The following is a 174208-nucleotide window of genomic DNA, read 5'->3' as shown; positions in this document are numbered from 1 at the left end:
CGCCAAACCGAGCCGCGTTGCGGCTCGGGGCCCGCGCGTTGCGCGCGGGCCTAAGTGCCCGGGCTTAACGCCCGGGAGCCGACCCGCTCCGCGGGTCGGGGCAAGTCCGCTTCGCTCCCCTGCCTTGGGCCCGCGTTGCGGGCCCGGCTGGCTACAAGCAGCGGCATCCGCTTGCTGGGGCGCTGTGTTGGGCAGGGGGTTGGCATGTCTGATGCTGTTTCTCAGAGGAAGATCCGGTTACGTTTCTCGGAGTTCGTGGTTGATCCTTCGGATGCGGATGTCATGCGGCGGGTGCTGGATGTTGAGGCGAATCTGCTGACATTCGAGGGCGGCTCAATCACCTTCTGGTTGCGGGGTGTTGAGGTGTGCAGTTTTCCCCCCTCCATGTTGGACGGGGTGGAGCTGCCGGTCGGGTCGGAGCCGGCCTCACGGGTGTACTCGGTGAACGAGGTGCGCAAGCAGCATCCGAAGGCCTACGAGCGGTGGACTCCGGAGGATGACCAGCTACTGTTGCGGCTCCACGCCACTGGGAGTGGTGTTGACGAGCTGGCCGAGCGGTTTGCTCGGCAGCCGAGCGCGATCCGGTCGCGCCTGGCGAAGCTCGGAGTGAAGGGGTTTCCGGAGTCACCTGCCCCTCCTCCGTTCTGACGGCTCTTCAGTCCTGTTGCCGGTTGTGGGCGGTTGAAGTACGGCGGGTGCGGGGTGGGCATTCTCCCACTCCGCACCCGCCGTACGCGGAAGACCGGGCGTTCCCGCAAGGGGGTGCAGTCTGGGTGGGACGGTTGACGGGTGCTCGGCCGCGCGAGCGTGGCACTGTTGTCGCCCGATAGGGCGATTGCATCAAAGTGGCTCGGGATAGAGTCTGTAGTGAGGGGTTGCTGCCCCCGTTGGTTCGGCGTGAAAGGCGGAAGATCGTGTCGGGTCGGCATCGGCTTCGTCCTCATCAGATCGAGGCCGTGGATGCGGTGGTGCGGGCGTTGGCACAGCCGTTGGGTGGGGTGTGGCCTGAGAACGGGCTGCGGGCTCAGGTGGTTGCTGCCACGGGTGCGGGCAAGAGCCTGGTGGGGGTGCACGCGGCGCTGGAGCTGCGTGCAGGGCGGGTGTTGGTGCTGGTGCCCACGCTCGATCTGCTGGGGCAGATGGTGGGGGTGTGGCGGGCGGCCGGGCGGACGGGGCCGATGTTCGGGGTGTGTTCGCCGCGCGAGAGCGGGGCGTTGGAGGTGCCGTGCACGACCGATGCCGGCCAGCTGGTGGCGTGGCTGGCCGGCCGTGAGCGGGTGACGGTGTTCGCCACGTATGCGGCGCTGGGTTTGGGGGTGTTGGAGCGGGCGCATGCGGGTGGGCTGGGCCTGTGGGACCTGGTCGTGGTGGACGAGGCGCACCGGACGTCGGGGGTGCTGGGCAAGCCGTGGGCGGCAGTGCATGACCAGGGGAAGGTGCCGGCGGCGCGGCGTCTGTACATGACTGCGACGCCACGGTTGTGGGATGCCCCTTCGGGTGGTGGGGGCGGGTCGGCGGCGCTGGTGGCGTCGATGGATGACGAGAGCGTGTTCGGGCCGGTGGTGTACCGGTTGCCGCTTTCGGAGGCGATCGAGCGGGGGCTGGTCGCGCAGTATCAGGTGGTGTGTGTGGACATCGCTGACCCGCAGGTGCAGGCGATGCAACTGGTGGGGTCGGATGCGCGCAGTGACGCGGTCCGGGGGCTGCGGTTGGCCGCGCTGCAGACGGCGGTGCTGAAGACTGCGGCCGAGCAGAAGTTGAGGCGGCTGTTGACGTTCCACTCGCGTACGAGTGAGGCGGAGGCCTTCGCGAGTGGGCTGGGCGCGGTGGCGAAGGCACTGTGGGAGAGCGGCGAGGGGAACTATCCGGAGCCGGGGGCGGTGTGGGCGCAGTGGCTGTGCGGGGAGCACAAAGTGACGTACCGGCGGGAGGTGTTGGAGGAATTCTCGTCGGGGTGTGCAGCGGACGGTGCGGTGTGGGAGAGGTGTGTGCTGTCGTCGGTGCGGGTGCTGGGCGAGGGAGTGGACACGCCGGGCTGTGACGCGGTGGTCTTCGCGGACGTGCGGGGTTCGGTGCCCGACGTGGTCCAGGCGGTGGGCCGTGCGCTGCGGATGCAACCGGGTGAAGGCAAGATCGCCTCGCTGGTGGTGCCGGTGTTCCTGGGACCGGGCGAGGAGCCGGACGAGATGCTTGCCTCGAAGGCGTATGAGGATCTGGCGAAGCTACTGACCGCGCTGCGGGCGCACGACGCGGAGGCGGTTGAGCAGCTCGCTGTCCCACAGTCCGCCAGCCGGTCCGAGGCGGCCTCTGGCGGATCGAGTGCGGGAGGCGGGGCCGGCACTGCGGCGCAGGGGCTGCTGTCGTTCTCGTCGCGGCGGGATCCGGCCCAGTTGGCGGCGTTCATCAGTGCGCGGGTGCTGCGGCCGGAGGGCGAGTTCTGGCGGCGAGGCCTGCAGGCGGCCCTCGCGTTCTACGGTGACCACGGGCATCTGCGTGTCCTTTACGGACACACGGCGCCTGATGGGTTCCCGCTGGGCGTGTGGATCTCCAACCAGCGGCGCCTTAACCGCCAGGGGAGTCTCGGCTCGGAACGGGTGGCGCAGTTGGACGAGCTCGGCATGGTGTGGTCCCACTTCACGGTCGCCTTCGACGAGGGTCTGGCCGCGGCCCGCGGCTGGGCTGCCGAGCACGGCCACCTGCTGGCCCCCACCGAGGCCACCTGGGAGAACTACCCGGTCGGGACCTGGCTGAAGAACCAACGCGCCGCCGCCCGACGCGCTGGGGACCGCCTGGCGGAGGGGCTGCAGGTGGAGTCTGGGTCGGGTGGGTTGAGTCGGGAGCGGCGCCGGGCGCTGGAGGAGATTGATCCTGCATGGTGTCCGGCGTGGCCGGTGGCGTGGCAGCGCTGCTTCCATCTCGCCCGCATGCACCGCCAGAGCGGAGGTTCACTGCCGGAGCGAGAGGGCGGGTTGCTGGTGCAGGGCGAGGATATCGGGCGCTGGGTGCAGGTACAGCGGCAAGACTGGGACGCCCTGGGTGGTGTGCAGCAGTGGCTGCTGAGTGAGGTACTGGGCATCGAACCTCGTGCGGAACGGCCGGTTGCGCTATCGATTCCGCGGCGCAGCCGGGCGCAGAAGTGGGAGGCGAACCTGGCGGCGGCCCACCAGTTCCGCACCCGGGAGGGACACCTGAACGTACCCCGATCGCACATCGAAGCCGTTGATGGAGCCGAGCTGGCACTTGGCGTGTTCATCGCCAACTCGCGCGTGCGTAGAGGGCGTCTTAGTCCTGAGCGGATCAAGGAGCTATCTGTTCTCGGCATGCGCTGGTGATGACTGTTTCGATGAGCAGGTGGGGATCGGCCAGTCGGAAAGAGGAGCGCCGAAGTAGTTCAGATATGCGCCCTCCTCTTGTTGCCGTCAGCCGAGTGTGCCGCAATCCCGGTGATCATGAGCCGACGTGGAGGAAGGAAGCCCGCAGTGCGATGGCCAGGGTGGCGGTGACGGCTCGTTGTGTGCATCTGCCAGGCCCGCGTTTCGGGAGCCTCTTGACCTGGGCGTTCGCACGGATTTCATCTGCGGGTGGTGATCTGGTGATCGCAGGCAAGGATGTAGTCGAGCTGGCGTTCTAGACAGATGGCTGCTGCTGGTCGGGGCTGCGTTCGTGGTAGATGAGATTGCCGTCCTGTACGGCGAACACTCGTCCGCCCTCCCTGGCGATGTTGGACTGTTGGTAGACACGCACCCGCTCCTCTTCCGGCAAGGCGGGAGCCAGTACGTCCTCCAGGACACGCCGCAGTTCCTCCGCCAGCTCCGGTTGCCGGCGCAGAAGAGCGTGCAGTTGCTGCCGCCAGTCCGCGACCAGTGCGTCCTGCGTCGCCCAGTCGCGCCGTTCTCGGGCTGCGAGCACTTCCTGCCGCAGCTCGTCGAGGTCTTCCTCCAGGGCGGGAACGCGCTCCGGACGGAAACGCCGCCATACCTCCGCCACCGCGGCGCGAGCCTGGGTCCAGGCGTCGGTAGCCATGGCCCCCACCAGGGCCGAGCCCGCGGCGTCCGCCAACGCGGCTGGGTCCATGAAATGCCTCCGTTCCGAATCCGGGGTCCGGCCCGTCGAGCCGGAGCAGGGCCCTTTGCTCGCAGGTCCTTTGTCCCGAGCATAGAAGTATGTGCCCTTGTGCGGCGGGCGATTCATCCTTTCCCGATGAGGCGCGAGCGGAGTCCGCTGCCCGCCTCCAGGAGATCCGCGTATTTCCGAGGGTCATGCGCGTGGAGCCGGACGGCCGTTTCCAGGCTCTCGGAGACATGGCTGAGGGCCATGTCCAGCTCACGATCCCCTTCGACGCGGATCCACGCCGAGGCGAAGAGTGCCCTGGAGAAATTCGCCTGGCAGTCGATGGACTGCGGGTCCGCCTGCGCCAGCCGAGCCGTGAGGGCGATGCCTTCCTCGACCGCCGAGACAGCTTCGTCGAAGCGCGCCACGTACGACAGACGCAGACCGTGGTTGACGAGCGCTTCGGCGAGGTCGGGAAGGTGCCGATCAGGGTCGGCCGCGGCGAGATCCCGGTACAGCCGGACGGCGGCTTCCGCGGGCACCTGGGTCTGATCGAGCCAGTTCAGTCTCAGGAGGAATTCGTCGATCGTGGTCAGGGCTTCCGCGGCGAAGACGGTCGCGCGATCGGCCGGAAGGCACTCGAAGAGGTCGGCTGCCTCCTGCATCGCCGTGAGCCCCTCCAGGAGGTCGCCGGTGGCCCGACAGCACTGGCCGAGCCGGAACAGTGCTACCGCCAGCCGCGTCCGATGCCCGGGTACGTCCGTCTCGGTTCCGCCGTCGCCGTGTGCTTCCGTATCGGCCTCGGCCGACGCCCGGCGGGCGCTGACTGCTTCGCGGGCTGTCTGAACGGCCTCCTCGTGGCGTCCCAGAGCTGTGAACGCTCCTTGGAGGGAGCCAAGAGCATCAGCCAGTGAGTGTTGCGCCTCCATGGACGCGAAGTCCGGGCGACCCCGTTGCAACTCGGCGGCACGCGTCGCGTACTCGAGAACCGCTGGCCAGTCACCCTCTTCCTCACAGAAGTCGGCTAGCCAGGTGAGAACTGTGTCCAGCGCGGTGCAAGCCTGGGAATCGCCCTGGTCTGTGAGTGCTTGAAGGATCCGCACCGCCTCGCCCAGCGGGCCGACGGCCTCAGAGCCCCGCCCGTCGTACGCGAGGCAGGCCCCGTACTGCATGAGGGCGAGCGCCAGATCGAGGGTATCCGGCGCGCTCCGGCGCGCGCGTCGTGTCCATTCCTCCGCGACGGCCGCCGCCTGCGACCACCGCAGCAGTTCCGACCTGATCCGGGTCAGTCCCTGGAGAGCCGCCCCCAGTCGTGCGACGTCGTCCGGCGCCTCCGTACTTGTGACCAGATCCCGGCATAGGTCGACCAGTTCTTCCCGGACCGCAAGTTCCTTGTCCTTCTCACCGGACGCCTGAAGCCTGTGCGCGAGGTTCTCCAGTATCGACGCGAGGGTCTTGGCGTCATCGGTGGACGTCGCGTTCTGGTGCGCCCGAAACAGCAGCAGCGCCTCCCGGACGGCTTCCAGGGCTTCCGCCTCCCGATCCACAACGCCGAGGAAGGCACCCAGATTGTTCAGCGCCAGGGCCAGGGTCCGCTCATGGCCCACGTCCATGATGGTCTGACGCCGGAGGAAGGCCACGGTGACCTCTGCGGCACGGATCGCGTCCTCCGTCTCCCCAGTGCGGGAGAGGTAGGAGCCCAGGTTGAGCAGTGCCTGGCCCGCGGAGTGTTCCAGGCCGGGGACACCGTCGTCGATCAGGCGCTGCAGGACGGCGACACCTTCGCGCATGGGCGTCAGCGCCTCCTGTCTGCGGCCTGCCTCGCCGAGGATCGTGGCGTACTCGCATAGCTGCAGGGCGAGTTGCCACTCGAACTCGGCGGGTTCACCTTCGACGAGTTCGCGGAGGACTACGACGATCTCGGCGCTGACGTCCGGCAGTTCGGTAGCCTGCCCCTGGGAGGCAAGCAGGCTCTTCAGTAGATGCAGCGCGGCCAGCCGTCGGGAGGCGGCGTTCGAATTCTCGAGGGGAAGACCTCGCCAGCGCTCCGCCGCCTCGTGTGCCGCCTCTATGGCTTCGGGATGCCGTTCGGCGTCGTTCAGCAACTCCGCGAGGCGGGTGACGGCGTCGGCATAGACCTCGTCACCGACGATTCCCGAACGCCGGAAAAGGGACACCGACCGCGCTGCCGCGTCCAGTGCCTCGCTGGTGCGGCCTGCGCTCTGCAATACCCCGGCCAGAGTCCGGTACATGCCGGCATGGTGGTCCTTCGATGGGGTCGGTGAGACGGCCGCGTCACCCGGGTGCGCCGGGGAGTCCAGCGCACGCAGCAGCCCGACGGCCTCGCGCGCTGCGGCGATTCCTTCCTCGGTCTGCCCGACGTTTACGAGAAGGAGACTCAGTTCGGCGAGCGCGGGAACCAGCGGTGTCGGATCCTCAAGGCGGCGATAGACCGCGACTGCCTCACGGCAGGGCAGAACGGCCTCGTCGAAGCGTGCCGCGTCGCCCAGCTGCAGGGTGTGAAGCATCAAGGCGCCGGCGAGGGACTTCTCCTCTTCTCTGACAGCCGACTCGGTCCCACCCTCCGCTAGCCTTCTGCGTCGGACCGCGACATGGTCCTCAGCAGCCGCGATCTCCTCCTCCTGGCCGGTGAAGACCGCTGCCAACTCGCCCAGGCACGAGGCGTACAGCGCCTGGTCGACGAGGGCGAACTCCCGTGGATCCGAGGTCGCGAGAGCACGGCAGAGCGTGACCATCTCGGAAGCGCATGCCCGTGCCTGGTCGACCCGCCCCTCGTCGTGGTGACAAGCCCTTAGCCATCCCAGTGAGTTGGTGAGTTGGGCGGCGAAGCCACCGGTGTCCGAGGCGTAGAGGACGCGGAAGATGTCGGTTGCCTCTTCGAGCGACCGGAGGCTTTCGTCCGCGCTCACGTCCGGCTCGGGAATCGACGCCAGGGTCCGCAGAACCTCCGCGAGTTTCCCCTCGAACTGGCGGGGACGTTCCGCCGCCAGTTCGCGGTGATACGCGACTGCCCGGCGTGCGGTGTCGGCGGCCTCGGCACCGGTGAGCAGTCTGGCCAGGGTCGCCAGGGCCTGAGCGTACAGCTCGTCGTGCGCGCCGGGTTCCTCGATGTGGAGGGGTTCCAAGCGCCTGACGGCGTCCGCCACGTCGGCCAGCGCCGCATCGCGGTCGCCCAGTTTCAGCCGGGCGGCGCCCAGATTGACCAGGGCGTGGCACAGAGCGGGCTCGAAGGCACGCGGGCTGCGGGCGGCCATCGGGCCCAACAGTTCGACCGCTTCCTCGGCGCGGACCAGCGCCTCCCCCGTGCGGCCAAACTCGCCGAGACGGACGCTGAGGTTGGCGACGGCGAGTGCGTAGCCCACGCGGTTCTCCGTGGACGACTCGATCCCCATCCTTCGGCGGACGGTCACCTCCTCACTGAGCGCGTCGAGGGCGTCACCCAGGTGTCCAGCCTCCGCGAGTCGGTTGGCCAGGTTGCCCAGCGAAACGGACAAGTGGTGTTCTGCCTCGGGTACTTCGCTGACGACCGCGCGGATGATCCGCAACGACTCCCGGGTCATCGCCAGGGCGTCCGCCGCCTGGCCCAGTGCCGCTTTCGCCGTCGCGCAGTTGCCCAACACCATTCCGACGAGCAGGTCCCGGTCCGGGCCCCGGCCGTCGAGAGGCCCCAGCACAGCCAGGGCTTCCTCGTATGCCGCGAGGGCCTCCGTGTGCCGGCCGGTCTCGACAAGGGAGTAGCCGAGGGCCAGCAACGACTCGGCCAGTGGCTCGTGCGCGGCGGGGTCCGTCCGGGCCTGGTACCGCCAGGCGGCCTCCGCCGTCCGCTGAGCAGCCAGGGCGTCGTTTCGGAAACCGGCGTCGCGCAGACGGCGCGCGAGAAGGTGGTGGAGCTGCGCATACTGCCTGGCGGACCGCACGTACTGCAATTGATGCGCGGTGAGGCGCTGGGTCAGTACCGCGATACCCAGACGCAGGTCGATGTTCTCTTCGTCCGGGATCGTGCGTCCTACGGCCGTTAGCGTGTCTTCGGACACCGAGGGGACCCTGGCGACGGCTGCCAGGGCGGCGCCCCCACCCAGCAGCGCGAGACCTGGATCCACGGCCAGGGCGCCGTCCAGATGGGGGCCGACATGAGTCCAGCGCCCCGGGGCTGCCGCCGAGGCCAGGACGGTGAGTGTCCGAGCCAGGTGGGCAGGCGCCTCGTCGTCCGGTCCGCGGCTCAGCAACAGTGCGAGCGTTTCACCGGCCGCCGGGTCAGCATGCCCTATACCGGCCTCGTGGCCGGGCAACGAGAGGGCGATGAAATCCTCGGCCAGGCGGTCCGGATACATCGGTTCGAGGACCGTGGCGCCGTCCTCGGGCGGATAGCAGCGCGCGTGGTCGTCGAGGACCCGGTCAGGATGTACCTCCAGGTCGAGACGGTGGAGCAGCTCCTTCGCTCGCACGCGGGACGAGGGACCGGTGAGGCACGCAGCGAACACCACCCGGGCCATCACCTCGGGCGGCGTCCGGAAGGGCAGCCCGTCGGCGTGGTTGCCGTAGAGCCTCGCCCAGTGGAGACGCTCCCGGTCCAAGAGGTAGGACGACAGTGCCGCCACGCCCTCCGGTGGCAAAACGTCCCGCAGATGGGCGTCGACAGCAACGAGTGCGGCCATGTGGAGAGCCAGGACGAGACCGAACTCCGGCTCCGCGAGGTTGCCGGGGCAAGGGATCACCGACGCGTCGGACAGACCGTAGCGGGCCGCGAAGCAGTCGCGGGCCACGGTGAACATCTGCTCCCGGCCACCCGGCCCTCTCTGGGACGGCAGAGGGGACAGCGGCTGTGCGTCGCAGGCCATGTCCTGGTCGCCGAGCAGGGCCCGGACGGGTGCCCACGCGGCCGCGGAACGCGCGACGAGTAACAGGCGGGTGGGCACGGTCTGGTGCAGAAGCACGTTGCTGAAGAGCCAGGCCAGGTGGCTCAGGGGCCAACGGTCGGCGTAGTCGACGACCAGCAGCACCCCGTCGGCCTCTTTAAGGCGGAGATCGACGCTGTCTTCCGGCGGCAGGACCGTTCCACGCCCGTGGACGACGGTCACCACCTTCCAGTTCGAGGCACTGCTGAGGAGGCCGAACTCCGCAGCGAGCCGTGACTTTCCGGTACCGCCGGGAGCGGAGAGCCAACGGGCGGCCCAATGGTGCCGGCTGTCGTCCCGCCATCGGCATAGGCTCTCCAACTCGCTCTCACGGCCAGTGAAGTCGACCACTGCGGACCGGGTGTTCAGCAGCCGACTCGGCTGATCCGGCAGGCCGACCGTCTCGTGCGGAGCCGGCGCGGGCGGACGGTGGCTGAGCCGGTAGAGCGGGCTTCCGTCGCCGAAGACATGCAGATCCGCGCCGATCACACAGTTCGCGAAGCCGCCCAACGCCGAGATGTGCTGTACGAAGTGAGTTGGTCCGCCCTCGTCCGCTGAAGACGCCATGGTTTTCCTCCCTCGAGCCGCCGGCCCGCCGGGCCGCCTGGTCCCCGGCATTCGGCTGCCCCTCGGCATTGTGTGGGATCTGGCCGCATGCCGCACACCGGTTCGCCCGCCTCTGCTACTGGGAATGGGCGTTCCCCAACCTCACCTGGCATATGACGACCTGGTGTCGGCAGACAGGTGGCCGGATCGCGGTCTGCGCGCACTCTCAGGGCAGCGTGCTCGCGGTCGCCGCGATCTGGCAGCTCACCCCCGCCGACCGGATGCGCATCGCGCTGCTCGCCTACGGCTCACCGCTGGAACGTCTGTACGGACGACTCTTTCCCTCGTACTTCGGACGCGATGCACTGCGCAGCCTCCGCCACGAGGTCGACAGCTGGCGCAATCTGTGGCGGTCTAGGGATCCCATCGGCGGCCCGGTGCGCGGCGGCGGCGGTAACGAAGGTCCCGAGGTGGACCGCCAATTGAGGGACCCGCTCAGCTTATTCGGAACGGGCTGTCCCCGACCTCACTTGGCGCATGACAACGTGGAGCCGGCAGACCGGTGGCCGGGTGCTGGTCTCCGCGTACTCCCAGGGCAGCGTGCTTGCGGTTGCGGCGATCTGGCAACTGCCCTTCGCTGACCGTAGGCACGTCCAGTTGCTCACCTATGGCTCGCCCCTGGAGCGTCTGTACGGGCGGCTCTTCCCGGCGTATTTCGGGCCTGATGCGCTTCAGGCGCTCCATCGTGAGGTCGACTCATGGCGCAATCTGTGTCGGCTTACGGATCCCATCGGCGGTCCGGTGCACACCGGTGGCGGGGGCGAAGGCCCGGAAGCGGATCGTCTTCTAAGAGATCCTCTCAGTTTCGGCCGCTCGGCTGCGTACCCGCTGTCCGCTCCGATCCGGGGGCATAACAACTACCAGGACGATCCGGCTTTCGCCGAGGAACGACAGAGGATGGTGGCACGGACCGCGTCGCTGCCCGCAATCGTGCGGTCCTCACTCGACGGCACGTAGCGGACTTGACAGCGTAGGGTTGTCAGCAGGAACACCTGTGTTCGGCCGTGTCATCCTTGTCGTGACGACAGGGGTCGGCGGCGGGCCAGGGCAATGAGCGCGCACGATCACACTGCGCTTTCGGCGCAGCGCCCGGTCGTTCGCAGCTGGCGGGATCGAATTGTGCATGAAGGGGTCCGATGATGCGATGCGGTATGCCCGAGTGTGGGTTGGCGTTGTAGGACCTTCTGCGTCGCGTGGCCACCGAGGGCGGGCATGGACGGGGGAAGCGTCAGCGTGTGGTTGGTGTCGACAGACTCGTTCGCGGCAGCGGAACCGCCGCACCTGTGAGGGGCGGCGGGCCGCATTGCTCATGCCTTGGGCGCGTGAATGGTCCCGCGGTATTGGTATATGGCTTCCGGTGGTGTGTCATGGCTCGGATTACCGGGCGGCTGCGCGGGACGATAAGAGCCGTCTATGTATGGCTTGTTCCGTGGATGGCTAGTTCAACGTGCGGAGTTGCCCGTGTACGACACTGCGAGAGTCGCTCTTCAGGGGCTGGAGAACGATCAGGTCTTTGAGCGGGTGGCGCTGCATGTGCTGCGGGCTCGTTTCCCTCAGCTACGGATCACGAGTTCTGCGGGGGATCTGGGCAGGGATGCTTTTGGCCGCCCAGTGTTCGGTCAGAACGACAGGGTTGTCCTGTGGGCGAGCCTGCAGAAGAAGTGGACGGGCAAGCTGAAGTCCGAGTTGGCGAAGAACAGCAGGCATGGCCGTCAGGCCGAGGCGATCTACGTCATGAACCGGTCGACCAACGAGATCACCAAGGAGCGGTGGCGGAAGACGGCGCACGACACGTACGGCGTCGCGCTGGAGATCGTCACGCTGACTGAACTGGTGACCGAGCTGGAGACCGACGGGCTGCGGTGGGTGGCCGAACTTGAGCTCGGTGTGCGTCCCCGTGCGCCGCGCCGGCTGTCAACGTGGGCGCAGTACCTGGACAGGCTTGCCGCATCGGTGCCGGGGATGACCGCGCCGGTGGTGGGGCGCGAGGCCGAGCTACAGGAGCTCGGGGCTGCATTGGCCGAGGACGGCCCGATGTCTCGGGTGGTCGTCGTGGAGGGAGCGGGTGGGACCGGTAAGACCCGATTGGCCATTGAGGCTTCACGGTCTGTGGCTGCCGTGCTCGTCGCGCCCACCGGTGTGGCGTTGGAGGCCGATGCCTTCACCGAAGCACCGGTCGATGACTCCTTGATCGTCTTGGTCGATGATGCCGACCGGGCGCCGGACCTGAGCGGCCTTCCGGCTCTGCTGCATGACGCGCGCTTTGATCGGGTGCGGTTTCTGCTGACCGTGCGGCCCGGACGCCGCCTGGGCGTGCTGCAGCACTGGAGTATTGAGCGCTGGGGCCGTCCGGCGGTCGAGTTGCGTCCGCTGGAACGCTCGGCCGTCGACGCGCTCATCCTTGGGCACGGCATTGGCAATCCGGCCTTCCGGCAGAATGTCATCGTCCTGGCTCAGGGCAACCCTCTGATCGCTCACGCGGCCTGTGAGACGGGTCTTGCCGCGAACAGATTCGACTGGCCGCGCGCCGTGGACCTGCTGCGCGCCACAGCCGAGCGCCGTCTGCCGGCCGGCGACCCCGCGCAGGAACATCGCGCTGCGGCGGTTGCCCTGGCACTGCTGGGCCCTGTCGCCGGTGGGGAGGATCTGGCAACGCTGGCGGGTGCCGTCTCGACGCTTCCGCCGCAGCCGCACCGTCTGTCCGCCCTGCTCGATGAACTGGCCGATGCCGGCCTGGCCGATGCTTCGCCGTACTCGGTGCGTCCTGCTCTGATCGCTCCGGTTCTCCTCGCCGACGCGCTGGATTCTCGAAGCCGGGTGCGCCTGGACGTGGACCGTGCGCTGGGGGTGTTGTGGGAAAGGGCCGGGCTCGGTGCCAGACAGGACGGCGCCTGTTCGGGTGAGCGCCTGGTGTTCGTCGGGCCGGGGCTGGGGCATCAACTCAATATCCTGGCGCAGGCTGCGCACGACCGTAGGGATGCGGCCGTGGGGGCCCGACTGGCGTCGGCGGTGCGTGCGCTGCTGTCGGACGACGCGGATCTGAGCGCTTGGGCGACCGTGGTGAGCCTGGCCGCGGAGGTGGCTGTCGCGGCTCCCGACGTCCTTGCCGAGTTGTACGGGCTGCTGATGCAACGGTGGCCGCTGGCGCCGTCGCCTCAGCTGTGGGGCGGTGGGGATGCGGTGGCGCACTACCGGTATGCGCTGATTCGTCTCGGGGAACGGTTCGCCGAGCTCGCCCGGCATGTGGGGCTCGATGCCGTGCCCAGTCCAGTGGGTGTGGTGCTGGATGTGGCCTGGCTGATGGAACCGGCTCTGCCGGCTGAGGGCGCTGATCGGCGTGATGGGATCCTGCGCGGGATCGAGCGGTGGTGCTCGGCTCCGGCCCATGTCCTGCCGCAGGGGTTTGACGCACTGTTCGAGCAGCGCCGTGAAGTCCTGCGGGTCATCACCCAGTGGCACAAGGACCGTGCTGTATGTCCCCCGCAGGGATTGGCCGCCGAGGAGGCGGCGGCCCGTGGGCCGGTCAGTCTTGCCCGCGTGCTGCTGGCTGGCGTGCAGCCGCTGCTGCGCCTGACGGTGGAGAGCACAGGTGGCAGTCCTGAGTCGGCGAACACACTGACTTTGCAGGCCCATGTGCTCCCGGACCGCCCAGAAACCCTGGCGCTGCTGCGCGAGGCGCTGGCCCTGCTGGTTCCGCTCCTGGACGAGCCCGCCCTGCGCAGCGCTGAGGGCCTGCCCGTCCTGCACACGCTCGTGTCCCTGCCCTGGCAGCTGCGCGGCGAGGGTGCGCGTCCCATGGTGGTCTCCGGCGCGTCTTTTCCTGATCATGCGGTTGCGGCGCTGGATGCCGTAGCGGCCGAGTTCACTGCACAGGTCGCCGCGCGGTGGGAGTCACTGCCGTTGTCGGTCAGGCACAGCGCCGCGCAGGCCGTGCTCGGGCCTGGTCCGCGGCCGCACACCCTCGCCGGTGCCGCGGCAAGCGGGGACAGCGTGGCTGCCGTCGCACTCGCGGACACGGCACTGGCCCGTCTGGTGGTGCTGCAGCCGCTGCGCGACAGGACTCCCTGGCATGAAGCTGTGCAGGAGCAGTATGCCGCCGCGCAACGACTGGGCGCCGAGACGGACTTGCCGGATGCGCTGATGCTGCTGGACGAGACGAGCCCGAACGTCACAGGTGTGGCCGTCAGTGCGCTTCCGGCTTTCGCCCGGGCGGTCGGGGAAGCCGCTGGCGACCCGCAGCCGGCACTCGAGAGGATCGCCCGCGCCCCGTTGGCCGGTGAGGATGCGCTGCTGGCTGGTCTTGCTCAGCGTCACCCGGACGTGGTGTGGCCATGGTTGGAGGAACGTCTGAGTGATCCGCGCCTGGCTTCTGCCGCAGTTGCCTGTGCCGACGAGCATCCGCAGCGCGAGCCGCGTCTGCTTGCCCTGCTGCTGGAGCTGGTCTCGGCGGGATCGGCTGCGGCCGGCGAGGGAGCATCCCGGCTGACGTGGATGGTGAACTGGCATCTGATCAGGTGCAAGCAGCCGCTCGCGCAGCGCATGGCCCTTGTTGCCTCCCTGACGTCGCAGTGCCCCGCTGAGGCCCTTCCCGGCACGCTTCAGGTCATCGGCTTCCTCCTCCAGGAAGCGCGCAAAGACAACGTCCTCGTCGAGGATGCGGTGGCAGCGAAGTTCGCCGATGCCCTGCGCCGCCGGTTCAGCGAAGCTGACCGGATCTCCAAGACCGTGTCCTTCGACGAGGACACAGCCTACGGGGCCGCCGCGATCGCTTCCTCTTTCCCGGAAGAATTCGCCGCTGTGGTGGTCGAGCAGCTGCTTGCCGACGATGGCCGCTTCGTCTTGCCGCATGCCTGGCCACGGTCGTTCGAGAGACTGACCCAGCTCGAGCGGGAGCAGGTGGTCGGCGCGTTCCTCGCGCGAATGGATGAAGCCCGTACTGCGGCCGAGGTCAGCGACCGCGTGGAGCAGGCGGCCGCGCGGGTTCTGTCAGCTCTTGGTGCGGGAACGCAAGCGTGGCAGGACGTGGTGCGGCAGTGGGCATCAGGATCGCTGCCCCTGCAGCGTCAGCGAGCCGCAGCCGCCGTCCAGCACTCCTGGCTGACCCCGCTGTGGGCGGAGATCGTCTCCACTTTGCTGTCCAAAGGGGTGGACACCGCCACCAGGGACGCCCTGCTCGACGGCATCGTCATACCGGGACTGGCAACCGATCTCCCTGATGATCCGCAGCCCCGCCGTGCAGCCCTGGCCCCGCTGCTGACCGATACGAATGCAGCGGTCCGGGCCTTCGCCTCCGACGCCCTGCGCCGCATCGACATCCTCGAGGAAGAAGACCGCAGGCAGGAGGCCGACTTCAGCCGCGGATACCGCCGCTGACCGTTCCTTGCGGGAGTTCGCCACGCGCTCACCCGTTGGGCTACGGTTGCCGGCCCTTCAGCGGAAGGCGCGTTGTCAGGTGCAGGCCGGGGTGCCTCCGGTGATTGTTTCGATGGGGTCCGGACGGCAGTCGAGGATGGCTGTGTAGATCTCAGCGCCGTTTGTCTTCAGGCTGGCCGAGAGTTCGTGTTGTTCTCGGGCGAGGTCGTCAAGGGTGTGCGCCGTGTGCCTACGGTCGTCGGCAGGTCGTCCGTCCTCTCCAGGCTTCACATTGGTCCAGAACGCTGGGCTGTCGAAATAGCCCACCAGGTAGATGCCTGCGGCCGTGCGGTCGCGGGTGAGGTAGCGCTCGGCGAGCTGGGTTCGTGCTGCCTCGTCCACGCCCCTGTTCCAGCAGCCCTTGGTCTCGATGATGACGGTGACCTTGGGTGCGGTGGTGTCCCAGCGGTGGTTGGCGTCTATCTGGATGTCGGTGCGGCCGTACCGGTCGATCTGTACCTCCCGGTTGATGATCAGGCGGTGGCCGGCGAGCAGGGTCTGGAGCAGGTGATGGACCAGGTCGCTGAGGTCCTCCTCCCACATCGGCCACCAGCGCCACGGCGGTGGAGCGGCCTGTCCTTTCTTCGGCTTCTGCTCGGTGGTCCGCCCGTGGGTCCGGTTCCACAGGAGCGGGGCGAGCCCGTTGGGGCCGGTGAGCTGGTGCTGAATCGTCTTCAGTGCGTCAAGGACGATGTGGGCCAGTTGGGCGGCGTGGTGGACGATGCGGCGGTCGGTGTCGGCGGCCAGGGCGGCGAGAGTGGGCCAGCTGGGCCGTTCCCAGGCGGTCTCGGCGAGCATCAGGGCGTGCCAGTGGGCGAGGCCGGGCAGGCGCGGGTGGTCGGGGTAGATGTCGGCGAGTCGTTCGAGTTCGGTCAGTGACTGTGGGGTGGGCGTGCGGCTGGCCAGTGTGTCGGGGATGGCGGTCAGGGCGATGCCGACGGGGATGCCGGGGTGTCCGATGCCGCTTCGCGCGTACAGGGGGCCGTCGGTGGTGACGTGGCCGGCGGCGACGAGTCGCTCGTAGAGCGTGCCGAGCTGGCTGGGTGCCATGGTGAGGATGCCGGTGGTGGTGTCGGTGCTCATGATCCAGGCGTCGGTGAGCGCCGGGTCGGCCAGGATCTGGTCCCAGGTGGACTCGCGTTCTGGTGCGGGGGCGTACTCCAGGAGGACGTTGACGGTCTGGGCCCACGCGGCAGCCGGCGCCGGGGAACCGTCGCGCTGCGCTGTTGCCGTGTCGGCGCGGGTCAGGTCGAGTGCCTGGGTGATGCCGGCTGCCGCGAGCGGGCGCAGGATGGGGCGTCGTTGTTCGGGCAGGCGGTTGGGGGCGGCCGCCCATGCGGTCACCGGGGCGAGTTGGGCTGGGTCCACTGCGGCGAGCCTGGTCACGGCCTGTCCGGCGACGTCGGGTGGCAGCCGCTCAAGGTAGTCGGGGAGCGCGGTCCCGAAGGCCTGGCCGGCGCGCTTGAGGGCGTCGGAAATCAGGGTGTGGCGCAGGGTGTCGTCGGGTGGCTCCACCTGGGCGCAGAGCAGTGCGACAGCGATGCCTGTCCACCGCTGGGGGGACAGGGAAGGAAGTGCGGGGACGGCCGTCAGTGCCCGCAGTTCCGGGACATCGGCGATGCAGAAGCCGACCACCGGCTTGGCGTCGTCGGGTGTGATGACGGGGGCGTTGTGCAGGGCCCAGGTCGTGGCGGCGGCGAGGTCGCCGGGCAGGTTCCGGGCGGTGGCCCAGCACGGTGTGGTCGTCAGGTCGAGTACGTCGTGGAAGGCGGAGAGTGCAGGGGGATCCCCGGCCGGGGTGCGGAAGCCCACCATGGCAGTGATCCGTGACCACCAGGGACGCAGATCCTCCCCTGAGGGACGCAGGGCCAGATCGGCTTCCAGCGCTTCCGGGTCGAATCGCCAGCGGGCGCGCCACTGTTCTTCGCTGCGGGCCCGGGGGGCGGGGATCAGGCCGCGTTCGGGTGGTTGGGACCAGGCCTGGATGAGCCGCGCGAGCTGCGGGTGGGCGCTCGTGAGCTGCTGGAGCTGCGTGGTCTCCTCGGGTGTGGGCAGACGGTCGATACCGCGGGCCAAGACGGTGGGGAGGAAGTCCTTGGCCGTGTCGGATAGGGCGGTGAACCGGCAGGCCCAGTGGATGCGATCTTGCGGCGGGAAGAAGGAGAACGGCCCGTCGAGCAGGTGCAGGAGGTCGGTGGAGTCGGCGCGGCGGTCCAGGAGCAGCCCGGCCAGTCGGCGGCGCAGCGCACCGTCTGCGACCGGCTTGTGCAGTTGCTCGGGGAAGCCGGCGGTGTTGGTGTGGTCCCACAGGTCGGCGCGAGCGGCGAGGTCGGCCACGACGTCGGCGAGTGCGGTCTCGAGCCGGTCGTTCGGGTCGGCGGCAGGAACCTGGTCGAGGGCCCATGCCAGGGCGTGTGCGGCACGTGCCACACGCTGGGCGGCCCCGGCACGGTAGGAGTTCGTGGGGGGTGTGGTTGCAGTTGGAGGTTCGGCGAGTTGTCTGCGGGCCCAGGCAAGGACCCTGAGCGGGTCGGGCTGGCCGTCGTCGAGCAGTACGGTGAGACGTCCGGCAGGGATGCCTTCGGCGAGGTCCAGCAGTTCGGTGAGGTCCAGGCAGTCGGGCCACAGTGTCTCCACGGCGGCGGCCCTGATGTCCTCGTCCGCCGGTGGCACTGCCAGGGCCCGGATTCTTTGCTGCTGGTGTGGGGTGAGCTGGTGGGGCAGGCAGCGCAGGGCCGCTGCCCGCCACCCTGGCCGCACGGTCTGGTCTTCAGCCAGGAGCAGCAAGGGCTCGACGGGGCGGTGTTGGGGACCGGCCGCCTGGATGACGAGGAGAGCGGCACCCAGGCGCGGATATTCGTGATCCGCACTCGGCACGCTCAGGTGGGGCGTCAGCTGCTCGGGGAGACCAGGGTGGTCGAGGCGGTACAGGAGTGGACCGTGGGGGGCGAGGCTGCCGTTGCGCTCGGCGCCGACCCGGTAGAGCAGGGTCTCGACCAGGCGGGCGCGGTCGGCGTCGGGATGAGGGCGGGCGGCCAGGTCGGTGCTGAGCAGGACGTGCGGGTCGTGAGCGAGCAGGTCGTCGAAGACGGTGTCGTCCCAGCTGGCGACCCAGCCGGCGAGATCGCGCACCGCGGTGACCGCGTGGCGGGACGGGCCCTGTCCGGTGATGAGCAGCGTCTGCAGGGTGGCGGACGGGACGTGGTGGTGGCGCAGGTATTGAGAGGCGAGGAACTCCTGGATGCTGCGCAGCGCGAACTTGCCGCGGTGGTGGTCGATCCAGGACATCAGCCCGGTGTGCATCAGGCCGCGCAGCGCTGTCTCAGTGACCCGCGCGCCGGCCTCGGGACCGTCGGCCAGATCGCTGACACGCAGAGCCTCGGCCGGACGGGCGTCCGGGCGGGTGGTGAGCACCGGGCGGGCGGTGCACAGGTGAAGGGCCGCGGCGGCCTGCTCAGCTGCGGCGAGCAGCGCCTTGACTTCGCTGTCTTTCGGCGGCTCGCGTTCGTCGTTGGTCTCGTGGCACCAGCGGTCGCAGCTGCGCGCGTACGCCTCGGTGGCGGTGGCCGGCAGGTCTCGTCCTTCGGCGGCGTCCCGTAGCAGTTCCAGGAGGGTCACCGGCAGGGAGACCAGCGGCTGCAGTCCCCGGCGCTGCACGGTGACCGCGAAGGCCGCAGGGTCGAGGCCGAAGTGCCGGGCCGCGGTGGCAACGGCCTCATCGTTCAGCCGGGTCAGTTCGCGGAACTGGACGCCGTCGGTGTCCCAGGTCCGGGTGAGGGCCTGTCGCAGCGGCGTGCCGGCCGCGGTGAGTCCGGGGCGGGTGGCGATACGAAGCCGCAGTCCCGCACGGGCCGGCTCGGGCAGTGACTTCCACCATTTCTCCAAGTGCCAGTACGGTCGTTCGGTCCTGGACAGGGCCTCGTCGTAGCTGTCCAGCAGCACGTGCCAGACGCCGCCGTCCGGCGGCGGCGTCGCCTGTTGCGCGAGCGCGGCTGCCAGGTCCGGCTCCTGCGCGAGATCCCCGAGATCGAGCAGGCAGACCGTCAGCCCCTCGCTGTGGAGGGCTTTTGCCTCCGCTTCGAGGACGTGGGTCTTGCCGCTGCCCCGTTCGGCCATCAGGACGAGGGCGGGCACATCACGCAGGTCCTCCAGGGGGCGCGGGTCCCCTTCGGTGTACGTGAGCGGAGCGTCCTGCTCGTTCTCGGTGGGGAGGTAGCAGTACCTGACCCAGGGGACAGGCTCGGGCTCGCAGAGGTCCACGGTGCTCATCGTCGTGGACGATACGGCAGTGGAGAGCCGCGAGCGGGTGGTGAGGCCGCGCCGGTTTTCTGGGGCGTGGGCCGCCTCACGGCCTTCACTGGGTGTTGAGGGGAGAGCGTGAGGAGTGTCCGGGACGGTCTCTCGTGGAAGTGATCTGTGCCAAGAAGGGTCTCGGAGACGTCATCTTCGGTGCTTCGGGAAAACTCTGTGGCGTTCTCTGCGAGATGCGCTGCGGTCCTGGGAGCTTCTTCGGCAGTATCTGAGGCAACTTCCAGGGTCTCGTTGTCTCCTGGTACGCAGCGGAAAGCTGGGGTTGCACGGCTTCCAGGGGGCGCAAGTTCATCAGGTACGCGCGCTTCCTGTGTGAGATAGGCAACGCGCGGAACGGGAACTGCCGCCCGGCACCAGACGTACCGTCATAAGACGCCGCAGCTAAGAGGGCCCGTCCGGCCAGTATGTGTAGACCACCTGCCCCTTGCCCGCGCCATGGTGACGCTCCGTACCCAACTTGCCGTGCGCGGGGCGGGACTTCACGGCACCCGGATAGCGGAGCGTGAGGGTAATCTCCCTAGCTATCAGTCACGCCTTGGGGTCCGAGACTCTCGCGTGCCACCCGGGTGTCCACGACGGTCGTGGGCCCACGGAAAGGGCGGTGACTGACCCGATGGCGATGAACGACGTGCCGGAGGGGCACTGCCGCTGCTGCAGCAGGCGCGACCGGACGTACCGGCTGGTCCGCTGGCTGGGGCCTGTCCACACGATCTACAAGATCGTGTCGGGTCACTGGCCCTGGTAACGCGAAAAGCCCCGGCCTGACGGCCGGGGCTCCGCAGCAGTCGGTTGTGTGCTGCACCAGGAGGGCCTCACCCAGAGCTTGCAGGCAGCGGGTGGGGCCTTCCGTACGTCCGAATGCGGTTACCGACCCGTACGCAAGCCCGCAAGGGCAGTTGTGACGTAGGCCACATTAGGGCGCGGCAACGCCCCCATCTTGCCTTGACCAGAGAGCAAATTGCACCCACGGGTTACATCGTGGGCAGTGCGGCGCCGCCGCGAAAACAGGCAAGAATGCAGCTCATTAGGGGGTGCCTCACGGTTCACGCGCCCCGCTTGTGGCGCATATCACATACCAAGGGTGAGTGATGGCACATCTGAGCGCTGGTCAATTTGGGGGATTTTGCCGTGAGTTCGCTGCGCGCTCTGCGCAGGGAAGCGGCTCCTCCGGTCGCAAGGAAGGCACTGTACCCGCGGCCACTGACAATGGGTGCCGACCGTTCTGCAACCGCCCGTGCTGACGATCCTGGAGTCGAGGCTACACCGGGCCGCCCGCACCAGCAGCGCCTGTGACGCACCCGGCCGGCTCCTCCCGCTTCCGTGGCCGAGGACCGCCTGTCCGACCGTCAGAAGCTCTCCACGGCGGGGCCGGTACGTTCGTACGTTCTCCGCGGCTGGGCGCCGGACCGGCCTGACAGGCGCCCAAGAGAAGGGCCCCGCAAGGCGCCCGCCACAAGCTTCTCAGTTCTCTCAGTCGGAGCGGATCCGCAGGACCTCTTGTCCTTCTGCCCCGCCAGCAACGCATGGCGGCAGGAAGGACTCCCCCTCTGCCACGACCGCTGGTAGCCGGGCGTCTGCTGCTTCGTCACCTCCTTCTCCACCACCGAGCACGACGTCACTGTCGGGCGAGCCGCTTCCCGCAGACGGCGCCGCGTTCTGCTCCTGGCTCCTCGGCGAGGAATGAGCGGCTGATCCTCACTCGAGTATCGGGCTACATCTGGCGATCCGCCGGACGGTCGGCGGCCGGACGTACAGTACCCGGGGGGGGCGTCGCTCCCGGGGCGTAGGCGGCGGACGCAGGGCATCGCGCAGGTCGAAGGCTCGCCGGCCCGCGGCAGGACCTTCCGAGGCACGCCAGTTCCAAGAGCCGCGCCTCCTTCACGGCTCCGCCGGCAACACCACAGTGGAGCGCAGCAGACACGCCGCGACACGCAGCCGTCAACGGAGCTCGCCAGCGCCGGCCTCGGTCGAACCGGCCGGGCCGACCAGTTGGCGCAGGTCCAGATAGCAGCGCAGCCGTACTCCAGGCTCACCCGCCTCCCGAGTTGTCCGCTGTGCGGTCGCTGTCGCCCAGCGTTCGGCGAACAGTTGCTGAAAGGAAAGCGCAGTCGCAGCGTCGGCAGCCGCGACGTCGACGACGACCAGGCCCGGTTCGCTCAGGTGGGTCTCGTTGATCGGATCCATGTACAGCACGACCTCCAGCTCTCCGGCAGGGTTCCGCAGGCCTGGCATCTTCACCCGATCGAGTCGCTTGCCCGGTTCAGGGCTGCATCTGGCCCGTGCCGAGCGGCGCGTATCTGGCCTCCGGCCTCCGCCATCGCTCCACACTGCGGCTGAGTCCGGCCTTGTCCTGGTGTCCAAGTACCGCCCGGAGAACAGCATCGCGATCGGAGTGCGCGTCGTACATCACGGTCCTCTGTCGCGACGGCAACCTGCGCAAACCGCTCCCGTGTCCCGAGTGCTGCCTGGGATACCACTGGCATGTCTGTGAGCCGGCTGCTCAGTTCCGTGGATCAGCGGCGGAGTTCTTCGGACCAGTTGCGCAGCGGTCTTTCGAGAGTGAGGTTGTCCGCGCGGCTCACCGTCTGGAGCAGTTGGGCACACACCGTCGCTTATGTGGCGAGGCCCGCCGGGCTGCCCAGAACGGGGAAGGCCGTACGGACGCGGGTGGCGGTGTCGGGCTGGAGCAGTGCGTAGGCGTAGAGAGTGGCGGCGTCGAATCCCTCCGGCGCCATGCCCCAGCCCTCCCAGTCCAGGATCCACAGCGGTGAAGCTGTGAGGTTCGCCCAGTGCACGTCGCCGTGGGCGGCGGTCCAGGTGGTGACGGTGGGGGCCGCGATGCCCACGAACTCGGGGATCGCCCGGTCCATGTACTGCTGTCGTACGGCGACACGGTCGGTGGTGGCGGCCGCCACCTTCGCCAGCGTCCCGGCGAGGTCCGTCCACCAGGAACCCGGCAACGGGAGATCGTGCTGGAGGACCGGGTCGACGGACAGGACCGGGTCGACGGACAGGACCGGCTCATCCACACGCACCAACAGCTCGGCCCGGTAGGCGGTGCCGTCGTCGACGGCGTCGTTGACGGCCAGGAGGGCGGGCCTGCGCCCGTCAAGGTCACCGAAGGCGTGCTGAGCGTCCAGGGCGCCGTCCTACAGCTTCCCCGAGGCCTTGTCTGGCGGCGCGGACACCAGCCGCAGCCACGCCGACCGGCCGTCGGCGGTGCGGGCCGGGGCGCCCAGAGTGCGCCCGGCCCACCCCCAGAACGCGGCACCCGGCCCGCTCCGCACGTCAAGGGCCTGGGCGGCACGGGCGTGGTGGGCGCGCATGCGGCGCTCGGTGCCCGGGTCAGGGGGAGGCGAGTACACCAGTGATCTCCCGCAACTTGGCTGCGGTCAGAGGCAGTTGGGCGACCGCGTCAGCCGCCTCCTTCCAGTGTGACGCACCCGAGGCGGCCACCAGGACATCCGTCACTCCTGGGCATGACGCAACCGTCAGAACGCACGCCTGTGCGAGGGTCAGGCCGGGCCGGATTAGGTCGGCGAGGTCCTGGCCGACGATGTGGGGCAGGTCGCCGCCGTGCAGCGGCGCGGAGGCCATCACCCGCAGCCCTGCGCCAGCGGCAGCGGCAGCCGGGAGCGGGCCCCGGCCGTGCAGGGCCTGCGTGAGCAGCGTCATCATCACCAGGCTGACCGGCATCTGGAGGGCGGCCAGGTGGTGACGGCCGCCAGCGGCTTCGCCGGCCAGGGCGAGCAGTTCCGCCACCGTGAACGCTTCGTCTTCCAGGCCCGTCCAGGTGGCGACGCCGTAGCCGGCGATGTGTCCGGCTGCTGTCTCCTCTTCCAGGACGGCGAACGCGTCCCGGATCGCCCGGTGCAGGGCCGGGCGGTCGCCAGGGTGGGCATGCTCGGGGTTGTACAGCAGGGCCAGGTCCAGTCGTTCGCGTCCGAGCTGTTCGCGGTTGCGGCCGGTCTGCCAGCGCACGTACTGGGGGGTGAGGCTGTGCCCGGCCACGGCCTGGTCCTCGGTGAGGATACCGGCCTGCACCGCGTCGGTCCCGGTGGCGGCGTGACGTACCCGGCCTTCGTGGAGACCCGCAGGGCCGGATGAGCGGCCAGGACCGGGGCCAGGAGGGTCTGAGCCCGGCCGGCGGCGTAGTTGGGGGCGGTGTCGGTCCAGGCAGAGAGAGGCGGCTACTCGCAGGGCTGCGGCGGCCAGTTCCTCACCGGGAATCCGGTAGGTCCCCAGCCCCAGGGAGGCGGTCACGCATCCCCCCTCTTGGTGCGGACGGTCGCCATCTGCGCCGCGACCAGCTCGGCGACAAGGGCGGCCGCATCGGCCAGGGGCACGTCTGCAGTGTCGGCGAGGTCGCCGAGGTGATGTCAGCCGGTCTCCAGGAGCCGGTGGAGCAGGGGCGCGGCCGCGGATGCGGCGTCGACCTCCTGTCCTGCGCCGGTGATACGGACCAGGTCTTCACCGGCCACGGTCACCGCGGTGCCCCGGGCCCGGCCGGTCGTCAGCCGCACCCACAGGCGTGCATCGGCGGGCACCGTGGTCAGGTGCGGCAGACAGGGCCGCATGCGGCCCATGTCGGCGGCGTCCTGGGCCCCGGCGTAGCGGTCGGGCAGGCGCGGATCCTCAAGCGCGGTGGCGGCTTCCTTGCCGAGTGCGGCAAGGAAGCGGGTCTTCGTCGCCTGGTCGGTGTGCAGGGGCAGGTCGCGGCGGAAGGTGTAGGAGGCGAGGAGCTGGTCTGCGAGCCAGTTCGCCAAGCGGGCGCCGGTGTGTGGCGAGGTGATGCCGCAGGTCAGGTGCAGGGGTTGGTGTCCTGCGACGTGTTCGACGACGCCACTGGCGGGAGTGGCGGGAGGGCCTGCTCATCAGGTCGAGGGGGTGAGTGTGCCTCCTCCGGTGAGCTTGTAGGTTTTGCCGTCCAGGTAGGCGTTGGCGGTGAGGGAGGCGTCGTAGGTGATGGTGTGGGCGCTGGTGATGCCATGTGCCTGGTCGCCTCGGATGCGCAGTCCCGTGACGGAGGTCAGCGTCGAGGCGATGGGCGAGGACCAGGTCGCGCCGTCGCTCAGTGCGAGCGCGGCTCCGCTGATAGTGCCGTTGAGCCGGGTGTGGGAAGCGTTGAGCTCCACCGTGCCGCCGCCGGAGACCGTCGCCAGCTCGTCCGTGGCCGAGCGGAGTCTGGCTCCGTCGGAGACGTCGATGACGGTCGTGCCGCCGCTGAAGTCGAACACCGGGCCGCCCTGCGCGGTGAGCGAACCGCCACGGATGGTCAGTGTGTTGCTGCTGGGGCCCATCGCAAAGCCCTGGACGCCCTCCTCGGCGCCCGTGAGGTCGCTGTGGTCGGCGAGGACGGTGGTGGTGGTCCCGGCCATCACCACGGCGTTGTCCGCCTGAGCGACACCGTGGACCCGATAGGCCTTGATGGTGCCGGTCGCGTAGAGGACGGTCGAATACTTGCCGGTGGCCAGCAGCCGGCCACCGCGGACCTCGATCGTGCCGTCGCCCTGGTCGGTCGCCACGGCGGAACCGTGGCAGGCCGTGGAAACCATGTCCACGTTGCGCAGGACCGCGCTGCCGTTGTGGCTGACCAGGACCGGGTGCGCGAACTGCCCGGAGACGTCGATGCGCCCGCCGTTCATGGTGACCGACCCGTCGTAGTCGGCGTACAGGGCGTTCGCGCCCGATCCGGTCGTGGTGATGCTGCCGCCTCGGACACCGATGCCGCTGCCCGCGCCGGTGGCCCGTACAGCGGCGTTGAGGCCATAGAAGCTGCTATCGTCCGCCGACTCGGTGTTGCCGCTCGTGACCACCGTCGGACGCTGGAGGCGGAGGGTGCCCGCGTTCTTGACCAGGACGGCGGTCTCGTTGTCGTCGGTGACGGTGAATAGTGTGTCGGAGAGTGTCTGCGTGCCCCCGTCCAGGGTGTACGCAGAGGTGCCGGTGATCGTGCCGGTGCCGCCACCGGGCCCGGGTGCGCTGCACGCGGTCGGGTCGACCGTGTCGGCCCAGGCCACTGGAGCACTCCAGACCGCACCCGAGACGGCCAGTACGGCCATCGCCGGGAGCAGGGCGGTCCAGCGCTTGCGTCTTCCGGTGAGCAATCCGCGATTCATGTCGTTCCTGTCGTAGTCAGGTCGGTTGAATCCTGGACGTGGCTGTCAGCCGAGGGTGGAGAGTCCGCCGTCGACCAGGATGCTGGCCCCGGAGATCCATCCGGCGTCGTCCGAGGCGAGGAAGAGCGCGGCCTTGGCAACGTCCTCGGGCTGCCCGAGGCGTCCCATGGGGATCCGGTCGAGGGTCAGCCTCTGGAAGGCCTCGGGTGGGTTCTCACTGGTGAACAGCGGGGCGGTGGCCGGTGTGACGACCGGGCCCGGGATCACGGAGTTGGCGCGGATGTTGTGCTTGCCGCCTTCGGCGACGAGTTGGAGGGTGAGTGCCATGCAGCCGGCCTTGGCGGCGGCGTGGGCATTCTGGGCAACGAACTCCACCCCGCGGACGGCGGCGATGGAACCCACGTTGATGACGGATCCGCCGCCGTTGGCGATCAGGTGCGGCCAGGCCGCGCGGGTGACGTAGAAGACCTGGTCGAGTTCGTTACGAAGGGTGAACTGCCAGTCGTCCACGGAAAGTTGGTCGATGGGGGCCATTCGGATCGCGGAGGCGTTGTTGTAGAGGACGTCCACGCCTCCGTAGCGGGTCGCGGCCTCGTTCACCCAGGCTCGCGCGGCATCGGGGTCGCCGAGGTCGACCGGGCCGAGGGCGGTCATCTCGCCGCCTGCCTTGCGGGCCAGTTCCTCGGTCTCGGCGTTGGCGGCGGCGTTCAGGTCACAACCGACGACCTTGGCGCCTTCCAGCGCGAAGAGGATCGCCGCGGCGCGGCCCATGCCGCCGCCGGTTCCGGTGATGAGGGCGACCTTGCCCTGCAGACGTCCGGGGGTATTCATGAGCGGTACTCCTTCACTGATGTGCGGCGACCACAGGCGCGTCGGCGGGCAGCGGGCCCGTGCCGGAGGCCCCGCCCGGTGACCCCAGTGCGATGAAGACGGACGCGTTGGCGACGGTGTAGGCGGCCCAGTCGTCGGGGACGTCGGCCTCGTAGAAGATCGCCTCAACCGGGCAGACCGGTTCGCAGGCACCGCAGTCGACGCATTCCTCGGGGTGGATGTAGAGCATCCGCTCCCCCTCGTAGATGCAGTCGACGGGGCACTCCTCGACGCATGCCTTGTCCTTGACATCCACACAGGGCTGGGCGATCACGTAGGTCATTGAGCTTCTCCGGTGGCCGAGCTGGATGCGGGGGCGACGGTCCACGTCTCGGAGCCGTGGAGCAGTGCGGTGAGGTCGGCCGGCCGGGCCTGGCGGGCGGCTTCGAGCTGGCCCCGGGCCAGGTCGTCGTAAGACGGGCGCCGGACGGCGCGGAAGACGCCCACGGGTATGTGGCGGGGGGCCGGTCCGCCGAGCCGGGACAGTGAGAAGGCGTGGGTGGGGTCGGCCGTCTCGGTGTCGTGGACGACGGTGCGGGAGGTCTCGAAGCCGGCTCTGGGTTCCACGACCCGCAGCGCGCCGCTCTCGGGGTCGCGGATCACCCGGTGTGCGCCGTCGGGCCCGAAGCTCAGCGGCTCGCCGTGGCGCAGCGGGATGACGGCCGGCGGCCGCGTGGCATCGGCGGTGTCCCGTTTGAACAGGTCGAAGGCGCCGTCGTTGAAGACGGGGCAGTCCTGGTAGATCTCCACCAGCGCCGATCCCCGGTGCTCGGCCGCCGCGCCCAGCACCTCGGTGAGGCCCTTTCGGTCGGAGTCCAGCGCTCGGGCGACGAAGGTCGCCTCGGCTCCGAGCGCCAGCGAGATGGGGTTGAAGGGGTGGTCGACCGAGCCCATCGGGGTCGACTTGGTGATCATGCCGGGCTCTGAGGTGGGTGAGTACTGGCCCTTGGTCAGGCCGTAGACGCGGTTGTTGAAGAGCAGGATCTTGAGGTTGACGTTCCGGCGCAGGGCATGGATCAGGTGGTTGCCACCGATGGACAGCGCGTCGCCGTCGCCCGTGACAATCCAGACCGACAGGTCAGGCCGCGTGAGGGCCAGCCCGGTGGCGATGGCAGGCGCCCTGCCGTGGATGGAGTGCATCCCGTAGGTGTTCAGGTAGTAGGGGAAGCGGGAGGAGCAGCCGATGCCGGAGACGAAGACGATGTTCTCGCGGCGCAGCCCGAGGCGGGGCAGGAAGGACTGCACGGCCGCCAGCACGGCGTAGTCACCGCACCCGGGACACCATCGGACCTCCTGGTCCGACCGGTACGAGGCGGCGCTCTGGCCACGGTCGTCGGTCGGTACGCCGTCCAGTCCGCGGAGGGTGGGCGGGTCAAGGTCGATGGCGGTCATGGCGCGGTCCTCTGTGCGGCGGTCTGTGGCGTGTGGGTGGTCTCGGCGGCCGGGCCGTTGAGCAGGTCGTCAATCATGTCGGCGAGTTCGGCGGCGCCGAAGGGGACTCCGGACACCTTGGTCACCGAGTGGACGTCCGCCGCGCCGCAGGCGCGCAGCAGCGGCGCCAGTTGGCCGAGGTTCATCTCCGGCACGACCACCCGCTCGTAGCGGCTCAGTACGGCGTTTGTGTTGCCGGGCAGCGGGTTAAGGTGCCGTAGATGGGCCTGGGCGACGGACCGGCCGCGTCCCCTGACCCGGCGGCAGGCCGCGCCGATCGGGCCGTACGTCGAGCCCCAGCCCAGGACCAGTACCCGGGCGTCCCCGGAGGGGTCGTCCACCTCCAGGCCGGGTACGGCGACGCCGTCCACCTTGGCTCGGCGGAGCCGGACCATCCGTTCGTGGTTGGCCGGGTCGTAGGAGATGCCGCCGTTGCCGTCGGCCTTCTCCAGACCGCCGACGCGGTGCTCCAGACCCGGCGTGCCGGGCACGGCCCACGGGCGGGCGAGGGTGTCCGGATCGCGCAGGTAGGGCCAGAAGGCGCCCGAGCCGTCGAGGGCATTCGGCTCGGTGGCGAACTGCGGTCGCAGGTCGGGGAGTTGGTCCACGTCGGGGATCCGCCAGGGTTCGGAGCCGTTGGCCAGGTAACCGTCCGACAGCAGCAGCACCGGAGTGCGGTAGGTGAGCGCGATCCGTGCCGCCTCCAGCGCGGTGTCGAAGCAGTCTGCCGGAGAGCGCGGGGCCAGCACCGGCACGGGGGACTCGCCGTTGCGGCCGTACATGGCCTGGAGCAGGTCGGCCTGCTCGGTCTTGGTGGGCAGCCCTGTGGAGGGGCCGCCGCGCTGTACGTCCACAACGACGAGCGGAAGCTCGATCATCACCGCGAGCCCGACGGTCTCGCTCTTGAGCGCGAGCCCCGGACCGGACGTGGAGGTCACGCCGAGCGCGCCGCCGAACGCCGCGCCGAGGGCGGCGCCGATGCCGGCGATCTCGTCCTCCGCCTGAAAGGTGAGAACGTCGAACTCCTTGTGCCGGGACAGCTCGTGGAGGATGTCCGAGGCTGGCGTGATCGGGTAGCTGCCCAGCAGCAGCGGCAACTCCGCCTGCCGGGCCGCCGCGATGAGGCCATAGGCGAGCGCAGTGTTGCCGGTGATCTGCCGGTAGGTGCCGGGCGGAAGCGAGGCGGGGGCAATCTCGTACGTGCCCGCGAACGCCTCGGTGGTCTCACCGTAGTTCCAACCGGCACGCAGCGCCCGTGTGTTGGCCTCCGCCAGGTCCGGTCGGGTGGCGAACCGGTCGCGCAGGAAGCGCTCGGTGCCCTCGGTGGGGCGGTGGTACATCCAGGACAGCAGGCCGAGCGCAAACATGTTCTTCGCGCGGTCGGTGTCCTTGCGGGACATCCCCGAGTCGGCGAGGGCACCCTGGGTCAGGGTGCCCATGGCGACCTGGTGGACCTGGAACGCGTCCAGGCTTCCGTCGTCCAAGGGCGAACCCTCGTATCCGGCCCTGGACAGGTTGCGGCGGGTGAACTCATCGGTGTTGACGACGATCACAGCGCCCGGCACGAGGTCCGCGAGATTGGCCCTGAGCGCGGCGGGGTTCATCGCCACCAGCACGTCGGGCCGGTCGCCCGGGGTGAGAATGTCGTGGTCCGCGAAGTGCACCTGGAACGAGGAGACGCCCGGGACGGTTCCCTTCGGGGCCCGGATCTCGGCCGGGTAGTTTGGCAGCGTCGCGAGGTCGTTGCCGAACAGGGCTGCGGCCGAGGTGAAGCGGTCGCCGGCGAGTTGCATGCCGTCGCCGGAGTCGCCGGCGAACCGGACCACCACCCGGTCCAGTTGTGTCGTATGCGCCGTCACGGCGCTCCTCCTGAACTCCGCACCACGTGCGGCGGATGGGGACCGGTCCCCCGCTGACGCGGGCGGGGAACCGGGGCAAGGTGAGGAAAGGGCGGAGTGGGCGGGTCAGTAGGCGTCGGTGACCTGGCCGAACTCCGCGTACGGCGCCGGCGGGGCCGGCTCGTTGACGTAGACCCGGTCGGGGCTGTAGTTCCAGTGGGTCGTCGGCGGCCGGTCCGGCGCGTACTCCGTGGGCAGCGGCGGCATGTCGTCGGGGTTCATGTCGTCGGGCTCCTCGGCCCAGCTCTTCTCGAACGAGCACATGAAGATGCCGTAGACGTGCAGGTGCCAGATCTTCCACTCGCCGTTCTCGAGGATGAAGTCGCAGGCGTACTTGCACCAGGCCCAGTTGGCGACCGGGGTGGGGTCGTCCAGCTTGTGGAAGCTGGGGCCGGTCTCGTGGCCCGGGGAGACCCAGACCCCGCGGGCGGTCCGCAGGTCGTCGGCCACCTCGATGACCGGAGTGGTCAGCGCGTGCATGTGCATCTTGCCGGTGGGGTCGCCGTCGGCCCAGACATGGAAGCCGGGGTAACAGCGCTTGATGCCCTCGGGGCCCTCGTAGACGCCCCACATCATCTCGGCCCGCACGTCGGGGGTGTCCATCGCGAACAGGTCGAGGCATTCCTGGTGCATGTTCGCGGAGTGGAGGAAGGAGTAGCGGCCCATCAGGTTCTGGATCTCGTGGGTGGCCTCCATACGGGCGAGCCGCTGCTCCACGGTCATGGCCTTGGCCCGGCTGGAAACTGTTTCGACTGACATGGGAAGCCTTTCGGTTCTGGCTTTCGGTTCTGTGGGAAATTCGGCGCTCAGCGCCCGTGCACCACGACGGTTCCCGCGGCGGAACGGCCCGCGATGCGGCCGGAGTTGTAGCTGAAGGAAGTGCTGTTGCCCGACATGACGAACGGATAGGTGCCGCCGTAGAGGTCGTTGACGTCACGGCCGGCCCCGAAGAGGCCGGGGATCGGGAGGCCCTGGGTGTCGACGGCGCGGCACAGGTCGTCCACGGCGAAGCCGCCGAGGCTGCCGTAGCCGCCCACGGAGAACCGGGCGGCGTAGAGGACCTGGCCGTCCTCGATGGGCCGCAGGTAGCGGGCGGGTTTGTGCATGAGGGTGTCCCGCCCGGTGCGGCACGCATGGTTGTACTCGTCCACCGTGCGGCGCAGGGTGACGGGTTCCAGGCCCGCGCGGTCCGCCAGCTTCGCCACCGACCCGGCGCGCAGGATGTGCGGGAAGCCCTCCGCGACGGCTTTCGACACCGAGGCGTCGAAAGCCGGGGGCCCGGTGAGCGGGAGCTTCGACATCAGGAAGTCCCAGCCCTGCCGCTCGTAGTGGGCGTTGATCTCCGCGGTGAGGATCATCAGGCCGTGCCCGCCGGGCTGTCTGCCGACCGCGTTGGCCGCGTAGCCCGGGTGCCGCATGACCGACTCGTCCATGAAGCGCCGGGCGAGGCCGTTGACCATCAGGTTGGGCTGGCGGAAGGAGCCGAGTTCGGGCGGGGTTCCGCCCGGACCCCAGTACGGCTCCGGGAGGCAGACGTAGGTTTCCATCATGGTCGGGCTGGGCGCGGCACCGGCCGCGAGGGCCAACGCGATGCCGTCGCCGGTCAGTTCGGGGTGCGAAAAGGAGAACAGGTCGGTGCCGTGCCGGTAGCCGGTGTGCTGTTCGATCAGCCGAGGGGAGCCGCCGAAGCCGCCGGTGGCCACCACGACCGCACCGGTGTCCACGCGCAGGGGACCGTCCGCTGTGGTGGCGGTCACGCCGACCACGGCGCCGGCCGCGTCGGTCACCAGGTCCCGCGCCCGGCACTCGGTGCGGATGCGCACGCCGAGCTCGCGGGCGCGCTGGGCCAGCACACCGGTGATCTCGGGGCTGTCCGGCTCCCGGTAGTGCCAGGTCGGCTGGGCACCGAGGTAGTAGGCGACCACGTCGCTGAACTCGACGCCCAGCCCCGCCATCCAGTCGATGGTGTCGGCGGACTGTTCGACGTACGCGGAGACCAGCCGGGCGTCGCTGCGCCACTGCGTGTGTTCCATCATCCGGTGGAACGCCTCGTCGCGGGTGAGCGCGATCTGCCGATCGCGCTGCATGCGCGTCCCGACGGCGAAGAGTCCCGCGCCGCCGTGGATGGCTCCGCCGACCCGCTCGGTCTTCTCCAGGACGAGGACCCGGGCGCCCGCCTCGGCGGCGCTGACGGCCGCCGCGAGCCCGGCGCAGCCGGTACCGAGGACGACGACGTCGGCGGTGTCGTGCTGTGCTTCGGCACGCGCTTCGGTGTGTGTCCCGCCGGTCATGGCCTGGCCTCCTCGGCATACCGGCCCGCCTGCTCGCCCGCGATCCGGCCGGAGTTCACGGCGAAGCCGAGTGCCATGCCGAACAGGTGCTGACCGCAGTAGTCGGCACCTTGCCAGCCGGAGGCCATCGAGCCGGACACGTACAGGCCGGGCACGGGACTGAAGTCCTCGCCGAGGGCGTGCATCTCCTCGTCCACCCGGACCGGGCCGACGGTGTCGATCATCATCGGGCCGAACCGGATGGCGTGGAACGGCGGTTCCACCAGGGCGCGCAGATAGCGGCGGTCCTTGACGAACTCGGCGTCGTAGCCGCGGGCGCAGTGCTCGTTGTAGTCGGCGACGGTCTTCTCCAGGGCCTCGGCCGGTGCGCCGATCCAGGCGGCGACCTCCGCCCACGAGTTGGCGGTGACCGCCCAGTCGCCCACGGCGGCAGCGCTGTCCAGGTGCTTGCGCAGATGTGCGGGGCGCAGCGGGGCGCGGGGCAGCAGCCAGCCGTTGTCGTCGACGTCGCGGATCATGGCGTCGTCGTAGAGGGCGAAGCCGGTCATGCCGGGCTGGCGCAGCAGCGGGTTGGCGCCGGTCTGGAGGTGGATCGCCACGGCCTCGTCGCTGAAGCGGCGGCCCAGCCGGTTGACCCAGACGGTGTCGGGCTGGCGGGTGGCGGGGCCGAGGCTGTACTCGTTGGGTCGCTCGCTGCTGGAGCAGGTCTCCTTGATCAGCGTGGCGTGCGGTTCGAGGCGGACTCCGACCTCCGCGGCCATCCTGATGCCGTCGCCGGTCATCGGGATACGGAAGCCGGCCAGGGACTCGTCGTAGAAGTAGAAGTACTTCCGCATGAGTTCCGAGTCTCCGTGGAAGCCGCCGGTGGCGAGCACCACGGCGCGGGTCTCGACGAATTCCTCCCGGCCGTCGCGTTCGACGACCACGCCGGTGACCGCGCCGTTCTCGTCGGTGCGCAGGGCGACTGCCTTGGCGCCGGTCCACACCTCTCCGCCACGGGACTGGAACGTCTCTCCGAGGGCGCGGACGACCTGGCTGAACTTGAGCAGGGTGTGCCCGCCGTGGTCTTCGAGCCGGGCCGGGACGTGCCAGGTCGGGGCGTGGTCGGGGGACATCTTGTACTCGACGCTGATGAGGAAGTCGATGCCGGTCTTCTCCGTCAGCCAGGCGATGGTCTGCCCCGACTTGTTGATGACGGCGCGCAGGATGCGCGGGTCGACCCGTTCGTGGTGGTGCCATGCCATCGCGGTGCGGAACACCTCGTCGGCCGACACGTCGACGATGGCGTCGCGCTGCTGGCGGGTCTCGCAGGCCCACAGTCCGGTGGCGAAGACGGCGTTGCCGCCGAGCTTGGCGCGCTCCTCGATCAGGAGCACGCGGCCCGCGCCGATGTCCTGGGCCGCGACGGCGGCGACCGGCCCTGCGCCGCCGCCGCCGATGACGACGACGTCTGCGGATGTGCTTGGTTGCACGGGTGAGCCTCCTGATCGGCGCTGGTGTGAGGGTGCGAGCAGTCTGGGCAGGCCCCGTCGGTCAGGCCAAGAGGTTGCGGCATCGCGCGTGGGGATCCGAGGGATCGGACGGGCGGTTGGAGATTTCCGATATGCGTGAAATGGGAAATCAGAGGTTCACCCATCGGCCGCCGCGATACAAGGGGCCGCCAACCCTTGTGGACAAATGGCTTTTATGCGATAAAAATTGACACGCTAGTTATGTCGCGTAAGCCCCATGCGATGCCTCCGAACAGGTGGTTCGGGCTTCTTCAAGGGCGCTCGCACACGCACCAACGGCCCCGGCGATACCAGAGATCGCCCAGATCGATCATCCGGCCGTATTCCCAGCCCTTTCGGGAGCTGTTCCACTCCTGGTCGAACCGCCACGGCCAGCCTGCCGGCGGTACGTACGTCCAGGGAGCCCACATGAACCGAACCCGCCGGGCCGCCGCCGTCGCCGGCGTGGCGCTGCTGATCTCCGCCACTGCCGCCTGCGGAAGCGGCGGCTCCACCGGCAGCACGGGGGGCGGCGACACCCTCGCCATCGGCCTTCAGATGTCGCTGCCGAGCCTCAACCCGGTCCTCAGCCCCATCAGCCCCACCCTGGTGTACGCCTACGACCCGCTGATCTACCGGGCGAACGACGGCTCCTACGTGCCGGATCTGGCCACCAAGTGGGGCTACGTCGGCAGCGGCAACCGCACCTTCGAGCTGACGCTGCGCTCGGGTGCGAAGTTCTCGGACGGCACACCGCTCACCGCGCAGGCCGTGAAGAACTCCATCGACTACTTCCTGAAGACCCCGAACTCCAACCTCGCCGCGGCGGGCCCGGTCTCCGCCGTCAAGGCGGTCGGACAGCACACGGTCCGCATCACCTACAAGTCGGCTTTCCCCAACGCCGTGGACTCCCTGACCCAGTTCTGGGGCATCGGGCTGATCATCGGTCCCAAGGGCCTCGCGAGCCCGAAGAGTCTGGAGACCTCCACCGACGGCGTCGGCCAGTACAACCTCGACGCCTCGGCCACCCGGACCGGATCGGTGTACACCTTCGTGGCCGGCAAGACCTACTTCAGCCAGTCCGCGATCCGCTACAAGAAGATCCAGATCCGGACGTACGCCACCGACAGCGCCCGCCTGAACGCCCTCAAGTCCGGCCAGATCCAGGACGCCACCCAGATCTCCCTCGGCCAGACCGGCGTCGCCGCCGCGAACGGCTTCCAGCAGCTCAAGGGCAACACGACCTGGATGGTGGCCCAGTTCCTCGACACCAAGTCCGGGCCCCTGGCGTCCAAGGCCGTCCGCCAGGCGCTCTCCTACGCGATCGACCGGAACACGATCGTCAAGGACTTCTACGGTGGATTCGCCGTCGCCCAGGACCAGTTCACCCCGCGCGGACTCGCCGGCTACAGCTCCGATCTCGACAACGCCTACTCGTACGACACCGCCAAAGCCAAGCAGCTGCTCAGCTCCGCGGGATACACCAAGGGCTTCACGCTCAAGCTGCTCACCGACCAGACTGCCGACCCCGGCGGATCGCTGGGCCAGGTCCTCAGGAGCCAGCTGGCCAAGATCGGAGTCAAGGTCGAACTGACCGTCAACACCGGCACGTTCCCCCAGCTCCAGTCCAAGCTCGCCTCGGGCACGTACGACGCGGCGCTGTTCAATCTCGCCTCCGTCGACCTGTACTCCACCGCCACCCAGTCCATCGTGTCACCGAAGTCCCTGCTCAACCCCTCCTCCACCGCCGACCCCACGGCCATGCGGCTCCTGAACGCCGCCGCCACGGCCTCCGGAACGTCCGCGATCCAGGCGGCACTGGTGAAACTCAACGCCTACCTCACCGGCTCGGCCGTCGGTCTGCCCATCGTCACCCGCACCAACGTCGACCTGATCAGCACCGACGTCGCCCTTCCCGCCAAGTCCTATGTCACCCCTCAGCCGACCATGATCGGCCCCGCCGCCTCCTACGCCTTCGCGGCAAAGTAACCCCGAGGTAAATAGACATGACTATCCGTCAACTCGTCGTCAGGAGGCTGGCCGTCGGGTTCGCGCTGCTGTTCGTGGTGTCGGCGCTGACCTTCGTGCTGGTCGCCCTGATCCCCGGTGATCCCGCCCGCAGCATCCTCGGCAACACCGCGACCGCCCAGCAGATCACGGCGCTGCGTTCTCAGTTGGGCCTCGACCGGCCGCTGTGGGCGCAGTACGCCTCCTGGGTCGGTAACGCCCTGTGCGGTGACCTGGGGAGTTCGCTGATCGCACCGCAGTCCGTCGCCTCCACCTTGAACGCCGACCTCAGCGTGACCCTCCCCCTGACGGTCGGCGCGGTCCTGGTGACCATGGCCGTCGGGGTCGCCGCCGGAACCCTGGCCGCTCTGCGGGGCGGTGTGGTCGCCCGGCTCATCGACCTCGTCGCGCTCACTGGACTGGCCCTGCCGTCGTTCTGGGTCGCCCTGGTCCTGGGCGAGTACTTCGGCGTGCGCCTGCACTGGCTGCCCGCCACCGGTTTCGTCGCCTTCGCCGACTCACCGTTTGGCTGGCTGCGCAGTCTGGTGCTGCCAGTGGTCGCGGTGGCGGTCGGCGGTGTCGCCGCCGTCGCCAAGCAGACCCGGGAGAGTGTGGACGGCGTTCTGAGGCAGGAGTACATCCGCGCCCTGCGCGCCGACGGCCTTCCGCTGCGGCGTCTGCTGTTCCTGCACGTACTGCGCAACGCCGCCATCCCCGTGGTGGCGGTCGGAGGCACCCAGTTCGTCGCCGTACTCGGCGGCACCGTCATCGTCGAGAACGTCTTCGCGCTGCCAGGACTGGGCTCGACCGTGGTGCGCGCCGCCCTGGACCACGATCTGCCGCTGATCGTCGGCGCGGCCGTCTACTTCTGCGCGCTCGTCGTGCTCGCGAACCTGCTGGTCGACGTGCTGTTCGCCCTCATCAACCCCAAACTCCGGAACGTCTCATGAACGCCCTCGCCAGCCTGCCGCGCCGTCTCGCCCGCAAGCGGGTGGCGCTGGCCTCCCTCGCCTTCCTCGTCCTGTTCGTGGCGCTCGCCCTCGCCGCCCCGTGGCTGCACCTGCCGTCCCCAACCGAGGGCGAGCTGGCCGACGCCCGGCTGGGCCCTGGCTGGGCGCACCCGCTCGGCACCGACCAGACGGGCCGCGACACCCTGAGCCGCCTCATCTGGGGCGCCCGTCCCTCGCTCCTCTACACGACCGAGGCCGTCACGGTGGCCCTCGCTGTCGGCATACCCCTGGGAGTGCTGGCCGGGTTCGTCGGCGGCAGGGTGGACCGCGCGGTGATCGCGGCGGACGACGTCGTCATGGCCATGCCCGGCATGGTCGTCCTGTTGGTGGTCCTGGCCATCTTCGGCAGCCATGTGCACTACGCGATGATCGCCATGGGCCTGATGCTCAGCGCACCGTTCCTGCGCGTGGTGCGGGCGGCCACCCTCGACATGCGCCGCGAGGCGTTCATCGACGCGGCCCGCGTCGCGGGCCTCTCCTCCTGGCGGATCATGTGGCGACACGTCCTGCCGCGGATCGGCGGAGTGGTCCTCGTCCAGGGCGCCCTGCTCACTGGCATGGCGCTCCTGCTGTCCACCGGCATCGCCTATCTCGGCTTCGGCACCCAGCCGCCGAACCCCTCGTGGGGCCTGATGATCGGCGACGGCGCCCAGATCATGGGATCCAGCCCGTGGCTGGTGCTGTTCTCGGGTGCCGCGATCGGACTCACCGTCATCGCCTGCGGACTTGCGGGCGACGGGCTCCGCGACATCGTCACCGAGCAGTGGAGTGGCACCACGCGCCCTGTCCCGCCACCACGCGTGCTGGTCGACCGCCGCCTCGGCACCCCCTTCGACGCTAACGCCGACGACACGGTCCTGCGCCTTGAGGACCTGAGCATCCGATACCCCTCCACCGAAGGACACCGCACGGTGGTGCGCAGGGTGAGCCTCACCCTGCGCGCCGGGGAGACGCTGGGGCTGGTCGGCGAGTCCGGCAGCGGCAAGACCGCCATCGCCCGGGCCGTCATGGGCATCCTCGTCGGCGGCGAGATCGAGGCGGGCCGTGTCGGCCTCGCGGGACAGGACATCACCGGCATCGCCCACTTCGCCCCGGCGCAACGGTCCCGGCTGCGGATGGGCTACGTGTCCCAGGAGCCACACGCCTCCCTCGACCCTTCCTGGCGGGTCGGCCACCTGGTCGCGGAAGCCCTGCGCCGGCACCGCGGCCTGACGGCGGCACAGGCTCGCGAGACGGCGATCGCCCTGTTCGACCAGGTCAGGCTGGAAGATCCGGAGGCGGTGGCCCGCCGGTATCCACACGAGCTGTCCGGCGGCATGGCCCAGCGCGTGGCTATCGCCCGCGCCCTGGCCTGCCGTCCCAGGCTGCTGATCGCCGATGAGCCCACGACAGCCCTCGATGTCACGGTCCAGGCCGAGATCCTCGACCTGCTGCGCGGCATCCAGGCGGAGACCGGCATGGCCCTGCTCCTGATCACGCACGACTGGGGCGTCGTCGCCGACCTGTGTGACCGGGCCGCTGTGCTGAGAAACGGGGAGATCGTCGAGCACGGCCCGGTGCTCCAGCTGTATACCGACCCCCAGCACGCCTACACGCAGACCCTGCTCGCGTCGGCCCCGACTCAGATGATCGCCGAATTCCGTCACGAAGGAGCCGACAAGTGACAGAGCAGCACACTACGGCCTTCACGGCCGGAGCCCGCACCGCGGAACCGCTGCTGGCGGTCGAAGATCTGCGGGTCAGCTACCGCAGGCGGCCTCGGGATAGCGGCCGCGCTGCCGTGGACGGGGTCAGCCTGACGATCGCCCCGGGCGAGACGGTGGGTGTGGTCGGCGAGTCCGGGTCCGGCAAGTCGACGCTCGCCCGGAGCATCGTCGGTCTGGCCGAGCCCTGCGGGGGCCGGATCACCTTCGACGGACACGACATCACCCGGGCCGCGCACCGCGACCGCCGCCGGCTGGCGCGGCACATCCAGTACGTGTTCCAGGACCCGTACAGCTCGCTCAACCCGACGCGTACGGTCGGCAGCACGCTCACCGAACCGCTGTTGGCGTCCGGACGCGGTGACCGGACCACCCGGAGAGCGAAGATCCAGAACATCCTCGAACTGGTCGGTCTGCCCGCTGACGCCGCAGACCGCTACCCCGGCTCGTTCTCCGGCGGGCAGCGGCAGCGGATCGCCATCGCGCGGGCCCTGGTCGTCTCCCCGCGCCTGGTGATCTGCGACGAGCCGACGAGCGCACTGGACGTCTCGATCCAGGCCCAGATCCTGCGCCTGCTGCGCGACTTGCAGGTGCGCTTCGGGATCAGCTACCTGTTCATCGCCCACAACCTCGACGTGGTCCGCTGCATGTCCGACCGCACGGTCGTCATGCGGCGTGGACAGGTGGTCGAGGAGGGACCGGCCGAGCGGATCGCCACTGAGCCCACGCATCCGTACACCCAGGCACTGGTGGCGGCCATGCCGCTGGCCGATCCTGTCGCCCAGGGAGAGCGGCGCAACCGACGTCGGACGGAGGGTGACGGCACCGTGAGATGACCGACACGGCTATTACCTCGGATGGGAACACCGTGTCGTGCTCCGTCGCCGCCAGTCTCGGCCGGGAGCATGACCAACCGTGACGCTCTGCCTGGTCCCTGCGAAGCCACTTCTGCCGATCGGCGTCCGTACGCCCCGTTCGTGAACCGCGCTCTGGAACCCCGGGTTGGGTTCTGCATGCGGTGCAGACATGCCCTAACGGCAATGCCGTTACGTTACGGGTCTTAGCTTTCCACCGGTACTCCCCAACGTAACGCCTCAACCTCCTCGGACACGTCTGCGCAGGCCCCCGGAATCCATCATCGAACTCAGCGACGGCGACGAACCTCACCTTTGTGCAGAACCCGTCCATTGATACTGCCATCAAACACTGTTGAGGCCCCATCGGAAATACTTCCGGTGGGGCCTCAACAGCTAAGCAATTTACCAGCACTATCGGACCCTACGACTGTCTCAACCGAGTAAGCAGCAAGATCGGAGAATCCTCATCGGCATGCGCCACCCCGACCGAGAGGTATCCCCGACCAATCCTCCAGCATCCGCTTTCGGTGAAGTCCACAGCGTCTTCCTTGACGTCCGGAATTTCCTCAATAGTAGATCCGGCACCTACGGCGCCGAGGAGTTCATCGCGGATTCGATGAACCCTTTCAATCTCCGCGGAGTAATCCCCATCAACCGCCCCCGCATACTCCGGAAGGCCCCAACCTGGAGGGATCATCTGGAAGACGAACTCCAGGAAGCCATATGCCCATTCGGAAAAGACAGACGCTAGAAGCTTCCCGTGGCTCCACTTACGAGGAAAGACTGGACCATAGCACCAACGGGCACCCATCCGGCCTCTTCGCACAGTCTCGCCGGGGACTGCGCTCGGCCTCGAGCAGAATGTGAGTGGCGGGCGGAAAGACGATGTTGAGCAGGATCTTGTGGTCTGCGTCCGAGTAGTGGGTGGTGATGACGTCGATAGGCAGCAGGTCGTCGAGCCGGCGGCGCTGTGGGGGGCGTAGCCCGTACCAGGGCCAGGAGGTGGGTGGCGTCGTGGTTGGCGGCGAGCGGCAGGATGCGGGCAGCACCTCACAGAGCCTGCGGGGGCACAGGGCGGGTGAGGACGACCTCCAGGGCGTGCTGGGTCATCGCCGGTCCGTGTCCCCACTCGGCGTCGGCGGGTGCGGGAAGTGGCAATGGATGTGGGCGGCGTGCAGGAGGGGTCGAAGACCTGCCAGTCGGCGAGGGCGAGATCGAGGGCGGGTCCCGTGGTGTGGGTGGGGCAGCGCTGGGCGCGCCAGCGCAGTTGGTGGGCGTAGGGCAGGTGGCTGAGGTCGTAGACGGCCATCGTGGTGTCGGGGAGGGTGAGCTGGCCGCGGGTGGGTCCGGTGGGCAGAAGTCTCCACCGGCCTGCCAGGTGGCCTGGGGCGAGGACCGGATGGGTGCAACGGCGGTGGTGGCGCGTCTGGGCGACGCAGCGGATGTCTTCGAGGGGGCTGCGGCCGAGGTAGGGGACGAGGAGGATCCGGACGATGGGGCGGGCGGGTTGTCCGGCCTCGGCGGTTGGCACGGCCGCGGGAGTGTGGGGGCAGGGTCGGGGGGTGAAGGCGCCGGTGTCAATGAGGCGTCGGGAGTTCACGGCGAGTTCGCGGCGCAGCGCCGTGAGCCGGGTATGGCCGGTGTGGGAATGCAACGGCTGCTGGGGGCAGAGGGCGGCGTGGGGGATGCGGCACCAGGCGCTGCCGTCGTCGTGGGGGTGGGCGATGCCACCGCCGATGTGCCAGCGGCAGGACGCGGGGGTGCCGACGACGGCGACGTCCGCGGGGTGCAGAGCGATGGGGCGATCGTCGTGGCGAGGGTACCAGTCGACGCGGTTGCCGCAGTGCCGGCAGCGGCCGCTCTGCCCTGCGCGCAGCAGCCAGCTCGGGCCAGCCGGGGCGATCTGCAGGCCGCGGCGGCGAGGAGCATGGCGGGAGCTGCCGTCCCAGTGGCGGTGCGTGGGCAGGGAGTCGGGGTGCATGGCGGAGACCGTGCCAGGTGATGCGCCGATGGCCGCAGGCGGCTTCGGGGATGTCACACGATCAGCCCCATATACGGGAACACCCGCCCGAAGCGTGGATCTTTCGTTCGATGCCGTCTCGCCTGGGCGGGTGATTTCTTCCTGCGCTTGGCGGGCGGTTGTCGGTGCGGCCGGGTCAGGGCTGAGGCGTACCGGGGACGGTGTGGCCCTCACACAGGGGGATGAGGAAGCGTTCGATGGGGACGCCGAAGGCGTGGGCCAGGGCATGCCAGGTGGTGATGCTTCTGGTGCTTCGGCCGTGTTCGAGGTCGATAAGGGTGTGCCGGCCAGGTTGCTGCGTTCGGCGAGTTGATCGATAGTCCATCCGCACTCGCCCCGCAGCCGCACGAGTGCGACGCGCAGCGCATTGAGGTTGGGGTCGGGCGGGATGATCGTCACCCCACCATCCGAAGGTGCAGACCTCTGCCCCGTCAGTGCAGGAGGACGGTCGGCCGATGAGGCTCGGCAATGCCGCGGTGCGGCGAATCTGGACAGTGGAACTGCACCCGCAGGCAGGCGGAGCCAACCTCGTCTACGCCCAGTGCACCGCCCACGCGCCCGCGTGGGCGGCCGCCTCCGCGCGATCCGCCGCCCTGGCCCATCTGGCCTGCCACGCGCGCGCCGACGCGCTGGCATCTGCGCACCTGCCAGTGCCGGCCCCAGGGCTGCCACTGGCATCCGGCCACCGCGGCTGCGCCGGCCCGGTCCTGCTCGACCTCACCCTAGGCCGCGGCGGCCGCGTCTGGCGGCTCGCCGACGCCTGCGCGGCATGCGCCGCTGCGACCAGCCACACCGCCGTCGTCCCCAACACCCAGCTCAGCAGCCCACGCTCCCCCGGAAAATTGCCACGCTGGACAGGAAGAGGAGTTGTGGGGTACCGCCTCAATGCTCATGGACGGGACCGCGCGGGCCACTGATCAAGGTGTCCGCAGCACCGGACTTGCCCAGAGACGAGACATCACGGCTGGAGAAACCCAGCTTCGGTCAGGACCTTCTGGCCCTCGGCGGACTGCACGAGCGCGATGAACGCCCTCGCGGTCTCGGCGTTCTTCGAGTCCTTGAGCAGGGCGATCGGGTAGTCGTTGATGGCGCCAGCCGACTCGGGGAAGTTCACGCCCTCCACCTTGTCACCCGCAGCCTTCACATCGGTCTTGTAGACGACCGCGGCGTCGGCCTCCTTCAGCACCACCTTGTTGAGGGCGGCCTTAACATCCTCCTCATATGAAGCAGGAGTGAGCTTCAGCTTGCTCGCTTCCAGGGCCTTCTGCGCCGCAGCGCCGCATGGCACCGTCTTGTCACACAGCACGACCTTCAGGTCCGAGTTCGTGAGGTCCTTCAACGACGAGATCTTGTCGGGGTTGCCCGGCAGCGTGGCGATCTCAAGCTGGTTACGGACGAAGGTGGCCGGCTCGCTCGCGTTGTCTTTGGCGTCCGTGACGATCTTCATCGTCTTGGGGCTGGCGGAGGCGAACACGTCGGCAGGCGCGCCGCTGGTGATGCTCGCGGCGAGGGTGTCACTGCCACCGAAGTTGAAGGTGACCTTCGTGCCCGGGTGGGCCTTCTCGAACTGCTCGCCCAGCGTCGTGAAGCTCTCCTTCAGCGAGGCCGCAGCGAAGACTGTCACGTCGCCGGACAGCTTGTCCGAGACGGAGGCCGACGCGGAGGAGTCGGACTTCGCGGAGGAGTCGGAGGAGGAGCAGGCGCTCAGGGCCAGCAGAGCGGCTATGCCTGCGCCGGCAACCTGCGGCATCCGGCGGGGCCGGTGTTCGGAGCGAGTAATCACGGTCCACTCTTTCTGTTTCTTACAGACACAATCACTTGTGGTCCTGACGGACCGTCTACGGTCTTTCGACAACCACATCGGTCGTATTGATCGCGGCAACCGCTGGAACATCGGGATTCCAGTTTCAGCTCCTCAGCCAACTTCCGGCTGACCAGCCCACCCAGCCCGGAAGAGTCCGGCCTGGATCTTCATGTGGGCCGATACGTCCTCGATGATCACGTCCGCCGCTGCTAGTGCCAGACGTGGGCGGCTTGCGGGTAATGCTTTCAGGCGACGGGGCCATGCGTGCGATACGCCCTCTGTAAACCGTAGGGCGGGCGGCCTCACCGCGCTGGCGTCTATCTGTGCCCGTTGCTCTCCTCGATGATGGTGTCCGCCGGAACGGAGATGGCATCCTTGCCGGCGTTTGCGGCGCCGCACGCCACAGTAATCACTGTGGCGTGGCCGTAGCCCGGATGGAGGGCTACGGCGGTGGTCGGGCGACCCGAAGCAGGCAGACGGTAGTGCTCCCGGAAAGGGAGTTGCGTGGCATGTCGCCCAGCGTTGCACAGGAGCCGAGCGCCTGGGGGGTAAGAAACTCTCCCCCCTGCTTCCCTCCGAGGGCGCAGCCCTCCTCTTTGCAACGCAGCAGCACAGATGCAAAAGTGAATCGCCGGACAGCGTTCAAGGGTCCGTCGCCAGCAGGTGTCAACTGCCGAGTCGGTCGTGTATCGGTCATGGTCCGGACAGGCGGCTTGGGTGAGGAGACTGAACGCTCCGGAGGTGTCGGCCCGGCGAAGAGGCAGGCGTGGGTCAATGACCAGTCAGGAAGAAGCGTTGTCCGCGCTCTGGAAATTCAATGCAGAGAATCCCACACATACCCGAAAATGTAATCCTTATCTCACCGTCGGGCTATCCAGGTCATTAGCTAGTAGGACTCCGTTAGGTCTTTCTGTCGGTCGTGTTCAGCGGCATGGTGAGTGTGTGGACGCACATGAAGTGAACCGTGTTCGGGCGAAGTTGGCGTTAATCGTAGCTGATGTGTTCTCCTCGGTGCCGCACAAGGACCAGCGGGCCAAGAGCGACTGCTATCTGCGGGGATTGATGGTGGACGGTCGCCGCAAGTCCATCCAGGCCATGGCCTCGCGGCTGCCGGACGGCAACGAACAGAACATGCAGCAGTCCGTAAACCAGTCACCGTGGGATCCGGTGCCGGTGTGGCGGCGGATCGCGCAGCGGATGGTGCCGCTGATCGGCCCCCGGATACCTGGGCGGTGGACGACGTGTCGTTCCCCAAGGACGGCCGGATGTCGGTCGCCGTCGCCCACCAGTACTGCGGAGCGTTGGGCAAACAGGCCAACTGCCAGGTCGCGGTGAGCGTGCACGCGGTCACTGACACCGCGTCCTGCCCGCTTCAATGGCGCCTGTTTGTACCCCAAGAGTGGGCCGATGACGCCGAGCGGCGGCGCAAAACCGGGGTTCCCGAGGACGTCGGGCACCGGGAGAAGTGGCGACTGGCGCTGGACATCATCAATGAGCTGGCCGGATGGGACCTGACCCCGCCGGTGCTGGTGGCAGATGCCGGCTACGGCCAAAACGCCGACTTCCGAGGCGGACTGGATGACCAGGGCATCGGATGCGTCGTCGCCATCCGGTCTGATGTGCCCCGTCCACCCGCATGACGCGCAGCCCATCACGCCGCCCTGGTCCGGCAACGGCCGCAAGCCGCAGCCCTGCTACCGGGACAAGCCCACCTCGGGGCCGCCTGGGCCACCAGCCGCGGACGGCAGGCGTTCACCGAGGTGACCTGGCGGGAAGGCTCCCGCGGGCTGATGCGCTCGCGCTTCCTGGCGCTATAGGTACGGCCGGCCGGCGTGCGCTCCCGCCGCCTTGCCCAGGCCGCTGCTATCGCCCGCGACGACCACTGGGACGGCGTTCTGCCCGAGGTGACGCTGCTGGCCGAATGGCCCGAGGAGGCCGAAGCACCCACCGCCCACTGGCTCTCCAATCTGCCCGAGGACACCCCGCTGGCTGAACTGGTGCGCCTGGCAAAAATCCGCTGGCGCATCGAGCACGACTATCGGAAGCTCAAACACGGCCTGGGCCTGGACCACTTCGAGGGCCGCTCGTGGAACAGCTGGCACCACCACGTCACCCTGGTCACCGCCGCCCATACCTTCCTGACCGAACAGCGGCCGACCCCAGCCGACCAGACGGATCAGCGTGGTGCGGTCGGGGAATGTGCCGACCACGTCAGCGCGGCGCCGGATTTCCTTGTTCAGCCGTTCCTGGGGGATTGTTCGACCAGATCTGCCGCCAGATCTCGCGCGGGAAGGCAGTGAACGCCAGGAGGTCGTGCTGGACAACGTCCAAGTGGGTTGCGGCCTTGGGGAACTTGGCCTCCAGGGCGTCCAGAACGTGCCGCACCTGGGCCTGGATGGCGTCGGCGTTGGGCTGTAGGCCGGGATCAGGCGGCCGGTCCGAGAACCGGATCATCTTCGCCTTCGACTCGACGCGTTCAGCCCCCCTTGTGTGCAGGGTGTAAGCAGCGATCAAGAGTCGAGCGGCGCTCTGCCTTCCCCGTCGTACCTCCGGACTTCGGCGGCCGACCAGATGTGCGCCTGTGTCACCGCCTCGGCCCAATCGGCGTTGCGGCTGCGAAGCGCCTCGACGAGCTCGGAGTGGCTGCTCATCGAGCGGCACAACCGAACGGGGTCGTAGTGCTGGAACGTCCGGCGAGCGAGCGGGAGCAACCGGAACGTCTGCAGTGTGGACTGCAGAGTGGGGTTGCGCGCGGCGCTGCTCACGATCTCGTGGAACCTGCCGTTGATCACCGCCAGCTCATCGAGGTTCTCGCCGCTCGGTGAGCTGGCCAGCTGGTGCATCTTGGCATCGAGTTTCTCCAGGTCGGCCAGTTGGTCCGCGGTGATGCGCTCGGCGGCCGCCCGGGCCGCCATCCCTTCCAGGGTGGCCCGGATCCCCGTGACATCCTTCGTTTCGGATGGCGGAACGGCCCTCACCACTGCGCCCCGATTCGGGCGGACCTCGACCAGACCTTCGGATGCGAGTCGGCTCAACGCCTCACGAATGGGCGTGCGGCTCACACCGATCTGTTCGGCCAGCATGCTCTCCCGTAGACGGAACCCGGGGGGCAGTGGGCCGTTCAGGATCAGCGAGCGGATCGCGTCGACCACCCGGTCGACGGTGTTGCCTCGCGTGGACTCAACGCCTGCCATCCTCACATTGTATGCAAGATTGAGGCTCACTACCAGAGCCTCAATCCGCATCAAGACGACCTCATCAGCGAGACGGGAGGTTTTCTAAGAAGAAACAAGTTCTTGACAACAGAATACACAGAGAGCTTGTATGCATCTTAGCCGCCGTCCAATGAGGAGGTTGCCCCATGGGCACTCGGCGCTTCGATGACGAAGACCCCCAACTCGACTCCCTCTACGGCGATCTCGCCGATCTCGACCTACAGCCCCTGTGGCGTCTGTCCGGCACCCTGACCGACGAGCCGGTGCCGCGTGCACAGCCGTACCGATGGCGGGCGAAGCAACTGCGCGAGCTGGGCGAGCGTGCCGGCCGCCTGGTGCCCATCGACCGGGGCGGCGACCGGCGGGTGCTTTCCTGCGCGAATCCCGGACTCGCCGGCGCCCCTCATGCCACAACGACGCTTTGGGCCGGGCTGCAGTACCTCGGCGGTCACGAGTACGCCCCGGCGCACCGCCACACCCCCGCGGCGCTCCGGTTCGTCTTCGAGGGCGCCGGCGTGTGGACGCTCGTGGACGGCGACCCGATCCACATGTCCCGGGGTGACCTCGTGCTGACACCGTCACGGACATTCCATGAGCATCACAACACGACGGCCGATCCGATGATGTGGCTCGACGTCCTGGACGTCCCGGTCGTGTCCTACCTCGAATCGATCTTTTACGAGGACGGCCCGAGCGACGACGTGGACCGCCGCACGGCCACGCGGTCAGCTGCGGAACGGCGGTGGGCGCTGGGCAGCGGGCTCACGCCGGTGGCCCGGGACCTTCCGGCCCCCGCCGATCACTCGCCGCTGCTCGTATACCGCTGGAGCGACACCGACAAGGCCCTGCGGATGCTCGCAGGCGACGTCGAGCGCGATGTGAGGCTGCGCTTCACCGACCCCGCGAGGGGAACGGACGTCATGCCCACGATGCGCTGCGAGATGCAGCGCATCCCCGCCGGCCGCACGACGACCCCGCACCGGCAGACCGGCTCCCGGGTGGGCGCCGTGCTGAACGGCACCGGCACGCTCGTTATCGCCGGGCAGGAGTTCAACGTCCAACCGGGCGATGTCTTCGCCGTGCCTTCGTGGAGCTGGTGCACGCTGGCCTCCGGCACGCCCGAGGACCTTGATGTCTTCACGGTCAGTGACGCCCCGATCCTTGAGGCGATCCGGCTGAGTCGCGAAGAGTGGCAGGAGGAGCGGCGGTGAGGTTCGTCAGTTTCGAGACCAGGCACGGCGGCTGTGGTGCGGGCGTCCTGACCGATGAGGGAATCCAGGTGCTGCTGCTTGACGACCGGCGGGAGCGGGGCATTTCGCCGATACGCCGGCTGCTGCTGGAGACCGAGGGCCGGCTGACCGAGCTCCGGAACCAGGCGGACGCCTCCCCGGTGCTGCGAATCGCCGATGTTCGCGTCGACATCCCGGTGCCGGACCCTTCGAAGATCGTCGCGGCGCCCGTCAACTACCGCGACCACCAAGCCGAGATGCGCCAGGAGACTCACGTCAACACACTCGGTGTGTTCCTCAAGTCGCCCTCGTCCCTCGTGCCGCACGGCGGCGTGGTCCAACTGCCCTATCATGACCGTCGGTTCGACCAGGAGGGCGAACTGGCGCTGGTGGTGGGGCGGGAGATGTCCCACGTCCCTCCGGAGGAGGCGCTGGACCATGTCGCTGGCTACACCTGCCTGCTCGACATGACGATGCGCGGCGGCGAGGACCGCTCGATCCGCAAGTCCTTCGACACGTTCACGCCCATGGGACCCCACCTGGTCACCCCCGACGAGGTCGGGCCGCTGGAGACGCTCGAACTGCGTTGCTCGGTGGACGGCACACCCCGGCAGCACGCCCGCATCACCGACCTGATCTGGGACGTCCCGAGGCTGCTGTCGTACATCTCGAGCGCGATGCGGCTGCTGCCGGGAGACGTGGTCTCCACCGGCACGCCCGCCGGCGTCGGTGAGGTGCGCGACGGTCATCGGATCGTCGTGGACATCGACCGGATCGGCCGGCTCGACGTCTCGGTGAGCTCGGCCGGAGCCGTGGCCTCCCCGACACGTGGCCACAAGGTGCCGCACGCCGTCGCCGCGGTACCTGCTCGCTGATCCAATCGAGACGCCGACCGTCCCGAACCTGCCTGCCCACGGCCGGGCCCCAAGCCGCTGCACCTCCGCATCAGCAGGGATCTCAACGCACAAGGTCTCGCGCCCCACACAAAGACGGGCGCCGACGAGTCCACGTGGCATGGCGTCACTCCACCGCACTCCGGTCCCATGCCCCTCGCCACGGCCTGCGACAACCTTCGCGCGCGGGCCCACCCACGCTCGCCTCACGCCTCCCCACGCCATCGAACTGAGGCGAACACAGCTCGCCGTCGTGACCGGTTCACCGTACGCGAGCGAGCGGAACGGGCTCGCGCGCGGACCGATCAGAGAGGAATCGTCATGCCTGAAGACAGAAACACAGAACACAAACGCACAGAGACCGGCCGCAACGTCACATGGAGCCCAGTGTCGCTGCTGGTCGTCGGGATCTGCCTGGTCACGATCATCGCGGACGGCTACGACGTCGTCGTTTTCGGCGCCGTGATTCCGTCTCTTCTCCGTGAGCCGGGATGGCACCTGACCACGGCCGGTGCCGGTGTGATCGGTGCGCTGGCCCTGCTCGGAATGTTCGTGGGGTCGCTCACCGTCGGCGCGCTCACCGACAGGTTCGGCCGCAGAAAGACGCTAATCGGGTGTCTCGCCTGGTTCTCGGTGCTGACCGGACTGTGCGCGGTCACGCCCTCCCCCGAGATGTTCGGTCTGCTGCGCTTCGTAGCCGGCCTCGGGCTCGGTGGCGTACTGCCGACCGCCACGGCCCTCACCGGGGAGTACTCGGACCGGAGGTCGCGCAACCTGGTCTACGCGGCCATGCTCAGCGGCTTCCCGCTGGGCGGCATCCTCGCCGGCTTCGCAGGGACCCACCTCATCCCGGAGTTCGGATGGCACGCGATGTTCCTGATCGGGCTGGTTCCTCTTGTCCTGGTCGTGCCCGTGGCCTGCCTCTACCTGCCCGAGTCGATCGTCTTCCTCCTCGCGAGCGGCCAGCGAGCCGAAGCCGAGAAGATAGCCGCACGCTGGCACGTCCCGTTGGAAACGCAGGTGCAGGTAGGGAAGGCAGATGTCCCGGCCCCCGCCTCCGAATCCGACACCGGCTCGCCGGTCGCGCGCCTCTTCTCACGCGCCTACGTGCGGGCGACCGTCTGCTTCCTGCCGTCGACCTTCATGTGCCTGTTCATGATCTACGGGGTCAACACGTGGCTTCCCGAGATCATGCGCCGGGCGGGTTACCCACTCGGTTCCGCGCTGAGCTTCCTCCTCGTGTTCAATATCGGAGGCGCGGTCGGCATGCTCGTCGTCTCCCTGGCGGCCGACCGGCTCGGTTCCAAACCGATCCTCGTCGCAACGTTTCTCCTCGCCAGCACGTCCGTGGTCCTGCTCAGCCTGCGGTTGCCCACCGCGGCGCTGTACACGCTCGTCGCACTGGGCGGCGTCGGGACGATGGGAACACAGACGTTCCTCCTCGCCTATGTCTCCAAGCACTACCCGGTACGTATGGGCGCCACGGCGATGGGCTGGACGCTGGGCTTCGGACGCCTCGGCTCCGTCCTCGCGCCGCCTCTGCTCGGACTAATCCTCGGGTCCGGGCTGGCCTTCCGCTGGGACTTCTACGCTCTCGCCGTACCCGGTCTCCTGGGAGCCGCACTGATCACGCTCGTTCCCCGCGCGCCGGGCACGAGGTCGGCCGACGGGCGAGAGGCGCCCGACACCGTCTCACCTGTGGTCGAAGAGGCGGCCTGACCCGAGGTTCAGTGCGGCGCCTCGGTCGCCTCCTCGGCGACCCGCAGTACCGCGCGACCCGCCGCCGGTCGGCATGGGTCATGCGCCTGATCGGCACGAAGACGTCGAAGGCGACCTGGCATGGTGGCTCGTCGAGCGGACAGGACCCGGCCATCGAGGCCGCCCACCCCCTCCTCGCTCTCCTCCGTACTCGTGGCGTACCCCGGCCACGGGCCACTTCGACCTCTCTGTCCGACTCCGCTCACGTGGCAATGGAGTTCGAGGTCAGCTGCTGCAACCCCTCGGCCGGGTAGCGCCGTCACAGCTCGTCGTCCGACAACTGCCCGAGGCGGGCCCTACCAGTCGAGGTATGGCCCGGGAAAAGCGAATTGCCACGGCTCGGCTGCCCCACGGCAGGCCAGCAGCCAGGGCCCCCGACCCGGCGCACCGCCACTCCCCGGCAGCGCTCCGAAGTTCCAGCACCAACGAGTTTGCGTCCCCGAGACCGTCCGTTCGCGGATCGAAACCAAAACCAAACCGAAGGAGCCCCTCCCATGATCGCACGGCTCAACAGCGCCCAGCCATACGCGCTCGGCCTGTTCCGCATCGTCGTCGGCCTGCTCTTCGCCTGCCACGGTGCCGCCTCGCTTTTTGGCGTCCTCGGCGGCGCCATGGGCACCAAGGGCGGCACCATCCCGACCGGCACCTGGCCGTTCTGGTACGCCGCCGTGATCGAGCTCGTCGCCGGCACCCTAGTGTTGCTGGGCCTCGGCACGCGCGGTGCCGCGTTCATGGCGTCGGGCTCGATGGCGTTCGCGTACTTCAAGGTGCACCAGCCGGGCGCGCTGTGGCCCATCCAGAACGGCGGCGAGCTGCCCGTGCTGTTCTGCTGGTCGTTCCTGGTGCTGGTCTTCGCCGGCTCTGGCGCGTTCAGCCTCGACCGCCTCCTCGTCTCCAGGTCAGCTGCGACGAATGAGAAGCGGACCTCGAAGCCCGTCACTGCCTGATCCGTTCCGGAGGTGCAGCGGCGCCAGCCCCCAAGCGGGGCCGGGCGCTGTCCGCAGTGCTGAATCATGGGTGATCGCTCCAGCCCCCAGGGAGCGGCATCCCTGTCACGACCTCGAGCTACGCCTCAACGCCGTCACCAGGCCGTGGCGGAGGCGGCTCAGTGCAGCACCTCGGCCGCCTCCTCGGCAACCTCACGCAGCACCGCGCTGATCCGGCGCTGGTCGACATGGTTCATGCGGCTGATCGGCACGGAGACATTGAAGGCGACCTGCATGGGCGCTTGTTGGGCGGAGAGGGCAACGGCGACGGAGCCCACGCCCTCCTCGCTCTCCTCCGAACTCGTGGCGTACCCCAGCCGACGGGCCAGTTCGACCTCCCTCTGCAGCTCCGCCCATGTGGCCACGGAGTTCGGGGTCAGCTGCTGCAACTCATCGGCCGGGTAGCGCCGTCGCAGCTCGTCGTCCGACAACTGCGCGAGGAGTGCCTTGCCGGTCGAGGTGCAGTGGGCTGGCATCGACTGTCCGAGGCGGGAGGCGACGCGTACGGCGCGCGGGCTCTCCAGCGCGTCCACGAACCGGACCGTCGTCCCGTCCAGGACCCCGATGTGCACGGTCTCCTGCAGTTCGGCATTAAGCCGTTTCAGGAAGGGATGCAGGGCCTGCCGGACGTCGAAGCGCTGAAGGATGGAGAAGGCGACACCGGTGAGCGCCGTTCCCGGCACGTACGCCTTGCCCCGCTCGGCCTGCCTGATGAAGCCGCGGTACATGAGCATCGCGAGCAGGCGGTGCGCGGTGGAGGTCGCGACCCCCAGGTACTGGGCGACCTCGGTGAGCCTGAGCTCGTTCCGCTCGCCGAGCAGGAGCAGCACCCTCAGCGCGTTGTCCACCGACTCGATCGGGTACTGCGGCGCGGCTCCATTGGCCGGCGACGACTGAACGTCGGACTTCTTCATAGCAGAAGAATATGCCAACCCTGAGATGGCGGTCTGCCCTCCCCCGGACCCTTCCTCAACAGCAGCAGCACCTTGAGAGCAACGTGAGCCCGGGCGCGCTGCCGGTATGCCAAAGCGCCGGCCCCAAACCCCCACCCAGCGCCCCGCCTTCTCGCGGTTGACCGCATCGAGCCCCGATGTTCTACTGGACAGAGACATTCTCCGCTATACAGAGACTTGGCAGCGATGAACGATCACACCAACGTCCTCGACGACGTGCGCCGCGGAATGATTCCCGCGCACATCTACAACGACCAGGACGTCTTCGAACTGGAGAAGAAGCGGCTATTCAGCCGTGCATGGATGTTCGCGGGGCACGAGTCGGAGATACCGGCTCCCGGCGACTACGTCGTACGGCGGGTGCTCGACGACTCCTTCATCCTCGTCCGCGACGAGAAGGGCGAGATCCGCGCCCACTTCAACATGTGTCTACACCGCGGTATGCAGGTGTGCCGTGCGGAGATGGGCAACGCCTCCCACTTCCGCTGCCCCTACCACGGCTGGTCGTACCGCAACGACGGCCGCATTGCGGGCCTGCCGTTCCACCAGGACGCCTACGGCGGCGAGGACGGCTTCCGCCGCAAGGGTCAGCGGCTGCTGCCCGCCCCCAACCTGGACACATACAACGGCTTGATCTTCCTGAGCATGGACCCCGAGGCTCCGGCCCTGAGCGACTACCTCGGCGACTTCGCGTTCTACCTTGACTACTACACGAAGCAGAGCCCGAGCGGCATCGAGCTGCGCGGCCCACAGCGGTGGCGGGTGAAGGCCAACTGGAAGATCGGCGCGGAGAACTTCGCCGGCGACATGTACCACACACCTCAGACCCACACGAGCGTTGTGGAGATCGGTCTGTTCCGCGAGCCCAAGGCCGAGAAACGCAAGGACGGCTGCACCTACTGGGCGGGCAACGGTGGCGGCACGACGTACAAACTGCCGCCGGGCACCCTGGAGGAGCGGCTGAGGTACGTCGGCTATCCCGACGAGATGATCGAGCGGATGAAGAAGTCCTGGTCCGAGGATCAGCTCCGGGTCATCGGCGACGACGCCTTCATGATCTCCGCCGCCTCGCTCTTCCCCAACCTCAGCCTGGTGCACAACTGGCCGAAGGTCGCCGACAGCGACGACGTGCTCCCGTTCATCTCCCTGCGCCAGTGGCAGCCCGTCAGTCAGGACGAGACGGAGGTCCTGTCCTGGTTCGCCGTCGACGCCGAGGCGCCCGAGGAGTTCAAGGAGCTGTCGTACAAGGCGTACCTCATGTGCTTCGGCTCCACCGGCATGTTCGAGCAGGACGACGTGGAGAACTGGGTCTCCCTCACGAACACGGCCGCCGGCTCGATGGCCCGGCGCCTGCTCCTCAACAGCCGCATGGGACTCCTCAGCGACGACACCGAGGTCACCCCGCAGCTCACTCCCGAGCAGTTCGCGGGTCCGGGCACGGCACACACCGGTTACGGCGAATACAACCAACGCGAGCTGCTGAACCGCTGGGCCGACTACCTCGCCACACCGGCCTCGACCGCATCCACGGTCCGGGTCGGCCAGGACCGCCGCCCCGCTGACCCACCGAAGAACGACAGGACCGGGAGCCCTGCATGAACACACAGAACGGGACGTACCGCGGCGGCGTCTACTCCGCGGCCCGCACGGGCACCCACTCCGAGCAGTCCACCCTCGGCGCCAGGGCCTCCCGCGTCCAGCCGGCGGGAGCCACCCTGCCCTTCCACGACGAGCGCCACCTGCTGGCGCATCAGTGGCTGGTCAACGAGGCGTACCTCCTGGACACCCAGTCGTACGAGGAATGGCTGGACCTGCTCACGGAAGACATCCACTACCTCATGCCGGTACGGGTCACCACCGCGCTCGGCTCCGGCTTCGACACCGCCCCCGGCATGGCCCACTTCGACGAGGACAAGTACTCCCTCTCCCGCCGCATCGCCCGGTTCTTGACCGAACACGCCTGGACCGAGGACCCGCCGTCGCGGCTGCGGCACCACCTCACCAATGTCCGTACCTTCGCCGCCGACGCACCGGACCACCTGGTGGTGGAGTCGGGCATGCTGCTGTACCGCAGCCGTGGCGACTACCGGGAGGCGGCCCAGGTCTCCGCCGGCCGGGAGGACCTGCTGCGCCTCACCGACGACGGATGGAAACTGGCGCGCCGCACCATCCTCGTCGACGACTCGGTGATCCGTATGCAGAACCTGGCGGTGTTCCTGTGACGCTGTCCTGGGAGGGTGAGGACGAGGACGCCCGGGCCGCCCGCCGGGCCGCCGCGGACAAGGCTGTCCTGGAGGCCGGCCGCACCGGCGATTCCCTCACACTGGGCAACGAGTTCTCCGAGATCCGGGTCAGCCGCGCGGCGACCCGCAACGGCTTGCGCCTGCTCATCGAGTCGACCCGCTCGGGTCAGTGGGTGGCCCTGTGCCCGCTGGAACTGGAGGCTCTGACGTGGCAGAACACGGCTACCTTCGCCGCGCTGATCGGCAGCCCCTTCGGCCCGCTCCTCACCGAGGAGGAGGCATGAGCGGGGAAGGCATGAGCGGCTGGCTGAACGGCAAGCGCGCCCTTGTGGTGGGCGCGGGGTCGGGCATCGGCAGGGCCGTCGTCGACGTGTTCCGCGCCGAAGGCGCACAGGTCGCCGCGCTCGAACGGGACGCGGCCAAGTGCCGGGCCCTGCGGAAAGAAGTCCCGGGTGTCCCCGTGGTCGAGGGCGACGCCACGACCCGATCCGCCAACGAAGAGGCGGTCACGGCCGCCGCGGACGCCTTCGGCGGCCTCGACGTCCTCGTCAACTGCGTGGGCATCTTCGACTACTACAAGGGCCTCGGCGAACTGCCCGCCGACGTACTGGACGAGGCGTTCGACGAGATGTTCTCCGTCAACGTCAGAAGCCAACTGCACTCCGTCAAGGCCGCCCTGCCGACGCTACGGGAGGGTAAGGGGACGATCGTCCTCACCGAGTCGACTTCCGCCTACCACCCGGGTCGTGGCGGAGTCCTCTACGTCTCCTCCAAGTTCGCCGTGCGCGGGCTGGTCACCGCCCTCGCGTACGAACTCGCCCCCGACGTCCGTGTGAACGCGGTGGCGCCCGGCGGCACCCTCGGCACCGACCTGCGCGGCCTCGACAGCCTCGGCCTGGCCGAACGCAGCCTGGGCGACACCCCGGGCCGCGCAGACGAACTCGCCGCCCGGGTCCCGCTCCGGACTGCCCTCTCCGCGACCGACCACGCCTGGAGCTACGTCTTCCTCGCCTCCGACCGGTCGCGGGGCATCACCGGACGCACCGTTCACCCAGACGGCGGCATCGGCGTCAAAGCGTGAGTCCCACCCCACCCCATCCGACCTCATTCGAAAGGACGGCACCGTGCCTCTCCTCAAGGCGGACCTGGCGGCCTGCCAGGGATACGCGAACTGCGTCATCTCGGCACCGGACACCTATGACCTGGACGACGACGGCGTCGTGGTCCTCCTGAAGACCGAAATCACCGACGACGACCTGCCCCGCGTCCAGGAAGCGGCCCGCAGTTGCCCCGTCTCCGTACTCACCATCGAGGGCGCGTGAGCGGCCGCACCGTCCTGGTCGTGGGCGCCTCCGTGGCCGGTGTACAGGCGGCGCGTGCCCTGCGCGCGCAGGGCCACGGAGGAAGGATCGTCCTGGCGGGAGCCGAGCCCCAACTGCCCTACGACAAGCCGCCGCTGTCCAAGCAGTACCTGGCAGGAGACTGGGACACAGAACGCTTCCGGCTGCTGGGTGAGCAGGAAGCGCGGGACCTGGACATCGAACTCCGGCTCGGCACCCCCGCCGTGAAGCTCGACCCCATCGACCACCGGGTCCGCTTCGAAGGCGGCAGCGAGTGCGGTTACGACACGTGCGTCCTGGCCACGGGAGCCCGGGCACGGCCCTCACCCTGGCGGGTCGACTCCGGGCTGCACCTCGTCCGTTCCCTCGCCGACGCCGAGGCCCTGCGGGCGGACCTGGAGCGGGGCGGGCACGTGGTGGTCATCGGCGCCGGTTTCATCGGTGCCGAGACGGCCTCCACCGCCCGCGCCCTCGGCTGCGAGGTCACGGTCGTCGACCCGTCCCCCGCCCCCATGCAACGAGTACTCGGCCCGGAGCTGGGCAAGCTGTTCGTCTCCCTGCACGAACGCCACGCAGTGCACACCCGGTTCGGCCGTGCCGTACGGTCGATAACCGGGACGGCGGGCGATCTCGCCGTCACCCTCGACGACGGCGAGACACTGCGGGCAGGCACGGTCGTGGTCGGCATCGGAGCCGTCCCCAACGACGGCTGGCTCACCGGGTCCGGCCTGGACCTGGTCGACGGTGTGCTGTGCAACGAGTACTGCCGTGCCGTCGGCGCAGAGGACGTCTTCGCGGCCGGCGACGTGGCCCGGTGGTTCCACCCCGGCCGCGAGAAGCATCTGCGCGTGGAGCACTGGACCAACGCCGTCGACCAGGCCGCAGTGGTCGCCCACAACATCGTCCACCCCGAGGCACCACAGCCCTACGCGCCCGTGGAGTACGTCTGGAGCGACCAGTACGACTGGAGGATCCAGATCGTCGGCCGCCCGGCCACGGCGGTTCGGCACACCGTGATCGGCGAGTTCGAGGAGAACGCCCGTGCCGCGGCCCTCTTCGGCGACGCAGCGGGCCGGCTCAGCGCCGCCGTAACCGTCAACTGGCCACGTGCCCTGCTGGAGTGCCGACGTCTCGTCTCCGCCGGGAGTGCACTGGGCGACGCCGAGCAGCGCGTCAACGCACTCGCGCAACCGCCCCGTCCTGTCCCGAGTTCCGGAGCCGCCTTGTGACGAAGCAAGACCTGGCCCTACTGCGCCGACTGGTCGCCGACGCCTGCCGGGTGCTCGCCGCGCGAGGGCTCGCCGACGGCATCCTCGGCCACATCAGCCTGCGCGTCGACGAGCGCACGCTGCTCGTTCGGTGCCGCGGCCCGCGCGAGCGCGGCCTGCTGTACACCGAGCCAGCCGACATCCGCCTGGTCGACGTCGACGGAGCAGCGGTCACTCCCGGAGAACTGGACGGATGGACCGTGCCGAACGAACTCCCCTTGCACACCGAGGTCCTGCGCACCCGGGCGGACGTGACGTGCGTCGTCCACACGCATCCGCCGGCAGTCGTGGCAGCGGACCTGGCGGGGCTGGGGATCCGCCCAGTCATAGGCGCCTTCGACATTCCCGGCACGCGGCTCGCGGCCCGTGGGGTACCGGTCTATCCGCGCGGGGTTCTGATCCGCGATCGCCGACTCGCAGCCCAAATGGTCACCGCGCTCGGTGACCGTGACGCCGTTGTACTCCGCGGCCACGGACTGACCACCACCGGCACCGGCGTCCCCGAGGCCGTCCTGCGAGCCATCTCGGTCGACACCGTCGCTCGCCTCTCCCTGGATGTCGTCAAGGCGGGCGGAACCCTGACCGATCTCCCCGAGGAGGACATACAAGAACTCCCCGACCTGGGCGACTCGTTCAACCATGACACGGCCTGGCGACACGAGCTCGCACGGATCGGATGAGGTGTGGTCGAGGACAGTTCCCGACATCCCCATCGTCCTCGGTCTCCGCCGACGCTCGGATGAGTCCCCGAGTCGTGCAGACGATGCGCTCCCGAAGCAGTTCCGCAACCTGGGGTTCCACGAAGTACTCCGCGCCTCCGGAGCCACCGCGACGCTGCTCAGCGTGGGTTCCTTCCCGCTGTACGTACTGCTGTCGTACTTCGCCCCCGAACTGATAGATATCTGGATAGTCGGCCACTCTGATTGCCTATTGTCCCGCCAAGTCACTCTGGACGAGCACTCGCGATGGTGTCGGTTCCCGCGATGCCCTTGTTCATGGACGGTCCCTTCGTCGCGCCGTGGGATGCAACTCCAGGCCGTGCCGGTGCGGCGGCTCGGCCAGCAGAGGAACGCAGCTTCCCGGAACTCCCATAGGAATGAGGGAAGTTGCGACGAACATCGAAGGGCCTCACCGGCGGCCCCGGCCTTCACACTCTGAGCGGTCCCAGACATGCCACAGGCCCGGGGGCCAAAGGGCGGCCGCGGCCGTAGTACTCCGGTTCCGCCGTCCGTCGTCCTGGCGTAGTACGTACGAGGGGATGGGGCCTGGCGCCCAGCCGCCAGGCCGGTGTCGGTCGGGGTGGTTACTGGACGAGCTCCCAGTCCTGGGAGCCGTCGGTGGCTGCGGTCTGCAGAGTTAGCTGTGCCCCGTCCGACGCTCCGGTCAGGTAAAGGCTGGTGTTCTTGACCGACCGCAGCTTGTAGAAACCGTCACTGGTCTTGACGAGATTCCAGCTGCCGGTGGAGCTGTTGTCGACCCACTGGCCGATCTGCTGTCCGGCCATGGCGTTTCCGGTCCAGATGGCCGCCGCACGGCCACCCGCCTTGTTGAGCAGGCTCACACCGCCGTTCGGCTCGGTCGTCACATGCCAGTACTGGGTGTCCGCGTTCGCCGCCGAACCGGGCGCTTCCAGCTTCACATCGGGGGCATCACCGTTACCGAGGTTGGCGTCGTTGGTCTTGTTCCCGGTACCGATCACCTGGTCGGTCTTGCGGTTGACCAGCTGGTAGTAGGCGCCTTCGGTGTGGCCGAGGTCGACCTCCGCGTAGGCGATGACCGAGGTGTCCTGGTTGTTGAGGATGGAGATGCGGCCCGTGGCATCGACGTACTGGAGGTTGCGGCTGTAGCCGGCCTTCGAGGTGGTCTGGTACTCCTTCCAGGTGCCGTCGCTGCGCCCGGTCTCGTTGACCCAGACGCTGCCGCTGCCAGCCGCGTTGTAGACCAGGCGCCCGCCGGGCAGTCTGATGAACACCGGGCTGCCGCCCGTCGCGAGCGTGTGCGAACCGGTGTCGACCGGCAGGGTGTTGATCCCGGTGCCGGTCGCGGAGCCCTTGAAGAACTCCAGCGGGCTGTCGGCGATCTGGTAGCGGGTGTTGGTCCCGCCGCCCCAGTACTCGTACGTGATCATCCACTTGCCGTTGGTGGTCCGCACGACGTTCGTCATGCCCGGCCGGCCGCCGCCTATTTCCGTCTTGCCGCCGCCCATGTCCTGGGTCAGCCCGGCGATGTCGACAACGGGGTCGCTCCACGAAGTGCTGTAGCCGTCCCAGGTCTTGTGGACGAGGATTTGGCCGAGGGAGTCGGTGGCGGTGTCGTTGCCCGTGTCCAAGGTGGGGACGCCGGTGGTCGCGTTGAAGCCAGTGTAGTCGTTCTCGTCGGAGTAGTAACAGACGAGCTTGCCCTTGTAGACCATCAGGTATGGCTCCCAGAGGGGGTCAACCTGCTTGTTCGTGTTCGCGGCGGCGACGTTCCGGCCGATCGCGCCCGCGCTCCCGCCCTCCCAGCCTCCCGTGGCAACGACGTTGACGATCTTCCAGCTCGCCCCGTCATCGGTGCTGGAATACAGGGCTATCGCGAGGTTGTTGCGGTCGCCGTCGTCGGACGGGATCCAGCTGGAGTCGGCCGCCTTGTGCTCCTTGTAGTAGTAGTCGTCGCCCGAGACGACACTTGCGAGCAGCAGCGTGCCCTGCTTCAGGGCGCCGACGTCCTGCGGGAGCGTATACAAGTACGGGTTCGTCCAGTTGCTGGTGTACTTCGCGTACTTGGGGTCACCGGAGATGTACGCCGGGGCCTTGACCTCCGACAGCGACTGCCAGGTCGTCCCGTCGTCGTCACTCTTGTAGACCGGCAGAATTTGGCCGTCGGCACTGCCCGACGAGGGTACGACGGTGGCCTTCTCAAACGACGCGACCAGCCTCCCGCTCGACAGCTGTGCCGACTTGGGGTAGATCGCGCAGTTGCCCCTGCCCTTCAGACACGGGGCGCTGCCGAGCTGGTACATGATCCCGCCGGTGGGGTTGTAGGCTTGCGCGCCCGCCATGGGCATCGCCAGCAGCGCCGTCGTCGCGAAGACGCCCGCCAGCGCTCTGACGACTCTTCTCTTCCCGGTCTTCCCGGGCCTACCTATGTGCACGACTCCTCCTCTGGGTGGTGCGGGATGGTGCCCACGAAGGGCGGCTCAGGACCCGTACGTCCCACGGGCCAGGTCCAGTGCCGTGCCCGCGGAGACCGGCGTGCCGTCCAACACGTCGGCGAGGCCGGCTGGGGTCTGGATCCGGGCGGGCGCTCAGCTGGAGTTGTGGACGACGACACGGCCAACTCGTGCAGCGGTACGCGGCCAGTCCGTATGTCTGCGCTGTCATGACTGCGCAGACATATCTACGCAGCGAGGCGGGGCGCGTCAAGGCTTCTTGCAGCATCGCTGCCATCTGGGTGTGAACCGGTCAACAGCTACGCGGCCCGTGGTGGGACAAGCCTGCCGACCCTGGATCGGAGGTGGCTGGCCACGATCGGCCGCACCACGACCGGGGACACCGCCGAGCTGGGTTGCGTCCAGGGAAGTGGTGTACGGGTTCGACCTGATCCGGGGGTTTGCTCCGGCGTCGGGATGAGGCCCGCATAGATGAACGGCCACCGGCTGATCTTCGAGGTGCCGAAGCCCGAAGGAGAGCAGCACGATGACCGCACCCAACAGTCTGCCCCTGCACGTCCTTGCCGAGGACGACCTCGCGGCGGCGAGTCCCGATCTGCTGCGCGCGATGGTCAAGACATTCGCCGACGCACTCATGTCCGCGGAGGCCGACGCCCTCTGCAACACCGAATACGGGCAGGTCAGCGACGAGCGAGTCAACCACCGCAGCGGATATCGCCCGCGGGAGTGGGGCACCTGGGCGGGCACCGTCGAACTCGCCATCCCCAGGCTCAGGTCCGGGAGTTACTTCCCGCACTGGCTCCTCGAACGCCGCCGGCGGGCCAAACAGGCCCTCATCTCGGTGGTCGCCACCGCCTACCTGCTCGGCGTGAGCACGCGCAGGGTCGAGAAGCTCGCCGAGTTCCTGAGGGTCACCCAGCCGTCGAAGTCCCAAGTCTCGGTGATGGCCAAGCACCTGGACGAGCAGATCGCCGCATTCCGCAACCAGCCTCTTGACGCCGGCTCCTACGCATTCGTCTGGGTCGATGCCCTGACCCAGAAGGTCCGCCAGGGTGGCCGCATCATCAACGTCCACGCGCTGATCGCGGTCGGGGTCAACGTCGACGGCCACCGCGAGATCCTCGGCCTAGACGTGGCCACCGCCGAGGACGGGGCCGGCTGGCTGGCCTTCCTGCGCTCATTGATCGCCCGCGGCCTGCCCGGCGTCCACCTGGTCATCTCCGACGCGCGCATGGGCCTGGTCAACGCGATCGGCGCCACCCTGCCCGGCGCAAGCTGGCAGCGATGCCGCACCCACTCGCCCGCGCTGCTGAGCCAGGTCCCCAAGTCGGCCCAGCCGTGGGTGGCCACGCTGCTGCGGACCGTCTTCGAACAGCCCGACACCGATGCCGTCCAGGCCCAGATGCGGCACGTCCTGGACGCCCTGGAGGCCAAGTTCCCCAAGGCCGCAGCCCACTTGGACGCCGCTCAGGGCGACGTGCTGACGTTCACCGCGTGAGATCTGGCGGCAGATCTGGTCAAACAATCCGCAAGAACGGCTGAACAAGGAGATCCGCCGCCAGACCGACATCGTCAGGATCTTCCCCGACCGCACCGCCCTGATCCGCCTGGTCAGCTCGGTCCTGGCCGAGCAGAACGACGAGTGGACCGAAGCCCGCCGCTACATGGGACTCGACGTGCTCGCCAAGGCCCGCCTCCACCCGATCGAGTCAGAATCCGACGAGACCGCCCTCCCGGCCGAACTCACCGCATAGCTTCAAAGAAGAGATCACCGAGTGGCCGTTGATACACCACTCCCGCGGACGTGACCTTGTCCTCCCGCGGCATCCGGCACCGCTGGGTCGTGGAACGGACCGCGTCCTGGCTGTCCGGCTGCTGGCGCCGCCTCTACGAACGCGAGCCGGAACACCTCCTTGCCTTCACCGCCATCTCAGCGGCCCTCATATGCCACCGCCGACTCACTGACTGAAATGAGTCTTACGCCGCCAAAACCATGACCGTCACAGACGGCGACGATTATGTGCCATTCTGTAGTCCAGCCAAGCCCAGCAGCTGCGCAGACAGCACCCACACTCTGCCAGTCAGACCGTATGAAAAAACGTCGGTGGCTGTGACCGTCTCGGTCCGCCTCACGAAAGGACTCAGCACAATCACCTTCCGCTTGCAGGAACTGCCGAACTAGACGACACCACCTACGCCTCGGACACCTTCCCTGGTGTGCTGCTCCGCTCCCGCTGCGCGCCATTGTTCAACCGGATCATGGCCGCGCCGTACGCGCGCGAAGTCCAATGAACCGCTCGACGAAGATCCGACCCACGTCCTCGTCGCCCTCTCGCCAAGTCGATAGACGCTGAACAACAGCGCCCTCTCCCTCCCTGCGGCTGCGATCGGACCTCGGCGAGAGATCCGCAATACTTCTTCCACAGCCAGATGTCCAGGCACAACCTTTGCTTCTCATGCGCCTGGCCGTCGTGCGACTCTGGAAACATGAGTCGTGACCTGCACCTGAACGAGCTTGGGGAGTTCCTCAAGGCACGGCGTGCCGACCTCAGCCCGGCCGACGTAGGCCTCCCTACCTCGAGCGAACAGCCGCGACGGGTGGCCGGCCTGCGCCGCGAGGAGGTGGCACTGCTGACCTCCATCAGCACCGAGTATTACGCGCGGATCGAGCAGGGCCGCCTACAGGCGTCCACTCCCGTACTGGCCGACCTCGCTCGGGTGCTCCGACTCAACTCGGACCAGCGTACCTATCTCTTTGAGCTCGCCGCCAAGAACGAGCTTCCCCCTCACGATGCCCGGCAGAAAGTGGACCCACAGCTGCAGCTCCTCCTCAACGACCTCGCCACCACCCCCGCGGTCGTCTCTGGCCGCCGTACCGACGTTCTGGCCTGGAATCAGCTGGCAGCCGCCCTGATCGCCGACTACGGAAACATTCCGGTGGACCGCCGGACCTTCATCCTCATGCTGTTCACCGACCCCGCTCTGCGAGCCCTGTACGTAGATTGGGAAGAAGCCGCCCGCCTGGCCATCGCCCAGGTCCGTATGGAAAGCGCACGCTACCCGGGCGACCCGAAGCTCGCGACCCTCGTGGAGAAGCTCTCGGCGCACGATGCGCAGTTCCGGCAGTGGTGGACCGAGCACCATGTCGCCGCCAGGACCACCGGAACTAGGCGGCTGCGCCATCCGGTCGTCGGGGATCTCACCCTCGGTTGGAATACCCTCACGTCCACTTCCGATCCCGACCAGAAGATCATCTTCTGGACTGCCCCGCCCAGCTCACCCTCCCACGACGCGTTGCGGGTGCTCACTTCCTGGGCCGCGGACCAAAACCTCATGGCTTCCGGGAACGTCGCCTGATTATTCGCAGATCAACTGCCCAAGCCGCGCGTTCCGTTGGAACGGGCTCAAGGCCGCGATACTCCTCGGATCGGAAGAATCCCACGCATTCTCTTCGTCGGGAGCCACCAGCATGAGCTACTTCATCGAGGTGGAGGAGAGATGGCTGCAGGCACTGGCTTGTCCCCACGTGATGGCGTACTTCGGCGAGGCCCAAAGCCCCTGCTGGCTCTGACGTGGCTAAAGGTTGTCCCGTAAGCGATCTTGAGGGTGGTAGGGGCGGCCGGCCGGGGCTCGGTTATCTGGTGAGGACGAAGTTGTACAGGCGGGCGATGCCGAGCATGGCGTAGTGGACGCCGTCGCCCTTCAGGCGGCAGTCACGGAGGATCTTCCAGCCCTTCATACGGGCGAAGGTGTGCTCGACGCGTGCCCGAACCCGCTTGTGCGCGCGGTTGTGTGCCTCCTTCCAGGCCGGGAGTTCCTTGCCCCTGGCTCGGCGGTGCGGAATGACGAGTCCGGTGCCCTGGTAGCCGCCGTCAGCGATGGTCGTGGTGTGGCCGACGGCGTCCTTGGCGCCTGATTCCTCCAGCCACGGGAGTCATGACGGTTGCCGGGCACAGGCCGGCCGACTATCACGACCGCCCTGGTGTCGGCGTCGATGACGACCTGGTGGGCGGTGGAGTAGCGATAGTTCTTTGACTGCTCGGCAATGCTGCGGTCGCGGGTCGGTACAAGGGTGCCGTCCACGATCAGCACTGCGTCCTTCACGAACCGCTTGCGTGGCGTGAGCGCGAGCTTCGGGCCAAGGTGGTCGATGATGCGGCTGGCTGCGGACTTCGACACACCGAACAGCGGCGCCAGTTGCCGTAACGTCAAGTTGGTCCGCCAGTAGGCGGTCACCAGCAGCACACGGTCCGCCAGCGACAGCCTCCACGGGCGCCCGCGACTCGGAGCGTCGGCTCCCTCTCTCCGCAGCTGGGTCACCAACTTGCCCAAGGTGCGTGGGCTCAGCCCCGTGAACGGGGTTATCCAGGACGGCTCCGCCGCCGTGATCACACCAGCCATCCAGAGATCATTTCAATTGCCGGTGCCCCTCCCCACGGTTGATCCTGGGCACCGGACAAGTAGGGGGACGCGATGGGACTGATGCTCTTCCCAGGTGACGACGACGTGGCGAGCCCAGACGTCTCCTGGTCCTACACGGGCTTCAGTATGTTCAGGAAGTGGTTGGCCCAGGCCGAGGGTTTCATGCTCGCCGAGATGGACGGCTTCGGCGGAGATCGCCAGTGGTCCAGCGTCTCCACCACGCTGGTGCCACTACTCAACCATCCAGACGACGATGGCCCCGACCTCACGCCTGCTCAATGCGCAGCGATGTTGCCCCGGCTGACAGCAATTCTCGACCAACGTCAGCCTGACGACGGCGACCCTGTCCACCGACGGCGCATCGAAGACGTCAGTCAGCTGGTCACTGTCCTGCGGATCTGCGTGGCCAAGGACGTTGAGCTCATCTTCGGCTAGCCCCAGGAGCGCGGCTCGGCCCGTCGTTGAGGGGACGGCCCGTGGTTACGGGACAAACTTTAACTGGTCCTAACAAAGCCGTTGTACGTGGCGATGGGTGATCAGGCAGACGGCGAGTCCGAGGAACGCTTCGTGGATGTCGTCTCGTCGTTCCCAGCGGATGCGCAAGCGCCGAAAGCCGTGAAGCCAGGCGATCGTGCGCTCGACGACGTAGCGGAAGGTGCCCAGGCCGGTGCCGTGGGGCTCGCCGCGCTTCGCGATCACCGGTCGGATCCCGCGGGCCCAGAGCAGGCGCCGGTACTTGTCGTGGTCGTAGCCGCAGTCAGCCAGCAGCGCGTCGGGGCGCCTGCGCGGCCTGCCGACGCGGCCCGCGACGGGCGGGATCTTGTCGAGCAGTGACAGGAGCTGGGTGACGTCGTTGCGGTTGCCTCCGGTCAGCGACATCGCGAGCGGGATGCCCTGTCCGTCGACGATGAGGTGGTGCTTGCTGCCCGGACGTGCTCGGTCGACCGGGCTGGGCCCGCCTTTGGGCCCCGGCGAGCGGCCCTGACGTGGGAGGAGTCGATCACCGCCCGGGACCAGTCCAGCTTGTCCTTCGACCGTAGCTCCTCCAGCAGCAGTACGTGCAGTTGGTCCCAGACGCTGGCCTCGTTCCAGGCGGCCAGTCGCCGCCAGCAGGTCATGCCGGAGCCGAAGCCCAGCTCCTGGGGCAGGTACTCCCACTGAATGCCGGTGTTGCAGAACGAAGAGGATCCCGCACAACGCCTGCCGGTCCGGCACACGAGGTCTGCCCTCAACCAGCTTCGGTGCCGGCACGGGCAGCAACGGCTCAATGAGCGACCACAGTTCATCCGACACGCTCCAAGGCCGCGACTGACGTTTCCCCACGACCAGACCAACGAGCAGATAAGCCCACAGCCACATGATCAGCGGCTTTTATTAGAGCCAGTAAGTCCCAGCCCGTGCCACAGGTGGGAGTCCTCGGACGGAAGTAAACAGGGAGAATTTCTTCCCCCTTACAGCGCTCGATGCGCGTGCAAGGCTAGGCGGCATACCAAGCAACTCCCATGCCTAGGAATGCCACCGCCATGCCCGCTTCCGACCGCCCGACTGTCTCCGTCGTCCTCATCGAGCTACCACCGCACCCCGGTGGTTACCGAGGCACGCGGTGACACAGACGTCGGCATCGGCGCCACGCGGCATCATGCCGATGAACGCTGGCACCGTCCTCGTCATTCTCATGGCCGGGGCTGTCGCAGGGGCCGGGCACGCCCTCAGCCTGCTTTGGGGGCCAGCCTGAGTGCTCGGCGGCCGTCGCGCCGACAGGCCACCATGCTGCGCGTAGAGAGTCTGGGCAACGACGGCACGACCCTGGTCATCTACTGCCTCGCCGTCGGCAACATGGTCGGCGGGGATCCATGCCCCCCCTCGCTCGGGTTGTCAGTCGCAACAAGATCAGGACAAATTCGGCTTCAGGAGGCGTCGATGGCCAAGGACTTGAGCGAAAAGCCGGTGGACTCACAACCAGCCATGGGAAACCGGCACAGGGTGCGCGTCTCCATCGCCGCGTTGCTGCTCGGCATGCTTATCTCGGCACTCGACCAAACCATTGTCTCCACCGCGCTGCCGACGATCGTCAGCGATCTCGGCGGGATGAGCCATCTGTCCTGGGTCGTCACGGCCTACTTGCTCGCCTCGACCGCGGCGACCCCGCTGTGGGGCAAGCTGGGCGACCAGTACGGGCGTAAGAAGCTTTACCAGGCAGCGATCATGGTCTTCTTGGTCGGATCGGCACTGTGTGGCCTGGCGCAAAACATGTCCGAGCTGATCGCCTTCCGTGCACTGCAGGGACTCGGTGGCGGCGGCCTGATGGTCCTGTCGATGGCGATCGTCGGTGACATCGTGCCGCCCCGGGACCGAGGCCGCTACCAGGGTCTGTTCGGTGCTGTCTTCGGCGCGACCAGCGTCCTTGGGCCGTTGCTCGGCGGACTGTTCGTGGATCATCTGAGCTGGCGCTGGGTCTTCTACATCAACCTACCCGTCGGTTTCGTCGCCCTCCTCGTGATCGCCGCCGCGCTGCGCACCCCAGTCCACGCCGAGAAACATCGGATCGACTACCTCGGTACCCTCCTGGTCGCGGCCGTGGCCACTTGTCTGATCCTGGTGACCTCGCTCGGCGGCAAGACCTGGGGATGGGCGTCGGCCTCGCTCGTCGGGACCGCCACCCTGGGCACCGTGCTGCTCGTGTGCTTCCTGCTCGTCGAGCGCAGAGCCGCCGAACCGGTGCTTCCACTGAAGCTGTTCCTGATCCGTACATTCGCGCTTTCCTCGGCGATCAGCTTCGTGATCGGTTTCGCGATGTTCGGCGCGATGACCTACCTGCCCACGTTCCTGCAGATCGTGCGGGGCGTGTCACCCACCATGTCGGGTGTGCACATGCTGCCGATGGTCCTCGGGCTCCTGCTCACGTCCACCGTGTCAGGCCAGATCGTCTCACGTACCGGGCGCTGGAAGATCTTCCCGGTGCTCGGCACCGCTGTCACCGCCGCGGGGCTGTTGCTTCTGCACCGGCTCAAGGAGTCCTCTGGCGACTTCGAGATGAGCCTCTGCTTCTTCCTTTTCGGCCTCGGACTCGGCCTCGTTATGCAGGTGCTCGTCCTGATCGTGCAGAACGCAGTGTCGTACGAGGACCTTGGCGTCGCCACCTCGGGGGTCACGTTCTTCCGGTCGATCGGCTCCGCTTTCGGCGTCGCCGTCTTCGGCACGATCTTCACCAACCGGCTCGACGACAAGCTGCATGGCGTGTTTGCAGGGACAACGCGCTCGGAGGCAGCAGCAGCCGCGCTCGAGGCCGATCCACGCGCCATGGCCAGTCTACCACCCGAGCTGCGGCTGTCCGCGCTGCACGCGTACGCCACCTCGATCACCGACGTGTTCCTCTACGCCGCCCCGATTGTCCTGCTCGCCTTCGCATTCACCTGGTTTCTCAGGGAGGATCGACTGCGCGGATCAGTCACTGCGCCCGACATGGCGCAGACCATCAGCGTCCACCCCGTGCACCGCTCCTCGCGCGAGGAGGTACACCGCGCCCTGTCCGTGCTCGGGTCACGCGAGGGGCGGCGCGGCATCTACGAGAAGATCACCGCCATAGCCGGATACGACCTGTTGCCCGCCTCCAGCTGGCTGCTGCTGCGGGCGCTGCAACCGGAAAGATCACTGTCGCCGACGCGACTGTCCGAGTACAGCCGGGTGCCATTGCCGGTGATCGAGGCCGCCCTGCAGGAGATTGAGCAGCACCACCTGGCCACTCGCGAGGGCATGGAGCTGGCCCTCACCGCAGCGGGACACGAGGCTGCAGCAAAGCTGTCGGCGGCCCGCGAGGACGTCTTCACTGAACTGTTCGGGGACTGGTGGGGCCCCGGCCGGCCAACAGACCTGGTCGAACTGGCTGACGAGCTGACATCGCAGCTGCCGGGCTCGCATTCAGAGCGGGCGCAGGCCATGGCGCCCCGGCACCGCGAGCGCACGCGCCACACATGATCCTGGGGTGCCACGGCCCGGCTTGGTCGCGGTGAGAGCAGAGCTGCGGAGACCTCGGCAGCGTGATGGAGCCCTGCGCTGAGGGCGCCAGTGCCGAGCCCCAAGTCAGCCGGGACGTTCACCCGTGCAGCCAAGCCCCGTCATGACGGAGTCACCCTGCGTCTGGATCACGTGGACCAAGCCGGCAGCCCCAGATCAGCCGGTTTTGCCAAATCCGGTGGTCCGCCACCGTGTCGCTTCAAGTGCATGAGCGCTCTTGGACTGCTGGTGCTCTTTGGTGATGTGCTTACTTGGACGTCATTCACGCCTCGGGAATGGTGATGCCCAGGCTGATCGGGTCGCGCTCGTCGGGGTCGGGACCGTGGCGTACGCCGGTGTCGAGAGCGTCGATGCGGGCGGTCTCCTCGGCTGACAGCTCGAAGTCGAAGACTTCGAAGTTCTCGGCGATGCGGGCGGGGGTAGTGGATTTCGGGATCGCGGAGCGGCCCTGCTGCAGGTGCCAGCGGAGCATGACCTGGGCCAGCGTCTTACCATGCACGTCGGCGATCTCGCCCAGCACCGGGTCGGAGAGCGTGCTCCTGCGATGCTCGCCCCAGCCGGGATAGAAGGTGATACCGCCGATCGGCGACCACGCCTGGGTGAGAACGCCGTATTGGGCATTGGCCTGCTGCACCTCGGACTGGGTGAAGTAGGGGTGCAGCTCGATCTGGTTCACTGCGGGCACGACGCCGGTATGCTCGATCAGCCGGGCCAGGTGCCGGGGCATGAAGTTGCTGACCCCGATGGAACGCACCTTCCTCTCTGCGAGTAGCGTCTCGAGCGCCCGATAGGCAGCCATGGTCGCGTCGAACCCCTTCGGCGCCGGCTGGTGCAGGATCAGGAGGTCGATCTGCTCCACGCGGAGCTTGTCGGCGGCCTTGTCGAAGGCGTGCAGAGTCTGGTCGTACCCGTAGTCGCTCACCCAGACCTTGGTCTCGATGAACACCTGCGAGCGCTCCAGACCAGAGCGGCGGATGCCCTCACCCACCTGCCGCTCGTTTCCGTACACGGCAGCAGTGTCGATGTGCCGGTAGCCCGTCTTCAGCGCGGTCTCGACCGCCGCCGCAGTTTCTTCCGGGGACGATTGGAACACGCCGAAGCCGAGGGACGGCATCACAACGCCGTTGTTCAGCTTGAGGGAAATGTTGGTCATGATGTCCACCTTAGGAAAGCCCTGCCATGCGAGGGAGGGCACGTCAATACCCCCATGGCCGGGAATATCCGGAGGTCAGGCAGGGATCTCGCCAGTCGTGCTCCTGGGGTCGGCCGCCCAGGACGCCAGCAGCCGCAGGTTGTCGTGGGTCGATGTGCCAGCTTCGGCTGTCCAGACGATGGTCTGCAGGTCGGGGTCGGCAGCCGAGGTGATGGCGTTCCAGTCGAGGTACAGGTCCCCGACGACGGGGTGGCGCAGATGCTTGGATCCGGTGTCCCGGACTGCGATGTTGTGGGCAGCCCACCACTGGCGGAACTGGTCGTCGCGGACCGAGAGTTCTCCCACCAGGGCGGCCATCTGCGCATCGCCGGGGTTGTTGGCGTTGTGCATCCGCATCTGCGCGATGGCCAGCCGGGTGGCATCCTCCCAGTCCGCGTACAGCTCGCGCATCGTCGGGTCGGTGATCAGCAGCCTGACGTAGTAGCGCTGCTGCTCGGGGATCTTCCCGAAGTCGGCGACCAGGGCAGCACCCATAGCGTTCCAGGCGACGATCTCAGTACGCGGCCCGATCACGAACGCCGGGGTGTGTGCCATGTCGTCGAGCATGCGCTGCAGCTGCGGCTGGACCTTGATGCGGGGCCGTCGACGGGGTGGGGGGCAGTCGTGCTCGGCTGCGAGTTTGTAGAGATAGGTGCGCTGGTCGTCGTCCAGGCGTAGGACGCGCGCCAGGATGTCCAGCACTGATTGCGAAGGCTGGATGCGGCCTTGTTCGAGGCGAGCGTAGTAGTAAGTAGTGATGGAAGCCAATACGGCGACATGCTCGCGGCGAAGGCCCGCAGTACGACGCCGCTGACCGCTCTCGGGCAGACCGACGGCGACCGGTTCGAGCTCAGCGCGGCGCGCCTTGAGGAATTCTCCCAGGTCGTTGCGGTGAGGATCGCGGTTCATGTCATCAGCATGGCATCGGACAGCCGCATTGTGAGGGGGAGGATTTTTTACCTGGATGTACTCAGCATCGATTAAATGCGGCTGGTGTTTCCCCTGCATTCGAACGGCTGGCGCATTACCGGCTTTTGGTGCTGTTGAACGGCAGGCCAGGGAGGCGTGGTAGCGGGAGGCCGACGAGGTTCCTGCGACTGGCCTAACGACCTCCGCCACAATCCCCCACCCCGACCACCTACGCGAAGACCAGCAGGTCCTGCGCGACCAGTTGGCTGCGGCTTGTCCGTAGATGACCGCCCTGGAGGCGCTCGTGCGCGACTTCGCCGCCCTTGTTGCTCCCGCTCCCGCGAACACCGAAGGACTCATCCACTGGATCTGGCAGACGCAGGAGGCCGACCACCCTTTCCTGTGCTCCTTCACCACCCTCCCGGGACGCGACCGGGCCACTGTCGAGGCCGCCCTGACCCTGCCCTGGCACAACGGACGCACCGAAGGCGCTAACCACAAGATCAAACTGATTAAGCCAGATGTACGGCCGCGCAGCCCTGCCACTCCTACGCCAGCGCGCCCTGCTCAGCTGACCGGGCTGCCGGGAGCAGCCACCGGCTACGAAAATCTTGGAAGAGCCGAACGTCTTACAGTCCCCTCCGACCGCTCCGACCAGGGCCACCACCCCGCCAAGAGCACGGAGTTGCGAGAACTTCTAGCCGGTCGAGGCGCTTCGTCCGAGCAGGCCTCGGAAGCAGCCGCCGGCGGCATCGCTTCGACCGCATGGCCTTGCGATCAGTCGGGCGTTCGGCGTATCGGCCTTGTTTCGATGCGGGTTCCACAACGGTTACGTCAGGGCTTCAACCACTGGTTCACTCGCGTTCCGCTGTCTGACCTCGCTGGCCGACCCGGAACGTCTGGCAATGCCCGACCCACCACCGACGGTTCCGGCTCCCCGGTGTCGGCGACGCGTGAATCGGGTTCAGGCACGGATTTCGTGAAGTGGATCGTGCTGCCGTGCGCCGGTGATGCTCCGTCACCTGAGCGTTGATCCTGCGGGTGTGTGAGACCTTGCTGGAGATGGTGTTCCCGCACCTGGTGACGGTGCTGGTGGAGCACGTGGTGGTGGAGAGCTGCGTGCTGCGGGTCGCGGCGAGCACGAAGGACGGGACAGCGGCCGTCTGTCCGGGGTGCGGGGCGTCGTCGACGCGCGTGCACAGCCGCTATGGGCGCAGGATCGCCGATGCGCCGGTCGGTGCCCGGCCGGTGCTCATCGAGTTGTCGGTCCGCCGGCTGTTCTGCGACAACAGTGGCTGTGCACGGGTGACATTCGCCGAGCAGGTCGGCGGGCTGACCAGCCCCTACGGTCGGCGAACGCCTGTCCTGCAGCGGGTGATCGGCGAGCTCGGTGTGGTCTTGGCTGCCCGCGCCGTGGCCCGGCTGGCGCTGCTGCTGGGCATCGTGGTCAGCCGGATGACCGTGCTGCGCGTGGTGATGGCGCTGCCGGAGCCGGTCTGGGCGGTGCCGCGGGTGCTGGGTGTGGACGAGTTCGCTACCAGGAAGGGCCGCCGGTACGGCACCATCCTGATCGACTGCGAGACCCGCCAGCCCCTGGACCTGCTGCCCGACCGCGAAGCCGAGACCCTGGCCGCCTGGCTGCACGGCCACCCCGGCGTCGAGATCGTCTGTCGCGACCGCGCCGTGTTCTTCGCCGAGGGCGCTCGCACCGGCGCCCCGCAGGCCCAGCACTGCGCCGACAAATGGCATGTCTGGCACAACCTCGGCGAAGCCGTCGAACGCCTCGTCTCCCACCACCGCGCTCTCCTGCGTGACCTCGTCGAGCCCGCCCCGTTGCCCGACCCAGAACCGGAGCCCTCGCCGGCCCCGGCCGAGGAGAAGCCGCCTGAGCCCTACCCGCCGGGGAAGTTCCTTGACCGGCTCCGCGACACCCATGCCGCGGTCCGCGCCCTGACCGAGCAGGGCCTGAGCCTTCGCGAAGTCGCCCGCCGGCTCGGGCTGGGCCGCAACACCGTCCGCAAGTACGCCCGCGCCGCCACCCCGGAAGCGATGCTGCACGGTCAGTGGCAAGACCGGACCAGCAAGCTCGACCCATACCGGCCCTACCTGGAGCAACGCATCGCCGAGGGCTGCACGAACCTGTCGCGGCTCCACCGCGAGATCCAGGAACGCGGCGCCCGATGCAGTTACAGCACCCTGCGCGACTACGTCCACCCACTGCGCCCCGGACGCCGACAACCCGCCTCCGGCCAGCCGCCGATGGCCCGGCCGCCCTCGCCCCGCGAAGCCACCCGCTGGATTATGAGCCACCCCGACCACCTGCGCACGGACGACCAACTGCAACTCAAGGCACTGCTGAACCGCTCGCCCGAGATCACGGCCGCCACTGCCCACGTCCGGACGTTCGCGACCATCATGAGCAACCGCGAAGGAGACCGGCTGCCGCACTGGATCGCCGACGTCTGCGCCGACGAGCAGTGCGGCCTGGCCTCCTTCGCCGCCGGACTGATCACCGACCTCGACGCCGTCATCTTCGGCATGAGCACCGACTGGTCCTCCGGCCCGGTCGAGGGCCGCGTTAACGACCTCAAGGCCCTCAAGCGCGGCATGTTCGGTCGTGCCCGCCTCCCCCTCCTACGCAAGCGGCTCCTCCTGATCGCCGCCAGCCGACGACCCTAACTTCCGCCGGCTCGGGCCTGGCGGTCCAGGAACTCGATCAATCGCGTCTCCGAACGCAGGAGCCGCTCCCGTTGTTCAGAGGGAAGGGATGCGAGGGCATCGACCAGAACCCGCTTCCGCGGGACATGGACCATGTTCCCGGAGTAGATCCTGCAAGTTGAGCACCAGACGAACCCGATGCACCGCTCGAACATGGAGGACTCGGGCGGATAGAAGCGGTACTGGTACGAGCGGACGGGCGTCCCACATGCGGCGCAGATCCGGCGGTCACCATCCGGAACGGACCAGCCGCTCCCGACCTTGAGCCAGTGTTGCCGCCCGGCTGGTGCTCTTCAAATCGTCATGCCCAGCATTCTGTCCCACCGAGCCTGCCGACACAGCCATCTGAGCAGGTCTCGGCTATCGAGCGCGGACCGTAACGGCCCTTTGATCAACTTCACGGAATCCGTGCCAGAACCCTTTTCAGCCGTCGCCGACACCCCGGCTCAGTCCTGGCGGGAGTCGACACTGAGCTGGGATGCCGGACCGATGCAGGCCCTGCTGAACCAGGCCGCAGACGGATTCAACTGATCGTCAGCAGGAGCTTCGTTCGGCCATGTTCAGCGCAGGCCGTCAGCCTGGTGCCTGGTCCACCAAGTAGCGACCTGGGCGCGACACCTGAAGTCCAATTTGGCCAGGATGTTCTCGATATGCCGGGCAGCAGTACGTGGCGAGAGCCGGAGAGTGGAGGCGATCTGTCTGTTACTCATCCCCTGAGCGACCAACGCCGCCACCTCGCGTTCCCGGCGGGTGAGCGGACCTGCGACAGCGGTCGGCACCGTCGGCTCATGACTGAAGTCCAACGCGTACGGAATAGCCAGGCTGGGGCTCTCGTGGCGAGAGCCTTCCTCGAGTGCCCGCGCGTACGCCTCCGGCCCCAGAGCGCTTGCGACCGCCTTCTCGCAGCGCACGTGATCTTCGGCCGCTCGTGGGCCGAACGCGGATATAGACGTACCGGCGCTGCGCCATAGAGCACTGGCAGTTCCCAGCAGCCGAGCTGCCCTCCCATAAGCTCCTCCGAAGCTGGTAGTCCACGCCAGCAGTTCCAGCATCCTTGCTGTCATTGCGTAGTCGTTGAAGCCCTGCATGCTCGCCAGCGCTGACCGGGCCAACGCTTTAGCCGCCTCTGCGTCGCCGTTGGCCCAGGCATTGTGCCCCAGGCCCAGTAGCACTTGCGCGCGGCCCCACCGCTCCCCACTCACCTCAAAAGCTCCAATGACCTGCCGGCAAGTCTCCGAGGCACGAGGATCCGCAGCATAGGCTTGGACGCAGGCTAGTGCGAGGAGCCAGGAAGTCGCTTCACGCTCATCGCCGAGAGCGGTGAGGGTGGCGCACGCATCCTCATACCGGGAGATACTTTTCTCAGGTTGCCCGCGGTAGTGCGCTGACACGCCGCGGAAGCCACCCACCTGGGCGCGCATCGCTGCGTCGTCCAACTGCTCGCCCAAGGCATCGGCCTCGTCCAGCCATCGGTCGGCCGCCGCCAGATCGCCCTGGGTCAGCGCTACCCAGATGGCGGCCAACAATGCCCGACCCCGCTCCGGTACAGACTCAGGCGCCAGCGCCAGCACCCGTTCTAGTTGGCGACGCCCCTCACTGAGGAATCCGCCGGCGCACCAATGGAAGCCCAGTGCTGCGGCCAGGGCGAGTCTGGTCCGGGGTACGGCGTCGCACTCCAAGGCCGCCAGCAGATTGGGGTGGTCGACACGTAGCTGGGCCAAGGCCTCAACCTGGCCTGGGCCATACCAGTGACCGTCGATGCGCCGGGCCAGGGCAAGGAAGAAGTCCCGGTGGCGCAGCAGAAGCCTCTCCTCGTCTCCGGACTCGGCGAGCTGCTCCCGCCCATACTGCCGGATGGTCTCCAGCAATCGGTAGCGAGACAGACCTTCGGTCTCAAGGGTCAGGACCACGGACTGGCTGACCAGACGGTCGAGGAGGTCCAACACTTCCCGTTTCCCGATGCCCTCTCCGACGCAGACGCCCTCGGCCGCGTCGAGATTGAACCCACCAGCGAAGACGGACAGCCGGTTCCATAGCAACCGCTCGGTCGGCGAGCACAGCTCGTAGCTCCAGCCGATCGCCCCGCGGAGCGTTCGCTGGTGAGGAAGCGCGATCGGGCTGCCACTGGTGAGCAGCCCAAAGCGGTCTTCCAGCCTTTCCGCGACCTGCTCCAGGGTAAGTGTGCGGAGCCGGGACGCGGCCAGCTCGATAGCCAGAGGCAGCCCGTCCAGGTCGGCGCACAACCGGGCGACCACGGCCCAGTTTCCCTTGCTGACCTCAAACCCGGACCGGACCGCACTACCGCGGTCCTCAAGTAGGCCGATGGCGTCCTCGGGAGACAGTGGAGGAACGATGAAAATGTGCTCCCCAGTGATGTCCAGCGTGTGGCGGCTCGTCGCAAGGATGTGCAGCTCGGGCGCGGCAGCCAGCAGATTCATCACCAGCTTGGCACAAGCGTCAGCCAGATGCTCACAGTTGTCCAGCACGACCAACATCCGCCGCTCGGCCAAATACCCCGCGAGCTGTTCCAGGACAGGTCGGGTGCCCAGGTCCGGCACTCCCAGCACGTTCGCGGCCACGCCCGCCACGGCCTCCGGCATCTGCACTGAGGCCAGGTCCACCAGCCATGCCCCATCCGGGAAGGCTTTCGCCGAGGCGGCGGCCACCTCCAACGCGAGCCGGGTCTTGCCGACCCCGCCGGGCCCGGCGAGTGTCACCAACCGCGCTGCCTCCATAAGACTGCGGATTCTGGCGACCTCGGGCTGACGGCCGATGAAGCTGGAGAACGCCGCGGGCAGGTTCCCCGACCGGGGCGCCCCTATGCTCACGGCCAGCGCACCCGCGCGCGGTTCGGCGCGCTGCTCCAGTCCGGCGGACGAGTCGCCAGGAGAGACCTGTGATCTGGGTCGAGCGTCATCGACCGGATCAGAATTAGGTGGACATGCAGATGACATAAGGCTGTTCCAGGGGGCGCATTTTCACGTCACTAAGGTGGACATCGAGTGCGGCTGTCACGTCGGCAAGGCGAGGCTGCTGAAAGTCTTGAAGTTTTGATCCGCGGCCCAAAGGCGTGGGGCCGCAGGGGCTCACGGGAGGGAGAACATGGCAGGGCGTCCAGGTGATGATCTGCTGGTCCGGGTCGGCTGCACGGCCCGGAGCTCATCCGGGGAGAGCTCCTCTATGGCTGGATAACACAGGCCCGTCACTCCCATGAAGATCACCCTGGGGGGCAACGCCAGCTCTCATCGGGCAGACCGACGACGGCTGATTTGAGCTCAGCGCAGCCCGCCCTGAGGAATTCCCCCAGGCCGTTGACATGAGGCTCATGGTTCATGCCGTCAGCGTGGCATCGCAAAGCAGCGTTGTGAGGGGGAGGATTTTTTACCCGTATGCGCTCAGTAGCGGATCATTCGAAGATGCGATCGGGTAATTATGTAACTCAGCCGACTATCCGGATCCGTCCAAGAAAAAGTCAAGGAACGGGCACGCTCGGTGACCGAGCGGGCAACAGCCTTTCCCGCCACCGAGATCCTTCATGACACCATCCAGGAGCTCCACTCTTCAAAAAGGGGCATATTGTTTCATAACATTGCAATAAGCCGAAATCGGGCACACATGCCTGGGGGGGGTGACTGCACAGCTGCCCGGCTGGAGAACCCTGCAGACAGCCCTCGCCGTCGGCATTAATGAGCGCCATGGACTCACGGCCGCTTGATCTTGCAGGCGGCCGACGCCCAGGTACTCGATAACCTCGGCGAGAGTGCTCAGCCTGATGCCAGGCGCGGCGATGCGGCCGGGTTGCGCCAGCAGGCTCCACAGCAGGTCGGCGCCGGTAGCGGTGAAGGCCCGCCACAACGGCACTCCGAGGAACTCCCGGTCGGCCAGGCCGAGTTGTCCCGGCCCGCAGGAGCGGGGCAGGCGGCCCACCAGGGTGACTTCCCCGGTGCGGCAGCCGGCCGGCTCGGCGTCCGGCACGAGGTGCGTGCCCACCTCGATCAAGCAGGCCATCCGCACCTGGGGAAAGGAGCTCTTGTCGTGGCCGCGGCTGTTTCCGGGGCGGCCGAAGGCAGCCTCGTTGGCCAGGCTGTCGGCAACGTCCCAGCAGGTCCCGTCCACCGCCAGCAGCCGCAGTCCCCGCCAGAACGCCCCCGGAGTACTCTCGGTGCCCATCGGTTTTGCGGTCGTGGTGAACAGAACCCGCAACGGTTCCGGACCCAGCAGCTGACGGGCCCTAAACAGCGACGATTTCGCCGGCACGTGCCAGTCGCCCAACAGGCCCTGGCCCCGCAGGCCCTCGACCAGATGCCGCATCACGTCCAGATACGGCGCCGGTGAGAACAGGGCCAGCCCGAGCACGAAGTACACCATCAGCCGGGCCAGCAGCAGACGTCTGCGTTGTTCCGCACGACCGCACGCGGCCACTGCACGATCCACCAGACCGGACGGGTACACCCAGGTCAGCAAACCCAGGCCTGATAACTCGCCGACATCCGCAGACACCCGAACCACCCCCGGGAACACTGCACAGCAACGTACGCCCACGAGCTAACGCAACGGCATGACTCTGCTGGTGATGTTGGGTAGGTCATGCGATGGCTGAGCACAGACTGCGGAAGTGCGTGGCCCGGCGTCGTGTTCTGGGTGCGGTGTCGATCCAGTCGGCCACGCGGGCGACGTTGCAGGCCATCGCGGTGAGGACGTGCTGGACATGGGTTCGGGCCAGACCGCGGTAGCGGGAACGTCGCAGGCCGTGGGCCCGGACGTTCTGCGAGAGGGTGGCCTCGATGCCGGCGCGGATCGCGTAACGGCGCTGCCATTGTTCGGTCTGCTGGTCGAGCCGGTTTCGCGTCTGGATCTCATGCAGAGGCCGGGGCAGCACGGCGATGGACCGGGGCCCGGTGACTGACGTGGTGCACTGCGTGCGGTCTGGGCAGGACCGGCAGTCCGCTTCGGCGAACCGGGCCTGGAGATAGGTATTCCCCTTCATCCTCAGCTCGGTCCAGGACACACTCGTGGCCCCGCGCGGACAGGTCGCCTGCTGTTGTCCCAGTCGATGGTGAAGGCCGCCTTGTCGAAGCCCGCACCGGCCTTGGACTGGCTGCTGTGGTCGGCAGGGACCGGGCCGAGCAGAGTGATGCCGTGCACGCGCTGCGCGCGCTCCCACTCGGGCCGTCACACCACCGCCAACCACCTAGTCAGCAGCGCGCATTGAAGCGGGATCTCAGCATTCAGCGGTTGTGAACTTCCCCCGGCAAGCTCGTCCGGGGTACGGATTCCTCCCCCTCACACGGCTGGCATCCGGTGTTCATCCTGGGTGCGTACCTCGATTCACTATTCGGAAAGCAGTACCAATATGTCTTCTCCTGACCGCCCCGTTGTCGCTGTTGCATTCCATTCGGGTTATGGCCACACAGCCGTGCTTGCCGAGGCCGTGGCGCGCGGTGCGGGCGCGGCCGGCGCCGAGGTCATGTCCATCCCGGTAGACACGATCACCGAGGAGCAGTGGACCCAGCTGGACGGCGCGGACGCGATCATCTTCGGCTCCCCGACCTACATGGGAACCGCTTCGGCGGCCTTCCACACGTTCGCCGAGGCCAGCAGCCAGCGGTGGGCAGTCCAGCAGTGGACCGACAAGATCGCTGCAGGGTTCACGAATTCCGGGGGCAAGAGTGGAGACAAGTCCTCCACTCTCGGTTATTTCGCCACCCTGGCTGCCCAGCACGGCATGCACTGGGTCAGCCTCGGACTCCTGCCGGGCTGGGGGAGCACTACGGGCAGTGAGCACGACATCAACCGTCTCGGCTATTTCCTGGGTGCCGGTGCCCAGACTCCGACCGACCTCGGTCCCGATGCCGTTCACAAGGCCGACATTGCCACCGCTGAAGCCCTCGGCGCCCGCGTCGCCCGGGTCGCCTCGGTCTTCCGGGCTGGTCTTACCGCTGTCAGCGCCTGATTTCCGGCATTCCCCTGTCAGCTGCCTCCAGGTGAAGGAGCCCCCATGTCCGACTCCGCGAACATCAGCCTTGTCCGCCGCTTCTACGAGTCCCGCATGGCCCCGGATGTCATCGCGGAGATCGTGGCGCCGGACCTCATCTGGGACATCACGCCTGGCTTCCCTAACGGTGGGGTCTATCAGGGCTGGGGCAATGTGGCTCATGACTTTTTCGGCCCGTTGAAGCCGAACTTCGAGTCGTTGGGATCCGTCCCCGAGCAGTACTACGAGGACAACGACGGTCACGTCATTGTCCTCGGGCATTATCACGCCGAGACTAAGAGTGGGAACAAGGCAGACGTACGGTTCATCCATCTGTGGACCATCCGTGACGGCAAGATTTCCGGTCTGGTGCAGGCCGCGGACAGTCATGTCCTGCAACAGGCGCTGAACATCTGAGTCCTTTCATCACCACCCGGCCTGCCCTGCCGCGCATGCGCAGATCATCCAGTGCTCCCCAGTAGACTCATGGCGAGGTCCTCTGCGTCATGAGTCCACCTTTCACTGGCTGGCCCGGTTGATGGGGCCAGGGAGCCAGGCCGGTGTATGAGCCGAGGAGACACTAGGCCTCTTCAGCGTTGCCGCTCCAGTGTGAGAATGGCTTTGGCCACTGGCCTCATTCGATTCGAGTTGCATCGGGACCAGCGGAAGATACGCCAGGCTTTCAGGCGGCCGACGCCGCGCTTGTGCAGCGGCAAGTGCCTGGTTGGGGGTCTTTTCGGTGAGAGAGAGTTCCGGCAGTGGCTTGCGTTTGATACTGGTGGCCAGCCATGGACCGGCACCCAGGTAGGCGAGACCGGCCAGGATAGGAACGCCCTGGCGCTCGCAGATCCGGATGATCCGGTGGGTTCGGCCCGACAAGGCGGGTAAGAGTCACAGCAGCCGGCCGCCGGTCGGTGACGACCTGCACATTCACCGCCGTGGCGCCGGTGTTTGTGGGAGTAGTCGCCCCTTCCGTCGCCGACCCGGTCGCACTCGGCGAGCGAGCTGTCCAGCAGGACGAAGTCCGCGTCGCTCTCGTGCAGAATCTTGAGCAGACCCGGTGCTCGTCCGGCGAGGAGGTGGACGACCGCGCTGGTGTAGGCGTGGGCCGTGGACTCGCAGACGATCTTCGCCAGAAGGGTGTGTTCGCGCAGACACACCAGTGCCACCATCGCGCGCTGAGACGGGCGCAGCTTGCATCGGCGGTCGCCCTCACGAGTGACGATGAGCATGGTGACCCATTCCACGAGCGCATGCGGCAGGTCGAACGCGGCAGGATGGATGGCCAACGAGGCCCCCGAGCAATGTGGTTGAGACGTCAGACATCTCGATCATCAGCCCAGGGGCCCGCTCGTTGCGCTTCACTGGCCATCACCTGAACGACGACCAGCTCGAAGAAGCTCACTGGGCCGTACGCAGTCTCCAAGGGGCAGGGGCGGCTACGAAATCGCTGCGGCCGCCTCAAACCCTCAGTCTGGCGGAATCCCATTACTTCTTCTGCACCCAGATGTCTAGGCACCGTCTTTCCCTCTCACAGCGCCCGAACATCGTGCGACTCTTGGAGACATGAGTCGTGACCTGCACCTGAATGAGCTGGGAGAGTTCCTCAAAGCACGGCGCGCCAGCGTCAGCCCGGCTGACGTAGGCCTTCCCGCCGCCAGCGAACAGCCCCGGCGGGTGGCCGGTCTGCGCCGTGAGGAGGTCGCGCTGCTGGCCTCCATCAGCACCGAGTACTACGCGCGGATCGAGCAAGGTCGTCTGCAGGCATCTACTCCCGTGCTGGCCGAGCTTGCCAGGGTGCTCCAACTCAACGCGGACCAACGCACCTATCTTTTCGAGCTCGCCGCCAAGAACGAACTACCTCCTCGCAGTACCCGGCAGACGGTGGATCCGCAGTTGCAGTTCCTCCTCGACGACCTCGCCACCAGCCCCGCGGTCGTTGTCGGCCGTCGTACCGACGTTCTGGCCTGGAACCAGCTGGGCGCCGCTCTGTTCGCCGACTTCGGGAACATCCCGGAGGAGCGACGCACTTATATCCGAATGCTGTTCACCGATCCCGCGCTGCGAGCTCTGTACGCGGACTGGGAAGAAGTCACCCACTTGGCCATCGCACAGCTCCGCATGGAGAGCGCCCGTTACCCGGGCGACCCGAAGCTGACCGGTCTCGTCCGCGAGCTTTCGGCACACGATGCGCAGTTCCGGCAGTGGTGGACCGAGCACCACGTCGCCATCAGGACCACCGGAACGAAAAGGCTGCATCATCCGGTCGTCGGAGACCTCATCCTCGGGTGGAACGCCCTCGGCTGCGCCTCCGATCCCGACCAGCAGATCATCGCCTGGACCGCCCCACCCGGTTCCCCGTCCCACGACACCTTGCGGCTACTCGCCTCGTGGGCTGCGGACCAGAAGCTCATGGCATCCGGCGTCGTCACCTGATGACACGTCGGGTCAACTGTTCAGCAGCGCGTTCGGTTTTAGGTCTGGCTCGGGGTCACCTCCGCGCCGCTTTCCCGTAGACCGGAAGAACTTCACGCCTTCTTCGTCAGGAGCCATCGGCAGACTGATTCACGCGGACGCAGCAGGAGCGGCTGTGAGCGCCGGCTTGGCTCCAAACGCGGCGCATTTCCCGAGACCTGAGCCCCTGCCAACGTAGACTGTGCTGCAGACTTTAAAAGTCCTGGCGAAGGCGTCGGAGGTAGCTCCGCACCCACACCGACAGGCCGCAAGCGGGGAAAGAACATCCTGGGAACCGCGTTCCTGGGAAAAATCTCTCCCCGCCAGCCGGGCGAGGCCCAGGTGCAGACTGTCCCAATGACCAGCGACGCCCACCTCAAGGAGCTAGGCGAGTTCCTCAAAGCCCGCCGCGCCGAACTCAGCCCTCGTAGCGTCGGCCTGCCCAACACCGGCCCGCGCCGTGTCCCAGGGTTGCGCCGGGACGAAGTCGCCCAGCTCGCTTCCATCAGCAGCGGCTACTACGCTCGCCTCGAACAGGGCCGTATACAGCCCTCCGGCCCCGTTCTGGAGGCCCTCGTGCGCGTCCTGCATCTCAGCGACGGCCAGCGGGACCACGTCTTCCAGTTGGCGGGCAAGGACAGCACCCGGCCCCGGCGCCAAAGGGTACAGAAGGTCTGGCCGGTGCTGCAGTGGCTGCTCGATGACCTCGCCTCCACACCTGCCGTCGTGATGGGCCGCTATCTGGACGTCCTTGCCTGGAACGCCCTCGGCGCCGCCCTGGTCACCGACTTCTCGCAGATCCCCGAGAAGCACCGCAACTACGTGCGCATCTTGTTTACCGACCCCGCCATGCGCTCTTTGTACGCCGACTGGCATAGCGTGGCCCGCCTCTGTGTGGCCATGCTCCGTGTGGAGGCTGGCAGGTATCCTCAGGATGCCCGCCTGGCCGCGCTGATCGGTGAGTTGTCTGTGCGGGACGATGACTTCCGTACCTGGTGGGGCGATCACAAGGTCAACTCCGTGACCATCGGTGCCAAAGCCCTCCACCACCCCATTGCCGGCGACCTCACGCTCGGCTGGCACACCCTGGCAGCCGCCTCCGACCCCGACCAGCGCCTCACTGTATGGACCGCCGAGCCCGGCTCCCCCAGCCACGACAGTCTGCGCCTGCTGGCATCCTGGGCCGCCAGCAACACCTCCACCGCCTGACCCGCAGGTCTGCACCCGGCACGGGGAGGCCAATAACTTGCAGAACTTGGGCCAGGACTCTGCCGACTTACGCCTTCCGGGTGATCCTGTACTGGCTGATCTGTGCCGACAGGGCAACGTCCCTCCCGTGGCCTTGGGGTCGTGGGCAGAAGGCTCATGGCTGGTGTCAGGTGTTGAACCGGACCTTGCCGACCCATGCGACTGCCTGCAAGTCGCGATGGTCAACGATGGGGCTGCGGCCCGTGTCCAGTGTGGCGATGCGCGCCATCTCGTCATCGGTGAGTTGAAAGTCGAACACGTCGAGATTCTCCGCCATCCGCTCGGGCCGGACGGACTTCGGGATTGAGACGATCCCGCGCTGGATCAACCAGCGGAGGGCGATCTGGGCGACGGACTTGCCATGTGTGTGAGCGATGTCGGCAAGCAGCGAGTTCTCGAAGAAGCCTCTGTTGCCCTCTGCCAGCGGTCCCCAAGACTCGTGCTGAACGCCGTGCTCAAGCATCAACTGCTGGTCGTCAGCGCGCTGGAAGAAGACATGGGTCTCGATCTGATTGACCGCGGGGACGATCTCGTTGTGTGTGATCAAGTCGGCAAGCCGGTCCGGGTAAAAGTTGCTCACCCCAATCGCCCGGGCACGGCCGTCACGGTTGAGTTCTTCCATGGCTCGCCATGAGCCGTAATAGTCGCCGAAGGGCTGGTGGATCAGGTAGAGGTCGAGGTAGTCGAGCCCCAGTCGGTCGAGAGAGCGCTCGAAGGCGCGCTTGGCGGGGACTTCGCCGGCATCCTGTACCCACAGTTTCGTGGTGATGAAGAGTTCGTCGCGCGGGATGCCGCTCGCAGCGATGGCCCGGCCCACAGCTTGCTCGTTCTCGTACGCCGCGGCAGTGTCGATCATGCGATAGCCGACATCGAGTGCGGCCTCAACAGCCCTTTGGGTCCGGTCTTCTGAGATCTGGAAGACGCCGAAGCCGAGAATGGGCATCTCCCCGCCGGTGTTGAGGGTGACATGAGGAATCTTCACAGGCATGTCGATGATCGCTTTCGCTAGATGACGGGCTCTCACGAAAGATCGAGGTTGGCTCTGGGCGTGAATGTCGAGGTCTGGCCCGGTGATTGCGGTTTGGCGGCCCTCCTGCACACGCCAGGCTCGGGCGAGGAGGGGATGCAGGTGCAGCCGCTTGCTGGCTCATGCGAGGACACCGGATGCCCCTGTCCCGAGGTCCTCCCCGGGCTGGTCCACAGTCTCGGCACAACCTTCGGCTCTCGGCGAATTGTGGCGCTTCGGGATGCGTGCGATGTGGTTCGTCGTCACCAGGGCAGCTGCTTGCCGTCCCTGAAGAAGAGGCCGGTGGGACCGTCGTCGGGCAAGGTAGCGGCCCATACGATGCCCTTGGCGCCCTCGGAGACGGGGCGAGCCCATCCCTCTGAGCCGGGGCGTGTGGCGGTAACTCCGGGACACACGGAGTTCACGAGGATGTTGTCGCTCTTGAGCTCCTTCGCCATCTTGATCGTGAGTCCGTTGAGTGCTGTCTTGGTCAGGGCGTAAGCCGAGATCGGCATCGCGCCGAATCGGGCCATCTCGAATCCGGGGAAGTTGACCAGACCGTAGTCGGGGTCCCAGAACGCCCCTGCGCCGCTGGACACATTGACGATCCTGCCGTGGCCGCTGGCCACGAGAAGGGGCAGCAACTGCTGGGTGACGCTCCATGTGCCGACCACGTTGGTCTGGAACTCGAGCAGCAGCTGGTCCATGTCCTTGTCCGCAACGCGCGAGGAGCCCGCCAGCGTCATCATCGCGGCGTTGTTGATGAGGATGTCCAGCTTCCCGAACTGCCCTTCGACGCGCTGCGCGGCCGTGGTCAGGCTTGCGCGGTCGAGCAGGTCCAGTTTCAGAGCGGACGCGTCGACGCCCTGGGCAACGAGTTCTGCGGCGAGGGGCTCCACCTGGTCAAGCCGCCGGGCGGAGAGAATGACGTGGAACCCTGCGGCACCCAGCTGCCTGGCGATCTCGAACCCCAGCCCTTCTCGTCGGCCGGATCCGGTGATTAGTGCAGTGCGCATACTTTTGTCTTTCTTCGTCTGGCCATTTACGCGTGAACTGTTGACGTGGGACGTTAGATCAACTTTGCCGCCGCGCACCTGAGGCCAACAATGGGAGGCTCCCATCCCTGGGTGGAGCAAACCGGGGATGTTTTTCTCCCCCTCATCTAACTTGCATCGATATGCACAACCGGCTACAGGGGCTGCGTTGCCGGCACCTCGATCCTGGACGCTCGACCGTCCTGGAGTCCATACACCTTGAGCGCGTCGAGGAGGACATCGACATCCTGGACTTCAAGCTGACCGTGGAAGACTATGCACACATTGACGCCCCGGACACCGGTCTGCGGGCCGGGGCCGATCCGGACGCCATGAATCGGACGGACCGCGCCAGCATGGATGCCAATATCAACAGCCAGCGAGCGTGCGAGTCCAGCGGTGGCTCTGAGCGAGGTAGCCGATCGTGCCTTCGCCGACTGTCGGATCGGCTTCGCCGTACTTGTCGTCCACGACGCGGGCGTCGCGGACGACGGCCCGGTCATGGGTGGCTGCCCGGGTCCGTCCGTCACTCTTCCGGGATGCTTGAGTGCAGCGTGAGCTGCGATGTCATTGCCCAGACCTCCACCAGTTGTCGGGGCGGGCTCTTGCCGACCACACCGTGTAAAGGCCCACGACCGAAGACTCGCCTTGATCATCAACCGCTTCAGCCTGTTGGGCGAGCGTTCGAGGCTAACCTCGCGCTTTCGCGAGTGGGGCTGTCCGGGTCTTGATCAAATAAGTGGAGAGTGCTGCTGACCTGCAACGATGGGACTTGTCGAGGGTCCTGTCAGCTGCAAGGAAAGAAGCACTCTCCAGGTGAAGAAGCGTAGCGGGTCGTACCCGCGTGTCCGTGTCGAGGGCGGCGGCCGTGGGGCGGTCTCGCAGGCCGGGTCGGTGCTGCTGGTCGAGACGGTCCGCAAGTCCGGCCTGGATACCGCGATATCGGCGGCGCTGGCGCCGTGGCGCAAGCCGCGGGCGGTGCACGACCCGGGCAAGATCCTGCTGGATGTGGCCCTGGCCGTCGCACTCGGCGGAGACTGCCTGGCCGACGTCGGCATGCTGCGGGCCGAGCCGGGTGTGTTCGGCCCGGTGGCTTCCGATCCGACGGTCTCCCGTCTCGTCGACGCGCTCGCCAAGTCAGGCCCGAAAGCCCTGGCCGCGATCCGGGATGCACGTTCCCACGTGCGCGGGCGGGTCTGGGAGCTGTCCGGGACAAGCAGTCCGGCCGCCGACGGCCACGTGATCGTGGACATCGACGGTGTGCTGGTCCTCGCCCACTCCGAGAAGCAGGACGCCACCGCGACCTGGAAGAAGACCTTCGGCCATCACCCGCTCGTCGCGTTCGTCGACCACGGCCCATCCGGGTCCGGGGAACCGGTGGCCGCCCTGCTGCGGCCCGGCAACGCGGGCTCCAACACCGCTGCCGACCACATCGAAACCGCCCGACTCGCCCTGGCACAACTGCCCAAACCCCTGCGGCGGGGACGGCAGACACTGATCCGGACCGACTCCGCCGGCGGCACCCACACCTTCCTCGACTGGCTCTCCAGACGCGGCCGGTGGCTGTCGTATTCCGTCGGAATGACCGTCACCGACGCCATCCACCAGGCCGTGCTGAACATCCCGAAGAAGGCATGGACGCCGGCCTACGACTCCGGCGGCACCGAGCGGCCCGGCGCCTGGGTCGCGGAGATCACTGACATGCCCGACCTGAGCTCCTGGCCGAAGAACATGAGGCTGGTCGTCCGCAAGGAACGCCCGCACCCCGGCGCCCAGTTGCGCATCACCGACGTCGACGGGCTGCGGCTGACCTGCTTCGCCACCAATACCAAGGGCGGCCAGCTCGCCGACCTCGAACTGCGTCACCGCCGCCGGGCCCGCTGCGAGGACCGTATCCGAAACGCCCGCCATACCGGTCTGCGCAGCCTGCCCCTGCACGACACCGCCCAGAACCGGATCTGGCTCGAGATCGTCCAGCTCGCCCTCGATCTCCTCGCCTGGATGCCGATGCTCGCCCTGACCGGCGATACCCGCCGATGGGAACCGAAGAAGCTCCGTCTGCGCCTGTTCTCCGCCGCCGCCCGGCTCGTGAACACCGGACGCCGCCACTGGCTCCGCTTCACCGCCCGATGGCCCTGGACCGACATCATCACCCACGCGATCGACAGGCTCCACAGCCTCCCGAACCCCATCTGACCAGCCACTTCGACCGTCCCGACAACCCGCACCACCCCACCGGCGAAGTGGAACCCGGCGCCCACCCGACGCGAAAGCCGGGCCCTCAACCTGCCCCAGCCCCGAAAAGGCCCCACCACACAGACACAGAGTCCCCGCCAACAAGCTGACGGGGACCATGAACGATCGAGGCTAACGCTGCCGCAGCCCTGGAAAGTCGGGACCGAGATCGACGCGCAGAGTGCGGACGATGTCGCCGACCATACGGTAGTTGGTGATCAGATACATCAGTTCAATGATTTGCTTTTCGTCGTAATTTTGATGCATCTTCAGCCACGTGGCGTCATCCATGTCGCCGGTCTTGTAGAACTGGTCGACGCCCGCGAGCAGTGCAGCTTCCTGTGGCGACCAGCGCTCGTCGCTCGGGCCGACGATGATCTGATCGACCTCGGATTCAGTGAAATGAACCCCGCCCTCCTTGCCAGCCTCTGCATGTCTGGCCGGGTAGATGTGAGTCACCCAGTTCAGCGGGGACTGCCCGAGCCAGGCCGTGCGCGCGATGACAAGCTCGCGCAGGCGGCTTGGCAACGCACCGCGATAAGCGATGTACCCCATCAGAGGAAGCCAGGAGGCGAACAGTTCAGAATGCCGGGCAAACGTCAATGGCATGTTTTCGGGCTGCCCTAGCATCCCTCCTTCCGTCCGGACGGTCTCATGGACAGTCCCCAGTTTGTCTTTCATCTCAGGGGACCATTGGTCATAGGGAAGCGGCGCTATGCGCGGCGCATCGGGTTCCGCTGACGTAGGATCGGACCGCCTCGTCATCAAAAATTCTCCATTTTGGGTTGAATCCAGAAAAGGCTCAAGGACCTGGTCTCGAACCTCTTCGGTGCATCATCTCGCCAGCGAGGGCGGCGGGCAGGTGCCGGCCACCGTTGAGCCGGGGCCTCGAAGGACGAGATTGGGCAGGGCGTCTGGTCGTCGGATCGACGATCAGATGGAGGGTTCGGGAGTACCGTAGAAGGCCAGGACCGTCGCAGCGATGAACTCTCCCCGGTCCCAGGTCTTCCAGCGGGCCCCTACTTCCTCGCCGAGTTGTGTTACGGCCTCCTCGAAGCGAGCGCCGGCAGCCTTCAGTTCCATGGCGCGATCACGGATGTAGGCGAGGTAGTCGCGGTCCTCGTGCAGGACGCTCACGTCGGTGACTTCCCCGTGGCCGGGCACGACAATTCGGGGAGCGAGGGCAAGCAGCTGGTCGAGGACCTCAATCCAGTGGTTGCCGTCCGAGTCGGTGTCGTGGGGGCCGTGCATCATGTAGGGCACGATCGGGAACATGCGCGTCACTGCCAGATCCCCGCTGAAGAGCACGTTCCCGTCCACGAGCACCGTCTGATCGCCATGAGTGTGCGCCGGGCCCCATTCACGCAGGACCGCGGTGCGTCCTCCGAGTTCGAGCTGCAGCTCACCGTCGTAGGCAATGTCGGGCTGCACGAACTCGACATCCTTCAACTCTGCGGCGATGCTCTCCGCAAAGCTGCTGAACATGGCGAGGTCGTCGGCACCCTTGCGCTGAAGTTCCTTGTACTGCCTGCGGTTGTAGACGATCGTGGCCGAGCCGCGGAACGCCTGCGCGCCGAACCCGTGCTCGGGGTGGTAGTGCGTGATGGTCAGGTACAGGTGCCGGTCACCTGCCAGACGCTTGGCATGGTCGAGGACGTAAGCACCGTTGCGGGGTCCCATGCCCGTGTCGATCACGAGGGCGGCGTGCTCGCCGACGACGATGCCGATGTTGGGGACGGCCGGGTTGCGCTGGTCTGGGATCACGAAGACGCCGTCGGCGACTTTGCGGGGCTCTCCCTGGACGAGAGGTGCGGGAACGGCGGTGACGTCAGGGGTGGTCATCGAGAAGCTCCGATCTGAGGAACTGGGTTTTGCTTTTGCGGTCGTGGTAGGTGGCGGGCTCGGCTGGTTCGGAAGGCTTTATCCAGCGATGGAGGGAAGAGGCTGCAGGCCCGTGAGGTACGCGGAACGTTCCCACAACTGCCGTGCCAAGCCAGGGTCGCGGGCTTGCCCCGGTGCGGGGCTTTCGGGTTTGAGGCGGTTGAAGTAGCCGCCGTTGGCCGTCAGCGGGTCGGCTGTCGTGGCCAGGTGCAGCAGGGGTTCGGCACCTTGTTCGGGGGTGGACAGTACGGCCCGGCCCAGAGATGAGTTCATGACGAGCCGGAGGAGAGCGCTGTCGCGGCCGATGTCGGTGGCAACTGCTCCGGGGTGGAAGGCCGATGCGGTGACGCCTGTGCCGTGTGTGCGCCGCGCGAGTTCATGGGTGAACAAGATGGTGGCGAGCTTTGATGTCGCATAGGCCCGCTGAGCGCGGTACCGGCGGCGGGATCCAGCAATGTCGTCCATGTCCAGGCGTCCCCTGCTGTGGACGTTGCTGGCGGTGTTGATCACCCTGGCTCCGTCCGGGGCGGCGATGAGCTTGGGCAGCAACAGGTTCGTCAGCAGAAACGGTGCCAGGTGGTTGACCTGGAAGGTCATCTCTTGGCCGTCAGTGCTGATGATGCGGGTGGTGAAGATCCCGGCGGCATTGTTGGCGAGGATGTCGATGCGCCCGTAGGCGGCCAGCAGCTCGGCTGCGAGCCGACGCACGTCGTCCAATCGGCTGTAGTCCACTAGGTGCGCCCGCCCCCCGATCCGCTTCGCGACCGCCGTGGTCTTCTGTGGTGACCGCCCCACAACCGCCACGTTGGCTCCCAGTTCGCGGAATCGGTGAGCCGCCTCGGCTCCGATCCCGGAACTAGCCCCAGTGACGACGACCACCCTGTCGCGCAGGTCCTGATCATCACTGTCTGAGATCATTTTCGCTCCGTGTCCGGGGGCCGGCTAAGGCTGCGGGAGAGCCAGTGCGGCCAACACGCCGAGACGCCATGTGTGCGTCCGCTCGTCCCCTCCATGCAGGCGCTGGTGGGGTACGCAACCGACCCTACAACTTTTTGCCTCTTCTGGACAACATGCCATTTCAAGGCGAAAACTCTAGAGAGGTCCTACCATGAGTGATGACCAGGGACTGGACGTAGAGGTAGAGGGAGCGCGAGTGGACGGCGGGGACGAGCGGACCACCGACGGAATCGCGACGGTCACACTGCACAGGATGGGGCGCCCACCGCTGACCGAGCGGCGCAAGGCCGCCATGCGTATGGAGATCGCGTACGAAGCAGTGCGGCTGTTCACCAGCAAGGGTGTGGCAGCCACGTCCGTCGATGAGATCGCGAACGGCGTGGGTATCTCGACCCGTACCCTGCGGCGCTACTTCTCCACCAAGGAGTCCTGCGTCCAACCACTGCTTACCACCGGCCTGGCCAAGGTCACGCGTGTCCTGGGCGACTGGCAGCCGGGCAACACAATCAGTCAGGTCGTCGACGAACTCGCAGCGCTGGACTCCGCATCCGGCTCACACCCGGCGGACCTGGCGATGACACTGACCCTCATCCGCCTTACCCGCACAGAACCAAGCCTGCGCGCCGTCTGGCTGCAGTTCCAACACGACCACGAACCCGCCATCGCCGAGGTCCTCGCCGCCTGCACAGGCAAGCCAGCGGACGACCTCCAGACCAAGATCAAGGCTGCAATAATCATCGCGGCCCTGTGCGCCGCCGCCGAGCACGTCGCCCAACACGCGGACGACACCCCCTCCGGGCAGCCCAACACCAACGCCCTCTGGACCGCCACGCGCACCGCGCTGCAGACCGCAGCCGAAGGACTCGAACCCGGCCACTGAGAAAGGCAAGGGCAGTCCCACCACCGCACATACGCTGGTTGCATCGGCCACAGCACTGGGATCCGAGCGTTTTCCACGTCCCGGCGCACGACTGCGGTCGCCGCCCATGGGAGCGAGGCGGCGGAGGAATCGGGGACGCCGGACATTCGGCCATGCATCATGGAACACGCCGCCGCCGGCCATACATCCGGTTGGCCGGGGAAACACTCGGCCGTCTCTCGCCCCAGCCCAAGAACACGGGTTTGTTCCGGCTCCCCAGCCAAACAGGAGCCGGAACAAACCCTCGGAAGGCGCACGGAAGAGCGTCCCCACCCTCCGTCCGTACGCCACCCTCCGTCCATACGCCTAACTCCAAAGCGAAGTAGTGACGAACGGGCGGGGGTCAGTGGCCGATCATCGGAACCACCACGTCGTCCTCGTCGCCCTCATCGGACGCCGGGTTCGACGAGGTCTCTGGACGACCGGTGTTGATGAAGACGAAGGCGATCGCCGTGGAAAGCATCAGGATGCCCACGGCGAACCAGATCGCGCGGGTATACCCGTGCACCATTCCCTCGAGCTGCAGGATCCTCTGCGCAGGTTTGGCCGTGGCGGCGACGTGGTCCTTGATGTATACAGCCGTGGCCGAGGCCGCAATCGAGTTCAACAGCGCTGTACCGATCGCGCCGCCCACCTGCTGCGAGGTGTTGACCATCGCGGAGGCGACACCCGCGTCGCGCGGCTCGACGCCGAAGGTGGACAGGGACATCGCCGGCATGAACGCCGTGCCCAGGCCGAGACCAAGCAACAGCTGAGCAGGCGCAACGAGGGTGACGAACGAGGAGCCGATCTCCAGCTGCGTCAGCAGCAGCAAGCCGACCGCGGCGACCAGGAAGCCCGGTCCTATCAGCAGTCGCGGGGCGATCCGGGTCATGAGCCGGGTGCCGATCTGCGTCGAGCCCACCATCATGCCCACAGCCATCGGCATGAAGGCGAAACCGGTCTTGAGCGGCGAGTACCCCTTCACGATCTGCAGGTAGTAGGTCAGGAAGAGGAACAGCCCGAACATCGCGATGACCGCGAGGGCAAGCGAGAGATAGGCACCACCCCGGTTGCGCTCAGTCACCACCCGGAGGGGCAAAAGCGGCGACTTGACCTTGGACTCGGTGACGACAAAGGCCGCGAGTAGCACCGCTGAGGCGATGAACAGAATGATCGTCACCGAGTCGCCCCAGCTGTCGGACTCGGCGCGGGTGAAGCCGTAGACAAGCGTGACCAGACCAAGTATGGACAGAATGACACCGGGGATGTCGAGCGGCGAGCGGTTTCGGCCGCTCTCCGGCTCACGGACAACGAAGTACGCGCCGGCCGCCGCGACGACCGCGAACGGGATGTTGACGTAGAGCGTCCAGCGCCAGTTCAGGTATTCCGTGAGGAAACCCCCGACGATCAACCCCACGGCGCCACCGCCACCAGCGATCGCGCCATAGATACCGAACGCCTTCGCGCGCTCTTTGGCGTCCGTGAACATCACCGCGAGCAGTGACAGCGCCGCCGGGGCCAGCAGCGCACCGAAGACACCCTGCAGCGCACGGGCGGCAAACATCATCGCCTCGTTGACGGCTGCACCGCCGAGGGCCGACGCGGCGGCGAAGCCGAACAGACCAGTCAAGAAGGCACGCTTGCGGCCCCACAGGTCGGCGACCCGGCCGCCAAATAGCAGCAGCCCGCCGAAGGCTAGGGCGTAGGCGGTAATGACCCACTGCCGGTTGCCGTCGGACATCCCCAAGTCCTGCTGGGCGGAGGGTAGTGCGATGTTCACGACGGTGGCGTCGAGGACAACCATCAACTGGGCAAGCGCAATGAAGACGAGCGCCTTCCAGCGGCTGCTGTCGGGAACCGAATCCACCTTGCCAACGGTGGCCTGGGGTGTTTCAGACATGGGAGCACTCACTTTGATACTTCACAGAAAGGACAATGGGTGACGAAGAAAGGGCAATGGGTGACGAACAAAATCACGCACAGTGCTGGAGCAGGCGCATTGGACGGCCCGCTGACCCCGCAGGTGGACTGTCACCATGCAACCGGTTTCCGCTGTGGTGTGGAAGGGAGGATTTCTTCCCCCTCACAGGGCTCGGCTCGCGTGCAAGACTGGGCGGCACGTCACGCGACGCTTTCCCCAGGAGTGCCGCCACCATGCCCGCTTCCGGCCCTCCAGCCGTCGATGTCGTGTTCTACCCGCACTACTGCCGCACCGCGGCAACTGCTGAGCCCATAGCACCCAGTGCCACTGGATTTGCTACGAATGGTCTCGGTCACGGTGACCACCGCCGAGGAGCAGCGGGCACAACCGTAAGTCGGCTGTTGTGCACCGGCGCCACGAGGTGCCCAGTATCCGTGCCGCCCGCTGAGCCGCGGCCTCCCGGGCAGGCCACGATGCCTCGGCCGCGCGGCCTTCCTCAGACTCCTCGACGCAGCGGGGTCGGGGACTCACTCAGTGGCTGGCGCTCCGTTTACCGTCCCACGGCGTCTACCCGAATTCACCGATCGACGATCGTCCTGTTGCTCCACGGCGAGCGGGCGCCTTTACCTGTATTTCCCTTCCTTCAGGAGAGAGACACCTTGCACGGTCTTGAACTCGTCGTGGTCCTGGGCGTGGCCGTGGTGGTGGCCAATGCCGCGGGGCAACGTTTCCGCGTCGCCCCGCCGATTCTTTTGCTTGTGGCAGGTGCGGCTCTGGGGTTCATTCCGGCGGTGCGGCAGGCGCAATTCCCGCCGGAGGTCGTTCTGCTGCTCTTCTTGCCGGTGTTGCTGCATTGGGAAAGCATCACTACCTCCTTGCGCGAGATCCGCACCAACCTGCGCGGCATCGTGCTGCTGAGCACCGTGCTTGTCATTCTCACGGCCTGGGCTGTGGCAGCGGCCGGGCACGCACTCGGGCTGCCGTGGGGGCCAGCGTGGGTGCTCGGCGCGGCCGTGGCGCCCACGGACGCCACGGTGGTCGGCGTCCTGGCCCGCGCCCTGCCGCGCCGCCATGTCACGTTGCTGCGCGCGGAGAGCCTGGTCAACGACGGCACGGCCCTGGTCATCTACGGGCTCGCCGTCGGCATCACGGTCGGCGAGGAACACCTGAGCATTCCACACGTCGGCGGGCTGTTCCTGCTCGCCTACGGCGGCGGAGCTGCGGCCGGAGCAGCGGTTGCGTGGGCCAACACAATCGTGCGGCGCCGTCTGGACGACCCGCTGCTGGGCAACCTGGTTATGATCTTGGCACCCTTCACCGCGTATCTGCTGGCCGAGCTGATCGAGGCCTCTGGTGTCATCGCGGTGGTCACCACCGGCCTGATCATGTCCCAGGTCGCCCCTCGCATCATCCGGGCCGAACACCGCACGCAGGCCATGGCGTTCTGGCCACTGGCCACGTTCATCATCAACGGGACACTGTTCGTGCTGGTGGGGGTGGAATTGCAATACGCCGTTCGCGATCTCGGCCGTGCCGATGTCAAGGGCGCGTTGATCGCCGTAGGTGTCGTCTGTGGGGTACTCGTCGCCGTGCGCTTCGCGTTCGTGTTCGCATCCGCCTACCTGGTTGGGGTGCTCGACCGTCGCCCCCAGCAGCGCCTGGCCCGGGTCGGCCACCGAGCCCGTGTGATCAGCTGCCTGGCCGGGTTCCGGGGCGCGGTCTCGCTCGCAGTCGTCCTCTCGGTGCCGCAGACGCTCGACTCTGGCGAGCCGTTCCCCGATCGCAGCTTCATCATCTTCGTCACGTCCGGCGTCATTCTTGTGACCCTCGTGGTCCAGGGACTCCTGCTGCCGGCGGCAGTGCGTTGGGCGAAACTGCCTCCCGATACATCGGTCGAGGAGGAACGCAACCTTGCAGAGACCACTGCTATTGAGAAGGCGCTTGAGGCAATGCCGGAACTCGCCAGCGACCTGGGCACCGGACCAAGGACCGTCGAGTGGTTGCGCCAGGAGTACAGGGGTCGCCTGGCCTCCGCGCAGGCCCGGAGCGCAGGCGCCGGCGAAGATCAAGCGCTGCTCATGCATCAGGACTACATCGCGCTGCGCCTGGCCCTCATCGCCCACAGACGTGCCACCGTTGTCCGTCTTCGCGACCAACGTCACATCGACGACACAGTCCTACGAGGCTTGCAGGCCGACCTCGACAACGAGGAGGTCGGCCTCTCCGGAAACACGACGGTGGAATGACTGCAGCTGCTTGGACCTTTCTCAAGGGCAGCAGGTCCGATGAATTGGCAGAGCCGAGGCGACCGACGCAAGTCGGCATGCTCGCATCGTGGTGCCAGGGAACGCGAGGAGGGGCTTTCTCCCTCTTCCCCCGTCCTGTCAGCTGGCTCAGTCGGCCCATCGATCCTCCTGGGGCCGGTCAGAACGTCAATTCTCCACAGTGACCGGAAACATCGCGGTATCCACCAGCTGAGGGTCGGGGCCGCCGCGGGCCCCGGTGTCGAGTGCGTCGATGGCGGCCACCTCAGCGGGGAACAGGGAGAAGCCGAAGACGTCGAAGTTCTCCTTGATCCGGCTGGCACGTACCGACTTGGGGATGGCAGACAGGCCGTGCTGAAGGTGCCAGCGCAGCACGATCCGCGCGGGAGTCTTGTCGTAGGTACGGGCACTCGGCATCAGCCGGACGCGACAGCACGGCCTTCGCCCGAGGCGCCGAAAGCACCACCTCACCTTCGGAGTACTCGCACTGCCAGCCTGTTTCCGCGACAAGATCGAGCACAGCCTGTCAGTCCTCCACCGAGGCACCAGGGACACGCACCTCCGGCAGCGACCCCACCAGGTCCGGATCGAAGAAGCACTTCACGTCATCCCACAGCAGATCAGCCACCCCGACCCAACACACCCCCGTTTCCCTTGACTAAAGACAATAGAGCCACCACGTCTCGAACCCCAGGTGACGACGCCCGCCCGTGTGATCACTCCACAGCAGTCGGGCGAGGTCGGGAACGTCTCGTCCGCCCACGCCGGTCTCCGGGCAGCAGCCGGCTGCTGTGCTTGCTCACGGATGACCATCCTTATGCCGGGTGCGAGTCCAGCACGTGTGACAGGCCGGTTTCCTCGCCTGAGGCGGCCCAGCTGGCGAGAAGCTTGAGGGCGTCTTCGTCGTGGGATCCGGGTTCGGCGGTCATGACTCCGATCGTCAACCCGGGCTGTGCGGGCAGGTGCATCGCGTCGAAGGCGAGGGTGAGGTCACCAACGACGGGGTGACGGAACTTCTTGGCACCGGTGTAGAGCTGCCGTACGTTGTGCTGAGCCCAGGCCGAGCGGAATTCCTCACTGCGGGTGACAAGTTCGCCGATGAGGTCGGTCAAGCCCTTGTCATAGGGAGCACGGCCGACCTCGGTGCGCAGCAGCGAGACCGTGATATTCGTCGATTCCTCCCAGTTGATACCGAAGAAGTCTCTGCCGCGGGGATCGAGGAACTTGAACCGGGCGATGTTCACCGGCGGTTTGTGCCCGTCAGCGAACATGGGGGCGTACAGCGCGAACCCGAGCCGGTTGGCGGCGACAATGTCGAGACGGCTATCGCGAACGATTGCCACTGCGTCCGACATCGCGTCCAAGGATCGCTGCACGTTGGATGGAACCTGTGGTTGGGTGGCGGGACGACGTCGGCGTGAGGTCGAGGTGGCGCTGTCGGTGCGGGCCAGGTCCTGCAGATGTGCGCGCTCGGCTTCGTCCAGTTGCAGTGCTCGGGCCAGCGCGTCCAGAACAGCTTCGGAGGCGCCACGAAGGTTGCCGCGCTCCAGGCGCACGTAGTAGTCGACGCTCATTCCGGCGAGCATGGCGACCTCTTCGCGGCGCAGGCCGGGGACCCGGCGGTTGCCGCCGTAGACCGGGAGGCCAGCTTGCTGGGGGGTGATCCTGGCCCGGCGTGAAGCCAAAAAGTCGCTGATCTCGTTCCTCTTGTCCACATCTTCGAGGCTATGAAGATTCGGTTCTGTGTGGGGGGTTCTGTCATTACCTGGAACAGCTGTACCTTCCCCGTCGCCGTCAGCAGGGGTTTCCTCAGATGTGGCCGATTCACTCACGCGCTCCGAGTGGCACGGGTTGCTGTCGCCCTCGATATCCACACGCCGGCGCCATCCGATCATCCACGCCCCTACTTCGTCTCGGGAGTTTTCCGTGTCGTCCCCGGTCCCCCTCGCCCGACGTCCTGGCGATCACGCCGCTGGAAGGCGCAGCCGCCACGCGGCTTCCGCGCTCGCCGCCTCCGTAGTCGGCTTCTTCGTGATCACCCTGGACGCCACAGTCGTCAATGTTGCCCTGCCGTCGATCCGCGACGATCTCGGGGGCGGCATGACCGGGCTGCAATGGGTGGTGGACGGCTATACTCTGATGTTCGCCGCACTGCTGCTGTCAGCCGGTGCGCTGTCTGACCGAATCGGCGCACGGCGGGCCTTCGCCATCGGTTTGACGGTGTTCGTCATCGCCTCGGCCACCTGTGGTCTGGCCCCGGGCCTCGGCGTACTGGTTGCCGCCCGGTTCGTGCAGGGTGCCGGGGCGGCGGCGATGATGCCAGCCACCCTCGCGCTCATCCGCGAGGCGTATGACGATCAGGTCCAGCGGGCTCGTGCGATCGCGCTGTGGGCCATGGGCGGAGCCGCGGCCGCCGCCTCGGGCCCCATAGTGGGCGGCCTGCTGACCGAGCTGAACTGGCGGCTGATCTTCTTCATCAATCTGCCCATCGGTGTCGCCGCCCTCGTTCTGCTCGCCCGCACCCAGCCCTCGCCGCACCGGCAGGTGCCCTTCGACTTCGCAGGTCAGATCGCTGCCGTCGTGGCGATGGGTGGTCTGACTTACGGGATGATCGAGGCGGGAGCCAAGGGCTTCACCACGCCCCCCGTCCTTGGCTCGCTCGGTGCCGCCGTCTTCTCACTGGCCGCCTTCTTGTTGGTCGAAGCCCGTGCAGCGCATCCGATGGTGCCGTTGCAGATGTTCCGCAACCGCACTGTGGTGATCGCCGTCGTGGTGGGCTTCACGTTCATGATCGGGTTCTATGGGCTCCCCTTCCTGTTCAGCCTCTACTTCCAACAGGTGCGCGGTCTGTCCTCCATGGCCACCGGCCTGGCGTTCGTGCCGATGATGGCCTTCTCCGCCCTGCTGAATCCGATCGCCGCCCGACTCGTGGAGAGGATCGGCCGCCGGGCGGCCATCACCACCGGACTGCTCATGATGAGCGCGGGCATGGTCACGCTGGCCGTACTGCCGGTCACAGCTCCAGTGTGGCTGGTAGCCCTTCTGATGTTCCCCGTCGGCTTCGGTGCGCCCCTGGTCATGCCACCCCTGACCGCAGCGCTGCTGGACAGCGTCCCAGCCCACCGAGCCGGCACCGCAAGCGGTCTCCTCAACACCGCCCGCCAGGTCGGAGGCGCCCTTGCCGTAGCGGTCTTCGGCGCCCTGCTCGCCGACCAGGCCACCTTCCTGCACGGCCTGCGCACCAGCCTGGTCATCACAGCGGTGCTCCTACTCGCTGCCGTGGCAGCGACCCCGCTGCTCAAGGGCGATCCTCGCGAGATCAATGCCTGAGCCGACTGTCCCGTCGCCGGAGCCGAAGATCCTCGATCGGGCCCGCTCCGAACAGCTTCCCTTCCCGAAGGCTTGTCCCGCAATGATCGAATAGTCGAGTCACACACCCTGTGGCCACGCCTCCTCGATCTACCCACCAAGGGCGATGTTGTGGAGGCGGGCGATGCCCAGCATCGCGTGATGAACGCCATCGCCCTTGAGACGGCAGTCGCGGAGGATCTTCCAGCCCTTCATCCGGGCGAAGGTGTGCTCGGCACGAGCACGGACCTTGCGATGCGAGCGGTTGTGCTCCTCTTTCCAGGCCGGAAGTTCCGCCTGACCACGTTCACGGCGGTGCGGTATGAGCAGACCCGTCCCCCGATAGCCGCCATCCGCATTCACTGTCGTTTTGCCGACGGCGGCCTTCGCACCGGACAGCTCCCATACCCTGCAGTCATTGCGGTTGCCCGACACCGGTTGGCCGACCACGACGACGAGCCGGGTGTCGGCGTCGATGACGACCTGGTGGTTGGTGGAATACCTGTAGTTCTTCGACTGCTCGGCCACCGCGTGGGCACAAGAGTCCCGTCCACGATGAGAACGGTGTCCTTGCTGAACCTGCGGCGCAGCCGGAGAGCGAGGATGGGGCCAAGGTGATCGATGACGCGGTCGGCCGCTGACTTCGAGATCCCGAACAGCGGGCCGAGCTGGCGTAGCATCAAGTTCGTCCGCCAGTAGGCCGCGACCAGCAGCACCCGATCCTCCAGCGGCAGGCCCCACGGCCGGCCCCGTCGGACCGCGTCCGCTCCCTCTCGGCGCAGTGTGGTCACCAGCTTGCGGAAACAACGCGGGCTCAGCCCGGTGAACGGGCCTATCCAGGAAGGCCGCGACGCCGTGATAACACCAGGCACCGCGCGATCCTCACACGGATCTCACCGATGACAATGCGCGGGTCAGCAGACGGACAGCCGTAGTTCGCCGGCCCAGCTCTCACACCGGACACCTCCTGAGCTGAAGGTGATTTCGAGCGCGAGTCGCCCTGTGGCCGCGTCCCCCTCTTCCCGTACCGCCAGGACCGTCTGCCCGAGGTGAGCGGCGAACGGCGTTTCGTCCTTCATCGGCGCCACCTCGACGCTGCCCCCTGCCGCCATGTCGTACCCCTCGTAGAGGGTTGCTCGCTCCGCGATCAAGCACCAGTCCGAGCCGGTCGTCAGTCACGTTGTGACCCCGTCGCTGTCGATCAGCACACGTCCAGCGGGCCGGACTGCGCCTTCGCGTACCGGTGCCAGGATGCGACGATCCGCTGCAGGCGTCGCCCAACCAGGTGGTCAGGGATCACACTGGTCTCGTGCAACGGGCACTCGTTCAACCTCTCAGACTCCACCGCACGACCGTACCGTTGACGAAGCCGCAGCTCACGCGCTTATACGGGACAAGCCTGAGGCACCCCGACGCACAGTCTTCCTCAAACAAGACCAGGAAGAGCCCCGTGAACAACCGATACAGGCTCGGAGCAGCAGCACTCGCCGTTGCCGCCGCTGCCCTTACCTGGGCACCGCCCGCATCCGCGACGCTCGCGAATCGTCCACAGCCCGTCGTACCCCACGTCAAGACTCTCGCGACGTTCAACTACGGTGCCGGTGAAGCACCGGAGAACCTGACCGCCAACCCGGACGATTCACTCACCGTCTCGATGCTGGGGCGGCACCTGAGTTCGCCACTCTCCAAGGGCATGGCCGGTGAAAGAGGGAGACATCACGATCGGTCCGTGTGCCCCAGGGGCGGTACGGTCTCCACTCAAGTGAACGCCGGCCGTACCGAGCCCATCCGCGGTCAGGGGCGTAGCAGGGCCTTGATGGCGCGGCGTTCGTCCATGGCCTTGTAACCCTCGGCGGCGTGTTCCAGGGGCAGGGCCAGGTCGAAGACCTTGCCGGGGTTGATCCGGCCCGTGAATACGCGGTCGATCAGGTCGGGCAGGAAGGCGCGGACAGGGGCTGGGCCGCCACGCAGGGCGACGTGGGAGTAAAATAGTTCCTCGCCCTTGATTTCCACATCGTGCGGGACACCGACGAAGCCGACATTACCGCCGGGCCGGGTGGAGTGCAGAGCCTGCTGCATCGCCTGTGGAGTGCCGACGCATTCCAGGACGGCGTCAGCACCGATGCCGCCGGTCATCTCCTTGATGTGGGCCACGCCTTCGTCGCCTCGTTCGGTCACGATGTCGGTGGCGCCGAACTCGATGGCCAGCCTCTGCCGGGACTCGTGCCGGCTCATGGCGATGATCCGCTCTGCCCCGAGTTCCTTGGCGGCGATGACGGCTGACAGACCGACAGCGCCGTCTCCGACCACCGCGACGGTGGAACCGGGCTGGACCTCGGCGGCCACGGCGGCATACCAGCCAGTGCCCATAACGTCGGAACAGGCCAGCAGGCTTGCGATGTGCGCCTCGTCGGGCTGCTCAGGGGCTGCGACCAGAGTGCCGTCCGCGAGGGGGATGCGGACGTACTCGGCCTGGCAACCGCCAGCACCGACGAACTCGCGGTGCAGGCAGTTGGTCTGGTAGCCATTGCGGCAGTTCGGGCACGTGTTGTCGGACGCGAAGAAGGAGCCGACGACGAACTGACCCGGCTTGATCAGCGTAACGTCGCGGCCGACTTCTTCGACGACACCGACGTACTCGTGCCCGACGGGGACGGGCCCGTTGACCGGGTTGATCCCCCGGTAGTCCCACAAATCAGACCCGCACACACAGGTGGCAGTGGTACGGATGACCGCGTCGGTCGACTTAATGACCTTCGGGGTGTCACGCTCCTCGACGCGTACGTCGCCCGGTGCGTGGAGGACAACTCCTCGCATGATGCTCTCCTAACTGTGGTGCCGGCCACCCAGCGGGCGTCGGCTGGGTGCTTGCTTCGGGCCGGTCAGGCGCGGGTGCTGTGGCGGGGACCGCCGTACTCGCTGTCGGTGACGTGCTCCAGCCAGTCGACGTCGTCCGTCTCCCACAGGGCGATGTGAGTCATGAAGTGGTCGGGGGCAGCGCCGTGCCAGTGCTCCTCACCGGCCGGGGTCCAGATCACGTCGCCGGGATGGGCTTCAAGGATGTCGCCGCCGCGGGACTGGATCAGGGCGATGCCCTCGACGATGTAGAGGGTCTGGCCCAGGCCGTGGGAGTGCCAGGCGGTGCGGGCACCGGGGGCGAAGTGGACAGCGTTGGCGCGGGTGCGGGAGGGGTCCTCACCGCGGTAGATGACATCAGCCCACGCGTCGCCGGTGAACCACTCGGCCGGCAGCTTCATCGTCGGCTGCTTCTTCAACAGTTCCATCGTGAACGGTCTCTTTCTTGCTGTACGTGTCCGGTGAATCCGACAGGAGCGCCACCGCGATATCCCGGAAGCTGGTCAGGCAGGAGCAGGACCCTGGGAGTTGTCGGCAATGGCCTTGAGCTGGGTGACGGCGGTCATGGCGGTGGGCCAGCCGGCGTAGAAGGCCAGGTGAGTCAGAGCCTCACCGAGCTCTTCCTTGCTCAGGCCGTTGTTCAAGGCAAGCTGAAGGTGGAAGCCGAGCTGCTCGGTCCGGTACAGCGCCGCCAACGCGGTGACCGTAATCAGACTGCGATCACGCGGCGACAACTCGGCACGCTCCCACACGTCCCCGAAGAGAACCTCGTCGGTCAGCTCGACCAGCTTGGGTGCCACGGAGGCCAGGGCTCCCGGCGCAGTCTGCTTGGCCATGTGAAAAAGCTCCTTGTATCGATCGTTCAGGCGGCCTGTGTAGACCATCCGTTCCCCGTTGCTGGCGAGGGCAGGGCGTTGATGAGCCGTTCGGCTCAGCGCGCCACCGCCGGCTTCGGGTCTTGGCCGTGCCGCTCCGTAACCGCATATAACCCGCCGCAGAGTGACGGGCACGAAGGCCTCCCGGAGATAAGTGCTATGCCCGGAAACTGAGAGCTGGGTTCTCCAGGTGGTCCCCCATCGATGAAACCGCTGCTCAAGGAGGTAGGGAAGGTAAAACTGTTCCAGGTAATGGCAGTACCCCCCAGGTCCTGCGCGACGGGCCTAGCCTGGAAGTCGTGGACAGCAGTAAAGAAATCAAGGAGTTCCTTGCTTCCCGTCGGGCCAAGATCACTCCCCAGCAGGCCGGCCTCCCCGCCTACGGCAGTAAGCGCCGCGTCCCCGGCCTGCGCCGCGAAGAGGTGGCCATGCTCGCCGGAATGAGCTTCGACTACTACGTGCGCCTGGAACGCGGCAATCTGACCGGTGTCTCTGAAACCGTGCTGGACTCTCTTGCCCGAGCCCTCCAGCTCGACGAGGCTGAACGCGACCACCTGCACGACCTTGCTCGTGCCGCCAACGCCACATCGCACAAGCGCCGTCGCCCTGCCCAACAACAGGCGAAGGTCCCATCGAGCGTGCAGCGGGTCCTGGACTCCATGACCGATGCGCCTGCTTTCGTCCGCAACAACCGTCTGGACTTCCTCGCTGCCAACAGCCTTGGTTATGCCCTGTACGCGCCCTTGTTCGCCGACGGGCAGCAGCCACCGCTGAACATCGCCCGGTTCAAGTTCCTCCATCCCGGCGGTCGCGAGTTCTTCGGCCTGCGCTGGGAGGAGTCGATGCAAAACACCGTCGCCCTGCTGCGCAGCGAAGCCGGACGTAATCCGCATGACAAGGCCCTGACGGACCTCATCGGCGAACTCGTCACCCGCAGCGAGGACTTCCGCGCCGCCTGGGCCCAACACCAGGTGCGTCTGCACTACACCGGTCTCAAGCACTTCCACCACCCCGTCGTCGGTGACCTCACGCTCGCCTTCGACGCCATGCAGTTGCCCGCGCAGCCTGCCCTGAGCCTGACCGCCATGACCGCCGAGCCCGGTTCTCCTAACGAGGACGCCCTTAAGCTGCTGGCCAGTTGGGCCGCCACAACCGACAAGGCTCCGCCGCACGGAGCTCTGGATCAGACCGCTCCGTGATCTGTGCGAGCCGATGGAGATGCAGGGCGAGGACACGCTCTTTCGGCTGACAGTGCAGCCGCGTGGCCCGCTGGTAGTCCGGCACGGTGCTACAGACCACGAAGACGAGTGGCTTGATTGGCCTCGCAAGTCTCAGGGATGAAGCGGGAGGGATGCCGGCGCGGGGGTCGGAGCTGTCGAAGGTGGTGGTCGCGTCGATCTTGCGATGGGCGTGATGCCCTCCTGGTTCAGGTAAGAGACCAGTTCGGGCTTCTGGGACCAAGGGTGCAGCTCGATCTGGTTGGCGTGCGGGACGGGCAGTCCGGCCTCGATCTCGTCGATATGGGGGGGTGAGGTTCGAGCCGCCGGTTGCCCGCGCTTTGCCTCTCTTGTACGCCTCGGCCAGGGCCTGCCACTGTCCAGGTGCTACTCACGTCCGAACGTGGTGTGGATGAGGTACAGGTCGGCCTGCTCCAGCCTGAGGCGTTCCAGGCTCTCGCGGCCTCGGCGCTGGCCTTGTTGCGTTCCTGGGTCAGCAGCCACAGCTTGGTCGCGATGAACACGTCGGGTGTGGTGCATGGTCCACAGCGTTTCCGCGAGGACAGCCGGGTCCTTGTGGGGATAGTCGGCGGTGATGACGCCCAGGACGATGAGCTGTGCCACGTGGACGTTGTCGGCGGATAGCGTCTGGTGGAGCAGGTCGGCGTAGGCGCTCTCGGTGGTGAGGCGATGGAGGTGCCAGCACGCTCGGGGTGGGGCTGGACGGCGCCGCCGCAATTGACGGGCAGGAAGGTGCCGCGTTCCGGTGCCCGCATGTCGGGCAGCACGTGCGCTACGGCCGTCATCGGCACCCACAGCGAGAACTCCAGCGGTCCGGGCAGGTCGGCGGGCGTGGTTTTAAAGACCGGTTTCATGAAATCCCGGTGCTGTGCGGGACTGTACTGGAGCACTTCGGTGGGACTCAGGACCGACGTTGCAGCGTCGAGGGCTGCGCACAGGCCGACCGGATCGCGCACGTCGGCGGCAAAACCTCCCGCCGTCAAGCTGCCAACACTCGATCCCGAACCTTCGTCTACACCATCAACCCGCAGTTCGTCCTGCACGTTCCCGACCAGCTCCGGGGGGATCCCAACCTGCACAGCACCTATGCAAGCCAGGACGAATGGGCCTTCTTCCACCGGATCCCGCCCCAGGCGATCACCAGCGTCCACATCTACACCATGGCGGCGAGGGCAGCCAGCCAGCAGCTCCAGCCCCAGAGCATCACCTTTCAGCATGACCGCTGGGTGGCCAACCCCAACGCACGCTACAACCCGGTCACCGACCCGGACGCTCACTTCAACTTGAACATGTCCCTACACATCCCACCCAGGCCAACCCCTGGAACCGGGGCTGCAACGCGGTGGACCGGTGCCGCAGCGGCCACCCGTGAGCCAGTGGCCCCCGGCGCAGGACTCCGCGAGGAACTCGGAGCGGCCCGCACCAGGAGCAGCCCGGGCTATCGGTGTCTCCTGGCGGCCCGTCCAACGGCGTAACGGGCGCAGAGCGTCCTGACGCTTCAAGGCGGCACCACCGCGGTCTACGCGGTGGTGCCGCCCCGATGCCGAAGGAGACCGCCTCTACGCCCTTTTCTGTCGTCCGGACAGAACCGGCGACCCTCCACACAGCCGACTGCTGCCGGGAGCGGTTGTAGTGCAGGCACATGGTGTGCCTGCCTCAGGCGGTGCGGGGAAGGAGGTCCTAGTTGCGAAGCAGGGCGACGGCGTTGTTCTGACTCCCCAGAGGCGGCCGAAGAACTCAGGGTTACCTGGTTCAGGGCGCCGAGGAAGTCGAGGAGGCCGTTGCGGAACTCGTGACCAGTGATCCAGGGGCTGCGGTACGTTCGGTCGGTGCCCCGCTTCCACCACTCCGTGGTCGGTGTCCTCACCCTCGCCTTCGACGCGATGCGGTTGTCCCCGCAGTTTTTACTGAGCCTGACGGTATGAACTCTGAACTCAGCTCTCCGAACGAGGACGCCCTGAAGCTGCTGACGAACGGGGCCAGCGTCGCCAACAAGTCGCTGTCGCGCGAAACCCGAGACCGACTGCCCCTGGCCTGCGCACGAACCGGTGCTCGCAGAGCGCGAGGACATGTTCTTTCGGCTGGCAGCGCGGCGCCTGGCGCGCTTTCCCCGCCTCCTTCGTGGACCGGATCAGGTGGGAGTTCACCTATCATGCCAGCGAGCGTGCCCTGTCGCTCGTACGGGAAGGCGGGAAAATCATTCTGGAGCAGGGGAATCCAGGAAAGCCATCTCCCCCCTCACAGCCGCGCGACTCGCCTGATGGGATCATGGTGAACATGGTTCGAGAGCCGCAGCTTGGCCGTCTGGGCGAGTTCCTCAAAAAGTGCCGTGGCGAGGTCAATCCCGATGACAGCGGGCTTGCCACCGGCGGGCGGGCACGCCGTGTCCCCGGTCTGCGTCGCGAGGAGGTGGCGCAGCTGGCCGCGATCAGCACGGACTACTACACCCGCCTTGAGCAAGGCCGTGTCCAGGCCTCTGAGCCAGTGCTCGCAGAGTTGGCCAAGGTTCTGCAGCTCAACGACGATCAGCGCATCTACCTGTTCGAGCTCGCCGGCAAGGGATCCGCGACACGGACGGCTCCGGAGGAACGACAGCACGTGCAGCTCCAGCTGCGCCGTGTGCTGGACGACCTCAACACCACTCCGGCCTTTGTCGTCGGACGGCGCACCGACATCCTCGCCTGGAATCACACCGCTGCCGCGCTCTTCTGCGACTTCGGTCAAATCCCAGAACCGGAACGTAACTTCGTCTGGCAGATGTTCACCGACACACCGGTCCGACGCGGTCACGCGCGGTGGGAAGAGTCAGGTCGGATCACTGTGGCCCAGCTGAGGATGGAAGCAGCCCGGTACCCCGACGACCCTCGGCTGTCCGGACTCGTCTGTGAACTCTCCAAGCGGGATCCTCACTTCCGAAAGTGGTGGACCTCCCATGACGTGCAGACCCGTACAGGCGGCCACACCACACTCCGCCATCCCGATTTCGGCGACATCGAGGTGGACTGGACCGCGCTTCTCTGTGCCGACGACCCTGACCAGCAACTCGTCATGTGGACAGCCGAGCCCGGTACCTCGGCCCACGCTGCTTTTCGCCAGCTCAGCGCAGGATGAAGCGCCGCGCTACACGACCGGGATCTTCTCACTGGACTTCTCCGTGGGCCTGCCGAAAGACGTCCGGGTCATTGGCCGTCTGAACAAGGCAAGGATGGCCCACAGCAGAGATCTGCACGCGCCTTGCGCCGCAAGGCGCGTGGCCTGCCCCTACGCTCAGTGTCTTGTCTCAGAGCCGCGCCGTCAGTCCCACGAGCGCACGGTCTGCAGCAGCGACTGCGTCGGGCGACCGATCAGCGCACGGAGTGTCGATGTCGCATCAGCCAGAGCGCCGTCTCGAATGTTTGCGTCGAGTTCGGCAAGGGCGGCTGCCATGGTGTCGTCGAAGCCGGCTTCTTTCAGCACGCTGAGGTGGGCCTCCCGGTCCAGCTGGCGTACAGCCACGGGACGCCCAAGCACCTCGGTGAACACGGCAGCGAGATCGTCGAAGGCCCATGCAACGTCACCGGACAGTTCAAGCGTCTTGCCTGTCGTAGCCGGGTCGAGCATGACCGCGGCGATACCGGCGGCGTAGTCGGCCCGCGGGGCTGACGCGACTCGACCCGCGCCAGCGCTCGACAGCACCTCGCCTGAGGTCTTGGACTGCTCGAATGTGTATGCGTAGTTCTCCGTGTACCAGTTGATCCGTGTGATCGTGTAGCTGACTCCTGAAGCCCGGAGGAATTCCTCGGTCGCTTTGTGGTCGGGCGCAGGAACGAGCTTGGCGATATCCGCATGCGGCGCCGAGGTGTAGACGATCCGGCCGGTCCCCGAGTCCTTCGCAACCTCGATCACTGCGGAGTGCTGCCGCACACGTTTGGGTCCCGTCTCCGTGCTGGAGACCAGGAGTAGTACGTCAGCGCCGGTGAGTATGTCGGCGGACGCCTCGGGCGCGTCGTAGTCGAGCACAGCGGTGCGCACGCCGCGCTCGGCAAGCGGCTCCAGCCGTGCCAGGTCGCGGCCAGTCGCGGTGATATCGGCGGGCGTGACTCCGCGCTCCAGCAAATCTTCGACGACCAAGCGGCCCAGTTGTCCGGTGGCGCCAGTGACGACGAGCATGACGGTCCTCCTGCTGGTGGCTGTGTGCGAGCCCTCCTGAATGCCGCCGTGACGAACAGGGCGCCGATCAGGTGGCCTTGTGCTTGCATGGAGGTCTGCGGGCTTCGCGGCGAGATGCCTGCTGGCCTCCTCCAGAGGCGGGTCGTGGTCTCGGTGGACGATCAGAGCCGACTAGGGTCCGTCTTCAAACGGATCTTGCCCAGAGCAGGAATGATGCGAGGGTGACCGCTGCTTCGTAGGAGGTGGCGGTCTTCTCGTATCGGGTGGCGATGCCGCGGAAGCCTTTGAGTCGGTTGAAGCAGCGTTCGACGATGTTGCGTGACGGTAGATCTGCTGGTCGAAGGATGGTGACCGCCCGCCGCGGCGGCCGCGGTTGTGCCGGTGTCGCTGCTGGTCGGTCTTCTCTGGGATGGTGCATGCGATGCCGCGTTTGCGCAGGTAGCCGCGGAAGCCGCGGGAGCTGTAGGCCCTGTCGGCGATGACCTGGTCGGGTCTGCAGCGGGGGCGGCCCGGTCCGGTGCGCGGGACCCGGATGCGCTCCAGAAGTGGTCGCGCGCAGATGCTGTCGTGGCGTTGGCCGGGTGTCACCAGGACGGCGAGCGGGCGCCCCTTGCCGTCGCAGGCGAGATGGATTTTGGTGGTCAGTCCACCTCGGGATCGGCCGAGGGCATGATCGTCCGGTTCGTCCGGCCGGTAGGTCCCTTTTTTCGGCCGGTGGCGGCGGCGTGCTGGTGAGCGCGGACGATGGTGGAGTCGATCTGGACGAGCCAGTCGATGTCGCCGGCCGCGTCCGCGTGAGCCTGGATCTGCTGCAGGGCCCGGGTGAACACGTCGCCCAGGGCGTAGCGGCGGAAGCGGGTGTAGACGGTCTGCCAGGGGCCGTAGCGTTCCGGCAGGTCTCGCCAGGAGATCCCGGTCCGGATCTTGTAGACCATCCCGTTGATGAGCTGCCGGTCCGACACTCGCGGCCGGCCCGTCGCGGCCCGCGGTATCAGTGGAGCAAGTAACTCCCACTCCTGATCGGTGAGTTCATGGCGACGTATCACCCCACCATGATCCACCACCCGATGATCTTTGAAGACGGACCCTAGTCCCGCGCTCCGGTTCCCCTGCTTCTAAGCGTCAGGGATGACCATGTCGAACACGTTGTTGCTGCGCATGTCCGGGTCAGGTCCGTGTCGGACACCAGTGTCGAGGGCGTCGATCGTGGCGAGTTCGTCGTCGGAGAGCGAGAAGTCGAAGACATCGAAGTTCTCGGCGATCCGCTGGGGGTTGGTCGACTTCGGGATGGCCGAGCGGCCGTGCTGCAGATGCCACCGGAGCATGACCTGCGCCGCGCTCTTGCTGTGTGCCTGCGCGATGGTGCGGATGGCGGGGTCGTCCATCACATTGCGACGCTCCTCGCCCCATCCGGGGTAGAAGGTGATCCCGCCGATCGGCGACCACGCCTGCGTGAGGATGCCGTGGTCGGTGTCGGTCTTCTGCACAGGGGGCTGAGTGAAGTACGGATGCAGCTCGATCTGGTTAACCGCCGGCACCACGGTCGTGCGCTGCATCAGGTCGGCCAGGTGGTTCGGCATGAAGTTGCTGACGCCGATGGCACGCACCTGTCCCTGGGCGAGGAGCTTCTCCAGGGCGGTGTAGGCAGCCACGGTCGCATCGAAGCGACTGGGGGCAGGTTGGTGCAGGATCAGCAAGTCCAGTTGCTCTACGCCGAGCTTGCGCGTCGCCTTGTCGAAGGCGCGCAGCGTCGCATCGGAGCCGTAGTCGCTGACCCAAACCTTGGTCTCGAGGAAGACCTCGGAGCGGTCAAGGCCCGAACGGTGCAGGCCTTCGCCGACCTGACGCTCGTTTCGGTAGACGGCAGCGGTGTCGATGTGGCGGTAGCCGGTGGCCAGTGCGCTCGCGACGGCGCCAGCGGTCTCCTCAGGGCTGCTCTGGAAGACTCCGAGGCCCAGGGCCGGCATAACGACACCGTTGTTGAGGGTGATGTTGATCACGGTTCGCCGCTTTCGATATGTGAGCAGCGCAAGGCTGCGGCTCGTTTAGATTCCGTGCGTGCCAGCGGGCGGAATATCGGTCGTACCGGCACACACGCAGTACCGGCGATCTGCGGTGTGGACGGCATCCCAGCCCAGATCCAGGTCTTCCGTCAGTACCCGCCATCAGGCTGGCAGGCCGTCCGGGAGGGGCAGGCACACTCGGAACCAGGTCTCTCCCGGGCGGGACTCCACCCGGATGTCACCGTGATGCTTGTTGACGACGATGCGATACGAGATGTCCAGCCCGAGACCCGTTCCCTCGCCGACCGGCTTGGTGGTGAAGAACGGCTCGAAGATCCGGGGACGCACCTCCGGGGGAACGCCCGGACCGGTGTCACCCACCTCAGCCAGCAGCCAGTCGCCGTCCCGCCGGGTGCGCAGTGTCAGGGTGCCCTCGCCGCCCATGGCGTCCAGGGCGTTGACGATGAGGTTGGTCCACACCTGGTTGAGTTCCGCTCCGTACGCCAGGATCGGCGGCAGGTCTGGGGCGTACTGGCGCACCACGGTGATGCCGGGCGGGATCTTGGCCCGTAGCATCGTCAGGGTCGCTTCCAGCAGAGTGTGGACGTCGACGGTCTGCTGCGGCGCGCGGTCCAGCTGGGAGTACTGCTTGGCTGCGTCGACGAGGCCGGAGATCCGGGACACCGAGTCATTGATCTCCGCCATCAGCAGCTCGGTGTCGATGCTGTGAGTGATCCAGCGTACCGACGGGGCCAGCGGTGCCTCACCGACCGTGCCGGCCACCGAGTCCAGCCAGGCCGCGTCGACGCCCGCGGCAACCAGGGTAGAGGCAAGGTCCCATCCATCGGCCACTCTGTGCCCGTCCAGCCAGTCGCCGAGCTCGTCCTCGGCGTCCGAGGCGTCCAGGGCTGACAGCTGGGCGGCAGTCGCGGTCCGCTTCACCGCTGCTTCCTGCAGCTCCACCAGGTCCTTCAACTGGTGGCCGTCCAGCCTGCCGTCGGCGATGGCCGCGAACTCCTGTCGCATGCCTGCGATCCGCTCCTGCAGCGCCGAGGTGGCTCGCAGAGCGGCCGCGGCCGGATTGTTGAGCTCATGGGTCAGGCCCGCCGACAGCGCACCGAGGGCGACCAGTCGCTCCCGCTCGCCTGCGACGGTGCTGGTCCGCCGGATGCCGTAGAACTGCCCTTCCAGCAAGTGCACCGCCATCGGGAACCAGGTGCGGACTGCGGAGCCGAACTCGTCGGCCGGCAGGACGAAGAAGGAGCTGTCGGTGAGCGCCCGCATGGTGTTGATGTACAGCTGCTCGACTTGGTCTCCAAGGTAGGCCTGGTTCGCCCCACCATACGCACCACGCTGGTCGGCGCGCAGTACCTCAACGTCGTCTCCGCGCACCCGGCGGCTGAGTGCCACCGATCCCTCCAGCAGGACGAAGAAGCAGGTCGCTGGCTCTCCCTCGGCGAATACCAGGCCGCCTCCGGCCCGCTGCTCGACGCGGCCGGACTCGGCCAGCAGCTCCAGCTGCGCGTCGCTCAGCGACTCGAACAGGAAGAGGGTACGCAGCTCCGCCCGAGGCAGTCGTTCCCGGACGTTGCGTCCTTCCTCGCCCGGCTGGCCGCTCATTGCGTCTCCAAGTATTCGTGCACCAGCGAGACAGCCATCGCGCCGTCGCCGACAGCGGACGCCACCCGCTTGACCGAGGAGGCCCGCACATCCCCGGCGGCAAACACCCCGGGGACGCTGGTCTCCAGGTGATATGGGGCTCGTGTCAGCGGCCAGCCCGCCGGAAGACGCCCGTCGGTGACTAGGCTCGGCCCGGTGAGCAGAAACCCCTGGGCGTCCCGGGCGACGGTGCCTTCGAGCCAGTCCGTGCCCGGCTGCGCGCCGATGAAGACGAACAGCCAGGAGGCGTCCACGGTCCGGGTGCTCCCGGACCGGTTATCCCGCAATGTCAACCGCTCCAGGTGCCCCTCACCCTCCGCCGCCGCCACCTCGGTGCACGGGTTCACGGTGATGTTGTCGATGGCGTTGATCTGGCTGATCAAGTAGCTCGACATCGAGCGGCTGAGGTCGTCGCCGCGGATCAGGATGTGCACCTGCCGTGCGTAGCGAGAGAAGTACACTGCGGCCTGCCCGGCGGAGTTTGCCCCGCCCACCACGTAGACATCCTCCTTGCTGCAGCTGGGAGCCTCGCTGCGAGCAGAGCCGTAGAAGACACCGCAGCCGGTCAGCGCATCCAGCCCCGGAGCGGCAAGGCGCCGATAGGAGACTCCGGTGGCCAGGATCACGCTCTGGGCGGTGATGGCGGATTCATCGTCGAAACGCAGCACCCGCGCAGACCCGGCCGGCTCCATGGCCACTACCTCTCGGGTGCTAAGGATCTCCGCACCGAACTTCACCGCCTGGCGCCGGGCCCGGTCGGTCAGCTGGGCACCGGATACCCCGTCAGGAAAGCCGAGGTAGTTCTCGATCCGGCTGCTCTGCCCGGCTTGCCCGCCCGTCGCCCGGCGCTCCACCAGCACAGTCCGCAATCCCTCGGACGCCCCGTACACGGCCGCGCCCAGGCCCGCCGGGCCGCCGCCGACCACCACCAGGTCGTAGAGCTCGGAGGCGGGCGCGGTGCTCAGCCCGACGTGGACGGCGAGCTCCGCCTCCGTCGGCCTGACCAGCGCCGTCCCGTCGGCGGTGACCACCAGTGGCAGCTGAGTGGCAGTGAGCCCTGCAGCCGCCAGCAACCGGGCGCCTTCCGGTTCATCGGCCAGCAGCCAGCGGTAGGGCACCAGATTCCGGGTGAGGAAGTCCCGCACCGCGAAGGACGGCGCCGACCAACGGTGCCCGACCACCCGGATGTCGGTCGCTGCCGGGTCCGGCGTCGCCCGCCACGTCTCCAGGAGGGTGTCGACGACCGGGTACAGATGCTCCTCGGGCGGGTTCCACGGCTTAAGCAGATAGTGGTCGAGGTCAACCACGTTGATGGCATCGATCGCTGCACCGTTGTCTGCGTATGCGGTGAGCAGCACTCGCCGGGCGAGCGGGAAGAGGTCCATCGCGGCCTCGAGGAACTCGACCCCGTTCATCTTCGGCATCCGGTAGTCGGCGAGCATCAGGGCAACCTGTTCGCCGCGCAGCTTGAGCTCGCGCAGCGCTTCCAGTGCTTCCTCGCCGCTGCTCGCGCGCACAATCCGGTAGCGGTCCCCGTAGCGGCGCCTGAGGTCACGGGCTACCGCTCGTGACACCGCCGGATCATCGTCGACGGTCAGGATCGCCGGGTTGGGAACGTTCATTGGGCTCCTCCCGAGCAACTGTCACACCATCTGCTCATCGATGCAGCACCAGCGTTAGTCCTCACAGAATTCGAAAGACTGGTATCACCGGATGACCGGTCCCGCTGAAGTGAGCGATGGCGTGTTTGCCGGGTGAGTTGTCGCGGCACCCGACGTGTCCACAGGTCAGGCAGAGCCGCAGATGCAGCCAGTACCCGCCCCCCGCCGGTCGCTGGGCACTCCTCGCAGCCATTCGGTGTTCGTGTCGCCGCTGTGTCACTGAACCGGAAGGTGCTCGCAGGTAGCCGTCATGGGTTTTCCCGTCCTTCCAGGCCGGGCTCGCGCTGTGCTTCCTTAGCCTTGCATCTCTGACAGTCCGGCTGAGGGGTAAGAATTTTTCCCCTGGTTGCTCACACCCAGGGATGGAAGGCTCCCCTTTTGCGTGCAAGCGGGCTGAGGAAGCATGGTGAACTACAGCGTCTGTATGCCCAGGTTTACTCAGGAGTGGCTTTTCTCATGAAGGCTGTAGGACTGACTGAATTCGGCGGACCCGAAGTGCTTCGGGTCCTGGAACTCGCGGTTCCCGAGACCGGGCCCGGCGAGATCCGCATCCGGGTCCGCGCGGCAGCCGTCAACCCAATCGACACCATGGTCCGCCGGGGCATGGCCTTCGTTTCCGACGCCGAGCCGCCGTATGTCCCGGGCATGGACGCGGCCGGTGTGGTGGAACAGATCGGCGAGGAAGCCGACACCGATCTCAGCGTCGGCGACCACGTCATGGCCATCGCAGTCATCTCCGGCACTCACGGCGCCTACGCCGAGCATCTCGTCATCCCCGCCCAGTCAGTCGTCCGCACGCCGGCAGGCCTCACCGACATCCAGGCCGCTACCCTGCCGATGAACGGCCTGACCGCCCGCATGGCCCTGGACCTGCTCGAGCTGCCCGCCGAAGCCACCATTGCCGTCACCGGAGCAGCCGGCGCGGTCGGCGCCTACGCCATCCAGCTGGCCAAGGCGGAGGGCCACCGCGTGATCGCCGACGCAGCGCCAAAGGACCAGCAACTGGTCAAGGACTTGGGCGCCGACATCGTCGTGGCCCGCGGGACCGACTTCGCAGAGCTGGTACGCAAGGAGGCACCCAACGGCGTCGACGGGCTCATCGACACCGCCGGGATCGCCGAACTCGTCTCCCACGCGGTACGCGACAACGGCCGGATCGCATCATCGGTCCGCGGCATCCAGGTACCCAACGATCGCGGCATTGTGACCCAGACGACGTTCGTTCCGCAGTACGCGCAGGAACACGCCAAGCTCGACCGGCTGCGCCAGCTGGCCGAGCACGGCCGACTCACCCCACGGGTTGCACACACCCTGCCGGCCGCACAGGCCACCGAAGCACACCGGCTGCTGGAGACAGGCGGCCTCCGCGGACGAGTGGTCCTCACCTTCTAAACCACAGTCGACCGGCCGCGCCCCGAAGGCGCCCGAATCGAATGCACCGACCACCTTGGGACGTCGGAGTACCTGGTCGGCCCGCACCCGGCATCAAGACGAACCGGCAGGAGACTGCAATATGGCTAACGAAATCGGCAAACTGGGCATCTTTCGACCTTGGATGTGGCTCAGCCCCGAACTGGCAGCCGAAGTGGAGAAGCTCGGTTACGGCACCATCTGGCTCGGCGGTGGTGCCCCTGATGGCAAGCTCGACAATGTCGAAAAGCTACTCGACGCCACCGACCGCATCGTGGTCGCCACCGGCATCGTGGACATGTGGAAGTACGACGCGGCCACGATCGCCGCGTCGTACCACCGGCTCTCGGCCAAGCACCCGGGCCGGTTCCTGCTCGGTCTCGGCGTCGGCCATCCGGAAGTCACGCAGGAGTACATGAAGCCCACCGACAAGATCGCCGAATACCTCGGTCAATTGGACCGGGCCGACGTGCCGGTGGAGGACCGGGCGCTGGCCGCACTGGGCCCCAAGGTGCTCAAGCTCGCCGCCGAGCACACTGCGGGTGCGATTCCGTATCTGACGACGGTGGCACACACCCACGATGCCCGGCAGGTACTCGGAGGGGTTCCGTTCCTCGCGCCCGAGCACAAGGTCATCCTGGACACCGATGCCGACCGCGCCCGATCTCTCGCACGCGAGACGCTCCAGTTCTATCTGACGCTGAGCAACTTCATCAGCAGTTTCCGGCGGCTCGGGTTCACCGACGAGGACTTCGCGAACGGCGGCAGCAACCGGCTGATCGACTCGATGGTCGCATGGGGCGACGCCGAATCCATCACGGCTGGGCTCGCCGAGTACCTGGACGCCGGGGCCGACCATGTCGCCGTGCAGGCGCTGGGCGAGGACCCTTTGCCTGCTCTTCGAGCGGTCGCCGAACTCCTGCTCGCCTGATCTGTTACCCAAAACTGCGGGTGACGGTCCACCCATCAGCCGACTCGGCGCACGGCGTCCTGGCCGTCGTTGGCCGGGATGCCGTGGTGCATCAGGCGTCCGTCATCCAATCCAAGCAATATCCAAGCTCGTGCAGCCGGGGAAGCGCCGGCTGTTTACCCAGTAGACGACGGTGACCGAGCCGACCAGGCGGCATGGGCGTCCGTGCCACCGGCCTGTCCCTGCTACCGCAGCGAGCTGGGTCACGCGAAGGGCAGGGGCGGCCAAGGCGTGACGGATCAGTTCGGCGCCGGCCGGGAACCTGGTGGCAGGCTCATTTGATGAGTCCTGGCCGCCGTTGCTGCGGACCGGCCGCTTGTGATCATGGACGGTTGGATGCTGGATGTGCTCATGGACCGCTTGGCCGCGGTCAAGGAGGTGGGTGCTGACCGAACACCTGGCCGCATCCACATCTGCGTCACAACCCTCGGCGGCAAACTGCCAGGGGCGCTCTCGCCCCTGGCCACCTAATTGCGTTGGCGTAGCGCATGTGCAGGGCAAAACGCTGTTTCCCCTGCTCACGCGTGTGAGGCACGATGAGGCCATGGCACCTACCAATGATCACCCCGGCGAGCAAGGCGCTCAGGACCCCATCAAGCTCATCGGCATTCGCGAGACCGCCTTGTCCGTGGACGAGGTCTTCCGGGCCGTTGGGGACGACGCTGCCGGAGGGGTGGCGTTGTTCGTGGGGACCGTGCGGAATCACGACGGCGGTGCCGATGTTGACGAGCTCGGGTACTCGTGCCATCCCAGTGCCGAGGCCGAGATACGACGGATCGCCGAGAAAGTTGTCGCCGAGTATCCAGTTCGGGCGCTGGCGGCCGTGCACCGCGTCGGAGATCTAAGGGTCGGGGATCTTGCGGTGATCGTCGCCGTCTCCTGTCCCCATCGCGGCGAGGCCTTCGGGGCCTGCCGGAAGCTGATCGACGATCTCAAACACGAAGTGCCCATCTGGAAGCACCAGAAGTTCTCGGACGGCGCCGAGGAGTGGGTGGGCGCCTGCTGAAGGGTCCGTTCGAACCTTTCAATGATGTCCTTCCCGCAGTGATCGAGCTATTCCAGGAAGAGCGGCTGTCGTACGTCACGGGATCAGGATCCGTAGTCGTTGGTGCGGTCACGCAGCCTCCAGGCTGTGACACCAAGAGGCCGAGGCAAGGGCGGTCTCCGCGTTCGAGCTGCCGGACGTCCGCCGGTCTCGCGTTGCGGGTCGAGAGTGGCTGGTGCCAGTCCGGGCCGAGGTCCTGGTAACGGCCTGCGGGTCGTTGATCAGGTGCCAGATAATGGCGAGGATCGTGCGCGCGACTACAGCCCGGACCTTTGCATGGCCTGGCCGCTTGACCAGGCGTCGGTAGCGGGCGCCGGGGAAGGTGTCGGTTCGGGCGGCTCCGTTCGCCGCCTTGCCTAGGACTCCTTTGAGCCAGGCGTGGCCAGGGGCATGCCGGAGGCGACGGCTGCGCCGCTCTTCGGTGGTATCGCAACCCGAGGGTGACGACGTAGCTGCCGCCGTGTCCGGCGTTTGGCCATGTGCGGGACTCGAACGCCTTCTTGGGTGAGCCCAGAGATTTTTCTCAAGCTGAGGTTGCCCTAGCCGCCGATCGCGGACATCGGGCGGTCCGGCTGCACGAAGGACGGGTCGTCCAGGCCCGCGCCCGCCCTCTTGCCCCACATCGCCAGCCGCCAGATGCGGGCGATCTCCTCGTCGGGGGCGTCGGAGCGGAGGGCGGCTCGTAGGTCCGTCTCCTCCTGGGCGAACAGGCACGTTCGTATCTGGCCGTCCGCCGTGAGGCGGGTGCGGTCGCAGGCTGCGCAGAACGGGCGGGTAACCGAGGCGATGACACCCACGTGCTGGGGGCCACCGTCCACCAGCCAGCGCTCCGCCGGCGCCGAACCGCGCTCCCCCTCACCCTCGGGGGTGAGCTCGAAGCGGGTGCGCAGGGACGTCAGGATGTCGCCCGCCGTCACCATGCCCTCGCGCTTCCAGCCGTGCTGGGCGTCCAGGGGCATCTGCTCGATGAAGCGCAGTTCGTATGCGTGCTCCAGCGCCCAGGCCAGAAGGTCCGGAGCCTCGTCGTCGTTAAGGCCCGGCATCAGGACCGAGTTGACCTTGACAGGGGTCAGGCCCGCCTCATGGGCGGCTCGGAGGCCTTCAAGGACGTCCTTGTGGCGGTCGCGGCGGGTGAGGGTCTTGAAGACGTCGGGGCGGAGGGTGTCCAGGGAGACGTTCACCCGGTCAAGGCCCGCGGCCTTGAGGGCCGTCGCCGTGCGCTTGAGGCCGATGCCGTTGGTAGTCAGGGACATCTGGGGGCGCGGGGACAGCGCGGCGACGCGCTCCACGATGCCGACCAGGCCCGGGCGCAGCAGCGGCTCGCCACCGGTGAAGCGGATCTCCTCGATGCCCAGAGAGGTGACCGCGATGTCGATCAGGCGGACGATCTCGTCGTCCGTGAGCAAATCCGGCTTGGCCAGCCACTGCAGGCCCTCCTCGGGCATGCAGTACGTACACCGGAGGTTGCACCGGTCGGTCAGCGAAACCCTCAGGTCGGTGGCCACCCGGCCGTAGGTATCGATGAGCACGTGGGACCCTTCCCTCGACGCGACCGGATTGCATCCAGACGCTGCCGCCTGCGTGGCTAAGCGTTGATTTTTCGTTCAGCGTCATCAGCGACCACAGCTTCTCCAACTCAGTCCACTCGGAGAGGACCTGTCGGCCGCCCACCGGGGGACTTAGGAAGCGGAAGTAAGCGCGGCTAGGTCCCTCTAGGTGACGAAGGCATCCACGCGGTGGCATTCCAGTTTTTCTGCTTGGGTGGTGTGGCTCTGTCCACACCACCCAAGCGCTCCTGCCCGCGGTGGTCCCGACGAGTTGACGGCTTACAGGACGTGCTCGATCCGGATGGGCAGCTGGTGCTGTCGTTTTCCGGTGGCGTGGAAGACCGCGTTGGCGACGGCAGCTGACACGCCGATCATCGCAACCTCACCGATGCCCCTTACCCCGATCTCGTTGAAGACCAGGTCGGGCTCGTCGATGTAGTCGACGTCGATGTGCTGAATATCGGCGTTGACCGGAACGGGGTACTCCTCCAGCGTTGTGTTGAGGAATCCGCCGAAGCGCGGGTCGGCCTCGTTCGCCTCCCGGAGCGCCCCGCTGATGCCCCAGACAACGGCTCCGCGGATCTGGCTGGCTGCGGTGACCGGGCTGACGACCCTGCCGCCGTCGGCCACACTCACCACCCGGGGCACACGGATGCGGCGTGTGGTGGCCTCGACTCGGACCTCGACGAAGTGGGCAGACCAGCTGAACGCGGTGAATTCGGGGAAGGCCGGGCCGGCTGGTGCGATCAGGCCGGATCGTGCGAGGTCCAGTACCTCGGGGGGCTGCCCCGGTCCCACGTTGGTCGCCGTCGCCTCCACCGACTGGTGTCCGGTGGCTCGAACGGCTGCTGCCACGTCCAGCGCGCCCGTGTCGGCCGCGCCAAGTTGCTTGCGCAGCTCGCGCAGTGCCTTGTGCACGGCTGGCAGCGCGGTGGCGCTGCCCCAGGAACCGGCGGTGAGGTGCTGCGGGGCGACGCGGGAGTCACCGATCTGTACGACGACGTCCTGCACGGAGATGTCGAGGTCCTGCGCGACGAAGAGCGCGATGGCCGAGCGGATGCCCTGTCCCATCTCGTGGCCGTCGACGCCGACGGTCACCCGGCCGTCGGCCGCTGCGGACACATGGGCTGTGCCTGGTGCAACCATGGCCGGGTAGCAGCCGGCGGCGACGCCGAAGCCCACGAACGATCCGTCTTCGGCACGCATCGAGCCGGGCCGCGGATCTCGTTTCTCCCATCCGAACCGCTCCGCGCCCCGTTTCAGGCACTCTGCCAGATGACGTGAGGAGAACGGATTCCCGGTGATCGGGTCCGTGGCGGTGTCATTGGCCAGCCGCAGTTCGACGGGGTCCTGACCGGTGGCGTAGGCCAGTGTGTCGATGGCCGACTCGAACGCCCAGGAGGCCGACCCCTCGTAGGGAGCCCGCATGAATCCCGGCGTCTGCGTGTCGGTCTGTACCAGGCGCTGTTGTCCCCCGAAGTTAGGGACACCGTAGAGCCTCGCGGTCACGTCCGTGTACATGGCGGGGTACAGGTCGTGCCGGGAGGTCTGCTGGTCCACGTCATGAATGGCCGCCAGGAGCCGTCCCGACGGGTCGGCGCCCAGCCGGACGCGATGGCGGCTGACCGGCCGGAAACTCCCGGTATAGAACGACTGCGCGCGCGGGATCACCAGCTTGACTGGGCGCTTCAACCGACGCGCGACGAGCGCGAGCGGCGCGATGTGCGGTTGCATGGAGTTCCGGGACCCGAAGCCGCCACCGATGTAGGGGGAGATGACTTCGACGTTGGCCGGGTCAATGCCCAGTTGCTTGGCCAGTCCGTTGCGGACCGCGCCAGCGGTCTGGGTGCTCTCGTGCACGACGAGCCGGTCGCCGTGCCATTCCACGACTCCGCCGTGGAGTTCCATCGGCACCTGGTTCTGGGCCGGGTGGTTGTAGGTCTCGTCGATCTGCACCGGGCTCGCCGCGAACGCGGCCTCGGCGTCGCCCACCTTGGTGTCGGGGAGCCCGATGGTCGCTTCCTGCGGCAGGATCGTCGCGCCTTCGTCGTCGATCCGGACGGTGAAGGGTTCGGTCTCGTAGCGAGCCCTGATGAGTTCCGCCGCCTCGGTGGCGGCCACCGGGGTGTCGGCGACGATCAGCGCGATCGGCTGTCCGTAGTAGGCAACGACATCGCTGAGCAGCGGCTGCAGGCTCTGGAAGGCGTAGCCCCCGTTCATCAGGAACCCGGGCCCCTGCAGAATTTCGTCGCTGCTGAACCGGGTCACCACCAGACGGACACCGGGGACCGCCTCGGCCGCGCTGGTGTCGATGTCGACGGTGCGGCCCTTGCCGATCGTGGCCAGGGCGAAGGCGGCGTAGGCCAGATCGGCGGGGACGCGGTCGGCACCGTAGAGAGCGGTACCGGTGACCTTTTCGTAGGCGTCCACGCGACGCAGGTCTGCGTTCTTCATCAGATGGCTCGCTTCCCGGCGGTGAGCAGTGCGTCGGCAACGGTGCGGATGCCCAGCTCGATACGGAACCCGCCGTAAACGCGGGGTTCGGCGTCGGCGTAGGCGACTTCGCCCGCGTGACGGGCTGTTTGCTCGGTGAGTTGTCCGCCGATCAGTGAACGTTCTGCCGCCGATGCCCGCCAGGGGCGTGTGGCGACCCCTCCCAGGCCGATCCGGCAGTCGGTGACGATTCCCTGCGCGTCCAGCGTCAGGGCGGCGGCAGCCGAGGTGAGCGCGAAGGCGTAGGATTCCCGGTCACGGATCTTGAGGTAGGTCGACCCGCGGCCGGCGGGCGTCGCAGGGATCCGGATCCGCAGGATCAACTCATCGGCGGCCAGGGTGTGTTCACGCCAGGGCTCGTCTCCCGGCTCGACGTGCAGTTCGCCGAGCGGCAGCGTCCGCTCGCCCTCGGGCCCGGCCACGTCGATGACGGCATCGAACGCGATCAGGGCTGTGGCCATGTCACTCGGGTAGGTGGCGATGCAGCTGCCGCTGGTGCCCAGCATGGCGTGGCCGCGGTCGAATCCCTCCAGCGCCGCACAGCCGCTGCCGGGATTGCGCTTGTTGCAGGGGACCTCCGGTCCACCGCGGAAATAGCTGCAGCGCGTGCGCTGCAGCAGGTTCCCGCCGACTGTCGCCATATTGCGCAGTTGCTGCGACGCTCCGCGCCAGAGAGCTTCGGACAGGGCCGGGTAGTCGCGGCGCACAACCGGATGGTCGGCGACATCGGCCATCTTCACTCCGGCACCGAACGACAGCTCATCCCCTCCCGTGCTGATCTCGGTCAGCTCGGCCAGACGGTGAATGTCGATGACGGCTGGCGGCGCCTCGACGCCCACCTTCATCAGGTCGTACAGAGTCGTACCGCCGGCCAGGATCTTCGTGCCGGGCTCGGCCACGGCCAGGGCGTCGACGGCTGCGGCCACGCTGTCGGGCACCAGATACTCGAATGAGCGCACCGTCTACACCTCGCTCTGCTTGTTCTGGTCCGCCGCCTGGCGAATGGCGGCGACAATGCCGACATACGCGCCGCACCGGCACAGGTTGCCGCTCATGTACTCACGGATCTCGTCGTCGGTCTCGGCATGGCCCTCAGCGATGCATGCCAGGCCCGACATCACCTGCCCGGGCGTGCAGTAGCCGCACTGGAGCGCGTCGCAGTCCACGAATGCCTGCTGCAACGGGTGCAGTGTGCCGTCGGGGGCCGCGACCCCTTCAATGGTCTTCACGTCCTGTCCCGCGACCTGGACGGCCGGAGTCAGACAGGACACGACGCGCCGGCCATCGACGTGCACCGTGCACGCGCCGCACTGTCCCTGATCGCACCCCTTCTTGGTTCCGGTCAGCACGAGACGCTCACGCAGCACGTCGAGCAGTGACTCGCGAGGATCCAAGTCGAAGCTCACCTTCTCGCCGTTGACCGTGAAGGCCGTCTCGACCAGGCCGGTCGACGGCTCGGCGGACGTCGTCGATGTGTTCATGACTGCGCCATCCTTTGAGACAGGGACATGTGTGAATCCTCCAAGTTCAGCGGGCGGAGCACCGCGTGGATGGGTCCGGTCAGGTCGGACAAGGGAAGACCGGTTGTCTGGGTGCGGCTGGCGAGGATTTCTGCCACGACGGAGATGGCTGTCTCCTCGGGTGAGCGGGCGCCGAGGTCGAGGCCGATCGGGGAGCGCAGCCGGACAAGTTGTTCGTCAGAAACGCCTGCCTCACGCAGCAGCTCCATGCGGTGGTCGTGCGTGCGGCGTGAGCCCATCGCTCCGACGTACCCCACAGGGAGGGCCAATGCCTCACGCAGCACAGGGATGTCGAACTTGGGGTCGTGGGTGAGGACACACACTGCGGTCCGGGCGTCCAGCGGTGTCCGCCTCAGGTAGCGGTGGGGCCAGTCGACGACGACTTCGTCGGCGTGAGGGAAGCGGGCGCGAGTGGCGAAGACGGACCGGGCGTCGCAGACGGTGACCCGATACCCGAGGAATCGGCCGGCCTGGCTCAGGGCCGCAGCGAAGTCGACCGCGCCGAAGATGAGCATCCGGGGGCGGGAGGCATGGACGTGGACCAGCACGGACAGCCGTTCCGGGCAGGTCATGGCATCCCCTCCCAGCTCCACCAGGGCCGTGCGTCCGGCGTACAGCAGCGCCTGGGCCTGAACGGTCAGTTGCCGGCTCAGCGCGCCAGGGAAATCACCGTGGTGGGTGGCTTCGTCGGCGTCGACATACAACATGCGGCCCAACAGGTCTTCCGGTCCGTCGACGACCTGAGCGACGGCGATTGGTCTACCGTCGACGACGGCAGCCAGGGCGTCGGCGAAGTGCGGGTGCGCAGCCGGGTCGATGCGCAGGACGAGGACGTCGAGTTCGCCGCCGCAGGTCAGGCCAACCGCGAAGGCGTCCTCATCGGAATACCCGAACCGGGCTCGTTGCGCAGGGCCGCCGTCCTCCAGCAGGCGTTGGCACAGGTCGTAGACGGCGCCTTCGACGCAGCCTCCGGAGATGCTGCCGACCACGTTGCCGTCGGCATCTACAGCCAGCGAGGTGCCCAGCGGAAGGGGCGCGCTGCCCTGGACACCGACGATGGTGGCCAGGGCGAAAGGGCGTCGTTCGCCGTACCAGCGGTACAGGGTGTCCGCGATGTTCAGCATGCTCGTGTTCTCCATGAACAGTGGACGGGCCGCTGCCGTATCCGGCGGGCAGTGGGCACAGCAGCGGCCCTGTGAGGCCCGGCAGCCGTACGGGGGCCGGCTGCCGGGCCGGTCGAGGCGCGCCCTTTGAGCGCCCGCGTGATGGCGTCATCGACGGACACGTGTTGCGGGTGGTGTTCGTCGCTGGCCGCTTGGCCCTCGATCGTTGGCTTGCCTAGGCTTTCTCCAGGCGTACGGTAAGCATCGGGCAGGCACTTCAGCGGCGTCCGCCGACCAGGAATGTGCACGTGCCGCACGGCCCCTGTGTTGAACCCCTGCTTCGTCACGCTCAGATGGAAGCGCTCGCGCGGCACACCCGGCAGTGAGGTACGGGGTGGCGATGAGGGTGCGCCCAGTAGGCGCCGAGGAGGTCTCACTGGGTCCGATGGGGGCGGACGATGAGGCTCGGAGGGCTCAGCGGACATACGTATTGCCTTCGATCATGGACGGATCAGCCGTGCACAGGGGCAAGGCACTAGGCGGGTGGCGTCGGCGCGGAAAATTGGCCGATCACGCGCGTTGTGCGGCCGTCTTGCGGGGAGTCTTGCACCGTGGGCAGCGTCCGTAACGGGGAAAGTTTTCTCCCCCCCAGCCTTACGCCCTTTGGGGTGGCCGCCTCTGAGCAAGACCTCGTTTAGGAGGCCAGCCGGGGATGTCACCGCGGCACCAAAGTGAAAGGCGACCGGCGAGGCGCCGGAGGGCCTTCTTCCACGCTTGCTGCAGATGGGTTGACATCTCGCTTGACGAGGATCGAGTATCCCGTCTGCAAACGAGCGATTGAATCGATTCAGTCAGTAGTGGGTGCTCCACGCCGAGCCAGCGCTGGGAGCGCTGTCCGTCCGCTTGCCTCCGTATCACTGAAGTGAGGACTCTGCGATGCAGCACATCTCCCGTCGGTCCGCCCTGCGCTCCGCGATAGGCGTGGCCCTGGCGCCCACTCTGAGTTCTCTGGTCCTGCCCGGGCTCGTGCCCGCGGCATCGGCAGCGGTGTCCTGGACCGCGAAATGGATCTGGGCGCCGACCAGTTCGGCGAGCCAATGGGTGGCTTTTCGTAGATCGTTCACCCTGTCGTCGACACCGTCGAAGGCGATGACGCAGATCGCGGCGGACTCGAAGTACTGGCTGTGGGTCAACGGCACGCTGGTTGTATTCGAGGGCCAGCTCAAGCGCGGTCCGAATCGCACAGACACCTACTACGACGAGCTCGACCTCGCCCCGTACCTCACCAGCGGCACCAACACGGTCGCACTGCTGGTGTGGTACTTCGGCAAGCAGGGCTTCTCGCACAGCAGCAGCGGCAAGGGCGGCCTGCTCTTCCAGTCCGACATCCAGGCCGGCTCGACAACCACCCAGCTGATCAGCGACACCAGTTGGAGGCACACTGTCCACCCGGGCTATGCGAACAACACCAGTGGTACGCAGGTCAATTTCCGGCTGCCGGAGTCCAACGTCTACTACGATGCCCGCAATGCCACCGCGATGGCCGACTGGCAGTCCCCCGGTTTCAACGACAGCGCCTGGAACGCGCCCACCGACTTTGGCAACGTGGGCGGCGCCCCCTGGAACGGGCTGGTGAAGCGGCCGATTCCGCAGTTCCGGTACTCGGGTCTGAAGAGCTATGCCAACGCCGCCTCACTGCCGTCCGCAGGCCAGGGCTCCAGCGCGATCTCGGCCACCCTGCCGTCCAACCTCCAGGTCACCCCGTACCTGAAGGTCGACGCACCGGCCGGCGCGGTGATTGGCATCCAGACGGATCACTATGACGATGGTGCCGGGCTGACCGGGATCGAGCCCGGCACCGCGTACAACATGCGTGCTACCTACGTGTGCACCGGCGGGGTGCAGGAGTTCGAGGCACTGGGCTGGATGAGCGGCACAGCCGTGCGATACACGATCCCGGCGGGTGTGACGATCCTGGAGCTGAGGTACCGGGAGTCGGGCTACGACACCGACTTCGCGGGGTCGTTCGCCAGCAGCGACGCCTTCCTGGACACCCTGTGGTCCAAGGCGGCCCGCACGATGTACGTCAACATGCGGGACAATTACATGGACTGCCCCACCCGCGAGCGCTCCCAGTGGTGGGGGGACGTGGTCAACCAGCTCAAAGAGGGCTTCTACACCTTTGATGCCCGCTCCCACGCTCTCGGCGCGAAGGCGATCTCTCAGCTGGCCTCCTGGCAGAAGGGCAACGGGGCGCTGTACTCGCCGGTCCCGTCGGTCATCTGGACCAGCGAACTGCCCGTGCAGATGCTCGCCTCGGTGTGGTCCTTCGGCACGTACCACCTTTACACCGGCAATGCCGACGCCGTCACCGGCGCCTACCCGGCGGTCAAAACGTATCTGAACCTGTGGAGCTTGGACGCCGACGGCCTGGTCAACCACCGCGCCGGCGACTGGGACTGGGAGGACTGGGGCTCCAACATCGACGCCCGCATCCTGGACAACTGCTGGTACTACCTCGCCCTGGACACCGCCGCCAAGCTCGCCGACCTCAGCGGCAACAGCAGCGATGTCGCCGGATGGCAGAACAAGCGCGACAGCATCAAGGCCAACTTCGACCGCGTACTGTGGAACGCCTCGAAGAACGAGTACCGCTCCCCCGGCTACACCAAGGACGCCGACGACCGGGCCAACGCCCTCGCCGTCGTCGCCACTCTGGCCCCCGCCTCCCGCTACCGGGCCGTGACCGAGGTGCTGCGCACCCACCTCAACGCCAGCCCCTACATGGAGTTCTACGTCCTCGAAGCGCTGTACCTCATGGGCGCGGCTACGGTTGCCGAAGAGCGCATGCGCAACCGCTTTGCCACCCAGGTCGCCGATCCCTCCTGCTACACGCTGTGGGAACTGTGGACCAAGGCCGACGGGACCGACAACCACGCCTGGAACGGCGGCCCGCTGTACGTGCTGTCTGCGTATGCCGCCGGGGTCCGGCCGACCAAGCCAGGGTGGGAGACGTACGACGTCATCCCTCAGACCGGAACCCTCACGAAGATCAATACGGTAACACCCACGGTAAAGGGGGACATCTCTTTCAGCATCGAACGCGACGGCACCACGGTGACGCTGGCGCTCAGCTCGCCGAGCGGGACGACGGCCAGAGTCGGTGTGCCCACCTACGGCGGCACCCAGCCCGTCATCAAGGCCAACGGCACCACGGTCTTCACCGGCGGCTCCTCCACCGGCAGCGTCAACGGCCTGGTATACACGAGCAAGGATCCCGCATACGTCTACTTCACACTGCAGCCGGGCACATGGACGTTCACTGTCACTAGCGCGGGCCGTCTCGACGACCTCGCCCTGGGCATGCCAGCAGCCAGCAACAACAGCCTGGAGAACAGCAACTGGGGCAAGCGCTGCCTCAGCGACGGTGTCCTGACCAGCGTGACCGGTACCAAGGGCTACACCAGCAACGACTTCCCCTCCGCCGACGCCAGCGCCACCCCCGTCTGGATCGAGATCGACCTCGGCACCGACACCGATCTTGATGCCGTGCGCCTCTTCCCTCGCACCGATACCCTGTCTTCCGGCAGCGGCACCGCAGGGTTCCCTGTCGATTTCGCCCTTCAGGTACGCGCGGATGGCGCCACCGCCTACACCACCGTCCGCACCGTCACCGCCGAACCCAATCCGAGCGGGCTGGTGCAGACGTACGGTTTCAAGACGACCACCGCTCGCTATGTGCGCCTGCAGGCCACCAGGCTCGGCGCGCCGGCCGCCGACGAATCCACCAAATACCGCCTGCAACTCGCCGAACTCACCGTCCCTGCCGCCGCTACCACCGTCACCGCCAACTACACGCTGGAGAACACCGACTGGGGCAAGACCCGCGTCCTCGACGGCACCACCACGAGCGTGCCCGGTGCCAAGGGCTTCACCAGCATCGATTTCCCGTCCGCCGACGTCAGCACCACCCCCGTCTGGATCGAGATCGACCTCGGCGCCGACCGAGCAATCGGCTCGGTCGTCCTGCATCCGCGCACCGACACTGCCGCGGTCGGCGGCGGCACTGCGGGCTTCCCGATCGACTTCACCCTCCAGACCCGCGCCGACGGCGCCACCACCTACACCACGGTCCGCACCGTCCTCGGCCAGCGCAACCCCAACGGTATGGCCCAGACGTTCACCACTCCTTCCGCCGCTGGACGCTATCTGCGTCTGATTGCCACCAAGCTGGGAACACCGGCATCGGACGAGTCCACCCGTTACCGACTCCAGGTCGCTGAGATCCGCGTCAAGTAGCACGTCGAGGGTGTGGTGGCGCAGACCGCTTCCTGGATGGCGTCTGTGGAGGAGCACAACTCGCCTGCGTCACAGCCCAGGACCATACGAGGAAGGGATGGACGGTAACGCTGCAGCCGGTGGTTTTCATGGTCAGCTGCAGGAACCTGCGTGCCGAGGTGAGCTGGTCGCGGCCGGTTGCCCACCCGCCTCAATAGGGGACAGCGACCAGTGCACCGAGTTCGTAGACGGTGTCAAACCGCGCTTGGAAGCTGTGTGCGGCGCCGGCCGAGGGAGCGGCCGTTGAGCCGGAGTTCGACTTCGTCGGCATTGCTGCAGACAGTTCGGGCCCGGACGTATGGATGTGCCGGTCGCAGCAGTGAGCAACGTGGCCGATCGCAAAGGCGTTTCTACGTCTACGTATGGAGGGCTGTGCAATACACTCGACCTTCGCTGCTTCTCACGACCACGCGCCGGGTACAAGTTGCGAATCACGTCCGCCACAATGGCCGGACTCTTCTGGCGTCTGCGCGAGCGAGATGTCCTGCTCCGTCCAGATGCATTTACCGTCGTTGAGGTAACGAGCGCCCCAGCGCTGAGAGAGAGCAGCGACGAGTTGCAGACCGCGTCCGCCTTCGTCGGTGTAAGTAGCATGACGGATGCGGGGGGTCGTGAGGCTGCCGTCGTAAACCTCACAAGTCAGTGAACGACTGCGAAGGAGACGAAGACGTATGGGTCCCTTGGCGTGCCGGACGACATTACCAACGAGTTCGCTGGCAAGCAGCTCGGTGGTGATCACAAGATCGCCGAGACCCCACGCGCCGAGCCGCTCGCGAATGTACTCCCGGGCCTGTCCAGCCGCACGAGGATCGTCCGGGAGGCTGCGCGAAGCGACATCACTGGCCGCAGTACACCGCGTGTGGACAATCAGAAGGCCAGCGTCATCGTCTGTCATCTCCCCGTGGTCGGGAAGGAGAGCCGACACGACTTCGTCGCACAAGTCCTCAAGGTATTGGATGGTCTGTTCCTCGTCCGCTGCCTCGAAACAGGCGGTGCCGCCCACAGCCTGGGAGAGGATCTGCCGCAGTTGCGCCAGTCCTTGGTCGGCATCCCGGGTGGCGGATTCGAGGAGACCGTCGGTGCACAGGACCAGAAGACTCTGGTCGGGCAAACTCAGCTGATGCGTCTTGAAGGGCAGTTTCGCGGCGCCGAGTGGCGGATCGGGAGTCACGTCGGGGCTATGGATTGCGCCCTCGGGGTGGACGACGACCGGTGGGGGATGGCCTGCCAGGGCATACGAGCACGTCCGTGCGACGGGGTCGAAGACGGCGTACAGGCAGGTGGCGAAGAAGTCCTCGCCGAAGTCGGAGACCAGGTCGTTGAGCCGGCTGAACAGCTCGTCAGGGGCCATATCCAGGTCGGCGAGGGTACGCACGGCCGTACGCAGCCGGCCCATAGCCGCTGCTTCGGTGATGCCGTGCCCCATGACGTCGCCGATCACCATGGCGACTCGGTCAGCCGACAACGCAATGAGGTCGTACCAGTCGCCGCCCACCTCCTCGCCGCGGCCTGCAGGCAGGTACCGGGCCGCGGCACAGGCGGCAGGCAGACGGGGCAGCGTCCTAGGCAGCAGGCCACGCTGGAGTTCCTGGGCTCGGGCGTGCTCCACGTCGTAAAGGCGGGCCCGCTCCAGCGACTGGCCGACCAGACCGCTCAGAGCCGTCAGCAAGGCGCGCTCCTCGTCGCTGAAGGAACGCGGTTCACTGAAGGACACCACACACAATCCGATGGCACGCCCAGAGGCGATCATGGGCAGGAACGCCAGTGCTTCCTTCGGCGACGGTTCGATCAGATACCTCATGGTCGGATACCGTCGGATGCTCTCCGCTTTCGATCCGCTAAACCGCGGGGCGCGGGTTTGCAGGACATCGCGGATCGGAGTATGGGTGGCGAGTGGAACCCGGTCGAGCAAGCTGAGATATTCCTGCGGATATCCTGCGGAGCCGAGCAGCTTCAGACGACCGCCTTCCAGGATCTGGAACACCAGACCGTCGGCCCCGAAAGGGGGCAGGACGAGTTCCGCGACTACCTGCACGACATCGCGGGAGGTGACCGCCTCGGCGAGCGCGGCGGTCAGTTCACCCATGCGTATGGACCGCTGGAACCCGGCTACAGGGCCAGAACCGAGCGATGCCTCGGGTCGACCGCCCAGGCGCGCACCGGCCCACTCCGCCAATGCGCACAGTAGGGACCGTTGCGCCTCATCCGGCTCGCCAGGTTTTGCCGTGAGCACGGACAACACACCCATCGGCCCATCGGCGCCGACGAGAGGTACTGCCACCGTGCCTGCCGCACCGATGCCCAGGCTGTCTCCGCCGGCCCAGACGAAAGTGCCGCGTCGCACCGCATGCACAGGCGCTACATCCAGCTCGTAGGGCAGATCCACCCACGCTGCCTTGCCTGCCTGGGAAAGCCCGCTGGCTCCGGCGAGGCGCAGCCGACCGGCTGCACGGTCGTGGTAGTGCACCATGGCTCCCACGCCGCTCAGGCACGTCACTGCCTGCCTGAGGACGAGTGCCAGTGTCTCTCCATCGCCCACCAAGCCAGCCTTCTCAGGTGTCACCGCTCCTCCTGCTCACCTGCACGCAGCGGGGGCGGCGAGGCCTCCACCACCAAGAGAGGCGGGCATATCACCCAAAGTCAAAACAAGGCTACCACTGCTCACGCGTCCCCTCGTTGTGGTGCCACGCCCCTGAGCAAGCAGATGGAGTCTCAGCGCGCCGCCCAGTCTCGACCTGTCCTTGATCGCAAGCGAGCGCGAGAATCCCGCCCTGACACTGTTCGGCGTTCATCGCACTCACCCGCCTTCCGTACCCGGTCCGGGCGCGACAGGCCCGGCCTTGCCAGACATTTACACCAATGAGCTTTTGACGCAAAGCGGACCATAACGGGCCACGAAATCGCCCAACGTTGTCTGACAAGTCACCCTGTGTGCCCGCTTCGGAGCGAACAGTAGACTGACCTGTCTCATCCGGCACCGAGTCAACCGAGCACCCCCGGCATCACCCTCAGAGGGCTGGGTGAAGTAGTGGTCCATACGTCTCATCACCGCCGACACCTAAACGACAGCGTGGCTGCGGCCGAGGGTGCGGGCGGTGGCGAGCCGGTTCTCGTTGATGTCCATCATGTCGACGGCGGGCTGCTCATCACCGAGCAGCCCTCTTCACCGACGAGATGGGGCGACCCGGCGGGCCGGGACATGGTGGTCGCCGCGGCCGATACATTCCTGCATTTCGGGGTCCCCTGCTACGAGATGCCCACCCTTTCACCGTATCGCATCTACAACCGGGCACCATGGTGGTGCTGCACTGCTACGAACGCGTGGCCGAACGCTTCACCACCGGAGCGCTCGATCCCCAGGTCTTCTCAGTCACCGCCTACTGCTGCCCCAGTGCCCGCAAGCGCTGAAGCAGTTCACGCCGGCCAAGGACGAAAGATCGTTGTGCTCCCGATTCCTGGAGCCGCCGTCGGACCTCCAGCCACTGGCCGCCATCTCCCACAACGATCGATATGAAACGTGAACGATCCCACCCCTAGAAACCAGCGAACAGGGTAAAGATCTCTCCCTCTCAGCCGAACTGCGCGCCGTGCGACGCTGAGGAAGCACGCTACCAATCCGTTGCGTCGCCCTGGTGTGAGAGCTGACCAGACTGCAGCACGCCGCCGACAACTACGTCGTCCAGCAGGTGTTGAGTGTGTGTGATCGGCACGACTCAGTACCTTGCAATAGCGGCAGGAGACTCACAGGATGCCCGAGCAGGAAAAACAGGTCACCTGGGCCGAGTTGTTCTTCGACCTGGTGTTCGTCGTCGCGGTCACCCAGGTGGCCAGCCTTCTGCATACCGATCACCAATGGCCTGGGGTGGGGCGGGCGGTGGTGGTGTTCATCCCGATCTTCTGGACGTGGGGCGGCACCACGATGCACGGCAACACGCATGACCTGGATCGGACCTTCGAACGTCTGGGCGTGTTCGCGGTCGGGCTGTGTGGCCTGTTCATGGCACTGGCGCTACCTCATGCGTACGGTTCGCGGGGGCTACTGTTCGGCGCCAGCTACTGGGCGGCCCGCCTGGCGCTGTGCCTCCTGGCACAGCGCCACTATCGCGCCGTCGTGTTTAACCCCTACACCGCCAGCGCCTTCATCACCGGCCCCCTGCTCTTGGTCGGCGGGCTGGTCCACGGCACCGCGCGGGTCGCGTTGTGGACCACGGCGGCAGGGATAGACCTGCTCGTGCCCTATCTAACTCGCCAAGGGCTGGCCCAAATCTCGTTCGAGCCGCACCATCTGTCCGAGCGGTACAGACTGTTCCTGCTCATCGCACTCGGAGAGTCCGTCGCTGCGACCGGGGTCACAGCCTCCCACCATCCGACGACCATGGCCCGGCTCATCATGGTGGCCGTGGCCTTCGCGCTCGCCTGCGCCCTGTGGTGGGTCTACTTCGCATTCACCGCCGACGTGATCAGGGACGTCTTGCGGACCGCTCAGGTCACCATCGACGTGATCCGCACTGTGCTCGCATACGGCCATCTGGCATTCATCGGCGCCATCATCGCGATCTCGACAGCCATCGGCGAGATCATCCCGCATCCTCTGGCCCACCTTCACACCTCTACCGCCGCGCTCCTGTTCGGCGGGACGGCCCTGTATCTGGCCACGTTCGGATACACCCGCTGGAAGACCTTCCACAATCTGGCCACGTCACGGCTCGCCACCGCCGCGGTCTCACTGGCGCTGCTGCCGTTGGCCACCCGGATTCCGGCATTGGCCTCGCTGACTCTGCTTGCCGTCGTAATGATCGCCCTGAATGTGCTGGAGGCGCTGGTCGTCTCGCGCGTGAGGCTGAGGGCGGAGGCCCAGAGCCTCGCCCGTCCCTCGGCCCATTCGAGCCCCGACTGACGGCCCTCGACCGGACCTCTGGCAGCGAGTGTTCCACGGCCGCTGACCAGGCACTCACTACGTCGACATCCCCAAGGAACCAACATGGTGACCGACCCGCACGCCACTTCCGACAGTTCGGCTGATGCGCTCGTCGTCGGCGGAGGCCCCGGCGGGCTTTCCGCAGCCCTGTACCTGGCCCGCTACAACCGCAGTGTGCTGGTCTTCGACACCGGACATGGCCGCTCCACACACCACCAGACCAACCACAACTACCTGGGCTTTCCTGACGGAATCGCAACCGTAGGGCTGCGCGAGCTGGGACGAGAGCAGCTTGCCCGGTACGACAACATCCGCTTCGTACACCATCGTGTCACCGCTATCAGCGGCGATGCCAACCTGGGGTTCGTCGCCACCGCTCAGGGCGGTCACGCATGGCATGGTCGAGTCGTCATACTGGCGACGGGGGTACTCGACCACTTTCCGCACTTCCCCGGCTGGGAACAGTACGTCGGCCGCAGCATGTTCTGGTGCATCACCTGTGACGGATACGAGAACCGTGGGCGAAACATCCTTGTAGTCGGGCACACCGATGCCGCTGCCGGTGAGGCGATGCAACTGCACAGTCTGACCGACAGGGTCCGGTTGCTCACCAACAGCGAGACCATCGGGATCAGCCCCCGGTTCCAGCAGCGTCTGGAGAACGCCAACATCCCCGTCATCCACGACCACATCCGGACAGTGGAAGGGACTAACGGGGTCATGACGGCAGTGATCACGCGCGGCAACCAGCGGCTGGAGCTCAACTCGCTGTTCAGTATCCAGGGCGCCACTCCCGAGACCGGCCTGGCATCACAGCTTGGAGTGAAACTCGCCGACAGCGGCTGGGTCGACGTCGACAGTGAACAGAAGACCTCGGTACAAGGCGTCTACGCCGCAGGCGATGTCACGGCACTGCACTCGCACCAAGTCACCGCCGCCGTACACGAAGGTGCCCAAGCGGCCTCGGCGGCCAATTACTTCCTGTACCCACCAGAACTCAAGGCCGACTGACTCGCACACTGACGTGTCCCCCGTGCTCCTGGAACACTCTCGCCTTCCGCTGCGACTTCAACTGGTCCACCGGATTCCTCCCAGGCACTGCCCGCTTGACACGATCAACTCAGCCACGAACGACCCGGCCCCTTCGCTCCACCTCACTTATAGAAACGGAATCACGTGAAGGTCGAAAGAAAAATGGTCGATGGCGTGTTCATTGAACACGCGTCGCCGGAAAACAGCCTCGCTCACCCACCCATCGTCTTCGTTCATGGCGGCCTACAGGGCAGCTGGGTATGGGAAAACTACCTTCCCTACTTCTCTGCGGCCGGCCGGGAGTGCTACGCGTTCAACTGGTTCAACCACCACGGTTCCCGCGAGCTGCCGGAAGACCAGTTCGCGGCACGATCCATGGCCGACACGGTGGAAGAGCTAGAAACTGTAGTCGCTCACATCGGGCAGGAGCCAGTTCTCGTGACCCACAGCATGGGGGCACTGGTCGGGCAGAAATACGCCGAGAAGCACCCCGTTGTCGCGCAGGTGCACATCACCCCAGCCATCTGTGCCGAAGTGGGCCTCCACCCAGACATCGACATCGATGTCTCACGCCCGATCGAAATTCCCGATTTCAAGACCGCCTGGCATCAGATGTTCAAGGGCTGTTCGGAAGACGACGCCCGCCGCTATCACAGCATGATGTCGAGGGAATCAGCAGTCGCCATCAAGGAAACAATTTCAAGCTCGTTCAGCGTGAACCGCACGCGCATCGGCGGACCGTCGCTGGTGATCGCAGCGGAAAACGATGTGATCGTCCCTGCGGAAGCGGTTCGTCGCAGCGCCTCCTACTTCGGCTCCGACTATCTGTTCGTTCCCGGCGGATCCCACGGCGTGCTCCTCGAACCAGGCTGGCGTGAGACGGCGGAGCGCATCAACACCTGGCTGGAACGCCAGACCTGGTAGGGACTGGGCAGCATACTGGAACGTCGTTGCCAGCAATCAGCGTGCGGTGCCGAAACCGCTCAGCAGCGGCGGGAAGAGCCGCCGGGCAAGCCCTCCGTAGCCAAAGCCAGTCGCCGCGGCCCGGCAAGCCTTCGAAGACAGCCGCTGACCCGACCATCGCCACCGGGGCAGCGGTGCGGTTCAGTGTGTCGCGCGCCCGGATACGGCAGGTCCAAGACGACGACATCCGCGACTGGGGCGTACTTCACCATGCCCCTCTAGTCACGGCCAGGCCCACGCGGCGTAGCCGCCGTCCACGCTTATCGCGTCGATGCCGCTGATGTAGCGGGCACCTCAGCGGTCCTGGGGTAGGACAAGCTGGGGGCCGGCGTGATCGAGCGAGGTATCGTCCTGACCGGTGGCCCGCGGCACCGCCACGCCCTCAGGGGCATCCGCATGTGCCCGGCCCCTTCTGCTGTCCGCGCGTTGGCTGTCTAGGCCCCTCCGGAGAGATCACCTCTGCGTTCCCCTGGTCGGCCAGCCCCAGGGCCGCATTGCAACCAAGTCATCCCGGGCGGCGGCTGCAGGGTCCGTTGAGCGGCCCGCAGCCACCAGGCCGCAGGACACGATTCAGGCCTTGCCCGTCGGCATCAACACGAAGGGCCCTTCCGTAAGGGCGTCCTGGTGTTCGGTTCCTTGCTGCGTGACGACTTCACGGGCAGCAGGTATCGCAGTTTGGCGCTGGCTTCGCCGCTCCTTCGACGCCACCATGGTCAAGCTCGGTCTGCCCTACCTCGACCTGTTCCTCATGCACTGGCCATTGCCGACCCGCTACAGCGGCGACTACGTGGCCACCTGGCAGGCCATGAGCGAATTGGTCGCCGATGGCCGAGCGCGCTCGCTCGGTGTGTCCAACTTCCAGCCCGACCACCTCGACCGTGTCATTTCGGAGACCGGTGTCATCCCGGTGGTCAACCAGGTCGAGTTGCACCCCAAGTTCGTCAACGCGGAGGTCCGCGCCGCCTGCACTCGCTACGGGATCGCGATCGAGGCGTGGAGCCCGCTGGCACAAGGCCGCTACCTCGACGACCTTGTCATCGGCCGGATCGCCGCCGCCCACGACCGCACGTCCGCGCAGATCATCCTGCGCTGGCACATCGAGCAGGGCCACATCGTCATCCCCAAGACCCTCCACCCCGACCGCATGGCATCCAACATCGCCGTCTTCGACTTCGCGCTCACCGACGCCGAACGCGCCGCCCTCGCCGCGCTCGACCGCGGCGAAGACAGCCGCAACGGGCCCCACCCTGACGCCTTCGACTGGATCCCCGAACCCGCGAGCTGACAAGGAACACGGTGGAACTCGCTTCCGTCCAAAACGCCATCAAGGCACCGGATGCCGCCTTCACCGGCGACGTCTACGTCACCCCCCCTCAAGACGGCGCGGGAACCCTCTCGGCTCATCGCCGCCCTGGTCCGCTTTACGCCAAGAGCGCGCACCAACTGGCACTCCCACGCCGTCGGCCAGACCCTGCACGTCACCGAGGGCATCGGCCTGGTCGTCGGCCGGGACGGCAGTGTCATCCGGATGCGGGCCGGCGACACCGTGTGGACCCCGCCCGGTGAGGAGCACTGGCACGGCGGCACCGACAGCACCGTCATGTGCCACATCGCCATGATCGAAAGCCCCGGCGAAGGCGACGGCACCACCTGGCTGGAGCCGGTCTCTGGCGAGGAGTACGCCGCCGCCCAGCAGCACTGATCTCCCACCAGCACTTGATCCCCCCACCAGCACAACAGCACGCGCCTCAACCGGGCGCGCTGGAAGGAAGCATCGTCATGTCGCAGACCATCGCCTTCATCGGAAGCGGCGAGATCGGCAGCACCCTGGCCCGCCTGTCCGTAGCCGCCGGCCTGAACGTGGTCATGAGCAACTCCCGCGGCCCCGAGAGCCTGGCCGACCTCGTCGCCGAGCTCGGCGACCGCGCAAGCGCGGCAACCGCCGCCGACGCCGCCCGCGACGGCGACCTTGTGGTGGTCTCCGTGCCGTTCCACCTCCACGGGTCTCTCCCCGCCGACGCACTGGCCGGGAAGATCGTGATCGACACGATGAACTACTACCCGATGCGCGACAGCCGCGTCGAGGAACTGGACCGCGGGGAGCTGACCTCCAGCGAGCTGATCCAGCGGCACTTGGCCGACTCCACCGTCGTCAAGGCACTCCACAACCTCGACTACGTACGGCTGTACACCGCCTCCCGGCCCGCCGAGTCCCCCGAGCGCAGCGCGCTGCCGGTCGCCGGCGACGACCCCGCCGCCAAGGCCGAGGTCATCCGGTACATGGACACCATCGGCTACGACACAGTCGATGTCGGCTCCCTGGCAAACAGCTGGCGCCAGGAGCTCGGCACCCCCAGCTACGTCAAGCCGTACGTCGCCGGATACGGCGACGGCCTGAGCAGGGAAGAGGCTCGGCGCTGGTTCCGCGAAGCGCCGAACACCCCTGTCCCCGTCAACACGCTCAAGGAACTCATCGACAGCACCGCCCGCGGCCCGGTCGGCGGCATCTTCATCCCCGGCTACGCCAACGGCCTGCGAGCCGACCAAAGCTGAGAGATCCCTCCGCACCGTTTAGGTGATCAGCGCCCCTCCCATACCCGGCTGATCCCGCGGCACGGGTCGGGGCCCTTCACCGGAAACTGCTGGCCGACGGCATCTCCGTTCCCGACTACGTCAACGACCTGCGGGCCGACCCGGCCCGAAGTTCTGCCTCGTTCCCCCGAAGAACACAAGGTCAGCTCCTGCTCCAGGCAGCCCGACACTGTAAAAGGACCACCATGAAGACAAGGGCCATCGGAGGACTCCAGGTCTCGGCCATCGGACTGGGCACCATGGGCTTCAGCCATGGCTACGGCCCCAGCGTGAGCGATCCCGAGGCCATCGGCCTGATCCGCAAAGCGTTCGACCTGGGCTGTACCTTCTTCGACACCGCGGAGGGCTACGGCGCCGGTGCCAACGAACAACTCGTCGGCCGCGCTCTGGCGCCCGTCCGCGACCAAGTCGTCATCGCCACCAAATTCTTCATCGGCAGCACCCCCACCCGCGCCGAACTGGGTCGGCGAATCCGCGCCCGCCTGGAGGCGTCCCTGGGCCGACTTGGCACCGACCACGTCGAGCTGTACTACCAGCACCGCGTGCCCGACTCGATCCCCGTCGAGGACGTCGCGACCGTCATGGGCGAGTTGATTGAGGAGGGCAAGATCCTCGGCTGGGGCCAGTCCCAGGCCACAGAGGAACAGGTCCGTCGTGCCCACGCCGTCACGCCGCTGACGGCCGTGCAGAGCGAGTACTCGATCATGGAACGGATGTGGGAACGGGCGGTCATCCCCGCCTGCGAGGAACTCGGCATCGGCTTCGTGCCGTTCAGCCCGCTTGCCAGCGGCTTCCTCTCCGGCACAGTGTCCGCCGACGACACCTACACCGGAGATGACGTCCGCCGGGTCATCAGCCGATTCGACAAGGACAACATCCGCGCCAACCAGCCCCTCCTTGGCCTCCTCACCGGCTTCGCGCGCGAGAAGGATGCCACCCCGGCGCAGCTTTCCCTGGCCTGGATGCTGCACAAGAAGGACTTCATTGTCCCCATCCCCGGCTCCCGCAAGCTGAACCGAATCCAGGAGAACCTCGGCGCCGCCAACGTCACCCTCACAGACGACGAGTTCACCCGGATCGAGAACGAGCTAGCGAAGATCGAGATCCACGGCAACCGGACCGACGAGGACATCACCAAGCTTAGCCACGACGAATGACCAGACGAGGTCGGGCACGCCTCCACTCGACGATGTCAAAGGCGCCTCCGCTACTGACGTTTAAGGAGGGCAGGCGGTTGCTGCACGTATGGGCCGCAGCGTGCTGGCGGGCCCGCGATCCGGCTGGACCACGAGGTGTGAGGGTGTAGAGGCCTACGCCACCGACTGGGGAGGGTGCCCCCTCGTGGCGAAGGCCGCATCACGCAACTGTGGAGGACGCCGAAGGAACGCTCCGTCCTGACCTCTGACCTGGAGGGACGGGCGCCTGAGGCGGCTCCTGCTGGGCGCGGATCATCGTACGTCACCCGCTGCCCGTTCTACTGCTGGGCGTCGTCGGCCTGGCGCCATCGCTGCCCCGCCGCCCTGGGGCTCCAGCTGGGCATGCCGGGCGACGAGGCCAAGCCGACCTCCGACCACCGAGCGGCGCGCCTACGACAACCTCGCCAAGGTCTTCGGCCCTGGCTTCAACGGACCGCTGGCCATCGTCGTCGACGCCAAGGGGCCAGGGACGCGAAGGCGGCCGTGGTGACGGTCACAAAGGACATCACGGCCACCGACGGGGTGGTATCCCTCTCCCCGCCCCGCTTCAACCCGGCCGGAGATACAGCGGTGTCCTCCGCCACCCCGGCCACCAGCCCACGGACGAGAAGACCAAGGATCTGGTCAAGCAGATCCGCGGCGAATGGCCTGATGTCGAAGCGGAGTCCGGCGACGCGAGTTCCGAGGTCACTGGCAAGACCGCGCTGGACATCGACTTCGCCGGGAAGATGCAGGCCGCGCTCAACGCCGAAGACGCCTTTGACGTGTCGTCGTGGCCCAGACACTGAACGAGCGGCAGCCCCGGCTTACCCGGCCCCCGGCGCTCCCCCATGGGGGAGTTTGTTCTGGTCGGGCGGGGTGCTGTCGGAATGGTCGTGGATCCAGGACAGGCCGCCCAGGTCGAGGCGTTGGCGGGTGCGGGTGACGGCCACGTAGGCCAAGCGGGCTTCGGCGTCGTCGACAGGGTAGTCAGGGGACGTTGTGGAGTCTGTGCGCTCGTCAGGAGTGTTGTCTTGGGGGCGACCAAAGTCGTCTGCGATGAGCACGCGGGGCCATTCGCGTCCCTTTGCCTTGTGGGCGGTAGAGACGGTGACCTGGGCATGCGGCTCGGGGGCAAGGTGGGCGACGGCGGCGAGGATGGCGTCAGTGCCGTGGGTGTCGACGAGGTTGACCAGGGGCTGCAGGTCGTGTCCGGCCGGGTCGTGGGCGGCGTAGTCCTGCAGATCGCCCCATGAGGGGAAGAGGACGAGTTCGGGGTGGTGGGTGCGGCGGCCTTCTTTCAGATCGCGCGCGGCAAGGGCCAGTGCCTGCAGGCTGTCTCCTCCCCCGGTCAGGGCGACCTGGTAGCCGGCTGCCATGAGGGTCATGACCTGGGCCATGGCGCCGACGTTGGTGCGGCACAGCACGGCGTCCGGCTGAGTGACGGGGCCAAGTTCGGTGTTCAGCGCGGCAGTGCCGGTGAGGCGGATGGGGGCATCGGCCAGGTACAGCCAGCGGTTGGCCTCGTGGGCGAGGGCGGGACCGAAGCGGAAGGACTGGGACAGGGGCAGCTGGGTGCCGTCGAAGCCGGTCATGATGTCTTTGGCGCCGCGCCAGTGGTAGATGGCCTGGGCGGAGTCGCCGACCATGACGAGCTGGGCGTGGTCGCGCTGGGCGAGAAAGATCTGTTCGACGACGGGGTTGGTGTCCTGGGCTTCGTCCAGCAGCAGGAAGTCGGCGTCGATGCGCGGTTGGGTGAGAGCCCAGATCTTGAGGTAGTGGTCGTGGTCGAAGCGGACGGCGCCGTCGTCGGGGTGTTGCAAGTCGGTCCAGGCTTTGCGGGCGAACGGCACAATGTGAGCGGCGAGTTGGGCGTGCAGGTCGGTGTCTTCCAGGCCGCGCAGGCGGGGGACGTGGTGGTGGGTGATGGCCTCGTCGGCGGTGTGGCAGAAGCGGGTGACGGCGCGCAGGGTGGCGTTGGAGAGCGCCTTTTGGGTCACCTCGCGTTCTGCGATGTGGAGGGCTTTGGTGATGCCGAGGGCCTGTCCGGTCTGCCAGGCCGGGCGGCGGGGTGCGTTCAGACGGCGGGTGTAGCGGTGGCCGACGGCTGCGTAGGCGAGTGCGTGGGCGGTCTTGCACTGCACGGTGGTCGGGAAGCGGGTGCGTGCGTCCTGGGCGATGGTCCGGTTGTAGGCGAGGTAGCGGCCGCGGCGGTCAGTCGCGCGGGCGAGGAAGGCGAGCGTGGTGGTCTTGCCGGTGCCAGCGCCAGCCTGCAGGGCCAGGTGGTCGCCAGCGCGGAAGGCGTCGGCTGCTGCCGTCTGTTCGTCGGTCAGGTTCATGGCGTGCGCCTCTCGGGGAGCCGGGCGAGCGCGTGCCCGATGGCGGAGAGCAGGTAGGCGGGAGTGGTGTGGGCCAGGAGGTCGTGCACCGCCTGGTCGAGGCGGTCCGTCTCCCGGTCGGCGTGCTCGGCCAGAACTCGGTGCAGGGCCAGTTCAACGAAGCGCTCAGGGGTCTGATGCGCGCGGCGGGCATGGGCCTTGAGGGCGGCTTGGATGACGGGCGGGAAAGCCACGTTGAGCAGCATCGTGTGGTCGGCGTCCGGGTAATGCGTCGTGATCACGTCGATGGGCAGCCGCAGGCCGAGCTGGCGGCGGAGTCGGTGTGCGGCCTGGTGGGGGTGTTTGGCGTGCACGAGGGCCATGAGCCGGGTGGCGTCATGGTTGGCGGCAAGCGGCAGTGCGTGGGCGGCGCGGCGCAGGGCGTTCGTCGACAGGGGGCGGGTCAGGGTGATCTCCAGGGCGTGGTGCGGCACGGTCAGCCCTCGTTCCTTGGGAAGGCCGAAGGGTGCGGAAGCCGGGCATAGATGTAGACGGCATGGCGCAGGGGGTCGAAGAGCTGCCAGCTGGCCGGGGCACAGTCAGCGGCGCCTCGGGCGGCGGCATGCGTGGGGCAGCGCTGGGCGCGCCAGCGTAGTTGCTCGGCGTAGGGCAGGTGGCTGAGGTCGTAGAGGGCCATCATGTCCGGCAGGGCGAGTTGGCCAAGGACTGGGCGCCGGTAGGCAGCAGCCTCCAGCGGCTGGCGGGCTGTTTTGGGTCAGGACGGACTGGGTGCAGCGGTGGCGGTGACGGCTGTGGGCCACGCAGCGGAGATCCTTGACCGGCCGTTCGGCGAGGTAGCGGCAGTGCAGCAACTGCACGACGGGGCGGTCGGGTTCGCCCACGTCGGCGGCGGGCTGGCTTGTGGCGGTCGGGGTGGGGGTGAAGGTGCCTGTGTCGATCATGCGGCGGGTACGGAGGGCTAGTTGGCGGCGGATCGCTTTGAGACCCGGCGCGGCGCGGCAGGTGAGCGTGTGGTGTGGGCACAGGACGGCGTGCGGAATGCGGCACCAGTCGGTGCCGTCGCCGTGCGGATGGGCGATTCCGCAGCTCAGGTGCCAGCGGCAGGATGCGGAGATGTCGGTGGCGGCCAGTTCGGCAGGGTGCAGAACGATGGGCCGTCCATCGGCGCGCCGGTAGGGGTCGATGCGGTTGCCGCACTGGCGGCAGCGGTCGCTCCGGCCGGCCCGCAGCAGGCGGCTGGGGCTGGTGTCGGCCACCCGCAGGGGGTGTGGGTGGCGGGTGCTGCGAGGGCTGCCATCCCAGTGACGGCTCGCTGAAGAGGGGGTGGGGAACATGGCGGGCACCGTGCCAGGCGACACGCAGAAGTGGGAAACGTGCCGGAGGGGTGTCCCACGGCCGGCCCAACAGGCCCGCACACATGAACGGCAGCACGTACGGTCGTTCTATGCCTGATTGCCCGATCGAGTGATTTCTGACGCGGCGTGCGCCGAGGCGACGTGGGAGGTCAGGGTTCAGGCGCGCCGGGCGGCGTGTGGTTCTCGCACAGGGCGCCCAACAGGCGCTCGATGGGCACGTCGAAGGTGTGGGCAAGGGCGTGCCAGGTGGTGACGTTGCCGGCGGTGCGGCCGTGCTCGAGGTCGATGAGGGTGCGCCGGGCCAGACCGCTACGGCTGGCGAGTTCATCGAAGGTCCAGCCGCGCTCGGCCCGCAGGCGCGCGAGCACGACACGCAGCCCGGTGAGGTCGGGATCGGGCGGCAAGATCGTCACTCCACCATCCGACGGTGCAGCACCCTGCCCTGTCAGTGCGGGTTTCCGCACTTTCCTTCGGAACGGGAGTGACGTTCACGGTGTGGGAATCTGCACTACGGTGCGTCCGTCTCGGGGCGCCGGTCCACGGTGAGCCCCTGCCACGGGCGCAGACAGACGGGAGGATGACCAGCCCATGAGGCTTGGCGGCACGCACGCCGCTCTACGGCGTGTCTGGACGGTGGAACTGCGTCCGCGGACAGGCGGACCGAGCGTCGTCTGCGCCCACTGCACTGCCCCCGCCGCTGCCGTGAGGGCCAGGTCCGCGCAATCTGCCGCTCTGGCCCATCTGGCCCGCCACGCCCGTACCGACCTGACGCCGGTGCATCTGCGGACCTGTCAGTGCAGTGAGCGGGGCTGCTCATGGCATCCGCGCCACCGCGGCTGCTCGGGGGCGGTGCTGCTCGCCCTCACCCGCGACGGCAGTGGCCGTATGTGGCGGCTCGCTGACACCTGCGCGGCCTGCGCAGCGGCGACCAGCAATACCGCCGTGGTACCGGACACGCTGATCGGCCCGCACCCGCCGCTGCGTCCGGGCCGCGCATCAGCTCGCCGACACCATACGCCTCGCTCCGGGCCCGACGAGCGGGCGAGGGTGCGGGAGATGCTCACCTATCTGGCCGCCGCGCTCCCCCGCTTCACCTCCCCTGCGGCCCGCCTGCTGGCCCTGCAGTGCGCCCTGCGCTCCGACACCCGGGGTCATGCCCGCTTGTCCGGCGGTCTGTTGCGTGGCATGCGCCTGCGCGGGCGTCACGAGCTGTGGGAAGAACTCGCCCAGGCCGGCTGGCTGACCCTGCCCGCCCTCAAGCCGGCACCGGTCATGGTGCGGCTGACGGATGTGGCCGTGCTGGACCAGGCCCCCGGACGCAGCGCGCGCCACCAGGCCGCCCACTGGGCGCTGCGCCCCACACCGTTGCTGTTGCCGGCCGCCGCACCGCCCGCCCTGCGGCTGACCGCTCTGGTACTGGCCGGGCACCTGTGCCACCCCGCCCACCACGGCACCGACATGGACGTCCTCGCCCGGCTGGGCGGGCACTCCCCCGCCCAGACCGCAGAGCTTCTGGACCGTCTGGTGGCCCTGGGCACGCTGGCAGCATGGACCCATGACCGGGACACTGACGAAGTCCTGTGGCACCTTCCCGTACAGGCCCACTCCGCAGTACAGCCACAGGGGCACCGCGCATCGGCCCACCCTGCATGAGCCGGGAAGGGGCGTCGAAGGAGCAACCAGCCCCGTTCTCCGTACTATCTCTACTCCGAGTACCTGACACCGATGCCATCATTGCCGCAGCACACCATCCCAGGCGTGCCTTCGCTCACAGTCAAGACCGAGGAAGAGTGACCATCATGTCCGAGAGCACGATCTCCTCCACCGAGCTGACGTCGCAGTACGCCGCCCAAGTGACCGGCGACCTAGAACGCAACATCAAGGAACAGGAACGCATCAGCGAGGAAATCCGCTCACTCGACACACAGTTGGCCGCCTTGAAGCATGACCACACGATGCTAGTGAACATGCACCAGGCTCTCGGTATCCCGGCAGCACCAGTCGAACCCCCAGCCGTGCCCGACACTGCTGCCGCCCCCTCAGCCCGCAAGGAGACTGCGTCGAAGACCGCGTCGGCAGCAGGGCGGACGCGGGGCGCTGCCGCTGGGCCCGGCCGCACCACGGCCAGGAAGGCGGCAGCCAGGCAGCCCAAGACCAAGACCGCAGGCACCGAGACGCCCCAGCCCACCCTGGTCGAACTCGTCCGCAGCCACCTGGCTGAACAGAGCGAGCCCCGCTCAGCCGCCGAAATCACCACCGCACTCGGCCAGGCCCATCCCGAACGCGGCATCAAGACCACCGTCGTCCGCACCACGCTCGAAGGGCTCGTCGCCAAAACCCTGGCCCAACGCTCCAAGCAGGGCAGCTCCGTCTTCTACGCCTCCCCCGACACGCCGCAACAGAGCGATCAGGAAGAGAAGCAGCCCTCCCAAGCCGAGTAACGGGCGGGCAGGGCAGGCCCGGGAGCGTCATCGCTGACATCTGATTAGTCCGGCAGGCGGCCGCGGATCACGATCAGACGAGCTTGTCCTCTTGGTTGACGGTGACGTTAACCAACATATCGGAGCTACAGACGGCTGGCGGACAGTCCGCCAGCGTTGGCCTCAGTTTTCGGCGACGCAGTCCATGCCTCTGGAGCTGGATCGCTCGATCCAGCTTCCCCGAAGTCCTGGAGATAGTGGGAGAAGTCGGAGTCAGGGGTGTGGCGCCCCAAACCCCAGCTATGTGCATGTCTTGCGACGGTCAATGGTCTGCGCCCCCATGGCGATCTGATCGTTGTCGGCGGCCTCCCGGTCACAGCAGTGCAGGCCGAAATCCGCACCCGGAACGAAAAGGACGGCCAGCGCGGCATCTTCGTTGAAGACGGTCGTTCCGAGAAGGGTTGCCAATACTCGCCGCAAAGTTTCAAGGCCGTGCCGTTTTCAGGCAGTGGTGAAGCGGGTCGGGCCCACTCACGGGGCTGCTCCCTTTTCAGTAGCACTTCATTCCATCGCTGAGAAGTCCGCGGCAGCGGTCCGAGGAACCACTGAGGGGTGGAGTGCGAGCGGGGTCACGGTGATCTCCATGTAGGGGAAAAGCGGTAGGCCCCACAGCAGTTCGTTGAGCCGGTCGTTGTGGGTGACGTCGAACACGCTGAGGTTGGCGTACCGGCCGGCGCAGCACCACAGGTGCAGCCACTTGCCGGCCCGCTGAAGCTTGTCGGCATACTTCTTCTCGGCCGCGAGAGTCGTGGCTCGCGCCTCGGGATCCATGTCAGGCGGAGGGTTGACAGTCATGTGCACGGCGAAGAGCACGGCAGGCCTCCGGTGGCTGCGGACGGTCGGCTGATCAGAGGATGGGATCCAGAACGAAGTCGTAGGACACTCGGCTTCCGCAGCCACCCGCTCGGGGGTGTCGAAGCCGAGCATGTGGGACACGCGCATGCGGTCGGTGAAGCAATTCACTGACCGGCTTGCCAATCGCCTGACCGGCGATGTCCCACAAGGTCATGTCGAGGGCCGACTTCGCGGCTGGGTTGCCCACGGTGCGATGCAGGCGGGCGTGGATCCGTTCGCGGGCGAACGCGTCCAGGCCGGTCAGCTGAGGTGCGAAGACCTCGTCGATGCTCCCGGTCACCGGCGCCTGCGTCTCACCGTTGGTGTAGGGCCGGGGTGGTGCGTCGGCGATTCCGACGAGCCTTTCGTCTGTGTGAATGGCCGTTCCAGAAGGAGAACTCGTGGTCCCTCGCGGCCTGCTCGTTGGACAGGAGCACCGAGTGGCCGCCGGGACGCAGGGAGAGGGTCTGGCCGGTGTCGGTGCCCGCGTAAGCGGGCTAGGACGAGGAACCCCGCGCGGATAAACGCTCCCCTGTAGCGGATCATGTCCCGCGGCAGTCGGCGCTCGGCGGCGTCGAGCGCCGCGGAGACCGAGTAGCTGCGTAGGCGTAGGTGCGGGTGGCCCGCACGAACGACTGGTTCAGGCTGCGGGCGGGTCAGCCGCCGAGTTGGTTGATCCGCCCCGAGTCGGTCCAGATCGCCGCCACGAGGTAGGCGGCCTTGAACGTGTCGGAGTCGTCGGGCCACGGGTAACGCGCCGGCACGGCATCGGCGTCGTCACCGAGACTTGACCTCAGGAAAGCGGCTCACTGCTGCTTCGTGGCACCGATGAAGCTCAGGGCGAAGCTTCGGGCTTCGTCCGCGTTCGAGCCGATCAGGACCGGGACATGACTGGACCGGTCGGTGCGCACGGCGTCTTTGTGGTCCACGGGCAGGCTCGGCGCCTCATGGACGATGGGGGCGTAGCAGCCCCGGCGTCCAGGATCTGCGCCACGCTCCTGCTCCGTGGACAGGAGGCGTCGGTGCAGCCGAGCTTGGCGGCGATGGAATCTCCCTGGGCTTGTGCCTCCGCGTGCGATGAGGTGATGCAGGAGATGCTCTCCATGATGGCCTGGGCGACGCGACCGCGTGCTCGGGTCGGTGAACAGCGCGTACTCCGGCAGACCACCAGCCGACTTCCCGCAGATCGTGATCCGGCCGAGATCGCCATCGAACGCGGTGATGTTCTGCCGCACCCGGCGAAGCGGCCTTTCCCTGGTCCCGCGCACCCCGCTGACCGGCCCGCTCTTCGTCGCGGCGAGCGGAGCGCCATGAACGGTCGTGGCGGAGGCGGCGGTCGTGGCGGACAGAGCGCTGGCAAAGGCTGCGAAGACCACGGTGACGGCAAGCGGGGCTCGCTGTACGTGTTTTCGAGGCATGGCTTACGCCATTGCCACCGAAGGGGCGCCCACCGCGGGGAGTTGTCCGTATCTCTCCACGGTAATTCCCCTACGCGGCCAGATTCTTGCGAACAACCCCCGCCTGCGCGACGATGACGACGTTCTCCGGTCGGCCGAGCAACGCGATGTCGTACAGCGGATCCCCGTCGACGACTACGAAGTCCGCCACTTTTCCTCTTTCGAGGGATCCCAGCCGTTCTTCGACTCCGAGCAGACGCGCCGCGTTCAGGGTTCCGGCCGTGATCGCATCGAGTGGCGTCATTCCCAGCTCGACCAGATAGGACAGTTCGAGCAGATTACGGGCGTGCGGAACGACGCCGGCGTCCGTACCCAGGGCCACGGGAACACCCCTCTCGATGGCACGGGCTATGTTCTCCTTGCTCGTTCCGGCCCACCGGCTCTTCTTCTGGAAGTGGTATTCGGGCATCTTGGCCCGATCGAGCGGCGTGTAAACGGTCGAGAGGGTCGGGACGAGGAACGTGCCCTGTTCCCGCGCCAGGTCGCAGAGTTCGTCGGTCATGCCGTAGCCGTGTTCCACGCTTGCCACCCCTGCGTGCAGGGCGTTGCGGATGCCGACGGTGCCCTGGGCGTGCGCGGCGACCGGCTTTCCGCGGTGCCGTGCCGCCTCGTCGACAACCGCTCGCAGTTCCTCGACGGTCAGGCCCTCGTCGTCGGGGTCGTCGTGCGGGCTTCCCATGCCGCCGGTGGCGCAGACCTTGACGACGTCCGCGCCCGCGCGCAGCATCCTGCGGGCTGCCACGCGTGCCTCGTCGGGGGTGTCGGCGATCTCACCGAGGTGGGGGGCAGCGTCGACGCCGCCGGGCAGCGAGCAGTCGGCGTGGCCGCCGGTGTGGCCGATCACCTTGACGGCCACCTGGAGGCGGGGGCCCTCGATCAGTCCGCGTGCGTTCGCCTCGCGGTAGCCGGCGGGGATGCCGCCGAGGTCGCGCAGTGAGGTGACGCCGGCGTGCAGGGTGGCGCGCAGCCGTGCGGCGGTCTCGAGGACCTCCACCGTGGGGTCGGCGGTCAGTCCCGCGAGCAGCCCGCGCTCCGGGGTCATGCAGAGGTGGACGTGGCAGTCGAAGAAGCCCGGCAGCAGGGTGCGGCCCCCCAGGTCGACCATCGCGGCCGGTGGCCCCGGCGGTGCGGTGGCCGCCGGGCCCGCGTAGGCGATCAGTCCGTCGTCCGTCACGTCGAGGACGGCATCGGGCACGGGTGCGGCTCCGGTGCCGTCGACGAGTGCGGCGTGGTGATAGCGAGTGATCATATCATCTCCGTTCTGAACATATGGGTGCCGGAGCCGACCTCGACGGGGTCGCTGCCGTCCGGCAGGTCGATCAGGGCGGTGGTCCCCGGAGGCACGGTCACCTCGACGAGCAGTTCGCCGCCAGCACGGGTCCAAGACACCTCAGCCCTGCCGTAGGGGGTGTCGTGGGCCGCGCGGGCGTGGGTCAGCCCTCCGCCGGGGCGGGGGCGGACCAGCAGACGCCGGTAGCCGGGGGTGGCTGGGGCGAGGCCTGCGACGGTGCGGTGCAGCCAGTCAGCGACGGCGCCGAGAGCGTAGTGGTTGAACGACGTCATCTCACCGGGGTTGACGCGTCCGTCGGGCAGCATGCTGTCCCACCGCTCCCACACGGTGGTCGCGCCCATGGTCACGGGATACAGCCAGGACGGGCAGGTGCGCTGGAGCAGCAGCCGGTAGGCGGTGTCGTACTCCCCCGCCTGGCACAGCGCGTCGCAGATCAGCGGGGTACCGACGAAGCCGGTGCCGATGTGGAAGTCCTCGGCTCGCACGAGTTCCGCCAACCGCTGCCCGGCCGACCGCCGTTGACCGTCCGTCTCCAGCAGCCCGAAACACAGCGCCAGGGCGTAGGCAGTCTGCGCATCGCTAGTCAGCCGGCCGTCCGGGGTCAGGTACTCCGCGCGGAAGGCGGCCCGCACGGCCTCGGCCAGTCCGGCGTAGCGCGTGTGATCCGCCTGCCGTCCGAGCAACAGGGCGCTGCGGGCGAGCAGTTCGGCCGAGCGGGCGTGGTAGGCGGTGGCAACCAGGTGCGGGTCGGTGCGGGCTTCGCCTGGCCGGTCGGGTGGGGCGGCCGGGTCCAGCCAGTCACCGAGCTGCCGGTCGGTGTCCCAGACGTGGCGGTCGCCTGCGGACGCCGCGACACCGTCGACCCAGGCCTTCATCGAAGGGTAGGCGTCGGCGAGGACCTGGGGGTCGCCGTACCGCTCGTACAGTGTCCAGGGCACGATCACGGCTGCGTCTCCCCAGGCGGCCGCGCGCAGTTCGGGGAAGCGGGTACGGATGTACGGCACGTACATGGGGACCCTGCCGTCCGTGTGTTGCTGGGCGGCGAGGTCGGTCAGCCAGGAGCGCAGGGGGCCCGCGCAGTCGTGCAGGAACGCCGCGGTCGGGGCGAAGACCTGGACGTCGCCGGTCCAGCCGAGGCGTTCGTCGCGCTGCGGGCAGTCGGTGGGCACGTCGACGAAGTTGCCGCGCATGCTCCACACCACATTGTCGTGGAGGCGGTCGAGTAGGGGCTCCGAACAGCTGAACCAGCCGGTGCGGCGCATGTCAGTGTGGAGGATGACGGCCCGGACGTCGCCGGGTCCGGGCGTGCCGGGCCAGCCGTCGACCTCGGCGTAGCGGAAGCCGTGGAAGGTGAACCGGGGTTCCCACTCCTCGCCGTCCGGTGCACCGCTGAGGGTGTAGGTGTCGACGGCGTGCGCGCGCCGCAGCGGGCGGACGCACAGTTCCCCGTCCTCCAACACCTCGGCGTGCCGCAGGGTGACGGTACGGCCCCGCTCGCCGCGTACCCGGATGCGCAGGCGTCCGACGAGGTTCTGCCCGAAGTCGAGAAGGGTGCGGCCGGATGGAGAAGTCAGGACGGCGACCGGGTCCACCAGTTCGGTACGGCGCACGGGTGGTCCGTCGGGGGCCACGAGCCGGGTGGGGTCGTAGGAGACGGTCCGTACCGGCTGCCAGTCGGCGGGCTCGCGGCGTGCGTCGTGGGTCTCCCCCTCGTAGAGGCCGCAGGCGAGGACCGGTCCGTGCACGGCCTGCCAGTCGGGTCCCGTGCCGAAGGTGTCGTGGGTACCGTCGGTGTAGCGGACCTCCAGCTGGGCGAGGGCCGCTAGCCGGTCACCGTAGTGGTTGCGGGTGCCGCCGCCGAAGCCGAGCAGGCCGCGGAACCAGCCGTCGGCCAGGTGGATCCGCAGTTCGTTCGGGCCCTGCCGGATCAGGTGGGTGATGTCGTGGGTGTGGTAGCGCAGGCGCCGGGAGTAGTCGGTCCACCCGGGGGCCAGGACGTGGTCGCCGACGTGTTCACCGTTCAGTTCGGCCTCGTACAGGCCGTGGGCGGTGGCGTACAACCGAGCCGAGGCGACGGGGCCGCGCGGGCGGAACGCGCCGCGCAGCACGGGTGGCGGGACGGGACGGTCGGTGGGCTCAGACCAGTCCGGCGACACGAGGCGCGCGGACCAGTCCCCGGGGTCGAGCAGCCCGGCCTCGACCGTGAGCGGTGCCGACCAAGAGGAGGCGCCCCCACCGTCCGGGCCCCAGACGCGGACGGCGACCTCGACCCGTCGGCGCGAGGACAGCGGGTCTCCGGGCCAGGGCACCAGTACGGACTCCCCGGAGTCGTGTCGCACGTGGACCGTCTCACGGCGGTCCTCGGTCAACCGGATCTCGTACGCGCTCTGCCGCCATCCCGGTCGCTCGGTGAGCGTCCGCCAGGACAGCCGAGGGCGTCGCTCGCCGATGCCGAGCGGTGCCGTGTGGTGTTCGGCCCGAACATCGGTGACGCGGAGGCTGGGGTCGGTCATGGGGTTCCTGTTCCGGCGGGTGGGGTGGTGGCGGGCGGCAAGGAGAAGCCGAAGACGGCGCCGCGCGGGCGGTTGGGACGCACGCTGATCCGGCCGCCGTGGCGGGTGATGATCCGGTGGCTGAGGGCGAGGCCGATACCGCTGCCGTTCTCCTTGGAGGTGAACACCCCGTCGAAGACACGTTCGTCGGGGGCCGGCCGATGGCCTTGGTCACGGACGTCCAGCTCGGTCCGCCCGTCCGCGCCGAGCCGGGTGGCGATCTCGACCGCGCCCGTGCCGCCCGGGAAGCGGGCCATCTCGTCGACCGCGTTGAAGGCGAAGTTCATGACGACCTGGCCGATCAGGACGTTCTCGCAGCGCACCGGGAGTGGTCGGGCCGTAAGGTCGAAGGCGACCTGCACGCCGTGTTCCTGGGCACGTAGTTCGACGAAGTAGGCGCAGTCGCGGACGATGTCGTTGAGGTCGGTGAGTTGCTCCGACTGCTCCAGCCGGCCGACGTAGTGCCGCAGGCTGCCCAGGATGCGCCGGGCTCGCTCGATCTGCCGGACGGCGTTGTCCAGGCCCCAGGCCACCGAGGTGTCGGCGGTGCCGAGTCTGCCGCGGGCGCCCTCGACGAAGTTGTAGGCGGCGGCGAGCGGCTGGCTCACCTCGTGGGCGATGGCCATGGCCATGTCGCCCATGGCGTTGTAGCGGGCGAGGTGGTCCAGGTGCTGGGTGTCACGGCGGTGCTGTTCCTCGGTGCGGACGCGGTCGGTGACGTCATAGAAGAGCAGCATGCGGCCGTGCAGGTCGCTCTCGATCTCAATGCGCTGGCAGGTGGTGGCGTACCAGCGGGGTTCGGTTGCCGGCGCGGCGAATCGGTAGCGGCCTTCGCGGGCGGGAACCGGTCCGCCGTCGCAGTACGTGGCGAAGTCCGCGCCTTCCAGTCCCTCTCCGAGGTGGCGCAGTGCGGACTCGCTGGCGAAGACGACCCGGTCGGTGTCGTCCAGGACGACGATGCCCTCGGCGAGGCCCGCGAGGAAGGTGTGCAGCCAGTGCTCGGTGCGGAACAGGTCGCGACGGACCGCCTTCTCCTCGGCGATGTCCCGGAACTGGACCATCACCGCCGTGTGTCCGGCGAGTTCGACGCGGATGGCGATGGCTTCGGTGAGGATCTCCTCGCCCGTTCGCGAGCGGTAGCACCACTCGGTGGCGCTGGTGCCGTCCGTCACGGCGCGGCCGAGCCAGCGGTGGCCGAGTTCCCGGGTGTACTGGCGGGCGTTCTTGCTCATGTCCGGGGCTTTGAGAGGCCGCAGTTCCTCCAGGGACCAGCCGAGCAGGTCGCAGGCAGCCCGGTTGGCCCAGAGGATGTCGAAGGTGCGGGCGTCGTGGAGCAGGACGCAGTACCGCAGCGCATCCGTGAGTTCCCTGAAGTCCTGCGGGGTCAGGACCTCGCCGGTCGTCATGAGTTCTCCAGCCGCAGGACGTCGTGGACGAGGGCCGCGATGCTCTCGGCGCCGGTCTTCTCGCGGATGCGGGCCCGGTGCACGTCCACGGTCTTGGCGCTGATGCCGAGCCGCCCGGCGATCTGTTTGTTGGGGATGCCTTCCACCGACAGGTCGAGCACTTCGCGCTCGCGTGCCGTCAAGTCGGCCAGACGGGCGCGCAGTTCGGCGTGGAGCGTTCGGTGGGCGAAACGGTCGCGGGCGGTGCGCCGGGCGGCCTGGACGACGTCGAGCAGGTGCTGCGGGTCATAGGGCTTTTCCAGGAAGTCGACGGCGCCGTTCTGCATCGCGCGCACCGACATCCTGATGTCGCCGTGCGCCGAGACGAACACGACGGGCATCGGTTCCCCGGTCTCGTTCAGCAGGCCCTGCACATCGAACCCGCTCAGTTCGGGCATGCGCACGTCGAGGACCAGGCAGGCGGGTCGGGACCGGTCGTAGGAGTCCAGGAAGTCGCGGGGGTCGTGGAAGCGCTGCGAACGGATGCCGACGGATTCGAGGAGCCACGCGAGGGACTCGCTCAACTCTTGGTCGTCGTCCAGGATGTACACCAGGCACATCTCAGCCGTCCCAGGCGGCCCGTGCGGTCCAGTACTCGCTGCCGTCGGCGCTCACCCCGTGGTGCCACTCGGTGGTGCGGCGCAGTGCGGGTTCCACCTGTGCGGTGGCCGTGTCGGCGCCGTCGGGTCCGTCCTCCTCGACCGTCCAGTGGACCCAGTTGACCTCCCTGCCGCGGCTGTCGTGGGTGAACAGGTCGACGTGGTGCCAGCCGTAGCCATGGGTGTCGGCGTAGCAAGTGAGCAGCATCGTGCGGGCGCTCGTCCGGGTGGTCATGGCTCCTCCCTCAGGGGGGCGCTGAAGAGTCGTTCGGTGTGGAAGGCCCGGATGCGCGGCCGGTCCGGGTCCAGACGGAAGGTCACGTCGAGCCGGGCGACCATGATCTCGGTGCGGCCGTCCTCGTAGCGCGAGAGTTGCTGCATGGGCCAACTGCCGTGCGCCGAGGCCCCATCGGAGTCCACTGTGCCGGGGAACAGCAGGTGGACGTTGGTCCGAAAGTGGGAGCTGGGTGGGAGGTACCCGGCCAGCATCGCGGCGATGGCCTCGCGGCCTTCAGTGCGGCCGAACTTCGCCGCGTAGTCGGTGCCGCCGCCTTCCCAGACCGCGTCTTCGGTGAACAGGTCGCCGAGGTCGCCGTCGACCGGGGCGGGTACGTCGCACAGGGCCAGGTAGCGGGTGAGGGTGGCGACGACGTCCGCGGTCACGGCGTGGCCGCCGCGAGACGCTCGGTGCGGCGCTGTGCCTGGCGTTCGGGGTCCGGCACCGGCGCCGCGAGCAACAGCTTCCGGGTGTAGGGGTGTTCGGGATGCTCGGTGATCTGGGCGGCGTCGCCGGTCTCGACGATGCCGCCGCGGTAGAGCACCGCGACCCGGTGGCTGATGTGCCGTACGACGGACAGGTCGTGGGTGACGAACAGGTACGCCACGCCGGTCGCCTCCTGAATCTCGATGAACAGGTCGAGGACCCGGGCCTGGGTGGTGAGGTCCAGTGCGCTGACCGGTTCGTCGCAGACGATCAGCTTGGGGTCCCGGCACAGGGCGCGGGCGATGGCGATGCGCTGGCGCTGGCCGCCGGAGAACTCCCGGGGCAGCCGGCGGGCGGCGTCGTGCGGGAGGTAGACGTGGTCGAGGAGCTGCTGGACACGGCGTTCGGCGTCGGCGCGGGCGACGCCGGTCACGAGCAGAGGCTCGGTGAGGATGTCCATGACCGTCATGGCGGGGTTCAGCGAGGTGAACGGGTCCTGGAAGACGACCTGGATGTCCTTACCCAGGGCCCTGCGTTCTCGTTTGCCGAGTCCGGAGACGCGCCGTCCGGCGTAGCGGATCTCGCCGGAGGTGACGGGTGCCAGGCCCAGAACGGCCCGGCCCAGGGTGGTCTTGCCGGAGCCGGACTCGCCGACCAAGCCCAGGGTCTCGCCGGGGGCGATGTCCAGGGAAACGCCGTGCAGCACCCGGAAGGGTTTGTCGCGCCGGCTCTTGCCCGGGTACTCCACGACGACGTCGTCGAGTTCGAGCAGGGGCGCGGGTGTGGTGGGGTCGTCGTTGCGGGCGGTCATGACGTCACCTCCTTGAGGGGTTTCTCGGGCAGCCGCAGCAGGCCGCGGGCGGGGCCGCCCTCCAGCGTGGAGTCGAGGAGCATGCGGGTGTAGTCGTGGCCGGGTTCGGCGAACATCCGGCGCGCCGGGGCGGTCTCGACGATGCGGCCCTGCCGCATGACGGTGACCCGGTCGCAGATGTCGGCGACCACGCCGAAGTCGTGGGTCACAAGGATCATGCCCATCCCGCGCTCCTGCTGGAGTGAGCGCATCAGGTCGAGCACCTCGGCCTGCACGGTGACGTCGAGGGCGGTGGTCGGTTCGTCGGCGATCAGCAGCTGCGGGTCGCAGGAGACGGCGCCAGCGATGAGGACACGCTGGGCCATGCCGCCGGAGATCTGGTGCGGGTAGGATCGAAAAACCCGCTCCGGGTCGGAGATGCCGACCCTGCCGAGGAGCGCGAGCGCCTTGGCCCGGGCCTCGGCGCGGGACAGGCCCAGATGCTTACGCAGGGGCTCCACCAGCTGGAAGCCGATACGGAAGCACGGGTCCAGGTTGGACATGGGTTCCTGCGGGATGTAGCCGATGCTCCGGCCGCGCAGCGCGTTGAGATCGGCGAGGTCCAGGCCGAGCACGTGCTTCCCGTCGAAGGTGAGCCGGTCGGCGCTCACCTCGGCCTCGTTGGGGAGCAGACCGAGCACGGAGAACGCGGTCTGGCTCTTGCCGGACCCGGACTCGCCAACCAGTCCGAGGACCTCGCCGCGGTCCAGGATGAGGTCGACGCCGTCGACGACGGTCTTCTCACCGTAGGAGACCCGCAGCCCCGAGACGGTGAGCAGGCGCTCGGCAGGGACGTCATCGGTGGCGGAGCCCGCCGGGGGGACGGGCCTGCGGCGGCGCACCACGCGCGGCGGTGCCGTGCCCAGCGCGTCTCGTACCGCGTTGCCGAGCATGCTGGCGGCGAGGATGGTCAGGCCCATCGCGCCGCCGGGCCACACCAGCAGCGTCGGCGCGTTGTAGATGTTGGTGAAGGCGTCGTTGAGCATGGCGCCCCAGCTGGACTGGGAAGCCTTGCCGAGACCCAGGAAGGCCAGGCCCGCCTGGATGCCGATCGCCACGGCGAACACCTGGGTCGCCTGGATCACGGACGGCGCGACGACCACGGGCAGCACGTGCCGGCGCATAATGCGCGCGTCGCCGAGTCCGGAGACCCGGGCGGCGTCGACGTACAGCTCCTCACGGACGGCGAGGACGGAGGCGCGGATGAGCCGGAAGACCATCGGGGCCATGATCACGCCGAGGACGATCATGGCCACGTCGAGGTCCTGGGAGACGGTGGCCATGACGACGAGCATGACGATGATCGCGGGGACGGCCATGATGACGTTGACGACCCAGCCGGCGATCGCGTCGAACCAGCCCCGGTAGAAGCCCGCGATCAGGCCGAGGGGGGCGCCGACCAGGAAGGCAACGAGGACAGCGAGGGTGCCGCCAACGAGGCTGGTGCGGCCGCCGTACAGCAGCCGGGCCAGGACGTCCCGGCCGACGCCGTCGCCGCCGAGCGGATGGGCGCCGGACATCGGGGCGAGGGTGTCCGCCATGACGCTGCGGTCGGGCGAGTGACCGGTGAGGAGCGGGGCGGCGAGGCTCGCGACGATCACCAGGGCGAGGACCGCCAGGCAGCCGGCGGCCACCGGGTCGCGGAGGGTGCGGCGCCACAGGACGTCCCGGCGGGGCGGTGCGGCGGCCGCGGGGGTGGACTGTGCCGGGGTCATGAGATACGCACCTTGGGGTTGAGCCAGCCGTAGGCGATGTCGAGGAGCAGGTTGACGGCCACGACGATGACGACGGTGACCACCACTGTGCCGAGCAGGACGGGGGCGTCCCCTCGTGTAGCGGCGGAGTTGGCGAGGCTGCCGATGCCGGGCAGTCCGAAGACCTTCTCCACAACGACGGCGCCGCCGATGAGGCCGATGAACTGGAGGGCGAGCACGGTCAGGGCGGGCGGTGCGGCGTTGCGCAGGGCGTGCCGCAGGATGACGCTGCGGGTGCTCAGGCCCCGGCTGCGCAGCGTCCTCACGAAGTCCGCACGCAGGACGTCGACCATGGCGCCGCGCACCTGCATCGCGGTCGCCGCGGTGGCGCCGACGGCCAGGGAGACTGCCGGCAGAATGATGGAGCGCAGCCAGTCGATGCCGGAGCTGTTCAGGGCGACGTACCCGGTGGCGGGCAGCCAGCCCAGCCGGACCGCCAGGGTGACCGCGAGGACGAGGGCGATCAGGAAGCTGGGCACCGCGGTGCCCAGGACGGCGGCGAACTGCACCAGCCGGTCGACCCAGCCGCCGCGCAGCGCCGCCGCCGTACCAAGGGCGACGCTGAGCACGGCGGCCAGCAGCAGACCGGCGAACACGATCGAGAGGGTGACGGGCAGGGTGTCCATCAGGGACTGGTTCACCGGGTCGCCGGTGAACCAGGAGTCTCCCAGATTGCCCTGGAGTGCCTGTCCCGCCCAGTGCCCGTAGCGCTCCACCAGGGGTTGGTCGAGCCCGAGTTGACGGGTCTTGGCGGCCACCGCGGCCCGTGAGGCGGTCTCGCCCAGGACGTTGCGGGCCACGTCGGTGCCCGTGAGGCCGAGCATAAGAAAGGTCGCGGTGGCGACGACGACCACCAGGACGGCTCCGGCGGCGATGCGCCGGATCAGGAATGCGAGCACAGTCGGTTCCTCCTTCCGCGTGTCGGGTTGACGGTCCGCGGGCTACTTCGCGGCGGGCTCGTAGTTGTAGACGGGCGGGTACTGGGAGCCAGGCTGCGGCGTGACCTTGACGTCCTTGGCCGTGGCGTAGGCGTTGACGATGACGTTCCAGGGTGCGTTGTACGCCTGGTCGACGACGTACTTGTTCAGCTGCTGGAACAACTGGGTCTGCCGTGCGCCGCTCGCGGCGCCGATCTTGGTGATCAGCGCGTCGGCCTGGGGGTCGTCGTACTTGAGCGGGTTCCAGGTGGCGTTCCTCGGCAGCTGGAGCTGGATCTTGTCCCAGGGTGTGGTGGCGCCGAGCTTGAAGTACGACATCGCGTATTTGCCGGCCAGCAGGCTGCTGAAGATCTGGTCGCTGGGCAGGGTCTTGAGGGTGACCTTGATGCCGATGTCCTTGAGGGACTGGGTCAGCGCGGCCTGCTCCTGCGGGAAGATCCCGGACAAGTCAGGGATGGTGACGGAGAACCCGTTCGGGTAGCCGGCCTCGGCCAGCAGCTTCTTGGCCTTCGCCGGATCGTAGGAGTAGGCGTTGTCCAGCGAGGCGTCGTAGCCTGCCTCGCCCTTGGCGAAGAGCTGGCTGGTGGCGGTGCCCAGGCCGGTCTTGGCGGACTTGATGATGGCCTTGCGGTCGAACGCGTAGTTCAGTGCCTGGCGGACCTTGAGCTTGCCGAGCGCGGGCACGATCTTGCCGGCCCGGTCCCAGATGTAGAGGCCCTCGATGTCGCCGGGCTGGTAGGTGGTGACGTTCAGGCCCCGGCTCTCGACGGTCTTGACCCGGTTGAGGTTGAGGGTGGAGCCGTCGATCTGGCCGGACAGCAGCGCGTTGGTGCGGGCCGTCGGGTCCTGGATGTACTTGATGACGATCTTGTCGTACGGGAATGCTTTGGTGTTCCAGTAGTCGTCGTTGCGGACGTAGGTGTAGGTCTGGCCGGACGTGGTGGCGGAGGTGTCCAGCTTGTAGGGGCCGGAGCCGACCGGGGTCTTCGCGTCGCCGAGCGCCTTGGGGCTGGCGATCATGCCGGAGACCTGGCCGAGAGCGGGCAGCAGCGCGGCGCTGGGGTGGCTGAGCCTGACGGCGACGGTGGTGCTGTCGACGGCCTCGACGCCGGTGACGTCCTGGATCTCGTCGGAGGCGGTGCCGGTGCCGTTCTTGGTGTGCAGCAGGCTCTTGGCGACGGCGCTCGCGTCCAGGGCGGTGCCGTCGGTGAACTTCACGTCCTTGCGGAGCTTGAGCGTGAGGGTGGTCCGTGCCTTGTCGTACGACCAGGACGTGGCCAGGTTGGGGGTGGTCTCCCCCTTGGTGTTCAGCCTGATCAGGGTGTCGTAGACGGGCTGGTAGTACTGGGCCTCCGGACCGATGCTGGCCTCGGCCAGATCCCACGGCGTGGCGGTGACCGACTCGCCCAGGGTCAGGGTCTTGTCCCCGGCCGCGGTGCCGGTGCCGCCGCCGCAGCCCGCGACGGTCACTGTGAGGAGGCCGGCTCCCACGAACGCCACTGTCTTGCGCATGTTCTCTCCACCTGTCTCATTCCTAAGGCTCCTGGTCGTCCCCCGTGGGGTCCCGCTCACGGCCGCGCACGGCCGGTACCGCTGGTGCGTCCTGCGACCCGGTCACGGTCGCGGACACGGTTAACCGGCTCACGGCCGGGCGTGCTTCACGGCCCATTCGCCGCACAGCCGGACGCTCTCCTGCGGGGTCGGCCGCGCCCCTCGGTCGACCTCGATGATCAGCCAGCCGTCGAAGCCGTCCGGCAGAGCGCCGACGAACCCCTCGATGTCGGCGTTGCCGTGCCCGGGCTCGGACCACAGACCTGCCAGGACGGTCTTTCGGTAGTCCCAGCCCGCGTCCCTGGCCTGGGCGGCGAGGGAGAGGTCGAGGTCCTTGATGTGGACGCTCGCCACCCGGTCCGCATAGTCGTGCACCAGGCCGGTGGCGTCGGCGCCGGCCCAGGCCAGATGCCCCAGGTCGGGTCCGAAGGAGAGCACGGAGGCGTCCACGGTGTCCAGGACGAACCGGGTCTCCTCCTCGGTCTCGGCCCAGGTGCCGACGTGCGGGTGGAAGGCGGGGGTGATGCCTTCGGCGCGGATGATCCCGGCGGTCTCGGCGAGCAGGTCGCGCACCCGCTCCAGCCGGTCACGGTCGGCGAGGTGGCCGACGGCCGGGCGGGCGACCCGCTCCGCGTCCTTGGCCATGCCCATGGCCAGGAAGACGGTGGGCACACCGAGGGCGGCGTGCTCGGCGGCGACCCGGGCGGCGGTGTCGCGGAAGGTCTGCCGCTGCACCTCGTCGTCGCTGAGGCGCACGGGGACGTAGCCGGGGGCGGGGCTGATTCCGTACGCGGTGAGCCGGTCGGCGTACGCCTGCGGGGTCAGGTCACCGGGCACGGCGCTGTGCAGGGCGGTGATGCCCGCGTCCCGGATCACGGCCAGCTGGTCGTCGAGCGGCGGGGCGAGGGTGGGGTCGATCCAGCCGTCGGCGCTCGCGACCCACTGGAGGGGGTTGACGGCGAGGCGGTCCTGCCTGATCTTCACGGCGGTGCGGTCCTTTCTGGGGGGGGCTCGGTCAGCGGGAGGTGCGCGGCGCGGGGCGCTCGCAGCTGCTGCCGAGGGTGACGAATCGCTTCTGCTGCTGGGAGGTCTGGATGCTCTCCAGGACGTCCAGGGTGTGGAACGCGAACTCCGCGCCGGCCCGCAGCGGCCCGCCCTCGACGGCGTTCGCGAGGTCCCGGACACCGAGGCCGCGCCGGTGCTGTTCGGGGCTGCCGACGGCACCGAAGAGTTCGGTGACCGGTGTGAGGACCTGCCACTCGGTGTCCTGGTGGCGCTTGAGACGTACGTCGCCGTCGAAGAAGTTGGGGTTGGGCAGGGCCAGGGTGCCCTCGGTGCCGTAGATCTCGATGCGGGGCAGTTCGGTGTCCCAGACGTCGAAGCTGAACAGCGCGGTGCCGAGGGCACCGGAGGCGAAGGTGAGGGTGGCGGAGGCGTGGGTGGGGACCTCGACGGTGACCTCGTCGACGACCCGTTCGGGGCTGGTGACCTTCCGGGTCGGGGCGCCGACGCGGGTGGCGGCGGACACCTGGGCCACCGGGCCCAGGCAGTTGACCAGCGTGGCCAGATAGTAGGGGCCCATGTCCAGGACCGGGCCGCCGCCGGGGCCGTAGAAGGCGCGCGGGTCGGGATGCCAGGTCTCGGCGCGGCTGGAGCGGACGAAGGCGGTGGCGCCGATCACCTCGCCGATCAGCTCCTGGTCGACGGCGTGCCGGGCGGTCTGCACCGCGCTGCCGAGGAACGTGTCGGGGGCGGAGCCGAGCAGCGCGGTGCCGCGTTCGGCGGCGGCGAGGACCTTGCGCGCCTGGTCGGTGGTCGCGGCGACGGGCTTCTCGACGTAGACGTGCTTGCCGGCGTCCAGCGCGGCGGTCACGGTGTCGGCGTGGAACCGTGGCGGGGTGATGTTGACGATGATGTCGACGCCGTCGTCGGCGAGAAGGTCGTCGCCGTCGCCCCACGCGGGGATGCCGAAGTCCGCCGCCGCGCGCTCGGCGCGGGCCGGGTCGACGTCGGCGACGCGGACCACGTCCAGGCCGGGCAGGGTGCGCATGCCCTCGACGTAGCGGCCGAAGATGTTGCCGGCGCCGAGGATGCCGACGCGGTGCCGGGCCGTGTGCTGAACCATGGGTCTCCTGAATGACGTTCTGCTGCGGGAAGCGGGCGGAGTCAGGCGACGATCAGCGGCCTGAGGGTGCGGTGGGCGATCTCCAGGCCGGTCTTGACGCGCTCGGTCGTGCCGCTCCAGAGCGGGTCCTCGTGCTCGACGGAGAGGGTGCCGGTGAAGCCGTGCTCGTACAGGGCGTCCACGACGGCGTTCCAGTCGACCTGACCGCGGCCGGGCACGCGGTAGCGCCACCAGCCGGTGTCCCAGGGGTCCGCGCGCCGGACGGCCTTGCCGAAGAAGCCGTAGCGGTCCACCCGGCCCGGCTGGATCTCCAGGTCCTTGGCCTGGGCGTGGACGATGCGGTCGGCGTAGGGGGCGATGGTGGCGACCGGGTCGATGCCGATCCAGGTCAGGTGCGAGGGGTCCCAGTTGAGGTGGAGGCCGAGGGAGAACATCCACTCCCACAGCTCCGGCGAGTACGCGAGGTTGCCCGGGTAGCCGTCCGGGTGCCAGCCCTCCATCACGCAGTTCTCGATGACGATCCGGACGTCCCGCTCCCCCGCGTACTCCACGAGTTCGGGAAGGATCTTCTCGGCCTCGGCGAGGTTCTCGGACACCGGCCGGGTCCAGTCGCGTCCGACGAAGGTGCCCACGTACTCCACACCGAGCAGCGCCGCTGCGTCGACCACCGACTTGAGGTGGGCGCGGATCTCGGCCCGCCGCTCCGGGTCGGGGTGCAGATTGTTCTCGTAGTAGGCGAGCGCGGAGGCCGTCAGTCCGTGACGGGCCAGCAGGGCGTTGGTCGAGTCCGCGGCGGCGGCGTCGAAGCCGGTGACCGGCAGGTGCGCGGCCTCGAAGTCGCGGCCTCCGGTGTCCGGCCAGGCGGCGATCTCCAGGGCCTCGTAGCCCGTACGGCCCGCCCAGGCGGCGATCTCGGCGAGGGACAGTTGCGGCAGGCAGGCGGTGAGCATGCCGAGTTTCATACGGAGGCCTCCAGGGGTTGCGGGTCTCGCGGCGGCGTGCCGTACGGCGCTACCGCGGGCGCCACCTCGGTCCAGGTCAGGGTGATCGCGGAGGCCAGCGCGGCCTCGACGAGTTCGGCGGCGCGGACACCGTCCGCGCCGGTGGGCAGGCCGTCGGGCGTGCCGCCCCGTACGGCCTCGTAGGTGTCGGCGACGAAGGCGGCGAAGCAGTCGGCGTACCCCTGGGGGTGTCCGGCGGGCAGCCGGGACAGCCGCCGCTGCGCGGCACTGCCGTGTCCCGGGTCCCGGAAGAGCACCCGCGCGCCGTCCGGCTCGCCGAGCCAGACGGTCTCGGGGTTCTCCTGGTCGAAGACAGCGGAGGCGGCGGAACCGTCGAGCTCGAACCAGAGCCGGTTCTTGCGGCCGGCCGACACCTGGGAGACCGTCAGGCTGCCCAGCACCCCTTCACCGGTGCGCAGCAGCAGGGTCGCCGCGTCCTCGGTGCGCACCGCCACCCGGGGACCGTGCCCGGAGGCGGCGAAGCTGGTGCCGGTACCGGCGGGCCGGGTGGCCACGGTGGTGCCGAACCTGGCGGTCAGCTCGGTGAAGCGGACTCCGGCCACCCACTCCACCAGGTCGCACCAGTGCGAGCCGATGTCCGCGAAGGCCCGCGAACGCCCGCCGGCCGCCGGGTCCACCCGCCAGGACATGGCGTCCGCGGAGAGCATCCAGTCCTGCAGGTAGCTGCCGTGGATGAGCTGCCAGGTGCCGAACTCGCCGCTCAGCCTCCGCTCGCGGATCTCCCGGACCAGCGGGTGGTAGCGGTAGACGAAGGGGACGGCGAGCACCAGTCCCGCCTCGTCGGCGAGGCGGGTCAGGCGCCGCGCGTCCGCAGCCGAGGTGGCGAGGGGTTTCTCGCACACGACGTGCTTGCCGGCGGCCAGAGCCGCCTCGGCCTGGCGGACGTGCAGGGCGTTCGGGGTGCAGACGTGGACGACCCGCACGCTGTCGTCCTCCAGTGCGGAGGCGAGGTCCGGGTAGCCACGGGTGACGCCCCAGGCCTCGGCGGCCCGGGCGCTCCGCTCCGGCGTCGAGGCGACCACACCGGCCACCTCTCCCCCGGCGGCTCGGATGGCCCCGGCGTGCACCGCGCCGATCATTCCCGCTCCCACCACCACGGCTCGCATCGCGCCGCTCACCGGCACACCTCCGCTGTCCGAATCCCCACGCCGACATGAACGCCGCGTTGCGCCACACCTTTGTTTAGTTCGTCGATTACACACAAGAGGTGCAATTTAATTTTCTCTAAGGCCTAAAGATGGACAAATTCGAGTGAAGGATGTCCGACTACTTGGTTATTGCTGCAACCTGCAAGGAACAGCCTTCGGTTCACTTGACGTCATAACCAAGTGACATTACGTTCACCAGAATGCATAAAGACGACTTGGCCGGTAGCGGCCCCACGGAGCCCGAAGCCGTGCCGCTCGCCCTCCGCCGGGTACTCGGACTGGTGGTATCCGGCGAGGCCACCAACCGGGCGGAGATCGCCCGGCGCAGCGGTCTGGCGCGCTCGACGGTGGGACAGCAGGTCGACCAGCTGATGAGCACCGGAATCCTGGAGGAGGTCGAATCGAAGCGCTCCGTACGCGGCCGGCCTCCGCGAGTCCTCACGGTCAGCCCGCAGGCAGGCACAGTGCTCGTCGCCGACATCGACACCGCCGCCTCACGAATCGCGATCGCCGACCTCAACCGCCGAGTCCTCGCGACGGAGACAGTGCCCGTGCGCATCGAAGCAGGGCCTGGCGCGGTTCTGGACACCGTGGCCGAGCGCCTCAAGACCCTTCTGGACCGCCAGCGTCGTGATCCCGGCCGCGTGCGTCAGGTCGTCGTCGGGCTCCCAGGCCCGGTCGACTTCGAGCAGGGGTGCGCCGTCCAGCCGACCGGCATGCCCGGCTGGGACGGCTACCCGGTGGCCGAGCATCTGGGCCGGCTCTTCGGCACTCCGGTGATCGTGGACAACGACGTCAACCTGATGGCCCTCGGCGAGGCGGCCCACGAACGCCTGGACACGCCGCTGCTGTGCATCAAGATCTCCAGCGGCATCGGCTCGGGCCTCGTCACGGCGGACGGCGGCCTCTACCGGGGGGCCGACGGTGCCGCGGGCGACATCGGACACATCCGGGCGGTCGGCGGCGGCAATACACTGTGTGCCTGCGGCAACGTGGGCTGTGTCGGCGCCGTCGCCTCACACCGCGCGGTACTACGCGGCCTCGGTATCCCCGAGTCGACCGAGGACGACCCTGCATTCGGTGCACGCGAACTCGCCCGGCGCATCACCGAGGGCGAGCCGACCGCGCTGCACGCGGTCCGCCAGGCCGCCACCGAGATCGGCGAGGTGGTCGCCATGCTGGTCCACATGTTCAATCCGCGCACCGTAGTGCTGGCAGGTCCGCTCAGCGAACTGCGCGACGACCTCGTGTCCGCCGTACGTGCGGCCGTCTACCAGCGGGCACTGCCCTTGGCCACCCGGAAGCTCACCATCACCGCAAGCCGTCTCAAAGGCACCTCCGGCCTACACGGCGGCATCGCCCTCGCCACCCAGGACATCTTCAGCCCACCCGGCATCGCCCAACTGCTCGCGGAGGCGTCGGCGGGCAGTCTCTGAAGCTCACCCCCAGCGCGGCAGCGCTCGCAGCCAACGAGCTGACAGAGAGCATTCCTTTCTCCGGGATATGACATCCCGCCGAGCTGAGCAGTGGTCGATCCAGTTCTCACGGTGCTGTGTAAGCAAACTGCATCGGCCAAGACACTCCACCACTGCGGATGACGATCAGGCAGGCTTGTCCCCTTGGCTGGCGGTGCGGTGACGGCAGCTGGCATCTCGGGGCTGCGGGCAGTCCCCGATCGTTGGCCTCAGTTCTCGGTGATGCACTCCATGTCGCTGGAACCCTCGATCCAGCTACCCCAGGGGTCCTGGATGTAGTGGAAGAAGTTCGAGCCAAGGGTGTGGCGCCCCAGACCCCGGCCATGCGCATGCCCTGCGACAGCCATGGTCTGCGCACCATGGCGATCTGGTCGATATCGGCGGCCTGCTGGCCGGAGTGATGCGGGCCGGGACGTCTGGATCGAGCGCCTCAGCGGCCTGCCACAGGCTGAGGAAACCCCCTTCATCGCGGCCACCGGCCGCCTTTCTGACCTTCCTCGATCAGTTCGGCGCCCCTCGTCGAAGTCCTGGCGGGCCCTCGGCAGTTGACCTCAATCCCACGCGATCCCTGACAGACCGCTCGCCAAGGAGCCGCAACACTGGGTTGCCGCCATCCTCTGTCGGCGCGACGAGCACCGCAACGTCATACCGGGCTCCTCTCGGCACCGAAGGGGGAAAAAACTCTCCCCCTCCGTCTTCTGCTCAAACGTGAAAGCGTACCCACAGCGACGCCCCAGAAGGGACATTCCGTTGGGACAGCATCCAGGACACAGAAAACTCCTCGGGCTCGCCAGCACAGGCGCGGCGGGAACCATGCTGGGTGCGAGCGGCTTCGGCTGGCGGAACGCCGTGGCTGGGCCCCCGCGGTGACGACCGTACCCGGCCACCATGGTCCCCACAGATTCGGCCTGGTACGAAACGTCGACCGCGAGAACGGCGCACTGGAGATCAATTCCCGTGACCGACAACAACATCTGCGGCGCCTGCCCAATGCCTCCGTCTCACCGGTCTCAGAGGCCACATCACCACGCCTCCGACCACGCGGTGGGACGCCCGTCTGACATTTCCCCTCGCATGCTCCCCGGGTACGCGGTCATTTTCCTACCCAGCCAGCTGATCACAAACCAGAAAAGTGCCACGCATCATGACTATCTCCGATTCCACGGATTCGACCGATTCAGCCGCTCCTTCTGTCCCCGGGAACCTCGGACGGGTCGTCTACATCGCCAGCGCCGCTGCCATCGGAGGCTTCCTGTTCGGGTACGACAGCGCCGTCATCAACGGAGCAGTCACTGGCATCCAGCATCACTTCGCCGTCTCCGCCGGTCAGACTGGCACCATTGTCGCCGTGGCCCTGCTCGGGTCCGCCTTCGGAGCCGCAGTAGCGGGCCGAATCTCCGACCGTGTGGGGCGGCTGCGAGTGATGCATATCGCCGCGGCCCTCTTCGCCATCAGCGCGTTGGGCTCCGCGCTGCCCTTCTCCACGTGGGACCTGGGCGCCTGGCGCTTTCTGGGAGGCACCGCCATCGGCCTCGCCTCGCTGATCGGCCCAACCTATATCGCCGAGGTGGCACCACCCGAGTACCGCGGCCGCCTGGGCTCCTTCCAACAGGCAGCGATCGTGCTGGGCATCACCGCCTCCCAACTCATCAACTGGGCCATCGCACAAGGAGCAGGAGGCCGGAGCGAGAACCCCCTCGGCGCCCTCGACGCCTGGCAGTGGATGCTGATGGCCGCGGTCATCCCGGCCGTGACCTACTTCGCGCTGACCTCACGTATCCCGGAGTCTCCTCACTATCTGATCGCCACGGGGCGCACGGACGATGCCCGACAGGCGGTACTGGACATCCAGGGCCCCAGCGTGGACGTGGAAGCCCGCATCGCCGACATCAACCGCTCGCTCCGGGACGCGCACAAATCCCGGCTCCGGGATGTGTTCGGCGGTCGTTTCATTCTACTGCCCGTAGTGTGGGCCGGCATCGGGCTGGCTGTCTTCCAGCAACTGGTCGGCATCAACGTGATCTTCTACTACTCGTCTGTGCTCTGGCAGTCAGTAGGCATTGACCAGTCCAGCTCCCTGCTGATCAGCCTCTCCACATCCGTCATCAACATCATCGGCACGATCGTCGCGATGCTGCTCATTGACCGCATCGGGCGCAAGCCACTGGCACTCATCGGATCCGTAGGCATGATGGCGTCGCTCGCGCTGGCCTCGTGGGCCTTCTCCTACAAGACCGGTGCCGGGAACCACATCTCCATCCCGGACACCCAGGGCACCGTCGCCCTGGTCTCCGCCCATGTCTTCGTGTTCTTCTTCGCGGTCTCCTGGGGCGTGGTGCTGTGGGTCATGGTGGGTGAGATGTTCCCACTGAAGATCCGCGCCGCCGCGATGTCGGTGGCCACCGCCTTCAACTGGATTGCCAACTGGGCGATCACCGAGACCTTCCCCCGCATGTCGGAGTGGAACCTGTCTGCGAGCTACGCCATCTACGCCGTCTTCGCCCTCCTCTCCGGAATCTTCATCGCTACCGCGGTCACCGAAACAAAGGGCACCAAGCTGGGAGAGGCCGCCTGAGGACCGCTATCGACCCTGACACCAGGCTGTCGTGGATCCACGGTGGACAGCAGGCCATCGCCTGCTCCTGCAGGGGGTGCCACGTGCGGACGGACTTGGAGGTGGGTGATCTGGGCGTCCGCATGGATGCGGCCGGCCTGCCTGAGCCTCTGGTAGACGGCGGCGGTGACGTCGCCGCCGGCTCTCATGAGCCGACGGCCAGACCATCCTCGTCCTCCCGCTGCCCATGCGGGAGAAGGCTCCTGCCTCGAGCCCGGCCGCGGCGTCCTACTGACGGCACCAGCTTGTGCGGGCTCAGGTCGTCTCGCCCGCAACGAGGCGGAGAAGTGGCACCCCGGCCGCCGGGTATCGAGGTGCGGGGCGTCCGAGCGCAACGAACAGCTCGGGGATGAAACGGTCGACATAGGCCTCCATGTCGACGGCGATCGTGGTCAGGCGTGGGGCCCAGAGTTGGCCGACGTCGGTCGCATCGACGCCCACCACGGCCAGCGCGGCCGGTACCGGTCGGCCGAGCTGCGCCGCGGCGGCGAGGACAGCCAGCGCGACATCGTCGTCGAGGGCAGCCACTCCGAGTGGGACATCCTGGGGTAGTCCGCTTAGCACAGCCGTCGCGGACTCCAGTTCGAGGGGGACCGACACTCGCAGCGGGGCTTCAAGGCCGCGCCGTTCACAGGCGGCTGTGACGGCGGCGAAGCGAGACGGGCCGTACGGGTCCGGACGACGGTCGGCGAGCGCCGCGTACACGATCCGGCGCTCGCCTCGTTTCGCCAGCTCCCTGACCTGCAGCTCCGCGATCTCCTCTTGCGGCCCGCGCTCCTGGCCGGCCTGTGGCCGGGGTTCGAGGTTGTGCTCGGCCGGAACGGTCGGTACGCCGTGAGCCGCCAGCCGGGCGCGGGCAGGCCGGTCGAGCGCACCGAAGTCGACAACGACCAGGGGGAGAAGTCGCAGCAAGCAGTGCGACGGCCGTTACCGAGGGGCTATCAGTCGCGCAGCGGAGTACCACATTCAAGCCGAGACCCACCGTGTCATCGGTGAGGCGCTCGATCGCGACCTGCAGGTTCTGTCCCATGGTGGTGTCGGGCATGAGGACAACAACGGTGTCGCCCCGACCTGTGACCAAGGGTCGACCGGTGGGCGAGGGACGGTAGTCCAGGGCTTGCGCCGCGGCGCGGACGCGTATCCGCGTCTCCTCCGGGAACTTCCCCTCCCGGCCGTTGACGATGTGACTCACGGTCGCGCGCGAGACCCCTGCCCGCGCGGCCACGTCCGCGGCGGTTGCGGGGCGACGGCCGCTCGTGGCCTCCATCGGACATCGCCCCCTTTCGGTCCTCCCGGACGATCCGCCCTGGCGTAGACATCGCGAGCGTCGTGCCGCCTTTCCTTGCCGGGAAGTATCACGGACCGATCCCTACCCCGCCGGAAGTATCACGTGATACTAAGGGCGCTGATGCTTTGCCCCACCGCACGGCCCTGGCTGTTGTCCGAGGAGCCGCAATGCCAGAAGCGCCGCCGGATCCACCGCAGTCGCTGCGGCAAGCAGAACCCTCCGCCGCTCCGGCTCCGACCACCCCCACCCCGGCCAACGGTCAGCCCAGGGTCGGCCGCCAGCACATCGTGCTGATGGTGCTGGGCCTGTGGCCGGACGGCCCGGCCGGCCACGCCGCCGCCCCGACTCGCTGCTCGGCGACAAGGACTACGACTCCAACCCCCACCGCGAGGAGCTGCGCAAGCGCAGGATTCTGCCGGTCATCTCCCGCAAGGGCGCCTCGAACATCAAGAGCCTGGGCAAACTCCGCTACGTCGTGGAGCAGACCTTCACCCTGCTCCACCAGTTCAAACGCCTCGTCGTCCGCTGGGAACGCCGAACTGAACTCCACGATGCCTTCGTCTCATTGGCCTGCGGCCTCATCTGCTGGAGGAGGCTGAAAAAGCATCGATCATGATCATGCCACGAGCTGCTGGCTACACCTCACACCACTTACCCAGAGGGCCGGCCGCCTGCGTCTGGGTGAACTCGTGCACCAGGTTCCATGCCCGATCGATATCCAGGACAAAGTCGCCCGTGAACACGGCGAGGTCGTCCATGATCGGGACTTCTACCTCGGCGCCCGAGGGTACCGTGCCGTCTCCTACGAGCAGAGACATCCGCTCGGTGTCACTCATCAGATGGACGACCGCGTGATCATCTCGGACGGCCAGGGTCAGCACCGGGGACTCCCTGTCCAGCGACCGAACCTCGACGTAGCCCTGACCATGGGAACGCAGGTCGTTGAAGCGGTCCGCCAGATCCTCCACCTCCGAACGTCGCTCAACGGGATGGAACAGTCCCGATTCCGGCGACGTCGCCGCCCACACCACGCTCATCCAGCCCCTCTTCCCCACAGAGGTCATCACCCACGGTCCAGGGCCACGCTCCCACGCTCCACCATGAGGCGACTACTGGGACTTGGGCGCACGGTCGTGTTACCAGCTCCTAGTAGGGCTTGGTCAGGTTCGTATGGGTATGGGTATGTCGCGGTGGCAGGTGGGGCAGGCGCCGGTCCAAGTGGCGAGGATTGTCTGCAGGTAGCGGACGACCTGGTAGAGGCTCAGACCGGCGCTGTGTCTTTTGGGTTTCGCGTCAGTCGTTGCAGGGTGCAGAAGGCGTGGGCGGCGGAGACGAGGGGGACGTGGTGGTGCCAGCCGCCCCAGGTGCGGCCCTCGAAGTGGGCCAGGCCCAGGGCCTGTTTCATCTCGCGGTAGTCGTGCTCGATGCGCCAGCGCATCTTGGCCCAGCGCACCAGATCGGCGACGGGTGTGGGGGCGGGCAGGTTGGTCATCCAGTAGCCGGTGGGCTCGGCCGCCGTCTCGGGCTGTTCGACCAGCAGGGTCCGCAGAGGCAGTACTCCGTTCCACCAGCTGCGTCCGCTGGCGTGTTCCTGCGCTGTGCGGGTGGCTTCCTTGCCCGACGGCCGTACCTGAAGCACCGCAAAGCGTGAGGTCATCGATCCCTTGCTGCCCTGGCGCCAGGTGACGTCCTCGAAGCGGGTCTGCGGATCGATCAATTGATGCAGGGGGCGGGCCGGCTCGCGGTAGCGGGGCAACGTGGGCGGGCCCAGCCCCTGGTAGGGCGGCAGGTGCGGCTCGGCACTGGCGGGGCGGGCGACTTCCTTGGGCTCGACGGCCATGATGTAGGACCAGCCGCGTTCTTCCAGTGCCAGGCGGAAGGAGACGCTGCGGCCGTAGCCGTAGTTGGCCACGATCACCGGCACCGAGGGCAGCCAGCCCGCCAGCTTGTTGAGCAGTCCCAAAACCAACCGGGGCTTGGTCACATGCTCGACCTCGTCGGGCACCCCCGCGGCCTTGCGCCGCTGCAGGTCGTGGGCCCATTCCTCGAGTAGGACCAGTTCCCATTCCAAGGGGCAGGAGGCGGTGTCGGTGGCCGCGTGCACGGTGGCGACCTGGCAGTTGGCCCGTTTCCCCAACGCTCCGCAGTACTGATCCTGTTGGCGAAATCGTCAGGCTGCTGCGGGGAGCCCTTCGAGGTGTGAGGTTCGGGTTCGGGCCAGGGGTGTATCGGCGAGCCAGGCGTCGATGCGGAGGAGGTTGAGGGCAGCAGCGGAGAGGATCTGTTGCAGCTGGACCTTGGCCAGGCCGCGGTAGCGGGCGTGACGGATGTCGGGGCCGCGGATGGCCTGGGAGATCGTTCCCTCCACCCCTGCTCGGCGGCCGTAGCTCTCCTGCCAAGCGGCGGTGTCCTGTTCCTGCCGGTGCCGTTGCAGGGCCTCATGCTGGGCTTGCGGTCGTAAGACCAGGTCGCGTGGTTCACGGGTCCGTCGTGTGCACCTGCCGCGCACGGGGCATGCCGCGCAATCCTGGTCGGGGAACCGGATCCGGATGACGGGGTGTCCGCGGCTGTCGAGCTGCTCGCGCCACTGCCGGGCTACCGCGCCCTGGGGACAGACTGCGGTGTGGGCCTGCCAGTCGATGGTGAAGGCAGTGACATCGAATCCTTCATTGGCCCTGGCCTGCCAGCTGGTGTCCGGTGGCATGGGACCGATCAGGCGGACCCCGTGGTCGCGGGCGGCATCGAGAAGGGTGTTCGCAGCCATGTAACCGGTATCGACCAGGTGCTCGTCGGGCAGCAGACCACGATCGTCGAGGCGGTCGTGAACCGGCGCGATCATGTTCTGGTCGCTCCGGGAAGCGTCGGTGGTATCCACATCAACAACCAGGTGAGGCCGGTCGGGGCCGCAGTACTCAGTCATGTGGCTCTTGTATCCGGTCCACTTCGTGGTCCTCTTGATCGCATAGCGGCACTCGACGTCGTAAGGCGAGGCGATCCGCTCCTGCGCGGACGGCAGTTCCTCCGTCACGCGCCAGCGCGCGCAGTCCGCAATGAGGTGGTATTGCTGCAGCCACACGGCTCGCAGGACCTGCAGCGCCTCAAGCTCGTGAAGCACGGCCGGGGCATCATCGGCGTCGATCCGGGCCAGGATCACCGCGCCATCGGCCCCCACTGCCGTCGCGTAAGCCAGCCGCTCGGTCCCGGTCTGGGGCAGCCGGTAGTTCTCCACCCGGTGCCCATAGCGGTCGGCCCACACAGGAGGCATCCAGCTACCGAGCCAGCGCGGAGCGGCGATGGCCAGGGCGTTCAGCGCAGCGCGCACGGTCTCGCCGACCAACTCCAGGCGGTTCAATACGCGTACCGCGCCCAGCACGTGCGTGGAGTCAGTGCGCGCCGCTCCGCCACTGTGGAGAAGACTGTGGTTCCGGCACAACTCCAGGAGCCGGTCGAGTACCCGGCGTTCGGCCTTGCCAGCGATGAGCCTGGCGCAGAACTCGGACAGCACCGAGAAGTCAAAGCCACGGTCGGTCAGTTCCAGGCCGAGTGCGTACTTCCATCCGATCCGCTCCCTGACCGCGGTCGCGGCCTGTCGGTCCGACAGGCCCTCGACGAACTGCAGAACGCACACCATGGCCAGCTGCCCCGGTGAGAAGGCAGGCTGTCCGCGTCGCGGGAACAGATCCGTGAAGTCGTCGTCGCGAAAGGCCGGCCCCAGAGCGTCGCGCAGGCGCATGCCGAGGCAGCCGTCCGGGAAGACCGCCCGTGCCACCTGTGCTGTCAAGTCCGGTACGGGAAGGGGCTCGTGGGCACGGAGCGACATCGTCATCACCTCATATGACGCTGTCCCCGCAGCTGACAAACCCATCATCGCGCCAACGAAGCGCTCCCCGCAGCAGCCTGACGATTTCGCCAACAGGATCAGTACTGCCGGGCCACCCCGACCGAGGACCGTCCGCATTTGGGAAAGGACACATCGTCGATGACCCACACCTCCGGCTTGACCACCTGGACCAGCCGCTCGGCAATCCGCCGCCGCACTGGCGTCCACTGCCACGGCGACTGGTTGACGAACTGCTGCAGGGCCTGCATGTTCCCGTCGGGCAGCCGCTGGGCCATCGGCTGGATCGACTTGCGCCGGCCGTCCAGCATCAGCCCTCGCAGATAACAGTCGCTCTTGGCCCGCTGATCCTTGCGCGGCACCGAGGCGAACACATCCTCCACGAACAGCCCCAACACAGCACGTAATCGGTTCACTTCATGTGCGTCCACACTCCCAACATGCTCTTGATCAGCGAAAACGCATAGACCTAACGAAGCACTAATAGCTAGTGGTCGGCCATGGTCTACAGGTCTTCCACTGTGTCGGCCAAGGAGCGCGCCGTGAATTTATGGTTGTGCAAGCTGAACGAGTAAGCGTCTTGGCCTGTGGCCGCGAAATGGGTGAGGTGATTCTCCCGCCTCCAACTTCTGCGTCCCCACCGTGAACAGACCACGATGGGGGCGTAGAGGGGCTGGCTATGACAAGGCATATCCTATGAACACGTCATCGCCCGCATTGCTTCAACTTTCGCAGTGACTACTTTCGTGTCGTGTCGCATGGGGGCGACCGAAAGCGTACGTCTGCCGTCGGGCATTGCCTGACGGCAGACAGGTCACCCTGGGGTCGGCAACGAAGACCAGAAGCCGCACTTGTGCTGCTCGGCGAAGTCACCCACGGACGTGGGTCCGCGCGTGTCGAGATTCCTGATCAAAACCTTTCCCTGACGCACGGGCTTCCAGGGGGCCTGCCCATGAATGGCCGGTACTCCATCGCGGGCAAAGCTGGCCCAAGCCTGCATCATCTGATCAGAAAGGCGCTTCTGCTTCGCGGTCAAGTCCGCCGGACCACCGAAGAATGAGGGCGTCTGGAAGATGAACTGAATCTCCTTGGCGTGGTGAGCTCCCAAACTGGGGATCTCCTTCGGTGCCGGCTTCCAGTAATTCCCGGTTCGCTCGTTGAACTCGTATCCGTAGACCGGCATTTGCTGTGACAGCGCCGTGTCTGCCTGGAACGCGGGGCAGGCGAACAGGAAGTCGGTCATGTAGTCGGCATACGCAAGTGCCGGCGAAGCATAGTTGCGCACCGGGTATTGCGCCATGACTTCCTTTGCCTTGGGTCCGAACTGCGTCTGAACGTTCTTCTTGTAGTCCGCCTCAGTGCGCAGGAGGGGAAGAGCGGCCTGCGCGAAGAGGCGTCCTTCATCCCCGTTCGATCCGTTGATGACAGGGACACGGTTCAGTGCACCGTCTTTGCGGTCCAGATTGTGCGGAAGGACAGCAGTGTCGCTCACTAGGGTCCACGGGGTGTCGCCCGCCGCTATGTCGCCAGGGGGGTTCGCGGCCACCGTCCGTGCGGGAATGCTGCGCAGGCAGCGCAGCGCCTCCTGTCCTGTAGACGGGCACTTCGCAGCCCGGGCATAGCTCTCACCGCGCTGATCCGCGACCTTGCGCGGGATTCCTGCGCACGGCCCGGACTCGTCGATCGCGCGCGTGAACAGGCCCTTGGAGCCGGGCGCGCGGAGGTGTCCGCACACGCTGACTCCCCCGGCCGACTCGCCGAAGATGGTCACCCGGCTGCGGTCGCCGCCGAACGCTGCGATGTTCCGCTGAACCCACTGCAGGGCCATCTGCTGATCGAGCAGGCCGAAGTTTCCCGATTCCCGGCCGAGTGCCGGGTGAGAGAGGAAGCCAAGGGCGCCGAGGCGGTAGTTGATCGTCACGACGATCGCGTCATGTCTCTCCGCCAGGATGTGCGGGTCGTAGTCACGACCCGCACCGGTGACGAAGCCGCCGCCGTGAATCCACACCATCACAGGCTTCGGGTGCGTGTCCTCACGAGGTGAGTAGACGTTCAGGAACAGGCAGTCCTCACTGCCCCGCATCGAGTCGCCTGGCTTGGGATTGAAGTTCCACCCGTTGACGGGCTGAACGCAGTCGGATCCGAACTTCTTTGCCACGTAGCGCTGATGCGTGGCAGAGACCGGTTTCGGAGCGGCCCATCGAAGCGGGCCGACAGGCGGTTGGGCGTAGCGGATACCCAAGAACTGACGCCCAGTGTCAGTCGTCTTCCCGACGAAAGTCCCATCCGGCGCGTCCACCTGCCCCGGCGACGTCGTTTTCTGGGTGGCGCAGGCTGTAGTGCTCAGCAACAGCACCAGACCAAGCAAGGCACCAAAACGGCGTATGTACTTCATCGTCTCCTCACAGGTGTGAGTCGTCCCGAATGTGATGAGGCTCGAGGTGTGACCGGCGGGCACGCCTCCGCGCAACGCCTCGTGTCTGGGCTGTTCGTCAGCACCGGCTTACGCGGCGGCTGGGCCACATCCGGTGGAACCCGGCTCGTGCCACTGGGGAGGTCGCGTGGCACGAGCCGGGAGTCTCTCTCCTGGCCGGATGAAGCGGGGAGACCTGTCAGGTTTGGTCGGCTCGCAGGCCGTTGGTGTAGCCGGGGATGGCGATGCCGCCGGCCTGGCCGCGGACGGCGTTGTCGATG

The 174208-nt window shown here is 67.6% G+C and carries 128 protein-coding genes and 16 pseudogenes; 56 read left to right on the top strand and 88 right to left on the bottom strand.

The window, feature by feature from the left end; translation table 11 throughout:
• Nucleotides 1–204 precede the first annotated feature (204 nt).
• Both ACIPSJ_RS50040 and ACIPSJ_RS50035 read left to right on the top strand, forming a co-directional pair.
• Complete coding sequence (locus tag ACIPSJ_RS50040; RefSeq protein WP_401356764.1) at nucleotides 205–648, top strand: hypothetical protein; 444 nt, start codon at nucleotides 205–207, stop codon at nucleotides 646–648.
• Nucleotides 649–914: 266 nt separating this feature from the next.
• On the top strand, nucleotides 915–3332 hold the full coding sequence (locus ACIPSJ_RS50035; RefSeq protein WP_401356761.1) for a Helicase associated domain protein: 2418 nt from the start codon (nucleotides 915–917) through the stop codon (nucleotides 3330–3332).
• Nucleotides 3333–3627: 295 nt separating this feature from the next.
• On the opposite strand, the gene ACIPSJ_RS50030 is transcribed toward ACIPSJ_RS50035, so the two are convergent.
• Nucleotides 3628–4074 carry a hypothetical protein gene (locus ACIPSJ_RS50030; protein WP_401356759.1) on the bottom strand — a complete coding sequence of 149 codons (447 nt, stop codon included), beginning with the start codon at nucleotides 4072–4074 and terminating at the stop codon, nucleotides 3628–3630.
• A gap of 113 nt (nucleotides 4075–4187) precedes the next feature.
• Nucleotides 4188–9533: a hypothetical protein gene (locus ACIPSJ_RS50025; protein WP_401356756.1), complete on the bottom strand. Its 5346-nt coding sequence runs from the start codon at nucleotides 9531–9533 to the stop codon at nucleotides 4188–4190.
• Nucleotides 9534–10013: 480 nt separating this feature from the next.
• Here ACIPSJ_RS50025 and ACIPSJ_RS50020 point away from each other — a divergent pair.
• Both ACIPSJ_RS50020 and ACIPSJ_RS50015 read left to right on the top strand, forming a co-directional pair.
• A pseudogene (locus tag ACIPSJ_RS50020) lies at nucleotides 10014–10529 on the top strand (hypothetical protein); the annotation flags it as partial.
• Between the two features lie 504 nt (nucleotides 10530–11033).
• The gene (locus ACIPSJ_RS50015; RefSeq protein WP_401356754.1) at nucleotides 11034–14945 is read left to right on the top strand and encodes a hypothetical protein; all 3912 of its coding nucleotides are present in this window, start codon (nucleotides 11034–11036) and stop codon (nucleotides 14943–14945) included.
• Nucleotides 14946–15020: 75 nt separating this feature from the next.
• On the opposite strand, the gene ACIPSJ_RS50010 is transcribed toward ACIPSJ_RS50015, so the two are convergent.
• Entirely contained in the window at nucleotides 15021–19253 is a 4233-nt protein-coding gene (locus ACIPSJ_RS50010; RefSeq protein WP_401356752.1) for a hypothetical protein, read from the bottom strand.
• 643 nt (nucleotides 19254–19896) lie between these two features.
• Here ACIPSJ_RS50010 and ACIPSJ_RS50005 point away from each other — a divergent pair.
• Entirely contained in the window at nucleotides 19897–20040 is a 144-nt protein-coding gene (locus ACIPSJ_RS50005) for a hypothetical protein (RefSeq protein WP_401356750.1), read from the top strand.
• 1193 nt (nucleotides 20041–21233) lie between these two features.
• On the opposite strand, the gene ACIPSJ_RS50000 is transcribed toward ACIPSJ_RS50005, so the two are convergent.
• The 13 genes from ACIPSJ_RS50000 to ACIPSJ_RS49940 form a co-directional block, all read right to left on the bottom strand.
• On the bottom strand, nucleotides 21234–21479 hold the full coding sequence (locus ACIPSJ_RS50000; protein WP_401356748.1) for a DUF6207 family protein: 246 nt from the start codon (nucleotides 21477–21479) through the stop codon (nucleotides 21234–21236).
• A gap of 428 nt (nucleotides 21480–21907) precedes the next feature.
• On the bottom strand, nucleotides 21908–22324 hold the full coding sequence (locus ACIPSJ_RS49995; RefSeq protein WP_401356745.1) for a hypothetical protein: 417 nt from the start codon (nucleotides 22322–22324) through the stop codon (nucleotides 21908–21910).
• A 120-nt stretch (nucleotides 22325–22444) separates the two neighbouring features.
• The gene (locus ACIPSJ_RS49990; RefSeq protein ID WP_401356743.1) at nucleotides 22445–22621 is read right to left on the bottom strand and encodes a hypothetical protein; all 177 of its coding nucleotides are present in this window, start codon (nucleotides 22619–22621) and stop codon (nucleotides 22445–22447) included.
• A gap of 19 nt (nucleotides 22622–22640) precedes the next feature.
• Nucleotides 22641–23339, bottom strand: coding sequence for an aldo/keto reductase (locus tag ACIPSJ_RS49985; RefSeq protein WP_401356741.1), 699 nt, complete (start codon nucleotides 23337–23339; stop codon nucleotides 22641–22643).
• A gap of 335 nt (nucleotides 23340–23674) precedes the next feature.
• Nucleotides 23675–24061 (bottom strand): hypothetical protein, encoded by a 387-nt coding sequence (locus tag ACIPSJ_RS49980; RefSeq protein WP_401356739.1) that lies wholly within the window; start codon nucleotides 24059–24061, stop codon nucleotides 23675–23677.
• 108 nt (nucleotides 24062–24169) lie between these two features.
• On the bottom strand, nucleotides 24170–25414 hold the full coding sequence (locus ACIPSJ_RS49975) for a hypothetical protein (RefSeq protein ID WP_401356736.1): 1245 nt from the start codon (nucleotides 25412–25414) through the stop codon (nucleotides 24170–24172).
• Between the two features lie 45 nt (nucleotides 25415–25459).
• Nucleotides 25460–26245, bottom strand: a complete 786-nt coding sequence (locus ACIPSJ_RS49970) for an SDR family NAD(P)-dependent oxidoreductase (protein ID WP_401356734.1) — start codon at nucleotides 26243–26245, stop codon at nucleotides 25460–25462.
• A gap of 13 nt (nucleotides 26246–26258) precedes the next feature.
• The gene (gene fdxA / locus ACIPSJ_RS49965) at nucleotides 26259–26567 is read right to left on the bottom strand and encodes a ferredoxin (protein WP_401356732.1); all 309 of its coding nucleotides are present in this window, start codon (nucleotides 26565–26567) and stop codon (nucleotides 26259–26261) included.
• Entirely contained in the window at nucleotides 26564–27676 is a 1113-nt protein-coding gene (locus ACIPSJ_RS49960; RefSeq protein ID WP_401356730.1) for a 2-oxoacid:ferredoxin oxidoreductase subunit beta, read from the bottom strand. The genes fdxA and ACIPSJ_RS49960 overlap by 4 nt, the downstream gene beginning before the upstream one ends.
• On the bottom strand, nucleotides 27673–29574 hold the full coding sequence (locus ACIPSJ_RS49955) for a 2-oxoacid:acceptor oxidoreductase subunit alpha (protein ID WP_401356728.1): 1902 nt from the start codon (nucleotides 29572–29574) through the stop codon (nucleotides 27673–27675). Before ACIPSJ_RS49955 ends, ACIPSJ_RS49960 begins: the two co-directional genes overlap by 4 nt.
• A gap of 105 nt (nucleotides 29575–29679) precedes the next feature.
• Nucleotides 29680–30372 (bottom strand): nuclear transport factor 2 family protein, encoded by a 693-nt coding sequence (locus tag ACIPSJ_RS49950; RefSeq protein ID WP_401356726.1) that lies wholly within the window; start codon nucleotides 30370–30372, stop codon nucleotides 29680–29682.
• A gap of 47 nt (nucleotides 30373–30419) precedes the next feature.
• Nucleotides 30420–31904 carry an FAD-dependent oxidoreductase gene (locus ACIPSJ_RS49945; protein WP_401356724.1) on the bottom strand — a complete coding sequence of 495 codons (1485 nt, stop codon included), beginning with the start codon at nucleotides 31902–31904 and terminating at the stop codon, nucleotides 30420–30422.
• Nucleotides 31901–33376 (bottom strand): FAD-dependent oxidoreductase, encoded by a 1476-nt coding sequence (locus ACIPSJ_RS49940; RefSeq protein ID WP_401356721.1) that lies wholly within the window; start codon nucleotides 33374–33376, stop codon nucleotides 31901–31903. Before ACIPSJ_RS49940 ends, ACIPSJ_RS49945 begins: the two co-directional genes overlap by 4 nt.
• A gap of 447 nt (nucleotides 33377–33823) precedes the next feature.
• Between ACIPSJ_RS49940 and ACIPSJ_RS49935 the strand changes: the two genes are divergently transcribed.
• Genes ACIPSJ_RS49935 through ACIPSJ_RS49920 form a run of 4 tightly spaced genes read left to right on the top strand, consistent with a single transcriptional unit; the run spans nucleotide 33824 to nucleotide 38950 of the window.
• A complete protein-coding gene (locus ACIPSJ_RS49935) occupies nucleotides 33824–35383 on the top strand; it encodes an ABC transporter substrate-binding protein (protein ID WP_401356719.1) in 1560 nt (519 codons plus the stop codon).
• A 17-nt stretch (nucleotides 35384–35400) separates the two neighbouring features.
• Complete coding sequence (locus ACIPSJ_RS49930) at nucleotides 35401–36351, top strand: ABC transporter permease (protein ID WP_401356717.1); 951 nt, start codon at nucleotides 35401–35403, stop codon at nucleotides 36349–36351.
• Nucleotides 36348–38075, top strand: a complete 1728-nt coding sequence (locus tag ACIPSJ_RS49925; protein ID WP_401356715.1) for a dipeptide/oligopeptide/nickel ABC transporter permease/ATP-binding protein — start codon at nucleotides 36348–36350, stop codon at nucleotides 38073–38075. Before ACIPSJ_RS49930 ends, ACIPSJ_RS49925 begins: the two co-directional genes overlap by 4 nt.
• A complete protein-coding gene (locus tag ACIPSJ_RS49920; RefSeq protein ID WP_401356712.1) occupies nucleotides 38072–38950 on the top strand; it encodes an ATP-binding cassette domain-containing protein in 879 nt (292 codons plus the stop codon). The genes ACIPSJ_RS49925 and ACIPSJ_RS49920 overlap by 4 nt, the downstream gene beginning before the upstream one ends.
• Nucleotides 38951–39392: 442 nt before the next feature.
• Here the strand turns inward: ACIPSJ_RS49920 and ACIPSJ_RS49915 are convergent, their stop codons facing one another.
• The 3 genes and pseudogenes from ACIPSJ_RS49915 to modA form a co-directional block, all read right to left on the bottom strand.
• Entirely contained in the window at nucleotides 39393–40952 is a 1560-nt protein-coding gene (locus ACIPSJ_RS49915; protein ID WP_401356710.1) for a DUF6083 domain-containing protein, read from the bottom strand.
• A 175-nt stretch (nucleotides 40953–41127) separates the two neighbouring features.
• A pseudogene (locus ACIPSJ_RS49910) lies at nucleotides 41128–41390 on the bottom strand (helix-turn-helix transcriptional regulator).
• Between the two features lie 559 nt (nucleotides 41391–41949).
• The gene (gene modA, locus ACIPSJ_RS49905; protein WP_401356777.1) at nucleotides 41950–42771 is read right to left on the bottom strand and encodes a molybdate ABC transporter substrate-binding protein; all 822 of its coding nucleotides are present in this window, start codon (nucleotides 42769–42771) and stop codon (nucleotides 41950–41952) included.
• 966 nt (nucleotides 42772–43737) lie between these two features.
• Here modA and ACIPSJ_RS49900 point away from each other — a divergent pair.
• Nucleotides 43738–44957: pseudogene (locus ACIPSJ_RS49900) on the top strand (IS701 family transposase); the annotation flags it as partial.
• Here the strand turns inward: ACIPSJ_RS49900 and ACIPSJ_RS49895 are convergent.
• Together ACIPSJ_RS49895 and ACIPSJ_RS49890 are read right to left on the bottom strand one after the other, a co-directional pair.
• Nucleotides 44958–45210, bottom strand: a pseudogene (locus ACIPSJ_RS49895) (transposase); the annotation flags it as partial.
• Between the two features lie 95 nt (nucleotides 45211–45305).
• Nucleotides 45306–45989 (bottom strand): GntR family transcriptional regulator, encoded by a 684-nt coding sequence (locus ACIPSJ_RS49890; protein WP_401356708.1) that lies wholly within the window; start codon nucleotides 45987–45989, stop codon nucleotides 45306–45308.
• Between the two features lie 167 nt (nucleotides 45990–46156).
• Here ACIPSJ_RS49890 and ACIPSJ_RS49885 point away from each other — a divergent pair, with 167 nt between their 5' ends.
• From ACIPSJ_RS49885 to ACIPSJ_RS49870, 4 genes are all read left to right on the top strand, one after another.
• Nucleotides 46157–47221 carry a cupin domain-containing protein gene (locus tag ACIPSJ_RS49885; protein WP_401356706.1) on the top strand — a complete coding sequence of 355 codons (1065 nt, stop codon included), beginning with the start codon at nucleotides 46157–46159 and terminating at the stop codon, nucleotides 47219–47221.
• Nucleotides 47218–48114, top strand: a complete 897-nt coding sequence (locus tag ACIPSJ_RS49880) for a fumarylacetoacetate hydrolase family protein (protein ID WP_401356703.1) — start codon at nucleotides 47218–47220, stop codon at nucleotides 48112–48114. Before ACIPSJ_RS49885 ends, ACIPSJ_RS49880 begins: the two co-directional genes overlap by 4 nt.
• A 168-nt stretch (nucleotides 48115–48282) precedes the next feature.
• Nucleotides 48283–49851, top strand: a complete 1569-nt coding sequence (locus ACIPSJ_RS49875) for an MFS transporter (RefSeq protein WP_401356701.1) — start codon at nucleotides 48283–48285, stop codon at nucleotides 49849–49851.
• Nucleotides 49852–50384: 533 nt separating this feature from the next.
• Nucleotides 50385–50837, top strand: a complete 453-nt coding sequence (locus tag ACIPSJ_RS49870) for a DoxX family protein (RefSeq protein WP_401356699.1) — start codon at nucleotides 50385–50387, stop codon at nucleotides 50835–50837.
• Between the two features lie 158 nt (nucleotides 50838–50995).
• Here the strand turns inward: ACIPSJ_RS49870 and ACIPSJ_RS49865 are convergent, their stop codons facing one another.
• Nucleotides 50996–51790 carry an IclR family transcriptional regulator gene (locus tag ACIPSJ_RS49865; RefSeq protein WP_401356697.1) on the bottom strand — a complete coding sequence of 265 codons (795 nt, stop codon included), beginning with the start codon at nucleotides 51788–51790 and terminating at the stop codon, nucleotides 50996–50998.
• A gap of 225 nt (nucleotides 51791–52015) precedes the next feature.
• Here ACIPSJ_RS49865 and ACIPSJ_RS49860 point away from each other — a divergent pair, with 225 nt between their 5' ends.
• Genes ACIPSJ_RS49860 through ACIPSJ_RS49830 form a run of 7 tightly spaced genes read left to right on the top strand, consistent with a single transcriptional unit; the run spans nucleotide 52016 to nucleotide 57360 of the window.
• Nucleotides 52016–53428, top strand: coding sequence for a Rieske 2Fe-2S domain-containing protein (locus ACIPSJ_RS49860; RefSeq protein WP_401356695.1), 1413 nt, complete (start codon nucleotides 52016–52018; stop codon nucleotides 53426–53428).
• Entirely contained in the window at nucleotides 53425–54051 is a 627-nt protein-coding gene (locus ACIPSJ_RS49855; protein ID WP_401356692.1) for a 3-phenylpropionate/cinnamic acid dioxygenase subunit beta, read from the top strand. Before ACIPSJ_RS49860 ends, ACIPSJ_RS49855 begins: the two co-directional genes overlap by 4 nt.
• Nucleotides 54048–54356: a hypothetical protein gene (locus tag ACIPSJ_RS49850; protein WP_401356690.1), complete on the top strand. Its 309-nt coding sequence runs from the start codon at nucleotides 54048–54050 to the stop codon at nucleotides 54354–54356. Before ACIPSJ_RS49855 ends, ACIPSJ_RS49850 begins: the two co-directional genes overlap by 4 nt.
• Complete coding sequence (hcaB, locus tag ACIPSJ_RS49845) at nucleotides 54353–55153, top strand: 3-(cis-5,6-dihydroxycyclohexa-1,3-dien-1-yl)propanoate dehydrogenase (RefSeq protein ID WP_401356688.1); 801 nt, start codon at nucleotides 54353–54355, stop codon at nucleotides 55151–55153. The genes ACIPSJ_RS49850 and hcaB overlap by 4 nt, the downstream gene beginning before the upstream one ends.
• 43 nt (nucleotides 55154–55196) lie before the next feature.
• Complete coding sequence (locus ACIPSJ_RS49840) at nucleotides 55197–55394, top strand: ferredoxin (RefSeq protein WP_401356685.1); 198 nt, start codon at nucleotides 55197–55199, stop codon at nucleotides 55392–55394.
• Entirely contained in the window at nucleotides 55391–56641 is a 1251-nt protein-coding gene (locus ACIPSJ_RS49835; protein WP_401356683.1) for an NAD(P)/FAD-dependent oxidoreductase, read from the top strand. Before ACIPSJ_RS49840 ends, ACIPSJ_RS49835 begins: the two co-directional genes overlap by 4 nt.
• Nucleotides 56638–57360: a class II aldolase/adducin family protein gene (locus ACIPSJ_RS49830; protein ID WP_401356681.1), complete on the top strand. Its 723-nt coding sequence runs from the start codon at nucleotides 56638–56640 to the stop codon at nucleotides 57358–57360. Before ACIPSJ_RS49835 ends, ACIPSJ_RS49830 begins: the two co-directional genes overlap by 4 nt.
• A 623-nt stretch (nucleotides 57361–57983) precedes the next feature.
• Here the strand turns inward: ACIPSJ_RS49830 and ACIPSJ_RS49825 are convergent.
• On the bottom strand, nucleotides 57984–59720 hold the full coding sequence (locus ACIPSJ_RS49825; RefSeq protein ID WP_401356775.1) for an RICIN domain-containing protein: 1737 nt from the start codon (nucleotides 59718–59720) through the stop codon (nucleotides 57984–57986).
• Nucleotides 59721–60357: 637 nt separating this feature from the next.
• On the opposite strand from ACIPSJ_RS49825, the pseudogene ACIPSJ_RS49820 reads away from it, so the two are divergent.
• The 3 genes and pseudogenes from ACIPSJ_RS49820 (at nucleotide 60358) to ACIPSJ_RS49810 (ending at nucleotide 63188) form a co-directional block, all read left to right on the top strand.
• A pseudogene (locus tag ACIPSJ_RS49820) lies at nucleotides 60358–61585 on the top strand (IS256 family transposase).
• A gap of 59 nt (nucleotides 61586–61644) precedes the next feature.
• Nucleotides 61645–61800 (top strand): annotated as a pseudogene (locus ACIPSJ_RS49815) (IS5/IS1182 family transposase); the annotation flags it as partial.
• Between the two features lie 518 nt (nucleotides 61801–62318).
• On the top strand, nucleotides 62319–63188 hold the full coding sequence (locus tag ACIPSJ_RS49810) for a helix-turn-helix domain-containing protein (protein ID WP_401356678.1): 870 nt from the start codon (nucleotides 62319–62321) through the stop codon (nucleotides 63186–63188).
• A gap of 277 nt (nucleotides 63189–63465) precedes the next feature.
• On the opposite strand, the pseudogene ACIPSJ_RS49805 reads toward ACIPSJ_RS49810, so the two are convergent.
• A pseudogene (locus ACIPSJ_RS49805) lies at nucleotides 63466–64232 on the bottom strand (transposase).
• Nucleotides 64233–64304: 72 nt separating this feature from the next.
• Here ACIPSJ_RS49805 and ACIPSJ_RS49800 point away from each other — a divergent pair.
• Nucleotides 64305–64688, top strand: coding sequence for a hypothetical protein (locus ACIPSJ_RS49800; protein WP_401356675.1), 384 nt, complete (start codon nucleotides 64305–64307; stop codon nucleotides 64686–64688).
• A gap of 69 nt (nucleotides 64689–64757) precedes the next feature.
• Here ACIPSJ_RS49800 and ACIPSJ_RS49795 read toward each other — a convergent pair.
• A pseudogene (locus ACIPSJ_RS49795) lies at nucleotides 64758–65612 on the bottom strand (IS5 family transposase).
• A gap of 561 nt (nucleotides 65613–66173) precedes the next feature.
• Between ACIPSJ_RS49795 and ACIPSJ_RS49790 the strand changes: the two are divergent.
• A complete protein-coding gene (locus ACIPSJ_RS49790; protein WP_401356672.1) occupies nucleotides 66174–68228 on the top strand; it encodes a DHA2 family efflux MFS transporter permease subunit in 2055 nt (684 codons plus the stop codon).
• Nucleotides 68229–68529: 301 nt separating this feature from the next.
• On the opposite strand, the gene ACIPSJ_RS49785 is transcribed toward ACIPSJ_RS49790, so the two are convergent.
• Nucleotides 68530–69420 carry an aldo/keto reductase gene (locus tag ACIPSJ_RS49785; protein ID WP_401356669.1) on the bottom strand — a complete coding sequence of 297 codons (891 nt, stop codon included), beginning with the start codon at nucleotides 69418–69420 and terminating at the stop codon, nucleotides 68530–68532.
• 75 nt (nucleotides 69421–69495) lie between these two features.
• Nucleotides 69496–70368, bottom strand: a complete 873-nt coding sequence (locus ACIPSJ_RS49780; protein WP_401356666.1) for a helix-turn-helix domain-containing protein — start codon at nucleotides 70366–70368, stop codon at nucleotides 69496–69498.
• 283 nt (nucleotides 70369–70651) lie between these two features.
• Between ACIPSJ_RS49780 and ACIPSJ_RS49775 the strand changes: the two genes are divergently transcribed.
• The gene (locus tag ACIPSJ_RS49775) at nucleotides 70652–71401 is read left to right on the top strand and encodes a hypothetical protein (RefSeq protein ID WP_401356664.1); all 750 of its coding nucleotides are present in this window, start codon (nucleotides 70652–70654) and stop codon (nucleotides 71399–71401) included.
• Between the two features lie 8 nt (nucleotides 71402–71409).
• Nucleotides 71410–73047: an ISL3 family transposase gene (locus ACIPSJ_RS49770; RefSeq protein WP_401356661.1), complete on the top strand. Its 1638-nt coding sequence runs from the start codon at nucleotides 71410–71412 to the stop codon at nucleotides 73045–73047.
• 599 nt (nucleotides 73048–73646) lie between these two features.
• Here ACIPSJ_RS49770 and ACIPSJ_RS49765 read toward each other — a convergent pair.
• The 4 genes from ACIPSJ_RS49765 to ACIPSJ_RS49750 all read right to left on the bottom strand — a co-directional run bounded on the left by ACIPSJ_RS49765 (nucleotide 73647) and on the right by ACIPSJ_RS49750 (nucleotide 78231).
• Nucleotides 73647–75806 (bottom strand): ATP-binding protein, encoded by a 2160-nt coding sequence (locus ACIPSJ_RS49765; protein WP_401356658.1) that lies wholly within the window; start codon nucleotides 75804–75806, stop codon nucleotides 73647–73649.
• Between the two features lie 841 nt (nucleotides 75807–76647).
• Nucleotides 76648–77586 (bottom strand): IS4 family transposase, encoded by a 939-nt coding sequence (locus tag ACIPSJ_RS49760; protein ID WP_401356655.1) that lies wholly within the window; start codon nucleotides 77584–77586, stop codon nucleotides 76648–76650.
• Between the two features lie 85 nt (nucleotides 77587–77671).
• Nucleotides 77672–78073, bottom strand: a complete 402-nt coding sequence (locus ACIPSJ_RS49755) for a transposase (RefSeq protein WP_401356653.1) — start codon at nucleotides 78071–78073, stop codon at nucleotides 77672–77674.
• A gap of 2 nt (nucleotides 78074–78075) precedes the next feature.
• Nucleotides 78076–78231 carry a hypothetical protein gene (locus ACIPSJ_RS49750; protein ID WP_401356651.1) on the bottom strand — a complete coding sequence of 52 codons (156 nt, stop codon included), beginning with the start codon at nucleotides 78229–78231 and terminating at the stop codon, nucleotides 78076–78078.
• 208 nt (nucleotides 78232–78439) lie between these two features.
• Here ACIPSJ_RS49750 and ACIPSJ_RS49745 point away from each other — a divergent pair, with 208 nt between their 5' ends.
• Together ACIPSJ_RS49745 and ACIPSJ_RS49740 are read left to right on the top strand one after the other, a co-directional pair.
• A complete protein-coding gene (locus ACIPSJ_RS49745) occupies nucleotides 78440–79039 on the top strand; it encodes a flavodoxin family protein (protein ID WP_401356649.1) in 600 nt (199 codons plus the stop codon).
• A gap of 45 nt (nucleotides 79040–79084) precedes the next feature.
• Nucleotides 79085–79477, top strand: coding sequence for a nuclear transport factor 2 family protein (locus ACIPSJ_RS49740; RefSeq protein WP_401356647.1), 393 nt, complete (start codon nucleotides 79085–79087; stop codon nucleotides 79475–79477).
• Between the two features lie 173 nt (nucleotides 79478–79650).
• Here the strand turns inward: ACIPSJ_RS49740 and ACIPSJ_RS49735 are convergent.
• Nucleotides 79651–80349: pseudogene (locus ACIPSJ_RS49735) on the bottom strand (transposase family protein).
• Between the two features lie 277 nt (nucleotides 80350–80626).
• On the opposite strand from ACIPSJ_RS49735, the gene ACIPSJ_RS49730 reads away from it, so the two are divergent.
• A complete protein-coding gene (locus ACIPSJ_RS49730) occupies nucleotides 80627–81496 on the top strand; it encodes a helix-turn-helix domain-containing protein (protein ID WP_401356644.1) in 870 nt (289 codons plus the stop codon).
• Nucleotides 81497–81871: 375 nt separating this feature from the next.
• Nucleotides 81872–82723, top strand: coding sequence for a helix-turn-helix domain-containing protein (locus tag ACIPSJ_RS49725; RefSeq protein WP_401356641.1), 852 nt, complete (start codon nucleotides 81872–81874; stop codon nucleotides 82721–82723).
• A gap of 166 nt (nucleotides 82724–82889) precedes the next feature.
• On the opposite strand, the gene ACIPSJ_RS49720 is transcribed toward ACIPSJ_RS49725, so the two are convergent.
• Both ACIPSJ_RS49720 and ACIPSJ_RS49715 read right to left on the bottom strand, forming a co-directional pair.
• Nucleotides 82890–83750: an aldo/keto reductase gene (locus tag ACIPSJ_RS49720; protein ID WP_401356640.1), complete on the bottom strand. Its 861-nt coding sequence runs from the start codon at nucleotides 83748–83750 to the stop codon at nucleotides 82890–82892.
• Between the two features lie 281 nt (nucleotides 83751–84031).
• The gene (locus tag ACIPSJ_RS49715) at nucleotides 84032–84784 is read right to left on the bottom strand and encodes an SDR family NAD(P)-dependent oxidoreductase (RefSeq protein WP_401356638.1); all 753 of its coding nucleotides are present in this window, start codon (nucleotides 84782–84784) and stop codon (nucleotides 84032–84034) included.
• Between the two features lie 834 nt (nucleotides 84785–85618).
• On the opposite strand from ACIPSJ_RS49715, the gene ACIPSJ_RS49710 reads away from it, so the two are divergent.
• Complete coding sequence (locus tag ACIPSJ_RS49710; protein WP_401356635.1) at nucleotides 85619–86998, top strand: IS1380 family transposase; 1380 nt, start codon at nucleotides 85619–85621, stop codon at nucleotides 86996–86998.
• A 171-nt stretch (nucleotides 86999–87169) separates the two neighbouring features.
• On the opposite strand, the gene ACIPSJ_RS49705 is transcribed toward ACIPSJ_RS49710, so the two are convergent.
• The 3 genes from ACIPSJ_RS49705 to ACIPSJ_RS49695 all read right to left on the bottom strand — a co-directional run bounded on the left by ACIPSJ_RS49705 (nucleotide 87170) and on the right by ACIPSJ_RS49695 (nucleotide 89836).
• Complete coding sequence (locus tag ACIPSJ_RS49705) at nucleotides 87170–87718, bottom strand: carboxymuconolactone decarboxylase family protein (protein ID WP_401356633.1); 549 nt, start codon at nucleotides 87716–87718, stop codon at nucleotides 87170–87172.
• 252 nt (nucleotides 87719–87970) lie between these two features.
• Entirely contained in the window at nucleotides 87971–88879 is a 909-nt protein-coding gene (locus tag ACIPSJ_RS49700) for an MBL fold metallo-hydrolase (RefSeq protein WP_401356630.1), read from the bottom strand.
• A gap of 78 nt (nucleotides 88880–88957) precedes the next feature.
• Nucleotides 88958–89836: an SDR family NAD(P)-dependent oxidoreductase gene (locus ACIPSJ_RS49695; RefSeq protein ID WP_401356627.1), complete on the bottom strand. Its 879-nt coding sequence runs from the start codon at nucleotides 89834–89836 to the stop codon at nucleotides 88958–88960.
• A gap of 235 nt (nucleotides 89837–90071) precedes the next feature.
• Here ACIPSJ_RS49695 and ACIPSJ_RS49690 point away from each other — a divergent pair, with 235 nt between their 5' ends.
• Complete coding sequence (locus ACIPSJ_RS49690; RefSeq protein ID WP_401356624.1) at nucleotides 90072–90755, top strand: TetR/AcrR family transcriptional regulator; 684 nt, start codon at nucleotides 90072–90074, stop codon at nucleotides 90753–90755.
• A gap of 382 nt (nucleotides 90756–91137) precedes the next feature.
• Here the strand turns inward: ACIPSJ_RS49690 and ACIPSJ_RS49685 are convergent, their stop codons facing one another.
• Entirely contained in the window at nucleotides 91138–92676 is a 1539-nt protein-coding gene (locus tag ACIPSJ_RS49685) for an MFS transporter (protein WP_401356623.1), read from the bottom strand.
• Nucleotides 92677–93356: 680 nt separating this feature from the next.
• Between ACIPSJ_RS49685 and ACIPSJ_RS49680 the strand changes: the two genes are divergently transcribed.
• A complete protein-coding gene (locus tag ACIPSJ_RS49680) occupies nucleotides 93357–94943 on the top strand; it encodes a Na+/H+ antiporter (protein ID WP_401356621.1) in 1587 nt (528 codons plus the stop codon).
• A 186-nt stretch (nucleotides 94944–95129) separates the two neighbouring features.
• Here the strand turns inward: ACIPSJ_RS49680 and ACIPSJ_RS49675 are convergent, their stop codons facing one another.
• The 3 genes and pseudogenes from ACIPSJ_RS49675 to ACIPSJ_RS49665 all read right to left on the bottom strand — a co-directional run bounded on the left by ACIPSJ_RS49675 (nucleotide 95130) and on the right by ACIPSJ_RS49665 (nucleotide 96676).
• A complete protein-coding gene (locus tag ACIPSJ_RS49675) occupies nucleotides 95130–95378 on the bottom strand; it encodes an aldo/keto reductase (RefSeq protein ID WP_401356618.1) in 249 nt (82 codons plus the stop codon).
• Nucleotides 95326–95589 (bottom strand): annotated as a pseudogene (locus ACIPSJ_RS49670) (hypothetical protein); the annotation flags it as partial. The gene ACIPSJ_RS49675 and the pseudogene ACIPSJ_RS49670, both read right to left, overlap by 53 nt.
• A gap of 187 nt (nucleotides 95590–95776) precedes the next feature.
• On the bottom strand, nucleotides 95777–96676 hold the full coding sequence (locus ACIPSJ_RS49665; protein ID WP_401356616.1) for a helix-turn-helix transcriptional regulator: 900 nt from the start codon (nucleotides 96674–96676) through the stop codon (nucleotides 95777–95779).
• A gap of 211 nt (nucleotides 96677–96887) precedes the next feature.
• On the opposite strand from ACIPSJ_RS49665, the gene ACIPSJ_RS49660 reads away from it, so the two are divergent.
• The gene (locus tag ACIPSJ_RS49660; RefSeq protein ID WP_401356613.1) at nucleotides 96888–98291 is read left to right on the top strand and encodes an MFS transporter; all 1404 of its coding nucleotides are present in this window, start codon (nucleotides 96888–96890) and stop codon (nucleotides 98289–98291) included.
• A 129-nt stretch (nucleotides 98292–98420) separates the two neighbouring features.
• Here the strand turns inward: ACIPSJ_RS49660 and ACIPSJ_RS49655 are convergent.
• From ACIPSJ_RS49655 to ACIPSJ_RS49635, 5 genes and pseudogenes are all read right to left on the bottom strand, one after another.
• Nucleotides 98421–99181 (bottom strand): annotated as a pseudogene (locus tag ACIPSJ_RS49655) (transposase).
• 42 nt (nucleotides 99182–99223) lie between these two features.
• Nucleotides 99224–99460, bottom strand: coding sequence for a hypothetical protein (locus ACIPSJ_RS49650; RefSeq protein WP_401356610.1), 237 nt, complete (start codon nucleotides 99458–99460; stop codon nucleotides 99224–99226).
• Nucleotides 99461–100103: 643 nt separating this feature from the next.
• Complete coding sequence (locus ACIPSJ_RS49645; protein WP_401356607.1) at nucleotides 100104–101126, bottom strand: zinc-dependent alcohol dehydrogenase family protein; 1023 nt, start codon at nucleotides 101124–101126, stop codon at nucleotides 100104–100106.
• 65 nt (nucleotides 101127–101191) lie between these two features.
• Nucleotides 101192–101593 carry a cupin domain-containing protein gene (locus ACIPSJ_RS49640; protein ID WP_401356604.1) on the bottom strand — a complete coding sequence of 134 codons (402 nt, stop codon included), beginning with the start codon at nucleotides 101591–101593 and terminating at the stop codon, nucleotides 101192–101194.
• A 75-nt stretch (nucleotides 101594–101668) separates the two neighbouring features.
• A complete protein-coding gene (locus tag ACIPSJ_RS49635) occupies nucleotides 101669–102001 on the bottom strand; it encodes a carboxymuconolactone decarboxylase family protein (RefSeq protein WP_401356602.1) in 333 nt (110 codons plus the stop codon).
• A 338-nt stretch (nucleotides 102002–102339) separates the two neighbouring features.
• Here ACIPSJ_RS49635 and ACIPSJ_RS49630 point away from each other — a divergent pair, with 338 nt between their 5' ends.
• Nucleotides 102340–103239, top strand: coding sequence for a helix-turn-helix transcriptional regulator (locus tag ACIPSJ_RS49630; RefSeq protein WP_401356599.1), 900 nt, complete (start codon nucleotides 102340–102342; stop codon nucleotides 103237–103239).
• A gap of 405 nt (nucleotides 103240–103644) precedes the next feature.
• On the opposite strand, the gene ACIPSJ_RS49625 is transcribed toward ACIPSJ_RS49630, so the two are convergent.
• Entirely contained in the window at nucleotides 103645–103881 is a 237-nt protein-coding gene (locus ACIPSJ_RS49625) for a hypothetical protein (RefSeq protein ID WP_401356596.1), read from the bottom strand.
• 89 nt (nucleotides 103882–103970) lie between these two features.
• On the opposite strand from ACIPSJ_RS49625, the gene ACIPSJ_RS49620 reads away from it, so the two are divergent.
• On the top strand, nucleotides 103971–104753 hold the full coding sequence (locus ACIPSJ_RS49620) for a hypothetical protein (RefSeq protein WP_401356593.1): 783 nt from the start codon (nucleotides 103971–103973) through the stop codon (nucleotides 104751–104753).
• 793 nt (nucleotides 104754–105546) lie between these two features.
• Nucleotides 105547–106389 (top strand): helix-turn-helix domain-containing protein, encoded by an 843-nt coding sequence (locus ACIPSJ_RS49615; protein ID WP_401356590.1) that lies wholly within the window; start codon nucleotides 105547–105549, stop codon nucleotides 106387–106389.
• A gap of 183 nt (nucleotides 106390–106572) precedes the next feature.
• On the opposite strand, the gene ACIPSJ_RS49610 is transcribed toward ACIPSJ_RS49615, so the two are convergent.
• From ACIPSJ_RS49610 to ACIPSJ_RS49585, 6 genes and pseudogenes are all read right to left on the bottom strand, one after another.
• On the bottom strand, nucleotides 106573–107427 hold the full coding sequence (locus tag ACIPSJ_RS49610; RefSeq protein WP_401356587.1) for an SDR family oxidoreductase: 855 nt from the start codon (nucleotides 107425–107427) through the stop codon (nucleotides 106573–106575).
• Nucleotides 107428–107611: 184 nt separating this feature from the next.
• Nucleotides 107612–108470 (bottom strand): annotated as a pseudogene (locus ACIPSJ_RS49605) (IS5 family transposase).
• A 72-nt stretch (nucleotides 108471–108542) separates the two neighbouring features.
• Nucleotides 108543–109394 carry an aldo/keto reductase gene (locus tag ACIPSJ_RS49600; protein ID WP_401356772.1) on the bottom strand — a complete coding sequence of 284 codons (852 nt, stop codon included), beginning with the start codon at nucleotides 109392–109394 and terminating at the stop codon, nucleotides 108543–108545.
• A 198-nt stretch (nucleotides 109395–109592) separates the two neighbouring features.
• Entirely contained in the window at nucleotides 109593–111050 is a 1458-nt protein-coding gene (locus ACIPSJ_RS49595; RefSeq protein ID WP_401356584.1) for an ATP-binding protein, read from the bottom strand.
• Entirely contained in the window at nucleotides 111047–112711 is a 1665-nt protein-coding gene (locus tag ACIPSJ_RS49590) for an FAD-dependent oxidoreductase (RefSeq protein WP_401356581.1), read from the bottom strand. Before ACIPSJ_RS49590 ends, ACIPSJ_RS49595 begins: the two co-directional genes overlap by 4 nt.
• 61 nt (nucleotides 112712–112772) lie before the next feature.
• The gene (locus ACIPSJ_RS49585; protein WP_401356578.1) at nucleotides 112773–112943 is read right to left on the bottom strand and encodes a UBP-type zinc finger domain-containing protein; all 171 of its coding nucleotides are present in this window, start codon (nucleotides 112941–112943) and stop codon (nucleotides 112773–112775) included.
• 263 nt (nucleotides 112944–113206) lie between these two features.
• Between ACIPSJ_RS49585 and ACIPSJ_RS49580 the strand changes: the two genes are divergently transcribed.
• The 3 genes from ACIPSJ_RS49580 to ACIPSJ_RS49570 all read left to right on the top strand — a co-directional run bounded on the left by ACIPSJ_RS49580 (nucleotide 113207) and on the right by ACIPSJ_RS49570 (nucleotide 116136).
• Nucleotides 113207–114142, top strand: a complete 936-nt coding sequence (locus tag ACIPSJ_RS49580) for an NADP-dependent oxidoreductase (protein ID WP_401356575.1) — start codon at nucleotides 113207–113209, stop codon at nucleotides 114140–114142.
• A 55-nt stretch (nucleotides 114143–114197) separates the two neighbouring features.
• Nucleotides 114198–115091, top strand: a complete 894-nt coding sequence (locus tag ACIPSJ_RS49575; protein WP_401356572.1) for an LLM class F420-dependent oxidoreductase — start codon at nucleotides 114198–114200, stop codon at nucleotides 115089–115091.
• 583 nt (nucleotides 115092–115674) lie between these two features.
• Entirely contained in the window at nucleotides 115675–116136 is a 462-nt protein-coding gene (locus tag ACIPSJ_RS49570; RefSeq protein ID WP_401356569.1) for a molybdenum cofactor biosynthesis protein MoaE, read from the top strand.
• A 578-nt stretch (nucleotides 116137–116714) separates the two neighbouring features.
• Here the strand turns inward: ACIPSJ_RS49570 and moaA are convergent.
• From moaA to ACIPSJ_RS49545, 5 genes are all read right to left on the bottom strand, one after another.
• Entirely contained in the window at nucleotides 116715–117704 is a 990-nt protein-coding gene (moaA, locus tag ACIPSJ_RS49565; RefSeq protein WP_401356567.1) for a GTP 3',8-cyclase MoaA, read from the bottom strand.
• Between the two features lie 297 nt (nucleotides 117705–118001).
• The gene (locus tag ACIPSJ_RS49560; RefSeq protein ID WP_401356564.1) at nucleotides 118002–120176 is read right to left on the bottom strand and encodes a xanthine dehydrogenase family protein molybdopterin-binding subunit; all 2175 of its coding nucleotides are present in this window, start codon (nucleotides 120174–120176) and stop codon (nucleotides 118002–118004) included.
• Nucleotides 120176–121174: an FAD binding domain-containing protein gene (locus ACIPSJ_RS49555; RefSeq protein WP_401356561.1), complete on the bottom strand. Its 999-nt coding sequence runs from the start codon at nucleotides 121172–121174 to the stop codon at nucleotides 120176–120178. The genes ACIPSJ_RS49560 and ACIPSJ_RS49555 overlap by 1 nt, the downstream gene beginning before the upstream one ends.
• A gap of 3 nt (nucleotides 121175–121177) precedes the next feature.
• Nucleotides 121178–121696 carry a (2Fe-2S)-binding protein gene (locus ACIPSJ_RS49550; protein ID WP_401356558.1) on the bottom strand — a complete coding sequence of 173 codons (519 nt, stop codon included), beginning with the start codon at nucleotides 121694–121696 and terminating at the stop codon, nucleotides 121178–121180.
• Nucleotides 121693–122859 carry an XdhC family protein gene (locus tag ACIPSJ_RS49545; RefSeq protein WP_401356555.1) on the bottom strand — a complete coding sequence of 389 codons (1167 nt, stop codon included), beginning with the start codon at nucleotides 122857–122859 and terminating at the stop codon, nucleotides 121693–121695. The genes ACIPSJ_RS49550 and ACIPSJ_RS49545 overlap by 4 nt, the downstream gene beginning before the upstream one ends.
• Before the next feature lie 1128 nt (nucleotides 122860–123987).
• On the opposite strand from ACIPSJ_RS49545, the gene ACIPSJ_RS49540 reads away from it, so the two are divergent.
• On the top strand, nucleotides 123988–127137 hold the full coding sequence (locus ACIPSJ_RS49540) for a discoidin domain-containing protein (protein ID WP_401356553.1): 3150 nt from the start codon (nucleotides 123988–123990) through the stop codon (nucleotides 127135–127137).
• A gap of 233 nt (nucleotides 127138–127370) precedes the next feature.
• Here the strand turns inward: ACIPSJ_RS49540 and ACIPSJ_RS49535 are convergent, their stop codons facing one another.
• Both ACIPSJ_RS49535 and ACIPSJ_RS49530 read right to left on the bottom strand, forming a co-directional pair.
• Nucleotides 127371–127493 (bottom strand): DUF4982 domain-containing protein, encoded by a 123-nt coding sequence (locus tag ACIPSJ_RS49535; RefSeq protein WP_401356770.1) that lies wholly within the window; start codon nucleotides 127491–127493, stop codon nucleotides 127371–127373.
• Nucleotides 127494–127576: 83 nt separating this feature from the next.
• Nucleotides 127577–129739: a SpoIIE family protein phosphatase gene (locus ACIPSJ_RS49530; protein WP_401356550.1), complete on the bottom strand. Its 2163-nt coding sequence runs from the start codon at nucleotides 129737–129739 to the stop codon at nucleotides 127577–127579.
• Nucleotides 129740–130924: 1185 nt separating this feature from the next.
• On the opposite strand from ACIPSJ_RS49530, the gene ACIPSJ_RS49525 reads away from it, so the two are divergent.
• The 8 genes and pseudogenes from ACIPSJ_RS49525 to ACIPSJ_RS49490 form a co-directional block, all read left to right on the top strand.
• Complete coding sequence (locus ACIPSJ_RS49525) at nucleotides 130925–132073, top strand: low temperature requirement protein A (RefSeq protein WP_401356548.1); 1149 nt, start codon at nucleotides 130925–130927, stop codon at nucleotides 132071–132073.
• Nucleotides 132074–132157: 84 nt separating this feature from the next.
• Nucleotides 132158–133105, top strand: coding sequence for an NAD(P)/FAD-dependent oxidoreductase (locus tag ACIPSJ_RS49520; protein ID WP_401356546.1), 948 nt, complete (start codon nucleotides 132158–132160; stop codon nucleotides 133103–133105).
• Nucleotides 133106–133270: 165 nt separating this feature from the next.
• Entirely contained in the window at nucleotides 133271–134050 is a 780-nt protein-coding gene (locus tag ACIPSJ_RS49515) for an alpha/beta hydrolase (protein ID WP_401356544.1), read from the top strand.
• A 682-nt stretch (nucleotides 134051–134732) separates the two neighbouring features.
• Nucleotides 134733–135374 carry an aldo/keto reductase gene (locus ACIPSJ_RS49510; protein ID WP_401356542.1) on the top strand — a complete coding sequence of 214 codons (642 nt, stop codon included), beginning with the start codon at nucleotides 134733–134735 and terminating at the stop codon, nucleotides 135372–135374.
• Between the two features lie 51 nt (nucleotides 135375–135425).
• Entirely contained in the window at nucleotides 135426–135791 is a 366-nt protein-coding gene (locus tag ACIPSJ_RS49505; RefSeq protein WP_401356540.1) for a cupin domain-containing protein, read from the top strand.
• A 77-nt stretch (nucleotides 135792–135868) separates the two neighbouring features.
• Nucleotides 135869–136642 carry an NADPH-dependent F420 reductase gene (locus ACIPSJ_RS49500; protein WP_401356538.1) on the top strand — a complete coding sequence of 258 codons (774 nt, stop codon included), beginning with the start codon at nucleotides 135869–135871 and terminating at the stop codon, nucleotides 136640–136642.
• Between the two features lie 224 nt (nucleotides 136643–136866).
• Nucleotides 136867–137838 (top strand): aldo/keto reductase, encoded by a 972-nt coding sequence (locus ACIPSJ_RS49495; RefSeq protein WP_401356535.1) that lies wholly within the window; start codon nucleotides 136867–136869, stop codon nucleotides 137836–137838.
• A gap of 269 nt (nucleotides 137839–138107) precedes the next feature.
• Nucleotides 138108–138620: pseudogene (locus ACIPSJ_RS49490) on the top strand (MMPL family transporter); the annotation flags it as partial.
• 63 nt (nucleotides 138621–138683) lie between these two features.
• On the opposite strand, the gene ACIPSJ_RS49485 reads toward ACIPSJ_RS49490, so the two are convergent.
• The 4 genes from ACIPSJ_RS49485 to ACIPSJ_RS49470 form a co-directional block, all read right to left on the bottom strand.
• The gene (locus ACIPSJ_RS49485) at nucleotides 138684–140195 is read right to left on the bottom strand and encodes a UvrD-helicase domain-containing protein (protein WP_401356533.1); all 1512 of its coding nucleotides are present in this window, start codon (nucleotides 140193–140195) and stop codon (nucleotides 138684–138686) included.
• On the bottom strand, nucleotides 140192–140674 hold the full coding sequence (locus ACIPSJ_RS49480; protein ID WP_401356768.1) for a hypothetical protein: 483 nt from the start codon (nucleotides 140672–140674) through the stop codon (nucleotides 140192–140194). The genes ACIPSJ_RS49485 and ACIPSJ_RS49480 overlap by 4 nt, the downstream gene beginning before the upstream one ends.
• Before the next feature lie 99 nt (nucleotides 140675–140773).
• Nucleotides 140774–141529, bottom strand: a complete 756-nt coding sequence (locus ACIPSJ_RS49475) for a DUF6083 domain-containing protein (protein WP_401356531.1) — start codon at nucleotides 141527–141529, stop codon at nucleotides 140774–140776.
• 170 nt (nucleotides 141530–141699) lie between these two features.
• Nucleotides 141700–141963, bottom strand: a complete 264-nt coding sequence (locus tag ACIPSJ_RS49470) for a helix-turn-helix transcriptional regulator (RefSeq protein ID WP_401356529.1) — start codon at nucleotides 141961–141963, stop codon at nucleotides 141700–141702.
• A 643-nt stretch (nucleotides 141964–142606) separates the two neighbouring features.
• Between ACIPSJ_RS49470 and ACIPSJ_RS49465 the strand changes: the two genes are divergently transcribed.
• Both ACIPSJ_RS49465 and ACIPSJ_RS49460 read left to right on the top strand, forming a co-directional pair.
• Entirely contained in the window at nucleotides 142607–143203 is a 597-nt protein-coding gene (locus ACIPSJ_RS49465) for a hypothetical protein (protein WP_401356527.1), read from the top strand.
• Between the two features lie 146 nt (nucleotides 143204–143349).
• Nucleotides 143350–143991: a hypothetical protein gene (locus tag ACIPSJ_RS49460; protein WP_401356524.1), complete on the top strand. Its 642-nt coding sequence runs from the start codon at nucleotides 143350–143352 to the stop codon at nucleotides 143989–143991.
• Between the two features lie 540 nt (nucleotides 143992–144531).
• Here the strand turns inward: ACIPSJ_RS49460 and ACIPSJ_RS49455 are convergent.
• From ACIPSJ_RS49455 to ACIPSJ_RS49375, 17 genes are all read right to left on the bottom strand, one after another.
• Entirely contained in the window at nucleotides 144532–144843 is a 312-nt protein-coding gene (locus ACIPSJ_RS49455) for a muconolactone Delta-isomerase (RefSeq protein WP_401356522.1), read from the bottom strand.
• Nucleotides 144844–144877: 34 nt separating this feature from the next.
• On the bottom strand, nucleotides 144878–145216 hold the full coding sequence (locus tag ACIPSJ_RS49450; RefSeq protein WP_401356766.1) for a hypothetical protein: 339 nt from the start codon (nucleotides 145214–145216) through the stop codon (nucleotides 144878–144880).
• Nucleotides 145217–145670: 454 nt separating this feature from the next.
• On the bottom strand, nucleotides 145671–146099 hold the full coding sequence (locus ACIPSJ_RS49445) for a hypothetical protein (protein ID WP_401356521.1): 429 nt from the start codon (nucleotides 146097–146099) through the stop codon (nucleotides 145671–145673).
• A 253-nt stretch (nucleotides 146100–146352) separates the two neighbouring features.
• Nucleotides 146353–147570 carry an amidohydrolase family protein gene (locus tag ACIPSJ_RS49440; protein WP_401356519.1) on the bottom strand — a complete coding sequence of 406 codons (1218 nt, stop codon included), beginning with the start codon at nucleotides 147568–147570 and terminating at the stop codon, nucleotides 146353–146355.
• On the bottom strand, nucleotides 147567–150125 hold the full coding sequence (locus ACIPSJ_RS49435) for a glycoside hydrolase family 78 protein (protein WP_401356516.1): 2559 nt from the start codon (nucleotides 150123–150125) through the stop codon (nucleotides 147567–147569). The genes ACIPSJ_RS49440 and ACIPSJ_RS49435 overlap by 4 nt, the downstream gene beginning before the upstream one ends.
• Nucleotides 150122–151570 (bottom strand): ATP-binding protein, encoded by a 1449-nt coding sequence (locus ACIPSJ_RS49430; RefSeq protein ID WP_401356514.1) that lies wholly within the window; start codon nucleotides 151568–151570, stop codon nucleotides 150122–150124. The genes ACIPSJ_RS49435 and ACIPSJ_RS49430 overlap by 4 nt, the downstream gene beginning before the upstream one ends.
• Nucleotides 151567–152169, bottom strand: coding sequence for a response regulator transcription factor (locus tag ACIPSJ_RS49425; protein WP_401356511.1), 603 nt, complete (start codon nucleotides 152167–152169; stop codon nucleotides 151567–151569). The genes ACIPSJ_RS49430 and ACIPSJ_RS49425 overlap by 4 nt, the downstream gene beginning before the upstream one ends.
• Before the next feature lies 1 nt (nucleotide 152170).
• Nucleotides 152171–152443 carry a hypothetical protein gene (locus ACIPSJ_RS49420; protein WP_401356509.1) on the bottom strand — a complete coding sequence of 91 codons (273 nt, stop codon included), beginning with the start codon at nucleotides 152441–152443 and terminating at the stop codon, nucleotides 152171–152173.
• Complete coding sequence (locus ACIPSJ_RS49415) at nucleotides 152440–152871, bottom strand: nuclear transport factor 2 family protein (RefSeq protein ID WP_401356507.1); 432 nt, start codon at nucleotides 152869–152871, stop codon at nucleotides 152440–152442. Before ACIPSJ_RS49415 ends, ACIPSJ_RS49420 begins: the two co-directional genes overlap by 4 nt.
• Nucleotides 152868–153722, bottom strand: a complete 855-nt coding sequence (locus ACIPSJ_RS49410; protein ID WP_401356505.1) for an ATP-binding cassette domain-containing protein — start codon at nucleotides 153720–153722, stop codon at nucleotides 152868–152870. Before ACIPSJ_RS49410 ends, ACIPSJ_RS49415 begins: the two co-directional genes overlap by 4 nt.
• On the bottom strand, nucleotides 153719–155476 hold the full coding sequence (locus tag ACIPSJ_RS49405) for an ATP-binding cassette domain-containing protein (RefSeq protein WP_401356503.1): 1758 nt from the start codon (nucleotides 155474–155476) through the stop codon (nucleotides 153719–153721). The genes ACIPSJ_RS49410 and ACIPSJ_RS49405 overlap by 4 nt, the downstream gene beginning before the upstream one ends.
• Complete coding sequence (locus ACIPSJ_RS49400) at nucleotides 155473–156414, bottom strand: ABC transporter permease (RefSeq protein ID WP_401356500.1); 942 nt, start codon at nucleotides 156412–156414, stop codon at nucleotides 155473–155475. The genes ACIPSJ_RS49405 and ACIPSJ_RS49400 overlap by 4 nt, the downstream gene beginning before the upstream one ends.
• A 42-nt stretch (nucleotides 156415–156456) precedes the next feature.
• The gene (locus ACIPSJ_RS49395) at nucleotides 156457–157965 is read right to left on the bottom strand and encodes an ABC transporter substrate-binding protein (protein ID WP_401356498.1); all 1509 of its coding nucleotides are present in this window, start codon (nucleotides 157963–157965) and stop codon (nucleotides 156457–156459) included.
• A gap of 129 nt (nucleotides 157966–158094) precedes the next feature.
• Nucleotides 158095–158988 (bottom strand): sugar phosphate isomerase/epimerase family protein, encoded by an 894-nt coding sequence (locus tag ACIPSJ_RS49390; RefSeq protein ID WP_401356495.1) that lies wholly within the window; start codon nucleotides 158986–158988, stop codon nucleotides 158095–158097.
• Nucleotides 158989–159019: 31 nt separating this feature from the next.
• Nucleotides 159020–160129 carry a Gfo/Idh/MocA family protein gene (locus tag ACIPSJ_RS49385; RefSeq protein WP_401356493.1) on the bottom strand — a complete coding sequence of 370 codons (1110 nt, stop codon included), beginning with the start codon at nucleotides 160127–160129 and terminating at the stop codon, nucleotides 159020–159022.
• Between the two features lie 41 nt (nucleotides 160130–160170).
• Nucleotides 160171–161091 carry a sugar phosphate isomerase/epimerase family protein gene (locus ACIPSJ_RS49380; protein ID WP_401356490.1) on the bottom strand — a complete coding sequence of 307 codons (921 nt, stop codon included), beginning with the start codon at nucleotides 161089–161091 and terminating at the stop codon, nucleotides 160171–160173.
• Nucleotides 161088–162269, bottom strand: coding sequence for a Gfo/Idh/MocA family protein (locus ACIPSJ_RS49375; RefSeq protein ID WP_401356487.1), 1182 nt, complete (start codon nucleotides 162267–162269; stop codon nucleotides 161088–161090). Before ACIPSJ_RS49375 ends, ACIPSJ_RS49380 begins: the two co-directional genes overlap by 4 nt.
• A 278-nt stretch (nucleotides 162270–162547) precedes the next feature.
• Here ACIPSJ_RS49375 and ACIPSJ_RS49370 point away from each other — a divergent pair, with 278 nt between their 5' ends.
• Nucleotides 162548–163735 carry an ROK family protein gene (locus ACIPSJ_RS49370; protein WP_401356484.1) on the top strand — a complete coding sequence of 396 codons (1188 nt, stop codon included), beginning with the start codon at nucleotides 162548–162550 and terminating at the stop codon, nucleotides 163733–163735.
• A gap of 1183 nt (nucleotides 163736–164918) precedes the next feature.
• Nucleotides 164919–166349, top strand: a complete 1431-nt coding sequence (locus ACIPSJ_RS49365) for a sugar porter family MFS transporter (RefSeq protein WP_401356482.1) — start codon at nucleotides 164919–164921, stop codon at nucleotides 166347–166349.
• A 294-nt stretch (nucleotides 166350–166643) separates the two neighbouring features.
• On the opposite strand, the gene ACIPSJ_RS49360 is transcribed toward ACIPSJ_RS49365, so the two are convergent.
• Both ACIPSJ_RS49360 and ACIPSJ_RS49355 read right to left on the bottom strand, forming a co-directional pair.
• A complete protein-coding gene (locus ACIPSJ_RS49360) occupies nucleotides 166644–167300 on the bottom strand; it encodes a substrate-binding domain-containing protein (RefSeq protein WP_401356479.1) in 657 nt (218 codons plus the stop codon).
• Nucleotides 167301–167496: 196 nt separating this feature from the next.
• Nucleotides 167497–167655 (bottom strand): annotated as a pseudogene (locus ACIPSJ_RS49355) (LacI family DNA-binding transcriptional regulator); the annotation flags it as partial.
• Between the two features lie 328 nt (nucleotides 167656–167983).
• Between ACIPSJ_RS49355 and ACIPSJ_RS49350 the strand changes: the two are divergent.
• A complete protein-coding gene (locus ACIPSJ_RS49350) occupies nucleotides 167984–168292 on the top strand; it encodes a transposase (protein WP_401356476.1) in 309 nt (102 codons plus the stop codon).
• Nucleotides 168293–168311: 19 nt separating this feature from the next.
• Here ACIPSJ_RS49350 and ACIPSJ_RS49345 read toward each other — a convergent pair whose 3' ends face one another.
• From ACIPSJ_RS49345 to ACIPSJ_RS49325, 5 genes and pseudogenes are all read right to left on the bottom strand, one after another.
• Complete coding sequence (locus tag ACIPSJ_RS49345; RefSeq protein WP_401356474.1) at nucleotides 168312–168713, bottom strand: hypothetical protein; 402 nt, start codon at nucleotides 168711–168713, stop codon at nucleotides 168312–168314.
• A 224-nt stretch (nucleotides 168714–168937) separates the two neighbouring features.
• Nucleotides 168938–169822 (bottom strand): annotated as a pseudogene (locus tag ACIPSJ_RS49340) (IS701 family transposase); the annotation flags it as partial.
• Nucleotides 169823–169846: 24 nt separating this feature from the next.
• A complete protein-coding gene (locus ACIPSJ_RS49335) occupies nucleotides 169847–171457 on the bottom strand; it encodes an IS1182 family transposase (RefSeq protein ID WP_401356473.1) in 1611 nt (536 codons plus the stop codon).
• A 140-nt stretch (nucleotides 171458–171597) separates the two neighbouring features.
• Nucleotides 171598–171945 (bottom strand): annotated as a pseudogene (locus tag ACIPSJ_RS49330) (transposase); the annotation flags it as partial.
• Between the two features lie 383 nt (nucleotides 171946–172328).
• Nucleotides 172329–173909, bottom strand: a complete 1581-nt coding sequence (locus ACIPSJ_RS49325) for a carboxylesterase/lipase family protein (protein ID WP_401356470.1) — start codon at nucleotides 173907–173909, stop codon at nucleotides 172329–172331.
• Nucleotides 173910–174208: the final 299 nt, after the last annotated feature.

Origin of the sequence: Streptomyces sp. NPDC090088, from assembly GCF_044747345.1 — a bacterium.
GTDB lineage: Bacteria > Actinomycetota > Actinomycetes > Streptomycetales > Streptomycetaceae > Streptomyces.
The sequence above is the reverse complement of the archived record's forward strand: the minus strand, read 5'-3'. Positions and strand labels throughout refer to the sequence as shown.

What these genes read in the sequence shown, in the direction of transcription:
- ACIPSJ_RS50040 (WP_401356764.1), top strand. Translation starts at nt 205, where the DNA reads ATGTCTGATGCTGTTTCTCAGAGGAAGATCCGGTTACGTTTCTCGGAG.
- ACIPSJ_RS50030 (WP_401356759.1), bottom strand. Translation starts at nt 4,074, where the DNA reads ATGGACCCAGCCGCGTTGGCGGACGCCGCGGGCTCGGCCCTGGTGGGG.
- ACIPSJ_RS50025 (WP_401356756.1), bottom strand. Translation starts at nt 9,533, where the DNA reads ATGGCGTCTTCAGCGGACGAGGGCGGACCAACTCACTTCGTACAGCAC.
- ACIPSJ_RS50010 (WP_401356752.1), bottom strand. Translation starts at nt 19,253, where the DNA reads ATGAGCACCGTGGACCTCTGCGAGCCCGAGCCTGTCCCCTGGGTCAGG.
- ACIPSJ_RS50000 (WP_401356748.1), bottom strand. Translation starts at nt 21,479, where the DNA reads ATGGATCCGATCAACGAGACCCACCTGAGCGAACCGGGCCTGGTCGTC.
- ACIPSJ_RS49990 (WP_401356743.1), bottom strand. Translation starts at nt 22,621, where the DNA reads ATGCGCGCCCACCACGCCCGTGCCGCCCAGGCCCTTGACGTGCGGAGC.
- ACIPSJ_RS49975 (WP_401356736.1), bottom strand. Translation starts at nt 25,414, where the DNA reads ATGAATCGCGGATTGCTCACCGGAAGACGCAAGCGCTGGACCGCCCTG.
- ACIPSJ_RS49970 (WP_401356734.1), bottom strand. Translation starts at nt 26,245, where the DNA reads ATGAATACCCCCGGACGTCTGCAGGGCAAGGTCGCCCTCATCACCGGA.
- fdxA (WP_401356732.1), bottom strand. Translation starts at nt 26,567, where the DNA reads ATGACCTACGTGATCGCCCAGCCCTGTGTGGATGTCAAGGACAAGGCA.
- ACIPSJ_RS49960 (WP_401356730.1), bottom strand. Translation starts at nt 27,676, where the DNA reads ATGACCGCCATCGACCTTGACCCGCCCACCCTCCGCGGACTGGACGGC.
- ACIPSJ_RS49950 (WP_401356726.1), bottom strand. Translation starts at nt 30,372, where the DNA reads ATGTCAGTCGAAACAGTTTCCAGCCGGGCCAAGGCCATGACCGTGGAG.
- ACIPSJ_RS49945 (WP_401356724.1), bottom strand. Translation starts at nt 31,904, where the DNA reads ATGACCGGCGGGACACACACCGAAGCGCGTGCCGAAGCACAGCACGAC.
- ACIPSJ_RS49935 (WP_401356719.1), top strand. Translation starts at nt 33,824, where the DNA reads ATGAACCGAACCCGCCGGGCCGCCGCCGTCGCCGGCGTGGCGCTGCTG.
- ACIPSJ_RS49930 (WP_401356717.1), top strand. Translation starts at nt 35,401, where the DNA reads ATGACTATCCGTCAACTCGTCGTCAGGAGGCTGGCCGTCGGGTTCGCG.
- ACIPSJ_RS49925 (WP_401356715.1), top strand. Translation starts at nt 36,348, where the DNA reads ATGAACGCCCTCGCCAGCCTGCCGCGCCGTCTCGCCCGCAAGCGGGTG.
- ACIPSJ_RS49915 (WP_401356710.1), bottom strand. Translation starts at nt 40,952, where the DNA reads ATGCACCCCGACTCCCTGCCCACGCACCGCCACTGGGACGGCAGCTCC.
- ACIPSJ_RS49890 (WP_401356708.1), bottom strand. Translation starts at nt 45,989, where the DNA reads ATGGCAGGCGTTGAGTCCACGCGAGGCAACACCGTCGACCGGGTGGTC.
- ACIPSJ_RS49885 (WP_401356706.1), top strand. Translation starts at nt 46,157, where the DNA reads ATGGGCACTCGGCGCTTCGATGACGAAGACCCCCAACTCGACTCCCTC.
- ACIPSJ_RS49875 (WP_401356701.1), top strand. Translation starts at nt 48,283, where the DNA reads ATGCCCCTCGCCACGGCCTGCGACAACCTTCGCGCGCGGGCCCACCCA.
- ACIPSJ_RS49870 (WP_401356699.1), top strand. Translation starts at nt 50,385, where the DNA reads ATGATCGCACGGCTCAACAGCGCCCAGCCATACGCGCTCGGCCTGTTC.
- ACIPSJ_RS49865 (WP_401356697.1), bottom strand. Translation starts at nt 51,790, where the DNA reads ATGAAGAAGTCCGACGTTCAGTCGTCGCCGGCCAATGGAGCCGCGCCG.
- ACIPSJ_RS49860 (WP_401356695.1), top strand. Translation starts at nt 52,016, where the DNA reads ATGAACGATCACACCAACGTCCTCGACGACGTGCGCCGCGGAATGATT.
- ACIPSJ_RS49855 (WP_401356692.1), top strand. Translation starts at nt 53,425, where the DNA reads ATGAACACACAGAACGGGACGTACCGCGGCGGCGTCTACTCCGCGGCC.
- hcaB (WP_401356688.1), top strand. Translation starts at nt 54,353, where the DNA reads ATGAGCGGGGAAGGCATGAGCGGCTGGCTGAACGGCAAGCGCGCCCTT.
- ACIPSJ_RS49825 (WP_401356775.1), bottom strand. Translation starts at nt 59,720, where the DNA reads ATGGCGGGCGCGCAAGCCTACAACCCCACCGGCGGGATCATGTACCAG.
- ACIPSJ_RS49810 (WP_401356678.1), top strand. Translation starts at nt 62,319, where the DNA reads ATGAGTCGTGACCTGCACCTGAACGAGCTTGGGGAGTTCCTCAAGGCA.
- ACIPSJ_RS49800 (WP_401356675.1), top strand. Translation starts at nt 64,305, where the DNA reads ATGGGACTGATGCTCTTCCCAGGTGACGACGACGTGGCGAGCCCAGAC.
- ACIPSJ_RS49790 (WP_401356672.1), top strand. Translation starts at nt 66,174, where the DNA reads ATGGCCAAGGACTTGAGCGAAAAGCCGGTGGACTCACAACCAGCCATG.
- ACIPSJ_RS49785 (WP_401356669.1), bottom strand. Translation starts at nt 69,420, where the DNA reads ATGACCAACATTTCCCTCAAGCTGAACAACGGCGTTGTGATGCCGTCC.
- ACIPSJ_RS49780 (WP_401356666.1), bottom strand. Translation starts at nt 70,368, where the DNA reads ATGAACCGCGATCCTCACCGCAACGACCTGGGAGAATTCCTCAAGGCG.
- ACIPSJ_RS49775 (WP_401356664.1), top strand. Translation starts at nt 70,652, where the DNA reads ATGACCGCCCTGGAGGCGCTCGTGCGCGACTTCGCCGCCCTTGTTGCT.
- ACIPSJ_RS49755 (WP_401356653.1), bottom strand. Translation starts at nt 78,073, where the DNA reads ATGAAGGGGAATACCTATCTCCAGGCCCGGTTCGCCGAAGCGGACTGC.
- ACIPSJ_RS49745 (WP_401356649.1), top strand. Translation starts at nt 78,440, where the DNA reads ATGTCTTCTCCTGACCGCCCCGTTGTCGCTGTTGCATTCCATTCGGGT.
- ACIPSJ_RS49740 (WP_401356647.1), top strand. Translation starts at nt 79,085, where the DNA reads ATGTCCGACTCCGCGAACATCAGCCTTGTCCGCCGCTTCTACGAGTCC.
- ACIPSJ_RS49730 (WP_401356644.1), top strand. Translation starts at nt 80,627, where the DNA reads ATGAGTCGTGACCTGCACCTGAATGAGCTGGGAGAGTTCCTCAAAGCA.
- ACIPSJ_RS49725 (WP_401356641.1), top strand. Translation starts at nt 81,872, where the DNA reads ATGACCAGCGACGCCCACCTCAAGGAGCTAGGCGAGTTCCTCAAAGCC.
- ACIPSJ_RS49720 (WP_401356640.1), bottom strand. Translation starts at nt 83,750, where the DNA reads ATGCCTGTGAAGATTCCTCATGTCACCCTCAACACCGGCGGGGAGATG.
- ACIPSJ_RS49715 (WP_401356638.1), bottom strand. Translation starts at nt 84,784, where the DNA reads ATGCGCACTGCACTAATCACCGGATCCGGCCGACGAGAAGGGCTGGGG.
- ACIPSJ_RS49705 (WP_401356633.1), bottom strand. Translation starts at nt 87,718, where the DNA reads ATGAAAGACAAACTGGGGACTGTCCATGAGACCGTCCGGACGGAAGGA.
- ACIPSJ_RS49700 (WP_401356630.1), bottom strand. Translation starts at nt 88,879, where the DNA reads ATGACCACCCCTGACGTCACCGCCGTTCCCGCACCTCTCGTCCAGGGA.
- ACIPSJ_RS49695 (WP_401356627.1), bottom strand. Translation starts at nt 89,836, where the DNA reads ATGATCTCAGACAGTGATGATCAGGACCTGCGCGACAGGGTGGTCGTC.
- ACIPSJ_RS49685 (WP_401356623.1), bottom strand. Translation starts at nt 92,676, where the DNA reads ATGTCTGAAACACCCCAGGCCACCGTTGGCAAGGTGGATTCGGTTCCC.
- ACIPSJ_RS49675 (WP_401356618.1), bottom strand. Translation starts at nt 95,378, where the DNA reads ATGCCGAGTGCCCGTACCTACGACAAGACTCCCGCGCGGATCGTGCTG.
- ACIPSJ_RS49645 (WP_401356607.1), bottom strand. Translation starts at nt 101,126, where the DNA reads ATGCGAGGAGTTGTCCTCCACGCACCGGGCGACGTACGCGTCGAGGAG.
- ACIPSJ_RS49640 (WP_401356604.1), bottom strand. Translation starts at nt 101,593, where the DNA reads ATGGAACTGTTGAAGAAGCAGCCGACGATGAAGCTGCCGGCCGAGTGG.
- ACIPSJ_RS49635 (WP_401356602.1), bottom strand. Translation starts at nt 102,001, where the DNA reads ATGGCCAAGCAGACTGCGCCGGGAGCCCTGGCCTCCGTGGCACCCAAG.
- ACIPSJ_RS49615 (WP_401356590.1), top strand. Translation starts at nt 105,547, where the DNA reads ATGGTGAACATGGTTCGAGAGCCGCAGCTTGGCCGTCTGGGCGAGTTC.
- ACIPSJ_RS49610 (WP_401356587.1), bottom strand. Translation starts at nt 107,427, where the DNA reads ATGCTCGTCGTCACTGGCGCCACCGGACAACTGGGCCGCTTGGTCGTC.
- ACIPSJ_RS49600 (WP_401356772.1), bottom strand. Translation starts at nt 109,394, where the DNA reads ATGCCGGCCCTGGGCCTCGGAGTCTTCCAGAGCAGCCCTGAGGAGACC.
- ACIPSJ_RS49595 (WP_401356584.1), bottom strand. Translation starts at nt 111,050, where the DNA reads ATGAGCGGCCAGCCGGGCGAGGAAGGACGCAACGTCCGGGAACGACTG.
- ACIPSJ_RS49590 (WP_401356581.1), bottom strand. Translation starts at nt 112,711, where the DNA reads ATGAACGTTCCCAACCCGGCGATCCTGACCGTCGACGATGATCCGGCG.
- ACIPSJ_RS49585 (WP_401356578.1), bottom strand. Translation starts at nt 112,943, where the DNA reads ATGGCTGCGAGGAGTGCCCAGCGACCGGCGGGGGGCGGGTACTGGCTG.
- ACIPSJ_RS49580 (WP_401356575.1), top strand. Translation starts at nt 113,207, where the DNA reads ATGAAGGCTGTAGGACTGACTGAATTCGGCGGACCCGAAGTGCTTCGG.
- ACIPSJ_RS49570 (WP_401356569.1), top strand. Translation starts at nt 115,675, where the DNA reads ATGGCACCTACCAATGATCACCCCGGCGAGCAAGGCGCTCAGGACCCC.
- ACIPSJ_RS49560 (WP_401356564.1), bottom strand. Translation starts at nt 120,176, where the DNA reads ATGAAGAACGCAGACCTGCGTCGCGTGGACGCCTACGAAAAGGTCACC.
- ACIPSJ_RS49550 (WP_401356558.1), bottom strand. Translation starts at nt 121,696, where the DNA reads ATGAACACATCGACGACGTCCGCCGAGCCGTCGACCGGCCTGGTCGAG.
- ACIPSJ_RS49545 (WP_401356555.1), bottom strand. Translation starts at nt 122,859, where the DNA reads ATGCTGAACATCGCGGACACCCTGTACCGCTGGTACGGCGAACGACGC.
- ACIPSJ_RS49540 (WP_401356553.1), top strand. Translation starts at nt 123,988, where the DNA reads ATGACGCAGATCGCGGCGGACTCGAAGTACTGGCTGTGGGTCAACGGC.
- ACIPSJ_RS49525 (WP_401356548.1), top strand. Translation starts at nt 130,925, where the DNA reads ATGCCCGAGCAGGAAAAACAGGTCACCTGGGCCGAGTTGTTCTTCGAC.
- ACIPSJ_RS49520 (WP_401356546.1), top strand. Translation starts at nt 132,158, where the DNA reads ATGGTGACCGACCCGCACGCCACTTCCGACAGTTCGGCTGATGCGCTC.
- ACIPSJ_RS49505 (WP_401356540.1), top strand. Translation starts at nt 135,426, where the DNA reads ATGCCGCCTTCACCGGCGACGTCTACGTCACCCCCCCTCAAGACGGCG.
- ACIPSJ_RS49500 (WP_401356538.1), top strand. Translation starts at nt 135,869, where the DNA reads ATGTCGCAGACCATCGCCTTCATCGGAAGCGGCGAGATCGGCAGCACC.
- ACIPSJ_RS49495 (WP_401356535.1), top strand. Translation starts at nt 136,867, where the DNA reads ATGAAGACAAGGGCCATCGGAGGACTCCAGGTCTCGGCCATCGGACTG.
- ACIPSJ_RS49485 (WP_401356533.1), bottom strand. Translation starts at nt 140,195, where the DNA reads ATGAACCTGACCGACGAACAGACGGCAGCAGCCGACGCCTTCCGCGCT.
- ACIPSJ_RS49475 (WP_401356531.1), bottom strand. Translation starts at nt 141,529, where the DNA reads ATGTTCCCCACCCCCTCTTCAGCGAGCCGTCACTGGGATGGCAGCCCT.
- ACIPSJ_RS49465 (WP_401356527.1), top strand. Translation starts at nt 142,607, where the DNA reads ATGCTCACCTATCTGGCCGCCGCGCTCCCCCGCTTCACCTCCCCTGCG.
- ACIPSJ_RS49460 (WP_401356524.1), top strand. Translation starts at nt 143,350, where the DNA reads ATGTCCGAGAGCACGATCTCCTCCACCGAGCTGACGTCGCAGTACGCC.
- ACIPSJ_RS49440 (WP_401356519.1), bottom strand. Translation starts at nt 147,570, where the DNA reads ATGATCACTCGCTATCACCACGCCGCACTCGTCGACGGCACCGGAGCC.
- ACIPSJ_RS49435 (WP_401356516.1), bottom strand. Translation starts at nt 150,125, where the DNA reads ATGACCGACCCCAGCCTCCGCGTCACCGATGTTCGGGCCGAACACCAC.
- ACIPSJ_RS49430 (WP_401356514.1), bottom strand. Translation starts at nt 151,570, where the DNA reads ATGACGACCGGCGAGGTCCTGACCCCGCAGGACTTCAGGGAACTCACG.
- ACIPSJ_RS49425 (WP_401356511.1), bottom strand. Translation starts at nt 152,169, where the DNA reads ATGTGCCTGGTGTACATCCTGGACGACGACCAAGAGTTGAGCGAGTCC.
- ACIPSJ_RS49420 (WP_401356509.1), bottom strand. Translation starts at nt 152,443, where the DNA reads ATGACCACCCGGACGAGCGCCCGCACGATGCTGCTCACTTGCTACGCC.
- ACIPSJ_RS49410 (WP_401356505.1), bottom strand. Translation starts at nt 153,722, where the DNA reads ATGACCGCCCGCAACGACGACCCCACCACACCCGCGCCCCTGCTCGAA.
- ACIPSJ_RS49405 (WP_401356503.1), bottom strand. Translation starts at nt 155,476, where the DNA reads ATGACCCCGGCACAGTCCACCCCCGCGGCCGCCGCACCGCCCCGCCGG.
- ACIPSJ_RS49395 (WP_401356498.1), bottom strand. Translation starts at nt 157,965, where the DNA reads ATGCGCAAGACAGTGGCGTTCGTGGGAGCCGGCCTCCTCACAGTGACC.
- ACIPSJ_RS49385 (WP_401356493.1), bottom strand. Translation starts at nt 160,129, where the DNA reads ATGGTTCAGCACACGGCCCGGCACCGCGTCGGCATCCTCGGCGCCGGC.
- ACIPSJ_RS49380 (WP_401356490.1), bottom strand. Translation starts at nt 161,091, where the DNA reads ATGAAACTCGGCATGCTCACCGCCTGCCTGCCGCAACTGTCCCTCGCC.
- ACIPSJ_RS49365 (WP_401356482.1), top strand. Translation starts at nt 164,919, where the DNA reads ATGACTATCTCCGATTCCACGGATTCGACCGATTCAGCCGCTCCTTCT.
- ACIPSJ_RS49345 (WP_401356474.1), bottom strand. Translation starts at nt 168,713, where the DNA reads ATGAGCGTGGTGTGGGCGGCGACGTCGCCGGAATCGGGACTGTTCCAT.
- ACIPSJ_RS49325 (WP_401356470.1), bottom strand. Translation starts at nt 173,909, where the DNA reads ATGAAGTACATACGCCGTTTTGGTGCCTTGCTTGGTCTGGTGCTGTTG.